Raw genomic sequence first — 230,686 nt, 5'->3', positions numbered from 1 at the left:
GCCCAGCTCGTCGCCTTCGCGCGCGTTCCCCTCGCCCCCGGACAGTCGGCGCGCGTCCACTTCACGGTGCCCACGCGGCTGCTGGCGTTCACCGGCCGCGACGGGGTGCGGATCGTCGAACCCGGCGACATCGGCGTCAGCGTCCGGCGCGACGCGGGCGATGTGATCCTCGAGCACACCGTGCGGCTCACCGGCGATGTGCACATCGTGACCGGCGCCGAACCCCGGATCAGCACGGTCGACATCTCCTAGAACCCGCCGTCCCCCACCGGCGCCCGCCTTTCGGCACCATCCATCCGTCCGAGAACACTCAACGAAGAGTTGTCATATGTCGCACACACCGATACGCCTCCGCTCCCGCGGCCTGGCTGCGGCGGCGGCCGCCCTGGCCCTCGCCCTCACCGGCTGCTCCTCCGGCTCCTCGGACAGCGCCTCCTCCGGCAAACAGACCGTCGTCTTCTGGGGGTGGTCCGACATGTCGAAGCCGGTCGCGCTCTGGAACAAGACCCACCCCGACATCCACGTCAAGTTCCAGGCGATCACCTCGGACTTCTATCCGAAGCTCCAGGCCGCGATCAAGGGAAAGGACGGGGCGCCGGACATCACCCAGGTGGACTACCCCAACCTCACCTCGACCATCATCGCCGGTGACCTCAAGGACATCTCGGCCGAGACCAGCGACCTCAAGCCGCACTTCAAGCCCGCCGTATGGGACCAGGTTGTGGTCAACGACAAGGTCTACGGCGTGCCGCAGGACATCGGCACCCAGGTGCTCTACTACCGCTCCGACGTCTTCAAGGAGGCGGGCCTGACCGCCCCGAAGACCTGGGACGAGTACATGACGGCCGCCGAGAAGCTCAAGCGGGCCCACCCCAAGGCCTACACCACGGCCTTCCCCGCCAACGGCGGCGCCTGGCTGGCCTCCCTGGCGTGGAACGCCAAGGCCCAGTGGTTCGGCACGGACAAGAACGCCTGGAGGGTGGACCTCGACGACCAGCCCACCCTCAAGGTGGCCGAGTACTGGCAGAAGATGCTGGACAAGGGCTACGCCAAGGGGGATCAGCACTGGCAGCCCACCTGGTTCAAGGGACTCGCCCAGGGCAAGTACCTCACCTGGATCGGCCCGGCCTGGGGCGGGGCGGCGCTCAAGGAGAACGCCCCCGACCTCTCCGGCAAGTGGGCCGTCGCCCCGCTGCCGCAGTGGTCGAAGGGCGACACGGCCCCGGTGTACTGGGGCGGCTCCCTGACGGCGCTGACCAGCGTCACCGACAAGACCGACGCGGCGATGAAGTTCATCACCTGGCTGAACACCAGCAAGGAGAGCGCCAAGCTGCTGGTGGCCGATGTCCTCCCCGCCTCCGATGTCGGCCAGGGGATCCCGGAGCTGACCAAGCCCGACCCGTACTTCGGCGGCCAGGTGCCCAGCGAGGTGTTCACCGTACGCGGCACCCAGTCGACCCCCTGGACCTGGGGTCCGACGATGACCGACACCACCAACTACCTCAATGACGCCATGCAGTCCGTCATCAACAAGTCGACGACGCTGCCCGACGCGATGAAGAAGGTCGACGGCGAGACCACGTCGCAGCTGAAGCGGAAGGGCCTGTCCGTCCGATGACCGCGCCAACCCTCCACCCGGTCACCCGGGACGGGAGGACCGGGGCTGAGCAGGCGGGGAAGCCGCCCCGCCTGCCGGCGTCGCGCCGCAACAAACGCCGCTTCGGCGCCGACTGGAAAATGGCGTGGGCGTTCGTGATCCCGTTCCTGGCCTTCTTCGTGGTCTTCCACTTGGTGCCGGTGTTCTACGCGCTGTGGCAGAGCTTCCACGGCGTGGAGAAGTCGGGCGGCCTGGGATTCGACACGCCCCACGTCATCTTCGTCGGTCTGGACAACTACACCCAGGCCCTCACCGACCCCGCCTTCCTCGAGTCGGTCGGGCGTGTGCTGCTCTACGGCCTGGTCCAGGTGCCCGTCATGCTGGGCCTCGCGCTGGTGATGGCGCTCATCTTCGACACGGCGATCGTCCGGATGCGCGGCCTGTTCCAGCTCGTGGCGTTCCTGCCCTACGCGGTGCCGGGGATCATCGCGTCCATCGTCTGGGCCTTCCTGTACCTGCCCGGAGTCAGCCCGGTCGTGGACTTCCTCGACGGCGTCGGAACCCATGTGGACTTCCTCTCCAAGGACAACGTCCTGTGGTCCATCGCGAACGTCGCCACCTGGCAGTGGACCGGCTACAACATGATCATCATCTTCGCCGCGCTCCAGGCCATCCCGCGCGACATGTTCGAAGCGGCCCGCATTGACGGCGCCGGCAACTGGCAGATCGCCTGGCGGATCAAGGTGCCGCTGGTGGCCCCGGCCATCCTCATCACCGGACTGTTCTCGGTGGTGGGCACGCTCCAGCTGTTCTCCGAGCCGACGGTGCTGCGCACGATCACCAACAACGTGACGTACAACTACACACCGAACATGATCGTCTACAACCTCGCGTTCGGGTCCAACCAGCCGTACTACTCAGCCGCCGTCGCGGTCATCATCGCCATCGGCGCGTTCCTGCTGTCCTTCGGCTTCCTGCGCATGCTCCAGAGAAGGAATCCCGATGAGTGACACCACCACCCGCCGCGGGCGCCCGCGCGCGCTGTGGACGAGCGGGGCGCGGCGCGACCGCGCGCCGCTGTCCACCCGGTTCATCCTCACCGCGACGATCGTCGCGCTGACCCTCTACTTCCTCATCCCGATCGCGTGGATGCTGATCGCGTCGACCAAGTCGACGGCCGACCTCAACACCACCTTCGGACTCTGGTTCTCGGACTTCGACCTCTTCAAGAACCTCCAGGACTTGTTCGCCTACCGCGACGGCGTCTTCCGGCAATGGCTGGTGAACTCGCTCATCTACTCGGGAGGCGGCGCCCTCGGCTCCACCTTCCTGGCCGCCCTGTGCGGGTTCGCCCTGGCCAAGTACCGTTTCCGCGGCCGCAACGCCATCACGGGCCTCATCTTCGGCGGCGTGCTCATCCCCGGGACGGTGCTCGCCCTGCCGACCTATCTGATCCTCAACTCCTTCGGCCTCATCAACACCTACTGGGCGGTGATCCTGCCGAGCCTGTCCAGCGCCTTCGGGGTGTTCCTGGTGCGCATCTACGCGAGCGCCGCCATCCCCGACGAACTGCTGGAGGCCGGCCGGATCGACGGCGCCCACGACGTCCGCATCTTCTTCACGGTGGTGCTGCGGATCCTGCTCCCGAGCCTGGTCACCGTGTTCCTCTTCGCCTTCATCTCGATCTGGAACAACTTCCTCCTACCGCTGCTGGTCCTCAACGACCAGTCGCTCTGGCCGGTCACCCTCGGGCTCTACTCCTGGCAGAAGAACGCGATGAGCGAGCCCGACGTCGTCCGGATCGTCATCTCCGGATCCCTGGTCGGCACCATCCCCCTCGTCGTCCTCTTCCTCACGCTGCAGCGGTACTGGCGCAGCGGCATCACGACAGGAGCACTCAAGTAGCCATGAACAGTCGTATGGACGCCTTCCGCGCCCGTCTCGGCGGTTTCGCCTTCGGCGGGGACTACAACCCCGAGCAGTGGGACCGCGCGGTGTGGGACGAGGACATCGAGCTCATGCGGCGCGCCGGGGTCAACCTCGTCACCCTGGGCGTGTTCGCGTGGGCGTCGCTGGAGCCCGAGCCGGGACGCTTCACCTTCGACTGGATGGACGAGGTGATGGACCTCCTCCACGCGGGCGGGATCAGCGTCGACCTGGCCACCCCGACCATGGCACCACCGGTCTGGCTCACCCATGAACACCCGGAGGTCCTGCCGGTCATGGAGGACGGGGAGCGCTTCGGCTTCGGCAACCGGCTGCAGTTCGACCCCGCCTCGCCCCGCTACCGGGAACACGCCGCCCGGATCACCACGGCGCTGGCCGAGCGGTACTCCCACCACCCGGCCCTCGCGATGTGGCACATCAGCAACGAATACGGGCAGCCCTCGTACGGGGAGGCCAGCGCGGTGGCCTTCCGCGGCTGGCTCCAGCGGAAGTACGGCAGCCTGGACGCCCTCAACGACGCCTGGTACACCCGCTTCTGGTCCCAGGTCTACACCTCCTGGGACCAGATCAACCCGCCGGAGGTGCCGCGGTCGTGGTCCAACCCGACCCGCCGACTGGACTTCAAGCGGTTCGTCTCGGACGCGCTGCTCGAGTGTTTCGTCATGGAACGCGACATCGTCCGCTCCTACCGCGACGACATCCCGGTCCTCACCAACTACATGCGCTTCTACAAGAATGTGAATTACTGGACCTGGGCACCCGAACAGGACGCCGTGGCGCTGGACATCTACCCCAATCCCGGCCACGACGACGCCCACGTTTCCGCGGCGCTCAACTTCGACCTGATGCGCTCACTGCGCGGCGAGCCCTGGGTCCTCATGGAGCAGGCGGCCAGCAGCGTGTCGCAGTGGAAGGTCAACAACGTCAAGCGGCCCGGCCATATGCGCCTCGGCTCCTACCAGGCCATCGCCCACGGCGCCGACAGCGTCCTGTACTTCCAGTGGCGCGCCAGCCGCGGCGGCCACGAGCGCTTCCACTCCGCGATGCTGCCCCACTCCGGCACGGCCTCCCGCACTTGGAAGGAGATCGAGGCGCTCGGCGGTGAACTGCCCAGGATCGCCGAGGCGGTGGGCGCCCGGTCGCGGGCCGAGATCGCCGTGCTGTTCGACTGGAACGCCTGGTGGGGCCTGACCGAGACGCACGGACTGCCGCGCAACGACTTCGACTACACCCAGATCGCGACCGACCACTACCAGCCACTCCTGGAAGCACACCACGCGGTGGACATGGTGCACTTCGGCTCCGACCTCAGCCCGTACAAGGTCGTCGTCGTGCCGAACGCCTACCTCGTCGACGACCGCTTCACCGACGCCCTCACCCGCTTCGTCGAAGGGGGCGGGACGCTCGTCTGCTCGTTCTTCTCCGGGGTCGTCGACGCGAACAACCACGTCAGGCAGCCCGCCTACCCCGGGGCCTTCCGTGGCCTCATCGGCGCGTACATCGACGAGTACTGGCCCGCGCGCGGCGAGGAGACCTTCACGGTGACCTTCGCCGACGGGACCACCCGGACCGCCGACTGGTGGCAGGACAGCATCCACCCGGAGACCGCGCGGGTGCTCGCCACCTATGCCTCCGGCCACCTGGAGGGACGGCCCGCGATCCTGGACAACGCGGTCGGCCGGGGCCGCGTCGTCTACCTCGGTACCCGCCTCGAGCCCGGCGCGCTGCGCGACACCCTGCTCGAGGCGGTGACGGCGGCGGGGGTCACCCCGCTCGTCGCCACCGCGCCCGCACACCTGGAGGCGGCCAGGCGCGCCAGCGACGACGCGGAGTTCCTGTTCCTGCTGAACCACTCCGAGACGGAACCCGCCGAGGTCCACCTCGCTGCGGACGGGCTCGACCTGATCTCCGGGGCGAAGACCGGAGCGACCCTCGAGGTGGCACCGCTCGGTGTCGCGGTGGTGCGCTTCGAGAACACCGAGCGGGTCCAGGAGTGAGGTACGAAGACCCTCAGCCGGTGGCGGGGCGCAGGACGACCGGCAGTTCCCGGTAGCTGTTCATGCCCAGCGACGCGGCGCGCGGAGCGGGCCTTGGGGCGAGGCCGATATCGGGGAAGGTCTCGAACAGCCGACGCAGGGCGATCTCGGCCTCCACCTTGGCCAGGGACGCCCCGGGGCAGCGGTGGGCGCCGTAGCCGAACGAGAGGTGGCGGGAGGCGTCCGGCCGGTCGGGGTCGAACCGGTCGGGCTCGGCGAAGGCGTGGGGGCAGCGGTTGATGGTCGCGAGGGGGAGGAGCACCGCCTCTCCCTCGCGGACGATGCCGCCGCCCGCCACGGGCACATCCTCGGTGGCATAGCGGAACAGCAGGGCGCGCACCGGGGACTCCCAGCGCAGGGCCTCCTCCACCACATCCGGCCACGGGTCCTCGCCCGCCTCCTGCCGGGCCCTGGCGGCGGCCAGGGTCTCGGGGTGCGTCAACAGCCCCCGCACCGCGTGGCAGATCAGGGTCACCGTGGTCTCGTGGCCGCCGATGACGGTGACCACCAGGTTGCCGATCACCTCCGGCACCGTCAGCTCACCCTGGTCCATGGCCTCGACCAGGTCCATCGTGAGGTCGTCGCGGTCGCCGTCGGCGCGCTTGCGCTCGATTATCGACATGAGGGTGGCCGGGAAGCGCTCCGCCATCGTGCGCTGGAGCTCCTCGGCCTCGGCGTCGTGGCTCAACGCGGCCGCCGACAGCTCGTGCAGCTCCTCGCGCAGACCGCCCTCCTCGGGCACGCCGAGCAGATAGCAGATGACGTCCAGGGGAAGCGGCAGCGCGAACCGGGACTGCAGATCGATCTCCTGACCCGGCGCCACATCGCTCAGGGCCGCCAGCAGCCGGTCGGTGACCGCCTCGATACGCGGGCGCAGATCCCGCACCCGGCGCGGGGAGAAGGCGCGCTGGACGGGCTGTCGCAGCCGGCGGTGGAGGTCGCCGTCGGAGTTGAGCAGCCCCTCGCCCTCCAGGATGAAGAGCATCGGCCACTCGGCGGGGATCTCCCCGCGTTGGTAGGCACCCCAGTGCCGGAGGCTCTTGGAGAATCGCGGGTCGTTCAGCACCTGGGCACCCGCTTCACGGGTGGTGACCGCCTTGACCACCACTCCGCCGGGAAGCGCCACGGTGGCGACCGGGCCCGCGGCCCGCAGGGCCGCGCCTTCGACACCGTGGAGGTCGGTCGGCTCGGGGGCGAGATGAACGGGGGATATCGCGTCCATTGCTGTCCGTTCTGCAGTTGTTCGGCGCCTGTAGGACCGGAGATCAAAAAGCCTATCCCACGGAACGGCCGCTGTGGGGTGCGCCGGAGTGGCCGCCGTGCGAAGCGCCGTAAACGCCTCGGCGGCGGACGCAGGCGTCCGCCGCCGGGGATGGTGGAGCGTGGGTGCCTCAGCCGCCGACCCTGCGGAAGCTCTCCACCGGGCCGCCGTAACCCCCTTCGGGCCCCGCCCAGTTGATCGCGAGCTTGTCGTCGTCCTTCATCCCGACCGTGCCCACACCCCGGCCGCCGTCATCGCCGCCCTTGCACGACAGCGTCAGCGTGGGCGCTTCCTTGCCCGCCTTCCGCCCTTCCTTCAACGTGCCGGTGCAGTCGAGCTTCGGCCCCTTCGCCGTGACCTTGCCGTCGGCGATCGTCAGGGTGTCCAAGCCGCCGTCGCCCGCCTCGACGATGGACTTCCAGGACCCGGCCGCACGCTCGATCATCGTGCGCTCGGCCGACGGCTCGGAGCTCGGCGACTGCTGCTTCGCGGCGGTGGTCGCGCCGCTCGGCTTCGAGTCCGCCTTTTCGCCGTCGCCACCACCGCAGCCGCTGAGCACGAGGCCCGCGACGACCGTGGTGACCACCATGCATGCCGCCTTGCGCACTTCTTTCTCCTCCGTGTACGGAACAAGCGGTGCCAACCTAACAGCCAGCGGAAACACGGTTCCGCCCGGCCGTGCCGGCCCCGCCGCCCTGGTGCGGAAGGGGCCCCGCGTGTCTTTCGTCCCCGGCCTCGGCGACCGCCTACGGTGTGCGGGCGGGGGCGTTGTGGTGCGCCCCGTGGCCGAAGGGGTGAGGGATGGCGGAGGTGCGCAGCGAGTTGATCCGCGCGCTGCCGGGGACGCTCAGGGAACACGCCGAGCGGACCGGGGACAAGATCGCGTTCCAGGACGCGCGCCGGGCGGTCGGCTATGCGGACCTGGAGGAGCGGACCCGGAGGCTCGCGGGCCATCTCGCCCGGCTCGGCGTGCGGCCCGGGGACCGGGTGGCGCTGCACCTGGGCAACCGGGTGGAGCAGGTGGAGAGCCGGCTGGGGGTCCTGATGGCCGCGGCGGTGGGGGTGCCGCTCGACCCGGGGGCCGCGGACGCGGAGTTGGAGTACTTACTCGACGACAGCGGCGCGGTCGCCATCGTGACCGAGGAGACACTGCTGCCCCGGGTGGCCCGGCTGGCGGCCCGGCGGCGCGGATCGCTGACCGTGGTGGTCTGCGCCGACGCGCTCCCCGAGGGGGCGCCGGACGGCGCGGTGGTGTTCGAGGAGCTGGCCGGGACGGATCCTGGCCTCGCGCCGAGAGACGACCTCGGCCTCGACGAACCGGCCTGGATCCTGTACACCTCCGGCACCACCGGGCAGAGCAAGGGCGTGGTGACCACCCAGCGCGCCGCGCTGTGGTCGGTGGCGGCCGGCTACGTCCCGTCGTACGGACTCGAATCGAGCGACCGGCTGCTGTGGCCGCTGCCGATGTTCCACACCTACGCGCACTCGCTGTGCGTGCTCGGCGTGCTCGCGGTCGGAGCGAGCGCGTATCTCCTTGACAGGGGTGCCCGGGACGCCGGGGGCGCCCGGGGCGCGAACCTCGCCGAGGCCCTGGCCGAGCAGCCGTGCACCGTCCTGGCCGGGGTGCCCGCCACCTACCACCTGCTGGTGGACGCGGTGCGCCGGACACCGCGGCCGCTCCCCACGCCACGCGTGTGCGTCAGCGCGGGCGCACCCTGCCCGCCGCTGCTGCGGGCCGAGGTCGAGGAGTTGCTGGGCGCGCCCCTGCTCGACGGCTACGGCTCCACGGAGACCTGCGGGAAGATCGCCGTCGACCGGCTCGACGGGCCACGGGCCGACGGCTCCAGCGGCGCACCCCTCCCCGGGGTCACGGTGCGGCTGTCCGACCCGTCGAGTGGCGAGGAGGTCGCCGAGGGGGAGGAGGGGGAGATCTGGGTCCAAGGGCCCAATCTGATGAGCGGCTACCACAACCGCCCGGAGGCCACCGCACGCGTCCTGCGCGACGGCTGGTACCGCACCGGAGACCTCGGCCGGCGCGTGGCACACGGCCACCTCAAGGTCACCGGCCGCGTCAAGGAGCTCATCATCCGCGGCGGTGAGAACATCAACCCGGCCGAAGTGGAAGAGACCCTGCTGGCCTGCCCCGGCGTCGCCGACGCGGCCGTCGTCGGCCGGCCGCACGATGTCCTCGGCGAGGTGCCGGTGGCCGTGGTCGTCCCCGGCCCCGGCGGCGTGGACACCGCGCGGCTCCTGGAGGTCTGCCGGGAGCGGCTGTCGGGCTTCAAGGTGCCCGACGAGGTGTACGAGACCGCATCCGTGCCCCGCACCGCCTCCGGCAAGATCCTCCGCCCGGAACTCGCCCGCACACTTGCCGAACGGCTGGCCCGGTCGCGCGAGGTCGCCTCGGCCACGCTGCGCGAGCGGCTGCTGTCGCTGCCCGAGGCCCCGGGCCGGGACGCCGTGCTGCGCCTCGTCCTCGACCTGACGGCACGTACGGTCGGCACCCCGGAACCCGGGCCCGCGCCCGACCAGCCCTTCACCGCCTCCGGGATCACCTCCCTGGGCGGCGTACTGCTGCGCGACCGGCTCGCCGAGGCCACCGGTCTCACCCTCCCCGCGACCCTGGTGTTCGACCACCCGACGCCCGCCGCCGTGGCGGAGTCGCTGCACACCGCACTGCTCGGCGGCCGCTCCCCGGCCCCCTCGGCCGGCACCCGTACGGTCGCCCCCGGGACGCACACCCCGCGCACGCCCAGCGACGAGGAGCCGGTGGCCATCGTCGCCATGGCCTGCCGCTACCCGGGCGACGTGGCCACCCCGGAGGAGCTGTGGCGGCTGGTGGCGGACGGCACCGACGCCACCTCGGACTTCCCCGCCGACCGCGGCTGGGACCTGGACGGGCTCTACGACCCCGACCCGGACCGGCTGGGCACCTCGGTCACCCGCCGGGGCGCCTTCCTGCGCCAGGCGGCCGACTTCGACCCGGCCTTCTTCGGAATGTCCCCGCGGGAGGCGCTGGCCACCGACCCACAGCAGCGGCTGCTGCTGGAGACCGCGTGGGAGGTCTTCGAACGCGCCGGTCTTGACCCGACCCGGCTGCACGGCAGCGACACGGGCGTCTACGTCGGCCTGATGCACGACGCCTACGCGGCCCGTTTCCTGCACCGCAAGGAGCACGAGCTGGAGGCGCATCTCGCGCTGGGCGGGGCGGGCAGCGTGGCGTCCGGCCGCATCGCCTACGCCCTGGGCCTGCGCGGGGCCGCCGTGACGGTGGACACCGCCTGTTCGTCCTCCCTGGTGGCGATGCACTGGGCCGCCCGGGCGCTGCGGGCCAGCGAGTGTTCGCTGGCCGTGGCGGGCGGCGTCACCGTGATGGCCGGGCCCAAGCCGTTCGTGGCGTTCAGCAGACTGCGCGGGCTGGCCCCGGACGGCCGGTGCAAACCGTTCTCCGCCGCCGCCGACGGCACCGGCTGGGGCGAGGGCGTCGGCCTTCTGCTGCTGGAACGGCTCTCCGACGCCCGGCGCAACGGCCACCCGGTGCTCGCCCTGCTGCGCGGCTCCGCCGTCAACTCCGACGGCGCCTCCAACGGGCTGACCGCGCCCAACGGTCCCGCCCAGCAGCAGGTGATTCTCGACGCGCTGGCCACCGCCGGGCTGTCCCCCGCCGATGTCGACACGGTCGAGGCCCACGGCACCGGCACCGCGCTCGGCGACCCCATCGAGGCCCAGGCGCTGCTGGCCACGTACGGCCGCGACCGGCCCGCGGACCGGCCGCTGTGGCTGGGCGCGCTGAAAGGCAACATCGGGCACACCCAGGCCGCCGCGGGCGTCGCCGGCGTCATCAAAACCGTCATGGCGATGCGTCACGGACGGCTGCCGCGCACCCTGCACACCGGTGAGCCGTCCCCGCGCGTGGACTGGTCGCCGGGCACCGTACGGCTGCTGGCGCGCGAGCGGCCGTGGCGGCCGGCGCCCGGCAGTCCGCGGCGGGCCGGGGTGTCGGCGTTCGGCATCGGCGGGACCAACGCGCACGTGATCCTGGAAGAAGCCGCGGAGGCAGCGGAGGCCACGCCGGAACGCGCCGAAACCGACGGCGCCGCGCAGCTGCCCGGCCGCTCGGGGCGTACGGAGACCGTGCCGCCGCTGCTGCTCTCCGGCGCCGACCCGCGGGCCCTGCGCGCACAGGCCCGGCAGATCGCCGCCCTGCTGCGGGAGCGGCCCGAACTCGCCCCGCTGGACGTCGCCTTCTCCCTGGCCACCACCCGCACCGCGCTCGCACACCGGGCGGCCGTGCCCGCCGCGGACCGTACGGCACTGCTGACCGCCCTCGACACACTGGCGGGGAACGGCGGCGGACACCGAACCGCCGCGCCGGGCGGCGTGGAGACCACCGGCACGGCGCGGCCCGCCGGTCGGCTCGCCCTGCTGTTCACCGGCCAGGGCGCCCAGTGGCCGGGCATGGGACGGGACTTGTACGCAGCCTTCCCCGCCTTCGCCACCGCCTTCGACAGCCTGTGCCACCACTTCGACAGCGCAGTCACCGGCGACACCGGCCTCGGGCGGCCGCTGCGCACCGTGCTGTGGGCCGCGGAGGGCACCGAGGACGCTGCTCTGCTGGACCGCACGGACTTCTCGCAGGCGGGCCTGTTCGTCTTCGAGGTGGCCGCCTTCCGGCTGCTGGAGTCCTGGGGGATACGGCCGGACTTCCTGGCCGGACACTCCGTCGGCGAACTGGCGGCGGCCCACGTGGCCGGCGTCCTGTCCGAGCGGGACGCGGTCGAGCTGGTCGCGGCCCGGGGGCGGCTGATGCGGCGACTGCCCGCGGGCGGGGCCATGGTGGCCGTCGAGGCGTCCGAAGAGGACGTGGCCAAGGAACTGGCGTCGACCGAACCGGCGTCGGCGGGTCCCGTCGCGGTCGCCGCGGTGAACGGTCCTCGGTCGGTCGTCCTCTCCGGCGACGAGGCGGCCGTACTCGCCGTGGCGGCGCGGCTCGCCGCGCGCGGGTGCCGCACCACCCGGCTGCGCGTCGGCCACGCCTTCCACTCCCCGCTGGTGGAACCGATGCTCGAGGAGTTCGGCCGGATCGCCGCGCGGCCAAAGTACGGGGCGCCGCGCATCCCCGTCGTATCGGCGCTGACCGGCCTCCCGGCCGCCGGGGACGATCTGCGCTCGGCCGCGTACTGGGTGCGGCACGCCCGCGAGGCGGTGCGCTTCGGGGACGTCGTGCACCGGCTGGCCCACGAGGAGGGCGTGACCGCCTTCGCCGAGGTCGGTCCCGACGCACACCTCACCGCGTCCGCCCTGGCGGCCCTGGGCGACGAGGAGGACGAACGGCGGGTGTTCACGGCCGTGTCCACCTCCGGCGCCGGTGCGCCGGGGGCCGGGCCCCAGGTGGTCCTGGACGCGCTGGCCCGGCTCCATGTGCACGGCCTGCCGGTGGACTGGCGCCGCGTGTACGCGAACAGTGGCGCCCGGCGGGTGGACCTGCCCACGTACCCCTTCCAGCGGCAGCGCTACTGGCTGGCCGACACGGAACCGGACACCCCCGCCGACCACGCCACCGTGCCCACGGAGGAGCGCGGCGGCCATCCGCTGCTGACCCTCACGACCACCGTCCCCGGCACCGAACGCCTGTTGTGCACCGGCCACCTGTCGAGCGCCGGCCACCCGTGGCTGGGCGACCACGCCGTCGGCGGACACCCGCTCGTCCCCGCCGCCGCGCTCGTCGAGCTGGTGCTCCACGCGGGCGACGCGTGCGGTCTCGAGGTGCTTGAGGACCTCGCCCTGCTGGCCCCGCTGTTCCTGCCGGGACCCGGCTCCCGGGTCCAGATCCAGGTGGCCCTCGGCGCACCGGACGCCACCGGCCGACGCACCGCCGACGTCCACTCCCGGCCGGAGGAGTCCGGCGCGCTGGGCCCGTGGACACACCACGCGACCGGGCGGCTCGGCCCGGCGGCGGGGTCGTCGGCCCCGGCCGCCGACCTGGCCGTGTGGCCGCCCGCGGGCGCCGCGCGCGTGGACCTGACCGGCGCCTACGCGCGCCTGGCGGAGGCCGGTTACGCGTACGGCCCGGCCTTCCAGGGGGTCACGGCCGCCTGGCGGCGGGGCGGGGAGATCTTCGCCGAGGTGCGGCTGCCCGCGGCGGCCGGCCCGGACGCCCAGCGGTACGGCATCCACCCGGCGCTGCTGGACGCCGCGCTGCACGCCGGACGGCTGGCCGCGCCGCCGCCCCTGTCCTCCGGGGGGACCGCCAGACTGCCGTTCGCCTTCGGCGGCCTGACCCTGCACGCCGTCGGCGCCACGGACCTGCGCGTACGCACCCACGCCGTCGGCGAGGACACGGTCGCCCTGGACCTCGCCGACGGGGTGGGCCGGCCGGTGGCCCGGGTGGCGTCGCTGACCACCCGGCCCCTCCCGGAGGGCACCGCTGCCGTGGGCGGGGCGGGGAGGCGGGAGTTGTACCGCCCGCGGTGGACCGGTGTCCCGGCCGGCGGCCCGGACGCCGGCGGACCGGCCCTCACCGTGGCGGCACCCGACGACCTGGAGCTGGGCGCGGCACTCCCCGCCACGTCCGGCGGCGCCGCCACCGGCCCCGAGACGGTCGTCGTCTCCCTGGCCGCCCCGCACCGGACCACCGGCCCGGTCGCGGACACCCATGCGCTGACCGCTCGGGCCCTGGAGACGCTGCAGGCCCGGCTGGCCGATCCGGCAACGCCCGGAGCGCGCCTGGTGGTGGTCCGAGGGGCCACGGCCCCGACACCGGACCTCCCCGCCGCGGCGGTGTGGGGCCTGGTGCGCGCCGCACAGTCGGAGTACCCCGGGCGGCTGACGCTCGTGGACCTCGACGAGCGGCCCGAATCCGTGCGCCTGCTGCCCGCCGCCATCGCCACGGGCGAACCCCAACTCTCGATCGCCGACGGCGGCCTGCGCGTCCCCCGGCTGGAGCACATCCCCGACACCCCGGCCGACCCCTGCAGCCCCGATGGCCCCAGGGGCGGCTTTGGCCCTGAGGGCACTGTCCTGCTCACTGGAGGCACCGGGTCCCTCGGCGCTCTGCTGGCGCGGCATCTGGTCGCCCGGCACGGGGTCCGGCATCTCGTGCTCGTCAGCCGCCGCGGCCCCGGGACCCCGGGTGCGGGGGAGCTGCGGACCGAGCTGGAGCGGTCGGGAGCCCGGGTGGACGTGATCGCCTGCGACACCGCCGACCGCCCCGCCCTGGCCGCCGTGATCGAGAAGTACGCGCCCCGGCTGACCGCCGTCGTCCACGCCGCCGGGATCCTGGACGACGGCGTCCTGGAGGCGCTGACGCCCGAGCGGCTGGCGGCGGTGGCGCGGCCGAAGGTGGACGCGGCCTGGAACCTGCACGAGCTGACGCGGGGTCTGCCGCTCGCCCGCTTCGTGCTGTTCTCCTCGGCCGCCGGGCTGCTGGGCAACCCCGGCCAGGCCAACTACGCCGCCGCGAACTCCTTCCTCGACGCCCTCGCACACCACCGCACCGCCCTCGGCCTGCCCGCGCTCTCCCTGCTCTGGGGGCCGTGGGCGGACGAGGACGGGATGGCGGCGCGCACCGGCCGCTCCGGCCGGGCCCGGGACACCGTCGTACGCCCGGTCTCCCCCGAGCAGGGCCTGGCGATGTTCGACGCCGCGCTGGGCACCGGGGAGCCGGTGCTCGCCCCACTGCCCCTCGACCGCTCCCGTCCGGCCACGCCCGCCGGACCGCCGGTCCCGCCACCGCTGCGCGGACTGCTGCGCCCGGCCCGCCCGGTCGCCCGGTCCGGGGACGACGGCGCCGGGGCGGACACGGGTCAGGACCCCGGCGGGGAGGAGGGCTCCTGGCGGGAACGGCTGGCGGCGCTGCCCGTCGCCGAACGCGCACCCGCGCTGGTGGAACTGGTCCGTGAGATGGCCGCCCTGGTGCTCGGCCACCCGGACGCGACGGCCGTCGGCGCCGAGCAGCCCTTCGCCGAGCTGGGCTTCGACTCCCTGACCGGGGTGCTGCTGCGCAACCAGTTGATCATCCACACGCGCGTACCGCTGCCCGCCACCATCGCGTTCGACCGGCCCAGCGCCCGGGAGCTGGCCGACCACCTGTACGCGAAGCTGAGCGGTTCGCTGGGCGACGGGCCGCCTCCGGCCGAAGAGGCGGCCCCCGAACCCGGACCGCCCCGGCCCGAACCGGTGTCCGCGCCCGACCGGCCCCGGGGCAGACGGGCGGCGCAGACGCTGGGCTCCCTCTACCGGAGGGTGTGCGAGACGGGCGATGTGGTCTCGGCGATGCACCTGCTGGTGACCGCCTCCCTCGCCATGCCGGTGTTCGACCCCGCCGACGGCGCCCGGCACGCCCTCGCCCCGCTGCGCCTGGCCGAGGGCGGGCAGGGCGCCCAGACGCCCGCGCTGGTGTGCTTCCCCGGCTTCTCCGCCACCCCCAGCGGGTCGTGGTACGCGCCGCTGGCCTCCTGCTTCGCCGGCGAGCGCGACGTCCTCGAGCTCCAGCACCCCGGCGTCCCGCGCGGGGAGGCGGTCCCGCGCGACTGGGAGACGCTTGTCGAACTGCACGCCGCCACCGTGCGCGAACACCTCGGCGACCGGCCGTACGTCGTCCTGGGCTACTCGATGGGCGGCTACCCGGCACACGCGGTGGCCGCCCGGCTCGCGGCGACCGGCACCCCGCCCGCCGGCCTTGTCGTCGTGGACACCTACCACGTCACACCGGAGCGCGAGGACGCGCGCTGGCTGCTCGCCATGCCCGCCCGATTCCCCCTGGAGATGGGCGAGCGGTTCGACGCCGCGGTGGACGATGTGTCCATGGCCGCGCTGGGGGCCTACACCCGTATGGCCCGCGGCTGGCGTCCGGAGCCGACGGACGTCCCCACGCTGCTGGTCCGCGCCACCGATCCGCTGCCGGAGCTGCTGACCCACGGCGGTGGCGAGGAGGTGCGGACCTCCTGGCGGGAGCCGTACGACACCGTGGAGGTCGCCGGCAGCCACTGGAGCCTGATGGAGGAACACGCGCGCACCACGGCCGAGGCGATCCGGGCGTGGATCGGCGCGCTGGGCGGCGTCACGGACGGATGACCCGGAAGGGGTCTCATGGGCGCGGCCGGTCGTGTGTCCCGACACACGACCGGCCGCGCCCGCGCTCTCGCTATCCGACCGGCCGCAGATCGAGCAGTTCGGCCACGGCGTCCGCGGTCCGCGGATAGCGCGTCAGCAGTCCGCCCGCCTCCCGCCGCCGCGCTCCGCCGTCGCTGGGCGCCGTGTCCCGCCACTTCGCGTCGTACCCGAGCGACCCGGCCACGGCGTCACAGGCCGCCGGATGGGCGGCCAGCAGCCGCGCGACCACTCCGCCCCGCGCCGTGTCACCACCGCCCGCCTCCGCCTCCGGTGCCGTCGGCGGCGCCGACCATGGCGGCACCCACGCGTCGACCGCGGACAGCGCGGCCGGGAAGGTGCGGCCCGCCTCGCGCACCAGCACCGGTACCAGCTCCCGCGCACCGTCGCGCAGCGTCGTGATCAGGCGGGGCAGCCAGGGGAGCAGGACCGAGTCGGGCAGGCGCGCGAACGCCTTGGACATCTGCTCGACCACGAAGGGCGTCAGTGTCGGCACCGGCTCCAGGGCCTGGACGAACCCGCTCATGTAGCGCGGGAACGCCGGGACGGCCAGCGGGTTGGCCAGCAGTTCGGCGCAGCGCCAGCGCAGCTCGGCCGGGGGCATCAGGCCGAGCCGCAACCGGGCCGCCCACACCAGCGCGACCTTGTCGGGCGCCTCCGGGTGTGACTGCCGCACGGCGAGCTCGAGCTGGGTGTGGTCGCAGCCGAGCGAGAGCGCGAAGCTCTCCATCTCGAACAGGAAGCCCAGCATGGCCGCCACCTGGCGCAGCCCGGTGGCCTCGTCCGCGAAGGCCGTCGGCAGCAGCGTGCAGTAGTGGGCGTAGCCCGCCGTGACGAACCGCTCGCACCAGCGCGGCAGCTCCGGCTCCGCGGCCCGGTAGTGGGCCAGCAACCGGCGGATCTGGCGCAGCACCCGGGGCGCGCCGTCCACGGTGCGCTCCGCGGTCAGCAACTCCACGGCCCGCGCCCCGAGCTCGTCGGCGAGCCGCCGGCTGCCCAGATAGAGGAGGGCTTCCTCCACGGCCTCGAGCGCGGTCGCCGCGGTGGCCTCGGGCGCCCATGCGTCGCGGCGCAGCCGCTGCTCCAGCACCTGCTCGATGGTGACGCCCTCGTAGCCGAGCTCGACGAGAGAGCGCTGGTGGCGGCCGATGGCCAGGTCCCAGCTCTCCTGGATCGACCGCTCGCCCAGCCTGCGGGCCCCCATGATCGGACGGACCACGTCCCCCAGCAGCCGGCGCAGGATCCACAGCAGGTCGGAGCAGGGTTTGAGCCCCGGTTCGGCCTGCAGATCGAGCAGCGCGCGCTGGTTCGTCCGCGCCTGGAGATTGAGCCCGAGCGGTTCCAGGCGGTCCAGCACATCGCGGGCCAGCGGCGGCAGCGCGTCATAGCCCACCGCGCCGATGCGGTCGCCGCCCAGCAGGATCTCGCACAGCCGGCGCACATCGCGGCGGCCCGGCACGGTGTCCTTCTCGATGCAGGTGACCGCGGCGTCCTCGAAGTCGTACGGCGTGGGCCGGCCGCGGCCACGCACCCCCGCCAGCAGGATGGACGTCTCGAACACCGCGATGGCGTCGGCCGTGCTCGCGAGATAGCCGTTGCGGCGCGCCAGTCTGACGATGTCGACGCACCACCCCAGCAACTCGGCCTCGTCGAGCCCGTCCAGAACCGGCGGGGTGGCGAGGAACCCGGACAGCCGGTCCGTGACCCCCTCCTTTGGGGAGCCCGGAGCAGGGGCGGGCGCCGCACGCTCGCGCACCGCGCGCTTCGCCACCCGTTTCGCCGCCCGGGGCAGGTCCGCGCTCTCCTGGCCGGCCAGCCGGAACGGCGTGATCCTGCCCCGCTTCAGCGCCTTGGCCCAGGTCGCCGAGGCGATCGACACCGCCCCCGGGGCCAGCCCGAACTGCGCCTCGATGGCGGAGTGGCTGGACGGGATGAGCCCGTACATCCAGCGGGTCCGGGTACGGGGACTGATCTCGTACGGCGCTCCCTCGCCCGTCAACCCGAACTGCTCGACCGGGCTGGCCGCGTGGAAGGCGCCGCACACATACAGGCACCGCGCCGGATCGGCGCCCGAGGCCGCGAGGTGTTCGCGTATCCGCGTCCACATATAACGCTCGCGGTCCTCGTCCTGGGCGTCGCGCGCATGCCGGTCCGGGCGCAGCCGCCGGAAGAGGCTGCCGATCATCACCATGACCTGCCGGTAGGTGTCGTAGTCCGCGCCGACCAGGGGCTGCTCCACGTACTGGTCCCACCACTCGGACCAGTGGCGGACCTTGCCGTGGCGGAGCAGATGCGCCTCCAGCTCGGCGAAGCGGGGCCGCAGATCGCCGATCTCGATGCCGACCGCGTCGCCGTGCAGGGCGGCCTCGTCGTGATGGGCCGTGTCGCTTTCCGCGTCGCCGGCACTGCCGTCCGCCGCGGGCGGCGTCGCTCCCACGGGCTCGGCGGGCTCCCGGGGCGTCCACTGGAAGACATGGTCGGTGGAGCGGTCGACCAGGACCAGCTCCACGTCCGGGCTGTCCAGGGCGTACGCGATGGCCTGGTACTCGGCGGAGGCCTCGGTGACGGGCGCCACCACGCTGAGCGGCGCCCACTCCGGCGGAAAGCCGTCGATGTCGGTCGCGAAGGCCTGCAGCGCCACGGGGAGGCGGCAGTTGCGCAGCTCGTCGAGGAGCGGCCGCAGATCCTCGCACAGCTCCAGATAGACGACCTTGGGCTGCTTCTCCCGCAGCCGCCGCACCATGGCCAGCGCCGACGCCGGCGAGTGGTGGCACACCGGGAAGATCTCGAGCTCTTCGCGCAGCGCCCGATCGACGTCGTCGACCATGCCCGACAGGATGCCGGGGACGGCGCCGGCGCCGCCGGCGAAGGCGGCCGCGGCGTCACGCAGCTGCTCACGGAGCGCGCCGAAGGGACGCGACCCGGCCGACCCGCTCACCGGCCCTGCCGGAGCTGCCGGGCTCATGGGACTCATCGGACCCGGCAGGCTCGCGGGACTCTGGGGGTTCACCGTCGTCATGACAGGGTCGCGATCGTCTCGCGGCCGCCCTCCAGGAAGTCCTGCCAGGGCCCGCCCTCGTCCTTGCTGCGCGGCTCCACGACGCCGTGCCAGAACTTGTTCAGGATGGCCAGGTCCTCGGGGCTGCGCCGGGCCAGCGAACCCACCAGCGAACCGGCGAGCGTCCGCGCGCCGAGGACGCGGTCCCCGAAGAACTGGCTGTGCAGGATGGCGTCCTCGAGCACACCGATCTGCTCGGCGGTGGACAGCGCCGATTCGAGCTTGTCGTCGTCGCTGGTGGCCGAGGCCGCAGCGGTGCGCAGATCGGCGAAGCTCTGCAGCAGGATGTCGAGCAGCGTGGGCGGCACCTCCAGCTCGATCCGGTGCCGGCGCAGCAGCTCACCGGTGCGGAACCGGACGATCTCGGCTTCGCTGCGCTTGTTCGTCACCACCGGGATGCGGACGAAGTTGAACCGCCGCTTCAGCGCCGACGACAGGTCGTTCACACCCCGGTCACGGCTGTTGGCCGTGGCGATGATGGAGAACCCGGGCTTGGCGAAGACGATGTTGTCGTCGTCGAGCTCGGGGATGGACACATACTTCTCGGACAGGATCGAGATCAGCGCGTCCTGTACGTCGCTGGTGGACCGGGTCAGCTCCTCGAAGCGGCCGATCACGCCCCGCTCCATCGCCGTCATGATCGGCGAGGGGATCATCGATTGCCGCGACTGCCCCTTGGCGATCACCATCGAGACGTTCCACGAGTACTTGATGTGGTCCTCGGTGGTGCCCGCGGTGCCCTGGACGACCAGGGTCGAGTTACGGCAGATGGCGGCCGACAGCAGCTCGGCGAGCCAGCTCTTGCCGGTGCCCGGGTCGCCGATCAGCAGCAGTCCCCGGTCCGAGGCGAGCGTCACGATGCTGCGCTCGACGAAGCTGCGGTCGCCGAACCACTTCTGCGGGATCTGCCGGTCGAGCCCGTCGGAGGGCTCGGACCCGAGGATGAACAGCCGGACCATCCGGGGGCTGAGCCGCCAGGAGAACGGCTTGGGGCCGTCGTCGACCGACTCCAGCCAGTCGAGCTCGTCGGCGTACTTCGCCTCGGCCGGCGCGCGCAGCATGTTGTTGTCGTTCATTCGTCGACTCTCCTAGGCGAGGAAGTTCTTGAGCTCGAACACGAGCTTGCGGATGTGTCCGGAGATCACGGGCGCGCCGAGATCCTTCAGGCGCTCGCGGAACCAGGGGTCCACGCTCTGCCGGCCCGAGCTGTTCACCGAGCCGACCGGGATCAGCTTCACCCCGGAGCGTCGCACGGCCTCGAAGTCGGTCATCAGCGCCCGGTTGTCGTAGAAGTCGGAGATCCACACCAGCACGGTGTTCCGGGGATCGGAGATCTTCGGCCGGGCCAGGGCCATCGCGGCGGTGCCGTCCGTACCGCCCCCGAGCCTGGTGCGCAGCAGCACCTCGAACGGGTCGTGCACCCAAGGGGTCAGATCCAGTGCCCGGGTGTCATAGGCGACCAGATGGACATCCACCTTGGGCAGCCCCGCGAAGATGGAGGCGAGAATGGTGCAGTTCACCATCGAGTCGACCATCGACCCCGACTGGTCGACGACCACGATCATCCGCGCGGGCGTGGTCCGCTTGGCGGTGTGGCGGTAGAACAGCTGGTCCACATAGAGCCGTTCGCTCTCCGGGTCCCAGTTGGTGAGGTTCTTCCAGATGGTGCGATCCAGGTCGAGGTTGCGGAACGTGCGCTTCGGCGGCACCGACCGGTCGACGGTGCCCACGCTCGTCTGCTGGACCTGGGTGCGCAGCACCTGAGCGACCTCGTCGACGTACCGGCGGATCAGCGCCTTCGCGTTGGCGAGCGCGACGCCCGAGAGATTGTCCTTGTCCCGGAGCAGCTGCTCGATGAGCGACATGCTGGGTGTCAGGGCTCCGGCCAGCGTCGAATCGGCCAGCACCTCGCGCAGCCGCATGCGCCGCACCAGGTCGCCCTCCAGGGACGACAGGGTGCCGCTCAGCTCCCGCGCTCCCTCGGTGCCCAGCGCCCGCCTGCACCAGGCCGCGTCCCGCTGCCAGTCCGCCAGCTGCGTGGCCGTCACCTCGCCCGCTCCGGTGCTGAACACATTGAGCAGGAGCTTGGACACCAGGGCGGCCCGGCGCACCTGCTCCCGCGAGCCTTCCGGATCGGCGCCGTCGCCGTCCTCTTCCCCGGGGACCCCCGCTCCGTCCGAGGACGCCATCAGGTCCTGGAACTCGGTCTCCAGATCGGGGAAGCGCTGGACGAGGCTGTCCACCGACACGGATGGGTCCAGCAGCGCGGGCGGCAGCCCCAGGTCGTCGACGATGGCCACGCTCGCGGCCTCCAGCGCGGGCTGTTCCTCGGGATCGAACAGACGGGCCAGCAGCCGCCAGTAGAGCACCTGCCGCCGGTTCTCGTCCGCGCCGTACGGCGTCTCATGCGTGGTCTCGTGCGCGATGTCGGTCATTTCCGCAGCAGCCGTCCCGCTCGCTCCCGCAGCACGGCGACCGCGTCGCCCGCCCTGGCCTCGGCCTTGGCCACCTTGGGATCCGTGATCCCCAGCGCCCAGTCGCCGCCGTGCACCTCGACCGGCTTGCGCTTGACCGTCGCCTGGACCGCCAGGGGCTGCAGCAGCCAGCGCCCGCCGTCCCAGCGGAGCAGGCCGATACAGGCGGAGGACGCGGCCACCAGCGCCGGTGTCAGCGGCCCGCAGGCGGGCAGCCGGTCCAAGTCGAAGGGGAGGGCCCGCCCGTCGAGCTCCAGCGCGCTTCCGTCCGTGGTGTACCCCTCCAGCAGCACCGGTTCGGCGATGCGCACCGGATGGCGCTCCAGCGGCGGCACCGGAGGCGCGAGCGCGCCGGCGAGCTGGATCCGGGCGGTGGCGAAGGGGTCCGCGGGCTCGCCCGCGGTGGCCCGGTCGTCGTGCCACACCAGGTCGCCACCGGCCGACAGCGGCAGATCGGCGACCTCCAGGGCGCGGCGCTCCGCCAGCGCGGTCAACAGCACGGGATGGCCGTGCAACAGGCGCCACAGAGCCGGGCCGACGATCGTGTCCACCTTCGCGGCGACCACGCTCGTACGCACCAGGCGCGGCGGTGCGCCGTCGGCGGGCTCCAGGACCGCGTGGACCTGCGCCTGCACGGCGGTGCCGTGCTCATGCACGTCCACACCGAGGAGCAGCAGCCGCCCCGACACCGACTCGGCCTGCGGGGCCGCGCCGGGCCGCCCGCCCTCGTATGACAGTGTCATGGCGCGCGCCCAGAGGTCGGCCCAGCGCCGCACGGGCAGCCGCTCGGCGGTCGCGAGCGGCGAGGACGCGCGCAGCTCCGCCGCCAGGCCGTCCAGGAGCACCGCCGGGCGACGCAGCCCGGGCTCGGCCAGCAGGGTCTCGATGGTCTGGTCCGCGGCGGCTATCAGGTCGTGGCCGACGCCCCGCCAGCCGGCGATGGCCAGCTCCCGGAGCCATGACCGGGCTCCGGCGAGCAGGCTCCGCGCCCCGGCCGCCGCCGCGGGCGGCTCCTGCCACGCTTCCCTGGTGCGTCCGAGCGCGGCGTCCAGGTCGGCCAGCCGGGCGTCGTGCACCGCGCCGAAGAGGGCGGTGCGCGCGCCCGCCAGGGCCGCCAGATGGTCGTCGGAGACGGAGCCGGCGGCGACCTTGCCGACCGCCTCGGTCACGGCCGGTCCCAGGGGGGAGGCCGCGACGGCTCCGGCCAGGGCGGTCAGCGCCGCGGCCCGCTCCTCGCCGAGCCGGGCGAGCCCGTGGACGAGGGTGTCGTCGAAGCCGGCCACCAGGCCGAGGGCTTCCGCGACCCCGGGCGGATCGGCGTCGAGCAGTGCGGCGAGCTGCACACCGAGCATCAGCGGACCGCCTCCGTGGCCGGGAACCAGTGCAGTTCGGGAACGGGCGCCGTGGTGTCCGGCAGCTCCAGGTAGGCCAGATGCCGCAGGAAGCGGCTGAACACCACGGCCGCCGGCGCGGACTCGCGCGAGCCCGCCAGCCGGCTCATCAGGTCCGCGCCCTCGCCGTCCGCGCTTTCTTCGCCCGCCTCGACGTGCAGATAGCGGGCCACGCGGCCGATCCCGTACTGCAGGACCGCCTCGTCGACCAGCGCCCGCAGATGCTTGCACGGCCCCCCGTTGAGCCCGCCGCACGGCCGGTTGTTGTTCGTACTGCAGCTGTAGTCATGGGTGCGCGCGGCGATCGACGAGACATACACCCGGGCGATGTCCGAGCCGCTGGAGACCACCCCCTGCAACCGCCCCTCAGCCAGCTCGACGAAGGGAACCTTCGCCAGCTTGCGCGGCCGCACGGGGGGAATCACCCGCACCGTACTGCACTGCTCCCACGCGGTCGTTTCCGCGTTCACGACCATCGACCTCCAGCCTGGCGCCTGCGCCGAGACGGTTGCTCACATCCGGAAAAAGCATTGCGGATGCCACTGACAATCGCGTCTCGGCCGCCCTGCGCCAGGCTCCGCTCACCGCGGAGTGAGGGCCGTCAGTGTGACTCCCGGGCGACGAAGGAACCGCGGGTCCCGGCGAGGAAGTCCAGACCGGCGCCCCGGTCGGCCTGCTCGACGTGTTCCCGGTAGATGCGCTCCCACCCGCTCTCGGCCGGCGGGGCGGCGGCGGTCACCGGCTGCCGCGCCGCCAGTTCCTCCTCCGGTACATCGAGCCGCAGCACACGCCCTTCCACGTCCAGCTCGATCCAGTCGCCGGTGCGCACCAGACCCAGCGGCCCGCCCGCCGCGGACTCCGGGGCGATGTGCAGGACGACGGTGCCGAAGGCGGTGCCGCTCATGCGGGCGTCGCTGATCCGGACCATGTCCCGCACACCGGACTCCAACACCTTGCGGGGGAGCGGCATGTTCCCCACCTCGGGCATGCCCGGGTAGCCGCGGGGACCGCACCCCCGCAGGACCAGCACGTCGGACGCCGCCACGTCGAGCTCGGGGTCGTCGATCCGGGCGTGGAAGTCCTCGATGCCGTCGAACACCACGGCGCGGCCCCGGTGGCGCAGCAACTCCGGTGTCGCGGCCGCCGGTTTGATGACCGCGCCGTCGGGACAGAGGTTGCCGCGGAGCACGGCGAGCCCGGCCTGGTGCGCGATCGGCTCGTCGGCGGTGCGGATGACGGTGAGGTCGGTGCTGGAGCGGCCGGAGATCTGATCGGTCAGGGAGCAGCCGGAGACGGTGACGCTCGGCTCCAGCCGGTCCTTGATCTGTCCGAGCACCGCGTCCAGGCCGCCGGCCCGGTGGAAGTCCTCCATGAGGTGGGCCCCGGCGGGTTGCACATCGGCCAGCAGCGGAATGTCGCGGCCGGCGCGGTCGATCTCCTCCAGGCCCACCTCCGCGCCGACCCGGCGGGCCAGGGCCAGCAGATGGACGACGGCGTTGGTGGACCCGCCGATGGCGGCCACCGCGCGCACCGCGTTCAGCAGGGCCTCGCGGGTCAGCACGGTGCTGGGGCGGAGGTCTTCGGCGACCATCTCGACGATGCGGTTGCCGGCCGCGTGCGACAGTTCGAGCAGTCGGCTGTCCGGCGCCGGGAGCCCCGCGTTCCCGGGCAGCGTCATGCCCAGCGCCTCGGCGACACAGGCCATCGTGGACGCGGTGCCCATGGTGTTGCAGTGTCCGCGGCTGCGGATCATCGCCGACTCGGCGCGCCGCAGATCCGAGCGCGGCATCCGCCCGGCGCGCACCTCCTCGCTCATCTCCCAGACCCCCGTGCCGCACCCCAGCGGGCGTCCCTTCCAGGAGCCGTTGAGCATGGGTCCGCCGGTGACCATCAGCGTGGGCAGATCGACCGAGGCGGCCCCCAGGAGCAGCGACGGAACCGTCTTGTCACAGCCGCCGAGCAGGACGACACCGTCCACCGGGTTGGCGCGGATGAGCTCTTCGACGACCATCGCGGCCAGATCGCGGAAGAACATCGCGGTCGGGCGCAGCAGGGTCTCGCCCAGCGAGGGCACCGGCAGCTCCAGCGGCACACCGCCGGACTCCCACACACCGCGCTTCACATGTTCGGCAATCTCCCGGAAGTGGCTGTTGCAGGGCGTCAGATCCGACCAGGTGTTGCAGATGACGATCTGCGGCCGCCCGTCGAAGGCGTGGTCGGGGAGCCCGCGGCGCATCCAGGCGCGGTGGATGAAGGCGTCGCGGGAGTCTCCCGCATACCACTGCTGCGACCGAGTCGTGTCACTCATACGAACCGTTCCGATCTGTCGACGAGGATCCGTGCGAGTAGGACCTTGCCCGCGCAACCGGTCCCTCATGGCTCGGCGGAGCGCCGACCGGCACCGAAAGTTTCGAATAGCGCCTCTTACGCGACCGAAACATTGACCGCATGACAACCGGTTCCTACATTGAGCCCGCCTGGACACGGCGCAAAGGGCAGGAGAAATCGCGGAAGTGCCCTGTCGATATGCGGCTCCGCCGCGCGGCCCGCGCGTCGAAACTTTCGAAATACCGCACTTGCAAGGGCGTAATGCCGAACAGGGAAGCAGAGAGGTGAGGGCATGAAGTACCACGCCGGCCGGAGGGTTTGGGTGGCGGCCACAGCCACGGTCATCGCCCTCACGGCCTCGGGCTGCGGAAGCGGCGCGGGCGACTCGGACGGCAGGACAACGCTGACCGTCACCACGCAGGTCGACTACGGCTACCGGGACCTGTACAAGGAGTACGAGAAGAGCCACCCCGGCATCAAGATCCGCGAGGTGCTGGTCGACGACCTGCCGAAGAAGCTGGTCACCCAGCTCGCGGCGAACCGCGGCGCCTCCGATGTGGTGGGCCTCGGCGACGACACCATCGGCAAGTTCAAGCCCAGCTACCAGCGCTTCGTCAACCTCGCCGACCACGGCGTCAACAACACCGACGATCCGTGGGTGCAGTGGGCGTACGACTACGGGACGGTCGAGGGCGGCAAGTACGTGATGGGCCTGCGCACCGATATCGGCGGGCTCGGCATCTGCTACCGCACCGACCTGTTCAAGAAGGCAGGGCTGCCCACCGACCCCGAGCGCGTCGGCGGGCTCTGGCCCACCTGGGACAAGTTCACCGAAGTCGGCGAGAAATTCCGGGACAAGGTGAAGGACGCCTCTTTCACCGCCAATACCGGAGACATCTGGGTCGGGATGGAGAACCAGCACAAGGAGACGTTCTTCTCGGAATCCGACGACTCGTTCACAGCCGATGAGAACTCCGGTCTCAAGCAGGACTTCCTGACCGCCGCCAACATGTCCGTACGGAAGGTCAGCGGCGGATACCCGCCCTTCACCCCGGAAATGGCCAATGCCCTGAAGACCGGCAAGACGGCAACCGCTGTCTGCCCCGCCTGGAAGCTGGACCGCACCAAGGAGGCCTCCGGCCCCGCGAACGCGGGCAAGTGGTCGGTGGCCGCGGCCCCGCAGGGCGGCAACTGGGGCGGCTCCTACCTCCTGGTGCCCAAGCAGACCAAGCACACCAAGGAGGCGGTCGAGCTCGCCCGCTGGCTGACCTCGTCCAAGGTCCAGAAGCGGCTCTTCCTCTCCAAGGGCTACCTCTCCAGCCACCCGTCGGTCTACAACGACCCCACCGTGCAGGCGAAGAAGGACACGTACTTCTCCAACGCCCCCACCGGCAAGATCTTCGCCGAGTCCGTCGACAAGATGCAGCCCATCTACCGCGGCACCAAGGACAGCGACGTGGCCACCGCCTTCATGAACGCGCTGCTCCGGGTCGAACAGGGCAAGCAGAAGCCGGAGGACGCCTGGAGCCAGGCGGTCTCCGACGCGAAGAAGGTCGCGGGGGACTGACCCGATGACGGTCACCGAGACCCGTCCCGGGGCGGAGGCCGCCACGGCCCCCGCCCCGGGGAGCCATCCCCGACGCCGCGCCTGGCGATCCCGTCTGACCCGCTTCGACCTGCGCTACACCCCGTATGTCTTCATCGCCCCGTTCTTTGTGATCTTCGGCGTCTTCGCGGTCTGGCCGCTGCTGTACACCGGCTGGATCTCCTTCCACAAGTGGGCGATCATCGAGGGTGACCAGGGCTGGCTCGGACTCCACAACTATCAGGACCTCTTCGCCGACGAGTACTTCTGGAACGCGCTGCTCAACACCGCCCTGCTGCTGGTGCTCGGCACCGGAGTGCAACTGGCCGTGGCGTTGTGGCTCGCCGGTGTGCTCAACCGGAAGCTGAGCGCCAGCGCGGTCTGGCGGGCCGGGGTCGTTCTGCCGCACATCGTGTCGGTGGTCGCCGTCAGCCTGGTGTTCGCGCAGCTCTACGGCTTCCACACGGGCATCGTCAACGATGTGCTGAGCCTGGTCGGCATCGACCGGGTCGACTGGCAGGCCAACCGCTGGACCGCGATCCCCGCCGTCGCCACCATCATCATCTGGCGCTGGGCGGGCTACTACGCGCTGATCTTCCTCGCCGCCATGCAGGGCATCCCGCGCGAGCTCAACGAGGCCGCGATGCTCGACGGAGCCTCCAGACGGCGCATCTTCTGGTCGATCACCGTGCCCTCGATCCGCCCCACCATCATCTTCTCCGTCGTCATGTCGACCATCGGCGCCATGCAGACCTTCACCGAGCCCCAGCTCTTCGACATCCAGGGCACCGAGGGCACCGGTGGCAGTGACCGGCAGTTCCAGACGCTGATGATGTACCTCTACGAAAAGGGGTTCCGCGAGTTCAACGCGGGCTACGCGGCCACCCTCGCCTGGGTGATGTTCCTGCTCATCGCCGTCGTCTCCGGCATCAACTACGCGCTGTCGCGGCGCATCGCCTCGAAGGACTGATGTCGTCATGGCCCTCGCCACCCAGCCCACGACCGGCCGCCGCCGCGCCATGTCCGACGGCGGCCGGCGCCCCGGATTCCTCGTCTACGCCACGCTCGTCGGGGTGCTCGCCGCCTCGGTGTTCCCGCTCTACTACTCCTTCGTGCTGCCCACCCGCGACAACTCGGCGATCGGCGACTCGCTGCTCACCCTCACGCCGGGCGGCAATCTGCTCCACAACATCCAGCGCGTCTACGACACCGTCGACTTCTGGCTGGCCCTGCGCAACTCGCTGATCATCTCCACCACGGTGACGGTGTGCTGCGTGCTGCTGTCCTCGCTCGCCGGGTTCGCCTTCGCCAAACTGCCGTTCCGGGGGCGCAACGCCTTGTTCGTCGCCGTGGTGATCACCGCGATGCTCCCCACCCAGCTGGGCATGATCCCGCTGTACATGCTGATGGGAAACCTCGGCTGGATCGCCACCCTGAAGGCCGTCATCGTCCCGGCGCTCGTCAACGCCTTCGCCGTCTTCTGGATGCGGCAGGCCTGCGACGAGTCCGTGCCGTACGAACTCGTCGAGGCCGCCCGGGTCGACGGCTGCTCCACACTCGGCATCTTCTGGCATGTGGCGCTGCCCGCGATCCGCCCGCAGGCGGCCGTGCTCGCCATGTTCACCTTCATGGCCACCTGGAACGACTTCATGTGGCCGCTGATCGTCCTGGACCCGTCCGTCACCCCGACCGTGCAGACCGCGCTGTCCTCGCTGGCCAGCGGGTACGCCCTCGACTACACGCTCATCCTGTCCGGCGCCGCCATCGGGGTGCTGCCGCTGCTGCTCGTCTTCCTCCTGCTGTCCCGGCAGATCGTCGCCGGTGTGATGCAGGGCGCCGTCAAGGGCTGACCGCCCCGCAACCACTGCCGGCGGCGCCCCTCCTCCCGCTCAGTCTTGGCGCGCTCATCTCCCAAGCCGTACGAAAGGACCTGCATGACCGCGGGCCATATCCGCAACCCCGTGCTGCCCGGATTCCACCCGGACCCGAGTATCGTGCGTGTCGGTGCGGACTACTTCCTCGCCACCTCCACCTTCGAGTGGTTCCCGGGCGTGCCCGTGCACCGCTCCACCGATCTGGTCCACTGGGAGCCGGCCGGTCACATTCTGGACCGCACCGACCTGCTCGACCTGCGCGGGGTCCCGGACTCGGCCGGGGTGTGGGCGCCCTCGCTCTCGTACCACGACGGCCGGTTCTGGCTGGTGTACAGCATCGTGCGCACCATCGGCCACCCGTACAAGGACGTCGACAACTACCTCATCACCGCCCCGGACATCTCCGGTCCGTGGTCGGAGCCGGTGTTCCTCAACTCCTCCGGCTTCGACCCCTCCCTCTTCCATGACGAGGACGGGCGCACCTGGCTGCTCAACATCCAGTGGGACCCGCGCGACGGGCACCCCTCCTTCGCGGGGATCGTCCTCCAGGAGTACGACCCCGGAAAACAGGCCCTGATCGGGGCCCCGCGCACGGTCCTCACCCACGATGTGCTGATCGAGGGGCCCAACGTCTACCGCCACGACGGCTGGTACTACCTGATGCTCGCCGAGGGGGGCACCGGCTGGAACCACGGCATCCTGATGGCCCGCTCGCGGGAGCTGACCGGACCGTATGAGCTCGATCCGGCCGGCTCGCTGCTGACCACCCGCGACGCACCCGAGTGGCCACTGCAGAAGGCCGGCCACGGCGAGCTGGTGCGGACGGCGGAGGGGGAGTGGTTCCTCGCCCACCTGGCCTCGCGCCCGGTCCGCACGCTCGCCGGAGCGCGTTGTGTGCTCGGCCGGGAGACCTGTCTCCAGCGGGTGGTGTGGACCGACGACGGCTGGCTGCGGCTCGCCGACGGAGGCCGTCTGCCGAGCCTGGAGGTGGCCGCGCCCCGGGGTGTCACCCCGGCCCCGGCGCCGGTCCGGCCCGCCCGCGACGACTTCGACGCGCCCGCCCTCGCCGCGTACTGGAACACCCTGCGCACCCCCGCGACCTCCCAGTGGCTGAGCCTGACCGAGCGCCCGGGCCATTTGCGGCTGCGCGGCCGACAGAGTCCGCACTCCCGCTACGACCAGAGCCTGGTCGCCCGCCGTCTGACGTCGGTGCGCTGCGAGGCGACGACGGTCGTCGACTTCCGCCCCTCCCACTTCAGCCAGCTCGCGGGGCTGATCTGCTGGTACGACACCACCACCCACTACTACCTGCGGCTGACCCACGCGGAGGGCAGGGGCCGGGTGCTGGGCGTGGTGTTCACGGACGACGGCGCGTACGGCGAGCTGCCCTCGTGCGAACTCGATGTCGACGACTGGCCGCTGGTCCATCTGCGGGCCCGCTTCGACGGTGCGGAGCTGCGCTTCGCCGCCTCGCCGGACGGGGTGTCCTGGCAGGACGTCGGTCCGGCGCTGGAGGCGACCAGGCTCTCCGACGACTACGGGGACCGGCTGCGGTTCACCGGGGCGTTCGTCGGGGTCTGCGTCCAGGACCTGGGCGGGACCCGTGTCGCGGCGGACTTCGACTGGTTCGAACTGCGCGATCAGACGCCGTGACCGGCCGCCCGGGCGGTCAGGGATGAGCCCGGGCGGTCAGGGATCGAGCGCGGGCGGTCTTGGACCGAGCGCGGGTCAGGACAGGCCGAGCGCGGGGAAGACCGAGGCGTCGAGGAAGCGGAGGAGGTAGTCGCAGTCCGCGGGCTCCCCGTCCAGCAGCGATCTGACCCGCATCACGCCGATCAGCTGGGCGGGGACGAACTCGGCCGCGGCGCTGTCCTCCGGGATCTCGCCGCGCTCGATCGCGCGCCGGACCATGGCGGCGATCACCGAGACCTCCCGGGAGAACAGGGCGTCGTGCAGCGCCTGCAGCAGGCTCGGGTCGCTGAGCGCGGCGTGGCCGAGCGCGTACAGCAACGTGGTGTCCGAGTCGCACATCCGCCCGACGACGCGCGCCGTCTCCCGCAGGTCGCCGACGAGGCTGCCGGTGTCGATGCCGTCCAGCGCCATGCGCCGGTCACAGCGGCGCAGCGCGGCGGCGACCAGCTGGGGCTTGGTCTTCCACTGGCGGTAGAGGGTGGACCTGCTCGCCTTGGCCCGGGCGGCGACGCCCTCGAAGGTGCAGGCCTCGTAGCCGCCCTCGGTCAGCAGGGCGAGGACGGCGTCGAAGATCTCCTGCTCGCGCTCGGGACTGATCTTGGAGCGGCGTGGGGTGTCCGCCGTTGTGGGCGATGCCATCAGCTCGGCACTCTCCTCCCGCTGTGAGCTCTCCCGCTGGTCCCTCGGCCGTGTCGACGGTGGTCGACTGAAGTGAGGGTGCGGTATGCGACTGTGCGGCACAACACACGGTACACCAGCGTATCGATACGTGCCTGTGCCGATACACTGTCGTATCGATACGCAGATGTATCGCAGCCGCCATATCCAAAGGGGCCGGGTAATGCCGTGAACGCCACCCTCATAGCCGTCACCCTCGCACTCCTGTCGGCCGTCGCCTACGCGACCGCGGCCGTCGCGCAGGAGCGCCTCGCCGCCCGCACCGGCCCGAGCGGTCTGCGGCGACTGCTGGCACAGGGCGCGTGGTGGTCGACCGTCGGGCTGAACTCCGGCGGGGCCCTGCTCCATGTGGCGGCACTCAAGTTCGGGCCGCTCACCTTGGTCCAGCCCCTCGGGGCGCTCACCCTGGTCGCTGCCGTGCCGCTCGGCGCCAGGGTGGCGGGACGGCGCGCCACCCCCGGCGAATGGCGGGGCACCGCGCTCACCCTGGCCGGCCTCGGCGCGCTGCTGCCGCTCACCGCCGGCGACGGCGCCCCCGACAAGACGCTCGGTACCATCGCCGCGCTCGGCGTCGTCGCCACCGTGCTGGCCCTGGTCGCCCTGTTCTCCCACGTCCGTCACGGCCGGGGGCTCGGCCTCGCGGCCGCCTCCGGCATCACCTCCGGGGCCGCGTCCGCGCTCACCCAGACCCTGACGGTCGCGGGCCTGTCCCTGACCTGGCGGTTCGCGGTCGTGGGCGTGCTCGTCGCGGGCCTGGCCGTGGGTGGGCTGCTGCTGTCCCAGGCCGCCTACACCGGCGGCCTCGGCGCACCGCTGGCCGTCCTGACCCTGGCCAACCCGATGGCTGCCGCGGCCATCGGAACCGCGCTGCTCGGTGAGCGTGTCCACGGCGGCCCCGCCGGGGTCGCCGTGGCCGGTCTGGGCGCCGTGGTGGCCGCCCGCGGCGTCGTGCTGCTCACTCGCGCCACGCACCCGACACCCACCGCCGCGCCGCCGCGTCCGGAGCCGCGCCCGGTGGCGGAGCCGATCCTGGTCGGGGAACCGCTCGTGGCGGCGGAACCGCTCCTGGACGCCGAGCCGATCGTGCTCGCCGAGCCGGTCCTGGCCCCGGCCCCGGTTCTGACCTCCGCCCCGGGCCTGATCAGCGCCCCGGTCCTGATCAGCGCGCCGGGAAGGTGATGTCACGGAACCCGGCGCGGGCGTCCTCGGTGCAGGCGCCCACGCCGCCTTCCGTACAGCGCCGCTCCCGGTCGGCGAAGCCGGCCACAGGACGGCTGCACGCCGCACGGCGAACCCGCCGAGCAGGTGCCGCGCCACTGGTGGCGCGGGTGACCGGCGGACACCGGAACGCGCGGCTCATGTGAGTCCGTTCACCTGGTGTCCACTCATATGACGCCTCACCACAACCCTCCGCCCCGCTCGGGTGTCAAAGCCACGGAAGCCCGACCCCGCACCTCTGGGAGAGCCCGTGCGCATACGAACCCTGACCGTGACCGCCACCGCGGTGGCCCTGGCCGCCGTCCTCGCCCCTTCGGGCCCGATCGAGGCCACGGCCTCCGCGGCGCCCTCGGGTCTCAAGGGTGACTTCAACGGCGACGGATACGCGGACCTGGCGGTCGGCATGCCGAAGGCCACCGTCGACGGCCGGGCGAAGGCAGGCTACGTCAACGTGGTCTGGGGCGGCCCGAACGGTCTGGGCACCGCGGGCTCCGCCCGCGTCAGCCAGTCCACCACCGGAGTGCCGGGGACCGCCGAGGCGGGCGATCTGTTCGGTACCTCGGTCAGCGCCGCCGACCTCAACGGCGACGGCTACGCCGATCTGGCCGTCACCGCGCCCGGCGAACAGCTGAAGGACACCGGCGCCGACCACGAGGGCACCGCCACCGTCATATGGGGTTCGGCATCCGGCTTCAGCGGCGGGCTCACCGCCGCCAAGGGCCAGGCCGACGGACGGCTGGGCAGGCTGCTCACCGTCGGCGACTTCGACCACGACGGCCACCAGGACCTCGCCGTGACCACCGAGGGCGACGGGAACGGCGGCGCGACACTGCTGCGCCGTGGCCCGTTCACCACCGGTTCCGCCACCGACACCTCCTTCGTCGAACGGTACGACTTCGGCGGCGCCCGGGCCCTGGTCACGGGGGACTTCGACGGCGACGGCGGCGATGACCTCGCGGTCACCTACAAGGGCATGGAGATCTCCGGTACCCATGTGCTCGGCATGGCCTCGGGGGAGTGGCGGGCGACGTGGCGCACGGGCGACTACGGCAGCGCGCTGGCCACCGGCGACTTCGACGGGGACGGCACCGCGGACCTCGCCATCGGCCAGGTCCAGCCCAACCCGGAGACCGACGGAACCTTCTGTGAGGACCGCCTCGGCGGCGCCGTCGCCGTGGTGTACGGCAAGCCGGACACCACACTCGGCGGCGCCGTCGCGTGCACCACGCAGTCCTCGCCGTATGTGCCCGGCACCGCCGAGCCGGAGGACAACTTCGGCGGGGCCCTCGCCGCCGCCGACCTCGACCGGGACGGCGGGGCCGAACTGGTCGTCGGCGTCAGCCACGAGGCCATCGGCGCCGAGACCAACGCGGGCTCGTACCTGTGGCTCGCCGCGGGCCCCGACGGCAGCATGACCGGCGTCGGCTTCAACCAGAACTCCCCGGGCGTGGCCGGTACGGCGGAGGCGGGCGACCTCTTCGGCGCGGCGGTCGCCACCGGCGACTACAACGGCGACGGCGCCCCGGACATGGCGATCGGCGCGCCCGGCGAGAACGCGGGCTCGGGCGGCGTATGGTTCGACGCCACCCGCGACGACGGCCCCAAGCCCCCGGTCACCTCGGTGACACCGGCGGGGCTGGGCCTTTCCGGCGCGGTGGAACACGGCGGAGTGCTCGCCCAGTAGCCGACGGGAGGGCGCGGCGACGCGTCCTCCCACCCCTTGCCTGAATCTGACGGAGCGTCATATCTTGCTGTGGGGCGATGCTGTCATGTGATCGCGCCCATGCCACGCCCGACCGATCGGATCAGGAGACACGGGGTGGAGCCGCACACCACACCCACGGCCGCGCCGAAGGTGCGCGCCCGCGCCGTGACCCGCACCTTCGGGCACGGAGGCGGGCGCGTGCACGCGCTCGGACCACTCGACCTGGATGTCCAGCGCGGAGAGTTCTGCTGCGTCGTCGGCCCGTCCGGCTGCGGCAAGTCCACCTTTCTGCGCATCGTCGCCGGGCTCGTCCGCCCCAGCGGCGGCGAGGTCGAGCTGCGCGCCGGCCGGCGCCACCCGGCCGCGATGATCCCGCAGGACTACGGGATCTACGACTGGAAGACCGTGCTCGCCAACGTCCGCTTCGGCCTCGATGTGCAGCGCGTACCCCGCAAGGCCGCCGACGCGCGGGCCCGGGACTGGCTGGACCGACTGGGCCTCGCCGACTTCGCCGACGCCTACCCGGCCGCCCTGTCCGGCGGCATGCGGCAGCGGGTCGCGATCGCCCGCGCGCTCGCCGTGGAGCCGGAGGTGCTGCTCATGGACGAACCGTTCGCCGCGCTCGACGCCCAGCTGCGCACCATCCTCCAGGACGAACTGCTCGCGGTGTGCCAGGCCACCCGGACCACCGCGCTGTTCGTCACCCACAGCCTGGAGGAGGCGATCGTGCTCGGGGACCGGGTGGTGGTGATGTCCGCCAGGCCCGGCAGGGTGATCGCCGAACGCCGGCCGCCGTTCGAGCGCCCGCGCACCGGGCTGCTGCGCCGCTCCCCGGAGTTCGCCGCGTTGCAGTCCGAGCTGTGGGAGCTGCTGCGCGGCGAGGTGCAGGCGGGAGTCGGGGGCGCCGCGATGGCACAGCCGGCGGGGAAGCGCTCATGAACAGCGAGACCGCGCTCGGCGCGGACCGCGTCGCCCAGGGCGAGGCGGCATCCGACGGGTCCGCCGAGACGGTGCTGGTGCGGCGCCCCGGGCCCCGGGAGCGCGATCCGGTCCGCGCCCACCGGCGCCGCCTCGCCCTCGAGATCTCCCTGGCCATCGCCGTGCCCACGGCGCTGATCCTGCTGTGGCAGCTCGCCGCGTACCGGCACTGGATCGACCCCCGCGTCTATCCCGCCCCCTCCATGATCGCGGCCGACGGGTGGCAGCGCGCCGCCGACGGCAAGCTGTGGCCGGACGTATGGGCCACGCTCCAGCGGGTGATCGCCGGTTATGCGCTCGGCACGGCGGCGGGTTATGCCGTCGGGCTGCTGATGGGCGCGGTGCGGATCGTCCGTGCGGCGCTGGAGCCCCTGCTCGACGCGCTGTACGTGGTGCCCAAGCTCGCGCTGCTGCCGGTGTTCCTCAACATGTTCGGCCTGGGCGAGGGTCCGCAGATCGCGCTCGTCGCCACCACCGTCTTCTTCTTCGTCTGGATCTCCACGATGGCGGCCGTGATGGGCGTCGCCGAGGGATACCGGGAGGCGGGTCAGGTGTTCGGCGCGGGCCCCTGGCAGATGTTCCGCCATGTGCTGCTGCCCGCCTCGCTGCCGCAGGTCCTGGTGGGCATGCGGGTCGCGGCCGGGGTGGCGGTCCTGGTGATCGTCGCCTCCGAGCAGATCGCCGCGGACAACGGCCTCGGCCATCTCATCTTCGACTCGCGGGCGCTGTTCCGAAACGACGTGATGTTCGTCGGCATCGTCTGCGTGGCCGTGCTCGGCGTGGTCTTCTCCGAGCTCGTGCGCTTCGTCGGCCGTCGGCTCACCCCCTGGGCGCCGCGGGACCGCGGCCGCCCCCGGTCCTGACCCCATCCCGATCCTGATCCCCGTTTCGTCCCGGCGTCACCGGAACCGGAAGGCAACACCCATGCCAGCACCCGGACCCTTCCTCACCCGCGCCCTGGCCACGGCCGTGACCCTGCTGGGCGTCCTCGCCTCCCTCACCGCCTGCGATGTGCAGACCTCCGACTCCGCGCGCCCCGGCGCCGAGCGCGAGGCCCGGCCGATCGCGCCGGTCGCCGGCTGCGCCAAGGGCTGGACCGACCCCTCCGATCTGTCCGAGGACCGCGCGCCGGCCCGCTGTGAGCCCGGCGCTCCCGCGCCCAAGCCGCTGAAGAAGAAGAAGACGAAGGTCGTCGTCTCCGCCAGCACCCTGAGCGCCGAGTACCTGGCGCCGCTGCAGGTGGCCCTGGCCAAGGGCGAGTTCGCCAAGGAGAAGCTCGACGTCGAGGTGAAGCTGCTGCCCACCCCCGACGCGCTGCCGCTGCTGGCCAAGGGCGATATCGACGTCCAGTACGCGGCGCCGGAGGCGGGTGTGCTGGGCGGCATCCGGCAGGGGTTCGACATCCGCTGGGTCGCCGGGAACTTCTCGCCCGCCCCCGGTTCCAGGAGCGGGTTCTGGGTCAGGCTGCGGCCCGGGCAGACGGCGGGCGAGGTCGGCCTCAAGGACCGCACCGTCGGCACGCTCATCGGCAAGGGCTCGGTCATCATGTATCCGATGGAGAAGGTGCTGGCCCGGCACCAGGCCGACGTGGACAGCGTCCGCTTCCAGCAGCTGGGCCCCGCCGAAGTCCTCACCTCGCTGAAGAACGGCGGCGTGGACGCGGCATGGCTGCTCGACCCGGTGTGGCGCGAGGTGGACGGCGACGCCGGCTATGCGTTCCTCGGCGGTCAGCCGCGGGGCGAGCCGCTGGGCGGTCTTCTCTTCGGCCCCGATCTGCTGACCGGCGACCCGGACGCGGGAGTGGCGTTTCTGCGCGCCTACATCCGCACCGTCAACACCTACTTCGCCGGGGACTACAAGAAGGACAAGGCGTTTGTGAAGGAGCTCGGCAAGGCGCTCAGGACTGAACCGGACACCCTGGCCGCCGTGCCGTCGCTGCGCATGGACTGGGAGATCCGCGACGGTACGGTGGACCGTCTGCAGAAGGCCTATGCCGCGGCCGGAGTGACCGAGGGCGACCCGCTGGCCGAGGACCGGGTCGTGGACCGCTCGTTCTACGCGGAGGCGGTCGGCCACAAGCCGTAGGTCATGAGGGCCGCTGAGGTCAGTCGAAGACGAACGGGCCCGGCGACTGCTTGGCCAGCGCGTCGCAGGTGATCAGGACGGCCCCGATCGACATGCGCAGCGAGCCGCCGCGCAGGTCGGAGTCCAGACTGTCGCCCGGCGCCACCGTGCCGACCAGCGGGACCCGTATCGGGAATCCCGCCGGGATGGCCGGGCTTGAGCTGTTGGTGAACGTGGTGGTGGCCGGGCCGCCGTTCTTCTCGAGCCGCAGAGTGACGGAGATGGTGTTCGCCGGGATGGCGACCGGGGCGGTCAGGTCCGGTGAGTCAGGTGTGAGGGTGGCCCTGGAGCCGTTCTGGGTGGCATGAAGGGTGAGATTCGCGACGCCGAACGTATCGCAGTCGTACGGGGCCGTGGCAGTGCCCGGCGACACGGCGGCGGCCGTGGGCGCCAGGGCCACGGCCCCCGCGAGCAGTGCCGCGCAGGCGGCGGCGGTGGCCGTGGCACGTGATCCGGGAGTGGTACGTCTCATCGCTCGTCCCGTCCGATCCATGTCCGCATCACTGATGCCCTGTCAGATAGTGGGCTCATTGACGCGCAGGGATCTTCAGAAGACAAGCGCCGCGCCGCTTCCGGCGGCAGGAGCGAGCGGCCTGTGGCCCCGGAGGGTCAGGAGGCCGGCTTACGGCCGACTCCCACCCAAAAGGAGACCTCCTCGTCCGTCACATCGCCGGTGTTGGCCCCGGTGTCCGGGGCCGCCAGCTCGGGGTGCCAGCGGTGCGGCACCTCGATGCCCGGCTCGACCAGCTCAAGACCCGTGAAGAACCGTTCCACCTCGGCCTTGGTGCGGATTTTCCCCTGGATGCCACCGCTGTGGTAGATCTGCACGGTCCGCTGGGTCGCCTCGGGGTCGAAGTCCGGCGTGATGTGGCTGAGCACCAGGTACGAGCCGGGGGCCAGCGGTTCGAGCAGGCGCTGGACGATCCCGTACGGGTCCCACTCGTCGGGGACGAAGTGCAGCAGCGCGCACAGGCTCAGGGCGACGGGCTGGGACAGGTCCAGCACCTCGGTGAGTTCCGGGGCGCTCAGGATGGTCTCCGGCTCCGCGACGTTCGCGTCGACGTAGGCGGTGCGTCCCTGCGGGGCGCTGCTGAGCAGGGTCTGGGCGTGGGCGAGGACGATCGGGTCGTTGTCGGCGTAGACGATCCGGGCTTCCGGGACGATCGACTGGGCGACCTCGTGGAGATTGGGGCTGGTCGGAATGCCGGTGCCGATGTCGAGGAACTGGCGTATGCCGCGCTCGGCGGCGAGGTACCGGATCGCGCGGTGCATGAAGGCGCGGTTGGTACGGGCGGCGATCATGACGCCCGGCCACATGGTGAGCACCTTGGCGGCGGCCTGGCGATCGGCGACGTAGTTGTCCTTGCCGCCCAGGAAATAGTCGTACATCCGGGCGCTGTGCGGCTTGCCCTGGTTGAGGGGGCTGCTGGGGGGCTCCGGTCCGCTTCCGGTCTGGGCTGCTACCCCTTGAGCGGTCACGTGTGGTCTCCTCATTTCAGGGCGTTCTGGGCTTTCGGCGCACGATGTTCGATCGCGCTGCGTTGGCACAGGATCGTATGCCGCCCGCCCACCCCGCGCCTTCACGGGGTGGGCATAACTGTCCTGGCGAAGCCCCGAGTTGTCCGCGCCCGGAACGGCTCAGTCAGGAAGCCCCCACGGCTTGGCGTCGCCCACGGCCGGCACATCGCGCGGGTCCAGGTCGGGGTCGGTGCCGCGCGGGACGACGACCGCCGTTGCGTCCCGGTCCAGCGGGATCGCGATGCGGCCGGGAGCCGTCTCCCGGTACCTCAGCCGCCGTCCGCGCTCGTCCCGTACGTCGATCGCGCCCTCGATGCCATGCGCCAGCACCAGCGGCGCGCCCGCCTCGCTGCGGACGCGCACCCACCGCGTCCGGCCGCCCGCACGGTCCGCGTCCACCAGGAACGCGCCCTGGGTGCGCAGGGACTGCACGGAGGCGTCCGGCCAGCGCCGCGACAGGGAGGGGAAGACCCGTACGACGCCGCCGTGGCTCTGCACGGCCATGTCGAGGATCGACTGGGTCGCCGTCAGCGGGCTCTCCGTGCCGAGGTTCCCGCCCTCCACATACATGGTGTTCGGGGTCATCCAGGCGTTGTTGATGACCTCGCCGTCGGTGAAGAAGGTGAGGAAGTCCAGGGCCTCCTCGGGCCGGTCCATCCGGGATGCCATCGAGGAGGCGACGCCGTAGCTGTAACCCGCCCACAGGGCACGGTCCCTGACCCAGTGGTCGAAGGTCGTGCGCATGATGTCCCGATCGCCCGCCCGGTCCCAGTCCAGCTCGCCCAGCGGGTAGAGCCACAGCATGTGGGAGAAGTGGCGGTGGGACTCGGTCAGCGGCTTGTCCGCGCCGATCATGACGCCGGTCGCGTCGCGCGGATAGTCCACCAGGCGCCGGAGGATCTCCCACCAGCGCGGGGCGCGCGGGTGGTCGGTGCGGAGGATGCGCAGACAGTCCAGGAGGGTGGAGCAGCCCCAGCGGAGCAGCGACAGGTCGTAGGTGCAGTCCTCGGCGTCCGCCCACTCCGGCGAGCGGGTCAGCGGCAGATGCAGCTTGCCGTCGCCGCCCTCGTGCAGGAAGTGGTCGTAGAAGTTCACCGCTTTGACGAGGATCGGGTAGAGGACGTCCCGCACGATCCGCACGTCCATGGTGTGGCGGTAGCTGAGCCAGACGTTGTGCATGGCCCAGATGAGGTTGCCGTTGTTGTCGGTCTTGGTGGAGGTGCCGGGGATGCCGACGGTCTTCGCGCCGGGGCGCAGCATCCAGTCGGAGGGGTGGGCCAGGGCATAGGTCTGGCCGTCCTGGTACTCCGGTGGCACCGAGAGCGGCAGATACTTCTCGAAGGTTTTGAATGTCGAGGTGACCGAGTCGAGTTCGAGGTGGTTGGACCCCTGGATCAGCCAGGTGGCGATCTGGACGTTGAGGTTCCACCAGACCGCGGTCCAGCTGCCGCCGGTCTCCGGGTACCACGGCCCCCACTCCGACATCGAGGGTCCGCCCGCCCGGGTGGCGCACGCGGCTTTGTAGAGCTGGATCCAGTAGAAGTCCTGCAGCCGCTTGTCGGGTACGGACAGCAGGCTGCGCCGGTAGAAGCGGTGCCACCAGCCGCGGTGCTCGCGCACCAGCTCGTCCGGATCGGCGGCCAGGGTGCGGGCCACTTCGGCGACGGCCAGCCCGGTGGTGCCGTCCAGGTCCTCCGGGTGGCGGTAGACGATATGTGCCGCGAGCAGCCGGCCGGTGCCCACCCGCCGCTCGCGCCAGGCGGTGGCCCACCCGCCCCCGGCGATCAGGGGCTGCTGGACGTAGTGGGTGGCGCCCGCGGAGCCGGTGCGGGCGTCGGGGTTGCCCGTGTAGTCGGCGGGCTTGTCCTTCTGCCGGGGCGAGATGGCGGGCATCCAGGTGAAGGACCAGGCCGCGGTCTGTTCGCCCGCGCTCGGCCGGGTGGAGATCAGCAGCGCGGTACGGGAGTTGTGGACCAGCATGGAGAAACCGACGCTGCCCCGTGTGGTGGTGACGGTACCGCGCAGTTCGGCGTCCCAGAGGTCGAGCGTCCAGTCGATGTCGGTCACCTCGCCGGCGAGCGTGAGGTCGAAGTGGCCGATCGGCAGCCGTGAGAAGCCGTACGGGGCGCGCCACTGCGGCCGTTGATCCTGCACCTGGCTGTGGCTGACCATGACTTTCACGGAGTTGGCCGTGGCGCCCCGGTAGACCTGCACACCGAGCAGGCCGTTGCCGAGGAAGGGCCCGTCCTTCCAGTCGCCCGGCAGTCTGCGCCACCGCATGGCGGCGGCCCTCACCAGGCGCTCATGCGTGCTCCCCGCCCGGGGCGGGGCTCCTTGGGGCGCGGCCCATGCGGTGCCGGATCCGGACAGCCAGCCCCTGGCACCGACGGCGGCGGCTGTGCCGATCACACCTCGCCGAGAGATTCCGTTCCCCGTCCCTGAGGTCACGTACATGCCTCCCATACCTGGTTGTGAACTACCGGGCATAGTGCAGGCTTGCTCGGCGGTGGGGAATACCTCCGACCTATTTTGTTTCAGGGGGTCAGAGAAGGCGCAGGTGAGGGGGGACGGTGATGATGAGTCGAGGAAAGGTCCGATCAGGCGGCCCGGTTGGGCGGGCGGACCGGCAGCGCGGGGAGGCTGTCCAGGAAGAGCGCCCCGGCGAGCACCGCGTCGAGGCGGGCCTGCGCCTCCGTGGCCCCCGCGCCCCGCGCCCGGGACAGGGCGTCCAGGGCGCGGCGCACATGCGGAAAACCGGCCCGCGCCTCGCCGCGCGCCCCCGCCGCCCCGTAGGTCGCGGAGACCTGCGAGCCCGGCGAGGGTCTGCGCGGGGCGCGCCGGTCCGGGTGGGCCGCGATCCGCTTGGCGGCGGCGGGCAGTTCGCGGGGCGGGGCGCCGGGCTCCAGAGCGGCGGCCGCGACCAGCAGCCCCGTCACCCACAGCGCCCCGCGGTGCGGGCCCGCGGCCGGGCCGCCGCAGGCCCGCGACATCGTCCACTCGGCGCCGCGGCCGATCGCGCCCAACTCCTCGCGGAGCTCCCGCGTCGGCCCGCCGCTAGTCAGCGAACGTGTCCGGAAGGTGAGTCCTTCCTGTGCGCGGGCTGTGCGGGGACCGCCCCGGCCGGATCGGTGCTGTCAGTGCTGTCAGTGCTGTCGGTGGGAGTGTTGAGATCGCGGTCGACCGTCTCCGGCGCCATCCGGGTGGCGATCAGACTGACCGCGGCGACCAGCGACATATAGGCGGCCACCGGTATCCAGGACCCCGAGAAGGCGCTGACCAGCGCGGTGCAGATCAGGGGCGCGACCCCGCCGCCGATCAGGGAGGAGAACTCCCGGCCGAGGGTGACCCCGGCGTAGCGGTAGCGGTTTCCGAACAGCTCCGGGAAGTAGCTCATCTGCACCCCGACGGCCCCCTGGCAGGCCAGGATGAAGCCGATGACGACGGCCACGGTGATCGCGACCTTGGAGCCGGAGTTCAGCGCGACGAAGGTGGGGGTCGGCAGCAGCACCAGGGCGCCGACGATCAGGGAGTACACCGGGCGCCGCCCGAAACGGTCCGAGAGCGTGCCGAAGCAGACCGCCGCCACGCCGCCGCACAGGGCGCCCAGCAGCAGCACCTCAGGGACGAAGTCCTTGTCGACGCCCACCGAGGACACCAGGTACGAGGCCATGAACACCTGGTAGGTGTACGACTGGGTGCTGATTCCGAAGTTCATGAAGAGCACCAGGAGCGTCGGCTTCCTGCCGTGCCTGAAGACCTCCTTGAGCGGGGACGCGGGCCGCTCGTGCCGCTGCTCCAGCTCCTTGAAGACCGGGCTCTCGTTCAGCTTGCGCCGGAAGACCATGGCGACCACGGTGACGAGGAGGCTGCTGCCGAAGACGAGCCGCCAGCCCCAGCTCATCAGGGCGTCGTCGGACAGGCGCTGGGCGAGGATCCAGGCCACGGCCCCCAGAGCGGTGCCCAGCGCGGCGCCGGTCATGACGAGGGAGGCCAGTCTTCCGCGCCGTCCGCCGGCCGCCGTCTCGGTGAGCAGGGTGGCGCCTCCGGACTGCTCGGCGCCCGCGCCGAAGCCCTGGGCCATGCGGCACAGCAACAGCAGCACCGGGGCGAGCAGGCCGACTTGGCCGTACGTCGGCAGCAGACCGATGGCCAGTGTGGATCCGCCCATCAGCAGCAGCGTGGCGACCAGCACCCACTTGCGGCCGAGCCGGTCCCCGTAGCGGGAGAAGAAGAGCCCTCCCAGCGGCCGGGCGGCGAAGCCGACGGCGTAGGTGCTGAAGCTGGCGAGGATGCCGACGGAGGCCGAGACGTTCGGGAAGAAGAGATCGCTGAAGATCAGCGCCGAGGCCGTGCCGTAGATGACGAAGTCGTACTGCTCCAGCGCGGTGCCGATCAGACCGGCCCAGGCGGCGCGCCGTACGGCGCCCGGGTCGGCGGGCGCCTCCTCGGGCGGGACCGCCGTGGCCGGGGTGGGAGCGGGCGCGGTGGTGCGCGCGGTGTTTTCCATGATCCATGCCTCCTTGAACGGATCGATTTCCGGAGCGGTTTCAGGGCAGGGCAAGGCAAGGTGAGGGGGGTGGGGACAGGGCGGGGCCGGGTGGGGACCCGGCTACCCGAGAAGGCGGGAGAGGACGGCTCTAGGCGCCGGGGCGGGCGGCCGGCGCGGCGGCCCCCAGGGCCTCGGCCGCCGCGGCGGCCGGGCCGAATCGCACGATGACGTCGATGAGTTCGGCGACCCGGGCCGCGAACGCGGGGTACTCGGGCAGGCCGTCGCCGAGCAGCCCGCCGGCCAGGACGGCCTCGACGAACGGCGCCCCCGAGGAGGTGCGCGGCCGGCCGGCGATCGCGGCGAGGGTGTCCCGGGCCGGATCCACCATGGCGGTGGCGTGCGGGCCCGGTGAGAACGCGGGCAGGGGCGCCACACAGCACAGATAGGCGGCCACGGTCAGCGCGAGATGGTGTGGCATCCGTCCGGCGCGCAGCTGGAGCAGGGCGGGGTCGGGCACCCGCTGCCGGAGCTTGACCGAGCCGTCCGAGCCGACCTGCCGGGTGCGGTGGCCCAGCGCCGAGTTGGCCCAGCGGTCGAAGAGCCGGTCCACGTAGTCGTCGAGGTCGATGTCGGCGGGCACGGTGAGGCTCGGCAGGTACTCGTCGTGCAGCACGCTCCGCGCCGCCTCGGCGATGAACGGCCGGGCGATCGCGTCCGGGATGGTGTCCCGACCGTCCAGGGCGCCCAGATAGGCGATGAGCGAGTGGGTGCCGTTGAGCAGCCGGAGCTTGAGCAGTTCGTACGGCTCGACATCGTCCGTGAACAGCGCCCCCGCCAGCTCCCAGTGAGGACGTCCGGCGGCGAAGCGGTCCTCCATCACCCACATGGAGAACGGCTCGGCCGGCACCGGCACGGCGTCGCGCACCCCGAGGTGGGCCTCGACCGCCTCGCGGTAGGTGTCGGTGGTGGCGGGCACGATCCGGTCCACCATGGAGCCGGGAAACGCCACCGAGCTCTCCAGCCAGGGCACCAGCTCCTCGCGTTCGGCCGCCGGGAGCGCCTCGGTGAACTCGCGCACCAGCCGTCTCGTCAACTCACCGTTTCCGACCAGGTTGTCGCAGCTCAGGACGGTCACCGGCCGGGCGTGGGCCCGGCTGCGGCGCTGCAGCCCCCGTACGATCCGCCCGATGGTGGTGCGCGGTGGCGCGTCGCCGCGCAGATCGGCCCGTACCGCGGGCGCGTCCAGGTCCAGGCCGTGGGTGCGCGGGGAGAAGGTGTATCCGTGCTCGGTGACCGTCATGGTGATGACGGCCGTGCCGGGCGCGGCCAGCGCGTCGAGCACGGCGTCCGGCTGCTCCGCGGCGACCAGCGCCCCGGTGTGCACGGCGGGGACGGTGACCCGGGTGCGGCCGGGGGAGATCTCCACGACGGCGTAGCTCAGGTCCTGCTCCCGCATCGCCCGGACCACGCCCGTGGAACGGCCCGCGACCCCGAGGATCCCCCAGGGGCCGCCGGCGCGGGCCAGCGCCGCCGCCGTGTGCACGGCCTGGTGGGCGCGGTGGAAGTTGCCGAGGCCGAGGTGCACGATGCCGGTCTCGGCGGGTGGCCGCGCCGGGGTCAGCGCGGCCGGGGGGACGGTCGCCCGGCCGAGCCGGGGCGGGGTGGTCGCTCGCATCGTCACCAGTCCGTCATCGAGCCGTCGTGGCGCCGCGCGACGGGCAGGTAGGCGGGCTCGTAGGGGAAACGGGCGGCCAGCGCCTCGTCGACCTCGACCCCGAGCCCGGGCCGGTCGCCGGGGTGCAGATGTCCGTCGGCGTAGCTCCACGCGTGCCGGAACACCTCGTGCACGACCGGCTCGTAGCCCATGTACTCCTGGATGGCGAAGTTCGGCGTCGCCAGGCCCAGATGCAGCGACGCCGCGAGGGCCACCGGAGAGACGTCCGAGGGACCGTGTGGGCCGAGCCGCACCTGCCAGACCTCGGCGAGCGCCGCGATCCGCCGCAGATGGCTGATTCCGCCCGCGTGGGTCACACAGGTCCGCACGAAGTCGATCAGCTGCTCGGTGATCAGCGTCTGGCACTCCCAGACGGTGTTGAACACCTCGCCGATCGCCAGCGGGACGGTGGTGTGGCGCCGGACGTGCCGCAGCACCTCCTGGTTCTCCGCGGGGGTGATGTCCTCCAGCCAGTAGAGGTCCACCTCCTCCAGCGCGCGGCCGAGCCGGGCCGCCTGGCCGGGGGTGAGCCGGTGGTGGGCGTCGTGCAGCAGCTTCAGCTCGGGGCCCACGTGCTCGCGTACCGCCGCGAGGACACGCGGGGCGTGCCGCAGATAGGAGTCGGTGTCCCAGATCTCCTCGGCCGGGGCCGCGCCCCGGTCGGCCGGCTCGTATCCCGGGCCGCCTCTGCTCACCCCGTACACCGTGTCCAGACCGGGGACGCCGCTTTGTGCGCGCACCGCGAGAAAGCCCTGTTCGCGCCGTTCGTCGACCGCGTCGAGCAGTTGTGGGATCTCCCAGCCTGAGGCGTGGGTGTACGTCAGGATCCGGTCGCGGACCGCGCCGCCGAGCAACTGGTACACCGGCTGGCCGGTGGCTTTGCCCTTGATGTCCCACAGCGCGAGGTCCACCGCGCCGACGGACGTCATCGTCACCGGGCCGCGCCGCCAGTAAGCCCCGCGGTACAGATACTGCCAGGTGTCCTCGATCCGCGCCGGGTCCCGGCCGATCAGCAGCGGCGCCACATGGTCGCGCAGATACGAGGCGACGGCGAGCTCGCGGCCGTTGAGCGTGGCGTCGCCCCAGCCGACCAGGCCCTGTTCAGTGGTGATCTTGAGCGCGACGAAGTTGCGGCCCGGGCTGGTCGCGAGCACATCCACCGCGGTTATGGTGTCGCCGCCTCCGGGCGTCGTCTCGTTCGTCTCTTTCATCGGTCAGCCCCCGGGGCCACCGCCACGACGTTGTGCAGCCGCTCGCCCGCGGCCAGCCGGCCGATGTTGGCGGCGATGTCATCGGCCCGGCGCGCGAAGGTCTCGCGGGTGAGGCCCGAGGAGTGGGGTGTCATCAACACGTTGTCCAGCGTCTCGAAGGGATGTTTGCTGGGGGCCGCGGAGTGTCCGCCGGCCGGGTAGCGGTACCAGACGTCGAGCGCCGCCCCGCCGATCGCGCGGTCGCTCAAGGCCCGGTAGAGCGCGTCCTCGTCCACGACGGGGCCGCGGCCGACATTGACCAGCACCGCCGACGGGCGCATCCGGGACAGCTCGGCCGCGCCGATCAGCCCCGTGGTCTCGGGGGTCAGCGGGGCCGACACCACCACCACATCGGAGCTCTCCAGCAGGGAGCCGAGGTCGCGGATGGCCCCGGACCAGGCCAGCCCCTCGGCCGCCGCGTCCACCTCGCCGCGCCTGGTGACCGCGAGGCCCCGCGCCCCGAACGCCCGGAACCGCTGCCAGCAGCGGGCGCCGATGTGCCCGAAGCCGACGAACCCGACGGTGGCCGCGCCCAGCGTGTCCACCCAGGGGGAGCCCGAGTCGTGCGCGGGGGAGTCCCACCGCGCGCGGCGCAGCGCGTCGTGCTGCCGCAGAAAGCCGCGCCGCAGCAAGATGGCCGCCGACACGGCGTACTCGGCGATCGAGTTCTCGTGGTGGAAGGTGTTGGCGACCTGGGTCCCCGGGACCAGCGAGGCGATGTCGATCCCGTCCGTCCCGGCTCCGGCCGCGTGGACCAGCCGGAGCCGGGTGGCGATCGCGGCCAGCCGGCCGTCGCACTTCCCCGACACCAGCACATCCGCCGTCTTCACGGCGGCCTCGACCGCCGCGGTGTCCCGGGCGTCCGGCCAGCTGACGGACACTCCGCCCGGCAGCGCGGCCTCGAACTCGGCACGCAGCGGCTCGAGATTGGCGTCGACGACCACCACGGTCAGTGTGTCGCCCGTCATGCCCCGTCCTTTCCCGCTGCCGCTCCCGCTGCCGCGCCGTGCGCCGAGGCGCCGTGTCCGGCGGGGCGGACGCGGGCCGCGCCGGTCGAACCGCGCACGATGAGCTGAGTGGGCAGCCGCAGTGTCCGCGGGGTCTGCCGCTCGCCTGCGATGACCTTCCCCAGCAGCTCCAGACTGAGCGCGCCGGCCCGCACCATCGGCACCGCGATGCTCGTCAAGGACGGCTGCGACACCGCCGCGAACGGGATGTCGTCGACCCCGACCACGCTCAGGTCCTCCGGGACGCTCACCCCCAGCGCCCGCGCGCCGGAGATCACCCCGAGCGCCACCAGGTCGTTGTGCGCGATGACCGCGGAGGCGCCCGAGGCCAGCACACCGGCCGCCGCGGCGGTGCCGCCCGCCACCGTCTCGGACTGCCAGCCCAGCAGCGTCACCTCCAGCCCGGCCCGCCCGGCCTCGGCGCGGATCAGCTCCACCCGCTGGGCGTTGGACCAGGAGCTCTGCATGCCCTGGACATAGGCGATCCGCCGATGGCCGAGCGCGGCCAGATACTCGACGGCCTGGCGCATGCCCTCGGCGGTGTCGGCCAGCACGCAGTCGGCGCCGGTCGTCTCGCGGTTGACCAGTACGGCGGGCGTACGGCCGCAGATGTCCAGGACCTCGTCCGCGTCGAGCCTGGGCGAGCAGACGATCAGTCCGTCGGCCTGCTCGCGCAGATGGGCGAGGACTTCGCGCTCGTGGTCGGGGTCGAAGTCGGTGTCGGCGAGCACGACGGTCTGCCCGCGGCGCCAGCCCTCGCCCTGCGCGGCCTTGACGAAGGCGCCGAACACGGGGTTGGCGATATCGGGCACGACGATGGCGACCGTGGCGGTCCCCGCGTCGGCGATCGGCTCGGCGGTGCGCGCCACGGGGGCTTCGTAGCCGAGCTCTTGCGCAACGGTCAGCACCTTGCGCAAGGTCTGCGGTCCGAGCCGGTTGGGGTCGCTGAACGCGCGAGAGGCGGTGGACAGCGCGACATTGGCGCGCTTGGCCACGTCAGTGAGGGTGGGGGCCATGGGGGCTCCGCTCCTGGTGCGACGCAGTGGTGCGGATGAACGACATGTTTTATGGTCGTCACCCTTGCGCAACCTTGTCAACGCTTGCCAAAGCATTGGCAAGGGTGTCGGCCGCCGCTGTCCTCGACCCCGTGAGCGACGGCCCGCGCACCGGCCCGCCAGGAGCGCTTGATCGAACTGGCATCATGGCGGGCATGACCACGCCACCCCCTCCCGTCGGGCCGTCCGTCTCCCCGAGTGGAGGCGTGCCGCCCGTGCCAGGGACGCCGGGCCGACCCGGAAACCGCCGGACCACCGTGGCCGTGGTGGTGTCGGTCCTGGTGCTCGTCGGCGGGGCGGTCACCGCCTGGTGGCTGACGCGCGACGAGGACGGCTCCGCGCTGGCCGGCCGGCCGCGGGTGACGGACGACGCGGCCGGAATCTCCTACGCGATACCCGAGGGCTGGCAGCGCGACAAGAAGGGCGACCTGGTGGACGCCTTCACCTCGTCGATCACCAGGAAGCCCGCCGACGGCGAGGAAGGCGGCGGTGTCGTGCTGGCCGGCCGGGGCGGGAGCGTGGCGAAGCCCGAGCTGAAGGAGCGGACGGAGGGCGCGGCCCGGTCGAACGCGGAGTACTTCCACCCGGACGGGCGCTCGACCGTCGAGGAGTCGCGGGCCACCACGGTGAGCGACCGCCCCGCGTACACGGTGGCGTTGAAGGTCAGCGACGACGAAGGCGGCGCGGTCCACCTGCGTCTGACCCTTATCACCGTGCGGGACGGCCGCTCGGCCTTCCTCCTCGGCATCGCCCAGCCCACCGGGCCGGATGAGCAGGAGGTCGACGCGGTGCTGGAGAGCGCGTCGGCCGGTTGACCCCCGCCGGTTCGGCGGGGCGCCGGGGCAGGCCTCACCGCGGGCACTCGACCATGCAGCCGCGGAGCTCGTAGCCGCCTGTCTCGTCCTTGAATCCGACCTGGGGCGGGACCGCCATCCGGATGCCGGGCAGCGCGAACAGACGGCTGAGGAAGATGTCCGTCTCCAGGATCGCGACATGGGCGCCGGGGCACTTGTGCGGGCCGTCGCCGAAGGACAGGCCGGCCGCCCCGGCGCCCTCGGCCAGGGGCCGGCCGGGGCGGATCAGCTCCGGCCGCTCGCCCACCGTGCGGGCGTCGACATTGGCGCTCTCCAGGTCCACATCGACCAGCGCCCCGGCCGGCACCGTCACCACACCGTCGCCGCCGGGCAGTTCCAGCGCCGCGGTGGTACGGCGGCGCAGCCGGCCGATGACCGGCTCCAGCCGCAGGATCTCGTGCAGGGTCGCGATCCGGCCGGGCTCGTCCGCCGCCCGGTACCGCACCAGCAGCGCGTCGTCGGTGAACAGGTGCCAGGCCGCGACATTGATGAACTCCCGGGTGGTGACCATCCCCGCCGCGGCGAAGGTCAGGCACTCGCCGAGGATCTCGCCGGCCGAACACCCCTCGTCGAGCAGATGCGAGATCAGATCGTCCCGGCGCTGCCTGCGACGGGCCCGCACGGCCGGGCGTACGTCGGCCAGATAGACCCGCAGCCAGTTCGCGTTCTGCCGCAGCAGCCAGCGGATCCCGTGCAGGCTGGTCAGCCCCGGCCTCCCGAACCTCTCGGGGAAGAAGCGCTCCAGCCGGCGCCGGATGCCGGGCCGGCTCTCCGTCAGACCGATCACGGACGCGGCCACCTCGATCGCGAGATGGAAGCTCAGATCGGCCAGGTGCGCCCGCCCCGCGGCGCGCACCTGGCCGATCTGAGCCTCGGCGACCCGGACCATGACCTCGCGGTACCGCTCGTCGACGCGGCGAGGCGTGAAGAACCGGGCGGTCTGCCTCCGGTCTTCACGGTGCTCGGGGCCGTCCCGGTACAGCACCGGCCGCCGCAGCCCCGACGGCAGCTTCTCCACGGTCTCGATGCCCAGACCGGCCTGCACCGTGCCGGCGCTGCGCAACACGGCGCGCGCCTCCGCGTATCCGCACACCTGCCAGACCCCGCCGGGCCCCCGCCGCACCGGGCAGCCGGAGGGCCCGTCGGAGTCTGCCGCTCGCTCGATCTTGCGTGCCCCGTATCCCATCCGCTCCCCGTCATGGAGCCGCGTCGCGCGGCCTGGGCCCGTCCCTCACGGACACTCGTCCCCCGCGCCGAGCCGGACCAACCGGCTCCGCCTCAGAAGCGGGCCCCGATGGCCGAGCCGTCGCGGGGGACGAGGAAGGTCGAGGAGGGGATCGAGCCGTCCGCCGCGCGGGGGCCGGTGATCTTCGCCTGGTCGGTGCTCAGCACCGAGCCCTCGTTCCACACCCCGCCCAGGTCCCAGGAGTTGCCCCTGGAGGTGGAGCTGCCGAGGCGGACCGGCTCGGTGTCCAGCAGCGAGAGGTTCGCGGTGAGCGTGGAGCGCGACCGGTCCGTCCGGAAGCCGCTGCCACCGTTGCGGTAGGTGGTGGTGCGGGAGATGGCGAGGGCGCCCGGGTTGCCGTTGTCCGTGAGGCCGTGCGCCGCGTTGCCGAAGGCGAGGGCGTTGCGCAGCGAGTGGTCGGCGGGCGGGTCCACGTCGCCACCGCCACCCATCTTGAAGCCGTTCCCGTCACCGGTGAAGTCGGGGAAGTTCCACCGGTTGAACCCGTTTCCATAGGCGATCGTGTTCTCGATGGCGATCGGGGAGGTGAACTCCCAGGCGTCGAAGCCGTCGTCCGCGTTGTTCCACAGCCGGGCGCCGCGGACCCGATTGCCCTCGCCCTGGCCCTCCTTGATGGCCAGGCCGTCGGCGCTCTCGCCGTTCTTGCGCGGGTCGCGGTTGCCGTACGAGTCGAGGTTCGCGATCAGGTTGCGGCTGGAGGCGCCCTGGAGCTGGAAACCGGACTCGTAGTTGTCGCGCGTGGTCAGCCCGGTGAACTCGTTGTCGTTGCAGCCGGCGCAGTAGATCCCGTACGGCCCGTGGATGATCTCCAGGCCCCGGATCCGCCAGTACGAGGCCTCCTGGTGGATGGTCCCGCGCTCGGCCCGGGGGATGGAGCCGCCGACCGGGGTGTGGCTGGCGGGCAGCCGCTCGCCGTCGATGACGACGTGCTCACCGGAGTAGTTGGTCAGCGTGATGGGGCTGCCCGCCGTGCCGGAGGTGGCGATGGTGATGTTGTCGGTCAGCTCGTAGGTGCCGCCGCGGACCGCGATGGTGTCTCCGGGACCGCTTCGGTCCACCGCCGCCTGAATGGTGGCCAGCGGGTCCCCCAGGGTGCCCGCGCCACTGTCGTGCCCGCCCACGGCCACGACGATCTGCCGCCCGGCGGCGGTGGCAGGCGCCGCGGATAACGCCCGCGGCGCGCCCACCGCCGCCAGGGACACCGCGCCGAGCAGCACCGCCACGGCTTTGTTGACCTTCACTAAGCCCATCCCTTCACCGGTCCGTCCTGGCCTCCGGCTCTACGTCGCCGCCCCGGCCCGATAGGTTGCCGCCCCGGGGCAAGGGTGCCGTGGGGACCGGACGCGTGTCCGGGGCGCGCGGCGTCTACAGGCCTTGGGAGAGCAGCAGCTCATGGGCCAGCCGGGCGCCGCGGGCCGCCGTCTCCGCCGCCAGGGCGTCGTCCTGCGTCGGGCTGTTCTCCAGGCCCTGAGCGAGCGCCCGGACCGCGTCCGCCAGGGTCTGCACATGTGTCTCCAGCAGCCGCAGCCGGTCCTCCTCACTCTGCGTGTCCAGGGTGCTCGGGCGGGTTCCGTGACCCTGCTCGGGGGTGTGGTTCGTCATCTCGGGGCCCTCCTCCCGGGTGCGTGGTCGCCAAGGAGTGGCGTCTCCTCTCAGCCTCGCACCTGGGACGGCGCCGCGGTACGCCCATCCGGGCCGCTGCGCCGTCCGCTCGGTCGCGGAGCGGTCGGCCCCGGCTTCGTGGCGTAGTCGACCCGTGCCGGGGTCACCGGCAAGCCGACTCCACCTCCCCCAGGGCCTTGAGGAGTTGCGGTGTCACATTCCGCCGGGTGCCGTCCCACTGCTCGGGCGAGTAGCCCCGGGGCACCCCCTCCACCAGCATGATCAGGTAGAGATAGGCGCGGTAGAGCGCCAGGCGCAGCCGTACGGAATCGTCGAAGCGCGGCGGACCGGCGACCGCGGCGTATCCGGCCAGGAAGTCCGCGTCGTCCTCCACGTTTCCCAGCAGCGCCAGCGAGACGAAGTCGGCCACCGGGTCGCCCCAGAACATCCGCTCGCCGTCGATGACGCCGCTGATGGTGCGGGCCCCCGCCTCGCCGTCGAGCAGCAGGTTTCCCTCCCACAGGTCGAAGTGGACCAGGACGGGGACGATCACGTCGTCGAGTACGTCCGCCGCCGCGGCGAACAACCCCCTGACGCGGTCCGGCGGCACGGGCAGCCGGGCCCGGTAGCGCTCGGCGTCGTCGAGCACCGCGCCCATCATCGTGGTGAAGGCCTGCCGCCAGGTCGCCGCCGGCGGGCCGAAGGGCTCGGCGGGGTAGCCGAAGCCGGTTCCGGCCACGGTGTGGAGACGCGCCACCAGCCGCCCGAGCTCTTCCCGGAGCCGACGGCGCTCGTCGTCCGCGATCGTCCCGGAGATCTCATGCCATGGCGTGCCGGGGCGCAGGGTGCTGATCAGATAGGGCCCGCCGGCCGCGTGCGGGTCGAGTTCGCCGTGCACGACCTCGGGGACCGGGATGTCCGCCGCCGTGGCCGCCGAGGTGTAGAAGGCCACCTCACCCCGCAGGAGTTCGCGCTCGTGGCCGAGTCCGGGCGTCTCCAGGGGCGGAGGGATCTTCACCACCCACTGCCGGTGGTCGTCGAAGGCGACGCGTACCACCGTGTTGTAGGTGCCACCGGACAGGGGTGTGTAACGCGCGGTGTCCGCGTCCGCGACCCCCGCCTCCTTGAGCACCGCGGCGGCCGCGGAGACCTGGTCGTCCTGCGGCTGTCGAATCACGCGTGTTCCTCCTCGTCTCAGCCACGGGCCGCTCGCCCGGTGTGTGTGCTGCCCGGTGCGGGCACACCGGGCGTTCGGGCGGCGCCGGGTGCGGGGCGCCGCGGGACGGCTCCCGCGCCCGGCGCCGGGCCGGACGGGCCGGACCGCCGAATCGTTGACGATCTTACGCAGTTGATGCCGGGCCATCGCCCCCGGTTCTCGGCCACCGTCAGATGGAGGAAGAGCCCAGGGTTCGCGGCCCGGCCGGGTCAGTGTGCGGCGGACCGCTCGGCGAGCCGGGCCATCTGGTGGCGCGCCAGTTCGGTGGTCCTGCGCATATGGCGCAGCAGCACGGCGAGATCGGCCTCGCTGTCCTCGTGGAACAGCTCCTCCCAGCCCGCGCCCAGCTCCCGCCACACGGCGCCGAACCGCTCCATCGCCCCGGGCACCACCTCCACCAGGACCCGCCGCCGGTCCTGCTCGTCCCGGCGGCGGGTGACCTGGCCCGCCTTCTCCAGCCGGTCGACCAGCCGGGTGGCCGAACCGCTGGTCAGCCCGGTCAGTTCGGCGATCCGCCCGGTGGTGACGGGACCGTCCTCGAGCGTGAGGAGGTTGAGACACTGCAGATCGGTGGGGTGCATCCCCAGGTGGTCCGCCACCGCCTGGTTGAACAGGATGTACGAGGCCATATAGCGCCGGGACGCCGACCCCAGCTCTGTCATCAGGTCTTCGCGTGCCATCGGCAGGGCCTCCCGCGCCTCTGTGTCGTTCTGCCGCGTCTCCGTGCGGCGCGTCTCCATGCCGGGCGCGGCCGAAGTGCCCCGTGTCCGCTGCGCCACGCAGACATCTTAGTCACCGCCCTCGCTCGATGGTTCGCCGGATAAACATTTGCGTCACGCAGTCAATGTGTCGTACGTTATCTGCATGACGCAGACGAATACCTCTCTCCCGGTGGCTGTCTCCGGCGCCACCGGTGCCCAAGGCGGCGCCGCGGCCCGCGCACTGCTTCAGCTCGGCCGTCCGGTCCGCGCGCTCACCCGCGACCCCGCCACACCCGCCGCCGCCGAATTGCGCGCTCTCGGCGCGGAGGTGGTCCGGGCCGACTTCGACGACGAGGCATCCCTGGCCACCGCGCTCGCCGACACCGGAGCGCTCTTCGCGATGTCCACGCCGTTCGGCAGCGACCTCTCCGCCGAGATCCGCCAGGGGACCGCCCTGCTGGACGCGGCGGTCGCCGTCGGGGTGCGGCACATCGTGTTCACCTCCGCCGCCAACGCCGACCGGTCCACGGGCATCCCGCACTTCGAGAGCAAGTGGCGGATCGAGCGACACCTGGCCACCCTCGATGTGACATGGACCGTGATCGGCCCCGGTGTCTTCATGGAGAACTATGCGAACGGCTGGACCATGGAATCGCTCCGCGAGGGTGTCTTCGCGCTGCCCATGCCCCCCGGGCGCCCGCTGCCGCTGATCGCGGCGAGGGACATCGGCGCCTTCGCGGCCCTGGCGCTGAGCCGCCCCGCGGAGTTCGGCGGGCGCCGGATCGACATCGCCGCGCAGTGGCGGACACCCGAGCAGATCGCCGCCGCGATCGGTGCCGCGAGCGGTCGCGAGATCCGCCACCGAGAGGTGCCGCTGACGGTCGCCGAGAGCTACTCCGGCGACCTGGCCGCCATGTTCCGCTACTTCCAGGAGACCGGGCTGGACGTGGACATCGACGGACTGCGCCGGGACTACCCCGAGGTCGGCTGGCACACCCTCGAGAAATGGGCCACCGACCGCGAGTGGAACCTCTGACACCTGCTCAGCCGCCCCGCGGCGGCGAAAGAAAGGGCGAGCCTCGACCACGGCCCCGCATGGCATGATGCGCGAGCATGGACACGACGAGTCAGGCCGAGGTCGCCGAGCGCCGCCGCTTCGGGGTGCTCAGGCAACGCGACTTCCGGCTGCTGTGGACGGGGGAGACCGCCAGTGGACTCGGCAACAGCGTCACCACGGTGGCACTGCCCCTGATAGCGGTGGCGGTGCTGCGCGCCGACACCTTCGCCATCGGTCTGCTCACCGCCGCCGTCTGGCTGCCGTGGCTGCTGATCGCGCTCCCGGCCGACGCGTGGGTGGACCGGCTCCGCAAACGGCCCGTCATGATCGCCTGCAATCTCGTCTCGGCCGTCATGTACGCGAGCGTCCCCCTCGCCGCCTGGCTGGACGCGCTCACCTACCCCCATCTGCTGCTCTTCGCGGTCGGCGCGTTCATGGTGGGGTTGGGGATCGTCGCCTGCAACGTGGTGGTGGACACCTTCCGGCAGAGCTACTGCCCGCCCCATCTGCTGGGGCGGGTCGTCGCGACGGCCATGGTGCTCAACCACGGCACCATTCCGCTCGGCTCCCTGCTCGGCGGACTCCTCGGCGACGCCGTCGGGTTACGCCCCGCCATGTGGATCATGACGGCCCTGTTCGCACCCTGCTGGCTGCTCCTCGCGCTCGGCCCCATGCGCACCGAGCGCGACCTGCCCCGGACGGCGCCGGCGTCCGACCAGTGAGCGCGCCGTGGCAGGGGTGACCGCTGCCGAAGAAAGGAACCCGCCGTTTCCCGGCCCGGTGAGCGGGCCGGGAAACGGCGGGACGCGGTCAGCGGGTGGGGCCCTGCGCCGCCCAGGAGTCGAGCACCGTCAGCACGTCCTTGAGGGTGTGCGCGGTGGCGTCCGGCTCCGCCGAGTCCGATCCGAGCTCCTCCGTGGGGATCTCGCTGTGGGGCACCCAGATGGTGCGCATACGGGCCTGCCGCGCCCCGTAGATGTCCTCGAAGAGCCGGTCGCCGACGAAGGCGCACGCGCCGGGGTCCTCGGCGCCCAGCCGCTCGGCGATCAGCTCGAAGATGAGCGGATTGGGCTTCGTCCAGGGCACCTCGCTCGAGTAGACCGCGGCGTCGATGAGGTCGTGGACGCCGTCCCGCTCGAAGATCTCGTGGTGCCAGTCGGCCGACCACAGCGTGTTGGACAGCACACCGACCCCCAGGTCCCGCTCGCGCAGGGCGCGCAGCAACTCCGCGCCTTCCGGGTCGAGATAGGTGTGCGCCTCCCAGGCCCGCCGGTAGGTCGCGAGCGCCGCGCCGTCCGGGACCACGTCCACGGCGCGGAACACCTCGTCGAGGGTGGCCGAGCACTGTGTGTCCCGGCAGCGGGTCATCAGCTCCCGCTCGGCCTGGAACAGCCGCTGGGCGAGGTCCGGCGCGCCGCCCGGGTCGATCTCGCGCGCGGTCTCGAGCCAGATGCCCGCCAGGTCCACCGTGTGCCAGGGAGTGAGCGTCCCCGCCCAGTCGAAGACGACGTACTTGATGGTCATGCTGCTCCTCGCCCTTCCCGCCCGAACCGACTCACGCCTGTTGTCCTCTGCCCACCGCGGCACGCAGCAGGACGACGCCGACCGCGCACCCCGCCAGCAGCGTCGGGCCCACCGCCCACCAGCCGTCCGCCGCCGTGACGACCAGGCCCACCAGGGGTGGTCCGGCGAGCGATCCGACGCTGCCGAGCTGGGCCACCAGGCCGTTGGCGACGCCGACGTCCGCGCTGGTCCTCACCACGAGGGGGAGGGCCGCGAAGACGGTGGCGACGACCAACTCGTTGGTGACCGCGATCAGCACCGCGCTGGTCATGGAGATGCCCAGACCGCCCGTCGACCCGAACGCCGCGAAGGCGCCGACCGGCATCAACAGGGCAGCCGTGAAAAGGTACTTCATCCGCGCCCCGCGGCGCAGCAGCACACTCGCCGCGAAGCCGCCCGCGACCCCGGCGAAGGACACGCTTCCGGTGAGCGTGCCGGCCGCCGCGGTGGGCACGTCGAACTCGTCGTGCAGATACGTGGGATACAGCGCGACGAACGTGACGATCGTGGCGCTGATGGTGGCGAAGCCGGCGCCGAGCGCGACCGGGCGGGCCAGTCCGCGGGCGCGCGCTCGCCGGTCACCGGAGCGGGCGCGGCCCTCGTCCCCGGCCCCGTCTCCGTCGCGGGATTCCGTCGCCGCCGAGCGGGAGGCCGGCCCCGCCCCGTCCGGCCCGCTCTCCCGGGCGCCGGCCCCGGGCAGACGGAGCGCCGCGGCGGCCGTCACGAGGGTGGCCGCCGCGGCGACCATCAGCGATTCCCGCCAGCCGAACCCCGCGGACAGCAGCCCGCCGCCGAAGGCGCCCAGCGCGAGTCCCACTGGCATGAAGGTGCCCCAGATCGCCAGCGCCACCGTGCGGCGCCCGTCGTCGCCGAGCCCCAGGATCAGCACCGGGGCCGCGATCACGACCACCACATAGCCGACGCTCTCCACCAGCCGCCCACCGAGCAGCAGCGGAAACCCGCCGGCCCGGGAGACCAGCAGCCCCGCGAGCCCCATCACCACCAGGCCACCGATCAGCGCCCGCCGCGGGTCCAGGGGGCGCAGCGCGACGCTCACGGCCAGCCCCAGCACGGCGGCCACCGCGGTGACCGAGGACGCGACCAGGCCGACCTGTCCCAGAGAGAGCCCCAAGTCCTTCTCGAGGTCAATGGATACGGGCGTGATCCTGCCGATGCTGGTGGCAGCCATGACGCCCGACAGGTAAATTAAAGCGAAATGCCACCAATAGGCGTGGCTGATTTGCTCGCCGGATTCCGGAATCCCTGCTTCTGCGGTATCAGTGGTGTCGCTCTTCCTGTCCATGGGTCAAAAACCTTTCCTTACGAGTCAGCATCGTGCGGAAACTCAGGGGGGTATCGCTCGACATGGTGGCAGCAGAAGACGGGCCCGCGCCGCGCTCCGGCATTCTTGTGCTCGGTTCCCTGGTGATGGACCGTAAGTTTTTCGCCGCGGGGCTGTTCGAGCGCGGAGCGGGCCGCGGCGAAACGGTGTGGTCCACGGAGCGGCACCACGGCGGCGTCGGCCGGAATGTCGCCACGAACGCGGCCCGGCTCGGCCACCGGGTCACCTTCGCCGGCCTGTCCGGCTTCGGTGCGGACGCGGCGGAGCTGGAGGGCGCCCTGACCCGGCTGGGCGCCGCCCTCCACGTACGGCGCGTCGCCGACGGCGTCGGGCGGTTCGACGTGACGCTGGACGCCCATGGATCGCAGATCTCCTCGCGCATCGCCCTCCCCGACCCGGCCCTGGGGAAAGCGCTGCGCGGCCCGGAGCTGGCCGCGCGCATCGCCACGGCGGGGGCGGTGGTGATGGAGGGCGGGCTCGACGAGGACCTGCTGGTGTGGGTGTCGCAACAGGCCCGCCGCCACGCGGTCCCGGTGTGCTGCCTGCCCACCCGGCAGGCCGACTTCGGGCCGCGCGCCCATCTGCTGCCCCGCTACGACGTGCTGGTCCTCAACACCAGGGAGGCGGGCGCGGTGCTGGGCCAGGACCCCGGCGCGCCGGCCAGCCCCGCCGAGCAGGCCGGTCTGCTGGTGCGCCGGGGCCCGGGGGTGGTCGTGGTCACCGACGCCGCCCGCGGGGCGGCCCTGGCGTCCGCGGCCGCCCCCGGGCCGGTGCTCCTCCCGGCCGAGCCGGGCGTGTGCACCGACGACACGGGCGCCGGCGACGCGCTGGCCTCGGCCTTCGTCGTCGCCCTGGTGGCCGGCCGGACGCCGCGGGACGCCCTGGCCCATGGGTTGCACGCGGCCCGGGTGACCATCGCGTGCCCGCAGAGCACCTGCCACTCCCTGTCGTCCGCCCTCGTCAGCGCCGTGCCGAAGGGCCGGCTACCGCCGCGTGCCCGACCGCCGACAGGAGGCTGAGGCGCGCCCCGGCGGGGACACCTCCCAGCGGTGGCCTGGGAGCAGACCGAGTGTCGCCGCGTCACCCGCACCTGACGGTGGACTCCACGCGGTGGGCGCGCATGGTGATGCCGTCCTCGGCGAGGGCGCGCGCGATGACCTCGTGGTCGTACGAAGCGAGCCCGGCGTCGGTGAGGATCTTCAGGTCCGTGGAGTGCATCGGGAAGTCGTCGACGCTGCCCTGTCGGACCTCGCCCACGTTGTGCCCCGAAAAGCCCTCGGGGAGCTCGTACGCGCGATCGGCGAGGCAGGCGAACATCAGCAAGTGGTAGTTGCCCTGCTCCCACTTGCCGGTGAACTCATAGACGGCGAAGAGCGAACAGGAGTCCACGAGGATGCCGGTCTCCTCGTGGGCCTCCCGTCGCGCCGCTTCCTCCACTGCCTCGCCCGGCTCGATGCCCCCGCCCGGCAGCAGCCAGCTCCCGGCGTACGGCCCCTTGAGCTGGTGGACGAAGGTCACGGTACGGCCGGGCCCCGGCACCACCAACAGGGCGGCGGGCAGCACACGGTCGAAACGGCTCATGCTGATGTCCTCATTCAGTACTCGGTGGGCCGCCCTTCGGGCGGAATGACCAAGGCCAGGCCCACGCGCTCACCTTCCACCCTTCCCTTGCGGTGATACGGCTCCGTCCGGGTGGTGAATCCGTAGGTGGCCAGCGCCTGCCCGGGATTCGACAGGTCCGGGCCACAGATGATCACCTTTGAGCGCACATCGAACGCCATCGCCTCCGTGACGAGCTCCTGGCTGGGCTCGTCGGACTCGATGTACGCCACGAACTCCCCCCTGGCCTTGAGCGAGTAGCGTACCGACCGCACAGGGTGACCCTGACCACGCAGGTGCGCGTACATCAGGTACTCGTTCTGGAAGCTCATCAGGGTCAGCCCCGAGGTGGCCCCCGCCACGATGGTGGGGAACGGGGCCCCGGGCACGGCGGTGACCTTGTCGACGGTCATCACATTGCTGCGCCGGGCCTCCGCGTAGTAGCCCTTGAACTCGCCGAACGGCCCCTCGACTTCGTCCCTGGCCAGGACGTGCCCCTCGATGACGTGGGTGGCGTCGTCCGGTACCGGAGGGCTGCCGCTGAGGCCGAGCGGGCGCCCCAGCAGACGGGAGGCGATCTGGTAGTCGTCGCCCTCGGCGGGCAGCCGTGAGGCCGCCACCACACAGATGGCGGGATCCGCTCCCAGGAACACGGAGATGGGCATCGGCTGCCCGGTCTCCAGCCAGGCCCGCAGATTGCGGTGGCCGTCGGTGCGCGGGTCCAGGAAGATACGCACCTCGTCGGGCGCCACCACCTGGATGCGGTAGAAGCCGAGGTTGACGCCGCTTCCGTCGGGCCGGGTGGTCACCCCCACGCCCGCGGTGATGTACGGGCCGGCGTCGCCGGGGCGGTGCTGCAGGATCGGCAGGCCGTACAGCAGATCGGCCAACTCCTCCCGCTGACCGCCCGGTCGGGGCTCGCGCAGGGGGTGCGCGGGGCCCGCCAGCCGGTCCGACATCTCCTCCAGGTGCTTCTCCTCGGTGGTGCCGAGCGCGGCGAGCAGCACCGCCCGCGGATACGGGTTCCCGAGCACCCGTCCGCCCGGCCGCTCCACGACGCCTGTGAACACCGTCGTCGGACGCGTCCCCAGGGCCTTCTCGAACTCCGCGAGGGTGCGCGCCACCTCCACCCGGCTGCTGAGCGGGGTGTCACAGGTGTACAGGTCCACCGCGTCGTAACAGGCCGGGAGGGACAGCTCGGCCGCGCCGGCCACCGGGACGAGACCGCGGTCCGGCAGTCCCCGCGGCGCTCCCACCGTCATGGGCGCACCGCCCGTGCGGTGGCGGGGAACGGCCGGCAGTCCGCGGTGGACTCCCGGTCGGTCTCCCACGGGAAGACGATCCAGTCGTCGATCACCGCGGGACAGTAGTCGGGCACATAGCCGGACCGGTGGTTGCGGACCACCGAGGCGAAGCGCACATCGGACCGCGCCACCCCGGCGTCCGCCAGATAGGCCAGCACCACATCGGCCGTGGAGCCGGTGCCGACGATGTCGTCCACCACCAGCACCCGGTCTCCGGGGCCCAGTGCGGGCGGTGTGCCCATGTCGATGACCGGCGCCTGCTTCGCGGCGTAACGGGTGTCGTCCGCGGTTCTGCGCACCCGGATGGTGTGCTGGACGGGCACATCGAGGGCGCAGGTGAGAAAGCCGGCGGGAGTGAGACCGCCACGGGCCACCGCCAGCACCGCGTCCGGCCGGAAGCCCTCCTCCCGCACCCGGGCGGCGATGTCCCCGACCAGCTCCCCGAAGGAGGCCCAGTCCAGGAGGTAGGGCCCCTGCCGGGACCACATGCCGGGCCGCTCACCGGCCACCGCGGGGCGCGCCGTGGCGCCGGCGTCAGTCATCGCCCACCGCCCGGCTGACATGGTCGATGTCGATCTGCTCCGAGCGCTCGCGCGCGTGCGGACGGTTCTCCGCCCGGCCCGCGGAGGTCACCCGGATGAACTCGGCGCGCTCCCGGAAGCCGGCGACGTCCCGCGCCCCCGAATAGCTCATCGCCGACTGCACCCCGCCCATGAGCTGGCGCAGCGTCCTGGCCAGTGGGCCGGTGGCGGGGAAGGTCGCCTCGGTGCCCTCCGGCACGTAGTCGTCGACCTCCTCCCGGGTGATCTTCTCGCCGGCCGCATGGCGCAGCGTCAGCTTCATGCCCAGGGAGACGAATCCGTTGCTGACCTTGTACGAGCGCCCGTCCCGGGTCACCGGGGTGGCCGCGCTCTCATCGGCCCCCGCGAGCGCGGAGCCCAGCATGACCGCATGCGCCCCGGCCGCCAGCGACTTGGCGATGTCGCCCGACTGCCGGATGCCGCCGTCCGCGATCACCCCCACCCCGCGCTCGGCCGCCGCGGCCGCGCAGTCCATGACCGCGGTGAGCTGGGGGACCCCGGTCCCGGCCACCAGTCGCGTCGTACACACCCCGCCGGGGCCGATGCCGATTTTCACCACGTCGGCACCGGCCTCCGCGAGGTCTGTGACCCCCGCGGCCGTGGCCACGTTCCCCGCGGCCAGCGGCAGCCGCGGATAGGCGGCCCGCAGCTTCGCCACCGCTTCGATCACCTGGTCGCTGTGGCCGTGGGCGACGTCCACGAAGAGGATGTCCACCGCGTGTTCGACCAGGCGCTCGGCGCGCTCCCGCCAGTCGCCCGAGACGCCCACCGCGGCGCCGACCAGCAGCCGGCCGTCGGTGGCGCGGGTCGCCCCGGGCGCCGCTTCCTCCTTTGGCCGGTGTGCCTTGACCGCGTCCAGTTGCTCCAGTTGCTGCTCCACGGTCTGCATGCGGTGCAGCACGCCCAGGCCGCCGTTCAACGCCATGGCCACGGCCATCCGGTCGCCCGTGCACCACTGGGTGTTCGCCGAGACGACGGGCGTGCGCAGCACGACGCCCGGCAGCAGCTCCGAGGAGGTGTCGGCCTGGCGACGGCTGGTCAGCGGGGTGCGCTGGGGCACCAGCAGCACATCGTCGAAGCTCAGCCCGGTCCGCGGAGGTTCACTTACGCGCATCGAGATGGGTGCTCCTCTCAAGGGGTGGTGAGCCGGTTCAGAAGCCGGCGCCGCGGAACGATTCACTGGTGAGGGTGAGCAACTCGGTGCGCAGGGCGCTGTCCTGGAGCGCGCCGCGCCAGACGGCCGTGGCCATGGTGGCGGGGGTGCGGATGCCGCGCATGGCCATGCACAGGTGCTCGCCCTTGCCGATCACGGCGACGTCCGGCGATCCGGTGAGCTTCTCGATGTCGTCCGCGATGTCCTGCGAGAGCTGCTCCTGCGACTGCAGCCGGTGGGCGTGCTGATGGGCGATGCGGGCGAACTTGCTCAGGCCCAGCACCTGGCCGCGGGGGAGATAGCCGATGGTCACGCGGCACGAGAACGGTAAGAGGTGGTGTTCGCACAGCGACCACACATGGATGCCCGAGACGGCCACCAGATCGCCGCTGCAACTGGACTCGAAGACGGTATCGGTCGAACCGGGCGCGTACTGGGTGAACTCGCGCCACCAACGCGCGTAGCGCGCGGGCGTGTCGCGCAGCCCTTCCCGTTCGGGATCCTCACCGATCTCCACGAGAAGCTGCCGGGCGAGTATTTCCAGGGGGTCCTTCGGCGCCGGACTCCGCACGATCTGCTCGTTCCCCGGCAATTCGTCTATTCCACTGCTCATCAAACACCTCGTTTGCTGCCCCATATGGTCACGTGCAGGCGCCCGGACAGATTCCACCTCCGGCCGACGACCTCGTCCGCGAGCGTGCGGATGCCCTCGTCGATCTCCTCGGGGGACTGTCCGCGCGGCATGATCCAAATGTTCTTCAGCGAGTGCCGCGCCACCAGCGTGTCCACCTCTTCCAGGTCGGACGCTGTCGCACAGACGAACTTGAAGGCCGTGCCGGGAAGCCGGGTGAACTCCCGAAGCACCTCCGGCACGATCCGGCGCTTTTCGGCGATGCCCGAGTGGGCGAGTTTCGGCGACACGTTGAACCGGACGCCCGCCGCGATCAGCGCGGCCCCCGGGGCCACCGTCCCATTGGTCTCCATCTCCACCGCGATCCCCGCCTCGCGCAGCGCGCGGACCACGGGCTCCAGCCTGGACCGCTGGTTCAGCGGCTCCCCGCCGGACACGACGATCAGCCCGACGCCGAAGTCCAGCAGCCGCCGCGCCACCTCGGCCGGGTCCATCGCGTGCAGTTCCTCGGCCGGGCGATAGGCGACCCCGGTGTCCGAGACGCCCTTCCAGTCCCAGGTATACGGAGTGTCGCACCAGCGGCAGTCCAGATTGCAGCCTCCCAGCCGCAGGAAGGCGCAGGATGTGCCCGTGGAGGGCCCTTCTCCCTGGACGGCCCTAGGTGGGCCCGAAGATCTCGTTGACCACGAGCTTCGGTGCCGTCATGTTCACCACCCCCTTTCACGTACTGCGTCAAGGACCGGACCTTGGTCCGCGGTCACCCGGGCGTGTCCGCTCCGCCGGGGGAGGGGCGGTACGTCGCCCAGGTCTTGGGGGTCTCCGACACGCGTACGGCGGTGAGTTCGGGGAACTCCTTGACCCACCTCTCGTGGAGCCACATGGCGATGTTCTCGGCCGAGGGATTCACCCCGTCCAGCACATCGTTGAGATGTCGGTGGTCCAGTGTGTCGTCGACCCACTTCTGGAAGGCGGAGAGATCGCCGTAGTCCCGCACGAAACCCGGAAGTGTCAGGTCCTCCGGCGCCGCGGACAGTTCCAGGACGACGACATAGTTATGGCCGTGCAGTCGGGCGCATGGATGGCCGGACCGTAAATGGTCCAGCTGGTGGCTCGCCGAGAAACGAAACTCTTTGGTGATGGAGAGCATGATGAACCCTTCACCTCGCTCAAGTGAACAGGGAGCAGAAAATCCCTCTGCTCCGCTTTCCCGCTTAACGCCCTGACGAGCATTCCCGAGCGCACGCAGGATCACAAGAGGGCATCCGGAACTTCACGCTTGAGCCACTGTTGACCGACTGCCGTGGACATGAGAATGTGGGGCCGGTTGCCACCGACCCCACATTCACCGGTTTCACACTGCTGTCGCCGACTCAGGAACCCTTCGTTGCCCTGAAGTTACGGAAGAGCAAGTAGGTGTCGAGGATGTCCGACGAAGCGCTTTCGACCGACCGATAGATGCCCCACTTGGGCCGGACATAGTCGTCCTGATCCGGGATCTTCACATTGGACATGGAGCCCTGGACCGCCACCGGAGCGCTGGAGCCGGTGCCATTGCGGGCCACGAATCCGGCTTTGCCGCTCGAGCCGATGGTGAAGGTCCATTCGATGGTGATCCACTTGTTGCGCAGCGGCGACAGATTGGTCGAGGCGATATCCGGCGACCCGGAGTTGGCGTAGGCGCGGGCCCGCAGGGTTTCCGTGCTGCCGCTGCGGCCCAGATCCAGGACGACGTACGGGCCCCCGTTGTCCACGGGCGTCTTGGTCTGGAAGATATGGGTGAACTTGCTGGTGCCGTGCAGCGAGGTCGGCATGAACATCTCGTAGGAGATGCTCCAGGTCTCGCCGTCGCGCATCTTCAGCTTCGTGCCGTCCTGCACCATGCCCTTGGACTCGGTGCGCTGACGGTCCCCGTCGCCGGTGGTGTCCCGGTCGTCCTTCCAGATGTTGAAGCGGTAGTGATCGCCGCCCTCGACGACGACGTAGTCCCGGTCGGGATGGGCGTTCCCGCGGTCGGCCTCGATGCCTTCGAAGGCCTTGAGCCCGTCGTCGCCCGGGTCCGGGTGCCAGAGCAGCTGCGGCGCACGGGGAGTCGCCGGCACCCGGGGCGCCGCCGAGGCCGCCTGGCCGACGGCGAGCGAAGTGCCGACGGCGGCGGCGGTCATGGAGCCGAGTACCGCCCGACGGCTGAGATGGCGTGGAGCGTGTTCGGTCATGTTCGTTGGTTTCCTTCTGAGGATGTCAACCGATGACACACGCGGTGCGGACGGACCGCGATGAAGGGGTCAGAGCGGTCCTACGTGAAGGTGTGCGGCATGCGGCGGGGTGCGGCTCGCTCCCGCCCCCGGGGCACGCCGGAACGCCTCCCACCATGGACTGGACCAATACACCCGTCAAGGCTCCGAACGGCCTTTCATCCGACCTTTACTGACGGGTGCTTCTGCTCTTCGGCCGATCGGCGTCCCTGAGCTGGGCTCCGATCACCGGCTTGCTCTGTTATTACGGAATACCGTAATATCCGTCCTATGGCTGACGAGTCCTTGGAGAGACGGCTCGCCGCGCTCGAAGAGCGGGTGACACGGCTGGAAGCCGAGCCACAGGCGCAGCGGGACGAGGTGTTCTGGGCCCTCGAAGGGCTGCGCCGCCGCCTCACCGGGCCCGGCCAGGTGCTGTTCACCGGCGCGCTGAACCTGCCGACCGGCGAGAGATACGAATGGCAGCAAGGCGCGGAGACGGACCGGCTGTTGGAGGCGGACTGGCCGGAGGGGGCCGCGCCGCTGGCCGCGCTGGGCCACCCCGTACGGCTGACCCTGCTGCGCGCCGCGCTGTGCGGCACCCGGTCCGCGGCGGAGCTCCAGGAGGCCGCGGGTCTGCACACCACCGGTCAGCTGTACCACCACCTCAAACAACTCACCGCCACCGGCTGGCTCCAGGCCGAGGGGCGTGGCCACTACCAGGTCCCCGCGGGCAGGGTGGTGCCGCTGCTCGTCATGGTGTCCGCGGTGGTACCGACAGGCAACCGAAAGACAGGGGATTGACCGTGCAGCGGAGGAAGTTCCTCACCGTGGCGACGACGGCGGCGGGGGCGTCACTGCTCCCCGGCACCGCCGAGGCGGCCGACGACCTGCCCGCCCTGGTGCGCCGGTATGTGAGCCGTGCGCTGGACGCCGGCAGCCCGAGCGTGGTCTGCGGGGTCATCCACGGCACCCGCACCCATGTCGCCGGCGGGGGAGAGGGCCCCGGCGCGTCGGCGCCGGACGGCAGGACCGTCTTCCAGCTCGGCTCGATCACCAAGACGCTCACCGCCACGGCCCTGGCCCGCGCTGTATGCGCGGGCACCACCCGCCTGGACGCGCCGCTGACCCTGCCCCCGGGGTTCCCCGTCCCGCACCGGGGGCCGCGCCGGATCACCCTGGCCGACCTGGCCACCCACACCTCCGGCCTGCCCTCGCTGCCGCCGAACCTGCTCGCCGGTGCCGACCCTCACGACCCGTACGCCCATTACACGCTGGACGACCTGGCCACCGGCCTCGGCGAGACCACGCTCGCCACCGAGCCGGGCCAGACCTACGCGTACTCGAACCTCGGGTTCGGCCTCCTCGGCCAGGCGCTGGCCTTCGACGCCGTGGACTCGATGCTGCGACACCGGGTGACGGACCCGCTCCGTCTGGCGGACACCACCACGGTGCTGCGGCCGGACATGGCGCCCCGCAAGGCGGTCGGGCATCTCGCCGGACAGCCCGTCCCCGACTGGCGCGACCATGTGCTCAGCGCGGCCGGCAGCTCGATGTACAGCACCGCCGACGACATGGTGCGCTTCCTCGGCGCACAGCTGCGCCCGGAGCGCTCCCCGCTGCGAGCCGCCATCGAGCTGACCCAGCGGCCGCACTTCACCGCCGATGACAATCTGCGGCTGGGGCTCGGCTGGCACCTCGGCCGACTGGCCGGCGGCCGGACGGTGACCTGGCACAACGGCGGCACCGGCGGGTTCAGCACCTGTGCGGCCTTCAGCCGGGAGAGCGCCTGCGCGGTGGTGATGATGGTGAACACCTACAGCGAGCAGACCGCGACGGACCCCCGTCCGGTCGACGCCCTCACCTTCGCCCTGCTCGGCGAACTCGCCGCGGCGTGAGGGCGCCCGCAGGGGAGAGGTGGGTCATATAAGAACACATATGCCGCAAGTGTTACATGGCGTGCAGGTCCGGGAATTGGGGGAATGGGCAACCCCCCGCCCGCTGTTGCTCTCTCCCCGGGACGCACCATGACCACCTTGCTCGAATCCCCCCTCCTCCTGGCCGCCGAAAGGCAGACGCTGCGAGATCCCGTACTCCTGGCAGCCGGCACCACCATCCCCGTAGGCGTCACTCCCCAGGGAGTGGCCGTGAGCCCGAACGGGGCGCGTGTCTACGTCGCCAACCAGGCGTCGAACACGGTCAGTGTGATCGACCCCGTCGGCAACACCGTCACCGCCACCATTCCCACCAACACCGGGCCGTCCCTCATAGCGGTCTCCCCGGACAACACCCGCGCCTATGTGACCCAGTTCGGCGACGCGTCGCTCGGGGTCATCGACACCGCCACCAACACGGTCGTGACGAACATCCCCGTGGGCGCGGGACCCATCGGGGTGGCGGTGACCCCCGACGGCACCCGCGCCTATGTGACCAACTTCCAGGACAACTCCGTCAGCGTGGTCGACACGGCCACGAGTGCGGTCACCGCCACCGTCCCCGTGGGCCCCGGCCCGGTCGGGGTGGCGGTGACCCCCGACGGCACCCGCGCCTATGTGGCCTCCACCGCGGACGGCTCTGTCAGGGTGATCGACACCGCCACCAACACCGTCACCAGCACCACGGTTGTCGGCGACGTCCCCGTGATCGTGGCGATCACCCCGGACGGCACCCGCGCCTATGTGAGCACCGCCGGCGCCCAGTTCGTGGCCGTGATGGCCACGTCCACCAACGCGGTCATCACCACGATCCCCGTCCCCACCCCCCGTGTCGTGGTCGTCAGCCCGGACGGGACCGTCGCTTATGTGGCCAACCTCGGCTACGACACCGTCACCGTGATCGGCATCGCCACCAACGCGGTCGTCGACATCATCAACACCGGAGACGGTCCGCTCGGAGCCGCGGTGACCCCGGACTCCGCCCGGCTGTATGTGACCAATAGCGTCGCCAATACGGTCAGCGCCATCTCGCTGCAGGCCGTTCCCAGCGCCGGGCCGGCCGCCGGCGGCACCATCGTGACCATCCACGGCCACAATCTCTCCGGCGCCACCGCCGTGCACTTCGGCACCGCCACCGCCACGATCCTCGCCAACACCGCCACCTCGGTCACCGTCTCCAGCCCGCCCGGACAAGGCGCGGTCCCGGTCACCGTGACCACTCCGGGAGGCACCGGAAGCTTCGGCATCTTCTCCTACCGCCGCGTCCCTGTCCTCATGGGCCTCGCCGTGGCCAGTAGTCCCTTCGGGGGCGTGGGCGGCACCGAGGGCCCCACCGGCGGCGGGGGCACCGCCGTCATCACCGGCCTCAACCTGTCCGGGGCCACCGCCGTGCACTTCGGCCCCAGCACGGCCACCATTGTGTCCGGCACCGACACCTCCCTCACCGTCAACATCCCCGCGGTCCCGGGCCCCGGCCCGGTGACGGTGACCGTGGTGACCCTGGGCGGCACCTCCAACGGCCTTGCCTTCACCTACGTCGACCCACCCACCCTGACCGGCGCCAGCCCCAACGAGGGCCCGACCTCGGGCGGCACTGAAGTCACCGTCCAGGGCACCAACCTCGCCACCGTCCAGTCGGTCACCTTCGACGGCGTCCCGGCGGCCTTCTCCGTGATCTCCGACAACGCGATCGCCGCCACCGCCCCGCCCCACCCCGTCGCCGCGCCCGTCAACATCGCGGTCACCACCGTCGGCGGCACCACCTCCTCGGGCATTTACAGCTACGTGGAGAGCCCTGGCTGAAACTCCGGCCCCGTCCGGTCCGGTGGTCCGCGGCTACCGCCGGAACACCGGATCGGGGCAGTTGTCGGGGTCCACCTGGCGGAACAGGACCGGATCCGCGGGGGTGCCGCCGACCGGCAACTCCTGGCTCTCGTGGGGCACATCGTCCGCGGGGCTGCCCTGCGAGAAGGTCAGCTCGACGATCCCGAACCCCTCCTCGCCGGGGACGGCGGTGCCGGTGTCGTAGTACCAGCTCCCCCGGCCGTCGAAGCGTCGTTCGTCGTCCTCCCCGAGGGACAGGTCGTAAGGCCAGTTCTTCACCTGGACACGGCGCCCGACGGTGATCCGCATGCCGTCGGGGCCCCGGTACGTCCCGGGCAGGTCGTACGAGGCCACGTCGGGACTGGTCCTCTCGCACTCTCCCGACACGGCGTTCATGACCGCTATGCAACCCCACCGGAAGGACGATGAAGCACACCATCCCTACCAGCGCGAATCTGATGGGACGGACCCGCCAGATCCTTCGGGCCAGTCCTGGTCGCTTCATCGTTGCCATCGCGAGGGGTCTGCCAGATGGGCCCGTCAGTGGTCGTCCGGCGCGATGCGCTCGGTCCAGACCATGGTTTCCCCGATCCCCGCACCGGGCCCCTCACCCCGTTGTGCGCACGACAGGGTACGTAGGTTAGCGCCGTGGGCGCCCCGCCACTGCTGAACACGCATTCGCATGCGCGGCGGCGGCGCGGTTCAGCCGAGCAGCAGGGCGTTGCACTCCCGCTGCAGCGTGAGGTCCTGCCACATCGGGTGGTGCGGCGCGGCGTTGGAGCATACGACCGTCCCCCAGGCGCCGACCCGGGCGGACTCGGCCACCGCGCGGCGGCAGAACGCGGCTCCGACCGGGCCCTCCTCGAAGGTGCCGTGCAACGGGGTGTAGCCGATCCAGCCCTCGCCGAAGACCAGGGGGACTCCTGCCCCGGCCGCCCAGTCGGCGGCGGCCTCGATCCAGGTGATCAGCCGCTGCTCCATCGCCAGGCGGTGCACGGCGTAGCGCTCGTACAGATAGGCGTCCCACTTGGCCGGATCGCACCAGTCGTGCGCGTAGATCTCACGGCCGACGAGGGTGGCGTCGAGCCGCCACAGGTCGTCGGCGGGCGGCGCCCAGTCGGCCAGGTCCGGGGCGTCAGGGCGCAGCAGGTGCTGCCGGGCGAAGTCCTGCGGGAAGGGGCGGGCCCGGTCGCGCAGGGCGAAGGCGTCGATGAGGTCGTCGAGCACCCCGTAGACATACGGGTGGAAGACGGCGACGTCGATGTCGCGCGGGACGCCGCGCAGCGATCCGACCGGGACCTTGGCGTAGTTGACGGTGACCGGCCGGTCGGGGTGGCGCTCCCGGAACCGGGCGAGCCCGCGCTCCAGGCGCGGGCGCAGCGCGACCACGGTGTCCGGGCCGGTCAGCCCCTGGGTGAGCCGGCCGCCCTGGACCTCGTTGTGCAACTCGGTGAAGGCGATCCGGTCGTCGAGCCCGGCCGCGGCGAGGAAGTCGATGAGGTCCGCCAGCGCGTCGGCGAGGGCTTCGGCGCGCCGCTCGGGATCGACGGCCATCAGGGCGTCGTACCAGGAGCGGTCGCCGCCGAACGACGGGCTCTGCTGGTACTCCCAGCTGGAGAGGATGATGAAGCAGCCGTGCCGGCGGGCCGCCTCGAACAGCGCGCGCAGATGGGCGCGGCCGTCGATCTCGGTGCTGCCGCCCACGTCGTACCACCGGGTGCGCTGCCCGTACCCGCCGCCCAGCGGCCCCAGCCGGAGTCTGCCGGTGTCGAGCCCGGAGCGGAAGAGCAGAAAGGGCATGGCACAGATGCGCACGGTGTTGTACCCGCGCGCCACGGCCTCCGCGAAGGCCCGGTCGAGGTCGGCGAAGGGCTCCCCTGGTCCGGTACGGGTGTACCAGCTGAAGTCCCACAGGGAGATGGTCAGTTTCTCCGGCAGGTGGTCGGGCGGCGCGACGGGCACGGGCAACCGGCCTTTCGGTAGGAGGGGTCCGGTTCATCGTCGGCGGGCACCGGAAGGGTGTCAAGATGTATCCATAATTAATGCCCACGCCGTTGTGCGCCGGCGGGCCGCCTGGAACATCCTGGACTCCGGTGTCATCCGGTGGCGCGTGGAGACGGGGTACGGACCCGCAGTTCGGCCAGGTCGACGGCGTCGGCCATCGTCTGCAGCCCCGCGTCGTTGAAGTGCAGATGGTCGCCCGTGTCGTAGGCGGGGAGGATGCGGTGCGGGTCGGCGGGGTCGCGGACCACGGCTCGAAGTCCACCACCGCGTCGAAGGTGCCGCTGCTCCTGATGAACTCGTTCACGGCTTGCCGCACGCTCTCGCGGGCCTCGGTGTAGCCGCCGTTGCCGCCGTACGGGGTGATCGTGCCGCCGATGACCCGGATACCGCGCGCGTGGGCCTGCTCGGCGATGCGGCGGTAGGCGTCCGCGAAGGCCGCGGGGTCGGTCTGGTTGGGGTTGCCCTTGATGTCGTTGATGCCCTCCATCACGATGAGGGCGCGCACCCCGCTGCGGGAGAACACGTCCGCGTCCAGCCGGGACAGGGCGCTGGGCCCGGTGCCGTCCAGCAGTACGCGGTTGCCCGAGATGCCGGCGTTGAGCACGCCCAGCCGGTGGCGCGGGGGCAGTTCGCGCAGCCGCGCGGCCAGACTGTCGGGCCAGCGGCGGTTGGCGCTCGCCGTCGACCCTGATCCGTCGGTGATGGAGTCGCCGAGCGTGACCACGCTGCCCGGGGTGCTCGGGCTGTGATCCTCGGGGGCCGTGGAGCAAGCCGCACCCGGTCAAGCCGGGCAAAGGGCTGATCGATCCGTGTCCGCTGTGGGACGACGACGGTCAGGCCTATCTCATCCACGCCGGGGCGAAGAGCCGCAGCGGCATCAACAACCGGCTGACGCTGCACCGTATGAGCCCGGACGGGAGGGGCCTGCTCGACGAGGGCCGGATCGTGGTCAACGGCGACGACCTGCCCGGCTGCACCACACTGGAGGGGCCGAAGCTCTACAAGCGGGACGGCTGGTACTGGATCTTCGCCCCGGCCGGCGGGGTCACCAACGGCTGGCAGTCGGCGTTCCGCTCCCGCGCCATTGACGGCCCGTACGAGGATCGCATCGTGCTGGCCCAGGGCGATACCCCTGTCAACGGACCGCACCAGGGGGCCTGGGTGAGCACTGCCGGCGGCGAGGACTGGTTCCTGCACTTCCAGGACCGCGGGGCCTATGGCCGGGTGGTGCATCTGCAGCCGATGTGCCGGCGCGCCGACGGGTGGCCGGTGATGGGCGCCGACGACGGCAGCGGCCGGGGGACCCCGGTGCCGGTGCACACCAAGCCGCGGGCCTGTGGCCGGGCCCAGGTCACCCATGATCTGCGGCTGCTGCCCAATGTGCTGGGCCAGCGGCTGCCCGCCGAATCCTTTGTCGCGACGACCTCGATGACGCTGTCCGCCAGGACCGCCGGGGCCCGGGCCGGACTCGTCATGCTGGGTGAGAGCTATGCCTGGGCGGGCCTGCGCCACGACGGGGACCGGATCGTCCTGGCGTATCGCACCGCGGCCAAGGACGCCGCCGAGGTGGACGCCGTCACGCCGGTGGCGCTGGGCGGGCGGCGCGCGGCGGTACGGCTGCGGGTGAGCGTGGGCCCCGGAGCGGTGTGCCAATTCGCGGCCGACGTGGACGGACATGGGTTCACTCCGCTCGGCGCGCCGTTCCAGGCGACGGCGGGCAAGTGGATCGGGGCGACGGTGGGACTCTTCGCCACGCGGCCGGAGACTCCCGGTGCGGGCGGCCTGACGGAACATGGCGGCCTGAGGGAAGCGGCGGCCTGAGGGAGGTGGCGGCATTCGACTGGTTCCGGGTCCGGCCGGGTCCATGAGCCATGCGAACCGCGCCCGGCCCCGCTCCGGGCCGGGCGCGGAGGGCTCCCGTCACACCAGGGCGTCCTGCCGGCGGGACTGGGCCATGGCGAGGCGGCACACGGCGTAGGCGGTCCTGGTGAGGTCGTCGGCGGCGTGCCGCAGGGCGGTGTCGAGATCGCGGGGACCGGCGCCGATGGGCAGGACCGCGGTGGCGCCGCGCCCATAGAGGCGGTCGGCCTCCGGGGTGATCGTCCCGCCGAGTACGACACACGGAACGGTGGCGTCCGCGCAGGCGCTCACCACCGCTGCGACGGTCTTGCCCGCGTCCGTCCCCGCGTCCACCTTCCCCTCCGCCGTCAGGCAGAGATCCGCCGTGGCCAGCTGCTCGTCGAAGCGGGTCAACCGCCGGACCAGTGCCGCACCCGGCACCAGGTCGGCCCCCAGCGCGAGCAGCGCGGCCCCGAGGCCGCCGGCGGCGCCGCCGCCCGCTGCCGATCCGGCTCCGAGCAGGGGGGCGAGCCGTCGCAGCCCGCCGTCGAGGAGTTCGACCATGGGCGGGGTGGCGCCCTTCTGGGGTCCGAAGACATGCGCGGCGCCCTCGGGCCCGAAGAGGGGGCTGAGGACATCGGCCGCGGCGACCAGTTCGACGCCGGCGAGCGCGCGGCGCGCCGGGGCGAGGTCCACCGAGTGGACGCGGCTCAGGTCGGCGCCGCTGCCCGCGAGCGGCTTCCCGTCGGCGTCGAGGATCTGGGCCCCGAGGGAGGCGAGCATTCCCGTTCCGCCGTCCATGGTCACCGTTCCGCCCAGGAAGACGATGATCCGGCGCGCTCCCTGCCGTACCGCCGCGAGGATCGGAGCGGCCAGGCCGGCGCTGGAGGCGCGCATCACATCGTGCTCCGCGGTGGCCGCCGAATCCCAGCCGACCGCCTCGGCCGCCTCGACGACCGCGGTCCCGTCGTCCAGGCGGCCGAAGCGCGTCCTTGCCGGGCGGCCGAGCGCGTCGACGGCGTCGATGTCGACAACCGCGCCGCCACGCGCGGTCTGCACGGTGTGCCGTGAGCCCTCCCCGCCGTCGGCGAGCGGATGCTCGACGGCGGTGCCGCCGGCCGCGCGGACGCCGGCGGCGAGGGCGGCGGCCGCTTGGGCGGCGTCCAGTGAGCCGCGCAGCTTGTCCGGAGCGCAGACAACGCGCATGGGGGTTCCTTTCGTTGCGTTTTCCCGCCGCGGTTCTCGCGGTCAGACGGTCATCCAGCCCAGGACCGGAGTCGACTGCAGATAGATGAGGAGTGCGAAGCCGGCGAGGAGCCCCAGGCTCCAGCCGATCACCTTGCGGAAGATCGTGCCCTCGCTGCCGGCCATGCCGATCGCCGCGGCGGCGACGGCCAGGTTCTGTGGCGACAGCATCTTTCCGAGCACGCCGCCGGTGGAGTTGGCGGCCGCGAGGAGCACGGGGTCCAGTCCGGTCTCCCGCGCCGCGGTCACCTGGAGCACCCCGAACAGCGAGTTGGCCGAGGTGTCGGATCCGGTCACCGCGACGCCCAGCCACCCCACGATCGGGGAGAACAGGGCGAAGGCGGCGCCGGTCTGGGCCAGCGCGGTGCCCAGGGTCGCGGTCTGGCCGGAGAGGTTCATGACCCACGCCAGGGCGAGCACCGACGCCACCGTGACGACGGTCCAGCGGAGTTGGCGCAGCGTGGCTCCGTACGCCCGCACCGCGCGGCCGGGCCCGACCCGGTAGAGCGCCATGGTGAGCAGACCGGCGGCCAGCAGCACGGTGCCCGCCGCCTTGAGGTGTTCCAGTTTGAAGGTCATGGCGGCGGCGGGTTCGCCACCGGGGGACTCGACATCCAGACCGGGCCAGGTGAACTGGGCGACGCCGTGCTCGGCCAGCCACTCCTTGACGGGCCCGGTCTGGGTGAGCGCGAAGAGCGCGCAGATGATGAGGTACGGGGCGAAAGACATAGCGGCACTGCCACTGCCCTCGCGCTCCTCGGAGTCGGCCTCGGCGGGTGCCTGGAGGTCCTGCCGTACCGTACGCGGCTGCCAGATCCGCATGAATCCGAGCACCGTCGCCAGGGTGACCACGCCCGCGATGATGTCGGTGGTCTCGACGCTGATGTAGTTGGCGGCGACGAACTGGGCGCAGCCGAAGGTCAGTCCCGCGACCACCGCCACCGGCCAGGTCTCCCGAACGCCGCGTCGGCCGTCCAGCAGGAACACCAGCAGCAGCGGGATGAACGCGGCTATCAACGGCGTCTGCCGTCCCGCCATCGCACCGAGGTCGTCCAGCGGCAGACCGGTCACACCGGCGAGCGTGGTCAGCGGCACCGCCATGCTGCCGAACGCGACTGGCGCCGTATTGGCCACCAGCGCGACGGTCGCCGCCCTGATGGGAGCGATGCCGACGGTGATCAGCATGACCGCGGTGATCGCCACGGGGGCGCCGAAGCCGGCCAGCGCCTCGATCAGCGCTCCGAAGCAGAAGGCGATCACGATGCCCTGGACGCGCTGATCGGAGGAGATGGTGCGGAAGGACCGCCGCAGCACGGCGAACCATCCGGTGATCTCGGTCATGCGATAGATCCACAGCGCGTTCACCAGGATCCACATGATGGGAAAGAGCCCGTAGAAGCCGCCTTCGACCGCTCCGGACAAGGCCTGCGTCAAAGGCATCTCCCAGACCGCCACGGCGAGGGCCAGCGAGAGGACCAGCGAGGTCAGCGCCGCGATCTGGGCTCTGACCTGGAAGACGCCGAGCAGTACGAACAGGGCGAGCAGGGGCACCGCCGCGCAGAGCGCGGACCAGAACAGCGACCCGGCCAGGGGGTCAAGGACTTGTCGGTACATCGAACCTCCCGGTGCGGCGAGCGGAGCCGCCTGGAGCGTCAAGGCCATGGCGAGTCCCTAACTTGTAAGACAAGTATTCCGGGCAGTCAAGGATTCACGTGTGGTAATTTGGGGGTGGTCTGGTTGAGTCCGACTCATCCCGCGGGAGGCGTGATGGCGAGTCGCCTGAAGGCGACATCCCTGATCGACGCGCTCGTCGTCGAGCTGCGCGAGCAGATCCTCGACGGGCGGATCGCCGGTGGGACGGCGCTCACGGAGACCGAGGTCGCGGGGCAGTACGAGGTGGCTCGCCCCACCGCCAAAGCGGCCATCGAGCGGCTGACCGGCGAGGGCCTGCTGCGCCGGGACGCCCACAAAAGCGCCCGGGTGCCGGTCTTCGACGCCGACGACATCGCCGACCTGTACTTCACCCGCGCCTGTGTGGAACGCCAGGTCATGCGCGAGCTGGCCCAGCGGCGGTCGGTGCCCCCCGCCGCCGTCTCGGCCCAGGTGGAGATCCGCAAACTGGCGGAGGCGGACGACTCCACCATCGCCGCGGTCGAGCCCGACGTACGTTTCCACCGCTCGCTCGTCGACGAGCTCGGCAGCCCGCGCCTCAGCCGCCTCCATGCCTCGGTCATGGCCGAGATGCGGCTGTGCATGGCCCAGGTCCAGACGTACAAGCTGCTGCGCATCGCCGAGATCGCCGAGGAGCACCAGGACATCCTGGACGCCGTCGCCGACGGCGACACCGACCGGGCGGACCGGGCCCTCGCCTCCCACCTGGACCGGGCCTGCGCACAACTCCGCGCGCGACTGGACTGATCCGGGCGGTAGAAGGTCGGAACAAGTCGGCGCCCCCATCGCGGAGTTCCCGCGCGGACGCGTGGGTTTTCCGACGCATCCGACCGATTTCGCCCGGGCGCTGCGCGCCGCCTTCGAGAGCTGAACCCACGCCCCCGGGGACCCATATAGCGTTGAGGGGCGAACCACCAGGTCAGCGTGGCCTCGTCGCGACCGTCATGGGGCGTTCGCGCAATCAGCGCACTCGTCAGGCAGGGAGAATGGATGAACAGTTACGACTATGTCGTCGTCGGCGCCGGATCCGCGGGCTGTGTGCTGGCGGCGCGGCTGACGGAAGACCCCGACGTCCGGGTGGCGTTGATCGAGACCGGCGGCCCCGACACCGCCCAGGAGATCCACATCCCGGCCGCCTACCCCCAGCTCTTCAAGAGCGAGGTCGACTGGGACCTCGACACCGACCCGGAGCCGGGGATCGGGGGCCGGCGGACCTATCTGCCCCGGGGCAAGGTGCTCGGGGGCTGCAGCTCGATCAACTCGATGATCTACATGCGCGGCAACCGCGCCGACTACGACGGCTGGGCCGCGGCCGGGGCCACCGGATGGTCGTACGCCGATGTGCTGCCGTACTTCCGGCGCTCGGAGGACAACCAGCGCGGTGAGGACGCCTTCCACTCGGTGGGCGGTCCGCTGACGGTCAGCGACGGCAGGTCCCACCATCCGCTCACCACGGCGTTCCTCCAGGCCGCTGAGGAAGCGGGATACCAGCGGAACGAGGACTTCAACGGCGAGACGCAGTTCGGCGTCGGACGGTTTCAGCTGACCCAGCGCGGCGGTATGCGCTGCAGCGCGGCCGTGGCCTATCTGCACCCGGCCCTGGGGCGCCCGAACCTCACCCTGCTCGGGGCGGCCCGGGCCCACCGCGTGGTGATCGAGGGCGGCCGGGCGACAGGGGTGGAACTGGACCGGAACGGCACGGTCGAAGTGGTCCGCGCCGACCGTGAGGTGATCCTGTCCGCGGGCACCTACGAGTCGCCGAAGCTGCTGATGCTCTCCGGGATCGGGCCCGCCGCCACGCTGTCGGCCTTCGGCATCGACGTGGTGCGAGACCTTCCGGTGGGCCAGGGCCTGCAGGACCACTACATGGCGCTGCTGAACTTCCGTACCGACGTCGAATCCCTGATGAGCGCGGCGAGCCCGGAGAACGCCCTGCTGTTCGAGAGCGAGCGGCGCGGCCCGCTGACGAGCAACATAGGCGAGGCCGGCGGCTTCTTCGGCAGCCGTGACGGACTGGAGGTGCCGGATGTGCAGTTCCACATGGCTCCGGTGCTGTTCCACCAGGAAGGGCTCGGCCCCGTCACCGAACACGGCCTCGCGTTCGGCCCGTGCGTCCTCGCCCCGACCAGCCGCGGCCAGGTGACCCTGCGCTCCCCGCGCCCGGACGCCGCACCCCGGATCACGCACAACTACCTGACGACGGCCGAGGACCGGGACTGCATCGTCAGCGGTATGCGCATCGCCCTGCGGATCGCGGCGCAGGACGCTCTGACCCAGGTGATCAGCGGCCCCTTCGAGGTTCCGGACTCGCACTCCGACGCGGAACTCCTCGCCTTCGCGCAGCGGGTCGGGCAGACGCTCTACCACCCGACCTCCACCTGCGCCATCGGCTCGGTGGTCGACCCCGAGCTGCGCGTACTGGACGTGGCGGGCCTGCGGGTCGTCGACGCCTCGGTGTTCCCGACGGTGCCGAGGGGGAACACCAACGCGCCCGTCATCATGGCCGCGGAGAAGGCGGCCGACCTCATCCGGGGGGTCGGGCAGCACCTGTAGTCCGGCTCGTGCCACCTCGGCCGCGGGCCACCACCTGACGCGACGACGGGGCCCGGCCAGCGGCTCCGGTCAGCAGTACGGTTGCTGGTTGGTCAGCGATGCCGCCACCCGCATCCAGACAACGAAGAGCCGGTACAGGCCGGGCAGCGCGCCCTGCGCCTGGACGGTGCGCGTGTCCGTCGAGGTGACCCCGGGGGTGCCCAGGAGGGTGGCGGCCACCGAGGCCGACTGCCAGCGGACGGCGAGGGTGGCCGGGGCCGATGCCGCCGGCTGAGGCGTCCGCGGTGCGCGGAGGGCGGGCGGCGACCGTTTCCTCGATCGGGACGCCGATGGCCGCCGCGGTGGCATGGGCGAGGCCGATCTCGCCCACGGGCCGGCCGTTCAGCCCGCCCGCCCGGCTGGACATCGTCAGCGTCGACGAGCCCCGTGACGCCCTCCATGTCCACGCTGAAGTAGATCCGCACGTCGCACGCTCCTCACACTTGATCACGGGGGAGACGACTGCGATCCCTCCTCCGGTGCCCCCGGCGGCGGCCGGGCGGCCACCGCCGGGGGCTCATCGTCCTCGGCTCACGCGTCGGTCGGCTGGAAGCCGCGCAGCCGGAGGCTGTTGCCGACCACGAAGACGGAGGAGAAGGCCATGGCGGCTCCGGCGATCATCGGGTTGAGGAGTCCGGAGGCCGCGAGCGGGAGGGCGGCGACGTTGTAGGCGAAGGCCCAGAAGAGGTTGGACCTGATGGTGCCCAGGGTCTTGCGGGAGAGGCGGATGGCGTCCGCCGCTGCCCTGAGGTCGCCGCGCACCAGGGTCAGATCGCCCGCCTCGATGGCGGCGTCGGTGCCGGTGCCCATGGCCAGCCCGAGGTCGGCCTGGGCGAGTGCGGCGGCGTCGTTGACGCCGTCGCCGACCATCGCCACCGAACGGCCCTCGCCCTGCAGGCGCTTCACCATGGCCACCTTGTCCTGCGGCATGACCTCGGCGATCACGTGCTCGGGCGCGATGCCCACCTCCGCGGCGACCGCCTCGGCGACGGTCGTGTTGTCGCCGGTCAGCAGGAAGGGGGTGAGACCGAGGGCGCGCAGCCGCCTGATGGCTTCCGGGCTCGTGTCCTTGATGGCGTCCGCCACCTCCAGGACGGCGCGGGCCTCGCCGTCCCAGGCGACCGCGATGGCCGTGCGCCCGGTGGCTTCGGCCGCGGCCTTGGCGCGCTCCAGCTCGGTGGGCAGCGAGATGGCCCATTCGGCCAGGAGCTTTTCGCGGCCGACGAGGACGGCGTGTCCCTCGACGACGCCCTGGACGCCCAGACCTGGGACGTTCACGAAGTCCTCGGGGGAGGGGAGGGTGCCCACCCGGGCGGTGGCGCCGGCGGCGACGGCCTGGGCGATGGGGTGCTCCGAGGAGTGCTCCAGGGCGCCCGCGAGCCGCAGGACGTCCGTGTCGCTGGTGCCCCTCGCGGTGTGGACGGCGAGCAGGGTCATCCGGCCGGTGGTGACGGTGCCGGTCTTGTCCAGGACGATGGTGTCGACCTTGCGCGTGGTCTCCAGGACCTCAGGGCCCTTGATGAGGATGCCCAGCTGGGCGCCGCGGCCGGTGCCGACCATGAGCGCGGTCGGGGTGGCCAGGCCCAGGGCGCAGGGGCAGGCGATGATGAGGACGGCGACGGCGGCGGTGAAGGCGGCGGTCAGGCCGGCGCCGTTGCCGAGCCAGAAGCCCAGGGTGCCGAGCGCGAGCGCGATGACGACCGGGACGAAGACGGCGGAGATCTTGTCGGCGAGCCGCTGGGCGGCGGCCTTGCCGTTCTGCGCGTCCTCCACCAGCTTGGCCATGCGGGCGAGCTGGGTGTCGGCGCCGACCCGGGTGGCCTCGACGACCAGGCGGCCCCCCGCGTTGAGCGTGGCGCCGGTGACGCTGTCGCCCTCGCCGACCTCGACGGGGACGGATTCCCCGGTCAGCATGGAGGCGTCGACCGCGGACGAGCCCTCGACGACCGTGCCGTCCGTGGCGATCTTCTCGCCGGGGCGGACCAGGAACCGGTCGCCGGTCCTGAGTTCGCCGACCGGGATCAGCTCCTCGCGGCCGCCGCGCAGGACGGTGACCTCCTTGGCCCCGAGCTCCATGAGCGCCTTCAGCGCCGCGCCCGCCTTACGCTTCGACCGTGCCTCGAAGTAGCGTCCGGCCAGGATGAAGGCGGTGACGCCGGCCGCGGCCTCCAGGTAGATGTTCCCGGCCCCGTCGCTGCGGGCGATGGTGAACTCGAAGGGGTGGGTCATGCCGGGCGTACCGGCCGTGCCGAAGAACAGGGCCCACAGCGACCACAGGAACGCCGCGGCCGTGCCGACGGAGATCAGGGTGTCCATGGTGGCGGCGCCGTGCCGGGCGTTGGTCCAGGCGGCCTTGTGGAAGGGCCAGGCGGCGTAGGTCACCACGGGGGCCGCCAGCGTCAGCGACAGCCACTGCCAGTAGTCGAACTGGAGGGCCGGGACCATGGCCGTCGCGATCACGGGGACGGCCAGCACGACGGCCGTGGTCAACCGCTGGCGCAGCGGCCGCAGTTCGTCGAGTGCCGCCTCCCCTTCCACCTCCTCGTCGGGCGCCGATCCGGTGCGTACGGGGTCGGGCTCGGGCTCGGGTTCCCGCGCGGTGTAGCCGGTGGCCTCGACGGTGGCGATCAGGTCGTCGACGGCGATGTCCTCCCGGAAGGTGACCTTCGCCTTCTCGGTGGCGTAGTTGACGGTGGCCTCGACCCCGTCCATGCGGTTGAGCTTCTTCTCGATCCGGGCGGCGCACGAGGCGCAGGTCATGCCGCCGATGGCGAGTTCGACCTCGGCGGCGCCGGGCGTGGTGGTGGTCATGTCTGCTCCTCGCAGCAGGGGGGCTGGGGCGGGGCCGCGCCTGGGCGGCCCCGCCCGGGTGGGACGAGTCAGGCGTCCGCGGCGGCCACGCGGCCGGCGAAGCCGTAGCCCGCTTCGTCGACGGTCTTGGCGAGCAGCTCGTCGAACGCCGCGTCGGGCTCGGCGGCGGTCGTCACGGTCACCAGTCCGGTGCCGATCCCGACCTCGACGTCCTTGACGGCGTCCAGGGCACCGACGGCCCTGGCGACGACGCCCTGGCAGTGGGCGCTGCCGACGCCCTCGACCCGGTAGCTGGTCCTGGACGTGGTGTGGCAGCTTCCGTCGGGGGTGCAGCAGTCCGACATGGGTGGTCCTCCGTCATCGATCAGTGGATACCCGGGTGGGGTATTGGCGACGCCCTCTTGTATACCCCCCACCCGTATCCATCGCAAGAATGGAGCGGGCTTGACTTGATACCCCCGGGGGGTAACTTTAGGTGTCAATATGCGGCTCCGCCGCGTGGTCGATATGCGGCTTGGCCGCGTGAGCATGAAGGCCGCCAGGGATGGGCGGCCAGGAGACAAGGGGTGTGTCATGAACACTGGACTGCGGATCGCCGCGTTCGCCGCCGCGCTCGCCGCCACCTTCGGCACCGCGTACGGCGTGGGCGGCACGGTCGGAGAGATCTCGCCCGAGCCGGCGAGCGCGGCTCACCAGGGGCACACGGATGCCGAGCGGGGAGAGGGAAACGAGGGGGCCGAACACGGCGGAGGACATCAGGGCCACGACAAGGGCCAGGAGCTCGCCCCGCCCGGAGGCCTGCAGATATCCGAAGGGGGCTACGCCCTCGACCTGAAGACCCCGCGCCTGAGGGCCGGCAAGGGCGCCGATCTGCGCTTCGCCATCGTGCGGGAGGACACCGGTCGCCCGCTCACCGCGTACGACCGTGAGCATGACAAGGAGCTGCATCTGATCGTCGCCTCACGCGACCTGGCGACCTTCCGCCATCTGCACCCCACCCGGGCCGCCGACGGCACCTGGTCCACCTCCGTCGATCTGCCGGAGGCCGGCCCTTACCGGGTCTTCGCCGACTTCACGCCCAAGAGCGGGGAAGGGCTCACACTCGGCGCCGACCTGGCCGTCTCCGGAGCGTACGAGTCGGCGAAGCTGCCCGCGCGCTCCACCACGGCCCGCGTCGACGGGTACCAGGTCGAGCTGGCCGGCGGGCTGACGCCGGGCAAGGGCAGCGAGCTGACGCTGACCGTCACCAAGAACGGCAAGCCGGTGCGGGACCTCCAGCCCTACCTCGGCGCCTATGGCCATCTGGTCGCCCTGCGCGCCGGCGACCTCGGCTATCTGCACGTCCACCCGGGTGGCGAGCCGGGAGACGGCAGGACGGAGCCCGGCCCCCGGATCTCCTTCACGGCGACGGCGCCGAGCCCTGGCGCATACCGTCTGTTCCTGGACTTCAAGCACCAGGGCGAGGTCCACACCGCGGCCTTCACCGTCCAGGCCGCCCGGAATACCTCAATTGGATGAGATCGAATTCGGCCGACTGATGTACCCGGATTTCGGCTAAGCGTACGAAGCTGCAGGCCAGGGCGGCTTTCTAGGCTCTGAGGCACGGAAAAGCGCGGCGGTGACCTCAACCGCGCCGCCGCGTTGTCCCTGTCCCCTGCGGAAGAGCTGAAGCCTTGATGCCTGCTGCCCCCCGAGTACGTCCCGCCCCCGACCAGACCGGCCGCCGCCAGCGCATGCTGGGCGCGGCGGTCGCCGCGGGCCTGGCGCTGGGTGCCCTGACGGCACCCGCGGCAGGGGCCGTGGACCGCGGCGCCCCGCACGGCGCCGGGGCGGCCGGCGCCCAGAAGCCCGGCCCCAAGCTCGACACCGGCTCCCCGGTGCGGGTGAACCAGGTCGGCTATCTGACCCACGGGCCCAAGCAGGGCACCGTCGTCACCAGCGCCACCAAACCCCTGACGTGGACCCTCAGGGCCGCCGACGGCACCAAGCGGGCCGGCGGGACCACCACGCCCGCGGGCGTCGACCGCAGCTCCGGGCAGAACGTCCAGACCTTCGACTTCAGCAAGGTCACCGCCCAGGGCAAGGGATACACCATCAACGTCGACGGGAAGCAGAGCGAGCCGTTCTCCATCAGCGACGACCTCTACGGCTCGCTGCGCCGCGACTCGCTGGAGTACTTCTACCAGAACCGCAGCGGCATCAAGATCGACGCGGGTCTCGTCGGCGGCAAGTACGCCCGCCCCGCGGGTCATGACAAGGCGGCTCCGCACCGGGGCGACACCGACGTCCCGTGCCGGCAGAGCGTGTGCGACTACCGCCGCAATGTCTCCGGTGGCTGGTACGACGCCGGCGACCAGGGCAAGTACGTCGTCAACGGCGGTATCTCGGTGGCCCAGCTGATGTCCGAGTTCGAGCGCACCCGCACCACCAAGGGCGCCGACGCGGGGCCACTGGGCGACGGCCGGCTCCGGGTGCCCGAGCACGGCAACGGCATCCCGGACATCCTCGACGAGGCCCGGTGGGAGATGGACTTCCTGATGCGCATGCAGGTGCCCCAGGGCAAGCCGCTCGCCGGTATGGCGTTCCACAAGGTGCACGACAAGCAGTGGACCGGGTTCCCGACGCGGCCGGACCAGGACAAGCAGCAGCGTGAGCTGCACGCGCCGTCCACCGCCGCCACGCTCAACCTGGCGGCCACCGCCGCCCAGAGCGCCCGCCTCTTCAAGCCCTACGACCCGCAGTTCGCCGCGCGCAGCCTGCACGTGGCCAAGACCGCCTGGGCCGCAGCCAAGGCACATCCGAACATCCTCGCCGGCGACCAGGACTCCACGGGCGGCGGCGCGTACGGCGACAGCAACGTCAGCGACGAGTTCTACTGGGCCGCGGCCGAGCTGTTCATCACCACCGGCGACAACACCTACCGCCAGGCCGTCCTCGACTCTCCGCTGTACGGCGACGTCGACGCGATCTTCCCGCGCACCAGCGCCATGTCCTGGGCCTCGACCGCGGGCCTCGGACAGCTCGACCTGGCCACCGTGGACAGCAAGCTCACCCCCATGCAGCGCGCCCAGGTGCGCCAGACGGTGATCCGGGCCGCCGACCGCTACGCCGCGTACTCCGCGAAGTCGGACTACGGCGTGCCGTACGCGCCGAAGGACGGCGCGTACGAGTGGGGCTCCAACGGCCAGGTGCTGAACAACATGATCGTCCTCGCCACGGCTCACGATCTGACCGGCAAGACCCGCTACCGTGACGCGGTGCTGCGCGGCATGGACTATCTGCTGGGCGCGAACCCGCTCAACCAGTCCTATGTCACGGGCTACGGCGAGCGGGCTTCGCACCGCCAGCACCACCGCTTCTGGGCGCATCAGCTCGACTCCAAGCTGCCGAGCCCGGCGCCCGGCACACTGGCCGGTGGCCCGAACTCCGGGCTGCAGGACCCGGTTTCCCAGAAGAAGCTCAAGGGCTGTGCCCCGGCGATGTGCTACACCGACGACATCATGGCGTTCTCCACCAACGAGGTCACCATCAACTGGAACGCCCCGCTGGCCTGGATCTCCTCGTATGTCGACGATCTGGGCAAGGGCATGGCGTACAAGGGCTGAGCCGGCCTCTTGGCCTCCACACCGCCGAGGGCGGCCGCGCACAGGGCGCGGCCGCCCTCGAGGGCAACCGTGCGTGCTCTCGGCGCGCCGGGCGGAAGTCCTCGTACTGGGCGTACTCGGGCTTTCGCCCGGCGTGGCGAGTGGGGGTACCCCCTGCTCGAAGAGCTTGGGGGAGCGTGCCGGGCGCCGCGGGGCAGACGGGAGCAGCAGCACCGCGGCGGCGACCGCGAGCACCCGCACCTCACCGTCGAACACGAGCAGCACCCCGAGAATCGCCAACGCCACCCATATGAGTCCCCCTCCCCCGACCTGCCGGCCTCCCTCCCCGAGAGCTGCCCACGCCAAGAGATCGACATCCCCGAACCACCACGAGCCGGACGCACTCGGAGCGTGCGCGTCGCCTCAGTACCAGACGGAGAACGTGGCGTCGGCTCTGCCGGTGGCGGTGGAGATCGGGTCGATGCGCAGTGCGTAATCGAAGTGCCGGATGTAGCGGTCCGGGTGGCTGTGAGAGCGGAACGACGACCAGGACGGGTCGGCGAGCCCGGCGGTCCTGTGGAAGGTGGCGTCCTGGGCGAACCTCGTGCTGCCGTCGTTGGCGTCCAGCCGCAGCTGGTAGAAGGAGTGCCGCAGATAGCGGGTCGGCTGGTTGAGGGACTGGAAGGAGACGCCGGAGGGGTCGGCCAGCCCCGGCACCAGCTTCCATTGCGAGTCGGTGTAGGGGTCGAACGGGTACGGGTCGATGCGGCCGAGGGAATCGACCTGCCGCCAGTATCTGTCCGGGAAGTTGTAGGACTTCAGCCGGTTCCAGGCAGGTCTTCCCCACGTGGCGACCATGTTGTCGTACACCGTCTGGGGGATCGGCTGGATGGTGGCGTGCTTGGAGTTCAGCGGCTGGGTGTAGACGCGCCGGTCGGTGGCGGTCCAGGTGCCGGTGGAGAGGTCGCTGGTCTGCCAGGTGTAGAAGAGCGCGTTGGCGTCGCCCCACAGGTACCAGGTGCCGGAGGCCTCGGCGAGGATCGGGCCCTCGATGCCTCCCTGCGGCGCCAGGCCCGAGGTGAACTGGGTGAAGCTGCCGGGGGCGAGGGAGGTGGACCTCGCACCCACCAGGCTGTTGCGGCCCTTGAAGTACAGGTAGTTGGCGCCGTTCACGTCCTTGGCCAGGGTGCCGTCGATGACGTCGTAGCCCGGGTCGAAGAAGACCTGCGGTGCCGTCACCGTCTGGAAGTCCGTGGTGTAGTTCACCATGATCACGTTGTGTCCGCTGCTGTTGACGGCCGAGTAGATGAGGGCGTACTGGCCGCGGGAGGGGTCCCAGAAGGCTTCGGGCGCCCAGGTGTGGGTGGCCATGTCGTGCAGTTCCAGCAGACGGTAGTTGTCGAAGGAGCGCAGGTCGGCGGAGTCCCAGACGTGGATGTACGGGGTCTTCTTGGTCCAGTCGGTGCCCTTCAGATTGGTCGCCATGACGACGAAGGTGCCGTCCTGCTTGGGCAGGACGAAGGGGTCGCGCAGACCGCCGTCGCCCGCGGTCGGGGTCACGACGGGGTTGTTCTGGTTCAGCGGCATCCATTGCAGCGCGTCGGTGCTGACCGCGAGGTGCAGGCCGTAGTCCGTGCCGAGGTTTCTCGGTGACTGGGTGAAGTAGGCCATGACGAACGGGGAGGTCGTCGCGGCGCTCGCGGACCGGCTGCCGAGGGTCAGCACGCCGGTGGTGGACAGCGGCACGGCCGCGGCCATGCCGAGGAAGAGCCGGCGCGACGGGAGGGGTGTTGCACTCATCTGGTGCCTCCGGGGCGTAGGAAAGGTGCGGGCGGATCCAGAACCTGTGGGCGGCCCCGGCCTGGAGCCGCCCACAGGTTCGATCCCTCGTCAGCTCCAGGGAGCCGCGGTGAGCCAACTGGTGTCCTGGGCCCACGCTCTCGTGTAGTCCCAGGCCTTGGTGCCGCCATGAGGGCCGTGCGGACGTGGGGGGCGCCGGCACCCCTGGCGATGCGGGTCAGTTCGTCACACGGAAGGTGGCGTCACTGCGGGCTGTCGCGGTGGTGATCGGGTCGAGGCGCAGTTGGTAGGCGTAGTGGCGGATGTAGCGGTCGGGGAAGTTGTACGACTGGAACGACGACCAGGTGGCGTCGGCGAGGCCGTCGACCTTCCGGAAGGTGGCGTCCGCGGCGAACTGGCTGCTGCCGTCGTTGAGGGCGAGCTGGAAGTCGTAGCTGGCGTGGCGCAGGAAGTAGCCGGGGTAGTTCACCGACTCGAAGGAGACGGTGCCGGTGCCCGCCAGGCCGGGCCTGAGCCGGAACTGGGAGTCCTCGACGGGGCTGACGTTCGGGTCGATGCGCACGTCGAAGTCGATCTGGCGCACGTACCGGTCCTGGAAGTTGTACGACTGGATTCGCTGGGCAGGGGTGTTGGGCCAGCGGGCGAGCACGCGGCTCTCCTCGGCGGCCGTGAGGGTCATGATCGCGCCGTGGCGCTTGGGGGTGCCGCCCACGTCGTAGCTGGTTGTCGGCTGCAGCCGGTAGGTGCTGACGTCGAATGGGTTGGTGGTCAGGATCGGCCTGTACTCGCGTACGCCCTGTGGGTTGTTGTAATCGATGTAGAGGGCCCACTCGTCGCGATCCCTGAACTTCATCCAGACCGGGCCTTCGACCACGTTGCCGGTGAGGCCGATGCTGGCGAGGTTGCCGAGGTTGGTCCACGTCCCCAGGATCGAGTTGCTGCCCTCGACGTTGTTCTGGCCGTCGCCGGAGACCCGCAGGTAGCGGTAGGGGCCGGTACCTGCGGGCACCTCGGTCATCTGGGTGTCGACGACCGGGGTGCTGCCGGGCGGGTCGATCCAGATCTGCGGGGTGGTGATGGTGCGGAAGTCCTTGGTGCGGGCGGAGTAGATGCGGTACTTGAAGATGCCGTTGACCGTGGCGTTCGTCGCCCAGTACAGGACGTAGTCGTTGGTCTCGGGGTTCCAGATCGCCTCCGGCGCCCACGCGTTCTTTCCGCCAGGGATCAGTCCGGCGGCGCCGAGCAGCCACGGCTTCGACCACGTCACCAGGTCCGTCGACTCCCACACCACGAAGTTGGGGCTGCCGTTCTCGTAGGTCGAGCCGCAGCGGACGCACAGGTCGGTCGCGATGATCCAGTACCGGCTGCCGTCGGGAGAGCGCACCAGTGCGGGGTCGCGCACTCCCTTCGTGCCGATCTTCGAGTTGAGGATCGGCGCTCCGCCGTTGAGGTCGCTCCAGTGCAGGCCGTCCGTGCTGTGCGCGAGGTACAGCATCTGACCGGTCGCGGAATCCCCGGTGAAGTGCACCATCAGGTAGCCGGGGTCGGCGGCGGCCGCTCGCTGGGGTGTGGCGAGGGCTTGGCCCGTGAAGAGGAGGCAGACGGCGAGCAACATCACCGTCAGCCGGGCGCGGAGCGCAGACATCGGATCTCCTGTCGGGTGCGGGTGCCACCGCCGGGCGAAGGGAGAGTGGGGTGGCGGGGGGAACTTGGTCTCGGAGTGGGCGGGACAGGACCCGGACACCGCGCGGGCCGGAAGGGGAATCCGAACGACGGGGTTTCACCGCTTCGCCCATGGCGTCGTGGTGACGGCGGGTCAGGGCGCGCGAGCACGCGCGTCCGCCCAGGTGGGGCGGTTGCGGCGCGGGCCGGGTGTCTGTGCTTCTCAGCGCCCGCGAAGGCGTTTCAGGTGGGTGGCGCTTCGGCCGGAAGCCTTCATAACCAACTCACTGTCCAATCAGGCACGTTGAACGATATATCGAACACTGTTCGCGAAATCGGGCAGAGGCTAAATCGGGAAAGGGGGCGCGTCAATACATCCGACACATCCGATCCACCGAACGTACAAATGAGCGATCCGGCACTCGCCCGGCCCCCTGGGCGTGGCGCGCGACGGGAGACGCGACGCGGCACGTCCGATCACGACCGACGGGCCCCGTCGCCGCACAGGACCGACCGCGACTACCGGCGATCGACATCCCCCGAGCCCCCACGAGCCCGACGCGAACGAGGGCGCGACAGCGCGGAGAAATCCATGGCACACCGGCGGGACCGGCGACGAGACTGCCCGAATGAGCGCCGCCTCCCCCTGCCCCTGCCCCTGCCGCGGGCATCGCGTGCTGGAAGCGATGCCCGGCTCGTATGAGATCCGCCCCGTCTGCTGGTGGTCCCCACGCCCTGGCGCCGGGACCACCCATGACCACGCACATCGAGAGACTCGTCCAGCAGCTCGACGACGCGACCGGCCCGTCGTACGACGCCCGCGCGGAACTGATCGACATGGGCGCCGACGCCCTCCCCGCCCTCATCGACGGGCTGCCCTCCCTCGGCGGCCGACGGCATTCGCTGGGCCCTGACCGAACTGGGCGCACGCACCCCTGTCGTTCCGCCGCTCACCGCATGCCTACGAGCCACCACGGCGGACGGCGTCCCCCGCCGGCCCTCGGTTCACTTCACCGAAATCATCAACGACCTGGCCGACCACGCCCAGGTGATCCTGTACTCCCAGTTCTGGCAGCTGGACGCCGGCCGCGAGTGCGGCATCCCCCCGGCGCCACCCTGGACTGGGAACTCGACTGGACCGCGCCCTGGAAGCACCTGGTCGAAGAGTCCCGCACCTGGTCCCTGCGGGAAGTCTCAGAAGCCCCCGTCGGCGACGGCATCTTCGTCGCCCCGTCCTGGATCGACCGCAGCGACCTGCACCCGGAGAGGTGACCGATGCCGTTCCAGCACCCCGAGGAGATCGGCTACGGCCACGTGATCGAGCGCTACGTGACGAGGAAGGACTCGGACCATCCGCGTTACCTCGAACTGAACAGCGCGCGCGTCCTACGGCCGGGGTGGCCGCACGCCGAACGCTTCGCCCGCCACCTGATCGAGGACGCCGCCACGATCACCGACGCCGCGGGATCTCATGCCCGATCCTCCGTTTCCGAGGGGGTTCCCGTGGGGTGTGAGGGAATAGTGGCACGGGAGCGCTCCCACAGCCATGGCCGCGCGCATTGGCCGAACCGGCCCGCGCAACGTCGCTGCCACGACGGCGACTTGACGCCTACAACCATTCACCGCCCTCGTATGTCACCTAGATGGCGCAAACAGCGTCCAGAGGTAATAAGGGGGATACATGAAGCTTTCTCGCTATATGGCCGCCACCGCGGTCCTGGCCTCCGCCGTCGCGGGCACCGCGGCCCTGGCCCCGCAGGCCACGGCCGCCACCAGGGCCGCGTACAACGGGGTCTGCGGCAGCGGCTACAAGGTGGTGAACTCGGCACCGATCGGCCAGAAGGGCACCGTCTACCTGACGTACAACGCAGCGAAGGGCAAGAACTGCGTGGTCACCGTCCGGAACGCCTCGGGTTCCCGGGTCCCGATGTTCGCCTACCTCTATGCGTACGACGGCGAGTACCAGGAGGACACCGGCGACTACACGTCCTACGCGGGCCCGGTGTACGTCTCCGCGCGCGGCAAGTGCGTGGACTGGGCCGGGGGCATCGACAACCAGGCGACGTGGACGTACGGGAGCAACTGCGGATCGCTGAAGGAGCACCGGGTGACCAAGGGCTGGTGACCCGCGGCTGGTTCGCCGCCAGGGCCGGCGCCTTCGCGCAACCGCGCGGTCGGGTGGGGTGGTACGTTCCGAACGGGCACCCCGTGGGGTGCCGCGACCCTGTCCCCTGTGGAAAGGCTCTGACTGTGGCGGCCAGCCTCTCGGACGGTTTGAAGAAGTACCTCGACGAATCGCGTGCGTTCGTGACCGTGGCGACCATCTCGCCGGACGGCCGCCCGCACCTGACGGTCGTATGGGTCATCCGCGACGGTGACGACCTGCTGTTCTCCACGACCGTGGACCGGCTGCAGGGCAGGAATCTCCGCCGCGACCCGCGGATAACCGTGATGGTCAACCCGCCGGAGGACCCGTATGTCTACGCCGAGATCCGCGGCACTGCCACCCTCGCCCCGGACAGCGACAAGGAAGTGCTGAACAAGGTGTCGCTGAAGTACACGGGCAAGGACTACGCCACCTTCAACCCGGCGTCCAAGGACGACGGTGAGCGTGTCGTCGTACGGGTCACCCCGACCAAGGTCGTGGGTCGGCTCTGAATCACCGCACCCCCGCGTCCCCCCGAACGGCTCAGCGCCGCTCGGGCGGGGCGCGGGGGTCTCTCTTGTGCGCGAGGTCTTGACAGAGGTCGCTGACAGCGCTTTCTATTGCTCGGCCGCACCCCGGCATCCATTCCGAGGAAGGGGCCGACGTTGACACCTGAACGGTCTGTCAGACGCGGTCACACACGACTTGGTCTGCTCGTCGCGGTCGCGCTTGGCGCCCTCTCGCCGCTCGGGAACCCCGCCGCCGCGCGGGCGCCGACCCGCCGGCCGGTGCCGCGTACTATGTGGATTCGAGGGCTGGGAATGACAGCGCTTCCGGCACCAGCCCCGACCAGGCCTGGCGGAGCCTCGACCAGGTCAACCGGACGACGTTCCGGCCCGGCGACCGCATCCTGCTCAAGGCCGGTGGCTCATGGCAGGGGCAGTTGTGGCCCAAGGGGTCGGGCGAGGAGCACCGGCCGATCGTGATCGGCGACTACGGCAAGGGGCCGAAGCCGAGGATCCAGGGGGAGGGGCGCGTCGATGACGCGGACAACGGCGGCCGTGACTACATCGGCACCCGGCTGTACCAGGGCGCCCCGGACACCGGCGCCGTCGAGTACCGGACGTGACGGCCGTGCCCGGCCGGTGCTGAAACCACCGGCCGGGCATTCCGCACCGGGTGCTGGTAAAGAGGGGAAGGTGACCCATGACCATCCCGAATCCGCCCCGCGCGGCCGGCCCGGCCGGACCCGGGACCAGTGGCGCTCCGTACGAGCGGACCTGAACCGGCGCCGGTCCGAGCTGACCGCCCGCGCCGCCGAAGCCTTCCCCGCCCACTGGCGGGTGGCCGGCACCCCCCTTCTCGCCCGCCCCGAGTGGATCCCCGGCAGGCCCGTTCCGCTGGAGCGGGTGCGGCTGGTGTGGACCGGCGAGACCCCCGCCACCGCGGTGGACGGGCACAGCCCCGCGCTCGACCCCGTCCGGCCACTGCGCGACGACGGCACACCGTATGCCTCGTACGCCGAGGCCGTCGGTGAGCTGGCACGCCCCCGCCTGTTCGAAAACCGCGTGTGCTACCGGCTGCTCCAGGTCAGGGGCAGTGACGCGCCCACGCTCACCTTCGGCCGCGGCCACTACTTCGATGTCATCGACATCTGCGAGGCCGCGGCACACGAATTCGCCGCGGCGGCCCCTGCGGGCGCCGACCAGGCCCCGGACCCGGCCCGCACGCCGTTCCGCGCCCTCATCGGCGACCCGACCGATCTGACCCGCCGGCCGGTCATGACGGGCGTCAGCACCCTCCTCCTGCGCCACGGGCCGGCCCATCACGCCGAGTTCGTCCTGCACTGGCGCGACCCGGCGAAGGTCGCCACCGCGGGCGGGCTGCACCAGGTCATGCCGGTCGGCATGTTCCAGCCGTCGCACGACGCCCTCTGGAACGAGGCCAACGACTTCGGCCTGTGGCGCGCGGTCGTCCGGGAGCTCAGCGAGGAACTGCTGGGCACGAGCGAGGACTACGGCAGCGACACCGCGCCCATCGACTACGACGGATGGCCCTTCCACCAGGCCCTGGCCGAGGCCCGCGGCTCCGGGGCGGCACAGGTCCACTGGCTGGGGCTCGGCGTGGACCCGCTGACGTTCGTCACCGACATGCTCACCGTGCTCGTCCTGGACGCCGAGGTCTTCGACGAGCTCTTCCAGGACCTGGCCGCGACGAACGACGAAGGACATCTCGTCGGCGTCGAGGACGGCACCGGCCGCTCGATGGGCGTGCCCTTCCGGGCCGACCACATCGAACGGTTCACGACGGCCGAGCCCATGCAGCCCGCCGGTGCCGCCCTGCTCAGGCTCGCCTGGCTCCATCGGGACGCGCTGCTGGGACGGGCCTGACCCGGCCCGCCCCAACAGACGTCAGCGCCCCGCAGGCATCAGCTGGACATCAGCGGCGCAGCGTCAGCCAGTCGAGCGCGGCGACCCGGGGGCCGCCGGCGGCGACGAGGTAGACGTCATGCGTGCCCGTGACGGTGCGGGGGAGCGCCACCGACCGCTCCCGCCAGGTGTCGGTGGAGCCGGTGTCCGGCACCGGCAGGGTGGCGGCCACCTCGCCGTCCGGGGCGTCGAGCCGCAGCTGCAGCGAGCAGCCCCGGCCACAGCCGGCTGAGGCCAGCCGTACCGTCAGCTTGTCCGCGCCCGCGCCGAACCGCACCCCGCGGAAGCCGATCCGGTCACCCGAGCCGAGCACTCCGGTGGCCGCGTCGCCCCGTCCGGTCCCGCGTACGGAGGTGGCCTGCTCGGCCTGGAGGGTGGCCGCGGCGTCCGGGCCGTCCGCGTAGAGCCGGATCTCGTTCACCGCCCACGGGACCTCGCCGGGAGCCGTCAGCTCGACGCGCAGATAGCGTGCGGTCTGCTGCGGGAACACCGCGTCCTGGGTGAAGGAGCGGCCGCTGACCCGGGCGACGGGCGCGCCCCAGTGGCTGCCGTCGTCGCTGACGGACACGGCGAAGCCGTACGGGTGGCCGGTGGCGTCCATGCCGGCGTCGATCGACAGCCGGTCGAACGTCTTGGCAGCGCCGAGGTCGAGCGTGAGCGACTGGCCCGTCGCCTGTGTGGCCGCGCCCTTCCACTGGGTGGTCTGGACGCCGTCCACGGCGGCCGAGGCATCGGTGCCGTCGGAAGCAGTCGCCTTCCAGCCGTCGTTGCGGACCCGCGACTGGCAGCCCGGCAGATGGCAGCCGGACGACCAGATCGGCGCGCCGTACTCATACGCCCCCTGGTCGGGGCCCGCGCCCCGGACGCCGGTGGTCACCCCGTCCACGGCCTCACCGGCGTCGATGGCGGGGGAGCCCTCGCGCGGCCACAGCTCGCCGTTGCGCGCGTCGGTGTAGCCCGGGTCGGCGGGCGGCAGCAGGTTGCTGCGCACCACCGGGGCAGGGTCGCCCGGCCCGGTGATGTCCATCGGCGCGAGCGCCACGTCGTTGCTGACGTAGGTGCCCGAGGCGTCGGTCGCGCCGCTCAGCCGGACGGCGGTGGAGACGCCGAGGCCGTAGGTGGAGTGGTGGTCGCGGTTGCCGAGGCTGACGCTGCTGTGGCCGTTGAAGAAGGTGCCGCGGGAGCCGGTGTTGTACGCCACGTTGTGGTGCAGCAGGAAGCTGCCGGAGGAGTTGTCGATGTAGTAGCCGACCTGGCCGTCGGCGTCGTGGACGGTGTTGTGGTCGACGCTGGTGCCCTTGGCGTCCAGATTGCAGCACACATAGAACGGGCTGCCGTCGCGCGAGGTGCGCATGGCCTCGGACAGGTCGTTGTAGGCGATGCGGTTGTCGTGGAAGGGCACCCCGTTGAGCTGCCAGGCGGTGTCGATGCTCGCCCGGCCGGTGCGCCGGATGGTGTTGTGGGTGACGGTCTGCCCACTGCCGTTGATCTCGATGCCGGGCGTGTAGCTGCCCATCCAGCCGACGTCGTGGATGTAGGTGTTGGTCACGGTGTTCCCGCTGCCGCGCAGCAGCACGCCCGTACCCGCGGAGTACCCGATGTCACTGTCGCGCAGGGTGTTGCCGCTGCCGCGGATCTGCACCCCCGAGCCCAGCACCCGGGCGGCGACGATGTGTCCCTCGAAGGGCGGGATGGCCAGTTCGTCGTCGCGCGGCATGGGCAGGGTCGAGAACTCCGAGATGTAGCGGGCCCGCAACCCCTCGACGAGCACGCCCGTGCTGTTGTCGCCGGTGCGCAGCGAGGTGCCCCACAGATCGAGCCCCCGGACGGTGACGTACGAGCTGCCGGCGAGGTCCACGCCCCAGCTCTCGTACTTCGCGGTCACGGTGTGGCCCGCGAGGCCGCCCTCGGGCGGGACCAGGTACAGCCGCTTCGCGCCCTTGTCGTAGTACCACTCGCCCGGCTGGTCGAGGGTGGACTTGGCGCCGACCAGGTAGTAGTTGCGGTAGTTCTGGTTGCCCATGCACAGCGGGGTGCAGCGGTAGTTGCCGCCCCTGAAATCGAGCGCGCCGGGAGCGGTGGCGGTCACCGTGCCGGTCTGCTGGCTCCAGGGGTTGGACCCGGCCCACAGATGGACGGTGGCGCCGGTGAAGTCGCCGGCCGGCAGATCGGGGTCGTCGATGTGCTGGTCGGTGGAGGTCCGCTCGGCCACGGCCCAGGACGGGTTGAGGGGATCGGGCCCCGAGTTGGGCCAGCGCCCCTCCATGGCCCGCCCGCCGTCGACGAACAGGGCGTTCTCGCTGGGGTCGAGCGGCAGGTCCACCTCGGTGGCGACCAGCCCGCCGCCCGCGTCCCGCCAGCCCGTCACGGCCCTGGTGCCGTCGACGGTGACGGTGCCGTCCCCGTACGCGGCGATGGTGATCGGCGCGTCCTTGGTGCCCGAGGGCGGGGCGACGCGCTCGCGGTAGCGGCCGCGGTGGATCAGACAGGTGTCCCCGGGCCGGACCAGCTCGGTGCAGCGGCCGATGGTGCGCAGCGGGTGTGCCGCGGTGCCGCCCGCCCGGTCGGCGCCCCAGGTGGCGACGTGGTACGTATGGCCCCGGGACGCGCCGGCCGCGGTGTCGGCCACCGCGGTCCCCGGGAGCGATGCCGTGGCCAGGGCCGCCGCTGCCGCGGCGACCACGGACACGATCCTGAACGCGGATCTCATGTACAGCCTCCAAGGGTGGGGTGTGCGGGTGGGCGTCTCCAGGCGGCCTCGCCCTCCGGCCCCGCGGCGGTGCCGAGGACGGCACAGCGCAGCCAGTGCTCACCGGGCGTCAGCTGTCCGGTCAGCGTGGGCAGGGCGGTGCGCCGGGCGAGCACATTGGTGCCGGGCAGAGTCTCGACGACCCGCCCGGTGCGCTGCCCGTCGCTGTCGATCAGGCCGGTCAGCCCGGCCGGCCCCCAGGCCCTGGCCCGCCCGGCGCAGGCCTGCCGGTCAAGGCCCGGGTCGCGGTCGATGGCGAAGCCGCCCTCGGCGGTGTGCAGGGCGCGCCCGGTGCGGATGCGGTGGGTGCGCAGATGCCAGGGCGGGGCGGCGGTCAGCCAGGTGGTGATCTCGACATCCGGCCAGGGGTGCCAGGTGCAGCGGACGGTATCGCCGTCCAGCTGGGTGGCGCGGGGCTCCTCGCGGACGCGGTAGTGGGTGCCGTCCTCGCTCAGGGCGAGCATCGAGTCGTACGCCCCCTGCTCCAGGCCCAGCGGGCCCGAGGGCAGGCTGAAGCCGAACCGGGTCGAGTACGCGAACTTGGCGTACTTCTCCGCGCCGTGCCGCACCCACGCGTGGTGCTGCCGCCCGGCCAGCAGCGTGACCTCGCCGTCCGCGCGCATCAGCACCGCGCCCGCATGCGGCTGGGCGCTGACGGGGGCGAGGGCCGGGGCGGGCAGCTCCGGCGCGGTCCAGAAGGGATGGCTCGCGGGGAGCGCGAGGGGCAGTAAGGACTTCATCGCCCAGTACGGGGAGCCGGGGGCGTTGTACTGCTCGGCGAGCGCGGGCTGCGGATAGCCGTAGCCGATGGACAGCAGGCCCTCGCCCACGGCCTCCGGACGCCGCTGCCACCAGCGCAGATGGCGCAGCAGATGCCCCTTGACCACACCCCACGGCAGCGCCTCGACCCCGGCGTACGGCAGCGCGGACCAGAACGCGGCCTGCGCGAAGCGGTAGGTGAGGCTGCGGCCGTAGGGGACGGCGGCCCCGTCGTCCGCGAACCAGTGCTGCAGGTCCTTGGCGAACAGCGCGGCGCGCATCCGGAAGCGCACCGCGCGCCCGGGGTCGCGCTCACCGGCGAGCGCCGCGTACAGCAGCCCGTAGAAGTGCATCGCCCACGGCACGTAGTAGTCGCGGCGCTCGGTGGGGCCGTCCGCGTACCAGCCGTCGCCGAGCGCGAAGGACTCCAGCCGGTCGAGCCTGGCCCGGATCGGGCCGGGGTCGTAGGACACGCCGACCCGGTCGAGGCCGAGGCCGATCAGGACGGGGAAGAACAGCCAGTTGTTCTCGGTGGTGGGGCGGTCGAGGGCGGAGCGCAGCCAGCGCGCGACGCGGTCCCGCTCGGGCCCCTTGAGCGGGTCCCACAGCCGGTCGGGGGCCAGCGCGAGGGCGAAGCCGATCGCGGCCATCTCGACGATCCGCTGGTCGTGGGGGCCGGGTTCGCCCCAGTACTCGGGGTGGTCGGGGTCCGTGCCGGCGGCCAGGCCCCGCGCCCAGTGGCCCCAGTGCTCGAAGGACCCGCCGCCCGCGGCGAGCGGGGCGAGCCCCCACAGGGGCCGGGCGAAGGACTCCAGTTCGGCGGCCGTGTCGTCATGGATGGCGGTGTTGACGCCGAGCCTGAGCCTGGCCCGGCCCTCGCTGAAGTGCGGCAGCAGCGGCTCGGTGAGACGGCGCGCGAACCCCTGCAACGCGTTGCGGTCGGTCATCCCTTCTCGGCTCCTGCCATGAGTGCTGATGTTGCGATAGTTTTCGCAACACCGCGATCGCCCCGAAAGGTAGGAGAAACATCGGATGGGGTCAACGGCTGGGGACGAAATGGCCGGGGCGACCTTGGCTGAGATAGCGAATGAGGCGGGCGTTTCGGTCTCTACCGTCTCAAAGGTGCTGCATAACAGATCCGATGTCTCCTCGAAGACCAGAGCAAAGGTCCAACGACTCCTCGAGCGGTACGGCTATCTCGCCCGCCACCGCCCCGCGGCCTCGGCGGTGCTGCGCGGCGGCCTGATCGACTTCGTCATCAACGAGTTGGACAGTCCCTGGGCGGTCGAGCTGATCCGCGGCGCCGAGGAGGCCCTGCACGGCGTCGGCATGAGCCTGGTCGTCTCCGCCACCCACGGCCGCACCCGGCTGGCCCGCCAGTGGCTGGACTCCCTGGCCACCCGGCCCACCCTCGGCGCGATCCTGGTCGTCCCCGAACTGACCACCGCGCAACACGAGGAGCTGCGCCGGCTCTCCATCCCCTTCGCGCTGGTCGCCCCGGTCGACGAACCCGCGCCCGGCGTGCCGTGGGTGGGCGCCACCAATTGGCCCGGCGGGCTGGCCGCCACCCGCCATCTGATCGAGCTCGGCCACCGCCGTATCGCCATCATCAGCGGCCCGCGACGCCGCCTCACCTCACGCGCCCGCGCCGACGGCTACCGCTCGGCGCTGGAGGAGGCAGGGCTGCCCTTCGACCCGGAGCTCGTGCGCTACGGCGACTTCACCCATGACCTCGCCCACCGGCACGCCCTGGATCTCCTCGCGCTCGACCGGCGGCCCACCGCCATCTTCGCGGGCAGCGACCACCAGGCCCTGGGCACCTTCCGCGCGGCCGCGACCCTCGGCCTGCGCATCCCCGAGGACCTGAGCGTGGTCGGCTTCGACGATCTGCCCTTCGCCGACTGGGTGACCCCGCGGCTGACGACCGTGCGCACCCCGCTGGCCGATATGACCGCGCTCGCCGCCCGGATGGTCCTTCAGCTGCTCGCCGGGGAACAGCCCGAGACCACCCGGGTCGAGGTCGCCACGGAACTCGTCGTACGCGAGAGCAGTGGACCGCCGCCGGGCGGCGCTCAGCCCTCGGCCAGTTTGAAGTCGTAGTAGTCGGCGGGGCCGGTCAACACCGCCTGGAAGTACAGCGGTTCGCCGTCGGTGTCCAGCGGGACCTCATGACCGGCCACCCGGGTGAAGCCGAGGGAGAGCCGGGGCAGATACGCGTACAAGGTCTCGTTCAGGACCGTCAGGCCCATCGCCTCGAACCGCCCCAGCAACTCCCGGGCGGGGGTGCGGAAGACGTCGACGCCGCGGAAGTGGACGCGGAAGTCCTCCGGGCCGGGGCGGGGGATCCACACCTCCGCGGCGCCGAGCGTCCTGCCGTCCTCGAGATGGAAGACGATCTCGAACTGCGGGTGCAGCGCGAGCACCTTCATCGAGCGGAACCGCACCGCGGAGCCGTCGTTGGAGACCTTGATCCTGCCCAGCTCCGCGGCGGCGGCCTTGAGGTCCTCCGCCGGCATGCCGAGGGGGAAGCCCGTGATGCCGTTCGGCGGGTCCAGCTCGATGTCCATGGCCCGCATCCTAGGAGGTGGCGCCCTCGACGAGTTGCCTGACCCGCTCCGGTGCGTAGATGCCGTCGGTCAGCAGCTGGGACAGGCCGAGGATGCCGGCGTGCGGATCCAGTTCGCTGCGCACGATCTGGAGGTTGCGGGTGGCCAGCGGCAGCGAGCGGCCGTAGACGACCTCCCGGATGCCGGCGAACAACTGCTCGTCGGTGTGGGCGAGTTGACCGCCGATCGCGATGACCCGCGGGTTGAACATATTGACCGCGTCGGCGATGGCGCCTCCCAGGATGCGGGCGGCGCGGCGCGCCAGCCGTACGGCGGTGCTGTCGCCGGAGCGTATGAGCCGCACCGCGTCGTCGACCGTGGTCACCTCGTAACCGGCCTCCCGCAGGTCCCGGACCAGGGCCCAGCCGCCGGCGTAGGCCTCCACACAGCCGGTGTTCCCGCAGCGGCACAGCGGCGGCTCGGTGACGTCCTCGACGGTCACCTGGATATGGCCCACGTCCCCGGCCGCGCCGTCGGCCCCCCGGTGGATCCGGCCGCCGGCGATGATGCCGGTGCCCACGCCGGTGCCGATCTTGACCATGAGCAGATGGGCGGTGTCGGGGTAGCGCAGCCGGTGTTCGCCGTACGCCATGGCGTTGACGTCCTTGTCCACCAGCACCGGGCAGTCGTAGCGGGGGGCGAACCAGCCGGGGATGTCATACCGGTCCCAGCCGGTCATGATCGGCGGGCTGACCACGCGCCCGGTGCCGAAGTCCACCGGGCCCGGCACCCCGAGGCCCACGCCGAGGACGTCCGACTCCTCCTGCCGGGTCTCCTTGAGCAGTTGGCCGAACAACTCGTCGACGAGGGCCAGAACGGCCGTCGGCCCGGCGGTCACATCGGAGGGGGCCTCGCGCTCCGCCCGTACCTCTCCGCCCAGGTCGCACACGGCGGTGCGCAGCCCGGTCGCACCGATGTCGGCGACCAGCAGCACCCCGCGGTGGCGGTTGACGACGAATCGGCTCGCGGGGCGGCCGCGGGTGCGCGCGTCCTCCGGCGCGGGTACGAGGAGCCCGGCGCCCAGGAGGCTGTCGAGACGCTGGTTGACGGTGGTCCGTGAAAGCCCCGTCAGCCGCACCACATCCGCCTTGGTGAGGCCCTCGTCGACGTCGCGGAACAGGGCGAGAACATCGCCGAGAGCGATCCCGGTCCGGAGAGCGCCTGCGTTGATGGTGTCCACTCGCACACTCTAGCCATGGGGGTGAGTGGGCGGAAGACGGCAATCTTGTGACGGAAAAAGTCGAAAGAAGGGTTGCTCAATCTCGAAAACGAGGGCTACTTTCAGCCGCATCACCATCGGAAGGGACGCCTGATGCGGAGAAAAGCCACCGTGAGAAGAGGGAGCGTTGTCGCCACCGCTGCCGCCGTCGTGGCCGGGGCCCTGGTCCTGAGCGGCTGCGGATCCGGCGACACGGGCGCGTCGGGCAGCACCAAGGTCGCGGCCGTGATCAAGGGGCTGGACAACCCGTTCTTCCAGAGCATGCGCCAGGGCATCGAGACCCAGGCCGCGTCGGAGAAGCTGTCGACGACCGTGCAGGCCGCGAACTCGATCACCGACACCACCGGCCAGGCCGACAAGTTGAACGGCCTGGCCGGCCAGGACTACGGCTGCTTCATCGTCAACCCGATCTCCGGCTCCAACCTCGTCCAGGGGCTGGCCAAACTCGCCGCGAAGAAGAAGACCATCGTCAACATCGACAACCCCGTCTACGCCAAGGCGGCCAAGGCGGCGAACGCCACCCCGGCCACCTACATCGGCACCGACAACGTGGCGGCCGGGGAGACGGCCGGCAAGCGGATGGCGGAACTGCTGCCCAAGGGCGGCAAGGTCGCCGTCATAGGCGGCATCGCCGGCGATGCCACCAGCGGAGCCCGCGTCGAGGGGTTCAAGAAGGGCGTGAGCGGCAAGCTGGAGGTGGTCCAGACGGTCGCCGCCGACTGGGACCGGCAGACCGCCCTCACCAAGGCCACCGATGTGATGCGCGCCCACAAGGACCTGTCCGGTTTCTTCGTGGCCAACGACGACATGGGCCTGGGCGTCTCGCGCGCCATCGCCAACGCGGGCAGGACCGGCAAGGTCAAGGTGATCAGCGTGGACGGGGTCAAGGACGCGCTGAAGGCCGTCGAGTCCGGCACCCTGGACGCCACCGTGGCCCAGTACCCGTACGCCATCGGCCTGATGGGCGTCGAGGCGTGCCAGGCGGCCGCCAAGGGCAAGAAGCTGCCCGCCGACGTCAAGGCCCCGGTGGAACTCGTGACCAAGGACAACGCGGGCAAGGCCCTGGCCGCCACGCCGAAGCCCTTCGGCAGCTACGACGACCCCTTCAAGAAGCTCCTTCGCTAGGGCCGCCACCCACAGCGACGCATCCGGCGGGCGGGTGGCGCACCACGCCACCCGCCATCGCCAGGAGGACACACATGGCAAACGCAACGCTCGCGGCACCCGACCGTGACACTTGGCCCACGCGCCTGCGTGACATCGGTTTCTGGGCCGACTGGGCGGCCCTGGTCGGGCTCGTCGTTCTCGTGGTGGTCTTCCAGGCCGCCAACCCGACCTTTCTGTCCACCGGCAACATCCAGTCCATGCTGGAGGCCGCCGCGATCCTGATCATTCTGGGGGTGGGGCAGACCTTCGTCATCGCCACCGCGGGCATCGACCTGTCCATCGCCTCCACCATGACACTGGGCGCGGTCGGCTTCGGCCAGGCGTACTCGGCCGGCTGGGGGCTCGCCGCCTCCTGCGCCGTCGCCGTGGCCGCCTCGACCCTCGCCGGTCTGCTCAACGGCGTCGTGGTGGCCCGCGGCAAGATCACCGACTTCATCGTCACGCTCGGCATGCTGTCGGCGGCCTCGGGGCTCGCGCTGATCGTCTCCAACGGCAAGCCCGTGACCGTCATCGAACCGGCCCTGCTCAAGCTGTCCACCAACGGCATCGGGATCCTGGGCTGGATGTTCATCATCGCCGCGGCTGTCGCCCTCGTGGCCCATGTGGTGCTCTTCCACACCCGGTTCGGCACCCATGTGCTGGCCACCGGCGGGTCGCCCGAATCGGCCACCGCGATGGGCATCAGCACCGCACGGATCAAGATCGCGGTGTACGCCGTCGCCGGACTCCTGGCCGGCCTCGCCTCGATCCTGCTGGTCGCGCGGGTCGGGGCCGCCGAGCCCGCCGCCAACACCTCCTTCCTGCTGAACTCGGTCGCCGCCGTGGTCCTCGGCGGGGTCAGCCTGTTCGGCGGCCGGGCCACCGTCATCGGCCCGGTCATCGGCGCACTGCTGCTGACCGCGCTGGTCAACGGGCTGACCCTGCTCGGCGTCTCCCAGTTCTACCAGCCGCTGTCCGTCGGCATCGTCGTGGTGCTCGCGGCCTTCCTGATGAGGTTTCAGCGATGACGACCGTCAAGCCCGAACCCGAACCCGAGACCGCGGCCACCGCCTCGGACGAGCTGCTGCGCTGCGAGGACGTCTCGCTGTCCTTCGGCAGTGTGCGCGCCCTCGTCGATGTCTCGGTGAGCCTGCGCCGCGGTGAGATCACCGCGCTGGTCGGCGACAACGGCGCGGGGAAGTCCACCCTCGTGCGGTGCGTGTCCGGCATCCACCGCCCCGACAGCGGCCGCATCCTCTTCGACGGGGCGCAGGTCGACTTCGGCTCGCCGGAGGACGCCCGCGAGGCGGGCATCGAGACCGTCCACCAGAACCTCGCGCTGGTCGAGGACCTCACCGTCTGGCAGAACCTGTTCCTCAACCGCGAGATCGTCCGCAGCTTCGGACCGGTGTCCTTCCTCGACCGCAAGGCCATGCAGGCCCGCGCCAAGGAGATGGTCTCCACCCTGGCGGTCAACGTCCCCGCGGTCACCTCGCGGGTCCGGCGGCTGTCCGGCGGGCAACGCCAGGCCGTGTCCATCTGCCGGGCGGCCGGGTTCAGCTCGCAGCTGGTCATCATGGACGAGCCCACGGCGGCCCTCGGCGTCCAGGAGACCGCGCGCGTCGAGGAACTGATCCTCAAGCTGCGCGACGACGGCCACGCGGTGCTGCTCATCAGCCATAACTTCGCGCAGGTCATGCGGCTCAGCGACCAGGTCTGGGTGATGCGGTCCGGCCGCTGCGTCGCGGGCCGCCGGACCGAGGAGACCACGGGCGAGGAGATCGTCGCGCTCATCACCGGCGCACAGGCCGCCTAGCCACTCACCGACCAGCCACACAAAGGAACACCGCTCATGACCACCGTGACCCAGGCCGGCCCGATCGGCGTGCACGCCCTCGTGTGGGCGGGCGACACCTCACCCGAATCGCTCGCCTACGCCATCGACAAGACCAAGGCCACCGGCTTCGACCTCCTTGAACTGTCGCTGCACGACTCGGACTCGCTGGACGTCCCGGCGGCGCGCCGCCGGCTGGAGGACGCCGGACTCAAGGTCGCCTGCTCCCGCGGCCTCGCCTTCGACGCCGATGTCTCCAGCGAGGACCCCGCCGTGGTCGAGCGCGGTGAGCATCTGCTGCACAGCTCCCTCGCCGTGACCCACGGCCTCGGGGGAACGCACTTCACCGGCGCGCTCTACAGCGCGCTCGGCAAGTACGCGGGCCCCCTCACCGAGGCCGGCCGGCGCAACGCCGTCACCGTGCTGAAGCGGCTCGCCCAGGAGGCGGCGGGCCTCGGTATGACGCTGGGCCTGGAGATCTGCAACCGCTACGAGACCAACGTCATCAACACCGCCCGCGACGCCCTCGCGCTGGCCGATGACATCGGTGAGGACAACGTCCTGATCCACCTGGACACTTACCACATGAACATCGAAGAGGACGATCTCATCCGCCCCGTGCACGAGGTCGGCGACCGGCTCGGCTACGTCCACATCGGCGAGAACCACCGCGGCTACCTCGGCTCCGGGCACCTGGACTTCACCGCCTTCTTCCACGCGCTCGCCGACATCGGCTACCGCGGTCCGATCACCTTCGAGTCCTTCTCCTCCGCCGTGGTCGCCCGGGGCCTGTCGAACGACCTGGCCGTCTGGCGCGACCTGTGGTCCGACGGCGAGGACCTGGCACGCCACGCCCACACCTTCATCACCAACCAGCTCGCCGTGAGCGGCCGCGGCCGATGACGCCGACCACTCCGACGACGATCGACGAACTCGCGGCCCGTGCCCGCGCCCTGGTGCGGGGCGGGCGGCGCGCCATCCTCGGGATCACCGGAAGCCCCGGGGCAGGCAAGTCCACCCTCGCCGAACACCTCCTGACCGCGCTGCGCGACGGCCCGGCCGGGGGTGGGGGAGAGGGCGCCGGCGAGTGGGTCGCGCATGTGCCGATGGACGGCTTCCACCTCGCCGACATCGAGCTCGACCGCCTGGGCCGCCGCGATCGCAAGGGCGCCCCGGACACCTTCGACGCGGCGGGCTACGCGGCACTGCTGCGCCGACTGCGCCAGGACGAGGACGAGGTGGTGTACGCGCCGGGCTTCGAACGGGAGCTGGAGCAGCCGATCGCGGGCAGCATCCCCGTGCCGCGCACCGCCCGGCTGGTCATCACCGAGGGCAACTACCTGCTGCACGACGAGGGGGACTGGGCCCGGGTGCGGCCGCAGCTCGACGAGGTCTGGTACTGCGAGCTGGACGAGGCCGAGCGGTTGCGCCGGCTCGTCGCCCGCCACGAGCGGTTCGGCAAGGACCACGCCGCGGCGGTGGCCTGGAGCCTGGGCACGGACCAGCGCAACGCCGACCTGGTAGCAGGCACCCGGCACCGGGCCGATCTCGTCGTCACCGGGGACGTCGGGGGCGTCGCCGTCGCAGGGTGACGGCCACGCCCGCGCCGACGGCGAGCGCCGCCGCGCCACCCGCGTACAGCGTCAGCGGGGTGCCGTCGGCGCTGTCCGTACCGTCGGCGCTGTCCGTGCCCTCGGCGTTGTCCGTGCCGGCTGTGCTGTCCGTGCTGTCGGTGCCGGAAGCGCTGCCGCCACGAGCCGTGCTGCCGGTGTTGTCGGTGCCGCGCGCGCCCTCGGCGTCATCGGCACTGCCGCCGCCGCGGGCGCTCGGTGTGCCGGCACCGGAGCCGCCGGCGCGATCCTCGCCGGTGAACACCACATCGGAGCACGAGTAGTAAGTGTCCGGGGTGCTGGTGTTCCGCCAGATGGTGAACAGGAGCTGACGGCCCGTCCGGTCGGAGGGCAGTTCGGCCCTGATGTGGTAGGCATCGTCGACCAGGGCCGGGTCGGTGGCCGTCGCGAACGGTTTCGCCTCCAGGTCGGACCACTTCAGCGGCCGCGCCGGATCGTAGCCCTCCTTGGTGAGATACAGCTCGAACGTCCCGGAGTGGGGGATGGTCGAACGGTAGGTGAGGGTGAGGTCCGCACCGGCGGTCAGTGGTGTCGAGGGCCAGTCGGCGCGGGCCAGATCGAGCCCCTTGTACGCGTCGAGCCCCCCGCTGCACAGCTTCCCGTCGGGAATCCTCCGCCGGTCCTCGCCCGCCACCCCGGCCACCCGCAGATTGTCCCACTCGTCCGGGACCCCGCCGGCGGCGACGGCCGCCCGGCACGCGGCCGAGCGGGCCCGCTCACCTCCCTCCGGGGAGCAGGCCACCGTCCGGCTGACCGGGTCCGTCGGCGCGCCGTGCGCCTGGGCGGGTCCGGCGGCCAGCGCCGTGAGCAGGACCGTGGCCGCCCCGAGGAGGGCGGCCACGGTGGTGGTGCGGTGTGCGGTCATCCGACGCAGCCCTCCTGGCCTCAGCGGCGGGCCGGCCCGCCCGCGCCATGGAGTACGCGGTGCGCGGGCCGCGCGTTCAACGCCCTTCTCCGGCGGCGGGAGCGCCACGCGAGCCACCCGGCGAGCGAGGCGACCGGAACCGTGGTGAGAAGCATGGTCGCGATCGCGCCGAGTCCGTCCGCCCCCTCGCTCAGCAACTGGCCGGTGAGCAGGAAGAGCACCATGTTGTTCCCGGCGTGTGCCAGGCTCGCCACCCAGACGGTGCCGCTGCGCAGATACAGCCACGCCAGCACGGCTTCCTGGCACAGCAGGGACACCGTCCAGACCAGCAGACCGAGCGCCATGTTCCCGAAGTCGGCGTAGCCGATGAAGGCCAGCGGGTAGTGCCACACCGCCCAGACGACGCCCGTGGCCACCACGGACGGCAGGACGCGGCCACCGAACAGCCGCGGCCGCAGGTAGCTGGTCCACCCGAACTCCTCACCCCAGTACACCGGGGTGAGCAGCGGGACGACGAGCATCAGGACGAGCAGCGCCGGCCACCTGCCCATCCCCGGCGCGAGCTCGTCGAGCGGGGACAGATCCGGGTGCCACACGCCCAGGACGGCCGCGAGCGCCATGGCCACCGCGGCCAGTGCGAGCGGGCCGAGCCAGGCGAGGAGGTAGTACGGCCAGGCGGCCCGCAGACGCGGCGAAAGCCCCGCGTCGGCGAACCCCTCCCGGGTGACCCAGCGCCGTACCACCACGGCCGCGATCCCCGGCACGCAGAAACCCGGCAGCTGCAGCAGCGGGTTCAGCGCCGACAGGCCCAGGACACCGTGCGCCACCCACAGCCACAGCCACGTACCGGCCAACGTGAGGGCGACAAACGCCACAACCCCTCTGTTCCACTTCGTCTTCGACATACACGCCCTTCCCTCGCGACCGGACCGGAACCGCGCACCAACGTGTCATCCGTCGCCACGGGCCCACATCGCTGCGCGGAGCCAAATGCGTTTCCCCCGGTGGCGGGAGGTGACGCCCGCTCGTACGGGGGAGGTGCCGGGGCCGGTAATCCGTTCGGTGTCCAGGGCCGTCGTGGCTACAGTGGACGCGTCCAGGTGCGCAGGCGGGAGCCACGTCATCCGGACGTCCAGTACGAGGGGGAAATCTCATGGCTCGCTTCAACACCCGTGCCGCGCGCCCGGCGGCCGTCTCTCCGATCACCACCACCGGAAAGCGGACGGCCACCCACGAGGGCGCGACCGGATACCTCCGCGACGACAAGAGCGAACTGTTCCTCCTCGCCGTGTCCAACCTGGTCGGCACCGACACCTTCTACGAGCAGGGCGACGACCGCGACGACCGCTACCGCAGCCTGGTGCGGAAACTGGCCGTCGAGGACCCGGAGTGGACCGCCCGGCTGCTGGGCTGGCTCCGCCGCGGCGGCAACATGCGCACCGCGTCCCTGGTGGGCGCCGCCGAGTACGTCAGGGCCCGCCTGGACGCGGCGGCGCCCGGCCACTCGCGGCAGGTCGTGGACTCCGTGCTGCAGCGCGCCGACGAGCCGGGGGAGATGCTCGGCTACTGGACCGGCCGGTACGGCCGGGCGCTGCCCAAGCCCGTCAAGCGCGGTGTCGCCGACGCCGTACGGCGCCTCTACGACGAGCGATCGCTGCTCAAGTACGACACCGCCGCCAAGGGTTTCCGGTTCGGCGATGTGCTCGACCTCGTGCACGCCCGCCCGGCGGACGACAAGCCGTGGCAGGGCGATCTGTTCAAGCACGCGCTCGACCGGCGCCACGGCCGCGACGCGGAGATCCCGGAGCGCCTGACGGTGCTGCGGGCCGCCGCGGCGCTCTCCGCGCTCCCGGTCGCCGAGCGCCGGGCGTATGTGCTCGACCCCTCGCTGGTCACCGCCCCCGGCGGGCTCGCGGGCGCGGGTTTCACCTGGGAGCGGCTGGCCGGCTGGCTGCAGGGGCCGATGGACAAGGCGGCCTGGGAAGCGGCCATCCCGTTCATGGGTCCGATGGCGCTGGTGCGCAATCTGCGCAACTTCGACGAGGCCGGTGTCTCGGACGAGGTCGCCGAGCAGGTGGCCGCGCGCATCGGCGACCCCGCGGTGGTCGCGCGGTCGCGTATGTTCCCGTTCCGGTTCTGGGCGGCGTACAAGCACACCCGGTCGCTGCGCTGGGGCCACGCCCTGGAGAAGGCGCTGAACGCCTCGCTGACCAACGTGCCCGCCCTGCCCGGCCGGACGCTGATCCTGATCGACCGGTCGCCGTCGATGTTCCCCGGCTACGGATACTCCACCCCGAACACCTCGGACATCCCGCTCGCCGAGCAGGCCGCGGTGTTCGGCGCGGGTCTCGCGGTGCGTGCCGAGGCCCCGACGCTGGTCGAGTTCGGCATGACCAGCCGACGGCTCGAGGTGCCCAGGGGCGGCAGCGCGCTGCGGCTCATGGAGGAGTTCGGGCGGATCAACGGCACCGACATCCCCTCCGCGGTCAAGAAGCACTACGCCGGCCACGACCGGGTCGTCATCGTCACCGACGAGCAGACCCGCCCCGGCTGGCTGCCGTCGAACTGCCACGGCCAGTGGGGTGGCATGCCCGAGACGCACATCGACGACCTGGTGCCCGCCGAGGTGCCGGTCTACATGTGGAACATGGCGGGCTACCGGGCCGGGGCGATGCCCTCGGGCGGCGGCAGCCGCCATGCCTTCGGGGGCCTGACGGACCATGCCTTCGGCATGATCCCGCTCCTGGAAGCCGGCCGGAACGCCCGCTGGCCCTGGGAGGGCTGAAGGCGCGGCAGGCCGCTCGACGGCGGCGGGCGTCCTCGGCTACTTGATCGCGAACATCGGTGGCGTGTCCTTCGCCCCGTTGGAGTTGACGATCACATACCGGCCGCCCTCCACCCGGTGCAGGGCGAGGACGCTGCTGAGCGGTGCGCCGCGCAGCGGGGTCGAGCCGCGCTTCTCGCCGGTGGCCGGGTCGAGGTGCCACAGGTCGCCACCGGCCAGGAGCTCGAGCTCTCCGGTGCGGTCCTGGGTCAGGGCGGCGACGGTTCCGCCGAGCGATGTCCTCCAGACGCGTTTGCCGTCCTTCAGCGAATACGCGGCGACGTGCTGGGGATCGTTCTTGTCCGCCGGACCGACAGCGCTGATGAACAGCCCGTTGGCCACCACCGACCGGAAGACCGGCCGGGCGTCGAAGGGTTCACTGAAGGCGTACGACATGACCTCGAAGTTGAGGTCGTCCTCCTGCCCGAGCCGGGGGATCACGGCCTGTCGCCGCCCCTCGCTGTCGAAGCTGATCACCGCGTCGGTTCCGCGGTCGTCGTCCTCGTTCACATACACGACGATCGGATCGGCCGAGAGCATGAACACCGTCTCCCAACGGCTCTCCGTCGGCAGCGTGCTGCGCCACTGCCGCTCGCCGGACCGGGGGTCGAGGGCGGACAGCCTCATCTTCGGGTTCTTCCCGTCGGTGCCGGTGCACTGCTCCACGACCAGGGCGCGCTCGGGCGTCGCGTCGACGGCCAGGGCCTGGCAGCCGCGGTCCAGCGGGCTGCGCCACCGGTCCGTGCCGTCGCGCAGCCCGAGCCCGACGACCGCCTTCTCCTCCAGGACCACCGCGGTGTCGCCGGCGCCGACCAGCCGGGCGTCGGTGGCACGGGTGACGGAGCCATCGGCGCTGATCTTCTTTTTCCACAGCTCACGGCCGGAGGACAGATCGACGGCGACCACAGTGTCGCAGGGCTTCTCGTACCGCCCGAGGCCCATCAGTCCGACGGAGGACGGCGTGGTGCGGCTCATCGCGCACACCGATCTCCGCTCGGGCGCCGGGACGGTCCACCGCCGGGTGCCGTTGGAGGTGTCGTAGGCGAACAGCCCGTCGTTGCGCGCCCTGATGAGGGTGGACGGTCCTGACATCCACTCACCGACGGCCCGCGCGGAGGAGGGGCGGTCCCGGGGCGTCTCCCAGGCCACGTCCAGGTGCGGCCCGCGCAGCCACTCGTACCCGAGCACGCCGGGCCACACGCCGCCGGCCAGGCCGGCCACGACCAGCGACACCACCCAGGGTTTGGCCAGCGACCCGCTGTTCAACGCGACGGCGTAGATCATCCCGAAGGCACCGGCGAAGGTGAAGACGAACGCGAGGACGAGCACCGGCGTGAGCCCTTCGGGACACGGACCGTACCGGCCCCCGCACGCTCCGTTCGACTCACTGGACAGCGCGGACCACCCCAGCCAGTGGAAGGCCACGGCCCAGCACACCAAGACCCCCGCCAGAAGCAGAGCGACGGGCTTGACGGCACGCGAAATCGACACGGTCCCCCCACGGGTGTGAACAGCGCGCGTACGGCGCGCAGGAGACCTTAACCCAGGGCGCCGGACGGGCGGCGCGCCCGGGCTTCCCCCTTTATATAGGTGCGTGATACAAATTAATACATGGGTGATGCAGCTATGGAGCACGGCGGCCCCGTCGGCCGCGAGCGGCGCGAGGAGATCGCCGACCTCCTGGAGCAGCTGGCGGTGCTCGCGGTGCGGCAACTGGGCAAGCGCGACATCAGCATGACCGCCGCCTCCGCCCTCGGCCGGCTGGCCCGCGAGGGTCCCACCCGGCTGACCGCCCTCGCCGTCGACGAGGGGGTGAGCCAGCCCGCCATGACCCAGCTGGTGCAGCGGTTGACCAAGCAGGGGCTGATGGCCCGGGTCGCCGACCCGGGTGACGGCCGGGCCGTGCTCGTGTCCATCACCGACGCCGGGCGGCGGCTGCTCGCCGAGCGGCGCCGGGACCGTGTCGCGCGCCTGTCCGGCCTGCTGGCCGCGCTCCCGCCCGAGGATCAGGCGACGCTCGCCGCCGCGGTCGGCTCGGCCGCGCCCGCCCTGCGGCGCCTCGTGGCGAGCGCGGCGGCTCCGGGCGGGCGGCCCGCCACGCCCTCCGAGAGGTGACTTTCCGTCACACCTTCTGTGACCCCGGGAAAGTGACGATCCGTCACCACGCCGCGAGCCGCCCGACCTCGTCACGCGAGAGCGCATTCAAAGAACGCATTCCTATCCGGGAGTACACCTTGTCCGCTCACAGCAGCGCCCCGAGCCCGTTCCGGCAGCCGAAGGCCGTATGGGCCGTGGCCTTCGCCTGCGTGATCTCCTTCATGGGCATCGGGCTCGTCGACCCCATCCTGCCCGCCCTGTCCAGCCAGCTGCATGCCACGCCGAGCCAGGTGTCGCTGCTGTTCACCAGCTACCTGGTGGTCACCGCCGTCGCCATGCTGCTCACCGGCTTCGTCTCCAGCCGTATCGGGGCCAAGCGGACCCTGGTGGCGGGCCTGGCGGTCATCGTGGTGTTCAGCGCGCTCGCGGGCGCGTCCGGGAGCATCAGCGGCATCGTCGGCTTCCGGGCGGGCTGGGGCCTGGGCAACGCCCTGTTTATCGCCACATCGCTCGCCGTGATCGTCGGATCGGCGAGCGGCGGCTTCGCCGGGGCGATCATCCTCTACGAGACCGCCCTCGGCGTCGGTATCGCCGTCGGCCCGCTCCTGGGCGGCGAGCTGGGCGGGATCAGCTGGCGCGGGCCCTTCTTCGGCGTCGCCGTGCTGATGGCGATCGCCCTGATCGCCACCCTCACCCTCGTCCAGCCGACCCCGACCCCCGCCCGCCGCACCTCGCTCCTCGACCCGCTCAAGGCGCTCCGCCACCGCGGGCTGCTCACCATGGGCCTGATGGCGCTCTGCTACAACTGGGGCTTCTTCACCGTCCTCGGCTACTCCCCGTACCCCATGGAGCTGGGCACTCATGAGCTCGGCTATGTCTTCACCGGCTGGGGCGTGCTGGTCGCGGTCTTCTCCGTCTTCGTCGCGCCCCGGCTCCAGGCCCGTTTCGGCATAGCCCGCGCCCTCTACGTCAACCTGGCGCTGTTCGCCCTGGACATCCTCGTGATCGGGTTGTTCACCTCGTCCCGGACGACGCTGATCGCCGCGGTGATCGCGGCCGGAGCCTTCATCGGCGTGAACAACACCATCACCACCCAGGCCGTCATGACCGTCTCCCCGGTCGAGCGCTCGGTGGCCTCCGCCGCCTACGGCTTCGTCCGGTTCATCGGCGGTGGCCTGGCCCCGTACGCCGCCGGCCGGCTGGCCGAGCACTACGACGTGCATATGCCGTTCTACGTCGGGGCGGCCGCGGTCCTGGTCGGCCTGGCCGTCCTGTCGACCGGCCACTCCCTGCTCGCCGACGCCGAGCGGGCCCAGGCGGCCGAGGCGGCGCTGCACACCCCCGCCGAGAACCGCGCGGAGCGGCTGGAGCGGGACGCGCTCGCCGAGGACGTCGGCTCGGCGAGCTGAGCCACCCGTTCGGCGGCCCCCGCCCACCCCCCTCGTGGCCCGGTGCGCCGCGGCGCGGTCCGGTGGCCACCGGACCGCGGTCCCGGGACAGGGTGTCCACCCTTTGGGAATCAACGCGCACGGCGTTCGGGATCTCGTTAACCTGGCGACACATCCGGTTCAGCCGACACTAGGGAGTGTGCGGTGACCCCCGAGAAGACACAGAGCGACGATTCGCTGATCAGGAACCGCGAGCGGTTCGCGGAGCCGACGGAGGTGGGCAGCCTGGAAGTCTGGGCGAGGTCGGCCCCGATCCGGCTCGCCGGGTACGAGGACGACCTGGCCGAGCCGCACATCCTCCAGAGCGTGGACTGACGCGGCGGGCGCCCCTGAACTCACGCGCCCGGACGCGGCGGCACAAGACCTCTTCCTCTTGCGCCCCTGGCGCCGCCCGCGCTCCTCAACTGGTGGTTAAGTCCGCCCGGCCGTGATCGGCCGGGGGTGGGCTGGTGCGCCGCCCGATGCCCATGGCAGTATGCATCGCGCGGCCGAGTCCGCCTTAACCAACCGTGAGTGAACGCGCCGCGACCAGCAGAAGGGGGTGCGGATGGCAGTGGGGACCCCTGGGACCCCTGGGGCGCCGGACGCCGACGGCAGCCCCCTGGCGCGGCGGCTCAACTACCTGTTCGCCGCCATGCATCCGCCGGGCGCGCCTTACACCAACGCGCATGTGGCCGAGGCCATCAGCGGCGGCGACGAGTACGGCGGGGTCCGCCTGACCGAGCAGTACCTGTCCATGCTGCGCAACGGCAAGCGCACCAACCCGAGCCCGGACGTGCTGCGGGCCCTGGCCAGGTTCTTCGCCGTGCCCGTGGGCTATCTGCTGGGGGATCTGTCCCCCTCGCAGGCCGAGCGGGTCGAGGAAGAGGTGCGGTTCCTCGTCGCGATGCGCGACAAGCGGGTGCGCGGTATCGCGCTGCGCTCGGTGGGCCTGCCACCGGAGGTGCAGGACAGCCTGACCGCCATCATCTCCCAGTTCCGACAGCAGATGAACCTTCCGCCCGACCCGGCCGACACCGGCGGTGCGGGTGGCCCGGGGGATCCCGACGACGGAGCGCCCAGTGGCCGACGGTGACCAGGAGCGGCTGTTCCGATCCTGGCGGCGGACCGGAGACGAGGACGGTGCGGGCATGCGAGTGGGGCGGATACGGCGGCGGTGCAAGCAGCTCATCAAGGAGCTCGGGCTGCCCGCCACGACCGACCTGCCGGGTCTGTGCGAGCTCGTGGCAAGCCGTGTGGGCCGCCCCGTCCACCTGGTGCCGATGAGCCTGGGCGGCGTGGTCTCGGGCATGACGGCCAGCACCGACGAGGGATTCTGGATCTTCTACGAGCTGCGCACGTCCCCGTGGCACCAGACCCATATCGTGCTGCACGAGGTCGGGCATCTGCTGCTCGGCCACGACCAGGACCCCGCCGTCACGGAGGACGCGCTGCGCATGTGGGCGCCGTCGGTCGATGTCACCACCGCCATGCGCCGGTTGGGGATGACCGCGGACTTCGCGCGCCACCACTGCTACGACGACCTGACCGAGCGGGAGACCGAGGTGCTGGGCACCCTCCTCATGGAGCGTGTCGTGCCGGCCCCGCCCGACGACGGGCTGCTGCTCGAGGGGCGGGCGGCCGAGCTCGCCGCCGCGCTCGGGCCCGCGCTGCGGCATGTCCGCGAGGCGCGGACAGCCGGTGCCAAGGGAGGCGGCGCCGGGGACGGCGGCGAGGACGGGGGCGCGCGTGTTTGACGTGGTCTACCTGTGCTTCGGTGCCGCCGCGTGGGCGATCGTCGCGTACAAGGCGCGCGCCTGGTTCCGCGACCGGCAGAACGCCGATCTCGGCCTGACCTGCGTCATGACGGCCGGCGTGGCGAATGTGTTCCTGCTCTCCGCGCCGAGTGTCTACCGCTGGTTCGACCGCCTGGTGGGCGTGGCCAACCTGGCCATGGTCTTCCTCTACTCCTCGGTGGTGGTGTTCGCCACCGGCGCCCTGGTGCTGATGCTGCGCTGGACCGGGTCGGCGGTGCGGCCCCGTACGGTGGTGGCCGCCGTCGGCGTGGCGTGGACGGGCGCCGTCGTCGCCTTCGCCGCCGGCCGCCCCGACGCCGTCGAGCACCCCCGCGACTTCTCCACCGCCTACGCGGACGCGCCGGGCGTTGTCATCTTCCTGGTGCTGTATCTGGCCATTTTCGGTTCGGGCCTGGCCGGACTCGGCGTGCTGTGCCGGCGCTACGCGGCCACCCTGCGCGGGTCCTGGCTCGCCCGGGGGCTGCGGGTGCTGGCCGCCGGGTGCTGGCTGGGCCTGGCGTACTGCGCCTGCAAGGTGATCGGCTTTCTCTTCTCGTGGGCGGGCCGAGACCTGCCCTGGCTGTCCAACGGCGTGGCGCCGCTGACCGCTTCGGTCGCGGCCCTGCTGGTCCTGGCCGGGTTCGCCATCCCGGCGCTCGGGCCGCGCGCCTCCGCCTGGCGCAGGCTGCGCCGGCTGAACCCCCTGTGGCGCGAGGTCACCGCCCAGGCGCCCGAAGTGGCCATGCCCATGGGCCGTCCGCGCTGGGCCGGCTGGTGGCCCTTCGCCGATCTGGAGTGGCGGGCCAACCGCCAGATGGCGGAGATCCGGGACGTACAGCGCGGTGTCCGGCGCCATGTGGAGGCCGATGCGCTGGAGATCGCCCGTGTCAAGGGCCGTGCCGCCGGGCTCGGGGATTGGCAACTTGTTGCATTCATGGAGGCGACGGCGCTCCGACGCGGTTTGCTGAACCAAGCGGCCGGGCGCGTGCCGGTGCCCGGCGCTGACAGCGTGGTGGTGGAGACGGGCGCCGGGCCGAACCAGGAGCATGAGCACCTGGCGCGCGTCGCCGACGTGTACCACCAGCCGCTGGTCGACGAGGTGCTTGAGGAGCTGGGCGAACGGACCGCCGCCCAGCGGCAGTGAAGGGGGACCGAGAGCGAGGTGGCCCTGGACGGGGGTCGGGGCCGCCCGTGGCACAGGGCGGCGCCGGGGAGATTCAGCCCCGGCGCCGCCTCTCGGCCACACGTCTCACCCTGCCCGGGCCGAGCCGGAAGGCCGGTGTCGAGACACTGGCTCCAACCCACCGGACCTCACGGACCAGGCCCTAGAGTCGGGAGCCATGCAGAACACCGCGAACACCGCTGTTCCCGGCCCGCCGGAGCCGCTCGACACCCGTGCGCTGCTGGAGGATCCGCACGCCGCGTACGCCGAGCTGCGCGAGGCGGGCCCCGTCCACCGGATCCCGGGTCCGGACGGGCGGCCCGCGTGGCTGGTGACCCGCTACGACGATGTGCGGCGGGCGCTCGCCGACCCCCGGCTCTCCCTGGACAAGAGCAACGCGCTGGCCGGCAACTTCCGCGGGTTCGCCCTGCCACCCGCCCTGGACGCCAATCTGCTGAACATGGACCCGCCGGACCACACGCGGGTGCGCCGGCTGGTGGTCAAGGCCTTCACCCCCGGGCGCGTCGAGCGGATGCGGGAGCCGGTCCGGCGCGCCGCGGACGCACTCCTCGACGCCGTCGAGCCGGCCGGCCGGGCCGATCTGATCGCCGCGTACGCCGGACCGCTGCCCATCACCGTGATCTGCGATCTGCTCGGTGTTCCCCAGCGGGACCGGCGGGACTTCCGCGCCTGGAGCGACGCGCTCATCGCCCCCGACCCGGCGCGGCCGCACCTGGCGAAGGAGGCGGTCGGCAGCATGCTGCGTTTCTACACCGGCCTGATCGCGAGCAAACGCGAGGAGCCCGGTGACGATCTGCTCTCCGACCTGATCGCGGTGCGGGACGACGGGCAAGGTGGCGCAGGCGAGGGGAGCGACCGGCTCACCGAGGACGAACTGACCTCGCTGGCCTTTCTGCTGCTGATGGCCGGGTACGAGAACGTGACCCACCTCATCGGCAACGCGGTGCTCGCGCTGCTCGACCACCCCCCGCTGCTGCGGGAGCTGCGCGAGCGGCCCGGCGCGATCGCGGCGGCGGTCGAGGAGTTCGCGCGCCACGACGGCCCGGCGCCGCTGGCGATCCGCCGCTTTCCGCTCGAGGACGTGGAGATCGGCGGGGTGACGGTCCCGGCGGGGGAGACCGTGCTGCTCTCCCTGGCCTCCGCCAACCGCGACCCTGGCCACTTCAGGGAACCGGACCGACTTGATCCGGATTTTGGCCGATTGGGGCATCTTGCCTTCGGTCACGGAATCCACTATTGCCTCGGCGCCCCGCTGGCTCGTCTGGAGGCCGAAACCGCCCTGACCGCCCTGTTGAGCCGCGCTCCGGGCCTGCGTCTCGACGTTCCGCGCACACAGCTGCGCTGGCGGCCGACGATTCGCGCACGTGGCTTGATCTCGCTTCCTGTCGCGTGGTAGCGGGGGAAAGCGAACAAGCTTTTGATGCATAACTGCGCTTCGATGCGGTAAAAAGGTGCTGAGCCCGCCCGGTGTGCATCCCCCGTCGCACCGGGCGGGCCTTCGTCGTCCCAAGGCGTTCAGACGCCATCACAGGGCCGGAAGGGTTAGAGATTGGGCTAGAGAGCAAGGTCACAGGGGGAGACACTGCTTTCGCTTTAGGCCCTCGCACTAGCCTCCTCCCATGACGGTCCTGCCTGACGACCTCCCGCTCGCCGCCGAGTTCCCGGAGGCGACCCGAGACCAGTGGCACCACCTCGTCGAAGGGGTGCTGCGCAAATCCGGCACGGTGGATGCCGTGGGCGCGCAGGCCGCGGCGGCGCTGTCCACCGCGCTCGAGGACGGGATCTCCGTCCGTCCCCTCTACACCGCGGAGGACGCCCCCGCCGACCCTGGCTACCCCGGGTTCGCCCCCTTCGTACGCGGCGGCAGGGCGCAGGGCTCCACGGTGTCCGGCTGGGACGTACGCCAGCGCCACGCCCACGTCGACCCCGGGCACACCAACCGCGCGGTACTCGCGGACCTGGAGAACGGAGCCGGTTCGCTGTGGCTCGCGGTCGGCGCGGCCGGTCTGCCCGTGGAGGCGTTGCCCGAAGCCCTCAAGGGGGTCTATCTCGACCTCGCCCCCGTCGTCCTGGACGCGGGCGCCGACTTCGACGACGCCGCCCGCGCGCTGCTGCGGCTGTACGCCGAGCGTCAGGTGCCGCCGGGCGCGGCCCTCGGCAACCTCGGCGCCGACCCGCTGGGCCTGGCGGCCCGCACCGGTGGCCACACCGGCCTCGCGGCCCACCTGTCCGCCGCCACCGAGCTCGCGGCGCTCTGCGACCGCGACCACCCGGGTGTGCGGGCCTTCACCGTGGACGCCCTGCCGTACCACGAGGCCGGCGGCTCGGTGGCGCAGGAGCTCGGCTGCTCGCTCGCCGCGGGCGTGGAGTATCTGCGGGCGCTGACCGACACCGGGCCGCTGACCGCCGAAGCGGCCTGCGGCCAGCTGGAGTTCCGCTACGCGGCCACCGCCGACCAGTTCCTCACCATCGCCAAGCTGCGCGCGGCCAGGCGGCTGTGGGCGCGCGTGGCGCAGGTGTGCGGCGCGCCCACCCAGGCGGCGGCCCAGCGCCAGCACGCGGTGACCTCCCCGGTGATGATGACCCGCCGCGACCCCTGGGTGAACATGCTCCGCACCACCGTCGCGGCCCTGGCCGCCGGGGTGGGCGGGGCCGACGCCGTCACCGTGCTGCCCTTCGACTCCGCGATCGGCCTGCCTGACGACTTCGCCCGCCGGATCGCCCGCAACACCTCCACGATCCTGCTCGAGGAGTCGCACCTGGCGCGGGTGATCGACCCGGCCGGAGGCTCCTGGTACGTCGAGAGCCTCACCGACGACGTGGCCAAGGCGGCCTGGGCCTTCTTCCAGGAGATCGAGCGCGCCGGGGGACTGGGACAGGCCCTCGCCTCCGGTCTTGTGGAGCGGCGGCTGGCCGCCACCTGGGAGCGCCGCGCCAAGGACCTCGCCCGCCGCAAGGAGCCGATCACCGGCGTCAGCGAGTTCCCGAACCTTGACGAGCAGCCGGTGGAGCGCGAGCCCGCCCCCGTACCGCCCGGCGGCGGCCTGCCCCGGGTGCGCCGCGACGAGGCGTACGAGGCGCTGCGCGCCCGCTCCGACGCCCACCTGGCGGCGGAGGGGACCCGGCCCCGGGTGTTCCTGGCCGCGCTCGGCCCCGCGGCCGCGCACACCGCCCGCGCCGCGTTCGCCGCCAACCTCTTCCAGGCCGGCGGCATCGAGGCGGTGCACGAACCCACCACGGTCGACGCGGAGTCGGCCGCCGAGGCGTTCGCCGCCAGCGGAGCCCGCGTGGCCTGTCTGTGCTCGAGCGACACGGTGTACGAGCAGGAGGCGGTGGCCGTGGCGGAGCGGCTGAAGGCCGCCGGAGCACGGCGCGTCTATCTGGCGGGCAGGCCCGGTGAGCGGCGCGAGGAGTTGCAGCGGGCCGGGGTGGACGCGTTCGTCTTCGCCGGGTGTGACGCGGTCGAGGTGCTCACCTCGGCCCTCGAGACGATGGGAGTGGCGTGACCGTGAGCGGGATTCCTGACTTCTCCACGGTCGACCTCGGGACACCGGAGGAGGTGTCCGGCGCTGCGGGTGCCGCGGCGTGGACGGAGGCGCTGCAGAGCGCCACCGGCAAGGGTGTCGAGGACCTGGTGTGGGACACCCCCGAGGGCATCGGGGTCAAACCGCTGTACGGGCCCGAGGACCTGACCGGCATCGACTTCCTGGGCACCTACCCGGGCATCGCGCCGTATCTGCGCGGCCCGTACCCGACGATGTATGTCAACCAGCCCTGGACCATCCGCCAGTACGCGGGCTTCTCCACCGCCGAGGAGTCGAACGCCTTCTACCGCCGCAACCTCGCCGCGGGCCAGAAGGGCCTGTCGGTCGCCTTCGACCTGCCCACCCACCGCGGCTACGACAGCGACCACCCCAGAGTCACCGGCGACGTCGGCATGGCGGGCGTGGCCATCGACTCCATCTACGACATGCGGCAGCTCTTCGACGGCATCCCGCTGGACCGGATGAGCGTGTCGATGACGATGAACGGCGCGGTGCTGCCCGTCCTCGCGCTCTACATCGTCGCCGCCGAGGAACAGGGCGTGGCGCCCGACAAGCTGGCCGGGACCATCCAGAACGACATCCTCAAGGAGTTCATGGTCCGCAACACCTACATCTATCCGCCGCAGCCGTCGATGCGGATCATCTCCGACATCTTCGCCTTCACCTCGCAGCGGATGCCCCGCTACAACTCCATCTCCATCTCCGGCTACCACATCCAGGAAGCCGGCGCCACGGCCGACCTGGAGCTGGCCTACACCCTCGCCGACGGCGTGGAGTATCTGCGCGCGGGGCTCGACGCCGGGATGGACGTGGACGCCTTCGCGCCCCGGCTCTCGTTCTTCTGGGCGATCGGCATGAACTTCTTCATGGAGATCGCCAAGCTGCGGGCGGCCCGGCTGCTGTGGGCCAAGCTGGTCGGCCAGTTCGACCCCAAGAACCCCAAGTCGCTGTCGCTGCGCACCCATTCGCAGACCTCGGGCTGGTCGCTGACCGCCCAGGACGTGTTCAACAACGTGGCCCGCACCTGTGTGGAGGCCATGGCCGCCACCCAGGGCCACACCCAGTCGCTGCACACCAACGCCCTCGACGAGGCCCTCGCGCTGCCCACCGACTTCTCCGCGCGCATCGCCCGCAACACCCAGATACTGCTCCAGCAGGAGTCCGGTACCTGCCGGGTGATCGACCCGTGGGGCGGCAGCGCGTATGTGGAACGGCTCACCCACGACCTGGCCCGGCGCGCCTGGCTCCACATCCAGGAGGTCGAGGCCGCCGGCGGCATGGCCAAGGCCATCGACGCCGGTATCCCCAAGATGCGCGTCGAGGAGGCCGCGGCGCGCACCCAGGCGCGGATCGACTCGGGGCGGCAGCCGGTGATCGGCGTCAACAAGTACCGTGTCGACAGCGACGAGCAGATCGACGTCCTCAAGGTCGACAACTCCGCCGTCCGCGCCCAGCAGTTCGAGAAGCTGCGCCGGCTGCGGGCCGAGCGCGACGAGGCCGGCTGCCAGGACGCGCTGCGCGCGCTCACCGCGGCCGCCGAGTCCGGCCCTGGCGCCGGCCTCGAGGGCAATCTCCTCGCGCTCGCCGTGAACGCGGCCCGCGCCAAGGCGACGGTCGGCGAGATCTCCGACGCGCTGGAGAAGGTGTACGGGCGCCACTCCGGCCAGATCCGTACGATCGCCGGTGTGTACCGAGACGAGGCAGGACCGTCCTCCGGCGTGGACCGCACCCGGGCGCTGGTCGAGGAGTTCGAGCGGGCCGAGGGCCGCCGCCCGCGCATCCTGGTCGCCAAGATGGGCCAGGACGGGCATGACCGCGGCCAGAAGGTGATCGCCACCGCCTTCGCCGACCTGGGTTTCGACGTGGACGTCGGCCCGCTCTTCCAGACGCCCGAGGAGGTCGCGCGGCAGGCGGTCGAGGCCGATGTGCACATCGTCGGCGTCTCCTCGCTCGCGGCCGGCCACCTGACGCTGGTGCCCGCGCTGCGCGAGCAACTGGCCGAGGCGGGGCGGGAGGACATCACCGTCGTGGTGGGCGGGGTCATCCCGCCGCAGGACGTGCAGACCCTGCACGAGGCGGGAGCCGCCGCCGTCTTCCTGCCCGGCACGGTCATCCCCGACGCCGCGTACGAGCTGGTCCAGACGCTGGCCGCGGACCTCGGCCACGAGCTGTAGGCCCATGCCGGAGAAGAAGAGACGAACTGTCGACATCGACACCTACGCCAAGGGCGTGCTCGACGGCTCCCGCGCCTACATCGCGCGCGCGATCACGCTCGTCGAGTCCACCCGCCCCGACCACCGCGACCTCGCCCAGCGGCTGCTGATCGAACTGCTGCCGCACGCGGGCGGGGCGCGCCGGGTGGGCATCAGCGGCGTACCGGGGGTGGGCAAGTCGACCTTCATCGATGCCCTGGGCTCGCTGCTCACCGGGCTCGGCCACAAGGTCGCGGTGCTCGCCGTCGACCCCTCCTCCAGCCGCACCGGCGGCTCCATCCTGGGTGACAAGACCCGGATGGAGCGGCTGGCGGTCGACCCGGCCGCCTTCGTCCGCCCCTCGCCCAGCGCGGGCACGCTGGGCGGGGTGGCCCGCGCCACCCGCGAGTCCATGGTGGTCATGGAGGCGGCGGGCTACGACGTGCTGCTGGTCGAGACGGTGGGCGTGGGCCAGTCGGAGACCGCCGTGGCGGGCATGGTCGACTCCTTCCTGCTGCTCTCCCTCGCCCGCACCGGCGACCAGCTCCAGGGCATCAAGAAGGGGGTCCTGGAGCTCGCGGACGTCGTCGCCATCAACAAGGCCGACGGCCCCCACGAGCGCGACGCCAAGTCCGCCGCCCGTGAACTCAGGGGCGCGCTGCGGCTGCTGCAGCCCCCGGGCGCGCCCTGGAACCCCCCGGTGCTGACCTGCAGCGCACGTGAGGGCACCGGCCTTCAGGGGGTGTGGGAGCGGCTGGAGCAGCACCGCCGGGTGCTGGAGGCGGCCGGCGCGCTGGACGCCAAGCGGCGTGACCAGCAGGTCGACTGGGCCTGGTCCATGGTCCGCGACCAGCTGCTGACCCGGCTGCGGGAACACCCCGATGTGCGGCGGCTCGGCCCCGTGCTCGAACAGCAGGTGCGCGACGGCACGCTGACCGCGACGCTGGCCGCCGACCGGCTGCTGGAGGCGTTCGGGAGGCCGGCCGACGCCGATGGATGACACGCCGCCGCCGGCCGAGGTGGGGCCGTTCTTCGCCCTGCGCACCGACCCCGCCACCGGAGATCCGCGCGAGCAGGGTTACGCGCTGATCGGCGAGGCGTACCGGCTCACGCCCGAGGGGGCCGCCGCGCCGCTTCTGCGCGCCCGCGTCGAGGCGGTGGCCGCGAACCTGCGCACCGACGAGCCGAGGGTCGCCGCATCGCTCGTCTTCCAGGGGCTCGCCGCCCGGGTGTGGTCGCTCGCCCTCGGCCGGGCGGCCCTGACCGGCATGGTGTCGAGCCTCCGCCCCGACCGGCTGTGGTGGCACCCCGGGCGCGCCGCCCCCGACGACCTGTGGTGGCCCGGCGTGCCGTCCGTCATGGGGGAGCCCGGAGGGCTCGCCGGTCAGGTGGGCGACGCCGCGTACCCCCATCTGCTGCCGCTGCACGCCGCCGTCAGCCGGGCCTACCGGGTCTCGGGGCGACTGCTGTGGGGGAACGCCGCCTCGGCGCTGGCCGGTTCGCTGCGGGTCCTGCACGACTGGTGCCGGGCGCACGGCCTTCCGGAGGCGGCGGAGCGCGCCACCGAGCTGGCCCGTGCCCAGCTCGCCCACCCGCCGCTGCGCGACACCGGCACCCTTTCCTCCCCTCCGCCCGCCTTCCGGCGCCGCACCTGCTGTCTCTACTACCGGGTGCCGGGCGGCGGCCTGTGCGGCGACTGCGTACTGCGCCGAGCGCCGGTGTGAGTCACACGGTCCCGCGGCGGGCCGATACGGTGTGCGAATGCCGAAGAACGAGAACCTGTTCTCATCCTGGAGGGGCTGGTCCGGGCGCCTCACCTCCCGCCTGGTCCACCGCGGATGGCGCGCCGTACAGCGGGCCGGTGCGGTGACGGCCGACCGCCCCGGCCCCTACCGCTTCGGCCGCTTCGGCGTCGGCACCCGCCTCGCGTTCCCCCAGGGCACCATCTTCGGGGAACCGTGGATCCAGCTCGGCGACCACTGCGTCATAGGTCAGGACGTGACACTCACCGCGGGCATGATGCCGGGCCTCGACCTGGGCCCGGACCCCGTCCTGCGGCTCGGCAACGGCGTGGTCCTGGGCCGCGGCAGCCATGTGGTCGCCTCCCGGACCGTGGAGTTCGGCGACGACGTCTTCTGCGGCCCGTACGTCTATGTGACCAGCGACAACCACTCCTACGACGACCCGGACCAGCCCATAGGCCGGCAGTGGCCGCGCTCGGCCCCCGTCCACATCGGCTCCGGCAGCTGGCTGGGCGCGGGCGCGGTGATCCTGCCGGGGGCGCGGCTGGGCCGCAACGTGGTGGTCGCGGCGGGCGCGGTCGTACGGGGCGAGTTCCCCGATCACGCCGTGGTGGCCGGGGCACCCGCGCGGATCGTACGCCGCTGGGCCCCGGAATCCGGCTGGCAGCCGCCGCTGCGCACCCCCGCCCCGGTGCCGATCAGCGAGGACACGACCGTCGAGCAACTGCTCGCCCTCGCCGAGCAGGAGCGAGCGGGGGAACGCGGGCCGGCCGGAGCCGGGGACACGGACGTCGTAGCAGGTCAGTAGAGTTTCGGTGACTGTCCCCGACCATTGAGGTATCACCTGTGAGCCCGCCCCCTTCCCCCGTGACCGTGATCGGCATCGGCGCCGACGGCTGGGACGGGCTCGGTCCCGCGGGCCGGGAGGCGCTGCGCGCGGCCGAGGTGGTCATCGGCGGACACCGCCAACTGGAGCTGCTGCCACCGGAGTGCCCCGCCGAACGCGTGCCGTGGCCGTCGCCGCTGCGGCCCGCCGTGCCGGGGCTGTTCGCGGCGTACGCCGGGCGGCGGGTGTCCGTGCTGGCCAGCGGCGACCCCATGTTCTTCGGCATCGGCCGCGCCCTGGCCGAGGAGTTGGGCGCCGACCGGCTGCGGGTGCTGCCCCACCCGTCGTCCGTGTCCCAGGCCTGTGCCCGGCTGGGCTGGGCGGTGGAGGAGACCGAGGTGATCAGCCTCGTCGGACGGCCCCTCGCCTCCCTGGCCCGCGCCCTGCACGCCCGGCGGCGGCTGCTCGTCCTCAGCGCGGGCGCCGCCACCCCCGCCGAGGTCGCCGCGCTGCTGCGCGACCGCGGCTTCGGCCCCAGCCGGATGCGGGTCCTGGAGCAGCTGGGCGGCGAGCGCGAACGGCACCTCGAAGGCACCGCCGACCACTGGCACCACGCGCCCGGCGACCCCCTCAACGTCATCGCCGTCGTATGCGCCCCCGCCGCGGACACGCTGCGCCTGTCCGCCGTCCCCGGACTGCCGGACCAGGCGTACGAACACGACGGCCAGCTGACCAAGCGCCATGTGCGCGCCGCCACGCTCGCCGCGCTGGCCCCCGCCCCCGGAGAGCTGCTGTGGGACGTCGGCGGCGGCTCCGGCTCGATCGCCGTGGAGTGGATGCGTACGCACCGCGGTTGCGCCGCGGTGTCCGTCGAGCGGGACCCCGTACGGGCGACGCGCATCGGCCGCAACGCCGCCGCGCTCGGGGTGCCGGGGTTGCGCGTCGTCACCGGCGCCGCCCCGGACGCCCTGACCGGACTGCCCACCCCCGACGCGGTGTTCATCGGCGGCGGCCTGACCGCGCCCGGTCTGCTGGAGGCCTGCTGGGCGGCGCTGCCCACCGGCGGGCGGCTCGTCGCGAACACCGTGACGCTGGAGTCGGAGGCGCTGCTCGCCCACTGGTACCGGCGGTACGGCGGGGAGCTGGTGCGGCTCGCCGTCGCGCACGCCGCCCCGGTCGGCGGCTTCACCGGGTGGCGGCAGGCGATGCCGGTCACCCAGTGGGCCGCGGTCAAACCCGCGGCCGAGCACGCGGCCGAAGGCGCGGCCGGAGCTGTGGCCGGACCCGCGGCCGAGCATGTGACCAAAGCCGCGGTCGAAGCGGCCGAAGGAGAGACTGCCCCATGACCGTGTACTTCATCGGCGCGGGCCCCGGCGCCGCCGACCTGATCACCGTGCGCGGCGCCCGCACCCTCGCCCGCTGCCGGGTGTGCCTGTACGCGGGCAGCCTGGTGCCGCGCGAACTCCTCACCGAGTGCCCGCCGGACGCCCGCCTGGTCGACACCGCCCGGCTCAACCTCGACCAGATCACCGACGAGCTGGTCCGGGCCCACCGGGCGGGCGAGGACGTGGCCCGGCTGCACTCCGGCGACCCGTCGGTGTTCAGCGCCGTCGCCGAGCAGATGCGGCGGCTGGACGCGCACGGCGTGCCGTACGAGGTGATCCCCGGCGTCCCCGCGTTCGCCGCCGCGGCGGCGGCGCTGGGGCGCGAGCTGACCGTGCCGACCGTCGGCCAGACCGTCGTCCTCACCCGCGTCGCCCAGCAGGCCACCCCCATGCCGGACGGCGAGGACCTCGCCACCCTCGGCCGCAGCCGGGCGCTGATCGTGCTGCACCTCGCCGCCCGGTACGTGGACCGGGTGGTGGCCGAACTCCTCCCGCACTACGGCGCCGACTGCCCCGCGGCGGTGGTCGCCCGGGCCAGCCGCCCCGACGAACTGGTGCTGCGCGGCACCCTCGGCGACATCGCGGACCGCGTGAAGGAGGCGGGCGTGGTGCGCACCGCGGTCATCATGGTGGGCCGCACACTGGGCGCGGAGCAGTTCCGCGACAGCCACCTGTACTCGGCGGCGCGGGAGCGTTCGTAGCCCCCGGGAGCGTCAGGTGGCCGTTCCCCCAGGGCCCCGGGCCGCCGCGCGGCCCACGATCGTGCCCGCGCGATCGACGCAGAGGACGTCCACGGCCACCGGCGCCCCGCGCAGCACCCCGAGCGCCGTCTCCCGGGCCGCCGCCGCGACCAGATCGCCGAGCGGCACCCCGCGCGCCGCGCACAGCTGCATCGTCTGCAGGCCGGTGTTGGCCGCCGCCACCGCCGCCGCCAGCTCCTCGTCGGCGCCGCCGCGGCGGGCGAGTTCGGCGAGGAAGGCCTTGTCCACCTGCGAGCGGGAGGAGTGCAGATCCAGATGGCCCGCCGCGAGCTTGGAGAGCTTGGCGAAGCCCCCGGCGACGGTCAGCCGGTCCACCGGATGACGGCGCAGATACTTGAGCACCGCCCCCGCGAAGTCCCCCATGTCAAGCAGCGCGTCCTGCGGCAGCCCGTGTTCGGCCGTCGCGACCTTCTCCGAGGTCGCGCCCGTACACCCCGCCACATGCCGACGCCCCGCCGCGCGCGCCACATCCACCCCGCGCCGGATGCTGTCGATCCACGCCGAGCAGGAGTACGGCACCACGATGCCCGTCGTCCCGAGGATCGACAGCCCGCCGAGGATGCCCAGACGCGGGTTCCAGGTGCTGCGGGCGATCTCCTTGCCGTGGTCCACCGCGATCTCGACCTCGGCGTCGCCGGTGCCGCCGAGCCGGGCCGCCACCGACGCGATGTGATCGCGCATCATCTGCCGGGGCACCGGGTTGATCGCGGGCTCGCCGACCGCGAGCGGCAGCCCGGGACGGGTCACCGTGCCCACGCCGGGCCCGGCCCGGAAGACCACACCGCTGCCGGGCGGCAGCAGCCGCACCGTGGCGCGTACCACCGCGCCGTGCGTGACATCCGGATCGTCACCCGCGTCCTTGACCACCGCGGCCATCGCCCGGCCCGCCGTCAGCTCCTCGCCCGCGAGCGCGAACGCGGGCCGCTGCCCCCTCGGCAGTTCGATGGTCACCGGATCGGGGAACTCCGCGCTGAGCAGCGCGGTGTACGCGGCCGTCGCCGCCGCCGTCGCACACGCCCCGGTGGTCCAGCCGTGCCGCAGCCCCGAACGCGCCAGCTGCGCGCCGCGGCCCCCGGCCGGGGCGGTCCCGTCCTTCGATATCCGCTCAGCCACGGGAAGCTCCGCCTCTCGTCCAAGCGCCGGCCCCGCGCCGGGCGCGGCCCGGGGACCGTCCGGCGGCACTCACCCCTGGCCCGCCGGAGAGGCCCGGCGCCGCGCGGCCGGCCACGGCCATGGGAGGGTTGACCGGGCGCGGCCGGCCGGCCGCGGACCGGCACGGCACCACGCACCACGGAAGGCACCCGATGACACCGACCCCGGCGGAGGCCGCCCCAGGACCCCGGCCGCGCCGGCCCCGCCATGTGCTCATCCTCGGCGGCACCACCGAGGCGCGCCGACTGGCCGCCGACGTGGCCGATACCCCCGGGCTGTGCGTCACCAGCTCGCTGGCCGGGCGGGTCGCCGAGCCGCGGCTGCCGGCCGGGCAGGTGCGGATCGGCGGATTCGGGGGCTTTGAGGGCCTGGTTCGCTGGCTGCGCGAGCAGCAGGTGGACGCGGTCATCGACGCCACCCATCCTTTCGCCGGCACGATCAGTTTCAACGCGGCCCGGGCGGCCGCCACGGCCCATGTTCCCCTGCTCGCCCTGCGCCGCCCCGGCTGGGTGCCGGGCCCGGGGGACCGGTGGCACTGGGCGGGGTCGCTGGACGAGGCGGCCGGGCTGCTGCCCGCCCTGGGGCGGCGGATCTTCCTCACCACCGGGCGGATGGGCCTGGCCGCCTTCGCCCATCTGACCGAGCAGTGGTTCCTGGTCCGCTCCGTCGACGCGCCCGAGCCGCCGGCCCCGCCGCACATGGAAGTGGTGCTGGACCGCGGTCCGTTCACGGTGGCGGGGGAGGCGGAGCTGCTGCGCCGCCACCGCATCGACGTCGTGGTCACCAAGGACAGCGGTGCCGGTGCCACCGCCGCCAAGCTCACCGCGGCGCGGGAGGCCGGGCTGCCGGTCGTCGTCGTCCGGCGCCCCGCGGCCCCGGACGGCGTGCCCGTCGTACCCGACCCGGCGGCCGCCCTGGCCTGGCTGAGCACCACGCTCGGCTGACCTGCTGACCTGCTGACCGCGTGCCCGGCTGGTCAGCGCTCCGGGTAGCGGCGTGGCGTCCAGACGATCTCGGTGCCGTCGCCGCGCCGGGCGGTGCGGGTCTGGGAGGAGCCGACCAGCAGGATGGTGCGCATGTCGACCTGGGCCGGGTCGAGATCGGCCAGTCTGACGATGCGTATCCGCTCCTCGGGGCCGCCCACGTCCCGGCCGAGGACCACGGGCGTGTCCGGCGCGCGGTGTTCGAGCAGCAGTTCGCGCGCCTTGCCGACCTGCCAGATGCGGCTGCGCGAGCCGGGGTTGTACAGGGCGAGCACCAGGTCGGCCGCGGCGGCTGCGCGCAGCCGCTCGGCGATGACCTCCCAGGGCTTGAGCCGGTCCGACAGGGAGATCACCGCGTAGTCGTGGCCGAGCGGGGCGCCCGCGCGGGCCGCGGCCGCGTGGGCCGCGGTCATGCCGGGCACCACCCGGACCGGCACCTCGCGGTACGGGTCCTCGGCCGCCGCCTCCAGCACGGCGGTGGCCATGGCGAAGACGCCCGGATCGCCTGAGGAGACCACGGCGACCCGCCGTCCGTGCCGGGCCAGGTCGAGCGCGAACTCGGCGCGCTCGGCCTCCACCTTGTTGTCGGAGGCGTGCCGGCGCTGCCCCGGGCGCACCGGCACCCGGTCCAGATAGGTGGTGTAGCCGACCAGGTCCTCGGCGGCGGCCAGTTCGCCCCGTGCCTCGGGGGTCAGCCACAGCGGTCCCGCCGGGCCGAGGCCCACCACCACGACCTCGCCGCGGCCGGCCGGGGCCTGCGCGTCGATCCGGCTCGGCAGCACCGCCATCGAGAAGTAGGGCACCGATTCGGGGTCCACGTCGGCCAGCGGCGCCACGCGCTCCGCGCCCATCGTGGCCCGCTCCACGTACCGGGCCTCCGCCAGCCGCCCCGAGCGCTCCAGCGCCCGGCGCACCGCCGGGAAGGTGCGGCCGAGTTTCATCACGGCGGCCGAGTCGGTCGAGGCCAGGCGGGCCGTCAACTCCTCCTCCGGGAGCGTGCCGGGCAGCACGGTCAGCACCTCCTCGCCCTCCACCAGCGGAGCTCCGATCCGGGCGGCGGCGGCGCTCACGGAGGTGACGCCGGGGACGACCTCGGTGGGGTAGCGGTCGGCCAGGCGCTTGTGCATGTGCATGTACGAGCCGTAGAAGAGCGGGTCGCCCTCGGCGAGCACCGCGACCGTGCGCCCCGCGTCCAGGTGGGCGGCCAGCCGGGCCGCGGCGTCCGCGTAGAACTCCTCCATCGCGCCGCGGTAGCCGCCGGGGTGGTCGGTGGCCTCGGTGGTGACCGGGTAGACCAGCCGCTCCTCGATGTGGTCGGGCCGCAGATGGCGCTCGGCGATGGAGCGCGCGATGCTGCGGCCGTGCCGGGCGCTGTGGTACGCGACGACATCGGCCTCGGCGATGACCTCCACGGCGCGTACGGTCATCAGCGAGGGATCGCCGGGGCCAAGACCCACGCCGTAGAGCCGGCCGGTGTGCTGCTCGCTCACTCTTCCTCGCTCGCAATCGCGTTGACCGCGGCCGCGGCGATGGCGCTGCCGCCACGCCGGCCGCGCACCACCAGGTGGTCGAGCGCGGCCGGATGCCCGGCCAGCGCGTCCTTGGACTCGGCGGCGCCGATGAAGCCGACCGGGACGCCGATGACGGCGGCCGGGCGCGGCGCGCCCGTCTCGACCATCTCCAGCAGGCGGAACAGCGCCGTGGGCGCGTTGCCGATGGCCACCACCGCGCCCTCCAGCCGGTCCCGCCACAGCTCCAGTGCGGCGGCGCTGCGCGTGGTGCCCATCTTGCGGGCCAGTTCGGGAACGGTGGGGTCGGACAGGGTGCACACCACGTCGTTGTCCGCGGGCAGCCGCTTGCGGGTGACGCCGCTGGCCACCATGTGCGCGTCGCAGAGCACGGGCGCGCCGGCGCGCAGGGCGGCGCGGGCGCGGGCGACCACCTGGGGGGTGTACGCGAGGTCCTGGACGAGGTCGACCATCCCGCAGGCGTGGATCATCCGCACCGCGACCTGGCTGACGTCGGCGGGCAGAGCGCCCAAGTCGGCCTCGGCGCGGATGGTGGCAAAGGAGGCGCGGTATATGGCCGCGCCGTCCTTCTCGTAGTCGAACACTGTGTCCTCGATCATGTCGTTCCACGGGCCGCCGCCACGGCGCCGGCCACTTGCTCTGCTGTCACGTCCACGCCCCGCGCGGCCCCTGTGGCGCCTCGTACGGTGACCTGGTAGCCGTCGCCCGTCGCCAGTACGTCGACCCACCGGCCGCCGGGGTGGCCGCAGCGCCGCTCGCAGCCGGAGAAATACGCAGGCAGCCGGCCCCGCGGCCGGCCCGGTAGGCCGTTGCCGGACGCCCCGCCCGCCACCGCGCGCCCCGCCTCGGCACGCACATCGGCCAGGGACTTGGCGCAGCCCGGTCGGCCCGTACACGCGCCGACCCCGAGCCAGGGGGAGTCCGGCGCGGTCACCAGCCCGGCGTCGGCGAGCTCCCGCAGCGCGGCTTCGGCGCCGTCCGGGGAGAAACCGGGCAGCACCACGCCGCGCCAGGGTGTCACACGCAGCTCGCCCGAGCCGCCCTGGGAGGCGACCTTGGCGAGCAGCCGCCACTGAGCGGCGCTGAGCCGCCCCAGCGGAGCGGCGATCGACACCGCGCACCGCCCGTCCGGCCCGGCGACGAGCCCGATCGCGGGCGGCTCCTGGCTTCCCGGCCCCCGCGTGCCCGCGACGCCTCGCCCCGTGGCCGGCGGCGGGCCGTACGTGGGACCGGCCACGGCGGGGCGCTCGCTGCCACTGTGGACCCCTGCGGCGTCAGTCGCCGAGGTCTGCGCCCCAGCGACCCCGGAGACAGGACCGAGGCCCGCGAACCGGACCCCCGCTTCGGCGAGTCGCCGCGCCAACCCGTCCGCCGTCACGGCGTGTCGGGCCGGCAGCTCACGGACGCGCCAGATCCGCGTGCCACTCGCGCGCACCGCGTCGAGAAACGCCACGGCGGCCACCGCCGCCGCACGAGGCGCGTCCTCGGCCCGCACCCGGAGCTCAGCGCCTACGGTCCCGCCGCCCGGCCTGGACGAGGCCTCCGGACCGCCGTTCCCGGGTCCGTGCGGGGGGCCGGGGTGGGCGAGGGGCCGCGCAGGGTCCGGCGTGTCGCCATCGGGCTCCGCCCGGCCGTCCCGGCGTGCCGGGACGGCCGTCGTGCCGCGGGCGTCCGCCGGGCCAGGAGTGTCCGCCGCGCCGCAGCTGTCCGCCACGCCGGGCGCACCCGGCGCGCCGCGGGCATCTGCCGCGCACTCCCCGGGGTCCGGGCGCGTGCCCGGGGCGGCCGGTTCATGGCCCCCGGCGGAGCCAAGCCGCAGCAGCGCCTCGCCGTCCGGTGCTGCGATCAATGTCACATCCGCGCCCAGCGCCGCCACATCGCCCCGCCCGTCGTCGAGCGCGAACAGGAACCGGCCCGAGAGCTGCGCCAGTTCGGCGAATCCGGAACCCTCGGGCTCGTCGTCGCACAGCAGGGCGTCCAGCTCCCTCGCCCACGCCGAGACGTCCGCGTACCCCGCCCCGTCCAGCCCGGACAGCGGGGACGCCACGACGTTGCGCACCCGGTCGTGCCGGTCCGACGGGAGCAGTCCGGCCGTCCGCAGCCGCTCCGCGAGCCCGGCCGCGCACCCCGCGTCGAGACCGCGCAGCTGAAGATTGCCCCGGGAGGTGAGGTCCAGCCGGCCGTCCCCCAACTCCTCGGCCGCGAGCGACAGCACGAGGGCCTGACGCGCCGTCAGGAGCCCGGCCGGAACGCGTACCCGGGCCAGCGCGCCGTCGTCCGCCGGGTGCAGGCGCAGCGCCCCCGGGCAGGCGTCGGTGCGACCGCGCACGGTGGTTTCGTCCCCTGGTGGGGCGGTTGTCGGGGGGAGGGGCATGGCGGCGAGCATACCGACGATCGCCTCCCGCTCACCGCCCCACGGCAGGTCAGGAGCGCCTACTATGCTCACCGGCGGGTCGGTCCCGGCCCGCCACCACACAAGACGGCAAAAAGGGTAGGAAGCCGGTGGAAATCCGGCGCGGTCCCGCCACTGTGAGCGCGGCAGCCGGTATGCGACGGCCGCGCGAGCCAGGAACTCCCGCCGTCTTCAACCCGCCCGGGGCGCGGACCCCGAGGAAGGCCTGCCGTCGCATGATCCTGCTGCTGTCGACGTCCGACACCGACCTGCTCAGTGCCCGCGCGGCACAGACCCCGGTGCCCTTTTCGCTCGCCAACCCGGCCCGGCTCCCGCTGGACGACCTGCCCGCGCTCCTCGACGGCGTCGAACTCGTCGTCGTACGGCTGCTCGGCGGGGTGCGCGCCTGGCAGGAAGGGCTCGACACGCTCCTCGGCGGGGACCGCCCGGTCGTGGTCCTGACCGGCGAACAGGCCCCGGACGCCCAGCTCATGGAGGCCTCCACCGTTCCGGTCGGGATCGCCGCCGAGGCCCATGCCTATCTCGCACACGGAGGGCCCGGCAACCTCGGCCAGTTGGCCCGGTTCCTGTCCGACACCGTCCTGCTGACCGGTCACGGCTTCGAGCCGCCCGCGCCCGCGCCCTCGTGGGGCCCGCTGGAGCGCACCGTACGCGAGGACGTCACCGGGCCGCGGGTCGCCGTGCTCTACTACCGCGCCCACCACATGAGCGGCAACACCGCCTTCGTGGAGGCGCTGTGCCAGGCCGTCGAGGACGCCGGGGGCCGCCCGCTGCCGCTGTACGTCGCCTCGCTGCGCGCGCCCGAGCCCGAGCTGCTGGAGGCCCTTGCCGAGGCCGACGCGGTGGTGACGACGGTGCTGGCCGCGGGCGGCACCCGGCCCGCCGAGGCCTCGGCCGGTGGCGACGACGAGGCGTGGGACGCGGGCGCGCTGGCCGCGCTGGACGTACCGGTGCTGCAGGCGCTGTGCCTGACCGGCTCGCGCGCCGCGTGGGAGGAGAACGACGAGGGCCTTTCGCCCCTGGACGCGGCGACCCAGGTCGCCGTCCCGGAGTTCGACGGGCGGCTGATCACCGTGCCGTTCTCCTTCAAGGAGACCGACGAGGACGGCCTGCCCGTCTATGTCGCCGACCCCGAGCGCGCCGCGCGTGTCGCGGGAATCGCGGTACGACACGCCCGGCTGCGCCACATACCGGCGGCCGACAAGCGCCTCGCGCTCGTCCTGTCCGCCTACCCCACCAAGCACTCCCGCATCGGCAACGCCGTCGGCCTGGACACGCCCGCCAGCGCCGTCGCCTTGCTGCGCCGGCTGCGCGCGGACGGCTTCGACCTCGGCCCCGAGGAGGGGCCCGAGGCGCTGCCCGGCCTCGCCTCCGGCGACGGCGACGAGCTGATCCGCGCCCTCATCGAGGCGGGCGGCCACGACCAGGACTGGCTCACCGAGGAGCAGCTGGCCCGCAACCCGGTCCGGATCCCCGCCGCCGACTACCGCCGCTGGTACGCCAGGCTGCCGCAGGAGCTGCGCGAGGCGGTCGAGGAGCACTGGGGGCCGCCGCCGGGTGAGATGTTCGTCGACACCAGCCGCGACCCCGAGGGAGAGATCGTGCTGGCCGCGCTGCGCCGGGGCAATCTCCTGGTCGCCATCCAGCCGCCGCGCGGCTTCGGCGAGAACCCGATCGCCATCTACCACGACCCCGACCTGCCGCCCTCCCACCACTACCTGGCCGCCTACCGCTGGATCGCCACCCCCAGGGCCGACGGCGGCTTCGGCGCCGACGCCATGGTGCACCTGGGCAAACACGGCAATCTGGAGTGGCTGCCGGGCAAGAACGCGGGCCTGTCCGCCGCCTGCGGCCCCGACGCCGCGCTGGGCGACCTGCCGCTGATCTACCCGTTCCTGGTCAACGACCCGGGGGAGGGCACCCAGGCCAAGCGCCGCGCGCACGCCACCCTCGTCGACCACCTCGTGCCGCCCATGGCCCGCGCCGACTCCTACGGCGACATCGCGCGCCTGGAGCAGCTGCTGGACGAGTACGCCGCCATCTCCGCGATGGACCCGGCCAAACTCCCCGCCATCCGCGCCCAGATCTGGACCCTCATCCAGGCCGCCAGGCTCGACCACGACCTCGGCCTGGAGGACCGGCCGGACGACGACGGCTTCGACGACTTCCTGCTGCATGTGGACGGCTGGCTGTGCGAGGTCAAGGACGCCCAGATCCGCGACGGTCTGCATGTCCTCGGCGCCGCCCCGTCCGGCCCCGAGCGGGTCAATCTCGTCCTGGCCATTCTGCGTGCCCGGCAGATCTGGGGCGGCACCTCGGCGCTCCCCGGGCTGCGCGAGGCCCTTGGCCTCGACGAGTCGGCCGCCACCCGCACCGGCGCGGACGAGGCGGAGGACCGCGCCCGCGCCCTCGTCCAGGCGATGGAGGACGCCGACTGGGCGCCGGAGGCCGTCGAGAAGGCGTGTCTGGGGCTGCCCGAGGAGCAGCGCGACGCGGTGACCGCGATCCTCGACTTCGCCGCCCGCGAGGTCGTACCGCGGCTGGCCGCCACCACCGACGAGATCGACCACGCCGTGCACGCGCTGAACGGCGGCTTCGTGCCCGCGGGCCCCTCAGGATCGCCACTGCGCGGCCTGGTCAACGTCCTGCCGACAGGCCGTAACTTCTACTCCGTCGACCCCAAGGCCGTGCCCAGCCGGCTGGCCTGGGAGACAGGCCAGGCGCTCGCCGACTCGCTGCTGGAGCGCTACCGCGCCGACAACGACGGCGCCTGGCCGCGCTCCGTCGGCCTGTCGCTGTGGGGCACCAGCGCGATGCGCACCTCGGGCGACGACGTGGCCGAAGCGCTGGCGCTGCTGGGCGTCCGCCCGGTGTGGGACGACGCCTCGCGGCGCGTCACGGGACTCGAACCCGTCACCCTCGACCAGCTGGGCCGCCCCAGGATCGATGTCACCCTGCGCATCAGCGGCTTCTTCCGCGACGCGTTCCCGCATGTCGTGGCGCTGCTCGACGACGCCGTACGCCTCGCCGCCTCCCTCGACGAGCCCGACGACAACTACATCCGCGCCCACGCCCAGGCCGACCTCGCCGAGCACGGCGACGAGCGCCGCGCCACCACCCGCATCTTCGGCTCGCGCCCCGGCACCTACGGCGCGGGCCTGCTCCAGCTCATCGACAGCCGCGACTGGCGCACCGACGCCGACCTGGCGGAGGTCTACACGGTCTGGGGTGGCTACGCGTACGGCCGCGGCCTGGAAGGGCGCCCGGCCCGCGCGGAGATGGAGAGCGCCTACCGCCGGATCGCGGTCGCGGCCAAGAACACCGACACCCGCGAACACGACATCGCCGACTCGGACGACTACTTCCAGTACCACGGCGGCATGGTCGCCACCGTGCGCGCCCTCAAGGGCACCGCCCCCGCCGCGTACATCGGCGACTCCACCCGCCCCGAGACGGTCCGCACCCGCACCCTGCACGAGGAGACCTCCCGGGTCTTCCGCGCGCGCGTGGTCAACCCGCGCTGGATCGAGGCGATGCGCCGCCACGGTTACAAGGGTGCCTTCGAACTCGCCGCGACCGTCGACTACCTCTTCGGCTATGACGCCACGACGGGCGTGGTCGCCGACTGGATGTACGACAAACTCGCCCAGAGCTATCTCCTCGACCCAGAGAACCGCTCCTTCCTCCAGGAGGCCAACCCCTGGGCGCTGCACGGCATGGCCGAGCGGCTGCTGGAGGCCGAGAGCCGCGGCCTGTGGGAGCACCCCGACCCCGAGGTCCTGGCGGCGGTGCGGGAGCTGTACCTGGAGACCGAAGGAGGCCTGGAAGGCGGGGAGGACGAGGCCGAATGACCGGGACGGGGAGTGCGGCGGCACCCGGCACGCCGCCCCTGGAGTCGGTGGGCTGGGTGTGCGTACGCGACGGGCGGCTGCTGGCCGTGCGCACCCGCGGGCGCGACGCGTTCTACCTGCCCGGAGGCAAGCTCGAACCGGGGGAGGACGGGCCCCGGGCGCTGGCCCGGGAGCTCGCCGAAGAGCTCGGCCTGACCGCTGCGCCCGCGGCCCTGGCCGCACCGGAGTCCTTCGTCATCGAGGACGAGGCACACGGCCAGAACGGCCGGCGGCTGCGGATGACCTGCTACGCGGGCCCGGCCGAGGGCGAGCCGGTCCCGGGCCGGGAAATCGCCGAGCTGGCCTGGCTCACGGCGGACGGGGCGGGCCGCTGTGCGCCCGCGCTGCGGCAGGTGCTGCACCGGCTGGTCGCCGAGGGCCGCGTCCGCCGCGCGTGAGGCGGGCCGGCCGGGCCGGCCCGGCGCCGGGCCGGGATCGATCGGGGGTCAGGAGCGCTTGAGGGGCGCCGGGGAAGCGGGGGGCCGGGAGGCCGAGCGGACCCGCTCGGGCCAGGGCGGGCAGTTCACCAGCTCGGCCCACTCCCGGTCGTAGCGCCCCGGCACGGCCCGGCCCGCGGAGGCCCAGCGCTCGACCAGGGCGGCGTAGATGGGCACACAGGTGCTCTGGTGGAGCGTTTCGCCGCCCGCGGTGCTCCGGTCCAGCGCTCTGCTCGGCTGCGAGAGAGAACGGCGTCGCATCGTCGTCGTCATGTCAGGCCAACGCGCCGCGCCCGGCGCGGTCACCGGCTCCCCGACGAGCTCACCCGGACCGGGGCGGTCTCGCACATATCACCGACCACGCCCCGACAATGAAAAGCGTTGCCGAATTCAGAAAAGCATTCCGTATCGCCGCCGCCGGCACGCGATCGCGGCACTTGATAACCGTGTCCATTGCAGCCTTTGGATTATTTTCCGATGTGCTGTTCACTTGCGCTGTTCCGAGGAGCGATTCGAGGAGGAGTGGGTGGGCACCCATACGCACGGGCACGGGGAGGGCCATGCCGGGCACAGCCATGGCGTGGCGGAGAACGCCGACCGCCGCTGGCTGGTGGCGGCGCTCACGCTGATCAGCGGCTTCATCGTGATCGAGGGCATCATCGGCGTGCTGGCACGCTCGCTGGCGCTGCTCTCCGACGCCGCCCATATGCTCACCGACGCCGCCTCCATCGTGCTCGCGCTGTTCGCGATCCGACTCGCGGCCCGCCCCTCGCGCGGCGGCTACACCTACGGGCTCAAACGCGCCGAAATTCTCTCCGCCCAGGCCAACGGGCTCTCGCTGCTGCTGCTGGCGGTGTGGCTGGGCTATGAGGCGGTGGAGCGGCTGATCGACCCGCCCGATGTGAACGGAGCTCTGGTCCTGGCCACCGGAATCGCCGGAGTGGCGGTCAACATCGCGGCGGCCTGGTGCATGTCCAAGGCCAACCGCAGCTCACTCAACGTCGAAGGCGCCTATCAGCACATCCTCAACGACCTCTACGCCTTCATCGGCACCGCCGTCTCCGGTGTCATCGTGGTGACCACCGGTTTCGCGCGGGCGGACGCGATCGCCTCGCTCGTCGTGGTCGCGCTCATGGTCAAGGCCGGGGTGGGACTGGTCCGGGCCTCGGGCCGGGTGCTGCTGGAGGCCGCGCCGAGCGGGGTCGAGCCCGACGAGATCGGCGACCGGCTGGTGTCCCATCCGGCCGTGGCCGAGGTGCACGATCTGCATGTCTGGCAGATCACCTCGGGGGAGGTCTCCCTCTCCGCTCATGTGCTGGTCGCGGCCCCGGACGGCGACTGCCACGCCGTCCGCGAGGACCTGGAGCGGGTGCTGGGCGAGACGTACGGAATCACCCACACCACCCTGCAGGTCGACCACCTCGGCGACCGCCGGCCGCCGAGCGACGCGCACGGCCCGAGCCCGGCCGTCGAGGGCGACGCGCGCGACGAGCACTGCCTCGCCGCGCATGGGCCGGTGCACCGCTCGGCGCCGCACGGCCATTGACGAATTGGCGGTGCGGGTAATCCACCACCCCGGTTCGGAAATGCAACCCTGAGCGGGTACGCCTCATCAAATAAATCGCGGGTTTCAGGTTCATGGGCTTCTCAACCGCCCGCTATCGGGCCTGCCGGTCCGGGCGGTCGAGGGCGACCGGGGGCAGGAATTCACGGATGAGCGTGCGGTGCCACCACGCCCCGGTGGCCCGCAACTCACGCCAGGTCGTGAAGCGGTACAGAAACAGGCGGGCGCGGATGTGGGTGGGCGGTGCGTCGGGGAAGGGGCACACCCGCAGCAGCTTCAGCGTCGCCCGGTCGCCCTCCAGCAGCTTGGTGACCAGCGGGCCGAACCAGGACCTGGCGTAGGCCGCAGAGATCCCGGCGAACCACATCATCCAGTCGAGACGCAGATGGTACGGGGCGAACTGGCGCGGCATCCGGCGTACATCGCCCGGCTTGCCCCGGAACTCGTACTCTTTCCACACCGTGTCCGGCGTGGGCACCGGCTCGTCGGTGCCCTGGATGACCACCTCGAACCGCGAGCGGCTGACGGTGCCGAAGGCGCCGTAGGTGTTGACCAGGTGCAGCGGGTTGAAGGAGTAGTTCATCAGCTGACTGCCGGACACCAGGTTCCGGGCCGGCCAGTAGCTGAGCACCACCACCAGGACGGTGGCGGCCAGCACCAGGGCCTCGAACCACACCGGGGGAGCGGCGAGCGGTGGCGGCTCGGGCAGTCCCAGCGCCCGGGCCGCGCGCCGCCCGTCCACCGCGGCGAGGGCCAGCAGGATGGTCACCCAGTTCAGCCACGAGAAGTTGCCGGACGCGACCAGCCACAGCTGGGTGACCACGATCACGCCCCCGGCCACGCTCGCCACCGGCTGCGGCGTGAACAGCGCGAAGGGCACGGCCAGCTGGGCCATGTGGTTGGCCGCGACCTCGACCCGGTGCAGGGGCTTCGGCAGCCGGTGGAAGAACCAGCTCAGCGGGCCCGGCATCGGCTGTGTCTCGTGGTGGTAGTACAGACAGGTCAGCTGCCGCCAGCAGCGGTCCCCGCGGATCTTGATCAGCCCGGCGCCGAACTCGACCCGGAACAGCAGCCAGCGCAGCAGCCACAGCACCAGAACCGGTGGCGCGGTGTGGGAGTTGCCGAGGAAGACGGCGAGGAAGCCGGTCTCCAGCAGCAGGGACTCCCAGCCGAACCCGTACCAGACCTGCCCCACGTTGACGATCGACAGATACAGCAGCCACAGCACCAGCCACATCAGCATCGCGGCCCACAGCGGCACCCGGTCCGCGGCCCCCGCCACCACCGCGGCGGCGAGCGCGGCCCCCAGCCAGGCGCAGCCGGTGAAGAAGCGGTCCGAGAAGTGGAGGTGGAACAGGCTCGGGGAGCGCCGGAACGGTATCCGCGCGGTGAACCGCGGCACCGGCGTCAGGCCGCGCTCGCCGATCAGGGCCCGCCCCTGGTTCGCCGCGACCACGAAGGCGATCAGATACAGGGCCGCCAGCCCCCGCTGGAAGACCAGCCGGGTCAGCCAGTAGTCGGATGAGGTGAACCACTCCATGCGGAACCGCTCCCTGGGCCTGTTTCCCGGCTCGGTTCGCCCTCGCCGCCGGGCACTCGGCTATCCGTACCACCTACGGTTAAACGGGTGCGGCCCGGCGGGCCCCGGGCGGGCCGAGTTCATCCGGTCGGCGCGGGTCCGCCCGCCGGTCCTCGCTTAACCGGTTCAGGGCCCCTGCTTTCATGGCTCGGTTCGCCTCCGGGGCGCCACAGCCCCTGTCGGCTCACTTGCCGGGCGGGGCGGTGCTGCCGCGCGGGGTGAGGGCCGGGGTGGGCGCTTGGTGGGCGCTGGGCGCGGCCTGGCCGAGCACGTCGAACAGGCGGCGGGCCACCTCGGCCCCGAAGCCGAACACGTCGTGGCTCATCGCCGACAGCGTGGGGTGGGTGAGCTGGCACAGCTGGGAGTCGTCCCAGGCCAGCAGGGAGACGTCCGCGGGCACCGAGAGACCCATCTCGGCGGTCACCGACAGGCCGGCCACCGCCATGATGTCGTTGTCGTAGATGACCGCCGTCGGCCGGTCGGCCGAGGCCAGCAGCGCCCGTGTGGCACGCGCCCCCTCCTCTCCCGAGAAGTCGGTGGCCACCGTGCGCCCGTCGGCCAGCCCCAGCTCCCGCACGGCCGCTTCGAAGGCGGCGGTGCGGATCACGCTGTGCCCCAGCGTGGCGGGGCCGCTCACCCGGGCGATCCGCCGGTGGCCCAGCGCCGCCAGATAGCGCACCGCCTCGGTGACGGCGCTGCCGTCGTCGGTCCATACGCAGGTGAACCCGCCGGCCAGGGAGGGATGCCCGGCGGCCACGGCGGGCACCCCGAGCCGGCGCAGCTCGGGGACGCGCGGATCCCCGTCGTGGAGGTCGACCAGAATCGACCCGCCGACCTGCCGCCCCCGCCACCACGCCTCCTGGACCGCGATCTCCTCCCGCACATCCCGCACCAGCCGCAGCAGCAGCGAGCAGGACCGCTCGACGAGCACGCTCTCGATGCCCGAGACGAACTCCATGAACCACGGCTCGAGCCCCAGCATCCGGGCCGGCCGGGCGATGGCCAGGCCCACGGCGTCCACCCGCGCGTTGGACAGCGATCTGGCGGACAGATGCGGCGCCCAGCCCAGCTCCCGGGCGGCCTCGAAGATCCGGGCCCGGGTGGCCTGGGAGACGCCCGGGCGGTCGTTGAAGGCGAGTGACACCGCCCCCTTGGAGACCCCGGCCCGCGCGGCGACGTCCTTGATGGTGACGCGCCTCGCCGGACCCGCCGTGACCTCGCTGTCCATGCACCGACTCCCGCTGCTCGGCTGCCGCTCGCGACGAACGCCACACCCTACCGCGTCGGTAAACCGGTCAAGGTCCCTTTTCCGGTGCCCGTGCCGCGAACGGCCCCCGGCCGCGCCGTTCGCGGTCCCTCAGCCGCTCCGCCGGTACGCCGCCGCAGTGGGCGCGGGACCGCGGCCGAGGACCTGGCCGAGGGCGCCCATCGGCGGTCTGAGCAGATCGCCGGCCAGGGGGAGCGACGGGCTCGGCGCCATCAGGCCCCGCAGCCCGGCCGGAAGGGGCAGCCGGTGCCAGGGGACATACCGGCCCACCAGGCCGAAGGCCGCGCGCACCGGGGCGGGCAGAACGGCGGCACGAAGTGATGCGACGGGGGTCAGTAGCCCGGCGGGGGTCAGCGGTCCGGCGGGCGTCAGCGGTCCGTCAGGGCCCAGCGGTCCGGCGGCGCTCAGCGGTCCGTCAGGGCCCAGCGGTCCGGCGGCGCTCAGCGGTCCCTCTGGGCTGAGCGGTCCGGCGGGGGTCAGGCGCAGCCCGAGGTGATGGGCGCCGCTCGCCTCGTACGCGGCCTTGCGGGCGCGGTTGAGGTTGCCCAGCGGACGGAACTCCTCCGTGGTGTGCCAGGGGTTGAAGGCGAGCTGTTCCACCCGGCGCGCCGCCGAGCGGGCCGCGGCCGCGTCCAGGTCCTGGCGCGGCACGGTCAGCAGGGCCACCGGGATGACGGGCGTGTCGCTCTCCCGCCACTCCACCGAGCCGTCCTCGACCGGGGTGCGGCGCTCGTCCAGATACCGCTGCACACACAGCTCGAAGCAGATGTCGCCGGTGAACAGGCGCTGCGTCAGCTCGCGGTACAGGTAGTCGGGGACGCCCCGGTCGGGCGGCGGGGCCGGGGTGCCACCGGGCGCGGGGCGCAGCTGGTAGCGGACCGGCCCCGCGTCGCCCCACAGGATCGCCCCGCAGCTCCAGAAGGTCTCGCGGGCCAGCGAGCCGACCGCGTACCGGGCCGCGGTGTGCACATTGCGGCGCATCCGGGCCGCGGTCGACCAGCCGACGGCCAGCGGCAGCTTCACCAGCAGCCCGAAGGCCTGCTCGGCGGCGCTGCCCGCGCCCGCCATGGCCTTGGCGAAGGCGACGTATTCGCGTGCGTCGGCGGCGTGCGACACCGGGAAGCTGGTCGCCAGCAGATCGTGGGTCCCCTCGGCCCCGGCCCGCACCCGCACGGCCAGCCCCCGCAGACCGGGCGCGGCGTGCGGCCGTTCGGCGCCGCTCGCGTCGGACAGCCGCACCGCGGCCGGGTACTCGGCGCCCGGCTGCGCGTAGCCGACCCGCAGCGCCATCGGCAGATCGTCGTGGAAGCGCAGCCGGGCGTTGTCCACGCCGAGCGTCGCCTTGGTGTGGAAGGTGCGCAGGAGGTGCGCGGGGCCGCCGCCGTGCCGGTTCGCCCGCTGCACGCCCACCAGCTCATGCGCCAGCTTGTCGAGGACCAGCCGCTCCGCCTCCAGACTGCCGCCCTCGTACCGTTCGTAGGGGAGGAGCGACGTGGCGTGACGGAGTGTGGACCGCTCGTGCTGTGCGGTGTCGACCATGGGGGAAGCCTCCGTGCGGGACGGCGAGAGACGCGGTACGGCGGGGTGGCGCGGGCGTGCCGAGCCGGTGCGCGGCGCCGGTCCGGCTCTGCGGTCAGCGTAGGAGCGGCCTGGCGGACCCGCAGCTCAGCGCCGCCGGAGGGGTGACCGGCGGACGCCGGGCCGCTGCGGCACACTGGTCTCATGCCGGAACTGCCGGAGGTGGAGGCCCTGGCCCAGATCCTGGCCGAGCGCGCCGTCGGCCGGGAGATCGCCGGTGTCCACCCCGCCGCGGTCAGCGTCCTCAAGACGTACGACCCGCCGCTGACCGACGTCGAAGGGCGCACCGTCACCGCGGTACGGCGCCACGGCAAGTTCCTCGACCTGGCCACCGACGGCCCGCATCTGGTCCTCCACCTCGCCAGGGCGGGCTGGCTGCGCTGGCGGGACGGCCTTCCCGAGGCCCCGCCCCGGCCGGGCAAAGGTCCGCTCGCGCTGCGGCTGCGCCTGGCCGGCCCGGAGGGCGCGGGCTTCGACCTCACCGAGGCGGGCTCCCGCAAGGCGCTGTCCGTCTACTGTGTGCGCGACCCCCAGGAGGTGCCGGGCATCGCCCGGCTGGGCCCGGACCCGCTGGCGGAGTCCTTCACCCTCGAGACGTTCGCCGGGCTGCTGCGCGGAGTGCGCCACCGGATCAAGGGCGTGCTGCGCGACCAGAGCGTCATCGCCGGGATCGGCAACGCCTATTCGGACGAGATCCTGCACGCCGCCCGGATGTCGCCCTACCGGCTGGCAGGGGACCTCACCGACGAGGAGGTCACCCGGCTGTACGAGGCGATGGGCGCCACGCTGCGCGAGGCCGTCGAGCGCTCCCTCGGGCCGGCGGCGCGCGATCTGAAGGCGGAGAAGCGCAGCGGCATGCGGGTGCACGGCCGCACCGGACAGCCCTGCCCGGTGTGCGGCGACATGGTCCGCGAGGTGTCCTTCGCGGACTCCTCCCTGCAGTACTGCCCCACCTGCCAGACCGGCGGGAAACCGCTCGCCGACCGGCGGCTGTCCCGGCTGCTGAAGTAGCGCGGTGGGCGGCCGCGAAGGGCCGCGCCGCGGGCGGGCCGTCGTGTCGGCGATCGCCGTGCTGAGCAGCCGGCCGTCCACCGCCCGGCCGCCGCCCCGAAGCGCCCCGCGCCCTCGCACAGTTGCCCCGTCCCCCACACACACGACCGCCAATGACCCCTTAAAATGCCGCCGTTCGCGAGGGACCCGGCGCCATATCGGCCGGGGACTGGACGGCGTCGGCCGACCCTGATAGCGCTGTGCCGAGCAGCACCCGCACCACCCCCTGTCCCCCCACTCCACTCCACGGAGCACCATGACCAATGCCCTGATCATCGGTGGCGGAATCGCCGGAACCGTGACCGCGATCGCCCTGCGCAAGGCCGGGATCAACGCGGCCGTGTACGAGGCATGTCCCTCTCCCGACACAGCCGGCACCGCCGCCACCGACGCGGGTGCGTTCCTGCTCGTCTCCGCCAACGGCATGGAGGCGCTGCGCACCATCGACACACACCAGCCGGTGCTGGACAACTCCTTCCCGGCAGGGCGCGCCGACTTCATCAGCAACACCGGCAAACGGCTCGGCGGGCGGCCCATGGCCGGCTCCGAGGAGGGCGCGCTGGGCGCCCGTACGATCAAACGCGCCGTCCTGGCACGGGTGTTGCGCGACGAGGCGGCGCGCCGCGGCGTACGCGTCGAGCACGGCAAGCGCCTCCTGGCGGCCCAGACCGGCCCGGAGGGACGCGTGGTGGCGTCCTTCGCGGACGGCGGGCGGGCGCAGGGGGACCTGCTCGTCGGCGCCGACGGAATCCACTCCCTCATCCGCAGGACCATCGAGGCCGCGGCTCCCCGGCCGCGCTTCACCGGCCAGCACACGGTGTGCGGCTACACCCGCGACGCCGCGTCGCCCCCGGACCGCGACACCTACGCCATGATCTACGGCAAGCGCGCGTTCTTCGGCTGCACCACGGCCCCCGACGGCGAGGTCTGGTGGTTCGCCAACGCCCCGGGCGCCGAGCTGTCCAAGGACGAGATCGCGGCGACCACCGCGGAGCAGTGGCGGGAACAGCTGGCCGGTCTGTTCGCGGGGGACAACACCCCGGCGGCCGAGATCATCCGCGCGAGCGGCGAGTCCATCGTCGCCACCAACGCTTACGACATCGCCTCGACACCCACCTGGTCCGACGAGACGATGGTCCTGGTGGGGGACGCGGTGCACGCCTGTGCGCCGAACGCCGCCCAGGGCGCGTCCCTGGCCATCGAGGACGGCGTGGTGCTCGCCAAGTGCCTGCGCGACCTGCGCACTCCCCGGTCGGCCTTCGCCGCGTACGAGGGGCTGCGCCGCGAGCGGGTGGAGCGGGTGGTCGCGACGAGCGCGGGCCTGGTCCGCCGCACCGCGCCCGGGCCGGTGGGCCGGGCCCTGAGGGACGCGATACTCCCGCGCAAACTCGAACGGGCGGACGGCGGCGGCGCGGACTGGCTGACCGGTTACCGCATCGACTGGGACGAGCGCGTCACGGAGGAGGCGGCGCGCGCCCGGCGGTGACGCGCCGCGGACGCGGCACGAGGGCTCGGCCTCAGGGGCGCGTGAGTCTCCCTGAGGCCAAGCCCTGAACAACGGCGCCGGCTGTTAGGGGTTTGGCGTCGGCACCTGGGGGCACTTGGAGCGTTCCGTGTGATCCCCACGCCCCGGAGCCCCGCGTGAACCGAGTCCGCATCGTGATCGTCGGCGCCGGATTCGCCGGCTACCAGGCGGCCCGTACGCTCTCCCGCACCCTGCGGGACAAGGCGGAGATCGTCCTGGTCAACCCCAACGACTACTTTCTGTATCTGCCGCTGCTGCCGGAAGTGGCGGCCGCGGTCCTGGAACCCCGACGGGTCTCGGTCTCCCTCACCCAGACCCTGCCAGGGGTACGCCTGGTGCTCGGCGAGGTCGACTCGGTCGATCTCGACGCGCGCCGGATCGCCTGGACGGACCCCGAGGGCCGGCGCGGCGGGACGGACTACGACCGGCTCGTCCTGGCCGTCGGGAGCGTCAACAAGCTGCTGCCGATCCCCGGCGTGGCCGAGCACGCGCACGGCTTCCGGGGCATGCCCGAGGCGCTCTACCTCCGCGACCACATGATCCGCCAGATCGAGCTGGCCGGTGCCACCGACGACCCCGCGGAGCGGGCCGCCCGCTGCACCTTCGTGGTGGTCGGCGCCGGGTACACCGGCACCGAGGTGGCCGCACACGGCGTCCTGCTCACCGACACGCTCGCCCGCCGCAACGCCGCGCTGCGCGGCGCCCCGTCACCGCGCTGGCTGCTGCTGGACATCGCGGACCGGGTGCTGCCCGAGCTCGACCGGAGGCTGTCCGACACCGCGCACCGGGTGCTGACCAAGCGCGGTGTGGACGTCCGTACGGGCACCTCGGTCAAGGAGGCCACCGAGGACGGCGTGTTGCTCGACACCGGTGAGTTCATCGCGACCCGGTCGCTGATCTGGTGCGTGGGCGTCCGCCCCGACCCGCTGGTGGCCGACGTCGGACTGCCGACCGAGCGGGGGCGGCTGTGCGTCGACCCGTATCTCGCCGTGCCGGGCCACCCCGAGGTGCTGGCGTGCGGGGACGCGGCGGCGGTGCCCGACCTCACCCGCCCGGGCCAGTTCACGCCGATGACCGCGCAGCACGCGCACCGGCAGGGCAAGGTGGCGGGCCGCAATGTCGCCGCCTCGCTCGGGTACGGCACGCGGCGCCCGTACAAACACCACGACCTCGGCTTCACCGTCGACCTCGGCGGGCTGCAGGGAGCCGCCAATCCGCTGCACGTGCCGCTGTCCGGACCGGTGGCCAACCTGGTCACCCGCGGCTACCACCTGATGGCGATGCCCGGCAACCGCGTCCGGGTCGCCACCGACTGGCTGATCGACGCGGTGCTGCCGCCCCAGGGCGTACAGCTGGGGATGGTGCGCTCCTGGGCGGTCCCGCTGGACACCGAGGCGCCCGAGCGGGTCCGGATGCCCCACACGTCCCCGGACGGCCGCTGATGGACCAGGGAGCAGCGACCGGGGACCAGGAACCAAGGACCCGGGAAACCGCCGGACCCGGAGCCGGAACTGGAAGGAGCGACATGCAAGACCACCTGCTCAGCGAGCTCGGACAGCAGCTCCGAGTGGACTCGGTGCGGGCTGCGGCGGCCGCCGGATCCGGCCATCCGACCTCGTCGATGTCGGCCGCGGACCTGGTGGCCGTCCTGCTGGCGAACCACCTGCGCTACGACTTCGAACAACCCCGCCACCCCGGCAACGACCACCTGGTCTTCTCCAAGGGACATGCGTCCCCGCTGCTGTACTCCCTGTTCAAGGCGGCCGGGGCGATCAGCGACGAAGAACTGCTCACTTTCCGCAAGCTCGGCAGCCGGCTGGAGGGACACCCCACGCCACGGCTGCCCTGGGTGGACGTGGCCACCGGATCGCTCGGACAGGGGCTGCCCGTCGGCGTCGGACTGGCGCTCGCCGGCAAGCGCCTGGACAAGGTCGACAGCCGCGTCTGGGTGCTGTGCGGGGACAGCGAGCTGGCCGAGGGGTCGGTGTGGGAGGCCGTCGAACACGGCTGCTACGAGCACCTCGACAACCTCACCCTCATCATCGACGTGAACCGGCTGGGCCAGCGCGGGCCCACCCGCCACGCATGGGACCTGGGCGCGTACGCGCGCCGTATGCACGCCTTCGGCTGGCACACCATCGAGATCGACGGCCATGACATCGCCGCGATCGACCGCGCCTACGGCGAGGCGCTCTCCACGGTCGGCCGGCCCACGGCGATCATCGCCCGCACCGTGAAGGGCCGGGGCGTCGCCGCCGTGGAGAACCGGGAGGGCCTGCACGGCAAGCCGCTGCCGGACCCCGAGGAGGCGGTCGCCGAACTCGGCGGCGTACGGGAGATGGCCGTACCGGTCCTCGGCCCGCCCGCGGTCGGCATCGCGCAGCCGTTGAGCGAAGGCCCCCTGAGCCTGCCGCACTTCGACCCCGGCGACGAGGTCGCCACACGGGACGCGTTCGGGCAGGCACTGGCCGCCCTCGGCACGGCCCGCGGCGATGTGGTGGTGCTCGACGGCGAGGTGGGCGACTCCACGCGCACCGAGCTCTTCGCCAAGGAGCACCCCGAGCGGTTCTTCGAGTGCTACATCGCCGAACAGCAGCTGGTGGCCGCCGCCGTCGGGTTCCAGGCGCGCGGCTGGATCCCGTACGCGTCCACCTTCGCGGCCTTCTTCACCCGCGCCTACGACTTCGTACGGATGGCCTCCATCAGCCGGGCGGACCTCAACCTGGTCGGGTCGCACGCCGGGGTGGCCATCGGCGAGGACGGCCCCTCACAGATGGGACTCGAGGACCTGGCGGCCTTCCGGGCGGTGCACGACAGCACGGTGCTGTACCCCTGCGACGCCAACCAGGCCGCCCGGCTCACCGCCTCGATGGCCGAGGAGTCGGGCATCCGCTATCTGCGCACCACCCGCGGCAAGACCCCGGTCATCTACCCGCCCTCCGAACACTTCCCCATCGGCGGCAGCAAGCTGGTGCGCGCCACGGACGACGACCGCGTGACCATCGTCGCGGCCGGAGTGACCCTGCACGAGGCCGTCGCCGCCGCCGACCGGCTCGCCCAGGAAGGCATCTCCGCCCGCGTCATCGACCTGTACACGATCAAGCCGGTGGACGCGCAAACCCTCAGGGCCGCCGCCGACCTGACGGGGGCCATGGTCACCGTCGAGGACCACCACCCCGAGGGCGGCCTGGGCGACGCGGTGCTCGAGGCCTTCTGCGACGGCTACCCGATGCCCCCCACGGCCAGGCTCGCCGTGCGCGACATGCCGGCCTCCGCCACCCCGGCGCAGCAACTGGCCGCGGCCGGGATCGACGCGGAGGCCATCGCCGCCGCCGCCCGCCAACTGGTCGGCGCGGGGACCTGACGTACAACCGCCCACTGTGCAAGGAGCGGACCATGAGCAACGACCACGGAAAGCGTGTGGTGGTGGTCGGCGCGACCGGCAACACCGGCACCAGCGTCCTGCGGGCACTCGGCGAGGATCCGGACGTCGCCTCCGTCGTGGGGATCGCCCGCCGCATCCCCGCCTGGACGCCGCCGAAGGTGACCTGGGTGCGGGCCGACATCGCGGAGGAGGCGGACGACCTGGTCCGGCCCCTCGAAGGCGCCGACGCCGTGATCCACCTGGCCTGGCTCATCCAGCCCAGCCACGCCCCGGTGACCACCTGGCGGACCAATGTCCTCGGCAGCATCCGCCTCTTCGAGGCCGTCGCGGCCGCGGAGGTGCCGGCGCTGGTGTACGCGTCCTCGGTGGGGGCGTACTCGCCAGGCCCCCAGGACCGCCGGGTGGACGAGTCCTGGCCCACCCACGGCTGGCCCGAGGCCGCGTATTGCCGCGGAAAGGCCTACCTGGAGCGGGTGCTGGACGCCTACGAGGGCGAGCACCCGCAGGTCAGGGTGGTGCGGATGCGCCCCGCCTTCCTCTTCAAGGAGCAGTCAGCCGCCGAGCAGCGCCGCCTGTTCCTGGGCCCGCTCCTGCCCCGCCGGCTGGTGCGCCCCGCCCTGCTGCCGGTGGTGCCCGACATCCGCGGCCTGCTGCTGCAGGCCCTGCACACCGACGACGCGGCCGAGGCCTACCGGCTCGCGGTCGGCCGGGATGTGCGCGGCGCCTTCAACCTGGCTGCCGAACCCCCGCTCGACGCGCGCGTGCTCGCCGAGATGCTGGGCGCGAAAGTGGTCCGGACACCCCGTGCCGCCGCCCGCTCGGCACTGGCCGCCGCCTGGCACCTCCGCCTGGTCCCCGCCTCCCCCCAACTGTTCGACGCCGCGCTGAGGCTGCCGCTGATGGACGCCGCCCGTGCCCGCGACGAACTGGGCTGGCAGCCGCGACGCACCTCCGCGGAGACGTTCGAGGAGTTCCTCCACGGCCTGCGCCACGGCACCGGCATGGAGACGGCACCGCTGGTGGGACACACGAGCAGCGGCTGACGCCACTTCGGCGGCTTCACGATGAGTCGCGGATCGGGGCAGCCTGATGCACGGTGGGAGGGGCGACTCACGGTGAGGGGAAAGGCCATGTCCAACCACACATACCGTGTCGTCGAGATCGTCGGCTCATCGGCCGACGGCATCGACGCGGCGATCACGAACGGCATCGACCGGGCCTCGAAGACCCTCCGCGAGCTTGACTGGTTCGAGGTCACCGAGATCCGCGGACACATCGAAGAGGGTCGGATCGCGCACTACCAGGTGGGACTGAAGGTCGGGTTCCGTCTGGAGGACACCGACTCCTGACGGCCGGCGGGCCGGCCGCTCCTGCCGCCGTGCCTCGCCCGGGGCCGCGCCGGCGCCCCGGGCGCTCGGCCGCCCCGGGCGTCGGGTCAGGGGACCACGGTCACCGGCCAGCGCCCGGCCTTGACCAGGCGGACCGCGACCGAGCCGACGAAGCGGTGGCCCGCCTGCTCCGACGCGCCGACCACCACGGCGTCGGCCTTGAGTTCGTCGGCCGCCTGCACCAGGCCGTTGTACGGGTCGCCGCGGAAGGTGTGGAACTCCCAGCGCACCTCGAAGACCCCGCGCAGCCGCTCGGCCGCCTGACGGATCTCCTGGATCAGCTCCTCCGCGACCTGCTCGGTGGTCTGGGCCACCGAGGCGCCCAGGGCGGCCCCCGCGGCCAGCACCGGCTGTACGTACACCACCGCGAGCAGCGCGCGCTGGCGCCGGGCCAGGCCGGCCGCGTACGACGCGGCGCGCCAGGAAGAATCGGAGCCGTCCACTCCGACCACGATGACTTTCGGGCCGTCCGTTCCGCGTTCGAAGGACGCGGGGAGTTTGTCCACCACATCTGCGAGGCTAGCGCCAGGAAAGGGTAGGTGATCAACCGGCCCGGACCGCGGCGCCTGCGCCGCGACCGCACCATGACCGGCACCGTACGACAGGAGAATCGATGGGCGGAACGCACCGTGGCGAGCTCCTCGCCATCAGTGATCTGCACGTGGCCTACCAGGAGAACCGGGAGATCGTGGAACGGCTGCGGCCGGGCTCGGACGACGACTGGCTGATCGTCGCCGGGGACGTCGGCGAGCTGTTCGCCGACATCGAGTGGGCGCTGGGCCTGCTGAGCGAACGCTTCGCCAAGGTCATCTGGTCGCCCGGCAACCACGAGCTGTGGAGCCACCCCAAGGACCCGGAGAAGACCCGCGGCGTCCGGCGCTACCAGGCGCTGGTCGACATGTGCCGGGCGAAGGGCATCGTCACCCCCGAGGACCCCTACCCGGTGTGGGAGGGCATCGGCGGGCCGCTGACCATCGCCCCGCTGTTCCTGCTCTACGACTACTCGTTCCGACTTGAGGGCCTGGACACCAAGGAGGCGGCCCTCGCCCATGCGCACGAGGCGGGGGTCGTGTGCACCGACGAGCACTTCCTCCACCCGGAGCCGTACGCCACCCTCGACGCGTGGTGCCGGGCCCGCGTCAAGGAGACCGAGGCGAAGCTCGAGGCCTGCGAACCCGAGCTGCGGACCGTGCTCATCAACCACTGGCCGCTGACCCGGCTGCCCACCCGGGTGCTGCGCTATCCCGACTTCGCCCTGTGGTGCGGCACCGAGCTCACCGCCGACTGGCATGTGCGGTTCCGCGCCGAGACCGTGGTCTACGGACATCTGCACATCCCCAGGACCACCGTGGAGGACGGGGTGCGCTTCCAGGAGGTGTCGGTCGGCTACCCCAGGGAGTGGAAGCGCCACGGGCTGCTGCCGGAGGACCCGCTGCGCCGGGTGCTGCCGGTGCCGGTGTCCTGACCCACCGGCCTCACGTACGCGCCCGTCTTGACGGCACCGGCGGGTGGCGCCGTACGGTCACGGCTGTGAACCCTGACGCGGTGTTCCTTCCCGAGACCTACGCCGCCGGTGTCCCGTACGCGCTCTTCGCCGAGGCGCGCGCCACCCGCCCCGTCTGCTGGATCGAGGAACCCGCGGTCGGGGCGTGGCCCGCGGGCCCCGGCTTCTGGGCGGTCTTCCGGCACTCCGACGTCAAACATGTGCTGCGCACGCCGGAGGTCTTCTCCTCCCATCTGGGCGCCACCCAGATCCGCGACCCGGACACGCCCGGCGACCTGGAGTTCGTCCGGGCGATGATGCTCAATCAGGACCCGCCGGACCACTCCCGGACGCGGCGCGTCGTCGCGGCGGCCTTCACCCCGCGCGCGGTGCGCGAGCTGCGGACGGTCATCGAGGCACGCGCACGGGCGCTCGTCGAGGCGGTGGCGCCGCGGGGCGAGGCCGACTTCGTGGAACTCGCGGCGGATCTGCCGGTGTGGACGCTGGCCCACGTCATGGGCGTCCCCGAGAGCGACCGGAGGCTGCTGTTCGACTGGGCGAGCCGGGTCATCGGCTACCAGGACGCCGACTACGCCGACTCCAGCACCGCCGATACCGCGGGGCTCAGCCCGACGGGGCGCGCCGCCCTCGCCCACCGGCCGCCCTCACTGACCCGCCCGGACGGCCGGCCGATGAACCCGCGCTCCCGCGAGGCGCTGGCCGACATGTTCGCCTACGCCCACGCGCTGGCCGAACGGCCCAGACCCGGCACCGTGATGGCCCACCTGCGGGAGGGCGGCCTGAGCCGCGAGGAGTTCGAGAACATGTTCTTCCTCTTCGCCGTGGCCGGGAACGAGACCCTGCGCAACGGCATCCCCGGCGGGCTGCTGACCCTGCTCGACCACCCCGAGAGCCATGAACTCCTGCTGGCCCGCCCGGAGCTGACCGACTCCGCGGTGGAGGAGATGCTGCGCTTCTGGCCGCCCGTCATCGACTTCCGCCGCACCGCGACCCGCGAGGTGGAGCTGGGCGGGCAGCGCATCCGGCGCGGCGACAAGGTCGTCGTCTACCACGCCTCCGCCAACCGCGACGAGACGGTCTTCGCCGACCCCGACCGCTTCGACATCACCCGCAGCCTGGGCGACCACGTCAGCTTCGGCCACGGCCCGCACTTCTGCCTGGGCGCGCACCTCGCCCGGCTGCAGATGCGGGCGATGCTGCGCGGCGCCCTGACCCGCCTGCCCGGGCTGCGCCGGGCAGGCGAGCCGGTGCGGCTCACCTCCAACTTCCAAAACGGCCTCAAACACCTGCCGGTCAGCTGGGAAACAGATCTCTGAACGGGTCGGCCGCGTCCCCGACCGACCGGCCGAAGGGCGCGTCGAAGTCCCAGACCAGGAAGAGCAGAAAGACCATCAGCGCGCAGAACATCACGGACATCGCCAGCTCGCGCGGTGTACGGCGGATCTGCAGCGTGAACAGCAGCCCGACCACCAGCGCCGCGCCGACCACCAGCCCCAGCCAGACCACGTGGGGCATCGTCGGCCCGGCGTTCTGCGCCCGCGCCTCGCGGGCTGCGTCCACCGCGGCGACCTGGTCCACCAGCGGCTGGTAGATGTTCCACTCCCGCTCGGTGCGCGGGGTGTAGTCGGTGACATCGCGCCGCAACTGCGCCAGCAGCGTGGCGCCGCGGTCGGTGAGCTCGCCCTTGTCGATCATCACCTGCCACTCCTTGGACACCACATGGTCCGCGTACGCCTTGGCGTCCGCGCGGATGCGGTCGCGCACCGGCGCGGGGTAGCCGGCCGCGCGCTCGCTCACCTCGTGCAGCGCCTGCGCCTCCGTGCGCACGCCGTCCTGCGCGGCGCCGCGCGCCTCCCAGACGCCGGCGATGGCCAGGCCCAGCACGATGGCGTACACCACGCCGATCATCATGGTCATGTACTCGATGACATCGGGGGTCTCGGAGGGGTCGTCGTCCTCCGGGACCCGCCGCTGGTTCAGCAGTGTGACGGCCAGGACGAGCGCACAGACCCCCGCCGTCACGAGAATCAGAATCAGCCATTCGGGCATGGGCAACCTCCGTCAGGTCGTCGGCGGCGGCGTCAGCCGCGCGACCCGCGGCCGCGCGCGGCGGAGCGCGAGCGCGAACGGGGGCGCAGGGTGGCGGCCGCGAGCACCGCGGGCGCGGTGATCAGCAGGGTGAAGGTGACCAACGAGACGCCGCCGCCCGACTGCTGGGGCGCGGGCGGGTGGTACGCGCTCAACTCCGCGGTACGAGGCGGGCCGGTCGGCGCCGGTGAACTCGGCGTCGGCGTCCTGGGCGGCTTCTTGGCGGCCGACGGGGAGGGCGGCGGGGGAGCGGTGGGGCGTGCGGGGGGCGGCGCGGCCGAGGACGGCTTCGCGGGAGGGGTGGGCGCCGGGGTGTGGGTGGGGCGGTGTGTCGGTGTGGGCGCCGTCGTCTGCGTGGGGGTGGGCGTCGGCGTCGACGTATGCGTGGGGGTCGGCGTGGGGGTGTCCGTCGGCGTCGGCGTTGGGGTCGGGGTGGCCGTCGGCGTCTGGGTGGGGGTGGGCGTCGGCTTTGGACACCACCACCCCGGCCAGTCCAGGTCAACACCCGGAATGCGCACCTCGATGTGGAGGTGGATGCCCCCGTGCGGGCCATGCGCCGAGTGGTCGGGCCCGTCAGCCCCGGCCCGGTCCGCCCCGGCCACAGGGCCCGCCCCTGTCGAGGCGAGCACCAAAGCCGTGGCGAGAATCCCTGAACGCCACGTGCGTTGCCATCGGTTCACGACCGAGATCTTCGGCTGATCGGACCCGTTACAGCCGCATGCCAGCCTGGATTCCCTCGAATAGGTGAATTTGCGCGGAATCCCCCCGTCCGGGCCGTGGCCGTGTCGGGCTGGGCGCCCGGCAGAGCCGCGGCCTTGAACGGGGGTCTTGACCGGCGGCCTCAGCAGACGGTCACCGCGCGTCCTTGAGGCGCACCCGGTCCAGGATCGGGCCGGTGTCCACACCGGGCGGCAGGGTGCCGAAGGCGTGGCCCCAGTCGCCGCCGAGCCGCGAGGCGCAGAAGGCGTCCGCCACCGCCGGGTGGCTGTGCCGCACCAGCAGGCTGCCCTGCAGGACCAGCGTCATCTGCTCGGCGAGGCGGCGGGCGAGCAGCTGCGCCCGCTGTGGATCGGCGAGCTGCGGCAGCAGGTCGCGGAGGCGGGCGACGGCCGCGTCCAGCCGCGCGTCGGCCCCGGCGGCGGCGTCCACCTCGGCCAGGAAGGCGTCCAGCGCCCCCGCCTCCCGCCCCAGCGCGCGCAGGACGTCGAGGGCCGCGACATTGCCCGAGCCCTCCCAGATCGACAGCAGCGGCGCCTCCCGGTACAGCCGCGGCATGCCGGAGTCCTCGACGTAACCGTTGCCGCCCAGGCACTCCAGGGCCTCCGCCGCATGCGTGGCGCCACGCTTGCACACCCAGTACTTGCTCACCGCGAGCCCCAGCCGGCGCAGCGCCGCCTCCGACTCGTCCCCGGCCTGGGCCCGGTCCAGGGCCGCCGCCAGCCGCAGCGCGAGCGTCGTGGCGGCCTCCGACTCGACAGCCAGATCGGCGAGCACATGGCGCATCAGCGGCTGGTCGATCAGCTCCGCGCCGAACGCCCGCCGGTGCTCGGCGTGGTGCAGGGCCTGCCGGAGCCCGGCCCGCATGCCCGCCGCGGAGCCGATGACACAGTCGAGCCGGGTCACATTCACCATCTCGACGATCGTCCGCACCCCCCGGCCCGGCTCGCCGACCCGCCAGGCCACTGCGCCGTCGTACTCGATCTCCGAGGAGGCGTTGGAGCGGTTGCCGAGCTTGTTCTTGAGCCGCTGCAGGCGCATCGCGTTGAGCGTCCCGTCGGGCAGCACGCGCGGCACCAGGAAACAGGTCAGGCCCTCGTCGGTCCGGGCGAGGGTGAGGAAGATGTCGCTCATCGGCGCGGAGGTGAACCACTTGTGACCGGTCAGCAGGTAGCTGCCGTCCGCCTGGGGGAGGGCCCGCGTGGTGTTGGCCCGTACGTCCGAGCCGCCCTGCTTCTCCGTCATCGACATGCCGGCGATCAGCCCCCGCTTGCCCAGCGGCGGGCGCAGCCCGAAGTCGTAGTCGCGGGCGGCCAGCAGCGGCTCGTAGGCGGCCGCGAGCTCGGGCTCGGCGCGCAGCGCCGGGACCGAGGCGTACGTCATGGAGATGGGGCAGCCATGGCCCGGCTCGGCCTGCGCGAAGCAGTAGAACTTGGCCGCGCGCACCAGATGCGCGCCCGGCCGGGGCTCGCTCCAGGCGGCGGCGTGCTGCCCGCTGGCCACGGCGGCGGCCATCAGCTGGTGGTACGCCGGGTGGTACTCGACCTCGTCGACGCGGTGGCCGTACCGGTCGTGGGTGTGCAGCACCGGAGGGTGCTCCTCGGCCATCCGCGCCCAGTCCTGGACCTCGGCGGACCCGGCCAGCGCGCCCAGCTCCCGCACCTCCTGCTCGCCCCAGCCCCCTCCATCCCGCCGCAGGGCCTCCAGCAGCGCCGGGTCGTCGGCCGTGCTGAAGCCGGTCAGCGGCGGCGCCTGGTTGAGGACTTCATGCGTGGCACCCATGGCGTCTCCTCGTGTGCGAGGGCCCTGCACTCTTACACTTCCATCATGCTTGACGAAGAACTGTAATGGATAGGGTTCGGGCACATATGGACGACACCCGCGACACCCACGGCCCCCGCGATTCCGCTGAACCCCGCGCCGCCGCCGCTCCCGCCGCCGCTCCTGGCGCCGCCGGCCCAAGCCCCGCCGGGGCCCTCGCGCTGCGCCCGCTGACGGCCCGCTCGATCGTGCTCAGCACCCTGCTCGGCCACCACCCGCCCGAGCTGCCGGCCCGTGCCCTGGTCCGGGTGGGGGCGCTGTTCGGCACGGCGGAGGGCACCGTCCGGGTCGCGCTCACCCGCATGGTCGCGGCCGGCGACCTCGAGCAGCACGGCGGCGCCTACCGGCTCACCGACCGCCTCCTGGCCCGCCAGGCCCGGCAGGACGACAGCCGTGCCCCCCGCACCCGGCGCTGGGACGGCGGCTGGGAGATCGCGGTCGTCACCTCCGACCGGCGGGCCGCCCCCGAGCGGGCCGCGCTGCGCCAGGCCATGGCCGCCCTGCGCCTGGCCGAGCTGCGGGAGGGCACCTGGCTGCGCCCCGCCAACCTCCTACGGCCGCGCCCGGCCGTCGCCGCCGAGCAGTGCGCATGGCTCACCGGCACGCCTGAGGACGACCCGGTCCGGCTCGCGGCCCGGCTGTGGGACCTGGACGGCTGGGCGGCCCGGGCCCGGCTGCTGTCGGCGGCCCTGGAGCGGGCCGACGGACCGGCCGAGCGGTTCACCGTCGCGGCCGCCGCGCTCCGCCACCTCCTCGCCGACCCGGTCCTGCCCACCCGGCTGCTGCCCCCCGACTGGCCGGGCGCCGAGCTGCGCCGCGGCTACGACGCCTTCGAGCGCGAGTTCCGGGCCCTGCTGCCCCGGTACGCGGGGGACTGACCGCAGGAGATCGGGCCGGCTAGGCCCTGTCGTCAAAGTAGCGCCGTCCGCCCGCAGGGCGGGCCCCACGGCGTCTGGTGCGTGCGATCGCAAGGCGGAGGGTCGTCCTCGTAGTGGGCCTACTCGGACGATCCCGACAACGCAGCGAGCGCGCGTGCCAGGCGTCGTGGGGCAGGCGGGACTTTGACGACAGGGCCTAGGCCGACTCCCGCAGCACCAGCTCGGTCGGCAGGACCAGCGACGGCTCGATCTGCTCGCCGGAGGCGAGGCGCAGCAGCTGGTGGGCCAGCCGCCGGCCGATCCGCGCGATGGGCTGGCGGACCGTCGTCAGCGGCGGATCGGTGTAGCCGGCGGTCTCGATGTCGTCGAAGCCGACCACGGCGACGTCGTCCGGCACCCGGCGCCCGGCCTGCCGCAGCGCCCGCAGCACGCCCACCGCCATCAGGTCGGAGGCCGCGAACACCGCGTCAAGTCCCGGCTCCTCGCGCAGCAGCTCGCGCGTCGCGGCCACGCCCGACTCCTGCGTGAAGTCACCGACCGCGACGGTCGCGGGCAGCCGCGCCTCGTCCAGCGCCGCCCGGTACCCGGCCAGCCGGTCGATCCCGGCCACCATGTCCTGCGGGCCCGCGACGGTGGCGATCCGGGTGCGCCCCGAGCGCACCAGATGGCGTACGGCGGCGGCCGCGCCCCCGGCGTTGTCCACACCGACGTACGGCAGGGACACCGGGCCGAGCAGCCGCTCGTTGGAGACCACCGGGATGCCCATGCGGGCGAGGGAGGCGGGCAGCGGGTCGGCACCGTGTACGGAGGCGACCATGACCCCGTCGACATGGCGCGCCAGGGCGAAGCGCTCGATGCGGTCCCGGCTTGCGGGGGAGCGGGCCATCATCAGCACCAGCTGCTTGTCGGCCTCCTCCAGCCGCTGGCTCACCCCGCGCACCAGGCCGGGGAAGAACTGGTCGTCGGAGAAGACCCGGCCCGGCTCCTCGGGCAGGACGAGCGCGAAGGAGTCGGTGCGCTGGGTGACCAGGCTGCGGGCCGCCTGGTTGGGGACGTACCCCAGCTCCCGGATGGCCCGCTGCACCGCCTCGCGGGCGTCCTCGCCGACCCTGGTGGAGCCGTTGACGACGCGGGACACCGTGGCGCGCGAGACGCCCGCGTGCAACGCCACGCTCTCCAATGTGGGCCGGGTCCGGTGCATGGGCGCGATACCTCGTTCTCCGTCGCTCTTCGCCGAGCCGCTGGTCCGTGCCGGCCGGTCGTCACAGCATGGATCACCCGGTGCGGCGGACGGCACCCTTCGGCCGAACTGTCATCGGCTGACCGCTCACGGCGGCGCCCGCTCAGGGCGCCAGGACGCGGGCGCGGCAGACGGAGGGGGAGCCCCAAGCGGCGCGCAGCGCACGGGCCTTGCGGATCCACAAGGACAGGTCGTACTCGTCCGTGTAGCCGATCGCGCCGTGCAGCTGAAGCGCGGTCCTGGCCGCCGCGTACGCCGCCTCGCCCGCGGCGACCTTGGCGGCGGCGACCTCCGCGCCGGCCCGGCCGGGGCCGCCCGCCAGCGCCAGCGCGGCCCCGTACAGCAGCGGCCGGGCGAACTCCAGGGCGATGGCCGCGTCCGCGAGCTGATGCTTGACCGCCTGGAACGAGCCGATCGGGCGGCCGAACTGGGTGCGCTGCCTGACGTACGCCACGGTCCGGTCCAGCAGCGCGAGCCCGGTGCCGAGCGCCTGCGCGGCCGTCGCGAACGCGGCCCAGTGCGCGGCGCGCGCGGCCGCCGCCGCGACGGCGGGGCCGCTCGCCAGCGCCTCGCCGCCGCCCAGCGGCCGGGCCAGCCGCCTGGCCGGATCCAGCGAGGGCTGCACCGTCCCGTGCCCCGGGGCCACCCGCAGCCGCTCGCCCTCGACGACGAACACCGCGTCGGCGGCGTCCGCGTCCAGCGCGTACGGACCGCCCGCGTCCGCCGCGAGCGTGACCACCGCCTGCCCCGCCGCGATGCGCGGCAGCCAGTCCTTCGCCGCCGCTGCCGCGTCGCCGCGCTCGGCCAGCGCGGCGAGGAGGACCGCTGCGGCGGCCGTCTCGACCAGCGGCCCCGGCACCCCGTGCCGGCCCGCCTCCACGTACGCCACCGCGAGCTCCACCGGCAGCGGCCCCACGCCCTCGTACTCCTCCGGAACGGCCAGCGCGAACACCCCGGCCTCGCCCAGCCGCCCCCACACCGCCCGCCCCGGCTCGCGCTCGCCCCGCGCCCAGGCCCGCACCGCCCCCGGGGCCCCGGCGGCGGAGAGCATACGGTCCAGGGTGTGGCCGAATTCCAACTGCTCCTGGTCCAGCAGGAACCTCATCCGTACCGACCCTTCCTCGCTCGTCCCGGCAGGGGACCCCGCCTCATCTGCGGCCCTTCGGCAGTCCGAGCAGTCGCTCGGCGATGATGTCGCGCTGGATCTCGTTGGTGCCCGCGTAGACCGGGCCCGCCAGGGCGAAGGTGTAGCCGTCCGCCCAAGCGCCGCGCGCGGGCGCGTCCAAGGCCCGGTCGGCCAGTTCGCCGAGGGGGCCGAGCAGGTCCAGGGCCGTTTCGTGGAGGGCGATGTCCAGCTCGGACCAGAAGACCTTGTTGAGGCTCGACTCGGCGCCCAGGGAGCCGCCGGCGGCCAGCCGGGAGGCGGCCGCGTAGGCGAAGAGCTCATACGCGCGGGCGCGGATCACCGCGTCGGCCACCCGGTCGCGCAGCGCGGACGGGACTTCGGCCGCCGGGTCGGCGCCAGGGGCGGTGCCGGCGGTGTCGGCGGTCTGTTCGCGCCACAGGGCCGCCAGGCGGCGCGCGGCCGCGGTGAAGCGCCCGGGGCTGCGCAGGGTCAGCCCGCGCTCGTTCCCCGCCGTGCTCATCGCCACCCGCCAGCCCTCGCCCGGCTCGCCGATCACGTCCTCGTCCGGCACGAAGACCTCGTCGAGAAAGAGCTCGGCGAAGGCGGGCTTGCCGTCGAGGCGGCCGATGGGGCGCACGGTCACCCCCGGCGCGCGCAGCGCGAACATCAGATACGTCAGCCCGCGATGGGGCGCCGACGCGCCCCGGTCGCTGCGGAAGAGGCCGAAGGCGCGGTCGGCGAAGGCGGCCCGGGACGACCACGTCTTCAGGCCGTTCAGCAGCCAGCCGCCGTCGGTGCGTTCGGCGGTGGAGCGCAGCGACGCGAGGTCCGAGCCGGATTCGGGCTCGGACCAGGCCTGCGCCCAGACGACCTCGCCGCGGGCCAGCGGCGGTAGCACCCTGGCCCGCTGCTCCGCCGTGCCGTGCTCGAAGAGCGTGGGCGCCAGCAGGCTGATTCCGTTCTGGCTGACCCGGCCGGGCGCGCCCGCCGCGTAGTACTCCTCCTCGAACAGCAGCCACTCGATGAGCGACGCGCCCCGCCCGCCGTACTCCTTCGGCCAGCTCACCGCCGACCAGCGGTCCGAGGCGAGCGTCCGCTCCCAGGCACGGTGGGCGGCGAAGCCCTCGGCGGTCTCCAGGGAGGGCAGGGGCTCGGCGGGCACATGCGCCGCGAGCCACCGCCGCGCCTCGTCCCGGAACGCCTGCTGCCGCTCGGTCAGGTCGAGATCCACCGGAGCTCCCGCCCCCCTCCCGTTCCCTAACAAGTGTTTGGTAGGTTACCGTGGCGCCGTGACGGACAACAAGGCGGACAACAAGGCCGACCGAGCGCCCTACGTCCCCGGTCACGGCCTCCTCACCGGCCGCACGGCCGTCATCACGGCCGCGGCGGGCACCGGCATCGGCGGCGCCACCGCCCGCAGGTTCCTCGAGGAAGGCGCCCGCGTCGTCATCGGCGACGCCCACGCCCGCCGGCTGAAGGAGACCGTCACGGCGCTCGCCGGGGAGTTCGGAGCGGACCGGGTCACCGGGACGGCCTGCGACGTGACCGAAGAGGACCAGGTGGCAGCGCTCCTCGACCTCGCCGAGGAGGCCCACGGCCGCCTGGACGCCGTCGTCAACAACGCCGGGCTCGGCGGCACCGCCGAGCTGACCGAGATGACCGACGACCAGTGGCAGAAGGTCATCGACGTCACCCTGGGCGGCACGTTCCGCTGCACCCGCGCCGCGCTGCGCCGGATGAAGGCCGACGGCCGCGGCGGGGTCATCGTCAACAACGCCTCCGTCGTCGGCTGGCGCGCCCAGGCCGGCCAGGCCCACTACGCGGCGGCCAAGGCCGGCGTGATGGCCCTCACCCGCTGCGCCGCCGTCGAGGCCGCCGCCTACGGCGTACGGGTCAACGCGGTCGCGCCGAGCCTCGCCATGCATCCGCACCTGGTGAAGGTGACCACCCCCGAACTGCTCGCCGAACTCACGGGGAAGGAGGCGTTCGGCCGGTACGCCGAGCCGTGGGAGGTGGCCAACGTCATCGTCTTCCTGACCAGCGGCTACTCCTCGTACATGACGGGCGAGACGGTGTCCGTCAGCAGCCAGCGCGCATGAGGCGGAAGGGCCGGGACAGCGACAATGGTCATGTGCCGAAGACCAGCGGAAACAGCAAGAAGACCACCGTGACCCCGTCCCCCCGGCGACGCCGCGAACTGCTCTCGACGGCGGCGGAGGTGTTCGCCGCGCACGGGTACAACGCGACCACCGTGCGCCGCATCGCCGACGAGGCGGGGATGCTGGCGGGCAGCCTCTACTACCACTTCGACTCCAAGGAGGCGATGGTCGACGAGATCCTCTCCACCTTCCTCGACGAGCTGTGGGCCGGCTACGAGGCCGTGCTCGGCGCCGGGCTCGGCCCCAGGGAGACGATCGAGGCGCTCGTCACCGAGTCCTTCCGGGAGATCGACCGGCACCGGGCGGCGGTCGCCATCTACCAGAAGGAGTCCAAGCACCTCTCCGCCCAGCCCCGCTTCGGCTACCTCACCGTCTCGCAGCGGAAGTTCGAGGAGGCATGGCTGGGCACGCTCGAGCGCGGGGTGGCCGAGGGGGTCTTCCGCGCCGACCTCGACATCCGGCTGGCGTACCGCTTTCTGCGCGACACCGTCTGGGTCGCCGCCTCGTGGTACCGGCCGGGCGGACAGCACAGCCCCGAGGAGATCGCCCGCCAGTACCTGTCGATGGTCCTGGACGGCATCACCCCGCGGGCCTGACCACCGGGCTTTACACCGGCTGACACCGGGCTGAAGGAGCGATCATGGCCGAGGCATACATCGTCGAAGCGGTACGGACCCCGGTCGGCAAGCGGAACGGCGGACTGGCGTCCGTCCACCCGGCCGACCTCGGCGCGCACGCCCTGCGCGCCCTGATGGAGCGCTCGGGCGCCGACCCGGCCGCCGTCGAGGACGTGGTCCTCGGCTGCCTGGACACGGTCGGCCCGCAGGCCGGGGACATCGCGCGCACCTGCTGGCTGGCCGCCGGGCTGCCCGAGGAGGTCCCGGGCGTGACCGTCGACCGGCAGTGCGGCTCCTCGCAGCAGGCGATCCACTTCGCGGCGCAGGCGGTCCTCTCCGGCACCCAGGACCTGGTGGTCGCGGGCGGTGTGCAGAACATGTCGATGGTGCCGATCGCCTTCGCCAGCCGTCAGGCGACCGTGCCGCTCGGGCTGACCGAGGGCCCCTACGCGGGCTCCGAGGGCTGGCGGGCGCGCTACGGCGACCGGCCGGTCAACCAGTTCTACGGCGCCGAGCTGATCGCCGAGAAGTGGGGCATCACCCGCGAGTCGATGGAGGAGTTCGCGCTGCGCTCCCACCAGCGGGCGATACGGGCCATGGACGAGGGCCGCTTCGACCGCGAGCTCGTGCCGTACGGGGAGGTCACCGCCGACGAGGGGCCGCGCCGGGACACCAGCCTGGAGAAGATGGCCGGCCTCAAACCGGTCATGGAGGGCGGCCGGATCACCGCCGCCCTGTCCTCCCAGGTGTCCGACGGGGCCGCGGCGATGCTGATCGCCTCCGAACGCGCGGTGCGCGAACACGGCCTCACGCCGCGCGCCCGCGTCCACCACCTCTCGGTGCGCGGTGAGGACCCGATCCGCATGCTGTCCGCGCCGATCCCGGCGACGGCGCACGCGCTGAAGAAGACCGGCATGACCATCGACGACCTCGACCTGGTGGAGATCAACGAGGCCTTCGCCCCCGTGGTGCTGGCCTGGCTGCGGGAGACCGGCGCCGACCCGGAGAAGGTCAACGTCAACGGCGGCGCCATCGCCCTCGGCCACCCGCTCGGCGCCACCGGCACCAAGCTGATGACCACCCTGCTGCACGAACTGGAGCGCACGGGCGGCCGCTACGGCCTGCAGACGATGTGCGAGGGCGGCGGGCAGGCGAACGTGACGATCATCGAGCGGCTGTAAGCCGGCCCAGGACCTCCGCCGCCTCCGCCATCACCCGCTCCACCAGCTCCGCGCACGAAGGCAGGTCGTCGATCACCCCGGCGACCTGCCCGGAAGCCATCACGCCGCTGTCCGTACGGCCGTCGACCATCGACGCCTTCAGCAGCATCGGCGTGTTGGCGGCCAGCAGCACCTGACTCCAGGTCAGCTCCTTGCCGTGCTTCATCGCGAGCCCGTCGCGCACCATCCGCGCCCAGCTCAGCCCGGACAGCCGCCGGAAGGCCGCGGCGTGGCGCAGGGCTCGCGCCAGCGCCGTGGCGCGGCCGGACCGTTCCAGCGAGGTGACCAGCTCGCTGCGGAGCATCCGGTGGGGGAGCCCGTCGACCGCGGTCGTGACGGTGACGTCCGTGACCGACGCCGCCAGATAGCGGGCCTTGACCGCGTCCGGGACCGTGCTGTCGGAGGTCAGCAGAAACCGGGTGCCCATCGCGATCCCCGCCGCGCCGTACGCGAGCGCCGCCACCAGACCGCGTCCGTCGAAGAAGCCGCCGGCCGCCACGACGGGGATGTCGACCGCGTCGACGACCTGGGGCAGCAGCACGGCCGTGCCCACGCTCCCGGTGTGGCCGCCGCCCTCGCCGCCCTGCACCACGACCGCGTCCGCGCCCCAGGCGGCGACCTTCTCGGCGTGTCGCCGCGCGCCGACGGACGGGATGACGACCACACCCGCGTCCTTCAGCCGGGCGATCAGCTCCCGTGTGGGGGCGAGCGCGAAGGACGCGACCCGCACCCCCTCCTCGATGATGATCCGCACCCGCTCCTCGGCGTCCCCCGCGTCCGCCCGCAGGTTCACGCCGAAAGGGGCGTCGGTGCGTGACCTGACCTCCCGTACGGCCGACCGTAACCCGGGCGGGGTCATGGTGGCGGAGGCGAGGATGCCGAGGGCGCCGGCGTCGGCGGTCGCGGACACCAGCCGGGGGCCGGCCACCCACCCCATGCCGGTCTGCACGATCGGGTGCCGGACGCCGACGAGCTCGGTCAGCGGGGTGTCCATCAGGCGGGCACCTCCCGCTCGCGCAGCCCCTCCGGGTCGATGACCTCCCGGATCAGCCGCAGCTCCTCGCCCGTGGGCTCGCGGGTGCACGGGACGTCGTCGGCGATGTCGAGCGCGAAGCCGGTCGCCTCCCGCACCTGCTGGGCGGTCACGCCCGGGTGCAGGGAGCGTACGCGCATGGTGCGGTCGGGCGTGGCGAAGTCGAGGACGGCCAGGTCGGTCACGACGCACGGGATGCGGTGGTAGCGCGTGGCGGACGGCCCCGCGGCGGCCGCCCGGTCGTAGCCGACGCCGCAGACCATGTCGACGCGCTCGACGAAGACCCGCCGGGAGTGCCGAGGCACCCAGTAACTCGTGGGGTTGTTCAGCGTGTTGACGGGGGCGCCGCGCACGCCCAGCAGCTGCCGCCGGGGCCGGTGCCAGTCGCCGATGCAGCTGATGTTCTGGTTGCCGTGCCGGTCGAGCTGGCTCGCGCCCATCATCACGTGCCGCTTGCCGCCGCTCACCAGAGCCAGGTGCTGGCGGTAGGGCAGCCAGCCCTCCACCACCCCCGGCCCGTCGCCCAGCAGCATGGCCTCGCCGTCCGTGAGCAGCAGCTCGGGCGCGAAGGTGAGCCGGGCCAGCTGGGCGCCGATGCGCGGCACGGTGCCCATGGGGGCGGCGAGGACCTCGCCGTCGCCGCGCCAGGCCTCCGCGCAGGCCACCACGCAGTACTCGGCTCGGCTGACCGTGCTCATGCGTCCTCCTTGGCGAACTCCGCCACTGCCGTCCGGTACGCGTCCTCGTCGCCTGACAGGAAGCGGTCGGTGAACTCCCGCCATGTGCCCGGGTCGGCGGCGGCCTTCGCGTACGCGCGCTGGAACGCCTCGTCGCGCCCGTAGTCGGGGGCGCAGGAGGTGAAGTGCGCGCCGTTCGGGGTCTCGATCACGCCGGTCACCGAGTGGCGCTTGACCAGCAGCGTCTGCGGACCGCCCGCGTCCGCGAACTCCGCGCCGTCCACGACGCGCTCGCAGGAGACGTACGCCGAAGCGGCCGCCTCGCAGAACAGGTCGTCGAAGTACGGATCGGGGCCCAGATACTGGCCGTTGCCGTGCGCGTCGGCGCGGTTGAGGTGCACCAGCGCGGCGTCCAGCCGCAGCGCGGGTACCGCCACCAGCTCCTCCCCGTCCTCATACGGCGAGGTGACGGTCCGCAGACCGGGGTTGACGGTCATCACGTCCGAGCCGAGCCCCGCCCGCACCGGCATGAACGGCAGCCGGTGGACGGCGGCGGTCAGCCCCCACATGAACATCGCCTCGTCCAGCTCCACCAGTTCGAAGTCCCCGCGCTCGCGCGCCGCCCTGAAGTGCGGCTCGAGCGGGATCGAGTCGAGCGTGGCGAAGGCGGCGACCAGTTTGCGGATCTTCCCGGCGGCGGCCAGCAGCCCGACGTCAGGACCCCCGTACGAGACGACGGTCAGATCGGTGACCGGCGAGCGCAGCAGCGCCCGCACCAGCGCCATGGGTTTGCGCCGCGACCCCCAGCCGCCGATGCCGACGGTCATGCCGCTCTCGATCCGGCCGACGGCCTCCTCCGGGGTCATGATCTTGTTGTTGCCGGGGCTCAACGCCGCTCACCCGCCTCGGAAAGGCCGGAGGGGCCGGACACGCCGGACGCGAACGCCTCGCGGTGCCGGTCGGCGATGCCGCTCAGGTTGGCCTCGAAGGTGAAGCCCTGCTCGAACCGGTAGCTGCGGCGCACATCGACCGGGTCGATGCCGTTGATCGCGGCCTTGGCCAGCCGCAGCAGCGCCCCGTCCTTGGCGGCGATCTCCCGGGCCAGTTCCAGCGCCGCATCCGGCAGCTCCGCGCGCGGCACGACCCGCCACACCGCGCCGTGCCGGTGCAACTCCCCGGCCGTCACGGTGCGCGAGGTGTAGTAGAGCGTGCGCATCAGGTGCTGCGGCACCAGCCGGGCCAGATGGGTGGCCGCGCCCAGGGCGCCCCGGTCCAGCTCCGGCAGGCCGAACGTCGCGTCGTCGCTCGCCACGATCGCGTCGGCGTTGCCGACCAGACCGATTCCGCCGCCGAGGCAGAAGCCCTGCACGGCGGCGACGACCGGGACCTGGCAGTCGTAGACGGCGGCGAACGCCTCGTAGCAGCCGTGGTTGGCGCCGATCAGGGCCTGGTGCCCCTCGGTGCGCTGCATCTCCTTGATGTCCACGCCCGCGTTGAAGCCCCGCCCGGCGGCGCCGAGGACGACACAGCGCACGTCCGGATCTCTGCCCGCGCCGCGCACGGCCGACGCGAGCTCGTACCAGCCCTGGACGGGAAGGGCGTTGACCGGCGGGAAGTCCACGGTGACGACGGCGACGCCCGCGTGTGGGGCGGAGGTGGAGACACCCATGAGCAGATCCGCTACCTTTCCACCAAACATTTGTTAGGCGAGAAGGTAGCAGCGCCCGGGGCGCGGCGGGAGGTGTCACGTGGCCGTCACCATCGACCTGTCCGGGCGCGTCGCGGTCGTCACCGGAGGGACGCGGGGCGTGGGCGCGGGGATCGCGCGGTCCCTGCTTGCCGCGGGCGCCGAGGTCGTGGTCTGCGCCCGCCGGCTGGGGGACCGGCCCGTCGCGGCGGCGGGCCGCACGGCCCGCTTCCTGCCCCTGGACGTGCGCGACACGGACGCCGTCGGCGCCTTCTTCGACGCGCTGCGCGGCTCGTACGGGCGGCTCGACCTCCTGGTCAACAACGCCGGGGGCAGCCGGTTCGGACTGCTCGCCGATTCCGGGCCGGCCCGCGCCGCCCGCGTCGTGGAGCTCAATCTCATCGCCCCCCTGACCGTCTCCCTCGCCGCGTATGAGGTGATGCGGCATCAGGAGCGCGGCGGCTCCATCGTGATGATCGGCAGCGTCAGCGGGACCCGCCCCTCGCCCGGCACCGCCGCCTACGGAGCCGCCAAGGCGGGCCTTGCGAACCTCGCCCGCTCCCTGGCCGTGGAGTGGGCCCCCACGGTCCGGGTCAACACCGTCGTGCTCGGCATGGTCCGCACCGAACTGTCCCATCTGCACTACGGCGACGAGGCCGGGCTCGCCGCCGTCGGCCGCACCGTCCCCCTCGGACGGCTGGCCGAACCGGACGAGGCGGGCGACGCCTGCGTCTTCCTCGCCTCCGACCTCGCCGCGTACATCAGCGGTGCCGCCCTGCACGTCCACGGCGGCGGTGAGCGCCCGGCGTTCCTCGACGCCGCCAACGTCAACCAGCGGGAGGACCCAAGATGACCGGACTGTGCGGCGGACGCGTCGCCGTCGTCACCGGAGCGGGCCGTGGCCTGGGCCGCGCACACGCGCTGGCCCTCGCCGCCGAGGGGGCCAGGGTCGTCGTCAACGACCTCGGCGTGGCCCTGGACGGCGCGGTGGGCCAGGGGAGCCCGGCCCAGGACGTCGCCGAGGAGATCCGGGCGCTGGGCGGCGAAGCGGTCGCGCACGGCGGCGACATCGCCACCACCGACGGCGCGGCCTCCCTGGTCGCCACCGCCCTCGACACCTACGGCCGGCTCGACGCCCTCGTCAACAACGCCGGCTTCCTGCGCGACCGCATGCTGGTCAACCTGGACGAGGACGACTGGGACGCGGTGCTGCGCGTCCACCTCAAGGGCCACTTCCTGCCACTGCGGCACGCCGCCGTCCACTGGCGCGCCGAGGCGAAGGCGGGCCGCGCCCCGGCCGCCCGCGTGGTCAACACCAGCTCGGGGGCGGGGCTGCTGGGCAGCGTCGGCCAGGGCAACTACTCCGCGGCCAAGGCCGGGATCGTCGGGCTGACCCTCGTGGCCGCCGCCGAGCTGGGCCGCTACGGCGTCCAGGTCAACGCCATCGCCCCGGCCGCCCGCACCCGGATGACCGAGCGGGCCTTCGCCGAGACCATGGCCGCCCCGGGCGAGGCCGGCGCCTTCGACGCGATGGCTCCCGGGAACGTCTCACCGCTCGTCGTCTGGCTCGCCTCCGCCGACAGCGCGGGTGTCACCGGCCGGGTCTTCGAGGCCGAGGCCGGCCGCATCACCGTCATGGAGGGCTGGCGACCGGGCCCCACCGCCGACAAGGGAGCCCGCTGGACCCCCGCCGAGGCGGGCGAGGCCGCCCGGAAGCTGCTCGCCGCCGCCGAGCCGCCCCGGCCGGTGTACGGGGCGTCATGAGCCCGCCGGGCTCTCGGGCGTACATCCCGCGCGGCGCAGAGCCGTCAGGAAGCGGGCGGCGAAGACCGGATGCCCGGCGGGCGCGGGGTGCAGCCGGTCCAGGCCCTCGGGCTCCAGCAGCAGCCGCGTACAGCTGGGCCCGAACACCTTCGGGCCGTGGACGTAGTGCAGATTCGTGTCCCCGTGCGTGCGCAGCAGCTCGACCGCGCGCCGTATGTGCGCCCGGCACTCGCGCATCGTCATCCCGGAGGGCCCAGGCACCTCCTCCCGCTCGGGCGCGACGATGTTCGACATCACGGCGAACGGCGTCCTCGGGTGCCCCTCGCGCACCGTCCGCACGAAGCCGATCAGCGCCGAGGCAAGCGAGTCGCGGTTGTGGCTGCCCAGCGCCTGGATGTTGATCCCGACGCAGACGGTGAGCACATCGGCCGGCAGGTCCCGCATCAGCCGCGCGGTCATCGGCTGCAGCTGGCAGGCCGCGCCCAGCGCCAGTGAGGTCAGCTCCCAGCCGGCGCGCCGGGCCACCAAAGCGGCCCACGTACGGCTCGGGGAGGCGGCGCCGCGCCCCTGCGAGATGGAGCTGCCGTAGTGGACCCAGCGCGGCCGCCCCTCGCCGCCGTCACGCTCGACCGCCCCGCCCGGGTCCAGCTCCACCTCGCACAGCCGGAACTGATGGTAGAAGGGCAGCCACAGCTCGACCGCGGCCATCCGCCCCGGCAGGCCGTCGACCCGGAACTCCGCGTCCCCGCCGTGTGTCTGCAGCTCGACGGTGGCCGCGTGCCGCCCCTCGCAGAGCACATCCAGCCGCGCCACCTCCGGTGGCCCGTTGAGCTTCGGCGCGGGATCCGCCTGGTAGCGGCAGGTCAGCCCGGTGCTGTCGGTACGCAGACCCACCCGCACCCCCGACGGCATCGCCGCCCGCCCCAGCCCGCCCTCGGGCAGATACAGCGCGGCCTCCTCATGCGGCAGCCGCCAGGGCGCGGTCCAGCCGGGGCCGCGCTGCAGCGACACCGCCCCCCGGTAGCGCAGCCGCGGGTCGTCGTGGGCCAGACGCACGCCGCACTCTCCTCCGCTTTCCGTCTCGAGGCCAGGGCGCGTACCCAGCCCCACCGCGGGCGCACGATGCCCCACACCTCGCACATCGTGCCACGGAGCGCGGCCGAGCCCGACCGGAAATGCGTCGCGGACGACCCCTCCACTACGACAGACTGACGCGGTGCCCGGGCGGAGGGGGTGGCGCGATGCCGTGGCCGCGGCGACGCAAGCAGCAGGCCCCTGACGAGACATCGGAGTCCGAGCGTCTCCTCTTCGGCGGACGGCTCCGGTACGACATGGGATTCAGCCGCTACGACGACGCCTATCTGCATCTGTCGCTCTGGGCGATGGCCCGCAGGCTGCCGCGCCTGGTGGGCTCCACCGTACGGCTCGCCTGGGCCGCCGACCGCAGGGCGCTGCGGACGGTCGCGGCGGCGGAGATCGGCCAGGGGATCGGCCAGGCGTTCAGCCTGGTCGCGGTGAACGACGCGCTGGCGGCGCTGCTGTCCGACGGGGCGACCGCCGACCGGCTGCGAGGCGCCCTGCCGTCCCTGATCGTGGTGGGCGTGGTGGCGGTCCTCGGCGCGCTGCTGGCCTCGGCCTCGACGGCCGGGACCGGCCGGCTGGAGCCGAAGGTCGAACGGGTGGCGACCGAGCGGTACTTGGAGTGCGCGGCCCGGGTGGAGCTCTCCGCGATCGAGGACGCGGAGTTCCACCGGCTGCTGGACTCCGCCCAGTACGGGGCCTCCTCGGCCCGGCGCATGGTCAAGTACTGCGTGGCGGTGGTCAACGGGATGCTCGCCGTCGTCGCCGCCGCTGGAGTGCTGACCGTTCTGCACCCCCTGCTGCTGCCCCTGCTGGTGCTCATCGCCCTGCCGCGCAGCTGGAGCGCGCTGCGCATCGCCCGCCGCCGTTATCTCTCCTTCCACACCATGATCGAGCACGCCCGGGCGGGCCATCTGCTCAGCCGGCTGCTCACCGAGCGCGAGGCGGCGCAGGAGGTCCGGGTGCACGGCGTCGGCGGCTTCCTGCTGCGTCACTTCCGCCGGATGTCGGAGTCGGCCGAGGCGGAGCAGACCCGGCTGGCCGACGCCGCGGCCGGCACCGAGCTGATCGCCGCGGCGCTCACCGGCGCGGCGACCCTCGCCACGTACGCGGCGCTCGGCGGGCTGCTGCTGACCGGCGGCATGGAGCTGTCCGTCGCGGGCACCGCGGTCATCGCGATCCGCACCGGTTCGCAGAACCTGTCCACACTGGTGCTGCAGCTCAACCAGCTCTACGAGGAGATGCTGTTCGTCCAGGACCTGGACCGGCTGTGCGAGGACGCCGAGCGGTGCGCCATCCCCGAGGGCGGGCTGCCGCTGCCGATGGAGCCGCAGGAGATCCGTTTCGACTCCGTCTCCTTCACCTATCCCGGCAGCGACCGGCCCGCCCTGGACAAGGTCAGCCTCACCATTCCCGGCGGGGGCGTGGTGGCGCTCGTCGGCGAGAACGGGTCCGGTAAGTCCACCCTGGTCAAGCTGCTCGCCGGGCTCCATATGCCGGATACGGGGCGCATCCTGTGGGACGGCACCGACATCGCGGAGGCCGACCGCGCACAGCTCTTCTCCCGGATCGCCATGGTCAACCAGGACTTCAAGCGCTGGCCCTTCACCGCCAAGGCGAACGTCGCGATCGGCAGCCCGCAGAGCCCCGTCCGCGCCGAGGCCCTGGACCGCGCGGCGGCCTACGCGGGGGCCGACGACATCGTCGCCGGGCTGCCGCACGGCTGGGACACCCTGCTGGCCCGGGAGTTCCGCGGCGGCCAGCAGCTCTCCGGCGGCCAGTGGCAGCGGCTGGGCATCGCCCGCGCCCGCTACCGCGCCGCGCCCGTGCTGCTGGTCGACGAGCCCACCTCGGCGCTCGACGCACGCGCCGAGCTCGCCGTCTTCGAGCAGATCCGGGCCCTCGCGGGGGACGGGCAGACCGTCGTGCTGATCACCCACCGGCTGGCGTCCGTCCGGCACGCCGACCTCATCCACGTCCTCCACGAGGGGCGGCTCGCCGAATCGGGCACCCCGCAGGAGCTGCTGGACCGGGGTGGCATCTACGCCGAGCTGTTCCATCTGCAGGCCTGCCAGTACGACCTCAGCGGGCCGTGACCACCCCGTGCCCGGCGAGGTCGGACAGCAGACCGTCCCTGCGGCGCGTGGCCTCGGCCGGGTCGCGGACGTCGGCGCTCAGCATCCCGAGGCGGTCCACCAGCTTCTCGACCACCGCGTTCTGCGCCGGAGAGCGGTCGGGGAGCAGCGGGGACTCAAAGCCGTGCTGCCACACCCTGGCGATCGCGTGGTCGTTCTTCCAGCGCACCTCGCGCAGGGTCTCCAGCTGCAGTTGGGCGGCGGTGTGGCTGTCCATGCCGTGGTGGGTCCAGTCCTCCGCCTCGCCGTCCAGGTCGAACACCTCAAGACCGAAGCGGTCGGCCTCCTGCCAGATCGGCATGGTCTCGTCGTTCATCATGAAGACGTAGAGCGCGAACTGGCCGGAGTACTCCGACACCAGGAACCGCTTGGTGTCCTCGAAGAGTTCGGGCGTCTCGCCGGGATAGCCGACGATGAACGAGACGAAGGAGTGGATCGAGCTGTTCCGCAGCAGCTCGAAGGCCGTCCGGTTGGCGCGCGCCTTGACCTGTTTGCGCATGTAGCCCAGCGTGGTGTCGTTCATCGACTCGAAGCCGATGGACAGCGCGCGGCAGTGAGCCCGCTCCAGATCGTCGACGACGCCCCGGTCGCGGATCGAGTTGGCGCGTGTGTACGCCTCCCAGCCGACGTTCGCCTCCGCCAGCAGCGGCAGCAGCGCGCGCAGCCGGGTCGGCGGCACGGTGAAGGTGGAGTCCAGGGCCTTGATGTACTCGGCGCCGTTCTCACGGTGGTAGCGCAGGAAGTCATCCGCGATCTTCTGGGCCGATTTGTAGCGCCACTTCGGCGACGCGGCGGGGAAGGAGCAGTACTTGCAGCTGAACGGGCAGCCCCGCATGGACTCGTAGGGGACGACCGGGAGCCTGCCCACCGGGCTGGGCGAGGGCAGCGCGTCCAGGTCGACGTACTCGATCCTGGTCATGCGCATCCGGTCCGTATCGGGGTCGCGCCACACCAGGTTGGGGACGGCGCCCACATCGCCCCTGGTGCGCAGCGCGCGCAGCAGCGCGGGCAGGGCGTCCTCGGCATCACCGCGGACGATGTACCGGACGAAGGGGTGATCGGCGAGGATCCGCTGGAACTTGAGGTTGCTGTACTGCCCGCCGAGCACCAGAACCGCGGTAGGGAAACGTTCCTCCACCCATGCGACGGCCTTGGCGAGGGTCCGGCGGTCCCAGATGAACGTGGTCGAGAGCAGCACGATGTCCGCGTCGCCCGGGGGTTCCTCGGCGGAGCCGTTCCAGATCCGCTCGATCGGGAACACCTCGTGCTCGACCCCGGCGGCCAGCAGGATCGACTGCAGGGTAAAGGTGGTCAGATGGGGTGCCTTGCCCGGCTCGGCCTCCTCCTCGGCGGCGGTCAGGCGTACGGAGCTGACCGCGCGGGCCCGGCCGCCGGCGCGCCTCGGGCGCAGCAGGGGCCGCCCCGCCCCGTCCGCCGTGCGCAGCAGGGACAGGTCGAACACCTCGGGCCGCCCGGCGGCCGGGCGGTGAACCTCGGGGGCCAGTAACGCCTGGAACGAAGAGCCCTCCAGAAGCTTCTTGTTCGGTACTTCCGGACCCATGCCGGAGATCAGGAGAACGTTCATCGGCTTCCTCCCCGGGAAGTGGAGTGCTGTTGTGGAGCCTTCGGCGACGGCTCGGCGCCGTCAGCGCAGGAAGGCCCTGACCGCCGTGGCGATGCCCGCCTCGTCGAGCCCGTGGGCGCGCGGCCCGGAGTCGTCCCAGGGGAGGCCGAGGGCGCGGAGCCGGTGCGGGACGTTCACCAGGGTTTCGGCGATACGGTGCGCCGAGGTCCCGGCCAGATAGGGCTCGACCAGGACGACATCGGCCCGGTCGGCGGCCAGCACCGCCGTGCGCAGGCCCACCGCGTCGAAGGGGCGGATGGTCGAGGCGTACAGGACGGTCAGGTCGAGGCCGGCGGTGGCGCGCACCACCGCGTCCAGCGTGGGGCCCACGGCCAGGACCACACCGCCCGCGCCGAGTCTGATGACCTCGAACGACCCCGAGGCGCCGTGGGGCTCGGCGTTGCCCCGCTCGGGCAGCCTGAGGTACGTGCTCCCGTCACCGGCCGCGGCGTCCCGCAGCAGCCGCCCGGCCTCGGCGGGGTGCCCCGGCACATGGAGGCTCCAGCCCGGGAGGGCGTCGAACAGCGCCACGTCCTGTGGCGCGGAGTCGTACGAGGCGCCGCAGCCGACCAGAACCGTGCGCTCCGCACGCCGGCGGAGCACCGGCCCGAGCTGTTCCAGAACGCGCTCGACGGGAGTGGAGAGGTCGATCAGAGCCGATCCGGCGGGGAGCGAGAGCGTGTCCGGAATCCATCCCTTGCCGAATGGATCGAGAATTGGTGACGGCGGTTCCGATAGCTGAGTCATGCCCGGTCCTCTCGTGAATGCCGTTGGGGCTGCCGTGAGAGCTGCCGTGAGAATGGTGCGATCCGGAGTGTGGCGCGGGGCCAGTAAGGATCGCGTTAAATATTCAACCTTTAATTACTTGCCCATTCGTTTACTGTTTTGATGCCTTGGCTAGGGATGCGCGCGGGACGTTGGGGGTTACCGTGATTTCCCGTCAGGAACGTTGCGGCGAAGGGGATTTCGATGTCTGGATCGCATGGCGGAGGGCCGCAGTTCGTGCACGTCATCGCGGGACCCACCGGCGTCGGGAAGAGCGCGGCCGCCACCGCGCTGGCCCGGATCACGGGCGCGCCCATCGTGGTGGCCGACCGGATCCAGTGCTTCACCGACCTGGCCACCACCAGCGCCCGGGCCGGCGAGGAGACGGTCGAGGTGGAGCGCTCCTGGCTGGGCGACCGGACCGTGGCCGACGGGGACTTCCCGCCCGAGGAGGCGGCGGACGCGCTCGTCCGCAGGCTGGAGGAGCTGGGCGAGCGCCATCGGTTCGTGATCGTCGAAGGCGGTTCCATATCGCTGCTGCGGGATTTCGCGCAGCGGCTTCCTGATCTGCCCCACCGGCTGACCGTGCGGCTGCTGCACATCCCGGACCGGGAGGGATACGTGGCCGGCCTGGCGCGCAGGGCGCGCCGGATGCTGGCCCCCGAGGGCGAACAGACCAGCATGCTCCAGGAGCTGGTCACCCTTTGGGAAAGTCCGGACCATCGCTTCTTCGCGGCATCCGTCAACGGACTCGAGGCGATTCTGGAATGGTGTGCCACCTATTCGGTGAGCGTCGAATCGCTGACCTCGCGCAAGCTCTCCGAATCACAGCTGGACAAGATTTCCCGGATGGTGGCGGAGCGCCATGCGGAACACGGTGTTATGCAGGAAAGAATCTTCTCGAAAGTTTTCGAGGGAATCCCTTCGGCGGTTTACCACGCGGCGTGAGCGCGGATGTCGCCGTGCGCCGGGTCACGGTTTTCTGCGGGGCCTCTTCCGGCTCTCGCCCGGTCCATCTGCGGGCGGCGGCCGAGTTCGGCCGGGCCGTGGCCGAAGCCGGTCTCGAGCTGGTGTACGGAGGGGCCCGGGTGGGTCTGATGGGGGCGGTGGCAGACGCCGCCCTGCGCGCGGGCGGCGCCGTCACGGGCGTCATCCCGCGGCACCTGGCGCGCCACGAGATCCGCCACACCGGTCTCACCCGGCTCCTGGTCGTGGAGGACATGCACCAGCGCAAGGCGCGCATGGCGGAACTCGGCGACGCCTTCGTCGCCCTGCCGGGCGGACTCGGCACCGCCGAGGAGTTCTTCGAGACGCTGACATGGGCTCAGATCGGGCTGCACGGCAAGCCGTGTGCCCTCCTGGACACCGGAGGCTTCTATCAGCCCCTGCTCGCCTTCCTCGCCCACGCCGCGGCCGAAGGGTTCGTGTCGCGCCGCGACGTGGACGGCATCCTGGTCTGCGAGCGGCCCGGGGACCTCCTGCCCCGGCTCGCGGCTCGCGCCTGCTCAGCTGCTCAGATGGAGACGCCGTGTGAGCGCAGATAGGCCAGCGGGTTGATGTCGGAGCCGTAGCCGGGGCCGGTGCGGATCTCGAAGTGGAGGTGCGGACCGGTGGCGTTGCCCGTCGAGCCGGAACGGCCCACCTGCTGGCCGCCGCTCACCTGCTGGCCCGCCCGGACGGACAGCTGCGACAGATGGGCGTACTGGCTGTACCGGCCGTCCGGGTGCCGGATGACCACCTCGTAGCCGTACGCGTCGGCCCACCCCGCCGAGACCACCTGGCCGGTGCCGACGGCCTTGACCGAGGTGCCGATGGACACGGGGAAGTCGACGCCGGTGTGATAGCCGCTCGACCAGCTGCCCCCGGCCGCCCGGTACGCCGTGCTCGGGCCGACCCCGCTGACCGGGGCGGTGAACCCCGTGGTGGTGGCGGGCTTCGCGGCGGGCTTGTGGGTGGTCCGGTGGTGGCGGTCCGGCTTGGCGGCCTTCGACGGCCGCTCGGTCTTCGGCTCCGTCTTCACCTTGGCCTTGGGCTCGGCTTTGGGCGTGGCCTTCGCCTTGGGCCCGGCCTTGGCTCCGGGGCCGTTCAGGGAGAGCTTCTGGCCCGGATAGATCAGATCCGGGTCGCCGCCGATGGTCTCGCGGTTGGCCTGGTAGATCGTCTGCCAGCCGCCGTCGACATCGTGCCGGTCGGCGATCCGGGACAGCGAGTCGCCGCTGATGACCACGTACGGGCCGGCCTTGGCGGGCGTGCGCCCCGGGAGGCTGGTGGGCGTCGGCGTGTCGTGCTTGGTCCGCGGGGTGCGGTCGGCCTGCTGGTGGTGTGTCGTCGCCGACGCGGCCGTGGCCTTGGCCGCGCTCTGCGGGGCGGCGTCGCCCCGGGTCAGCCCGGCCCGGCTCGAGCAGTTCGGCCAGGCGCCGGGGCCCTGGGCGTCGAGCACCTTCTCGGCGACGGCTATCTGCTGGTCCTTGGTGGCCAGGTCGGCCCGGGGCGCGTACGCGGTCCCGCCGTACGCCTCCCAGGTGGACTGGGTGAACTGCAGACCTCCGTAGAAGCCGTTTCCGGTGTTGATGTCCCAGTTCTCGGTGGACTCGCAGTGGGCGACCTTCTCCCAGGTCTCCCCGGATGCCGCGCTCGCGCCGGCCGCACCGACCAGTGGCAGGGCGATACCGGCGCCGCCCGCGGTGACGCTGAGCGAGGCGCGGGAGATGCGGTTGGGCTTGTAGCGGCGGTGGCGTCCGCGTAAGGCCATGGACGGCTCCTTCTCATGCGCCTTCGCGGCGCGCTGCCGGGCGCGCCAAAGATTAAGGGTGTGGATTTCGCCACAACAAGAGGGGGTTCGGGCGCGGTTGAGGGCCGCACCGCGCTGCGCTGCGGCCTCACCGCTGGAGAGTGACATGGATCACATTATTTCGGTCGGTGTTGTGGGTGGAACGGAGCGTAGTGATGTCAACGGGGTGTGGTGACAGCGGAGTTGCGCGCCCCCTTGGCTCCGGTGGATGCGCCGGGTCGCGCTCGGCCGACCCGGCGCCCGGGACCTACACCCGGACCGCGAGCGACAGCGCGAAGCGCCCCTCGCTGTCGGTCCACCACCGCCGCGGCCGCAGCCCCGCCGCGGTGAGCTCGGCCCGTACCCGCTCCCGGCGGAACTTCGCGGAGACCTCGGTGCGGATCTCCTCCCCGGCCGCAAGGTGCACCGCGAGGTCGAGTGCGGGGATCTTCGCGGTGACCGCGCCGCGGGCGCGCAGCCGCATCTCGATCCACTCGTGCTCGGCGTCCCACAGCGCCACATGGTCGAAGTCCGCCGGGTCGAAGTCCGCGCCCAGCTCCCGGTCGATGACGGCCAGCACATTCTTGTTGAACTCCGCCGTGACGCCCTGCGCGTCGTCGTACGCGGCGACCAGCGTGGCCTCGTCCTTGACCAGGTCGGTGCCCAGCAGCAGCGCGTCACCGGGGGCGAGCAGGGCGCTGACCGAGGTGAGGAACCCGGCCCGCTCGACGGGCAGCAGATTGCCGATGGTGCCGCCGAGGAACGCGACCAGGCGCGGGCCCGGCGTGTCCTGCGGAAGGGCGAGCCCGTCCAGGAAGTCGGCGACCAGCGCGTGCACCGTCAGCCCCGGGTGCTCGGCCAGCAGGGCGCGCCCGGCGAGGGTCAGCGCGCTCTCGCTCACGTCCACGGGCACGTAGGCGTGCAGATCAGGCAGGGCGCGGAGCAGATGGCGGGTCTTCTCCGAGGAGCCGGAACCCAGCTCGACGAGGGTGCGGGCGCGGGTCGCGGCGGCGATCTCCGCGGCCCGGGCGACCAGGATCTCCTGCTCCGCGCGGGTCGGGTAGTACTCGGGCAGCTCGGTGATCCGCTCGAACAGCTCGCTTCCGCGGGCGTCGTAGAACCACTTCGGCGGCAGCTGCTTGGGGGTGCGGGTCAGCCCCTCGGCCACATCGGCGCGCAGCGCGGCGGCCGTGGCGTCGGCGGGCAGGGTGCGGGTGACGGTGAAGGGGCTCACGGGGAAGCCTCCCTGAGTGCGGTGAGCTGGACATCGGAGCGGGTGGCGGTGAGCAGGGTGCGGTCGGGGACATCGGTCCAGCGCGGGTCGTCGTCATACGGCTCGGAGGCCACCACCACGCTGTGGCCCGGTTCGGCCAGATAGCTGAGGGTGTCGCCCCAGGCGGTGGCGGCGATGGTCTCGCCGTCCGTGAGCAGCAGGTTCAGCCGCGACCCGGGCGCCGCGGCAGCCACCGTACCCGTCGTCTCGCCCAGCGCCGCGGGCAGGCCGTGGCCCAGGCGCAGCCGGTGCAGCGTGAGCGCCCACAGGAACGCCGCGTCGCAGCGCGCCTCCAGCCGCAGCAGGTCGGCGGGCGGCAGGGTGGCGGTGAGGTCGGCCACGGAGTGTGGCCAGTCCTCGACCTTGCCGTTGTGGCTGAACAGCCAGGCGCCCGAGGAGAAGGGGGCGGCGCCCGCCTCCCCGTCGGCGCTGGCCTCGGAGGCGTTGCGCACGGCGGCCAGCAGCGCGCCGGTCCTGATCACCCGGGCCAGATCGGTGAACGACAGATCGGCCCAGATGGGCCCGGCGCGCCGGTAGCGGGCGGCCACCGGGTCGCCCTCCGCGTACCAGCCGACGCCGAACCCGTCGGCGTTCATCCGGCCGTGCCGCTGCCGCCGCGGCTCGTACGACTGGCGGTACAGCCCGTGCGGGGGCGCGATGAGGAGTTCCCCCACGGGTGTGCTGGGTCCGAGATAGGCGAGATGCCGGCACATCGGCATCACCCCCTTCCGATCCGGGGTGGGGTCCGATCCGCTGGGTGTTCACGCTTCCGCGGGCCCCGCGTCGCGCGCGGTGCGGAAGCCCGAGAAGATCTGGCGGCGTATCGGCAGGTCCCAGTTGCGGAAGGTGCCGCGGCAGGCGACCGGGTCCACGGCGAAGGAGCCGCCGCGCAGCACCTTGTACCCGTCGCCGAAGAAAACCTCCGAGTACTCGCGGTACGGGAAGGCCCGGAACCCCGGGTAGGGCAGGAAGTCGCTGGCCGTCCACTCCCATACGTCGCCGATCAGCTGCCGGACGCCCAGCGGCGAGGCACCGCGCGGGTAGCTGCCCGCCAGGGCCGGCCGCAGATGGCGCTGGCCCAGGTTGGCGTGGACCGGGGTGGGGTCGGCGTCGCCCCAGGGGTAGCGCCGGGACCGGCCGTCTGCCGGGTCGTGCCGGGCGGCCTTCTCCCACTCCGCCTCGGTGGGCAGCCGCCGGCCCGCCCAGCGGGCGTAGGCGTCGGCCTCGTACCAGCTCACATGCACCACGGGCTCCTCGGGCTCCACCGGCTCCGTCACCCCGAAGCGCCGGCGCAGCCACTGCCCGCCCTCGCGCCGCCAGAACAGCGGGGCGGTCAGCCGGTGCTCGCGGATATGACCCCACCCCGCCTCGGTCCACCAGCGCCGCCGCTCGTAGCCGCCGTCCTCGATGAACCGCGCGTACGCACCGGCCGTGACCGGGGTGGTGTCGATGAAGAAGGCGGGGACCACCCGGCGGTGGGCCGGGCGCTCGTTGTCCAGCGCCCAGGGCTCGGTGGAGGTGCCCATGGTGAACGAGCCGCCGGGGATCAGCACCTCCGCCGGCAGCGGGACGCCGTCCGCCGGGGGCGGAGGCGGGGGCGGGGCGGTGAGCGCGGCAGGCCCCTGGCGCAGCTGGTGGGTGATGAGCATCGTCTCGTCGTGCTGCTGCTCATGCTGCGCGATCATGCCGAACGCGAAGCCGGCGTCGACCAGCGGCCCGCCGCGCAGCGGGATCCGCGTCAGCACGTCGAGCACCCTGCCGCGCACATCGGCGACATAGCCGCGGGCCTCGGCGGGCGGCAGCAGCGGCAGCGAGGGCCGCTGGGCGCGCGGGTGCTCGAAGGCGTCGTACACCGAGTCGATCTCGGGGCGCAGCGCGTCCTGCCCGGCGACCGCGCGCAGCAGCCACTGCTCCTCCTGGTTGCCGATGTGCGCCAGGTCCCAGACCAGCGGTGACATCAGCGGGGAGTGCTGTGCGGTGAGGTCGTGTTCGTCGACGCAGGTGGTGAGGGCGCCGGTGCGCTCGCGCGCACGCCGCAGCGCCGCCTCGGCGCGCCGTCGCAGCGCCTCGGGGTCGGTGTCGGGGCCGGGAGCGGTCATGGCCGGTACTCCTTCCCGGTGACGGGGGTGAGCAGATCGTCGGCGGGACACCGGCCGCGGGCGACATAGCGGTCGGTGAAGTCGGCGACGGCGGAGGCAATGGCGGGGGAGGCCCCGAGCCGGGGCAGCGCCTCAAGGGCCGTGGTGAAGCAGACGACGGCGGCGGCGCGCAGCTCGGGGTCGGCGAGGGCGTGGCGGGCGGCGGTGCGCCACAGCGGATTGGCGGGCGCGGGCTTTGGGCCCGCCGTCTCGGCGAGCGGTTTCACCACGCGGTAGACGGTCTCCGCCGCCTCGGGGTCGTCGAAGAGGGCCACGGTGACGGCGAGCGGGACGATCCAGCCGTCCTCGCCGCGCTGCGCGTCGATCATGCGCAGCTCCAGATGGCCGCGGGGCCGGACGGGCGGGAAGAGGGTCGATATGTGGTAGTCGAGGTCGTCCCGGGTGGGCGGCCGGGGCGCTCCGGTACGGATCCAGTCGCGGAAGGTGAGGCCGTACGGCACGGCCCACGCCTCCTCGCCGTCCCGGATGGCCATGACGGGCGCGTCCAGCACATACCCGGCCCAGGCGGCCCGCGGGTCCGGTCCGGCGGGCGGCGCCAGTGTCCGTCCCGGGTCCATCGCGGTCCACAGGGCCTGCCGTGTCGAGCGGTAGCCGGTGGGGGCGCCCTGGCGCAGGGGAGAGTTGGCGAAGGCGGCGGTCAGCACGGCCCCCAGCAGATGGGCCAGCCGCCAGCGCCGCCCGAGGCCGAGCGGCCCCGGCTCGTCGTGACCGGCGTCCACGCACACCTGCACGGAGGCGGTGTTGCACATCATGGAACGCCCGGCCGGTCCACGGCGGTCGAAGTAGGTCTCCATCGTGGCGTAGCGAGGGGTGGTGAGAAATCGGCGCGGTGGCCGCCAGGGGTCGTGCCCGTGGCCGGCGATGCCCAGGCCGAACCGGGCGAGGAGCGGGCGTACGAGCGCCAGATCGGCGGCGGCGGACTCCACCAGGGCGGTGAGCGAGTCGGCCGGGAGGGAGCTGAGCTCCAGCTGGCCGCCCGGTTCGAAGGTGAGGGTGGACCGGAGCGGCAGTCCGCGCAGTGCGGTGACCGCGGCCTCCAGCCGGGCGGTCTCCACGGGGTGTGCGGGGTGGTGCGCGTCGTGTACGAGCCATTCCAGCTCGACACCGAACCGCCTCGGCGGTCCGGTCTTGAAACAGATGCCGCGTATGCGGGCCTCTGTCTCGGCTTCGCTGATCGCCTGACTCTGGGGCACAGTCGTCTCCCGTTCTGCCTTCTTACGGGCTCGGTTCACCTCCGGGGCGTCTCAGCCCCGGCGGTTCACTCGCGGCCCGGTACGGGGGCCACCGCGGTGTGGGCCGCGTTGCCGCTGCCAACCCTCACCTGTCGGTGGCGTCTGACTCAAGGGCCCATCCAGCCTCAGGGCCCGTCAAGCGTCGCACAAGAGTGCGTCCGCCGCCCGGCGGAGTGGCCCGGGCACGCCTCGCCGGACGGTTCCGCTGGTCGTACCGACTGGTTAGTATGCGCTCGGCGCGGGGACCGCGCGCCGACCGACAGGGTGTGGGAGGCCACCGGTATGCAGGCATGGCGAGTGCACGAGACGGGCGAGCCGCGCGCGGTGATGCGCCTGGAAGAGGTGGCGGAGCCGGTCGCCGGGCCCGGACAGCTGCTGCTGCGGGTCAGGGCCGCCGACGTCAACTTCCCCGACGCCCTGCTGTGCCGCGGGCAGTACCAGGTGCGCCCGCCGCTGCCGTTCACCCCCGGCGTCGAGGTGTGCGGCGAGGTCCTGGCCGTCGGCGAGGGCGCCCCGGGCCGCCCGGGCGACCGCGTCATCGCCACCCCCGAGCTGCCCGTCGGCGGCTTCGCCGAGACCACGGTCGTCAGCGCCGCGGCCGCGCTGCCCGCACCCGAAGCGCTGGACGACGCGCAGGCCGCCGCGCTGCACATCGGCTACCAGACCGGATGGTTCGGCCTGCACCGCCGGGCCCGGCTGCAGCCCGGCGAGACGCTGCTCGTACACGCCGCCGCGGGCGGCGTCGGCAGCGCCGCCGTCCAGCTCGGCAAGGCCCACGGCGCGCGGGTGATCGGCGTCGTCGGCGGCGAGGACAAGGTCAAGGTGGCCCGGGAGCTCGGCTGCGACCTGGTCGTCGACCGGCGGCAGGAGGACTTCGTGGCGGCCGTCAAGGAGGCCACCGGCGGGCGGGGCGCCGATGTGATCTACGACCCGGTCGGCGGCGACGCGTTCGCCAAGTCGGTCAGGTGCGTGGCCTTCGAGGGCCGGATCGTGGTCGTCGGCTTCGCCAGCGGAGTGATCCCCCAGGCCGCCCTCAACCACGCCCTGGTCAAGAACTATGCCATCCTCGGCCTCCACTGGGGGCTGTACAACACCCACGACCCCGCCGCCGTCCGCGCCTGCCACGACGAACTGGCGCGGCTCGCCGCCCAGGGCGCGGTCAGCCCCCTGGTCAGCGAGCGGGTGCCGCTGGAGGGCGCCGCCGACGCCGTCCAGCGCGTCGCGGACGGCACCACCACCGGCCGCGTCGTGGTCGTCCCGGGGCAGAGCCAGAGGGAGGCGCGATGAGTACGGACACCGAACGGGCGCGGGTGACCGCCGAGGAGCTGCGCGACCGGGTCCGGCGGCTGCTCGCCGAGCACCCCGTGGCCACCACGGCCCGGCTGGACTTCCTGCGGGCCCGCTTCGACGCCGGACTCGCCTGGATCCACTACCCGGTGGGGCTCGGCGGCCTGGGCGCCCCCCGCACCCTGCAGTCCGTCGTGGACGCCGAGCTCGACGCCGCGGGCGCGCCCGACAACGACCCCCGCCGCATCGGCATCGGCCTCGGCATGGCCGCGCCCACCATCCTCGGCTTCGGCACCGACGAGCAGCGCACCCGCCTGCTGCGCCCCCTGTGGACCGGCGAGGAGGTGTGGTGCCAGCTGTTCAGCGAACCGGGAGCCGGCTCGGACCTCGCGGCCCTCGCCACCCGGGCCGTGCGCGACGGCGACACCTGGGTGGTCGACGGGCAGAAGGTCTGGACCTCCAGCGCACACCTCGCCCGCTGGGCGATCCTCATCGCCCGCACCGACCCGGACCTGCCCAAGCACCGCGGCATCAGCTACTTCATCTGCGATATGACCGACCCCGGCGTCGAGGTGCGCCCGCTGCGCCAGATCACCGGCGAGGCGGAGTTCAACGAGGTCTTCCTCACCGGTGTGCGCATCCCCGACAGCCGGCGCCTCGGCGAGGTCGGCGAGGGCTGGAAGGTCGCCCAGACCACCCTGATGAACGAGCGGGTCGCCATCGGCGGCGGCCGCGTCCCCCGCGAGGGCGGGATGATCGGCCGGGTCGCCGCAGCCTGGCGCGAGCGGCCCGAACTGCGCACCCACGATCTGCACCAGCGGCTGCTCGGGCTGTGGGTGGAGGCCGAGGCGGCCCGGCTGGCGGGCGAACGGCTGCGCCAGCAGCTCGCGATCGGCCAGCCCGGGCCCGAGGGCTCGGCGATGAAGCTCGCCTTCGCCCGCCTCAACCAGGAGATCAGCGGCCTGGAGGTGGAACTGCTGGGCGAGGAGGGCCTGCTGTACGACGACTGGACGCTGCGCCGCCCCGAACTCGTCGACTTCACCGGGCGCGAGGCCGGCTACCGGTATCTGCGCGCCAAGGGCAACTCCATCGAGGGCGGCACCTCCGAGGTGCTGCTCAACATCGTCGCCGAACGCGTCCTGGGCCTGCCGCCCGAGCCGCGGACCGACAAGGACCTCCCGTGGAAGGACCTGCCCCGATGAGCACCTTGGACCTGTCCTCCGCCGAGCCCGACCTGCTCTACTCCGAGGCCGAGGACGACCTGCGCGCCGCCGTGCGGTCGCTGCTCGCCGACCGCTGCCCGCCCTCCGCCGTGCTCGCAAAGACGGAGAGCCGCCGCCCGTACGACCCCGCGCTGTGGCGCTCGCTGGCCGTGGAGATGGGGGCGGCCGGGCTGTTGGTGCCCGACAAGCTGGGCGGCCAGGGCGCCACCGCGCGGGAGGCCGCGGTCGTGCTGGAGGAACTGGGCCGCTCCGTCGCCCCCGTTCCCTATCTCACCAGCGCCGTGCTCGCCGCCTCGGCCCTGTTGGGCTGCGACACCGACGAGGAGCAGGTGGCCCGGCTGCTCCGCGCGCTCGCCGAGGGGCGCGCGGTCGGCGCGCTCGCGCTGCCGCTGTCCACCGCGCCCGGCGGCGCGCCGCCCGCGACCGTCACCGCCCGCGCCGACGCCACCCTGAGCGGCCGGGCCGGCGGCGTGGCGGGCGCGGTCGGCGCGGATGTGCTGCTGGTTCCCGCCGAGGGCCCGGACGGATACGGGCTCTATGCCGTGGACACCGACGCCCCCGGCGTCACCGTCGAACCGCTGACCCCGCTCGACCTCACCCGGCCGCTCGCCGCGCTCCGCTTCGCCGATGCCCCGGCGCGCCGCCTCGCCGGGCCCGACCGCGCCCGGGCCGCCGTCGGCCGCGCCCTCATGGCGGGGGCCGGGCTGCTCGCCTCCGAGCAACTGGGTCTGGCCGAATGGTGCTTGGCGGAGACCGTACGGCACACCAAGGAGCGCCATCAGTTCGGCCGCCCCATTGGTTCGTTCCAGGCGCTCAAACACCGCATGGCCGGACTCTGGCTGGAGCTGGTCTCCGCCCGCGCCACGGCCCGGCACGCCGCGGACGCGCTCGCCGCGGACAGCCCCGAGACCCCCATCGCGGTGGCGGTCGCCCAGTCGTCCTGTGCGCGGGTCGCGGTGCACGCGGCAGAGGAGTGCGTGCAGTTGCACGGCGGGATCGGCATGACCTGGGAACACCCGGCGCATCTCTACCTCAAGCGGGCCAAGAGCGACGAGATCGCGCTGGGCACCCCGGGCCGCCACCGCGAGGCGCTGGCCGGGCTGGTGAATCTGCCCGCTCCCGTCGGCTGAGCGGCCCCGCTCCCGGTCGCCGCGCGCGGCGCGTCGCGCGGCCCGGGGGCGGCCGGGGTGTGCCGTCCGGGTGCGGCCGGGGCGTTCGCACCCGTGATCGGCACTCGTATGGAGCACCGCGATGGCGCGGGTCAAGGGCATAACTGGGCGAAACTGGCGGCCGGATCCCGATCCTCATGAAGCGCCTGAGGAGGCTCGCCATGGCCATTTCGATCTCCGTGGTCCTACTGCTGCTGATTCTGGCGGTGGTCTTCCTGCGGAGCGGAGGGCTGCGTGTATCCCATGCGCTGGTCTGCGTCACGCTGGGCTTCTACCTGGCCAGCAGCAGCATCGCGCCGACCATCTCCGAGGGGCTGGCGGCGACCGCGGACGTGGTCAGCAGCGTCCGGCCCTGAGCGGCGGGTCGCGCGGCTCAGCGGCGGTCGTCCGGCCGGGACCGTAGCCCGGGCGCAGGGCGGCTGAACACCCCGATCCCATTGGGGACCAGCCGCTCGGTGCCGCCCGAGGGATGGTTGAGCACGGTCAACCGCCCGCTGTCCGCCTCCCGCGCCACGAGCGTGGAGGAGCCGCCGCCGTCGAGGTTGAACACATCGTCGGCGCCGAGTGCGAGCATCGCATCCGCGAGCTCGCTGAGGGTCAGCCCCGCGCGGTAGGTCATCTCGCCGTCGAGCACCAGCAGATACAGCAGATGCCCGCCGTCGCCGATGCCCGCGGCCGTGCGCACCGCCCCGGTGAGCGGGTCGAGCCCGTCGAGCCGGTGGCGGTCGCGGACGATCGGAAAGCCGCCGAGCGCGAAGTCGAACCGTGGGCCGTGCGTGTCGCGCAGCCCGTAGTCGAAGCTCACCGGGTCGCCCACCCGCAGCTCGCGCAGCGCCCGCGCCCCCGCCTCCCGCCCCACCAGGACGAACGTGCCGGGCGCGATCGGGCCCTTGCCGGGGGTGACCGCCCGCCGGACGACCCGGCCCTCCTGCACGGTCACCTCGAAGGTCTCCGCGCTGCAGGGCGCCGAGCGGGCGGTGTCCACGCCGCAGGTGGCCCGCACCCGGGACGCGCCGCCCCAGTCGGAGGTGTACGCCCCGATGCCGTCCACGGCCACCGCGTACTGGTTCAGCCCGCGCAGCGGCCGGGTGCCCCGCCCCTCCGCCGTCACCGTGCCGCGCAGCGCCAGCCGGCCCATCCGGGCGATCCGGTCGGCGCCGACCCCGACGACGTCCTCGGTCGAGGTGTCGGGCGGCGCCGCCGGGCCGAACCGCTGGCCCTGGGGCACCGCCGACTTGAGCGGCAGCCCGCCCGTGACCTCCGGGCCCACCGCGGCGCCCGTCGCGTCCACACCGGGGTGCTGGGTCTCGGTGATGTCGAAGAAGTCGCCGTTCACGGCGGCGATCGCGGAGCGCTCCGCGGCCATCGCGGAGACCCGGGCGCGCGAGGCGACCGCGTCGGGGTGGAGCAGATCGAGCGAGACCCCCGGCTCCCGCAGATCGACGGTGAGCAGATGGCCCAGCGCCGTGCCGTGCGAGGTGGCCAGAGTGAACTGGCGGTACTCCACACCGGGCGCCGGCGCGGTGCGCTCCAGATAGTGCGGCGCGGCGCGGAGCGCGGGCGCGGAACCCGCCCCGGCCGGGCCCGCGCCGGCCAGGACGCCCCAGGCGAGGGCCACCGCGACCGCCGCGCGCGCCCACCTGGACGCACGCGTCCGCCTGGCTCCCGCGCGTCTGCTCACCGCCACGGCACACCTCCCGTCAACCTCCGGCCCCGGCCCACCGCTTCGGGGCGCGCCGCGCGTCCCGTGGGAACGGCACGGAAATGGCCGGAGACCACCCGCGGAACTCTTCGCACGCCCCTGCCCAACCGGCCCACGGCGCCCCGATACTCACTGGCGTCCGTCGTGCACCCCCGGCCCCGCGCCGGGACAAGAGCCGGGAGGCCCCCATGGTCCGCCGTACGCGCCGCGCCTTTGTCGTCACCCTCGGAGCAGCTGTGGCGGGCGTGACAGCCGCCCCCGCCTACGCGGGTTCGGGCTCCGGCAGGGGCAAGCCGCCGCTGGCCAGAGCCCACGCCCACAACGACTACGAGCACCCGCGTCCGCTCACCGACGCGCTCTCCCACGGCTTCGGGAGCGTCGAGGCCGACATCTGGCTGGTGGACGGCGAGTTGCTGGTCGCCCATGACGCGGAAGACCTCGACCCCACCCGCACCCTGGAGTCGCTCTACCTCGACCCGCTGGCCCGGCGCGTCAAGCAGAACGGCGGCCGGGTCTACCGCGGCCACGACCTGACGCTGCAGCTGCTCATCGACATCAAGACCGCGGGCGAGCCCACCTACCTCGAACTCGCCAAGCGTCTGCGCCCCTACCACTCGATGCTGTCCAGCGCCCATGGCGGCGTCGGCGGCCGGGTGCGCCGCTCCGCGGTGACCGCCGTCATCTCGGGCGACCGCGGCGCGCGGGCCCCCATGGAGGCCGAACGGCTGCGCCACGCCTTCTACGACGGGCGCCTGGAGGACCTGGGCAGCGGTGTGCCCGCCTCCTTCATCCCGCTCATCAGCAGCAACTGGACGCAGAGCTTCAGCTGGCTGGGCGCCGGTCAGATGCCGTCGGGCGAGCGGGAGAAGCTGCGTCAGATCGTGGGCTCGGCGCACGCGAACGGCCAGCGCGTCCGCTTCTGGGCCACCCCCGACGTGGCGGGCGCGGAGCGCGAGGCGCTGTGGCGCGAACTCCTGGCCGCCGACGTCGACTACATCAACACCGACGACCTGGCGGGTCTGGAGAACTTCCTGCGCGGCGCTCACTGACCCGCCCCGCTGGCTCACGGCAGTCACTGGCAAATCGTATGATCGCTACACGCGCCTCCCCGTGAGGCGCGTGTCGGCCAGTCGGGCGACAGCACTCACGACACGCCGAGGCAGCCGGGCCCCAGGCCCTCGGGCACGCCTTACGCGCCGCCCTCCCTCAGCGCCGCCGGGTCGTCCAGGATCGCCTGGACCACCGAGCCCGCCGCGCCCAGCACCGGCCCGTCGGAACCCAGCCGGGAGACGGACACCACGTCCTGGCCCGGCCGGGCCGGGTCGGTGAGCCGCCGCGCCAGCTCCCGCTCCAGGGCGGGCAGCAGCCAGGGCGCCAGCGGGGTGAGCGCCCCGCCCAGCACCACCTTCTGCGGGTCGAGCAGATTCACCGTGCCCGCCAGGGCGATGCCCAGCGCCGAGCCCGCACCCCGCAGCGCGCGCCGCACCTTCTGATCGCCGTCCGCCGCCCGCCGGGCCAGCAGGGCGACCCGGCTCCCGGGCGGCCGGTGCTCGGCGGCCTGCTCCGCATGGACGCCCCCGGCCCGCAGCACGGCCTCCTCGCCCGCGTACTGCTCCAGACAGCCGCGCCCGCCGCACGCGCACTCGGGGCCCTCGGGCCGCACCGGCACATGGCCCAGCTCGCCCGCGAACCCATGCGTCCCGCGCAGCAGCCGCCCGTCGATCACCACGGCGGCACCGATGCCGATCTCGGCCGAGACATGGACGAAGTCGCGCGGCGCGGGGTCGTGCCCGCCGAGCCACAGCTCCGCGAGCGCGCCCAGGTTGGCCTCGTTGTCGACGGTGAGGGGGAGGCCCGGCAGGGCCTCGCGCAGCGCCGGGCCCACATCCACCCCCTCCCAGCCGAGGTTCGGCGCCCGCACCACGACACAGGACTCGCGCGCCACCAGCCCCGGCACCGCCACCGCGAGCCCCGCCGGCCGCAGCCCCTCGCCCTCCGCCTCCGCCGCGACACGCCGTACGAGCTCGGAGAGCCGCCCGAGCACGGGGCCAGGCGCGCCGTCCCGGTTCGCCGACTCGACCTGGGCCCGCACCCGCACCCGTCTGCCGAGGTCCATCGCGCACACCGCCAGGTGGTCCACGCCTATCTCCGCGCCAAGACCGGCCGGTCCGCGCTCGTTGAGCTGCAGCGCGCTGCCGGGGCGGCCGACCGTGCCCGGCCGGGACGGCCCGAGCTCCACCAGCAGCGCGTCCCGGGCCAGTTCGTCGACGAGGGTCGAGACGGCGGCCCGGGTCAGCCCGATCCGGGCCGCGACGGCGGCGCGGGACAGCGGACCGTGCGCGGCCACGGCGTGCAGTACGAGGGAGAGGTTGCGTCTGCGCATCGCCTGCTGAGTGTTGGGCAGTGGCGCTGCCACCTGACGGTCTCCTGTCTGTCCTGTGGGTCCCGACGGTCCTGGACCCCCGCCGTACCTCCGCGGCCCGGCCCCCGACCTTACGGCGTGGACCCGCGCAGCAACGCGTCGGCATCGGACAGGACCCCGCCCAGGCGCTCCAGCGCCACCGCGTCGCGCTCCACCGGCTCGTACGAGGGCCCCTCCGCCGTCTGCCAGCGCCGGGCCACCGCCGCCGGGTCCTCGCCCAGCAGCAGGCCCGCGGCCTGGGCGGCGGCACCGAGCGCGACCAGCTCCTCGGCCCGGGGCACCTGGACGGGCCGGCCGCTGAGGCGGCGCACCGTCTCGCGCCACGCCGCGCCCTTGGCGCCGCCGCCGATGAGCAGCAGCGGGGCGTCGGGCGCGGCGTCCGCGTCCAGGACCCGGTCGAGCGCGGTGAGCAACGCGAACACGGCCCCGTCGTAGGCCGCCTGGAGCAGCTGGCCCGGCGTCGTGTCATGGCGCAGCCCGTACAGCAGCCCGGAGGCGAGCGGCAGGTCGGGGGTGCGCTCGCCGTCGAGGAACGGCAGCAGAACGGCCGAGCCGCCCCGCTCCACCGCCTCGCGGTCGCGGCCGAGCAGGGCGGCGATCCGGTCCACGGCCAGCGTGCAGTTGAGCGTGCAGGCCAGCGGCAGCCAGGCGTCGCGCGCGTCCGCGAACCCCGCGACCACCCCCGTGGGGTCGGCGGGCCGGCGCGCCGAGACGGCGTAGACCGTGCCGGAGGTGCCCAGGCTCAGCACGGGCTGCCCCGGCCGCAGCCCGAGGCCGAGGGCCGCCGCCATGTTGTCGCCCGTGCCGGTGGCCACCAGGGCGCCGTCGGGCAGCGGCAGATCCGGGAGGTGCCGCACGGTCCCGGCCGCCTCCCCGTGCCGCAGCACGCGCGGCAGCTGATCGGGGGAGAGGCCGACGCGCTCCAGGATCTCCGCGTCGTACGACTCGCTCGCCGACGCCCACCAGCCGGTGCCGGAGGCGTCGCCGCGGTCGGTCGTGCCCTGGCCGGTGAGGCGTTCGGTGAGGTAGTCGTGGGGGAGTCGTACGGCGGCGGTGGCCCGCGCGGCCTCGGGCTCGGTCTCCTTCAGCCATGCCCACTTGGTGACGGTGAAGGCCGGCGCGGGCACGCTGCCGACCCGTTCCGCCCACACCTTGGGCCCGCCCAGCTCCTCGACCAGGCGATCGCGCTGCGGGGCCGAGCGAACGTCGTTCCACAGCAGCGCCGGGCGCACCGGGCGCCCCGCGGCGTCCAGCGTGACCAGGCCGTGCTGCTGGCCGCCGACCGAGACCGCGGCGGCCTGCCGGGCATGCGCCCCGCACTGGCCGAGCGCTTCGGCCAGCGCCCGCCACCACTGCTCCGGGTCGCTCTCCTTGCCGTCACCCCCCGCCCCGCCGCCTACGGTGTGCGGCGCCTGGCCGCGCGCGACGACCTGGCCGGTCGCGGCGTCGACGACCAGCGCCTTGGTGGACTGCGTGGAGCTGTCCACGCCGACCACCAGCGGTCCCTCGGGCACGGGCACGGCTGCTGCTGCCATCGCGCTCTCCCTTTCACGTCCCTGTGTACGGCTGGTCAGCGTGCGGCTGACCGGTCACCGGCTGAGTGGGGGCTTCCCCGGAATGCTCGTGCATACTAATTTGTAAAGCGCCATGACGAAATAGGCGAGGGAGCCGCATGAGCTACAACCCCACCCCCGAGGACAAGTTCACCTTCGGTCTGTGGACGGTCGGCTGGCAGGGCAGGGACCCCTTCGGGGACGCCACCCGCCCGGCGCTCGACCCCGTCGAGTCCGTGACGCGGCTCGCCGAGCTCGGCGCGTACGGCGTAACGTTCCACGACGACGACCTGATCCCCTTCGGCGCCTCCGGGACCGAGCGCGAATCACACATCAAGCGCTTCCGGCAGGCCCTGGACGCCACGGGCATGACCGTGCCCATGGCCACCACCAACCTCTTCACCCACCCCGTCTTCAAGGACGGCGCGTTCACCGCCAACGACCGGGATGTGCGCCGCTACGCGCTGCGCAAGACCATCCGCAACATCGACCTCGCCGTCGAGCTCGGCGCCAAGACCTATGTGGCCTGGGGCGGGCGCGAGGGCGCCGAGTCCGGCGCCGCCAAGGACGTGCGCGCCGCCCTCGACCGGATGAAGGAGGCCTTCGACCTGCTCGGCGCCTATGTCACCGAGCAGGGCTACGACCTGCGGTTCGCCATCGAGCCCAAGCCCAACGAGCCGCGCGGCGACATCCTCCTGCCGACCGTCGGCCACGCGCTCGCCTTTATCGAGCGGCTGGAGCGGCCCGAGCTGTTCGGCGTCAACCCCGAGGTCGGCCATGAGCAGATGGCCGGGCTGAACTTCCCGCACGGCATCGCCCAGGCGCTGTGGGCCGGCAAGCTCTTCCACATCGACCTCAACGGCCAGTCCGGCATCAAGTACGACCAGGACCTGCGCTTCGGGGCGGGCGATCTGCGGGCCGCCTTCTGGCTCGTCGACCTCCTGGAGACGGCCGGCTACCAGGGCCCGCGCCACTTCGACTTCAAGCCGCCGCGCACCGAGGACATCGCGGGCGTCTGGGCGTCCGCGGCCGGGTGCATGCGCAACTACCTCATCCTCAAGGAGCGCGCCGCCGCCTTCCGCGCCGACCCGGAGGTCCAGGAGGCGCTGCGCGCCTCGCGCCTGGACGAACTGGCGCTCCCGACGCTCGGCGAGGGGGAGACCCTGGCCGGTCTGCTCGCGGACCGCGCCGCGTTCGAGGAGTTCGACGTCACGGCCGCGGCGGAGCGCGGCATGGCCTTCGAACGCCTGGACCAGCTGGCGATGGACCACCTGCTGGGCGCCCGCGGCTGAGCGCGTCCGGTGGCCGGCCCGCGTGGTGAGGGCGCGGGCCGGCCGCCGGTCCAGCCCCCCGACGGGACCGGCGGCCGGGGTCCATGGGACCGGCGCGTCAGGGCGTCCAGTCGCCCAGCCAGTCCGCGATCTCGTAGTTCGCTGCCTGGGAGTCGCTCAGCTGCGGCCGGTCGGTGCTCGCCGACCCCGAACCCGCGCCGCTGTTCCTGTACTCGGCGAACCGGTCGTCCTTCCAGGAGAAGCCGCTCATATCGGTCCACGGGGTGGTCCGGATCGCGGCGCTCAGGGAGGTGTTGCGGACGATGGCCTGCGGGTCCAGGCTCGCGTCGCCGCCCGCGTGCCAGGGGCGGCCGAGGTAGTGGCTGCGGTCGCTGACATCGCCGGTGATGTTGCTGTTGATGATCAGGAAGCCGTGCTTGCCCGCCGCGGTCGAGGGCGCGGCCACATATCCGGCCGAGCTGCCGTCGTACCGCTTGACCAGCCGTATCGTCGACTTGTTGATGACGGCGGAGGCCCGGCCGAAGATGAAGTCGACATTGCCCTGGATCCAGGCGTTGTTGACGTACACCCGGCCGACCTTGTCCTTGCTCGCCGAGTCCAGCAGCAGGGTGTCCTGGTCGCCCAGGGCCCCGATGTTGTCCAGGACGATCTTGTCGCCCGCGGTGCGCAGCGCCACCGCCTGCTTGTCGGTGATGCTGGTGTTCGCCTCGTTGAAGTCGTTGACGAACTGCAGATTGCGGGCCTGGAAGTCGTCCGCCTCGACGGCGAAGGTCGCGCTCCCGCTGGTGCCGTAGGTTCCGCCGCCGGGCTTGGGGGTGCCAGAGGCGTTGTTGTAGACGATGGTCACGTCGTTCTTGCTGCTGGTGGTGGACACCAGCCGGATGTGCGGCTTGTTGCTAGGGATCTTCACGGTCTCGCGGTACGTGCCGGGCTTGACGGAGATGGTGACGGCGGAGGAGTTGTTCGCCGGCACCGCGTTGACCGCGGCCTGCACGGTGGTGTAGTTGCCGCTGCCGTCCTTCGCGACGACGATCGTCGCCGCCGCCTCGGCCTGCGCCGCGGGTGCGCCCGCGGCGACCAGCACGGCACCCGTGGCCAGGGCGAGAGGGGCGCCGACGAGCGGTCCAGTGAGGCGCCGCCGGGGGCGCCGGTCCGTTGTGGACATGGGGGTGACTCCGTCCCGTGGAGACGTGCCGGACATGCTGATGCCCTGGGGTTGCCGCGCGGAGCGGAAAGGTTGCCGGGTGGGGTCGGCCGGTCGGGGCCCGGGGCCGGTTTCGCCAGGTGAGCCCTGAGGGCGTCGCGCCCGCGCCGCGCCGCGTCGTGGAACGCGCGGCGCTGCCTGGCCGGTGACCGCAGGGCGCTGCGCGGCGGGGCCGGGCCGGAGAGGGCCGGCCAACGGTGGCCGCTGCCCGGGGACAGCGGCCGCCGCGAGCGGCACGGTCAGCCCGTGCCCCCGGAACCCTCCGTACTCGTCACCGCCCCGGGCAGCGGCACCGCTTCCAGGGTCGCCAGCGCCGCCGCCGGGTCGTGGTGCGGTGGTCCGGCCGGCCACCAGCGGCCGCGTTCCTTGCGGTACGGCCACCAGCGCCCGTCCCGGCCGTAGCGCAGCTGCACCTCCGCGCCGACCACCGTCCAGCCGTGGCCCGCCTCCCGCAGCCGCGGCGCCCGCTCCTCGCCCTCCCAGGCGGCGGCGAGCGAGGCGCGCGCACGCATGAGCGCCTCGTCGGCCGGGGCCCACCGCTCCTCCAGGACGGCGAGCCCGGCAGGCCCGCCGTGCTCCCAGGCGCGGACGGCCCGCGCCAGTTCGCCCAGGTCGCGGCCGCAGCCCGAGGCGAGGCGGTCGGCTATGCCGGCCGGAGGGGCGGCGGCGGCCAGCCGCACCGCGTCCTGCCAGGGGGTGAGCGCGGTCGGCAGCGGAGCCGAGGCGTGGCCGGGCGCCAGCGCCTCGGCCAGCAGCCGCTGGGCGCGCACCGCGGCGTCCGCCGCCAGGAACTCCAGCGCCGCGACGTCCAGCCCCGGGGCCGGATCGCTGCCGCCGCTCAGCACCGGCGGCCGACCGGGCTCGGCCACGGCCGGCGGGGGCGCGGGCAGCGGCGGCCGGGAGGCGGCCGCGGCGAACGCCTCCTGGGCCGGCACCCCCTCCGGGGCGTGGCCGGCGGCCTCCTCCTCGCCGTCCGGGGCGCGCCGCCCGGCGGCGCGCGCCACGCTGCGCACCTGGAGCTCGTCCAAGAGCTCGCGCTCCCCGCGGCCGCGCATCAGCAGCAGCACGAACGGGTCCTCGTCCAGCAGCCGGGCGACCTGGTAGCACAGCGCGGCGGTGTGCGGGCAGTGGTCCCAGGCCTCGCATCCGCACTGCGGCTCCAGATCGCCGATGCCCGGGAGCAGTTCGACGCCCGCGGCCGCCGCGTCCTCGGCGAGCTGCGGGGGCATGTCCCGGTCGAGCAGGGCGGCGATATGCCCGGCCCGGTCGGCGACCACGTCCAGCAGCCGTTCCCACTCGGCGGCGGTCAACTCCTGCAGCAGCACATCGGAGCGGTGGGGCGTACGGTCGCGATCCCGCACCACCGCCGTGATCCGGCCCGGCCGTACGCACACCGCCCCGACCGCGCCCTCGCGCGCGTGCTTGCGCCCACGCCCCAGCTGCTGCCCGTCGAGCGCCGTGTCCTCGAGCGCCTTGAGCCACGCCCGGCCCCACCAGGTGCGGGCGAAGCCGCGGCCGTGGGCGGGCGGCAGGGCCTCGAAGGTGCGCTCGCGCCCGGCGTGCCCCGTCCGGACGTCCCCCGCGTCGCTCATCGCTCGGTCCCCCTCAACTCCACGAGCTGTGCCAGCTCGGCATCGGTCAGTTCGGTCAGCGCCGCTTCCCCCGCGCCGAGCACCGCGTCGGCCAGCTCCCGCTTGCGCTCGAGCATCGCGGCGATCCGGTCCTCCACCGTGCCCTCGGCGATCAGCCGGTGCACCTGGACCGGCTGGGTCTGCCCGATCCGGTACGCGCGGTCGGTGGCCTGCGCCTCCACGGCCGGGTTCCACCAGCGGTCGTAGTGCACGACATGCCCGGCCCGGGTGAGGTTCAGGCCGGTGCCCGCCGCCTTCAAGGACAGCAGGAACACGGGCACTTCGCCCTGCTGGAAGCGGTCCACGAGCTCCTGACGGCGCGCGACCGGCGTGCCGCCGTGCAGCAGCTGCGCGGCGATGCCGCGTGCCGCCAGGTGGTCCTGGAGAAGGCGCGCCATCTGGACGTACTGCGTGAAGACGAGGACGCTCGCGTCCTCGGCGAGGATGGTGTCCAGCAGCTCGTCCAGCAACTCCAGCTTCCCCGACCGGCCGGGGATGACGGGCCGGTCCTCCTTCAGATACTGCGCGGGGTGGTTGCAGATCTGCTTCAGGCCGGTGAGGAGCTTGACGATGAGCCCGCGCCGGGCCAGCCCGTCGGAGCCGGAGATCTCGGCGAGCATCTCGCGCACCACCGCCTCGTACAGCCCGGCCTGCTCCTTGGTGAGCGACACGGCGCGGTCCGTCTCGGTCTTCGGCGGGAGCTCGGGGGCGATGCCCGGGTCCGACTTGCGGCGCCTGAGCAGGAACGGGCGGACGAGCTTCGCCAGGCGCTCGGCGGCGGCCGGGTCGCTTCCGCTCTCGACGGCCTGGGCGTAGTGGGCGCGGAACCACCCGAGGCCGCCGAGCAGCCCGGGCGTCGTCCAGTCGAAGATCGCCCACAGCTCGGAGAGGTTGTTCTCGATCGGGGTGCCGGTGAGCGCGACGCGCGCCTTGGCTCCGATGGTGCGCAGCTGCTTGGCGGTCGCCGAGTACGGGTTCTTGACGTGCTGCGCCTCGTCGGCGACCACCAGACCCCAGCCCTTGGGCACCGCCTCGGCCAGCCGTAGCGCGTCGAGCCGCATCGTCCCGTACGTGGTGAGGACGAACTCCCCGTCCGCCAGATCCTCCAGGGTGCGCGCGGCGCCGTGGAAGCGGCGCACCGGCGTGCCGGGCGCGAACCGTTCGATCTCGCGCTGCCAGTTCCCGAGCAGGGAGGCGGGCGCGACCACGAGGGTGGGGCCGGCGGCCTCGGGGACGGTCTGGCGGTGGAGGTGGAGGGCGATCAGGGTGATGGTCTTGCCGAGACCCATGTCGTCGGCGAGCGTGCCCCCGAGGCCGAGCGAGGTCATCCGGTCCAGCCAGCCCAGGCCCCGCAGCTGGTAGTCGCGCAGAGTGGCCGCCAAGTCCGCGGGCTGGGCGACGGGCTCGTGCCGCGGGCCTTCGGGGTCGGCGAGGCGGTCCCGCAGCGTGGCCAGCCAGCCGGCGGCCCGCACCTCGACGCCGGTGCCCTCGGCCTCGGTCCGGCCGGTCAGGACGGCGCCGAGCGCGTCGGCGGTGGTGATGTCGCGGTCCTCGCGGCCGCGGGCCCGGCGGATCGCCTCCGGGTCGATGACGACCCATTGGTCGCGCAGCCGCACCACCGGGCGGGCGGCCTCGGCGAGCCGGTCCAGCTCCGCCCGGGTGAGCTCCTGGTCGCCGACGGCGAACCGCCAGCTGAAGCGGAGCAGTGCGTCGGCCGACAGATAGGAGGGCATCGCGGAGCCGGCCGGGCCCGGCCCCTCGTCGTCGGCACCGCCGCGCGGGCCGACGACGGCACGCGCGGTCAGCCCCCGCGCCAGCTCCTTCGGCCAGTGGACCTGGACTCCCGCGGCGTCCAGCGCCTCGGCCGCCGGGCCGAGCAGTTCGACGACCTCCTCGTCGGCGAGTTCGAGTGCTTCGGGCACCGCGGCCGACAGCAGCGGCGCGAGCGGCGTCCACGCGCGGGCGGCCCGTCGCAGTGTCAGCAGCGCGTCCATACGGGCGCGCGGGCCCAGGGCCGCGGCGGCGGCCGAGGTGCCCGCCCACACGTCGGCGGCGTCCGCCAGCAGGGCCGGGTCGGCCAGGCTGTGGAGTTGGAGGACGGCGCGGAAGCGGGGACCGGAGGGAGTCTTCCCGTTTTCGCCGCCGCTGCGGTTGTCGTTGTCGATGTCGTGGTGACGGCGGGGGCCGTGGCGATGGCGGTCATCGCCGGTGTGCTCCCCGTCGCCGGTGAGGTCATGGCCGCCGGTGAGGCCACCGTCCAGCAGCTCGATCCGCAGCGACAGCCGGACGCCGGCGTCGTGCCCGGCGGCGAGATCCGCCGCCCAGGCCCGCTGCTCGGGCAGGCGCCGCGGTTCGGCCCCGGCGAAGGCGGGGCCGCCGGCGGCCAGCGCCGCCGCGGGCGAGCGCGGCAGCCCGTCAGCGACCGCGTCGAGGAACGCGCGGACGTGCCGCTCCGGCTCCGGCAGGCGCACCGGATCGGTGCCGGGCAGGGGCACGGCGTGCGCGGCCGGGGGCATGGCGGCGGCCAGGTCACGGACCCGCCGCAGATCCTCGTCGGCGAGCGGGCCGACGCGCCAGGCGTCGTGGTCGGTGGCGGTGAGCCCGGGCAGCAGCCGTCCGCGGGCGGCGAGCTGGAGGGCGAGCACCGCGGCGGCGCCCCAGAAGGCCGCCGTGGGATCGGCCTGGGTGGAGGGGGGGTGCGCGGCGCGTGCCCGGGCGCGGGTGAGCACCGGAAGCGCCTCGGCCAGGGGCAGGACGAGGGCCCGTACGGCGCGGGTACGGACGCCCGGGCCCCCGTCGTCGTCCCTGTCGTCCCCGGCTGCCCCGGCGTCCCCGTCTTTCCCGGTGGAAAGGGCCGGGACCACGACGGTGATCTCTTCGGTGCTACCCGGCCCGGTGGGTTCCGGGCCGTCCGGCCGCCAGAAGGCGACGCGTCCGGTCCGCGCGGGGTCGGCGGGGAGGAAGACGGTGGTACAGCGGCTGAGTTCGGCGATCTCGGAGGGCGTTGCCACGGTGGGTGGTGTCACGGAGCTGACGCATTCCTCAAATTTGACTAGTGGGAGCCGCCGAGGGTACCGGACGAGTGGCCCGGCCGGGCGGGCGTCCTGTGTGAAGCACCTCACCCGGATCCTTCGCACTCAGGAACCGGACGCCGTCGGCGTCCGTTGACAGAAGTGAAGCGGCATGAGCCGTGAAGGAGGCAGAGGGAGATGTCCAAGCGCGCTGTGGCCGTCGCCGGGGGTGCGGCGATAGGAGTGATCCTGCTGTGCCAGCTGCTGCCGTTCTGGGCGGCAGTCCTGGTGATCGTCGGTGTCCCCGCACTGGCGTATCTGCTGCTCGACCCTTCCCAGCGGGGCAGACTGCGCCGCGTGTCGCGCAAGGAGCTGGGGCGCTGACCGAGGCCGCGTAACTGTCCCGACCGGCGGTGACCGGCGCCGCGCCACCGGGTTCACCCCGATGGCGAATTCCCGGATGAAAACCGTGGGAAGGGGCGTGGCGAGACGGAGGCGGAGCGACAAGGGACGCGGCGGAAGACGGCGGGACCGCGGCGTGGCGGAGCCTGACCGCCAACCGGGCTCGGGGCCCGGGGTGACATACGCCTGGGAGTGACCGCGCAACACCGATCGCGGGTGTCACCCGGACCCCGTCCGTCCGCGCCGTGAGGGGCCCGGGCGACCCGGCGCCCTGGCCCCGCTCGGTCCGGTGGCCCGGCGGTCCGGTGTTTCGTAAATGACTTGTGCCGTTGACCGGCACCGGGCCATGATCCGCACCATGACGCATGGAAAGGACGGCCTCGCGATCTCTCGGTGATCGCCCATGGCCGCATACGGAACTCCTCAGCCGCTGACCCCCTCCTGGCTCCGGGCGCACTTCGACCCGCTGCCCTTCCCCGCCCGGATGAGCGCCCTGGCACGGTACGCCCGTACGCTCTCCCCGGACGCCTGCACCACCCTGCGTACCGCCCTCGACTCCTCCCCGGAGCCGGACGACCGGCATCTCGCGCTGTTTCTCGCCGTCGCCCGCCGCGATCTCGATGCCGTGGCGGCCGCGCTCGCCGACCCCCTGCTGCGGCGCCGCGCCCTGTCCGCGGCCATCCGGTTGCCGGTGCCCGAAGAGGCCCTGACCCGACTCGCCTTGAGCGAGAGCCGCTCCGTACGGCATGAGGCGTACCGGGTGCTGCGCGCCGGCCGGCGTACCGCGCTCGCCGACCGGCTGCTGCCGCGAGCGCATGTCGCGTACGGCCCCGCCGACGCCGCCCGTCTGCTGCCCGCCTGCTCACCCGGCGTGGCGGCGGAGTGGCTGCCCCGCCTCGACCCGCCGATCGGCGTTCTGCACACCCTCGCCCGCACCGCTCCGGCGGCCGTCGCCGCCCGGCTGGCGGCCGACTACCAGGCTCGCGACGACCACGGTCGACGGCGACTGGTCCGCCGCCACCGCCTGTTGGCCGCCGTCGTGGCCGAACGCGACACCGACGCCGGGCTGTTGCTGTTCGAACGAGTGCCCGCGCTGATCGACGGCCGTGGCGCGGCGGCACTGCTGCGCAAGCCGCGGGAGCTGCTGGCGGTCCTGCGGCGAGCCGCGTCCCGCGCCCATAGCGACCGGGCTCACGGCGGCCCCGGCTGCGGGCCGGAACGGACGCCCACCCTCCGGCTGCCCACCGGGCAGCTGCCGCGGTCCGTGCTGCGCGCACTGCGCGCCCTGAACCCCGAGGAACTGGCCGAACTGGCCGAAGCAGCCCAGGCCGGCGCCGCCGGCATCCGCCCGTACGGCCCCGACCGGCTCGACCTCACCCCCGACCCCCTGCTCACCCTGCTGCCCGCCGCGACACGGCGTCGCATCGTCGAAGCCGGGATTCCCGCACGTGGCCTCGGCAGGAGGGCCCGCCTCAACGCCCTCGCCGCGCTCGATCCGGCGGACCGCGCGGACCTGCTGCGCCCCGCCCTCGCCCGGCCGCACCGGTCGCCGATACAGCGCAACCACCTCGTCTCGGTGGCTCCGCTCCCCGACGCCGAACCGATCCTGCTCAAGGCGGCGGCGGGACACCGCTCCTACGAGCGCGCGTACGCCTGGCGTGCGCTCCTCGCATGCGCCGAGCTGAACGCCGACCCCGCGGAGTTCGCGCGGACCGTGGCGGCCTGCGAGCGGGCCTGGCACGACAGGGAGGAGGTACGGCGCGCCGTGCTGGAGCAGGCCGCCGGGGCGCCGTCTCGGATGCTGGCCGCGGTTCCGCTGAGCGTGTTGCGCGACGCGGCGCTGACCACCGTCCACTCGCGGGACTCCACACCCGCCACGGTCGCCGCGGCCGAGCGGTGGCTGCGCCGCACCACGGAGAGCGCGGCGGCCCGGGGCGACGCCGAACGGGCGGCGCAGGCGGCCCATCTGCTGTGCCAGGTCGTAGGCGACCCGCGCCGTCGCGGCCCGGTGGCGCCGTTGCGGCTCGATTCCCGGGCGGCCGCGGCCATCTGGGCCGGGACGGCCGTCGACTGCCTCGGTGAAGCCGCCGACCGTGCCTCCACACAGGCCGCCCGGCCGACCGGACACGCCGCCCGGCCGACCGGACACGCCGCTCGGCCGACCGGGCAGGCGGTGAGGCGTCTGCCGGCCTCGCGGCTCGTACCCCTCGCCGAACTCCTGGTGCCCCATCTCGCCGCGCTGCCCGCGCTGGACGCCCTGGTGGGCCACACCGCGCTAAACGGAGAGGATTCCGGGACGGCCGCCCGCGCCGCCGCGGTATGGATCGCGGACCCCGCCACGCGGGAGCGCCGCTGCGCCCAACTGATCGCGTCCGACCCGTCGTTCGCCACGGTGGAACCGGTGCTGCGGACCCTGGCCGTCCGCCGCACCGATCTCTTGGAGGACGTGCTGCGCGCCGCCCGGCACGGGTTGCCCGGTCAGCTGTCACGCCGCCCCGCCGACCGCTGGGTGCCGCGGCTGCCGTACTCCGTCACCGGCCGGTGGACCGCGCGGACACGGTGTCTGCTGGACGACCATCTCGCGGCGGTGGCCGCCGACGAGGAGGCCCCGCCGCGCGCACGCGCCGACGCGGCGGCCCTGCTGGGCGACCCGGCGCTCCTGGCGGCCCTGGCGTCCGGCGCGCCGCAGCCCGTGGCCGCGGCGGCGCTCACCGCACTGGGTGAAACCGCGGCGCTCGGCGCGTCCTTCGACGGCCCTCCGAGCGCCCGCCCGAGCGACCGACACGCCCCCGCCGACAGACCGGGCGGCGACACGCCGGACCCACCCATACGAACCCCGGCTGTGCGGCCCGCCCCCGGCGCGCCCGACCGCGAGGCCTCCGGACGCGATGCGGCCGACCCGGTCGCCGACACCGGTTCGGCCCCCGATGTCCTTTCCCTCCTCCTCCAACACGCCGGAACCGGCGGCGCACGCGGTCGGGCGGCGATGGCAGGTGTGCGGCGCCTTCTGGGCGGCGTGCCCGATGGGAGGGCCGTCGCGCTTCTCGCACCCGTGGTGCGCTCGGTGTCGGCGCCGGTCGGCAGCCGTAAGGAGGCCGCCCGCGCTCTGGCCGAGCTGCCCGGCGACGCGGCGTTCGCCGCGCTGCTCGCGGCCTGGGACGAGCCCGGGCAGCACCGGGACGTGCGGGTGGTGCTCATACGCCCGCTCCTCGCGCGTGTCGGCGCGCCGGGTGTGGCCGACCGGCTGGCGGAGCATCTGCAGGAGCCCGCTGTGCGCGAGGCCGTGATCGTGAGCGATCCGGAGGCGGCAGGGATCCGGGCTCGTCCGGCGTATGCGTCCTTCCTCGCCGGGCTGGTCCGTACCGGGGACGACGAGGCGGCCCGGGCGGCCTGCGCCGCACTGCCGCACTGCATGGTGGCCGGGACGTTCATGGAGGGGACCGGCGCGCTGGCGGCGGCCGCCGTCGCCACGGACCGGCCGTCACGAGTGTGGCGGGCCGCGGTGGACGCGCTCGGGCGCGTCCCGGGGGACGCGGGGTCCGCCGCCCTGCGCGGCCTGCTCGCAACCCTGGTCGCCCGGACACGCGCCGATGCCGACGCCGGCGCCGGCGTGGGGAGCGGACGAGGCGATCGCGCCGACGCGCTGCGGCGGCTCGCCGGCTGCGGGTCCGCCGTCACCAGCCGACTCGCCCTGGAGCCGGCCGGTGAACTCTCGCAGGGCGACGCCGTGGTGGAGGCGCTCCTGGCCGCCGGGCTGCGTCGCGAGGCGACCGGCGCCTTGCTGAGAGTGGCCTGTGCCGGGCTGTGCGCGGCCGACCCCGGTCTCGGCCGCTGGGAGCAGTATCTCTCGCTGGTCCGGGAACGGCCGGATCGCCTGTGCTTCGACGACTATGTCGCGTTCGATCACGACGACGAGCATGTGCGGGCGGCGGTGCGCAGCGTCGTCGGCGTGTTGCGCGACCGCGGCGACGCGGCGGGTGGGCTGACGGCGCTCGCCTTGGTGAAGGCGATGGGCGTCAGAAGCGGCTGGGCGGACCCGTGGCGGGCGGAGATCGACGAGCTGTGTGGCCACCCCGACCCGGACACGGCCGAGGCGGCGCTTCTCGTCGTCCCGCACCGCCGCTGGTGACCCGCGAGCCCCGGACCCGACACACCGGCTCAGCCGGGCCGTACGGCCAGCCGGTCCAGTGCCGTCAGCAGGCCCGGCAGCTCCGGGCCGCGGCCGACCGGCAGCACCTCGCCCGGCGCGTCGTCCATCAGCACGAACGCGATGTCATCCGTCCGGGCCACGATGGACCAGCCGGGCCCGTCGGCCCGCAGGGTCCGCGCGTCGCCGGAGGCGAAGGCGGAGCGGACGCGGCCGGGCGGCGGGGGCGCGTCCAGGTATCCGCGCGCCTCCTCCAGTACGCGTCGCACACCCCCGTGCGGCTTCTCGCCGGGAGACACGAACGTGACGTCGCTGTCCACCTGTTCGCGCCACAGCGCCCACTGCAGCGCGATCTCGTCCGCGCCCTGCCGCCGCTGCGCCGGGCCCCACCGCTCGGTGTCCGGCGGGGCGAGCGGCGGCGTGGCCGCCTTCCCGCCCTCCGGGCCGGGTTCGGGGTCGTGCGGCGCGGGCACGCCCGGCGCGGCGACGGCCACCGCGAGCGGCCAGCCGGGGAGGGAGACGACCACCGTGCGGTCGTCGATGGCCAGGTCGTACTCCATCCCGCAGTCCCACGCGGCGACGGCGCAGGCGACCAGCGACGCGTCGTCGGTGATGACCGTCCACCGGGCGCCGTCGCCGTCCTGGCCCAGCACCAGGCCGTATCCGGTGTCGTACGGCTCGAGACCGAGCGCGGCGCAGGCCTCGGGATAGTCGTCGCCCAACACGCTGGGGAACCGCGCGGGCGTCAGCTCCACCGCGGTGAGCACATACAGCGCGTCGTCGTCCGACTCCTCACTGGCGGGCACGGCAGCCTCCTTGTCGCGGTACCGGAATCCGGGGGCCAATGCGTTGTGCGGCGCACCTTAACCAGGCAGTAGCCACGGCGTCGAGATTTTGTGCGCGGATGCGGACCGGGCCTGTCGGCCGCACCGCCGTCAGGCGCCGCCGGTCGCCCGCAGCGAGTCCAGGGTGCGGCGCAGCCAGGACTGTTCGGCCTGGCTGGTGGCGCGGGCGATGGTGAGGATGCCGCGCCGGAAGGGATCCTCGATCTCCTCGGCGCGCAGCGGACGGTCGTCGTCGTAGAAAAAGCTCGTGGGCTGCCGCAGGAACGCGAGCCGGCGCTCCAGCACTCCCGCCTGGGCGGCCGGGTCCTCCAGGTGCCGCAGAAACGCGAGCACGGTGAACCAGCGGTCCTCGTCGGTGATGTCGGCCTGCGCCGGCTCCGCGAGGCGGCGGCGGAGCTCGGCCCGGCCCTCGGCGGTCAAGGTCAGCACATGCCGTGGCGCGGCACCCGTGCCCGGCTGGGTCTCGCGGGCCAGCAGCCCGGCCGTCTCCAGACGCTTGATCGCCGGGTACAGCGTGCTTTCGGCCACGGGTTTGACGTGCCCGGTCAGCGCGGCGATTCGCTTGCGCAGCTCATAGCCGTGCAGCGGAGTGTCGCAGAGGAAGCCCAGGATGGCGAGTTCGAGCATGTGCGCATTGTTCCCACGGACGCTGTATCTCGACCCCGTGATACATCGGCGGCGATGCACCAGGCACCACGCATCGGCGGCGGCGTGATGCCGGCGGCTCAGCCCTGACGGACCGCGAGGGCCAGGAAGCGCGTGTCCCGGTCCGTGTACGAGGTCAACCGCCAGCCCGAACGGGCCAGCAGGGGGCGCAGGTTGGGTTCGGCCCGCAGGTCGTCGGGGGTGATCGGGCGGCCCTTCCGGGCGGCGAGCGCGGCCCGTCCCACGGGATGGAACAGCGCGAGCCCGCCCCCGGGGCGCACCACCCGGGCCAGCTCCCGCAGTCCGGCCTCGGGTTCGGGAAGGTGGGAGATCAGCCCGGCGCCGAACACCGCGTCCAGACATCCGTCGCGCAGCGGCAGCCTGGTGACGTCGGTGAGGGCGAGCGCCGCGTCCCGATGCCGGCCGGCGCGTACGGCGGCCGTCAGCATCGCCGGCGTGGCGTCGGCGCCGAGGACCGTGCCGGTGGCGCCGACGGCGGCGCGCAGCGCGGGGAGGGCGCGTCCCGTACCGCAGCCGGCGTCGAGCACCGCGTCCCCGGCGCGCAGCCCGAGGTCGGCGACGGCGGCGGCATAGGCGGGGCCGTCGTCGGGGAAGCGGGTGTCCCAGTCGGCGGCCCGCGGGGTGAAGAAGTCCCGGACCTCGGCCAGGCGATCGGCGGGGGTGCGCTGGTGGCTCATCTGACTCCTCGGGCGGGCCGGATCTGTGGGGGAGCTGGGGGAAACGCTGAGCGAGAACCCCGAATAGTGTGCACGTTCGGGCATCGATCGATCGTTCTGTCATCTGTCCCTGTCAAATTCCAGCATCTTCCGAATGCGCCCCCTGTGTGCGCCCCCTCCCGGCTAGCGTCCGTGGGCCATGGGACAGCTCCCGACAGAAGGAGAGGGCCATGACCGAGCACCGCAGAATCGCCGCCCGCTTCCCGGACGGCCTCGACTGCCTTCTGGACGATCTGGTGGTCCGCGTCGGGGGTGTACGACACGCCGTCGTGCTGTCCGGTGACGGAGCGGCGGTGAGCGCGTCCCGCGGGCTGGGCCGCCGTGACGCCGAGCAGCTGGCCGCCCTCGCCTCCGGCTTCCACGGCCTCGCCGTCGTATCGGCGCGCCGACGGGCGCGCGGTGCGGCGCGCCAGACCATGGTGGAGACGGAAGCCGGCAACCTGTTCGTCGTGGCGGCGGGCGAGGGCTCGTACCTGGCCGTCCTGAGCGCGGCCACTGCCGACCCGGCGCTGATCGCCTCCGAGACGGCCCGGCTCGTCGAGCGCGTCGCAGAGTATCTGCGCGCCCACCCGCGCCTCCCGGAGGCCCCGGCAGCCCCCGCCTGACCGGCTCATGCCACTGCGCCGGCGCCACGCCCCCGCGCTTCACTCCAAGACCGCGGGGTACCCGGGACGTCCTTCGGAAACCGATGCTGAAGGGACGTGGCGATGCGAGCGGTCACCTGGCAGGGCAGGCGGGACGTGCGGGTGGAGACGGTTCCCGACCCCATCCTCAAGGAGCCGACGGACGCGATCATTCGGGTCACGTCCAGCGGACTGTGCGGCTCCGACCTTCATCTGTACGAGGTGCTCACCCCCTTCATGACCCCCGGCGACATCCTCGGCCACGAGCCGATAGGGATCGTCGAGGAGACCGGAGCCGATGTGACCGGGCTGCGCCCCGGTGACCGGGTGGTCGTGCCGTTCCAGATCGCGTGCGGCCACTGCTGGATGTGCCGCTCGGGCCTGCCCACCCAGTGCGAGACCACCCAGGTCATCGAGCACGGCATGGGCGCAGAGCTGTTCGGCTACACCAAGCTGTACGGCGCGGTGCCCGGCGGCCAGGCCGAGTATCTGCGGGTCCCGCAGGCCCAGTACGGCCCGATCAAGGTGCCCGAAGGGCCGCCGGACGACCGTTTCCTCTATCTCTCCGATGTTCTCCCCACCGCGTGGCAGGCCGTCGCGTACGCGGATGTGCCGCCGGAGGGTACGCTGGCCGTGCTCGGCCTCGGCCCCATCGGGGCCATGGCCTGCCGCATCGCGAAGGCCCGGGGAGCCGGCCGGGTGATCGGCGTGGACCTGGTGCCCGAGCGGCTGGAGCGGGCTCGGGACGACGGCGTGGAGGTACACGACCTCAGGGCGTACGGCAGTCAGGAAGACCTCGTCGACGCCATCCACTCGGCCACCGACGGCCGGGGCCCGGACGCGGTCATCGACGCGGTGGGCACCGAGGCCCATGGCAGCCCCCTCGGAAAGACGGCCCAGCGGGCCACCGGATTCCTGCCCCGCGAGTGGGCCGCCAAGCTCACGGCGAAGGCCGGGGTGGACCGGCTGGCGGCGCTGCGGCTGGCCATCGCGCTGGTACGGCGCGGCGGAACCGTCTCCCTCATCGGGGTCTACGGCGGCATGGCCGACCCGCTTCCCCTGCTGACCATGTTCGACAAGCAGATCCAGCTGCGCATGGGACAGGCGAACGTCCGTCGCTGGACCGACGACATCCTGCCCTTCCTGACCGACCAGGACCCGCTGGGGGTCGACGGGTTCGCCACCCATCACCTGCCGCTGGAGGAGGCGCCCCGCGCTTACGAGATGTTCCAGCGCAAGGAGGAGGGCGCGATAAAGATCGTCATGCGGCCGTGACCGCTGTGACGTCGACGTCCATGAAGTCCATGAAGTCCGTGACGCCCCTGACGCCCGTGCGGGCCGCGAGCGGCTGAGGGCGGCCGGCCGCTTGGCCGCCCTCAGCGAGGGTACTCGGCTGCTCATGGCTGGAATCGAGCTCAACAGCGCCGCGTTCGACGACCACGACCGGATTCCCCGCCGGTACACAAAGGACGGGGAGGACCTCTCACCGCCGCTGACCTGGTCCGGCGTCCCGGCCGGCACGGCCGAGCTGGCCCTGCTGTGCGAGGATCCGGACGCCCCTTCCGGATCGTTCGTCCACTGGCTGGTCACCGGTATCGCCCCTTCCAGCGGTGGGGTGGGCGTCGGGCAGACGCCCGTGGGCGGTGTGCCGCGCACCAACGGATACCACCAGGAGGGCTGGGGCGGGCCCCACCCGCCCGCGGGCGATCAGGCGCACCGCTACTTCTTCCGGCTGTACGCCCTTCCCGAACCGCTGGTCCTCCCCGACGAGCCCTCGGCAGACGAGGTGCACCGCGCCGTCGACCGCAGCCAGCTCGCGAGCGGCATGCTGGTCGGCCTCTATCAGCGCTGAGTCGCTTGAAGGCCCGTCGGAGAGCGATGGGTTTCGGCCGAATCCAGTTAGTCGGCGATGTCGGCGAGAGCGACGACTTTCTCGACGCGGACCCTCACCAGCAGCTCGCCCGGGACGCCGTTGCGGGCGCCGTACTGCTCGGCCAGGTCCTCGCCCATGTACCGCGCCGCGATCCTGGTCGCCCAGTCGCGGACCTCCTCCAGCCGGTCGCTCAGCTCGGCGCGCCCTTGCAGAGTGACGAACGAGAACGGGGGCCGGTGGTCGTCCACGCAGAGGCTGACCCGCCCGTCGCGGGCCATGTTGCGGCCTTTGACGGTGTCCTCGCCGGTGTTGAAGACGATGTCGTCGCCGTCGAGCAGGAACCACACGGGCGCGATGTGCGGGCTGCCGTCGGCCCGCACGGTCGACAACTTCGCCGTGTGGGTGCCCTCCGAGACGAACTTCTGCCACTGATCCTTGGTCATTTTCCGTGCCATGTCTCCATCTTGTGTCAAGCGGCGCACATCGGCGCGCCGACAGGCGGGCCGGGTTGCCCGGAGAGCGGCAGTGAGAAAGGCTGGCCCGGCAGCTGTGGTGGTTGGCCGGACGGGGAGGAACGGTATGGCACTCAGCAAAGGGCTCGATTGGCTGCTGGACGATCTGACCGAGCGGATCGCAGAGATACGGCACGCCTTGGTGCTCTCGAACGACGGGCTGGTGACGGGCGCCAGCTCCACGCTCGTCCGGCAGGATGCCGAACATCTCGCCGCCGTCGCCTCGGGGTTACACAGCCTGGCCAAGGGGTCCGGGCTCCACTTCCGCACGGGGCGGGTGCGGCAGACGATGGTCGAATTCGAGGAGGGCGTGCTGTTTGTGACGGCCGCCGGGGACGGGAGCTGCCTGTGCGTGCTCAGCGGGGCGGACGCCGACGTCGGTCAGGTCGCGTACGAGATGACGCTGCTGGTCAACAGGGTGGGGGAGCACCTGGGCGTCGAGGCCAGACAGGAGAGCGGCGCGCCCAGCGGGCTGTGAGCGGAAGTTATCCACAGGCCTGACGGGCGGTCTCGCTCAGCGGCTACAGTCGTCACTGTCAGTGATCGACCAGTCGCGGGGGAGGACCGTCGTGGTAGTGGGGGACCGCCAGAAGGCACTTCAGAAGTCGCTTCAAACTCTTCAAGAGTCGCCTCCGACAGTGCGTCAGAAGCCGAGCGGGAGTCCGGTGCCGCCGGTGCCGGACGGCGCCGAGGAGACCGTCGCGTTCGACAGGGCCGCCAGGGAGCTGGGCCTCAAGCGCGGAGAGTTCGAGCTGGCGGTGCAGCTCGGCGAGGTGCGCACCGTTGCCGTGGGCGCCATGGGCCGCCGCGTGGCGCGCGCGGAGCTGCTTCGGCTCACGGCCGCCGAGGGCTTCCCGAGCGCGCTGCGCGCCCGGCTGCGCGTGGTGGGCACGGCCGAGGGAGCCGAGCTGCTGGGCATCAGCCAGGGCCGGTTCACCCGCCTGGCGCGCGGCGGCTTCTTCACCCCCGTCCGGTTCTATGTCAACCGGTACCGGGCCGTGGTGTGGCTGTATCCGGCCGCGGAGCTCGGCGTGTTCGCCGAGCGGGAGCCCGCCCTGTTGACCGGACGCATCCCGGCCGGGCTGCGCGCCACACTCGGCGCGGGGGAGGACCAGCGGGCCGCCAGATGGCGCCGCCGCCGTATCGAGCAGTTGCTCGCCCGGACCGACGACCCCTGGGAGCGGGCCGCGGTGTGGGCCGCGGTGCTGGCCCCCGCCGAGTTGGACGCGGTGGTCACCGACCCGGCCGAGCGGTCGCGTCTGCGTGAGCTGATGCCCCGGCTCGCCCCGGTGCCCGCCGCCGGGACCGGCCCCGCCGCGGAGGTGACCGCCGCCCTGGTGACGGCGGACGATCCCGCCGAGATCCGGCGCTGCCGCGCCGCGCTGGACACCTGTGTGCGGGACGCCCGTCAGGCGCGGCCCATCCCACCGCCACCGCCCGTTCAGCTGCCGACCGAGGTGGCGGAGCCGCCGGGCAGCGAGCCCGCCCCGCCGCCGGCGCGGCCTCGAGGGCTCCCGCTCTGGCACCGCCTCGTCCGCGGGCGCCGGAGCGCGGCGGTGGGCCGCGCGGCTCCCTACAGGGGGCGGAAGAGCCCTTCCTGCACCACGGAGACGAGGAGCCGGCCGGCCCGGTCGTAGATCCGTCCGCGGGCCAGGCCGCGCCCGCCGGTGGCGATCGGCGACTCCTGGTCGTAGAGGAACCACTCATCGGTGCGGAAAGGCCGGTGGAACCACATGGCGTGGTCCAGCGAGGCCATGTCGAAGCCGCGGCGGCCCCACAGCGGCTCCACCGGTACCCGCACCGCGTCCAGCAGCATCATGTCGCTCGCGTAGGTGAGCGCGCACGTGTGCACGAGCGGGTCGTCGCCGAGGGGGCCGACCGCCCGCATCCATACGGCGCTGCGCGGCTCGGCGCCCTCCAGTTCCTGGGGCGTCCAGCGCAGCCGCTCCACATACCGGATGTCGAAGGGCTGACGGCGCGCCATTCTCTCGAGCGACTCGGGGAGCGCCCCGAGATGCTCGCGGATCTCGTCGGCGAGCTTCGGCAGGCTCTCCGGCTCAGGCACCTCGGGCATCGGCAACTGCTGTTCGATGCCCGGCTCGGGAAGATGGAAGGAGGCCGTCAGATTGAAGATCGTCCGACCCTGCTGGACGGCGACGACCCGGCGCGTGGTGAAGGAGCGACCGTCGCGGACGCGCTCCACCTGGTACACGATCGGCACTCCCGGCCGCCCCGGGCGCAGGAAGTACGCGTGGAGCGAATGCACCGGGCGCTGTCCGTCGGTGGTCCGTCCCGCTGCCACCAGCGCCTGCCCGGCCACCTGCCCGCCGAACACCCGCTGCAGCGACTCGTCGGGGCTGAGGCCACGGAAGATGTTCAGCTCGATCTGCTCCAGGTCCAGCAGATCGACCAGCCGCTCGGCGGGATTGGTCATCGGTGGTGCTCCTTCACTGGTGGTGCTCGCCGCGAGGCCGGGCCCCGCTTGCGCGGGACCCGCCCGTTCCGGGGCCGTGATGCCTGGGAGGCTACAACTGCCCGACCTCGGTGATCCGCACCACCGCCCGGCCCTCCTCGTCGGAGGCCGTCAGGTCGACCTCCGCCGAGATGCCCCAGTCGTGGTCCCCGTTCGGGTCGTCGAAGGTCTGCCGCACCCGCCACAGCCCGTGCTCGGGCTGCTCCTCGATCTGCAGCAGCTTCGGGCCGCGCGCCTGCGGGCCGGTGCCCAGGTCGTCGTACTCCTCCCAGTAGGCGTCCATGGCCGTCGCCCAGGCGTCCTCGTCCCAGCCGGAGTCCGCGTCCATCTCGCCGAGCTCGGCCACCTTGTCCAGCGCGGCCAGCTCGACCCGGCGGAACATCGCGTTGCGCACCAGGACGCGGAAGGCGCGCGCGTTCGCGGTGACCGGGCGGACCTGGTCGGCGCGCTCCTGAGCCTCCTCCGCGGACTCCTCCTCGGGGTTCGCCAGCTGTTCCCACTCGTCCAGCAGGCTGGAGTCGACCTGCCGCACCATCTCGCCGAGCCAGGCGATGATGTCCTGGAACTCATCGGACTTCAGATCGTCCGGCACGGTGTGGTCCAGGGCCTTGTAGGCGCTGGCCAGGTAGCGCAGCACGATGCCCTCGGTCCGTGCCAGGTCGTAGAACGAGGTGAACTCGGTGAACGTCATCGCGCGTTCGTACATGTCGCGGATCACCGACTTGGGCGACAGCGGATGGTCGCCGACCCACGGATGGCTCTTGCGGTAGAGGCCGTAGGCGTGGAAGAGCAGTTCCTCAAGCGGCTTGGGGTACGAGACGTCCTGGAGCCGCTCCATGCGCTCCTCGTACTCGACGCCGTCCGCCTTCATCGCGGCCACCGCCTCGCCGCGGGCCTTGTTCTGCTGCGCCGCCAGGATCTGCCGTGGATCGTCCAGGGTCGACTCGACGACCGAGACCATGTCCAGGGCATAGGAGGGGGACTCGGGGTCCAGGAGCTCGAAGGCGGCCAGCGCGAAGGTGGACAGCGGCTGGTTCAGCGCGAAGTCCTGCTGCAGATCCACCGTCAGCCGTACGGTCCGCCCCTCGGCATCGGGCTCCTTCAACTGCTCCACCACGCCCCCGTCCAGCAGCGAGCGGTAGATCGCGATGGCCCGGCGGATATGGCGCAGCTGGTTCTTGCGCGGCTCGTGGTTGTCCTCGAGGAGGCGTCGCATCCCCTCGAAGGGGTTGCCCGGCCGGGCGATGACCGACAGCAGCATCGCATGGGTGACCCTGAACCGAGAGGTGAGCGGCTCGGGTTCGGAGGCGATGAGCTTCTCGAAGGTGTTCTGCCCCCAGTTGACGAACCCCTCGGGCGCCTTCTTGCGCACCACCTTGCGCCGCTTCTTCGGATCGTCCCCGGCCTTCGCCAGCGCCTTCTCGTTCTCGATGACGTGCTCGGGCGCCTGCGCCACGACAAAGCCCGCGGTGTCGAACCCGGCCCGCCCGGCGCGGCCGGCGATCTGGTGGAACTCCCTGGCCCGCAGCGTCCGCACCCGCTGGCCGTCGTACTTCGTCAGCGCGGTGAACAGGACCGTGCGGATGGGCACGTTGACGCCCACGCCCAAGGTGTCCGTACCGCAGATGACCTTCAGCAGCCCGGCCTGCGCCAGCTTCTCCACCAGTCGCCGGTACTTCGGCAGCATCCCGGCGTGGTGCACCCCGATACCGTGCCGCACATAGCGGGAGAGGTTCCGGCCGAACTTGGTGGTGAACCGGAAGTTCCCGATGAGCGCCGCGATCTCGTCCTTCTCCGCCCGCGAGCACATGTTGATGCTCATCAGGGCCTGGGCCCGCTCCACCGCGGCCGCCTGGGTGAAGTGCACGATGTAGACGGGCGCCTGCCGGGTCTCCAGCAGCTCGGTCAGCGTCTCGGTCAGCGGTGTGGTGCGGTACTCATAGCTCAGCGGCACGGGCCGGGTCGCGGACCGCACCACCGAGGTGGGCCGTCCGGTGCGCCGGGTCAGGTCCTCCTCGAACCGAGTCACATCGCCGAGCGTCGCCGACATCAGCACGAACTGGGCTTGGGGCAGCTCGAGCAGCGGGATCTGCCACGCCCAGCCGCGGTCCGGTTCCGCGTAGAAGTGGAACTCATCCATGACCACCTGCCCGATGTCGGCGTCCTTGCCGTCCCGCAGGGCGATGGACGCCAGCACCTCGGCCGTGCAGCAGATCACCGGCGCGTCCGCGTTGACCGAGGCGTCGCCCGTGAGCATCCCGACGTTCTCGGTGCCGAAGAGCTTGCACAGCTCGAAGAACTTCTCCGAGACGAGAGCCTTGATCGGCGCGGTGTAGAAGGTGACCTCGTCGCGGGCGAGGGCGGCGAAGTGGGCGCCCGCCGCCACCAGGCTCTTGCCCGAGCCGGTGGGGGTGGACAGGATGACGTTGGACCCGGACACCACCTCGATCAGCGCTTCCTCCTGGGCGGGGTAGAGCGAGATGCCCCGCTCCTCGACCCATGTGGAGAACGCCTCGAAAAGGGCGTCGGGGTCGGCGTCGCTCGGCAGCTGATCGATAAGAGTCACGCCCCTATACTGCCTGCTTTTCCGCGCCGGTCGGGAACCGGCTGCCGGGACGAAGATCGTTCGCCGCTAGGCTGTGCCCGGCGAGTGGGCCGCAGGGGCGCACCGAGCCCTGCAGTACTTCCTACAGAGACCGACTCCCGCGCAGACGCGGGCACGAACAGGGGCGGGGTAAAGACCATGATGGGACCGGCGCATTCGCTGTCCGGGGCGGCGGCCTGGCTGGGGGTGGGTGCGGCGGCCGCGGCGGCGGGCCATGAGATGCCCTGGCCGGTGCTGGTCGTCGGCGCTCTGATCTGCGCCGGGGCGGCGCTCGCCCCCGATCTCGACCACAAGGCCGCGACGATATCCCGCGCGTTCGGACCGGTCTCCCGGGGCCTGTGCGAGGTGATCGACAAGCTCTCGCACGCGGTCTACAAGGCGACCAAGAAACAGGGCGACCCACGCCGCTCGGGCGGCCACCGCACCCTCACCCACACCTGGCTGTGGGCGGTGCTGATCGGCGCGGGCGCCTCGGCGCTCGCGATGGTCGGCGGCCGCTGGGCGGTGCTCGCGATCCTCTTCGTCCATATGGTGCTGGCCGTCGAGGGGCTGCTGTGGCGCATGGCGCGGGTCTCCAGCGATGTGCTGGTGTGGCTGCTCGGCGCCACCAGCGCCTGGATCCTCGCCGATGTGCTGCACAAGCCGGGCAACGGCGCCGGCTGGCTGTTCACCGAGCCGGGCCAGGAGTATCTGTGGCTCGGCCTGCCGATCGTTCTGGGGGCCCTGGTGCACGACATCGGGGACGCGCTCACCGTCTCCGGCTGCCCGATCCTGTGGCCCATACCGATAGGCCGCAAGCGGTGGTACCCGGTCGGCCCCCCGAAGGCGATGCGGTTCCGGGCGGGCAGCTGGGTCGAGTTGAAGGTGCTGATGCCGGCCTTCATGGTGGTGGGCGGCCTGAGCGGCCTCGGCGCCCTCGGCATCATCTGACCCGTGCCCCGGCGGCGCGGTGTGAGCCGCGCCGCCGGGGCGGTCGTCACTGGTGCCAGGAGCGCCACAGCGCAGCGTAGGCGCCGTCCGCCGCGACGAGTTCGTCGTGGCTTCCCAGCTCGCTGATCCGGCCCTGCTCCACCACCGCGATCAGGTCCGCGTCATGCGCGGTGTGCAGCCGGTGGGCGATGGCGACCACCGTCCGGCCCTTCAGCACCCGGCCCAGGGACCGCTCCAGGTGCCGCGCCGCCCGTGGGTCGAGCAGCGAGGTGGCCTCGTCCAGGACGAGTGTGTGCGGATCGGCCAGGACCAGCCTGGCCAGGGCGATCTGCTGGGCCTGCGCCGGCGTCAGCGCCAGGCCGCCCGAGCCGACCTCGGTGTCCAGGCCGTCCTCCAGCGCCCGCGCCCAGCCGTCGGCGTCCACCGCGCTCAGCGCCGCCCACAGCTCGGTGTCCCGCGCGGAGGTGCGCGCCAGCAGCAGATTGTCGCGCAGCGACCCCACGAAGACATGGTGCTCCTGGTTGACCAGCGCCACATGCTCGCGCACTCGCTCCGCCGGCATCCGGGCCAGCTCCGCGTCGCCCAGCGTCACCGTCCCCTTCCGGGGCGCGTAGATCCCGGCGATCAGCCGGCCCAGGGTGGACTTGCCCGCGCCGGACGGCCCGACCAGGGCCAGCCGCGTCCCCGGCCGGACCCGCATCGTCACCCCGTGCAGCACATCGCTGTCCGCCCGGTATCCGAACCGCACCTCGTCCGCGCGCACCTCCCGGCCGCCGGGCGCCACCGTGTCGTCGGCGGATTCCGGCTCGATCTCCCGCACCCCCACCAGCCGGGCCAGCGACACCTGTGCCACCTGCAGCTCGTCGTACCAGCGCAGGATCAGCCCGACCGGCTCCACCAGCATCTGGGCCAGCAGCGCCCCCGTCGTCAGCTCGCCGACCGTCATCCAGCCGTGCAGCACAAAGGCGCCGCCGATCATCAGGACCGACCCGGTGATCAGCGAGTACGTCACATTGATCACGGGGAAGAGCACGCTGCGCAGCCAGAGCGTGTACCGCTCCCACGCGGTCCATTCGCGGATCCGGCGCTCGGACAGGGCGATCCGCCGGTCACCCAGCCGCTGCGCCTCGATGGTCCGTCCGGCGTCCACCGTCTCGGTGAGGGACGAGGCCACCGCCGCGTATCCGGCCGCCTCCGAGCGGTAGGCGCTCGGCGCCCGGCGGAAGTACCAGCGGCAGCCGATCACCAGCACCGGGAGCGCGATCAGCACCGCCAGCCCCAGCGGCGGGGCCGTCACGGTCAGCGCGCCGAGCAGCAGCCCGGTCCACACCACCCCGATGGCCAGCTGGGGCACCGCCTCGCGCATCGCGTTGGCCAGCCGGTCGACGTCGGTGGTGATCCGGGACAGCAGATCACCGGTCCCGGCCCGCTCCAGCACGCTCGGCGGCAGGCCCACCGACCGTACGAGGAAGTCCTCGCGCAGGTCCGCCAGCATCCTCTCGCCCAGCACCGCGCCGCGCAGCCGCACCATCCGGACGAACGCGGTCTGCACCGCGAGCGCCACCGCGAACAGCGCGACGGCCCGTCCGATATGGAGCTCACGCTCGCCCGCCGCGAGGTCCTCGACCAGGCCGCCCAGCAGCTGCGGGCCGACCATGGAGGCGATTACGGCGGTCGCGTTCACGGCCATCAGCACGGCGAAGGCCGTCCGGTGGCGCCGCAGCAGCTCGCGGACGTAGTCCCGCACGGTGGCGGGGGTGCCGACCGGCAGTGTCGTCGCCGACTCCGGTGCCGCGGGGTCATAGGCCGGTGGGGCCACTCCGATCATGCCGACTCTCCGATCTTCCCGATCCGCCCCGCTGCCCCGGTCCCCGCGGCACCGTGCTGCGCGCTCTCGTGCCCGTCCCTGTCCCTGTCCTGGTCCGTGTCCAGGTCTGCCTCATCCGGCTCCTCCGGTTCGCGTGTGACCACCGCGCGGTACGCGTACTCGGTGCTCAGCAGCTCGCGGTGCGGCCCCGCGGCGGCCGCCTTGCCGTTCCGCACGAACACCACGCGGTCGGCCCGGTCCAGCAGCAGCGGGCTCGAGGTGAAGACGACGGTGGTCCGCCCCGTCCGCAGCCGCCGCAGACCCTGCGCGATCCGCGCCTCGGTGTGCGAGTCCACTGCGGACGTCGGCTCGTCGAGCACCAGCACCTCGGGGTCGGTCACCAGCGAGCGGGCCAGCGCCAGCCGCTGCCGCTGGCCGCCCGACAGGGAGCGGCCGCGCTCGGTGATCCGCGCGCGCAGCGGGTCAGCCGCGCCCGAGCCGTCCTCCGACGCCTGCGCGAGCGCGTCCAGCACATCGCCGCACTGCGCCGCCTCCAGCGCCTCCGCCACCGTGACCGCCCCCGAGCGGGGCACATCGAGCAGCTCGGCCAGCGTGCCCGACAGCAGTACCGGGTCCTTGTCCTGGACCAGCACGGCCCGGCGGGCGGCGGCCAGCGGCACCCCGTCCAGCGGAACGTCACCAAGCAGCGCCGACGGCGTCCGCCCCGGCGCCGGCTCCGCCGCGCCGCCGCCGGCCTTGTCCTTGTCGTCCTTGTCGTCCTCGTCGTCGTCCGGAGCGTGTCCGCCGAGCCGGTCGGCCAGCCGTCCGGCCAGGTCGGGGTCGCCGCACACCACTGCCGTCAGCTGCCCGGCGGGTGCGAGCACCCCGCTCGCCGGGTCGTACAGATCGCCGCCGAACGCCTCCCCGCTCCGGTCTCCCGCCGCGCCCGCGCCGGGGCCCTCGGCGCCCGACGGGGAACGCCGCAGCCCCAGCACCCGGGCGGCGCGGCGCGCCGAAGGCCGGGAGAAGGAGTAGGCCATCGCGATCTCCTCGAAGTTCCTCAAGGGGAAGAGCAGGAAGGTCACCGCGCTGTAGACGGTCACCAGCTCGCCCACCGAGATCCGCCCCTCCCGGGCCAGCGTCGCCCCGTACCAGACGACCCCGATCAGCAGCAGCCCCGGCAGGGCGATCTGTACCGCGGCGATCAGCGCCCACATGCGGGCGCTGCGCACCGCGGCCGTCCGCACCTCCTGTGAGGCCTGCCGGTAGCGGTCGAGGAACAGCTCCTCGCCCCCGATGCCGCGCAGTACCCTCAGCCCCGCCACGGTGTCCGAGGCCAGCTCGGTCGCCCGGCCGGCCTTCTCCCGCTGCTCGTCCGCGCGCCGTGTGGCCCGGGGCAGCAGCGGGAAGACCGCCAGCGCCAGTGCGGGCACGCCGAGGGCCACCACCACCCCCAGGGCCGGCTGATAGACGATCAGGGCCACGCACACCCCGACGGTGGTGATGGCGGCCGCCGTGAAGCGGGACAGCGCCTCCACGAACCAGCCGATCTTCTCCACATCGCCGGTGGAGACGGCCACCACCTCGCCCGCCGCCACCCGCCGCGTCAGTGTCGAACCCAGCTCGGCCGCCTTGCGCGCGAGGAGCTGCTGCACCCGGGCCGCTGCCGTGATCCAGTTGGTGACCGCCGCCCGGTGCAGCATGGTGTCCCCGAGCGCGGTGACCGCGGTCAGGCCGGCCATCAGCCCGCCGGCCAGCGCCAGCCGCCCGCCGGAGCCGTCGACGACCGCCTGGACGCCGAAGCCGATGGCCACGGGGAAGGACACCAGGGCGGCCATGTGCAGCAGACCCCACAGCGCCGCCTTCACCTGCCCGCCGAGTTGGTTTCTGCCCAGCCACCACAGGAAGCGGGGTCCTGATCGGACGTCGGGCAGGCCGGGGTCGGGATATGGAAGATCGCGAATGTGCATGACGTCCCAAGCTTCGGGCGGGGTGACGGGCAGGCAGGAGCCGTGAAAGAGTCGCGCCCCACCCCTGCGGCATTCAACTGGTTTTCTCGCGCCGGGACACGGAACACGCCAATCCCGCGTGCGTCGCCACGCCACGGGAGTGGGACGATGGGGCACATGCGAATTTCCGGCACGACGTCCATGCGCGCGGCGGCCGCCACCGGCGCCGCCCTCATCCTCCTGACGGCCTGCGGCGGCGGCGCGGGCGGCGACGGCGACAAGAGCGGTGGCCAGGGCAAGCAGGCGCTGCGCAGCTCCGCCCCCGTGTCGGACCCCACGCGTATCCCGAATGTGGGCGACGCCCTCCAGGCGAAGATCCCGGCAGACTCGCGGCAGGTCGTCGCGGTCTACGGCAATGGTGTGAACTCCGCGGACGCGACTGTCGTGCTCTTCACCAAGCAGGGCAAGAAGTGGGAGCGGACCCGCAGTTGGGCCGCGCACAACGGCAAGCGCGGCTGGACGACGGAGCATCACGAGGGCGACAAGCGCAGCCCGGTCGGCGTCTACTCGCTCAGCGACGCGGGCGGTGTGCTTCCGGACCCCGGCGCCCGGCTGCCGTACAACCAGGCCGCCTCCTTCGCCGCCCCGCACTACTGGCCCAAGACCCACTGGCACGACTTCGACTACGTCATCGCCATCGACTACAACCGCGTCAAGGGCACCTCACCGCTCGACCCGACCCGGCCTCAGGGGCAGAGCAAGGGCGGCTCCATCTGGCTGCACATGGACCACGGCAGCGGCACATCGGCGTGCGTGAGCTTGTCCAAGTCAGGTATGGAGTATCTGCTGAAGAACCTCGACCCCGCGCTGCACCCGGTCGTGGTGATGGGGGACAAGGCCCACCTGGCCGGGTGAGCCGTCGGCCGGGTGGGCGGCGGACCGGCCCGCCCGGTCCGCCGGACCCCGCCCGGCACCGGGTCCGGGCCTCTCATCGGGGAACGAGGGAGGCCCGCAGCACATCGATCACCTCGTCGTCGCGGACCTGTGCGAAGTCCTCGTACCACAGGCCGACCGCCTGGAACGGGTCGGGCTGGTCCAGGCACACCAGGTCGTCGACCTCCGGCCGGACCGCCGCCGCGGCCTCCCGGGAGCACACCGGCACCGCGAGGATCACCCGCGCGGGTTCGCGATGGCGTACGGAGCGCAGCGCGGCCCGCGCGGTGACGCCGTTGGCCAGCCCGTCGTCCACCACGATCACTGTGCGGCCGCGCAGGTCGGCGGAGGGGCGCCCACGGCGGTAGAGCTGCTCGCGGCGGTGCAGCTCGGTGCGCTCTTCCCGGGCCCGCGGGGCGAGCTGGGCCGGTGTCAGGTCGAGCAGGGCCAGCGCCCCCTCGTCATACAGCGGCGGGTCGTCCCCGGCGAGCGCGCCGACGCCCAGTTCGGGGTTGAACGGGGCGCCGATCTTCCGGGCCACGAGCACGTCCAACGGCACCTGCAGCGCCTGGGCGACCTCGTCCGCCACCGGCGCACCGCCCCGGGGCAGCGCCAGCACCACGGGATTCCTCAGCCGCTCGCCCTGCGGCGGCTCGCGCAGCCGCTCGGCCAGCTTCCGCCCGGCCTGTCTCCGGTCGCGAAAACGCATCGTCCCACCTCTCCCTTCTGCGGCCGTCCCCTCGCGTCTGAATGGCCGTCCCTTGGGCCGGGCCGTCGGGCACCGTGGGGCAGGTCTGCTCCGCTCCTCGCCCCTGAGTGCCCGTCGGCCGGGGCGGTATGCGCGGGCAGGATTTTCCTGGTTGTTACACCGGGCCCTTCCGCAGGCGATCACGGTCCGCCATAGTGACGCATCGCGGAATTGACTTTCCGCATCCCAGAATCAAGCCGGAGGTGTCCACGTGTCGCTCGCCGCACCATCCCTTCCCCTGCGCGCCCTGAGACTGCTGCGCACCTCGCTGTTCACACAGGTCGCCTGTGCCCTCGTGCTCGGTATCGCCGTCGGGCGGCTCTGGCCGGACGTGGGGACGGCCGTCCAGCCGCTCGGCGACGGATTCGTGCGTCTGATCAAAGCGGTGATCGCCCCGCTGGTCTTCTGCGTCGTCGTCGCCGGGATCGCCAAGGCCGGGGACCTGAAGGCCTTCGGGCGGATCGGGCTCAAGGCGCTCATCTGGTTCGAGGTGGCCACCACCGTGGCGCTGATCCTCGGTCTGCTGGCGGCCAATCTGACCGGCCCCGGCGCCGGTATGCACATCGACCCCGCCACGCTCGACTCCTCCGCCGTCGACGACAAGACCGGCGGCGGGCATCTGCCCTCGACCTCCCAGTTCATCCTGGACGCGCTGCCGGAGAGCGCCGTCGGCGCCTTCGCCCAGAACTCACTGCTCCAGGTCCTCGTGCTGGCCTGTCTGGTGGGCGCGGCCGTGCTCCACCTGGGCAAGACGAAGGTCCCCGCGATCCTGTCGGCCGTCGAACAGGCCCAGGAGGTGGTCTTCGCGATCGTCGGCTTCATCATGAGGCTCGCCCCGCTGGCGGTCTTCGGCGCCATGGCCCATCTCGTCGGCCAGTACGGATTGGGGGCTCTGACCACGTACGGAAAGCTGATCGCGCTCTGTTACGGCGTCGCGCTGCTCTTCCTGGCGGTGCTCGGCGTGGCTCTCAAGGCGATCACCGGGCTGAGCCTGTGGAAGTTCGTCAGGTACACCCGCGAGGAGATGCTGCTGGCCCTCGGCACCGCCTCCAGCGAGACCGTTCTGCCGCGGATGATGCAGAAGCTGCGCGCGGCCGGGTGCCGGGACGACGCGGTCGGGCTCGTGCTCCCCACCGGATACTCCTTCAACCTCGACGGCGCCTCCATCTATCTGTCCATCGGCACGCTCTTCATCTCCCAGGCGGTCGGGGTGGATCTGAGCCTCGGTCAGCAGATCACCGTCGTCCTGGTGCTGATGCTCACCAGCAAGGGCATGGCGGGTGTACCCGGTTCGGCCTTTCTGGCCCTCTCGGCGACGGTCTCGGCCCTCGGGGTGGTCCCCGCGGCCGCCGTCGCGCTGCTGCTCGGCGTGGACCGGATCATGGACTCGATGCGGGTGGCGACCAATCTGCTCGGCAACTGTGTGGCCGTCTTCGCCGTCTCGCGCTGGGAGGGCGCACTGGACACGGCGAAGGCCAAGCGGGTGCTCGACGGTGAACAGGTGGCCGTCGAGGAGGAGGCCGCGGCGCCGGTCGAGACCGCTGTGGACGCGGAGGCCGCCTCGCCCGCGGCATCTCCCGCGTCCGGGCACTGAGCCGCGCCACCGGGAGCGCCGAAGGCGTCTCGGGGGGCGGGCTCCTCAGCAGCGGCCCTGGTCGGGTGTGCCGGCGAGCGTGTCCAGCAGCTCGCCGAGCACCTCGCGCTGCCGGTCGGACAGCGGGGCCAGGATCTCCTCGGCGGCGGTGCGGCGCGCGTCGCGCAGCGCGCGCAGCGTCGCCCGGCCGGTGTCGGTGAGCTCGACGCGCACCACGCGGCGGCTGTCCGGATCGGGCGCACGGCGCACCGAGCCATGCGCCTCCAGGGCGTCCACCAGCGTCGTCACGGCGCGCGGGACCACTTCGAGCCGCTGCGCGAGGTCCGCCATGCGCGGCGGCCGGTCGCCGTGCGCCACCATGCGCAGCAGACGCGACTGGGCGGGGGTGATGCCCAGGGGCTCCATGTGCCGCTTCTGGGCGCGGTGCAGTCTGCGGGTCAGGCGCAGCAGTTGCTCCGTGAGGAGTCCTGAGGTGTCGGAGGTGGGCATGATCGCAGTCTATCAGGACTTGGTTCATTGTGAGTATAGGTAACAATGAGCTATGCTCGGCAAACTGCCTCCGCATGTCCGCGCCGCACCCGGTCGCGGGCTACCCACCCCGTTCAGAAGGAGCCCATGCACCACGACGTATCTCACGGGACCCCACCTTCCGCCGACCCCGATCAGCCCGCCCAGCTGCGGCGCATCCTCGGGCTCTTCCGTCCCTATCGCGGCCGCCTCGCCCTCGTCGCCCTGCTGGTCGCCGCCTCCGCCCTGGTCTCCGTCGCCTCGCCGTTCCTGCTGCGCGAGGTCCTCGACACCGCCATCCCCGAGCGCCGCACCGGGCTGCTGACCCTGCTCGCCCTCGGCATGATCGCCGCGGCCGTCGTCACCAGCGTCTTCGGAGTGCTGCAGACCCTCATCTCGACCACCGTCGGCCAGCGCGTCATGCACGACCTGCGCACCGCGGTCTACGACCGGCTGCAGCGCATGCCGCTCGCCTTCTTCACCCGCACCCGCACCGGCGAGGTGCAGTCCCGGATCGCCAATGACATCGGCGGCATGCAGGCCACCGTCACCTCCACCGCGACCTCGCTGGTCTCCAACCTCACCAGCGTCGTCGCCACGGTCGTCGCGATGCTGGCCCTCGACTGGCGGCTGACCGTCGTCTCACTGCTCCTGCTGCCGCTGTTCGTCTGGATCAGCCGCCGGGTCGGGCGCGAGCGCAAGCGGATCGCCTCCCAGCGCCAGAAGCAGCTGGCGGCCATGTCCGCGATGGTGACCGAGTCGCTGTCGGTGAGCGGGATCCTCCTCGGCCGTACAATGGGCCGGTCCGAGTCGCTGACCCGGGAGTTCGCCCGGGAGTCCGAGCGTCTGGTCGGGCTGGAGGTGCGCTCCAGCATGGCCGGGCGGTGGCGGATGTCCACCATCGGCATCGTCATGGCCGCCATGCCCGCCCTCATCTACTGGGCCGCCGGCATGGTCCTGGACTCGGGCGGCCCCACCGTCTCGATCGGCACCCTGGTCGCCTTTGTCTCGCTGCAGCAGGGGCTGTTCCGGCCCACGGTCAGCCTGCTGTCCACCGGTGTGGACATCCAGACCTCCCTCGCCCTCTTCCAGCGCATTTTCGAGTACCTCGACCTGCCGATCGACATCACCGAGCCCGCCGAGCCCGTGCGGCTGGCGAAGGTGCGCGGCGAAGTCCGCTTCGACCACGTCGACTTCTCGTACGCGCAGGACGCGCAGGACGCGAAGGACGCGAGGGATGTGAAGGACGCGAGGGATGTGAAGGACGCCAGGGGCTTGAAGGGGCTCCAGGAATCGAAGGGCTCGAAGAGCTCGAGGCCCACACTCAGCGGCATCGACCTGACCGTCCCGGCCGGCGGAAGCCTGGCGGTCGTCGGGCCGACCGGTTCCGGCAAGACCACCCTCAGCTATCTGGTGCCGAGACTGTACGACGTCACCGGCGGCCGGATCCTGATCGACGGAGTGGACGTCCGCGACCTCGACTTCGACACCCTCTCCCGCGCGGTCGGCGTCGTCTCCCAGGAGACCTATCTCTTCCACGCCTCCGTGGCCGACAATCTGCGCTTCGCCAGGCCCGGCGCCACGGACGAGGAGATCGTGGCGGCCGCGCGGGCCGCCCAGATCCATGACCACATCGCCTCGCTGCCCGAGGGCTATGACACCCTCGTCGGCGAGCGCGGCTACCGCTTCTCCGGTGGCGAGAAACAGCGCCTGGCCATCGCCCGCACCATACTGCGCGACCCGCCCGTGCTCATCCTCGACGAGGCCACCAGCGCCCTGGACACCCGTACCGAGCACGCCGTGCAGCAGGCCATCGAGACCCTCTCCGCCGGACGGACCACGATCACCATCGCCCACCGCCTGTCCACCGTGCGGGACGCCGACCAGATCGTCGTGCTCGACGGCGGCCGCATCGCCGAACGGGGCAGCCATGACGAGCTGCTGGCCAGGGGCGGCCGGTACGCCGCCCTGGTGCGGCGCGACGAAAACCTGGCCCCCGTGGCCCCGGCAGGGTAGGGCCGGCCCGGTTTCAGCGGGAGAACTCGGCGCGCACCGCCTCCGTGTGCTCGCCGAGCGCGGGCACCGGCCGCATCGCCGCCTGGCGCCCGCCCACCTCGACCGGCGGCAGCAGACCGCGCAGCGGACCCACCGGGGAGTCGAATTCCCGCCACCGCGCGCGTGCCTCCAACTGCGGATGCGCGGCGAACTCCGCGATACCGCGGAGCCGGGCGTTCGCGATGCCCGCCCCATCCAGCAGCGCGATCAGTCCGTCGGCGGTGTGTGCCGCAAAACACTCCTCGAGCTCCGCCGTCAGCTCCTCGTCATGCGCGTGGCGCGCCGGGTTCTCGGCGAACCGAGGGTCGCGGACCAGCTCCGGGCGGCGGAGCACCTGCTCGCACAGGGCGATCCACTCGCGGTCGCTCTGCACGCTGAGAAAGACCCGCCCGCCGCCCCCGCAGCGATAGGGCCCGTACGGCGAGATGGACGGATGGCGGGCGCCGCTGCGCATGAGCGGGGTCCCGCCGTAGGCCTGTGCGAAGTAGGGGTGGCCCATCCATTCGCCGAGCGCGTCCAGGAGACTGACGCTCAGATCGCTTCCTTCGCCCGTACGCTCCCGCTCGTACAGCGCGGTGAGAATCCCGCTGTAGGCGTACATCCCGCCCGCGATGTCCGCGATCGAGATCCCGGGCCGTGCCTCGGCTCCCGGGTCGCCGGTGATCGACAGCAGCCCCGCCTCGCACTGGACCAGCAGGTCGTATGCCTTCTTGTCCCGGTAGGGGCCATCGGGGCCGTATCCGGAGATGGCGCAGGTGATCAGGCGTGGGTGCCGATCGCGCAGCACGGGCGCGCCGAGGCCGAGCCGGTCCACGGCGCCGGGCGCGAGATTGTGCACGAAGACATCCGCGGCCGCGATCAGCGCGTCGAGCAGCCTGCGGTCCGGGTCGCCCTTGAGATCGAGGACGACACTCTCCTTACCGCGATTGGTCCAGACGAAATAGGCGGACAGGCCCTTGACGGCACGGTCGTAGTCGCGGGCGAAGTCCCCCCGCCCCGGCCGTTCCACCTTGATGACGCGGGCGCCGAGATCGGCGAGCTGACGGGTGGCGAACGGGGCGGCGACGGCCTGTTCCAGAGCGACGACGGTGATGCCGTCCAGGGGCTGCGCGGGCACGGGCGACTCCTTCGGTGCGTTCTCAGGCACCTCTTCCCCGGCGGGGGTGGCCGAACGCCCGCCGCCCCCGCCGGGCCCGTCACCCGAGCAGACCGCGCAGAAACGCGATCTGCTCGGCCTGCTGGTGCACGCCCCCGCCCTCGTGGCCGTTGAAGGCCCATACCTTCAGGTCCTTGTCGCCCGCGTAGTGGTTGTACGCGGCGAAACCGCAGGACGTGGGGGTGATCGCGTCGCGCAGCGCGGTCGAGAAGAGCGCGGGTGCGCCTGCGCGGACGGCGAAGTTGAGCCCGTCGAAGTGGTCCAGTGTGGCCAGGACCTGGTCCACCAGGTCACGCCGGCCGGCACAGAACCGGGCCACCTCGCCGTACGGGTCGGCGTCGGTGATCTCCACGGCGCGGCGGATGTGCGTCATGAACGGCACATCGACCAGCGCCGCGGTCAGATCCGGTACCAGACCGGCCGCAGCCAGGGCCATACCGCCGCCCTGGCTGCCGCCGCTGACGACGATGCGCCCCGCGTCGACCAGCGGGTGCGAGCGGGCGGCCGCGACGGCGCGTACGGCATCGGTGTAGAGCCGCCGGTAGTAGTAGTCGTCCGGAGACAGGATCCCCTTGGTCATCTTGCCGGCGGCCTCGGGCCCGGTGCCGCCGACCGGAGCATGTCGACGAACACGGCGGGGGTACCTCCTGGGTGAGTGGTGCGATGGGGCGGGCGGGGTCGGCAGAGCGGTCGGGATCAGCAAGCGCTTACCCCAGCGGCAGCGCTCACCGGCGTACATGATCGTCCGGCTATCCGATCGGTGTTCGACTTCTCGGTCAAGAGAGAGGGCCGGGCGGGGGAGCGGTGCTGGAGCGGACCACGAGACGGGTGGACAGCTCCGTCCGGGTGCCCTCGGGCACCTCGCCCGACATCAGCCGCAGCAGGCTGCGCAGCGCCGTCGCCGCCATCTCGGACAGCGGCTGACGGACCGTGGTGAGCGCGGGGGTGACCCAGCGGGCCTGCGGCAGGTCGTCGAAGCCCACCACGCTGATGTCGTCCGGCACCCGCAGCCCCCGCTCCGCCAGTGCCTGGTACACACCGAGTGCCATCTGGTCGGAGCAGGTGAAGACGGCGGTGGGCGGCTCGGGCAGCTCGAGGAGCTCGCACATCCGCTGATGGGAAACGGTTTCATCGAAGTTGCCGTACCGCACATAGTCCGGCGGGACGCGCAGCCCGGCCGCGGCCATCGCCGAGCGGTAACCGGCGACCCGGGCGCTGCTGCACTGCTTGCGCCGATAGCCGCCGATCACCGCGATCCGCCGGTGCCCGAGGCCGATCAGGTGCTCGGCCGCGCTCACCCCGCCCTGCCAGTTGGCGGCGCCGACGGACGGCACGCCGGGGGGCGGTTCCAGCACGGGGTCGATCATCACAAACGGGATGCGGTGCTCGTCCAGCCAGGCGTACTGGGTGGGGGTCAGCTCGGCGAGGTTGAACAGCACCCCGGAACTGCCGCGGGCGCAGAGCTTGTCCAGCCAGCCCCGCTCGGGGCGGCCACCGCGGGTACGGGTGAGCCCGGCCGAAACCACCACGTCAAGCCCCGCGTCGTGCGCGGCCTGCTCCACGCCGTGCAGCACCGCGGCCGACCACGCGGTGTCCAGTGAGTGCACCACCAGGTCGATCAGGGCCGGCGGCTTGGAGGCCTCGAAGCGGGGCCGGCGCACATATCCCAGGCGGTCCAGCACCTCGGTGACCCGGCGCCGGGTGTCCGGGGCGACATCCTCCCGGCCGTTGACCACCTTCGAGGCGGTCGGCACCGACACCCCCGCCTCACGGGCGATGACCGCCAGGGTAGGCCCCGTCGACCCCGAGGATCGCGCCATCGAGAATCCCCTTCCGTCCCCGCCAGTTGGCGAAAATTTCGAATACGGGAACTCACCCGCTCGAAGCGTTGACCGGATAGCAACCGGTTCCTACATTAAGGCGCCCCAAGTCGGCGGGGAACCCCCCGGAATTGAGGATTCAACATCACCCGAAACTTTCGAAAACCGCAGACAGACCCCGTGCGCTGGGGGGCGTACGGGGCCGCGGTGCGGGTGTCTACAGGGCGTAGCGGCCCTTGAGGTGGCGCCAGAAGTCGCGGTACATCCACTTGTCGAACTCGGTGATGCGATCCGCGGTCCCCGCCTGCATCAGGAAGCCGCCGACACCGGTCGGGGTCCAGTCATAGAAGTCGTCCAGACCGTAGGTGTGGCCTATCTCGTGCAGCAGGATATGGATGTTGTCCTGGTTCACCGCGCCGACCATGTACTCACTGCCGATGCGCTGGCCCCAGTCGCCGCCCGCGCCGCCGCCGAAGCCCTTGGTGAGCCAGAGCGACTGGTCGTAGTGGCGCGCCGCGCCGCCGGGGCACTTGGAGTAGTTGCCGTCCTGGTGGAAGAAGCGGCCGCAGTCGGGGGAGCACTGCGGCGCGCCCTCGCTCTCCAGTCCGGTGTAGATGTCGACCGAGTTGTCGGTCCACTGGAGGGTCGAGCGGTTCTTGACGGCCCAGCCGACGATCTTGACCGGGACGTCGTTGTACGGGAAGCCGTCGAAGCCCGCGACGGAGTCGATCCACTTCTTGGACTGCCGCTTGAGCGCGGTGTGGATCTGGTCGCGCAGCGCGGCACTGACGGGCTGGTCGGACTCCCAGCGGACGCAGTAGTTGAGGCTGCCCTTGTTGGCCATCACCTGGTCCCAGCCGTAGTTCTTGAAGCCGTACAGGTTCGGGTAGGTGGACTCGACGTGCCTCCAGACCTCGTTCAGCGGCTGGACGAGGTTGCTCGGCGGATTCCAGGTGTCGGCGGGCGCCGGGGTGGCGGCCCCCGCCGGTGCGGAGAAACCGATGACGGACAGAGCCCCGGCCGCCACGGCGACCAGGAGCATGCGGAGTCTTCTGATGAGCGGCATCGCGGCTCGCTTCCGGGTCGGGAAGTGGAAGCGGGCGGCACGCCCCCGCGGAGGGGCGGTACGGGTGCGTGGCCGCCCGCGACGTTTGGTCGCCGCCGCTTGCCGAAACGTTGCCGCTGTCGTCCCCCGGAAATACGCAGCCGTCACCCGGCCGGGAACGCCGCGATCGCGACCGCGCCCCGCGCGGAGCTGCCCTGCCCTGAGGCGGCCCTAACGCCGCCGCCGCTTGCGGCGCTTGCTCCAGAACCAGCCCGCCGGGGGCTCGTCCGCGCGCCAGGGCTGTGGTTCCGGCGCGCGGCGCCGCCAGCGCGCCGTCAGCATCCGGGTGCGCGCGGCGGGCTCGGAGACCTCCGCGCCGCGTATGAACTCCTCGTCCAGGACCGCATCGTCCCAGTCACCGGACTTGCCCGATTCGCCGGGGTCCGCTCCCCGGTCCGTGGAGCCGGTGCTCAAGGGGCACCTCCCGTTCGCCGGTGCCCTCGGGCACAAGACCGTGTTCCTCAGCGGCACAACGTCCGGACCACCCGGCGAGTTCCACGGTGCGGTGTGGGGCCGCATCGCGCCGGAGTTCGCGCAAGCGCTTACAGGGGAATCCACACCCGCATCGCACCGGCCTCGCGGTTCGCCCACGCGTAGTAGGGGATCGCCGTCACCCGGACCGACTCGGCGGCGAGGACACGTGGCGCGCCGGGTGCTCCGGGTGCGCAGCCGTCGGCATCGGCGTACGGCCACCAGCCCTCGGGGCGGACCCGGGGGCGCAGCGCCCCGGCCGTGATCGCGGTGACCCCGCCGAGCAGCTCCGGCCGGTGCGTGGCGTGCAGTGCCACCCCGGGGTCGAGCCGGACGCGGTCGAGCCTCAGCTCGGCCGGCTGGTCCGGCGTCTCCAGGCAGTACACCAGTGGCCCGCGCTCGATCGCGACACAACCGCGCACCGCGTCCACCCGGGGGTCGGGCCGGGTGAGCCGGGGGCGCAGTGGCAGCTCCAGCACGACCGTCTCGCCCGGTCGCCAGCGGCGCCGCAGCCGCAGCCAGCCGTTCTCGGCCCGGGCGGCCACCGGCTCGCCGTTGACCGTCGCCCCGTACTCGCCCGCCCAGTGGGGGATGCGCAGCGAGAGGGTCCAGTCCCCGTCGCCGGGGGCCTCGTCCACGACGACCGCGATCCGGCCCTCCCAGGGGTAGCCGGTGCCCACCCGCACCGCCCCGCCGCCCGCCGCGTACGAACCCGACGCGTACTGGTGCAGCTGCAGGCCGTCCGCGTCGCCGCTGGCCACGTAGTGCGGCAGCGAGGCCAGCAGCCGCATCACGTTCGGCGGGCAGCAGGCGCAGCGGAACCATTCCGTGCGGCGCGCCCCCTGATCGCCGTGCGGAATGGTGGAGTCCTCGCGGACCTGGAGCGGGTTGACGTACAGCCAGCGGTTCCCGTCCAGCGAGACGCCCGACAGGAAGCCGTTGTACAAGGTCCGCTCGATCAGATCGCTGTAGCGGGCCTCGCCCGTCAGCAGCGCCATGCGCCAGCCGAACTGGATCGAGGCGATGGCCGCGCAGGTCTCGGCGTACGCCCGGTCCGGCGGCAGCTCGTACGCGTCGCCGAACGCCTCCAGATCGTGCCGGGAGCCGACGCCACCGGTCAGATAGGTCTTGGTGGCGGCCATGTCCTCCCACAGCCGCACCAGCGCCTCCCGGAGCTCGGGATCGCCGGTCTCGGCCGCCAGGTCCGCGGCCCCGGCGAGCAGATACAGCTGGCGCACGGCGTGCCCGGTGACTTCGGTCGCGTCCCGCACCGGGGCGTGGTCCTGCCAGTAAGGCGCGCCGGGGCGGCGGTCGGCCTCCCGGTCCTCGGCGCCGTCGCCGAGGGTGCCGGCTCCCCGCCGGTCCACGAAGTAGCCGGCGAGGTCGAGATAGCGCCGCTCGCCCGTCTCCCGGTACAGCTCGACCAGCGCCGTCTCGATCTCCGGGTGTCCGCACACCGCGTCCACCGGTTTGCCGGGGCCGAAGGTGGCGTCGATGTGATCGGCGAACCGCACCGCCACGGTGAGCAGTTCGCCGCCGCCGGTGGCACGGTGGTGCGCGATCGCGGCCTGGATGAGATGGCCCGCGCAGTAGAGCTCGTGGCCCCAGTGCAGTTCGGTCCACCGCTGGGCACCGACCCTGACCTGGTAGTACGTCTGGAGGTAGCCGTCGGCGTCCTGTGCGGCCGCCACCAGCTCGGTCAACCGGCCGATGTGCCGGGCCAGTTCCCCGTCGGCCGCCCCGGCGGCGCCCGCGCCCCCGGCCGTCCCCTCTGTTCCTTCGGCCATCTGCCAGGACGCGGCCTCCAGCCACTTGTGCACATCCGAGTCCTGGAACTGGAAGTCGCCGCTGAACCCCGGCGCCTTCGCCCCGGCGGCCGCCCGCAGATTGTCCAGGTTGCCCGCCTCCTCGAGCCGGCGCGGCCCCTGCGCGATGCTCACCTCGGCGTTGGTGCGGCGCCTGGCGGCCCAGAAGCCGCCGGTGATACGGGCCGTGGCGGCCGGGCGCAGCGCGGTGTGCGCACCCTCGGAGAGTCGGATCGGTCCTGCGGTCATCTGCTTACCACTTCTTCCTGGTCACAGACACGGAAACCGGTTGTCGCGGCGAGCTTAGGTAAGCCTGGCTTCCGCGACAAGGCTTGTGACCGACTGATGAACAGCCTGGATTCCGCTGCGTTTTCGAAACTTTCGCACCCTCCTCAGGGCCTGTCAGAAGTCATCAGAAGCCCTAATCTCCGAACAAAATCGATCACCGTGGTCCGTCATCAGGAGACAGACATGAGCCGCAGTGAACAGCAACCCGGCCGTCGGCTGGTCCTCAAGGGCGCCCTCGCCGCGGGCGCCGTCGTGGGCACGCCGGGCCTGGCCCACGCCGCGGGCCCCGCCGCAGCGCCGGGCGGGGCCAAGGCGGAGCCGTACCGCAATCCGCTGGTCCTGCAGCGGGCCGACCCGCACATCGTCAAACACACCGACGGCTACTACTACTTCACCGCCACCGCACCCGAGTACGACCGCATCATCCTGCGCCGCTCCAGAACCCTGCAGGGCCTGTCCACCGCCGCCGAGTCGGTGATCTGGAGGAAGCACACCAGCGGCGACATGGGCGCGCACATCTGGGCGCCGGAGATCCACTTCATCGACGGCAAGTGGTACGTCTACTTCGCCGCGGCACCCGCGGGCGACGTCTGGAAGATCCGGATGTGGGTGCTGGAGAACGCGAACGCCAACCCTTTCACCGGGACCTGGACCGAGAAGGGCCGGATCACCACCCCCCTGGACTCCTTCTCCCTCGACGCCTCCACCTTCGTCCACCAGGGCACCCGCTATCTCGTCTGGGCCCAGTCCAACCCGGCCGTCGGCAACAACTCCAGCATCTACCTCGCCCGGATGGCCAACCCATGGACCATCACCGGTCCGCAGGTGGAGATCTCACGCCCGACGTACGACTGGGAGACCCGCGGCTACAAGGTCAACGAGGGACCCTCGGTCCTCCAGCGGAACGGCCGGGTCTTCCTCACCTACTCCGCGAGCGCCACCGACAGCAACTACTGCATGGGGCTGCTGACCGCCTCCGCGAGCAGCGACCTGCTGAACCCCGCGTCCTGGGCCAAGAGCCCGACGCCGGTCTTCACCAGCAATGACACCACCAAGCAGTACGGCCCGGGGCACAACTCCTTCACCGTCGCCGAGGACGGCCGCACCGACGTCCTCGTCTACCACGCCCGCCAGTACAAGGACATCACCGGCGATCCGCTGAACGACCCGAACCGCCACACCCGCGTCCAGACCCTGCGCTGGAAGGCCGACGGCACCCCGGACTTCGGCGTCCCGGTGGCCGACGCGCCCGTACGTAAGGCGAAGGCGGCGACGCGGTACACCATGACCGCGTTCACCAACAGCAGCGAGTCCAACATGTACGTCTACGACTCGCCGGACGCGCTGTCCTACACGCTGCTCAAGGGCCCGGCGTACACGCCCCCGGCCCAGCTGATCCGCGACCCCAGCGTCATCAAGCACACCGACGGCTACTACTACATCGTCTACACCACCAACTGGACCGGGAACACCATCGGCTTCGCGCGCAGCCGCGACCGGGTGAACTGGACCTTCGTACGCGACCACACCCTCCCGGTGTCCGGTCTGGAGCGCA

Annotated in this window: 188 protein-coding genes, 5 pseudogenes and 1 riboswitch (2 of these 194 only partly in view); of the genes and pseudogenes, 95 read left to right on the top strand and 98 right to left on the bottom strand. The window is 72.7% G+C overall.

The features are described from left to right. The 5 genes from ACFZDL_RS09980 to ACFZDL_RS09960 all read left to right on the top strand — a co-directional run. Positions 1–252, top strand: partial view of a glycoside hydrolase family 3 N-terminal domain-containing protein gene (locus ACFZDL_RS09980; RefSeq protein WP_353590047.1) — the end only. Its footprint begins 2,091 nt before the window's first position; the window shows 252 of its 2,343 coding nt (coding positions 2,092–2,343); the start codon falls outside the window, past its left edge; it ends in the stop codon at positions 250–252. Between the two features lie 76 nt (positions 253–328). Further along, positions 329–1,618: a sugar ABC transporter substrate-binding protein gene (locus ACFZDL_RS09975; RefSeq protein WP_353590046.1), complete on the top strand. Its 1,290-nt coding sequence runs from the start codon at positions 329–331 to the stop codon at positions 1,616–1,618. Further along, on the top strand, positions 1,615–2,607 hold the full coding sequence (locus tag ACFZDL_RS09970) for a sugar ABC transporter permease (protein ID WP_353590045.1): 993 nt from the start codon (positions 1,615–1,617) through the stop codon (positions 2,605–2,607). The genes ACFZDL_RS09975 and ACFZDL_RS09970 overlap by 4 nt, the downstream gene beginning before the upstream one ends. Then, the gene (locus tag ACFZDL_RS09965; RefSeq protein ID WP_353590044.1) at positions 2,600–3,502 is read left to right on the top strand and encodes a carbohydrate ABC transporter permease; all 903 of its coding nucleotides are present in this window, start codon (positions 2,600–2,602) and stop codon (positions 3,500–3,502) included. The genes ACFZDL_RS09970 and ACFZDL_RS09965 overlap by 8 nt, the downstream gene beginning before the upstream one ends. Before the next feature lie 2 nt (positions 3,503–3,504). Beyond that, the gene (locus ACFZDL_RS09960; RefSeq protein WP_353590043.1) at positions 3,505–5,541 is read left to right on the top strand and encodes a beta-galactosidase; all 2,037 of its coding nucleotides are present in this window, start codon (positions 3,505–3,507) and stop codon (positions 5,539–5,541) included. A gap of 13 nt (positions 5,542–5,554) precedes the next feature. Here the strand turns inward: ACFZDL_RS09960 and ACFZDL_RS09955 are convergent, their stop codons facing one another. Together ACFZDL_RS09955 and ACFZDL_RS09950 are read right to left on the bottom strand one after the other, a co-directional pair. Continuing rightward, positions 5,555–6,802, bottom strand: a complete 1,248-nt coding sequence (locus tag ACFZDL_RS09955; protein ID WP_353590042.1) for a cytochrome P450 — start codon at positions 6,800–6,802, stop codon at positions 5,555–5,557. A 169-nt stretch (positions 6,803–6,971) separates the two neighbouring features. After that, positions 6,972–7,448 (bottom strand): hypothetical protein, encoded by a 477-nt coding sequence (locus ACFZDL_RS09950; RefSeq protein ID WP_353590041.1) that lies wholly within the window; start codon positions 7,446–7,448, stop codon positions 6,972–6,974. 194 nt (positions 7,449–7,642) lie between these two features. Here ACFZDL_RS09950 and ACFZDL_RS09945 point away from each other — a divergent pair, with 194 nt between their 5' ends. After that, a complete protein-coding gene (locus tag ACFZDL_RS09945; protein ID WP_353590040.1) occupies positions 7,643–15,916 on the top strand; it encodes a type I polyketide synthase in 8,274 nt (2,757 codons plus the stop codon). Positions 15,917–15,986: 70 nt separating this feature from the next. Here the strand turns inward: ACFZDL_RS09945 and ACFZDL_RS09940 are convergent, their stop codons facing one another. The 6 genes from ACFZDL_RS09940 to ACFZDL_RS09915 all read right to left on the bottom strand — a co-directional run bounded on the left by ACFZDL_RS09940 (position 15,987) and on the right by ACFZDL_RS09915 (position 25,183). Continuing rightward, complete coding sequence (locus ACFZDL_RS09940) at positions 15,987–18,917, bottom strand: hypothetical protein (RefSeq protein ID WP_353590039.1); 2,931 nt, start codon at positions 18,915–18,917, stop codon at positions 15,987–15,989. A 50-nt stretch (positions 18,918–18,967) separates the two neighbouring features. Next, a complete protein-coding gene (locus ACFZDL_RS09935; protein ID WP_353590038.1) occupies positions 18,968–20,086 on the bottom strand; it encodes an AAA family ATPase in 1,119 nt (372 codons plus the stop codon). Positions 20,087–20,098: 12 nt separating this feature from the next. Further along, positions 20,099–21,445 (bottom strand): VWA domain-containing protein, encoded by a 1,347-nt coding sequence (locus tag ACFZDL_RS09930; RefSeq protein WP_353590037.1) that lies wholly within the window; start codon positions 21,443–21,445, stop codon positions 20,099–20,101. Then, positions 21,442–22,836, bottom strand: a complete 1,395-nt coding sequence (locus ACFZDL_RS09925; RefSeq protein WP_353590036.1) for a hypothetical protein — start codon at positions 22,834–22,836, stop codon at positions 21,442–21,444. The genes ACFZDL_RS09930 and ACFZDL_RS09925 overlap by 4 nt, the downstream gene beginning before the upstream one ends. After that, the gene (locus ACFZDL_RS09920; RefSeq protein ID WP_353590035.1) at positions 22,836–23,351 is read right to left on the bottom strand and encodes a hypothetical protein; all 516 of its coding nucleotides are present in this window, start codon (positions 23,349–23,351) and stop codon (positions 22,836–22,838) included. The genes ACFZDL_RS09925 and ACFZDL_RS09920 overlap by 1 nt, the downstream gene beginning before the upstream one ends. A 125-nt stretch (positions 23,352–23,476) precedes the next feature. Then, complete coding sequence (locus tag ACFZDL_RS09915) at positions 23,477–25,183, bottom strand: IlvD/Edd family dehydratase (RefSeq protein WP_353590034.1); 1,707 nt, start codon at positions 25,181–25,183, stop codon at positions 23,477–23,479. Positions 25,184–25,495: 312 nt separating this feature from the next. Here ACFZDL_RS09915 and ACFZDL_RS09910 point away from each other — a divergent pair, with 312 nt between their 5' ends. The 4 genes from ACFZDL_RS09910 to ACFZDL_RS09895 all read left to right on the top strand — a co-directional run bounded on the left by ACFZDL_RS09910 (position 25,496) and on the right by ACFZDL_RS09895 (position 30,315). After that, entirely contained in the window at positions 25,496–26,770 is a 1,275-nt protein-coding gene (locus ACFZDL_RS09910) for an ABC transporter substrate-binding protein (protein WP_353590033.1), read from the top strand. Between the two features lie 4 nt (positions 26,771–26,774). Further along, on the top strand, positions 26,775–27,758 hold the full coding sequence (locus ACFZDL_RS09905; RefSeq protein WP_353590032.1) for a sugar ABC transporter permease: 984 nt from the start codon (positions 26,775–26,777) through the stop codon (positions 27,756–27,758). A 7-nt stretch (positions 27,759–27,765) separates the two neighbouring features. Then, positions 27,766–28,638 (top strand): carbohydrate ABC transporter permease, encoded by an 873-nt coding sequence (locus tag ACFZDL_RS09900; RefSeq protein ID WP_353590031.1) that lies wholly within the window; start codon positions 27,766–27,768, stop codon positions 28,636–28,638. Positions 28,639–28,722: 84 nt separating this feature from the next. Next, entirely contained in the window at positions 28,723–30,315 is a 1,593-nt protein-coding gene (locus ACFZDL_RS09895; RefSeq protein WP_353590030.1) for a glycoside hydrolase family 43 protein, read from the top strand. A 75-nt stretch (positions 30,316–30,390) separates the two neighbouring features. On the opposite strand, the gene ACFZDL_RS09890 is transcribed toward ACFZDL_RS09895, so the two are convergent. After that, positions 30,391–30,993 (bottom strand): TetR/AcrR family transcriptional regulator, encoded by a 603-nt coding sequence (locus ACFZDL_RS09890; protein ID WP_353590029.1) that lies wholly within the window; start codon positions 30,991–30,993, stop codon positions 30,391–30,393. A 207-nt stretch (positions 30,994–31,200) separates the two neighbouring features. On the opposite strand from ACFZDL_RS09890, the gene ACFZDL_RS09885 reads away from it, so the two are divergent. The 5 genes from ACFZDL_RS09885 to ACFZDL_RS09865 all read left to right on the top strand — a co-directional run bounded on the left by ACFZDL_RS09885 (position 31,201) and on the right by ACFZDL_RS09865 (position 37,018). Next, positions 31,201–32,211 (top strand): hypothetical protein, encoded by a 1,011-nt coding sequence (locus ACFZDL_RS09885; protein WP_353590028.1) that lies wholly within the window; start codon positions 31,201–31,203, stop codon positions 32,209–32,211. A 289-nt stretch (positions 32,212–32,500) separates the two neighbouring features. Then, complete coding sequence (locus tag ACFZDL_RS09880; protein ID WP_353590027.1) at positions 32,501–33,934, top strand: FG-GAP repeat protein; 1,434 nt, start codon at positions 32,501–32,503, stop codon at positions 33,932–33,934. A gap of 135 nt (positions 33,935–34,069) precedes the next feature. Beyond that, entirely contained in the window at positions 34,070–34,894 is an 825-nt protein-coding gene (locus ACFZDL_RS09875) for an ABC transporter ATP-binding protein (RefSeq protein ID WP_353590026.1), read from the top strand. Next, complete coding sequence (locus ACFZDL_RS09870; RefSeq protein WP_353590025.1) at positions 34,891–35,796, top strand: ABC transporter permease; 906 nt, start codon at positions 34,891–34,893, stop codon at positions 35,794–35,796. Before ACFZDL_RS09875 ends, ACFZDL_RS09870 begins: the two co-directional genes overlap by 4 nt. 61 nt (positions 35,797–35,857) lie before the next feature. Continuing rightward, positions 35,858–37,018, top strand: a complete 1,161-nt coding sequence (locus tag ACFZDL_RS09865; protein ID WP_353590024.1) for an ABC transporter substrate-binding protein — start codon at positions 35,858–35,860, stop codon at positions 37,016–37,018. Positions 37,019–37,037: 19 nt separating this feature from the next. On the opposite strand, the gene ACFZDL_RS09860 is transcribed toward ACFZDL_RS09865, so the two are convergent. The 9 genes and pseudogenes from ACFZDL_RS09860 to ACFZDL_RS09820 all read right to left on the bottom strand — a co-directional run bounded on the left by ACFZDL_RS09860 (position 37,038) and on the right by ACFZDL_RS09820 (position 48,051). After that, positions 37,038–37,529 carry a hypothetical protein gene (locus tag ACFZDL_RS09860; RefSeq protein WP_353590023.1) on the bottom strand — a complete coding sequence of 164 codons (492 nt, stop codon included), beginning with the start codon at positions 37,527–37,529 and terminating at the stop codon, positions 37,038–37,040. A gap of 137 nt (positions 37,530–37,666) precedes the next feature. Beyond that, positions 37,667–38,536 carry an SAM-dependent methyltransferase gene (locus ACFZDL_RS09855; RefSeq protein ID WP_353590022.1) on the bottom strand — a complete coding sequence of 290 codons (870 nt, stop codon included), beginning with the start codon at positions 38,534–38,536 and terminating at the stop codon, positions 37,667–37,669. Positions 38,537–38,695: 159 nt separating this feature from the next. Further along, a complete protein-coding gene (locus tag ACFZDL_RS09850) occupies positions 38,696–40,984 on the bottom strand; it encodes a glycoside hydrolase family 95-like protein (protein ID WP_353590021.1) in 2,289 nt (762 codons plus the stop codon). Between the two features lie 254 nt (positions 40,985–41,238). Beyond that, a pseudogene (locus ACFZDL_RS09845) lies at positions 41,239–41,631 on the bottom strand (triphosphoribosyl-dephospho-CoA synthase); the annotation flags it as partial. 2 nt (positions 41,632–41,633) lie between these two features. Beyond that, positions 41,634–43,082 carry an MFS transporter gene (locus tag ACFZDL_RS09840; protein ID WP_353590020.1) on the bottom strand — a complete coding sequence of 483 codons (1,449 nt, stop codon included), beginning with the start codon at positions 43,080–43,082 and terminating at the stop codon, positions 41,634–41,636. Between the two features lie 130 nt (positions 43,083–43,212). Further along, entirely contained in the window at positions 43,213–44,739 is a 1,527-nt protein-coding gene (locus ACFZDL_RS09835; protein ID WP_353590019.1) for a mannitol dehydrogenase family protein, read from the bottom strand. A 2-nt stretch (positions 44,740–44,741) separates the two neighbouring features. Further along, positions 44,742–45,989 (bottom strand): D-mannonate dehydratase ManD, encoded by a 1,248-nt coding sequence (gene manD / locus ACFZDL_RS09830; RefSeq protein WP_353590018.1) that lies wholly within the window; start codon positions 45,987–45,989, stop codon positions 44,742–44,744. Next, positions 45,986–46,996 carry a 2-hydroxyacid dehydrogenase gene (locus tag ACFZDL_RS09825; protein WP_353590017.1) on the bottom strand — a complete coding sequence of 337 codons (1,011 nt, stop codon included), beginning with the start codon at positions 46,994–46,996 and terminating at the stop codon, positions 45,986–45,988. Before ACFZDL_RS09825 ends, manD begins: the two co-directional genes overlap by 4 nt. Next, the gene (locus tag ACFZDL_RS09820) at positions 46,993–48,051 is read right to left on the bottom strand and encodes a LacI family DNA-binding transcriptional regulator (protein ID WP_353590016.1); all 1,059 of its coding nucleotides are present in this window, start codon (positions 48,049–48,051) and stop codon (positions 46,993–46,995) included. The genes ACFZDL_RS09825 and ACFZDL_RS09820 overlap by 4 nt, the downstream gene beginning before the upstream one ends. A gap of 194 nt (positions 48,052–48,245) precedes the next feature. Between ACFZDL_RS09820 and ACFZDL_RS09815 the strand changes: the two genes are divergently transcribed. Then, positions 48,246–48,905 (top strand): hypothetical protein, encoded by a 660-nt coding sequence (locus ACFZDL_RS09815; RefSeq protein WP_353590015.1) that lies wholly within the window; start codon positions 48,246–48,248, stop codon positions 48,903–48,905. Between the two features lie 34 nt (positions 48,906–48,939). On the opposite strand, the gene ACFZDL_RS09810 is transcribed toward ACFZDL_RS09815, so the two are convergent. The 5 genes from ACFZDL_RS09810 to ACFZDL_RS09790 form a co-directional block, all read right to left on the bottom strand. After that, positions 48,940–50,130, bottom strand: coding sequence for a cytochrome P450 (locus ACFZDL_RS09810; protein WP_353590014.1), 1,191 nt, complete (start codon positions 50,128–50,130; stop codon positions 48,940–48,942). A 92-nt stretch (positions 50,131–50,222) separates the two neighbouring features. Then, entirely contained in the window at positions 50,223–51,431 is a 1,209-nt protein-coding gene (locus ACFZDL_RS09805; protein WP_353590013.1) for a right-handed parallel beta-helix repeat-containing protein, read from the bottom strand. 124 nt (positions 51,432–51,555) lie between these two features. Further along, complete coding sequence (locus ACFZDL_RS09800) at positions 51,556–51,792, bottom strand: hypothetical protein (protein ID WP_353590012.1); 237 nt, start codon at positions 51,790–51,792, stop codon at positions 51,556–51,558. A gap of 163 nt (positions 51,793–51,955) precedes the next feature. After that, positions 51,956–52,969, bottom strand: a complete 1,014-nt coding sequence (locus ACFZDL_RS09795) for an aminoglycoside phosphotransferase family protein (RefSeq protein ID WP_353590011.1) — start codon at positions 52,967–52,969, stop codon at positions 51,956–51,958. Between the two features lie 248 nt (positions 52,970–53,217). Continuing rightward, on the bottom strand, positions 53,218–53,688 hold the full coding sequence (locus tag ACFZDL_RS09790) for a MarR family winged helix-turn-helix transcriptional regulator (protein ID WP_089513909.1): 471 nt from the start codon (positions 53,686–53,688) through the stop codon (positions 53,218–53,220). A gap of 184 nt (positions 53,689–53,872) precedes the next feature. Between ACFZDL_RS09790 and ACFZDL_RS09785 the strand changes: the two genes are divergently transcribed. Both ACFZDL_RS09785 and ACFZDL_RS09780 read left to right on the top strand, forming a co-directional pair. After that, a complete protein-coding gene (locus ACFZDL_RS09785) occupies positions 53,873–54,745 on the top strand; it encodes an NmrA/HSCARG family protein (protein ID WP_353590010.1) in 873 nt (290 codons plus the stop codon). 77 nt (positions 54,746–54,822) lie between these two features. Then, positions 54,823–55,488, top strand: coding sequence for an MFS transporter (locus ACFZDL_RS09780; protein ID WP_353590009.1), 666 nt, complete (start codon positions 54,823–54,825; stop codon positions 55,486–55,488). Positions 55,489–55,576: 88 nt separating this feature from the next. Here the strand turns inward: ACFZDL_RS09780 and ACFZDL_RS09775 are convergent, their stop codons facing one another. Next, positions 55,577–56,290 carry an HAD family hydrolase gene (locus ACFZDL_RS09775; protein ID WP_353590008.1) on the bottom strand — a complete coding sequence of 238 codons (714 nt, stop codon included), beginning with the start codon at positions 56,288–56,290 and terminating at the stop codon, positions 55,577–55,579. A gap of 31 nt (positions 56,291–56,321) precedes the next feature. After that, the gene (locus ACFZDL_RS09770) at positions 56,322–57,632 is read right to left on the bottom strand and encodes an MFS transporter (RefSeq protein WP_353590007.1); all 1,311 of its coding nucleotides are present in this window, start codon (positions 57,630–57,632) and stop codon (positions 56,322–56,324) included. A gap of 62 nt (positions 57,633–57,694) precedes the next feature. Between ACFZDL_RS09770 and ACFZDL_RS09765 the strand changes: the two genes are divergently transcribed. Next, entirely contained in the window at positions 57,695–58,690 is a 996-nt protein-coding gene (locus ACFZDL_RS09765) for a PfkB family carbohydrate kinase (protein ID WP_353590006.1), read from the top strand. A 61-nt stretch (positions 58,691–58,751) separates the two neighbouring features. Here the strand turns inward: ACFZDL_RS09765 and ACFZDL_RS09760 are convergent, their stop codons facing one another. The 8 genes from ACFZDL_RS09760 to ACFZDL_RS09725 form a co-directional block, all read right to left on the bottom strand. Beyond that, the gene (locus ACFZDL_RS09760) at positions 58,752–59,252 is read right to left on the bottom strand and encodes an NUDIX domain-containing protein (protein WP_353590005.1); all 501 of its coding nucleotides are present in this window, start codon (positions 59,250–59,252) and stop codon (positions 58,752–58,754) included. 14 nt (positions 59,253–59,266) lie between these two features. Continuing rightward, the gene (locus ACFZDL_RS09755; RefSeq protein ID WP_353590004.1) at positions 59,267–60,532 is read right to left on the bottom strand and encodes a UbiD family decarboxylase; all 1,266 of its coding nucleotides are present in this window, start codon (positions 60,530–60,532) and stop codon (positions 59,267–59,269) included. Continuing rightward, positions 60,529–61,116: a phosphoribosyltransferase family protein gene (locus ACFZDL_RS09750; RefSeq protein WP_353590003.1), complete on the bottom strand. Its 588-nt coding sequence runs from the start codon at positions 61,114–61,116 to the stop codon at positions 60,529–60,531. Before ACFZDL_RS09750 ends, ACFZDL_RS09755 begins: the two co-directional genes overlap by 4 nt. Then, positions 61,109–62,269 (bottom strand): IMP dehydrogenase, encoded by a 1,161-nt coding sequence (locus ACFZDL_RS09745; RefSeq protein ID WP_353590002.1) that lies wholly within the window; start codon positions 62,267–62,269, stop codon positions 61,109–61,111. Before ACFZDL_RS09745 ends, ACFZDL_RS09750 begins: the two co-directional genes overlap by 8 nt. A 37-nt stretch (positions 62,270–62,306) precedes the next feature. Beyond that, positions 62,307–62,921 (bottom strand): GTP cyclohydrolase I, encoded by a 615-nt coding sequence (gene folE / locus ACFZDL_RS09740; RefSeq protein ID WP_353590001.1) that lies wholly within the window; start codon positions 62,919–62,921, stop codon positions 62,307–62,309. Continuing rightward, positions 62,921–63,529, bottom strand: a complete 609-nt coding sequence (locus ACFZDL_RS09735; RefSeq protein WP_353590104.1) for a 7-carboxy-7-deazaguanine synthase QueE — start codon at positions 63,527–63,529, stop codon at positions 62,921–62,923. Before ACFZDL_RS09735 ends, folE begins: the two co-directional genes overlap by 1 nt. A gap of 167 nt (positions 63,530–63,696) precedes the next feature. After that, positions 63,697–64,086, bottom strand: coding sequence for a 6-carboxytetrahydropterin synthase (locus ACFZDL_RS09730; protein WP_353590000.1), 390 nt, complete (start codon positions 64,084–64,086; stop codon positions 63,697–63,699). Positions 64,087–64,309: 223 nt separating this feature from the next. Beyond that, the gene (locus tag ACFZDL_RS09725) at positions 64,310–65,152 is read right to left on the bottom strand and encodes a hypothetical protein (protein WP_353589999.1); all 843 of its coding nucleotides are present in this window, start codon (positions 65,150–65,152) and stop codon (positions 64,310–64,312) included. 309 nt (positions 65,153–65,461) lie between these two features. On the opposite strand from ACFZDL_RS09725, the gene ACFZDL_RS09720 reads away from it, so the two are divergent. The 3 genes from ACFZDL_RS09720 to ACFZDL_RS09710 all read left to right on the top strand — a co-directional run bounded on the left by ACFZDL_RS09720 (position 65,462) and on the right by ACFZDL_RS09710 (position 68,907). Next, a complete protein-coding gene (locus ACFZDL_RS09720; protein ID WP_353589998.1) occupies positions 65,462–65,974 on the top strand; it encodes a winged helix-turn-helix domain-containing protein in 513 nt (170 codons plus the stop codon). A gap of 2 nt (positions 65,975–65,976) precedes the next feature. Further along, the gene (locus tag ACFZDL_RS09715) at positions 65,977–67,068 is read left to right on the top strand and encodes a serine hydrolase (protein WP_353589997.1); all 1,092 of its coding nucleotides are present in this window, start codon (positions 65,977–65,979) and stop codon (positions 67,066–67,068) included. Between the two features lie 129 nt (positions 67,069–67,197). Then, on the top strand, positions 67,198–68,907 hold the full coding sequence (locus ACFZDL_RS09710) for an IPT/TIG domain-containing protein (protein WP_353589996.1): 1,710 nt from the start codon (positions 67,198–67,200) through the stop codon (positions 68,905–68,907). A gap of 33 nt (positions 68,908–68,940) precedes the next feature. Here ACFZDL_RS09710 and ACFZDL_RS09705 read toward each other — a convergent pair whose 3' ends face one another. The 3 genes and pseudogenes from ACFZDL_RS09705 to ACFZDL_RS09695 form a co-directional block, all read right to left on the bottom strand. Further along, positions 68,941–69,324: a hypothetical protein gene (locus ACFZDL_RS09705; protein WP_353589995.1), complete on the bottom strand. Its 384-nt coding sequence runs from the start codon at positions 69,322–69,324 to the stop codon at positions 68,941–68,943. A gap of 306 nt (positions 69,325–69,630) precedes the next feature. Beyond that, a complete protein-coding gene (locus ACFZDL_RS09700; protein WP_353589994.1) occupies positions 69,631–70,890 on the bottom strand; it encodes a cellulase-like family protein in 1,260 nt (419 codons plus the stop codon). Positions 70,891–71,024: 134 nt separating this feature from the next. After that, positions 71,025–71,662: pseudogene (locus tag ACFZDL_RS09695) on the bottom strand (SGNH/GDSL hydrolase family protein); the annotation flags it as partial. Positions 71,663–71,679: 17 nt separating this feature from the next. Here ACFZDL_RS09695 and ACFZDL_RS09690 point away from each other — a divergent pair. Beyond that, positions 71,680–72,753: pseudogene (locus ACFZDL_RS09690) on the top strand (family 43 glycosylhydrolase); the annotation flags it as partial. A 99-nt stretch (positions 72,754–72,852) separates the two neighbouring features. On the opposite strand, the gene ACFZDL_RS09685 reads toward ACFZDL_RS09690, so the two are convergent. Both ACFZDL_RS09685 and ACFZDL_RS09680 read right to left on the bottom strand, forming a co-directional pair. Continuing rightward, on the bottom strand, positions 72,853–73,977 hold the full coding sequence (locus ACFZDL_RS09685) for a glycerate kinase (protein ID WP_353589993.1): 1,125 nt from the start codon (positions 73,975–73,977) through the stop codon (positions 72,853–72,855). Positions 73,978–74,019: 42 nt separating this feature from the next. Then, positions 74,020–75,630 carry an L-lactate permease gene (locus tag ACFZDL_RS09680; RefSeq protein ID WP_353589992.1) on the bottom strand — a complete coding sequence of 537 codons (1,611 nt, stop codon included), beginning with the start codon at positions 75,628–75,630 and terminating at the stop codon, positions 74,020–74,022. A 153-nt stretch (positions 75,631–75,783) separates the two neighbouring features. Between ACFZDL_RS09680 and ACFZDL_RS09675 the strand changes: the two genes are divergently transcribed. Together ACFZDL_RS09675 and ACFZDL_RS09670 are read left to right on the top strand one after the other, a co-directional pair. After that, on the top strand, positions 75,784–76,434 hold the full coding sequence (locus tag ACFZDL_RS09675) for a GntR family transcriptional regulator (protein ID WP_353589991.1): 651 nt from the start codon (positions 75,784–75,786) through the stop codon (positions 76,432–76,434). 243 nt (positions 76,435–76,677) lie between these two features. Then, positions 76,678–78,240, top strand: a complete 1,563-nt coding sequence (locus ACFZDL_RS09670) for a GMC family oxidoreductase N-terminal domain-containing protein (protein ID WP_353589990.1) — start codon at positions 76,678–76,680, stop codon at positions 78,238–78,240. 69 nt (positions 78,241–78,309) lie between these two features. On the opposite strand, the pseudogene ACFZDL_RS09665 reads toward ACFZDL_RS09670, so the two are convergent. The 3 genes and pseudogenes from ACFZDL_RS09665 to ACFZDL_RS09655 all read right to left on the bottom strand — a co-directional run. Then, positions 78,310–78,625 (bottom strand): annotated as a pseudogene (locus ACFZDL_RS09665) (peptidase M55); the annotation flags it as partial. Between the two features lie 185 nt (positions 78,626–78,810). Further along, on the bottom strand, positions 78,811–81,090 hold the full coding sequence (locus tag ACFZDL_RS09660; protein ID WP_353589988.1) for a heavy metal translocating P-type ATPase: 2,280 nt from the start codon (positions 81,088–81,090) through the stop codon (positions 78,811–78,813). A 68-nt stretch (positions 81,091–81,158) separates the two neighbouring features. Beyond that, on the bottom strand, positions 81,159–81,434 hold the full coding sequence (locus ACFZDL_RS09655; protein WP_353589987.1) for a heavy-metal-associated domain-containing protein: 276 nt from the start codon (positions 81,432–81,434) through the stop codon (positions 81,159–81,161). A 229-nt stretch (positions 81,435–81,663) separates the two neighbouring features. Here ACFZDL_RS09655 and ACFZDL_RS09650 point away from each other — a divergent pair, with 229 nt between their 5' ends. After that, positions 81,664–82,608 carry a hypothetical protein gene (locus ACFZDL_RS09650; RefSeq protein WP_353589986.1) on the top strand — a complete coding sequence of 315 codons (945 nt, stop codon included), beginning with the start codon at positions 81,664–81,666 and terminating at the stop codon, positions 82,606–82,608. Between the two features lie 215 nt (positions 82,609–82,823). Next, the gene (locus ACFZDL_RS09645) at positions 82,824–84,695 is read left to right on the top strand and encodes a glycoside hydrolase family 9 protein (RefSeq protein ID WP_353590103.1); all 1,872 of its coding nucleotides are present in this window, start codon (positions 82,824–82,826) and stop codon (positions 84,693–84,695) included. 402 nt (positions 84,696–85,097) lie between these two features. On the opposite strand, the gene ACFZDL_RS09640 is transcribed toward ACFZDL_RS09645, so the two are convergent. Further along, positions 85,098–86,474 carry a glycoside hydrolase family 43 protein gene (locus ACFZDL_RS09640; protein WP_353589985.1) on the bottom strand — a complete coding sequence of 459 codons (1,377 nt, stop codon included), beginning with the start codon at positions 86,472–86,474 and terminating at the stop codon, positions 85,098–85,100. Positions 86,475–86,691: 217 nt separating this feature from the next. Beyond that, entirely contained in the window at positions 86,692–88,119 is a 1,428-nt protein-coding gene (locus ACFZDL_RS09635; protein WP_353589984.1) for a glycoside hydrolase family 43 protein, read from the bottom strand. A gap of 646 nt (positions 88,120–88,765) precedes the next feature. Here ACFZDL_RS09635 and ACFZDL_RS09630 point away from each other — a divergent pair. From ACFZDL_RS09630 to ACFZDL_RS09600, 7 genes and pseudogenes are all read left to right on the top strand, one after another. Next, entirely contained in the window at positions 88,766–89,050 is a 285-nt protein-coding gene (locus ACFZDL_RS09630; RefSeq protein ID WP_391190803.1) for a CPCC family cysteine-rich protein, read from the top strand. Between the two features lie 178 nt (positions 89,051–89,228). Further along, complete coding sequence (locus ACFZDL_RS09625) at positions 89,229–89,408, top strand: hypothetical protein (RefSeq protein ID WP_353589983.1); 180 nt, start codon at positions 89,229–89,231, stop codon at positions 89,406–89,408. 3 nt (positions 89,409–89,411) lie between these two features. Then, a pseudogene (locus ACFZDL_RS09620) lies at positions 89,412–89,537 on the top strand (hypothetical protein); the annotation flags it as partial. A gap of 280 nt (positions 89,538–89,817) precedes the next feature. Further along, on the top strand, positions 89,818–90,261 hold the full coding sequence (locus tag ACFZDL_RS09615) for a spore-associated protein A (RefSeq protein WP_391190801.1): 444 nt from the start codon (positions 89,818–89,820) through the stop codon (positions 90,259–90,261). A 125-nt stretch (positions 90,262–90,386) separates the two neighbouring features. Beyond that, positions 90,387–90,794, top strand: coding sequence for a PPOX class F420-dependent oxidoreductase (locus ACFZDL_RS09610; protein ID WP_353590101.1), 408 nt, complete (start codon positions 90,387–90,389; stop codon positions 90,792–90,794). Positions 90,795–91,084: 290 nt separating this feature from the next. Next, entirely contained in the window at positions 91,085–91,411 is a 327-nt protein-coding gene (locus tag ACFZDL_RS09605; protein WP_353589982.1) for a hypothetical protein, read from the top strand. 70 nt (positions 91,412–91,481) lie between these two features. Further along, the gene (locus ACFZDL_RS09600) at positions 91,482–92,672 is read left to right on the top strand and encodes an XRE family transcriptional regulator (RefSeq protein ID WP_353589981.1); all 1,191 of its coding nucleotides are present in this window, start codon (positions 91,482–91,484) and stop codon (positions 92,670–92,672) included. 49 nt (positions 92,673–92,721) lie between these two features. Here ACFZDL_RS09600 and ACFZDL_RS09595 read toward each other — a convergent pair whose 3' ends face one another. Both ACFZDL_RS09595 and ACFZDL_RS09590 read right to left on the bottom strand, forming a co-directional pair. Further along, entirely contained in the window at positions 92,722–95,421 is a 2,700-nt protein-coding gene (locus ACFZDL_RS09595) for a carbohydrate-binding protein (protein ID WP_353589980.1), read from the bottom strand. Continuing rightward, positions 95,418–97,166, bottom strand: a complete 1,749-nt coding sequence (locus ACFZDL_RS09590; RefSeq protein ID WP_353589979.1) for a DUF2264 domain-containing protein — start codon at positions 97,164–97,166, stop codon at positions 95,418–95,420. The genes ACFZDL_RS09595 and ACFZDL_RS09590 overlap by 4 nt, the downstream gene beginning before the upstream one ends. 109 nt (positions 97,167–97,275) lie before the next feature. Between ACFZDL_RS09590 and ACFZDL_RS09585 the strand changes: the two genes are divergently transcribed. Then, entirely contained in the window at positions 97,276–98,319 is a 1,044-nt protein-coding gene (locus tag ACFZDL_RS09585) for a LacI family DNA-binding transcriptional regulator (protein ID WP_353590100.1), read from the top strand. Here the strand turns inward: ACFZDL_RS09585 and ACFZDL_RS09580 are convergent. Both ACFZDL_RS09580 and ACFZDL_RS09575 read right to left on the bottom strand, forming a co-directional pair. Then, positions 98,292–98,786, bottom strand: coding sequence for a hypothetical protein (locus ACFZDL_RS09580; protein WP_353589978.1), 495 nt, complete (start codon positions 98,784–98,786; stop codon positions 98,292–98,294). The genes ACFZDL_RS09585 and ACFZDL_RS09580 overlap by 28 nt on opposite strands. Before the next feature lie 10 nt (positions 98,787–98,796). Beyond that, complete coding sequence (locus tag ACFZDL_RS09575; protein WP_353589977.1) at positions 98,797–100,005, bottom strand: ROK family transcriptional regulator; 1,209 nt, start codon at positions 100,003–100,005, stop codon at positions 98,797–98,799. 150 nt (positions 100,006–100,155) lie between these two features. Between ACFZDL_RS09575 and ACFZDL_RS09570 the strand changes: the two genes are divergently transcribed. From ACFZDL_RS09570 to ACFZDL_RS09550, 5 genes are all read left to right on the top strand, one after another. Further along, positions 100,156–101,169, top strand: a complete 1,014-nt coding sequence (locus tag ACFZDL_RS09570) for a substrate-binding domain-containing protein (RefSeq protein ID WP_353589976.1) — start codon at positions 100,156–100,158, stop codon at positions 101,167–101,169. 74 nt (positions 101,170–101,243) lie between these two features. After that, positions 101,244–102,218: an ABC transporter permease gene (locus tag ACFZDL_RS09565; protein ID WP_353589975.1), complete on the top strand. Its 975-nt coding sequence runs from the start codon at positions 101,244–101,246 to the stop codon at positions 102,216–102,218. After that, complete coding sequence (locus tag ACFZDL_RS09560; protein WP_353589974.1) at positions 102,215–103,006, top strand: ATP-binding cassette domain-containing protein; 792 nt, start codon at positions 102,215–102,217, stop codon at positions 103,004–103,006. The genes ACFZDL_RS09565 and ACFZDL_RS09560 overlap by 4 nt, the downstream gene beginning before the upstream one ends. Before the next feature lie 36 nt (positions 103,007–103,042). Continuing rightward, positions 103,043–103,927: a sugar phosphate isomerase/epimerase gene (locus ACFZDL_RS09555; protein ID WP_353589973.1), complete on the top strand. Its 885-nt coding sequence runs from the start codon at positions 103,043–103,045 to the stop codon at positions 103,925–103,927. Beyond that, positions 103,924–104,616 (top strand): nucleoside/nucleotide kinase family protein, encoded by a 693-nt coding sequence (locus ACFZDL_RS09550; protein WP_353589972.1) that lies wholly within the window; start codon positions 103,924–103,926, stop codon positions 104,614–104,616. The genes ACFZDL_RS09555 and ACFZDL_RS09550 overlap by 4 nt, the downstream gene beginning before the upstream one ends. On the opposite strand, the gene ACFZDL_RS09545 is transcribed toward ACFZDL_RS09550, so the two are convergent. After that, complete coding sequence (locus ACFZDL_RS09545; protein ID WP_353589971.1) at positions 104,579–105,520, bottom strand: lytic polysaccharide monooxygenase; 942 nt, start codon at positions 105,518–105,520, stop codon at positions 104,579–104,581. The genes ACFZDL_RS09550 and ACFZDL_RS09545 overlap by 38 nt on opposite strands. A 20-nt stretch (positions 105,521–105,540) precedes the next feature. After that, on the bottom strand, positions 105,541–106,425 hold the full coding sequence (locus ACFZDL_RS09540; RefSeq protein ID WP_353589970.1) for a CPBP family intramembrane glutamic endopeptidase: 885 nt from the start codon (positions 106,423–106,425) through the stop codon (positions 105,541–105,543). 248 nt (positions 106,426–106,673) lie between these two features. Here ACFZDL_RS09540 and ACFZDL_RS09535 point away from each other — a divergent pair, with 248 nt between their 5' ends. Next, a complete protein-coding gene (locus ACFZDL_RS09535) occupies positions 106,674–108,305 on the top strand; it encodes a TROVE domain-containing protein (protein ID WP_353589969.1) in 1,632 nt (543 codons plus the stop codon). Positions 108,306–108,344: 39 nt separating this feature from the next. On the opposite strand, the gene ACFZDL_RS09530 is transcribed toward ACFZDL_RS09535, so the two are convergent. Further along, positions 108,345–109,673: a PQQ-binding-like beta-propeller repeat protein gene (locus ACFZDL_RS09530; protein WP_353589968.1), complete on the bottom strand. Its 1,329-nt coding sequence runs from the start codon at positions 109,671–109,673 to the stop codon at positions 108,345–108,347. A gap of 282 nt (positions 109,674–109,955) precedes the next feature. Here ACFZDL_RS09530 and ACFZDL_RS09525 point away from each other — a divergent pair, with 282 nt between their 5' ends. From ACFZDL_RS09525 to cobM, 14 genes are all read left to right on the top strand, one after another. Then, complete coding sequence (locus ACFZDL_RS09525; protein WP_353589967.1) at positions 109,956–110,459, top strand: MarR family transcriptional regulator; 504 nt, start codon at positions 109,956–109,958, stop codon at positions 110,457–110,459. A 119-nt stretch (positions 110,460–110,578) separates the two neighbouring features. Continuing rightward, positions 110,579–111,850, top strand: a complete 1,272-nt coding sequence (locus ACFZDL_RS09520) for an MFS transporter (protein ID WP_353589966.1) — start codon at positions 110,579–110,581, stop codon at positions 111,848–111,850. Between the two features lie 183 nt (positions 111,851–112,033). After that, positions 112,034–112,204 carry a hypothetical protein gene (locus ACFZDL_RS09515; protein WP_353590109.1) on the top strand — a complete coding sequence of 57 codons (171 nt, stop codon included), beginning with the start codon at positions 112,034–112,036 and terminating at the stop codon, positions 112,202–112,204. A gap of 232 nt (positions 112,205–112,436) precedes the next feature. Then, positions 112,437–112,964: a helix-turn-helix transcriptional regulator gene (locus tag ACFZDL_RS09510; protein ID WP_353589965.1), complete on the top strand. Its 528-nt coding sequence runs from the start codon at positions 112,437–112,439 to the stop codon at positions 112,962–112,964. Further along, positions 112,951–113,625: a hypothetical protein gene (locus tag ACFZDL_RS09505; RefSeq protein WP_353589964.1), complete on the top strand. Its 675-nt coding sequence runs from the start codon at positions 112,951–112,953 to the stop codon at positions 113,623–113,625. Before ACFZDL_RS09510 ends, ACFZDL_RS09505 begins: the two co-directional genes overlap by 14 nt. Further along, the gene (locus ACFZDL_RS09500) at positions 113,618–114,808 is read left to right on the top strand and encodes an MAB_1171c family putative transporter (RefSeq protein WP_353589963.1); all 1,191 of its coding nucleotides are present in this window, start codon (positions 113,618–113,620) and stop codon (positions 114,806–114,808) included. Before ACFZDL_RS09505 ends, ACFZDL_RS09500 begins: the two co-directional genes overlap by 8 nt. A 196-nt stretch (positions 114,809–115,004) precedes the next feature. Further along, entirely contained in the window at positions 115,005–116,243 is a 1,239-nt protein-coding gene (locus tag ACFZDL_RS09495; protein ID WP_353589962.1) for a cytochrome P450, read from the top strand. 223 nt (positions 116,244–116,466) lie between these two features. Next, positions 116,467–118,353, top strand: coding sequence for a methylmalonyl-CoA mutase small subunit (gene mutA / locus ACFZDL_RS09490; protein WP_353589961.1), 1,887 nt, complete (start codon positions 116,467–116,469; stop codon positions 118,351–118,353). A 53-nt stretch (positions 118,354–118,406) separates the two neighbouring features. Further along, positions 118,407–120,566: a methylmalonyl-CoA mutase gene (gene scpA / locus ACFZDL_RS09485; protein ID WP_353590099.1), complete on the top strand. Its 2,160-nt coding sequence runs from the start codon at positions 118,407–118,409 to the stop codon at positions 120,564–120,566. A 4-nt stretch (positions 120,567–120,570) separates the two neighbouring features. Continuing rightward, a complete protein-coding gene (gene meaB / locus ACFZDL_RS09480) occupies positions 120,571–121,584 on the top strand; it encodes a methylmalonyl Co-A mutase-associated GTPase MeaB (RefSeq protein ID WP_353589960.1) in 1,014 nt (337 codons plus the stop codon). Next, positions 121,577–122,308 (top strand): (2Fe-2S)-binding protein, encoded by a 732-nt coding sequence (locus ACFZDL_RS09475; RefSeq protein WP_353589959.1) that lies wholly within the window; start codon positions 121,577–121,579, stop codon positions 122,306–122,308. Before meaB ends, ACFZDL_RS09475 begins: the two co-directional genes overlap by 8 nt. Positions 122,309–122,345: 37 nt before the next feature. Continuing rightward, positions 122,346–123,134 (top strand): acyltransferase, encoded by a 789-nt coding sequence (locus ACFZDL_RS09470; protein WP_353589958.1) that lies wholly within the window; start codon positions 122,346–122,348, stop codon positions 123,132–123,134. Positions 123,135–123,172: 38 nt separating this feature from the next. Next, positions 123,173–124,498, top strand: a complete 1,326-nt coding sequence (cbiE, locus tag ACFZDL_RS09465; protein ID WP_353589957.1) for a precorrin-6y C5,15-methyltransferase (decarboxylating) subunit CbiE — start codon at positions 123,173–123,175, stop codon at positions 124,496–124,498. Next, on the top strand, positions 124,495–125,238 hold the full coding sequence (gene cobM, locus ACFZDL_RS09460; protein WP_353589956.1) for a precorrin-4 C(11)-methyltransferase: 744 nt from the start codon (positions 124,495–124,497) through the stop codon (positions 125,236–125,238). The genes cbiE and cobM overlap by 4 nt, the downstream gene beginning before the upstream one ends. 12 nt (positions 125,239–125,250) lie before the next feature. On the opposite strand, the gene ACFZDL_RS09455 is transcribed toward cobM, so the two are convergent. Continuing rightward, a complete protein-coding gene (locus ACFZDL_RS09455; protein WP_353589955.1) occupies positions 125,251–126,411 on the bottom strand; it encodes a cobalt-precorrin-5B (C(1))-methyltransferase in 1,161 nt (386 codons plus the stop codon). 191 nt (positions 126,412–126,602) lie between these two features. Here ACFZDL_RS09455 and ACFZDL_RS09450 point away from each other — a divergent pair, with 191 nt between their 5' ends. Then, positions 126,603–127,394 carry a cobalt-precorrin-6A reductase gene (locus ACFZDL_RS09450; protein WP_353589954.1) on the top strand — a complete coding sequence of 264 codons (792 nt, stop codon included), beginning with the start codon at positions 126,603–126,605 and terminating at the stop codon, positions 127,392–127,394. A gap of 32 nt (positions 127,395–127,426) precedes the next feature. Here the strand turns inward: ACFZDL_RS09450 and ACFZDL_RS09445 are convergent, their stop codons facing one another. Genes ACFZDL_RS09445 through ACFZDL_RS09435 form a run of 3 tightly spaced genes read right to left on the bottom strand, consistent with a single transcriptional unit; the run spans position 127,427 to position 131,336 of the window. Then, on the bottom strand, positions 127,427–128,923 hold the full coding sequence (locus ACFZDL_RS09445; RefSeq protein ID WP_353589953.1) for a precorrin-2 C(20)-methyltransferase: 1,497 nt from the start codon (positions 128,921–128,923) through the stop codon (positions 127,427–127,429). Continuing rightward, complete coding sequence (locus tag ACFZDL_RS09440; RefSeq protein ID WP_353589952.1) at positions 128,920–129,561, bottom strand: precorrin-8X methylmutase; 642 nt, start codon at positions 129,559–129,561, stop codon at positions 128,920–128,922. The genes ACFZDL_RS09445 and ACFZDL_RS09440 overlap by 4 nt, the downstream gene beginning before the upstream one ends. Continuing rightward, the gene (locus tag ACFZDL_RS09435; protein WP_391190789.1) at positions 129,558–131,336 is read right to left on the bottom strand and encodes a nitrite reductase; all 1,779 of its coding nucleotides are present in this window, start codon (positions 131,334–131,336) and stop codon (positions 129,558–129,560) included. The genes ACFZDL_RS09440 and ACFZDL_RS09435 overlap by 4 nt, the downstream gene beginning before the upstream one ends. 63 nt (positions 131,337–131,399) lie before the next feature. Continuing rightward, a riboswitch (cobalamin riboswitch) is annotated at positions 131,400–131,560 on the top strand. A 30-nt stretch (positions 131,561–131,590) separates the two neighbouring features. Between ACFZDL_RS09435 and cobN the strand changes: the two genes are divergently transcribed. Then, the gene (gene cobN, locus ACFZDL_RS09430; RefSeq protein ID WP_353589951.1) at positions 131,591–135,226 is read left to right on the top strand and encodes a cobaltochelatase subunit CobN; all 3,636 of its coding nucleotides are present in this window, start codon (positions 131,591–131,593) and stop codon (positions 135,224–135,226) included. Beyond that, positions 135,223–135,663: an NUDIX domain-containing protein gene (locus ACFZDL_RS09425; protein WP_353589950.1), complete on the top strand. Its 441-nt coding sequence runs from the start codon at positions 135,223–135,225 to the stop codon at positions 135,661–135,663. The genes cobN and ACFZDL_RS09425 overlap by 4 nt, the downstream gene beginning before the upstream one ends. 48 nt (positions 135,664–135,711) lie before the next feature. Here ACFZDL_RS09425 and ACFZDL_RS09420 read toward each other — a convergent pair whose 3' ends face one another. Continuing rightward, a complete protein-coding gene (locus tag ACFZDL_RS09420) occupies positions 135,712–135,963 on the bottom strand; it encodes a hypothetical protein (protein WP_353589949.1) in 252 nt (83 codons plus the stop codon). Between the two features lie 265 nt (positions 135,964–136,228). Between ACFZDL_RS09420 and ACFZDL_RS09415 the strand changes: the two genes are divergently transcribed. Further along, the gene (locus tag ACFZDL_RS09415; protein WP_353590097.1) at positions 136,229–137,248 is read left to right on the top strand and encodes a cation diffusion facilitator family transporter; all 1,020 of its coding nucleotides are present in this window, start codon (positions 136,229–136,231) and stop codon (positions 137,246–137,248) included. 112 nt (positions 137,249–137,360) lie between these two features. On the opposite strand, the gene ACFZDL_RS09410 is transcribed toward ACFZDL_RS09415, so the two are convergent. The 3 genes from ACFZDL_RS09410 to ACFZDL_RS09400 form a co-directional block, all read right to left on the bottom strand. Continuing rightward, positions 137,361–138,806, bottom strand: coding sequence for a lipase maturation factor family protein (locus ACFZDL_RS09410; RefSeq protein ID WP_353589948.1), 1,446 nt, complete (start codon positions 138,804–138,806; stop codon positions 137,361–137,363). Positions 138,807–139,029: 223 nt separating this feature from the next. Further along, a complete protein-coding gene (locus ACFZDL_RS09405) occupies positions 139,030–140,073 on the bottom strand; it encodes a LacI family DNA-binding transcriptional regulator (RefSeq protein WP_353589947.1) in 1,044 nt (347 codons plus the stop codon). Positions 140,074–140,202: 129 nt separating this feature from the next. After that, the gene (locus ACFZDL_RS09400) at positions 140,203–141,651 is read right to left on the bottom strand and encodes a hypothetical protein (protein WP_353589946.1); all 1,449 of its coding nucleotides are present in this window, start codon (positions 141,649–141,651) and stop codon (positions 140,203–140,205) included. A 183-nt stretch (positions 141,652–141,834) separates the two neighbouring features. Between ACFZDL_RS09400 and ACFZDL_RS09395 the strand changes: the two genes are divergently transcribed. The 6 genes from ACFZDL_RS09395 to ACFZDL_RS09370 all read left to right on the top strand — a co-directional run bounded on the left by ACFZDL_RS09395 (position 141,835) and on the right by ACFZDL_RS09370 (position 148,999). Then, positions 141,835–142,701 (top strand): DNA-formamidopyrimidine glycosylase family protein, encoded by an 867-nt coding sequence (locus ACFZDL_RS09395; protein WP_353589945.1) that lies wholly within the window; start codon positions 141,835–141,837, stop codon positions 142,699–142,701. 295 nt (positions 142,702–142,996) lie between these two features. Continuing rightward, complete coding sequence (locus ACFZDL_RS09390) at positions 142,997–144,226, top strand: FAD-dependent monooxygenase (RefSeq protein ID WP_353589944.1); 1,230 nt, start codon at positions 142,997–142,999, stop codon at positions 144,224–144,226. A 155-nt stretch (positions 144,227–144,381) separates the two neighbouring features. After that, on the top strand, positions 144,382–145,707 hold the full coding sequence (locus tag ACFZDL_RS09385) for an NAD(P)/FAD-dependent oxidoreductase (RefSeq protein ID WP_353589943.1): 1,326 nt from the start codon (positions 144,382–144,384) through the stop codon (positions 145,705–145,707). A gap of 83 nt (positions 145,708–145,790) precedes the next feature. Then, entirely contained in the window at positions 145,791–147,629 is a 1,839-nt protein-coding gene (locus ACFZDL_RS09380) for a transketolase (RefSeq protein WP_353589942.1), read from the top strand. A 32-nt stretch (positions 147,630–147,661) separates the two neighbouring features. Then, positions 147,662–148,693, top strand: a complete 1,032-nt coding sequence (locus tag ACFZDL_RS09375; RefSeq protein WP_353589941.1) for an NAD-dependent epimerase/dehydratase family protein — start codon at positions 147,662–147,664, stop codon at positions 148,691–148,693. 87 nt (positions 148,694–148,780) lie between these two features. Then, entirely contained in the window at positions 148,781–148,999 is a 219-nt protein-coding gene (locus ACFZDL_RS09370) for a dodecin (protein ID WP_353589940.1), read from the top strand. An 86-nt stretch (positions 149,000–149,085) separates the two neighbouring features. On the opposite strand, the gene ACFZDL_RS09365 is transcribed toward ACFZDL_RS09370, so the two are convergent. Beyond that, entirely contained in the window at positions 149,086–149,547 is a 462-nt protein-coding gene (locus ACFZDL_RS09365; RefSeq protein ID WP_353589939.1) for a universal stress protein, read from the bottom strand. A gap of 104 nt (positions 149,548–149,651) precedes the next feature. Here ACFZDL_RS09365 and ACFZDL_RS09360 point away from each other — a divergent pair, with 104 nt between their 5' ends. Both ACFZDL_RS09360 and ACFZDL_RS09355 read left to right on the top strand, forming a co-directional pair. Further along, a complete protein-coding gene (locus tag ACFZDL_RS09360; RefSeq protein ID WP_353589938.1) occupies positions 149,652–150,503 on the top strand; it encodes a metallophosphoesterase in 852 nt (283 codons plus the stop codon). A 65-nt stretch (positions 150,504–150,568) separates the two neighbouring features. After that, on the top strand, positions 150,569–151,858 hold the full coding sequence (locus ACFZDL_RS09355; protein WP_353589937.1) for a cytochrome P450: 1,290 nt from the start codon (positions 150,569–150,571) through the stop codon (positions 151,856–151,858). Here the strand turns inward: ACFZDL_RS09355 and ACFZDL_RS09350 are convergent. Then, positions 151,836–152,591 carry a hypothetical protein gene (locus ACFZDL_RS09350; RefSeq protein WP_353589936.1) on the bottom strand — a complete coding sequence of 252 codons (756 nt, stop codon included), beginning with the start codon at positions 152,589–152,591 and terminating at the stop codon, positions 151,836–151,838. The two genes, ACFZDL_RS09355 and ACFZDL_RS09350, sit on opposite strands and share 23 nt — an antisense overlap. 90 nt (positions 152,592–152,681) lie before the next feature. Between ACFZDL_RS09350 and ACFZDL_RS09345 the strand changes: the two genes are divergently transcribed. Next, positions 152,682–153,329, top strand: coding sequence for a hypothetical protein (locus tag ACFZDL_RS09345; RefSeq protein WP_353589935.1), 648 nt, complete (start codon positions 152,682–152,684; stop codon positions 153,327–153,329). 153 nt (positions 153,330–153,482) lie between these two features. Here ACFZDL_RS09345 and ACFZDL_RS09340 read toward each other — a convergent pair whose 3' ends face one another. After that, positions 153,483–155,129, bottom strand: a complete 1,647-nt coding sequence (locus tag ACFZDL_RS09340; RefSeq protein ID WP_353589934.1) for an acyl-CoA dehydrogenase family protein — start codon at positions 155,127–155,129, stop codon at positions 153,483–153,485. 86 nt (positions 155,130–155,215) lie between these two features. On the opposite strand from ACFZDL_RS09340, the gene ACFZDL_RS09335 reads away from it, so the two are divergent. After that, on the top strand, positions 155,216–156,046 hold the full coding sequence (locus tag ACFZDL_RS09335) for a PaaX family transcriptional regulator C-terminal domain-containing protein (RefSeq protein ID WP_353589933.1): 831 nt from the start codon (positions 155,216–155,218) through the stop codon (positions 156,044–156,046). Between the two features lie 196 nt (positions 156,047–156,242). Here the strand turns inward: ACFZDL_RS09335 and ACFZDL_RS09330 are convergent, their stop codons facing one another. The 3 genes from ACFZDL_RS09330 to ACFZDL_RS09320 all read right to left on the bottom strand — a co-directional run bounded on the left by ACFZDL_RS09330 (position 156,243) and on the right by ACFZDL_RS09320 (position 159,643). Next, complete coding sequence (locus ACFZDL_RS09330) at positions 156,243–157,247, bottom strand: LacI family DNA-binding transcriptional regulator (protein WP_353589932.1); 1,005 nt, start codon at positions 157,245–157,247, stop codon at positions 156,243–156,245. A 142-nt stretch (positions 157,248–157,389) separates the two neighbouring features. Further along, positions 157,390–158,391, bottom strand: coding sequence for an acyl-CoA dehydrogenase family protein (locus ACFZDL_RS09325; protein WP_353589931.1), 1,002 nt, complete (start codon positions 158,389–158,391; stop codon positions 157,390–157,392). 43 nt (positions 158,392–158,434) lie between these two features. Next, a complete protein-coding gene (locus tag ACFZDL_RS09320; protein WP_353589930.1) occupies positions 158,435–159,643 on the bottom strand; it encodes an acyl-CoA dehydrogenase family protein in 1,209 nt (402 codons plus the stop codon). A gap of 58 nt (positions 159,644–159,701) precedes the next feature. Between ACFZDL_RS09320 and ACFZDL_RS09315 the strand changes: the two genes are divergently transcribed. Genes ACFZDL_RS09315 through ACFZDL_RS09305 form a run of 3 tightly spaced genes read left to right on the top strand, consistent with a single transcriptional unit; the run spans position 159,702 to position 162,369 of the window. Then, complete coding sequence (locus tag ACFZDL_RS09315; RefSeq protein ID WP_353589929.1) at positions 159,702–160,511, top strand: SDR family oxidoreductase; 810 nt, start codon at positions 159,702–159,704, stop codon at positions 160,509–160,511. A gap of 32 nt (positions 160,512–160,543) precedes the next feature. After that, entirely contained in the window at positions 160,544–161,167 is a 624-nt protein-coding gene (locus ACFZDL_RS09310) for a TetR/AcrR family transcriptional regulator (protein WP_353589928.1), read from the top strand. A 44-nt stretch (positions 161,168–161,211) separates the two neighbouring features. After that, positions 161,212–162,369, top strand: a complete 1,158-nt coding sequence (locus tag ACFZDL_RS09305; protein WP_353589927.1) for an acetyl-CoA C-acetyltransferase — start codon at positions 161,212–161,214, stop codon at positions 162,367–162,369. Here ACFZDL_RS09305 and ACFZDL_RS09300 read toward each other — a convergent pair. The 4 genes from ACFZDL_RS09300 to ACFZDL_RS09285 are packed head-to-tail and all read right to left on the bottom strand — an operon-like array spanning position 162,353 to position 165,787. Then, a complete protein-coding gene (locus ACFZDL_RS09300; RefSeq protein WP_353589926.1) occupies positions 162,353–163,402 on the bottom strand; it encodes a nitronate monooxygenase in 1,050 nt (349 codons plus the stop codon). The two genes, ACFZDL_RS09305 and ACFZDL_RS09300, sit on opposite strands and share 17 nt — an antisense overlap. Beyond that, on the bottom strand, positions 163,402–164,139 hold the full coding sequence (locus tag ACFZDL_RS09295; protein WP_353589925.1) for a CoA-transferase: 738 nt from the start codon (positions 164,137–164,139) through the stop codon (positions 163,402–163,404). Before ACFZDL_RS09295 ends, ACFZDL_RS09300 begins: the two co-directional genes overlap by 1 nt. Continuing rightward, positions 164,136–164,984 carry a CoA-transferase gene (locus ACFZDL_RS09290; protein ID WP_353590096.1) on the bottom strand — a complete coding sequence of 283 codons (849 nt, stop codon included), beginning with the start codon at positions 164,982–164,984 and terminating at the stop codon, positions 164,136–164,138. The genes ACFZDL_RS09295 and ACFZDL_RS09290 overlap by 4 nt, the downstream gene beginning before the upstream one ends. Positions 164,985–165,004: 20 nt before the next feature. Further along, positions 165,005–165,787: an enoyl-CoA hydratase family protein gene (locus tag ACFZDL_RS09285; protein ID WP_353589924.1), complete on the bottom strand. Its 783-nt coding sequence runs from the start codon at positions 165,785–165,787 to the stop codon at positions 165,005–165,007. A gap of 79 nt (positions 165,788–165,866) precedes the next feature. Here ACFZDL_RS09285 and ACFZDL_RS09280 point away from each other — a divergent pair, with 79 nt between their 5' ends. Both ACFZDL_RS09280 and ACFZDL_RS09275 read left to right on the top strand, forming a co-directional pair. Further along, positions 165,867–166,658: an SDR family oxidoreductase gene (locus ACFZDL_RS09280; RefSeq protein WP_353589923.1), complete on the top strand. Its 792-nt coding sequence runs from the start codon at positions 165,867–165,869 to the stop codon at positions 166,656–166,658. Beyond that, positions 166,655–167,569, top strand: coding sequence for an SDR family oxidoreductase (locus tag ACFZDL_RS09275; RefSeq protein ID WP_353589922.1), 915 nt, complete (start codon positions 166,655–166,657; stop codon positions 167,567–167,569). Before ACFZDL_RS09280 ends, ACFZDL_RS09275 begins: the two co-directional genes overlap by 4 nt. On the opposite strand, the gene ACFZDL_RS09270 is transcribed toward ACFZDL_RS09275, so the two are convergent. Further along, entirely contained in the window at positions 167,564–168,625 is a 1,062-nt protein-coding gene (locus tag ACFZDL_RS09270; RefSeq protein WP_353589921.1) for an SGNH/GDSL hydrolase family protein, read from the bottom strand. The genes ACFZDL_RS09275 and ACFZDL_RS09270 overlap by 6 nt on opposite strands. A gap of 185 nt (positions 168,626–168,810) precedes the next feature. Here ACFZDL_RS09270 and ACFZDL_RS09265 point away from each other — a divergent pair, with 185 nt between their 5' ends. Further along, positions 168,811–170,745 carry an ATP-binding cassette domain-containing protein gene (locus tag ACFZDL_RS09265; RefSeq protein ID WP_353589920.1) on the top strand — a complete coding sequence of 645 codons (1,935 nt, stop codon included), beginning with the start codon at positions 168,811–168,813 and terminating at the stop codon, positions 170,743–170,745. Here ACFZDL_RS09265 and ACFZDL_RS09260 read toward each other — a convergent pair. Both ACFZDL_RS09260 and ACFZDL_RS09255 read right to left on the bottom strand, forming a co-directional pair. Then, a complete protein-coding gene (locus tag ACFZDL_RS09260; protein ID WP_353589919.1) occupies positions 170,732–172,369 on the bottom strand; it encodes a radical SAM protein in 1,638 nt (545 codons plus the stop codon). The two genes, ACFZDL_RS09265 and ACFZDL_RS09260, sit on opposite strands and share 14 nt — an antisense overlap. Before the next feature lie 60 nt (positions 172,370–172,429). Continuing rightward, positions 172,430–173,155, bottom strand: coding sequence for a transketolase (locus ACFZDL_RS09255; RefSeq protein ID WP_353589918.1), 726 nt, complete (start codon positions 173,153–173,155; stop codon positions 172,430–172,432). Positions 173,156–173,377: 222 nt separating this feature from the next. Here ACFZDL_RS09255 and ACFZDL_RS09250 point away from each other — a divergent pair, with 222 nt between their 5' ends. Both ACFZDL_RS09250 and ACFZDL_RS09245 read left to right on the top strand, forming a co-directional pair. Continuing rightward, positions 173,378–174,121, top strand: coding sequence for an isopentenyl transferase family protein (locus ACFZDL_RS09250; RefSeq protein ID WP_353589917.1), 744 nt, complete (start codon positions 173,378–173,380; stop codon positions 174,119–174,121). Then, positions 174,118–174,717: a TIGR00730 family Rossman fold protein gene (locus ACFZDL_RS09245; RefSeq protein WP_353589916.1), complete on the top strand. Its 600-nt coding sequence runs from the start codon at positions 174,118–174,120 to the stop codon at positions 174,715–174,717. The genes ACFZDL_RS09250 and ACFZDL_RS09245 overlap by 4 nt, the downstream gene beginning before the upstream one ends. Here the strand turns inward: ACFZDL_RS09245 and ACFZDL_RS09240 are convergent. From ACFZDL_RS09240 to egtA, 5 genes are all read right to left on the bottom strand, one after another. After that, positions 174,687–175,925: a transglycosylase family protein gene (locus ACFZDL_RS09240; protein WP_353589915.1), complete on the bottom strand. Its 1,239-nt coding sequence runs from the start codon at positions 175,923–175,925 to the stop codon at positions 174,687–174,689. The two genes, ACFZDL_RS09245 and ACFZDL_RS09240, sit on opposite strands and share 31 nt — an antisense overlap. A gap of 286 nt (positions 175,926–176,211) precedes the next feature. Continuing rightward, positions 176,212–177,177 carry an L-histidine N(alpha)-methyltransferase gene (gene egtD, locus ACFZDL_RS09235; RefSeq protein WP_353589914.1) on the bottom strand — a complete coding sequence of 322 codons (966 nt, stop codon included), beginning with the start codon at positions 177,175–177,177 and terminating at the stop codon, positions 176,212–176,214. After that, complete coding sequence (gene egtC / locus ACFZDL_RS09230; RefSeq protein ID WP_353589913.1) at positions 177,174–177,929, bottom strand: ergothioneine biosynthesis protein EgtC; 756 nt, start codon at positions 177,927–177,929, stop codon at positions 177,174–177,176. Before egtC ends, egtD begins: the two co-directional genes overlap by 4 nt. Before the next feature lie 48 nt (positions 177,930–177,977). Further along, a complete protein-coding gene (gene egtB / locus ACFZDL_RS09225; RefSeq protein WP_353589912.1) occupies positions 177,978–179,315 on the bottom strand; it encodes an ergothioneine biosynthesis protein EgtB in 1,338 nt (445 codons plus the stop codon). Then, positions 179,312–180,568 (bottom strand): ergothioneine biosynthesis glutamate--cysteine ligase EgtA, encoded by a 1,257-nt coding sequence (gene egtA, locus ACFZDL_RS09220; protein ID WP_353589911.1) that lies wholly within the window; start codon positions 180,566–180,568, stop codon positions 179,312–179,314. Before egtA ends, egtB begins: the two co-directional genes overlap by 4 nt. 321 nt (positions 180,569–180,889) lie before the next feature. On the opposite strand from egtA, the gene ACFZDL_RS09215 reads away from it, so the two are divergent. From ACFZDL_RS09215 to ACFZDL_RS09200, 4 genes are all read left to right on the top strand, one after another. After that, a complete protein-coding gene (locus ACFZDL_RS09215; protein ID WP_353589910.1) occupies positions 180,890–181,894 on the top strand; it encodes an NADPH:quinone oxidoreductase family protein in 1,005 nt (334 codons plus the stop codon). Then, the gene (locus tag ACFZDL_RS09210) at positions 181,891–183,096 is read left to right on the top strand and encodes an acyl-CoA dehydrogenase family protein (protein ID WP_353589909.1); all 1,206 of its coding nucleotides are present in this window, start codon (positions 181,891–181,893) and stop codon (positions 183,094–183,096) included. Before ACFZDL_RS09215 ends, ACFZDL_RS09210 begins: the two co-directional genes overlap by 4 nt. Next, positions 183,093–184,247, top strand: a complete 1,155-nt coding sequence (locus tag ACFZDL_RS09205; RefSeq protein WP_353589908.1) for an acyl-CoA dehydrogenase family protein — start codon at positions 183,093–183,095, stop codon at positions 184,245–184,247. The genes ACFZDL_RS09210 and ACFZDL_RS09205 overlap by 4 nt, the downstream gene beginning before the upstream one ends. 200 nt (positions 184,248–184,447) lie before the next feature. Further along, the gene (locus tag ACFZDL_RS09200) at positions 184,448–184,642 is read left to right on the top strand and encodes a hypothetical protein (protein WP_311728743.1); all 195 of its coding nucleotides are present in this window, start codon (positions 184,448–184,450) and stop codon (positions 184,640–184,642) included. A gap of 17 nt (positions 184,643–184,659) precedes the next feature. On the opposite strand, the gene ACFZDL_RS09195 is transcribed toward ACFZDL_RS09200, so the two are convergent. Then, a complete protein-coding gene (locus ACFZDL_RS09195) occupies positions 184,660–185,967 on the bottom strand; it encodes a phosphodiester glycosidase family protein (protein WP_353589907.1) in 1,308 nt (435 codons plus the stop codon). A 209-nt stretch (positions 185,968–186,176) separates the two neighbouring features. Here ACFZDL_RS09195 and ACFZDL_RS09190 point away from each other — a divergent pair, with 209 nt between their 5' ends. Next, the gene (locus ACFZDL_RS09190) at positions 186,177–187,037 is read left to right on the top strand and encodes a phosphatidylinositol-specific phospholipase C/glycerophosphodiester phosphodiesterase family protein (RefSeq protein WP_353589906.1); all 861 of its coding nucleotides are present in this window, start codon (positions 186,177–186,179) and stop codon (positions 187,035–187,037) included. Positions 187,038–187,177: 140 nt separating this feature from the next. On the opposite strand, the gene ACFZDL_RS09185 is transcribed toward ACFZDL_RS09190, so the two are convergent. Both ACFZDL_RS09185 and xylB read right to left on the bottom strand, forming a co-directional pair. Further along, positions 187,178–188,404, bottom strand: a complete 1,227-nt coding sequence (locus ACFZDL_RS09185; RefSeq protein ID WP_391190774.1) for an ROK family protein — start codon at positions 188,402–188,404, stop codon at positions 187,178–187,180. 77 nt (positions 188,405–188,481) lie between these two features. Next, positions 188,482–189,945: a xylulokinase gene (gene xylB, locus ACFZDL_RS09180; RefSeq protein WP_353589905.1), complete on the bottom strand. Its 1,464-nt coding sequence runs from the start codon at positions 189,943–189,945 to the stop codon at positions 188,482–188,484. A 137-nt stretch (positions 189,946–190,082) separates the two neighbouring features. On the opposite strand from xylB, the gene xylA reads away from it, so the two are divergent. Beyond that, complete coding sequence (gene xylA, locus ACFZDL_RS09175) at positions 190,083–191,255, top strand: xylose isomerase (protein ID WP_353589904.1); 1,173 nt, start codon at positions 190,083–190,085, stop codon at positions 191,253–191,255. 97 nt (positions 191,256–191,352) lie between these two features. Here the strand turns inward: xylA and ACFZDL_RS09170 are convergent, their stop codons facing one another. The 3 genes from ACFZDL_RS09170 to ACFZDL_RS09160 all read right to left on the bottom strand — a co-directional run bounded on the left by ACFZDL_RS09170 (position 191,353) and on the right by ACFZDL_RS09160 (position 197,116). After that, entirely contained in the window at positions 191,353–192,420 is a 1,068-nt protein-coding gene (locus ACFZDL_RS09170; RefSeq protein WP_353589903.1) for a pectinesterase family protein, read from the bottom strand. Between the two features lie 278 nt (positions 192,421–192,698). Beyond that, entirely contained in the window at positions 192,699–194,051 is a 1,353-nt protein-coding gene (locus ACFZDL_RS09165) for an SWF or SNF family helicase (RefSeq protein ID WP_353589902.1), read from the bottom strand. Next, positions 194,048–197,116 carry a DEAD/DEAH box helicase gene (locus tag ACFZDL_RS09160; protein ID WP_353589901.1) on the bottom strand — a complete coding sequence of 1,023 codons (3,069 nt, stop codon included), beginning with the start codon at positions 197,114–197,116 and terminating at the stop codon, positions 194,048–194,050. The genes ACFZDL_RS09165 and ACFZDL_RS09160 overlap by 4 nt, the downstream gene beginning before the upstream one ends. Before the next feature lie 183 nt (positions 197,117–197,299). On the opposite strand from ACFZDL_RS09160, the gene ACFZDL_RS09155 reads away from it, so the two are divergent. After that, complete coding sequence (locus tag ACFZDL_RS09155) at positions 197,300–197,485, top strand: hypothetical protein (protein ID WP_353589900.1); 186 nt, start codon at positions 197,300–197,302, stop codon at positions 197,483–197,485. 421 nt (positions 197,486–197,906) lie between these two features. Continuing rightward, positions 197,907–201,632, top strand: coding sequence for a hypothetical protein (locus ACFZDL_RS09150; RefSeq protein ID WP_353589899.1), 3,726 nt, complete (start codon positions 197,907–197,909; stop codon positions 201,630–201,632). 29 nt (positions 201,633–201,661) lie between these two features. Here the strand turns inward: ACFZDL_RS09150 and ACFZDL_RS09145 are convergent, their stop codons facing one another. The 3 genes from ACFZDL_RS09145 to ACFZDL_RS09135 form a co-directional block, all read right to left on the bottom strand. Next, positions 201,662–202,456, bottom strand: coding sequence for a hypothetical protein (locus ACFZDL_RS09145; protein ID WP_353589898.1), 795 nt, complete (start codon positions 202,454–202,456; stop codon positions 201,662–201,664). A gap of 129 nt (positions 202,457–202,585) precedes the next feature. Then, a complete protein-coding gene (locus ACFZDL_RS09140) occupies positions 202,586–203,122 on the bottom strand; it encodes a PadR family transcriptional regulator (RefSeq protein WP_353589897.1) in 537 nt (178 codons plus the stop codon). A gap of 98 nt (positions 203,123–203,220) precedes the next feature. Beyond that, the gene (locus ACFZDL_RS09135; RefSeq protein ID WP_353589896.1) at positions 203,221–203,838 is read right to left on the bottom strand and encodes a methyltransferase domain-containing protein; all 618 of its coding nucleotides are present in this window, start codon (positions 203,836–203,838) and stop codon (positions 203,221–203,223) included. Between the two features lie 209 nt (positions 203,839–204,047). Here ACFZDL_RS09135 and ACFZDL_RS09130 point away from each other — a divergent pair, with 209 nt between their 5' ends. From ACFZDL_RS09130 to ACFZDL_RS09120, 3 genes are all read left to right on the top strand, one after another. Next, positions 204,048–204,482 (top strand): roadblock/LC7 domain-containing protein, encoded by a 435-nt coding sequence (locus ACFZDL_RS09130; protein WP_353589895.1) that lies wholly within the window; start codon positions 204,048–204,050, stop codon positions 204,480–204,482. Between the two features lie 102 nt (positions 204,483–204,584). Then, entirely contained in the window at positions 204,585–205,775 is a 1,191-nt protein-coding gene (locus tag ACFZDL_RS09125) for a zinc-dependent alcohol dehydrogenase (RefSeq protein WP_353589894.1), read from the top strand. Positions 205,776–205,899: 124 nt separating this feature from the next. Beyond that, a complete protein-coding gene (locus ACFZDL_RS09120) occupies positions 205,900–206,352 on the top strand; it encodes a YbhB/YbcL family Raf kinase inhibitor-like protein (RefSeq protein WP_353589893.1) in 453 nt (150 codons plus the stop codon). Between the two features lie 47 nt (positions 206,353–206,399). Here the strand turns inward: ACFZDL_RS09120 and ACFZDL_RS09115 are convergent, their stop codons facing one another. After that, complete coding sequence (locus ACFZDL_RS09115) at positions 206,400–206,828, bottom strand: PPOX class F420-dependent oxidoreductase (RefSeq protein ID WP_353589892.1); 429 nt, start codon at positions 206,826–206,828, stop codon at positions 206,400–206,402. Positions 206,829–206,952: 124 nt separating this feature from the next. Here ACFZDL_RS09115 and ACFZDL_RS09110 point away from each other — a divergent pair, with 124 nt between their 5' ends. Beyond that, entirely contained in the window at positions 206,953–207,363 is a 411-nt protein-coding gene (locus ACFZDL_RS09110; protein WP_353589891.1) for a roadblock/LC7 domain-containing protein, read from the top strand. Between the two features lie 187 nt (positions 207,364–207,550). Beyond that, the gene (locus tag ACFZDL_RS09105; RefSeq protein WP_353589890.1) at positions 207,551–208,522 is read left to right on the top strand and encodes a DUF6397 family protein; all 972 of its coding nucleotides are present in this window, start codon (positions 207,551–207,553) and stop codon (positions 208,520–208,522) included. Here ACFZDL_RS09105 and ACFZDL_RS09100 read toward each other — a convergent pair. Together ACFZDL_RS09100 and ACFZDL_RS09095 are read right to left on the bottom strand one after the other, a co-directional pair. Further along, positions 208,459–209,319: an acyl-CoA thioesterase II gene (locus tag ACFZDL_RS09100; RefSeq protein WP_353589889.1), complete on the bottom strand. Its 861-nt coding sequence runs from the start codon at positions 209,317–209,319 to the stop codon at positions 208,459–208,461. The genes ACFZDL_RS09105 and ACFZDL_RS09100 overlap by 64 nt on opposite strands. Before the next feature lie 91 nt (positions 209,320–209,410). Beyond that, positions 209,411–211,924: a DUF3516 domain-containing protein gene (locus ACFZDL_RS09095; RefSeq protein ID WP_353589888.1), complete on the bottom strand. Its 2,514-nt coding sequence runs from the start codon at positions 211,922–211,924 to the stop codon at positions 209,411–209,413. A 177-nt stretch (positions 211,925–212,101) separates the two neighbouring features. Between ACFZDL_RS09095 and ACFZDL_RS09090 the strand changes: the two genes are divergently transcribed. After that, positions 212,102–212,893 carry a metal-dependent hydrolase gene (locus ACFZDL_RS09090; RefSeq protein WP_353589887.1) on the top strand — a complete coding sequence of 264 codons (792 nt, stop codon included), beginning with the start codon at positions 212,102–212,104 and terminating at the stop codon, positions 212,891–212,893. A 46-nt stretch (positions 212,894–212,939) separates the two neighbouring features. Here the strand turns inward: ACFZDL_RS09090 and ACFZDL_RS09085 are convergent, their stop codons facing one another. Then, positions 212,940–214,721 carry an ABC transporter ATP-binding protein gene (locus ACFZDL_RS09085; RefSeq protein ID WP_353589886.1) on the bottom strand — a complete coding sequence of 594 codons (1,782 nt, stop codon included), beginning with the start codon at positions 214,719–214,721 and terminating at the stop codon, positions 212,940–212,942. Further along, positions 214,718–216,670, bottom strand: coding sequence for an ABC transporter ATP-binding protein (locus ACFZDL_RS09080; protein WP_353589885.1), 1,953 nt, complete (start codon positions 216,668–216,670; stop codon positions 214,718–214,720). Before ACFZDL_RS09080 ends, ACFZDL_RS09085 begins: the two co-directional genes overlap by 4 nt. 156 nt (positions 216,671–216,826) lie before the next feature. Between ACFZDL_RS09080 and ACFZDL_RS09075 the strand changes: the two genes are divergently transcribed. After that, positions 216,827–217,564 carry a L,D-transpeptidase family protein gene (locus ACFZDL_RS09075; protein WP_353589884.1) on the top strand — a complete coding sequence of 246 codons (738 nt, stop codon included), beginning with the start codon at positions 216,827–216,829 and terminating at the stop codon, positions 217,562–217,564. A gap of 73 nt (positions 217,565–217,637) precedes the next feature. On the opposite strand, the gene ACFZDL_RS09070 is transcribed toward ACFZDL_RS09075, so the two are convergent. Next, entirely contained in the window at positions 217,638–218,291 is a 654-nt protein-coding gene (locus tag ACFZDL_RS09070; protein ID WP_353589883.1) for a phosphoribosyltransferase, read from the bottom strand. A gap of 250 nt (positions 218,292–218,541) precedes the next feature. Here ACFZDL_RS09070 and ACFZDL_RS09065 point away from each other — a divergent pair, with 250 nt between their 5' ends. Then, a complete protein-coding gene (locus ACFZDL_RS09065) occupies positions 218,542–219,924 on the top strand; it encodes a cation:dicarboxylate symporter family transporter (RefSeq protein WP_353589882.1) in 1,383 nt (460 codons plus the stop codon). Between the two features lie 45 nt (positions 219,925–219,969). Here ACFZDL_RS09065 and ACFZDL_RS09060 read toward each other — a convergent pair whose 3' ends face one another. After that, positions 219,970–220,413, bottom strand: coding sequence for a MarR family transcriptional regulator (locus ACFZDL_RS09060; protein WP_353589881.1), 444 nt, complete (start codon positions 220,411–220,413; stop codon positions 219,970–219,972). A 126-nt stretch (positions 220,414–220,539) separates the two neighbouring features. On the opposite strand from ACFZDL_RS09060, the gene ACFZDL_RS09055 reads away from it, so the two are divergent. Next, positions 220,540–222,447, top strand: coding sequence for an ABC transporter ATP-binding protein (locus tag ACFZDL_RS09055; protein ID WP_353589880.1), 1,908 nt, complete (start codon positions 220,540–220,542; stop codon positions 222,445–222,447). Positions 222,448–222,460: 13 nt separating this feature from the next. On the opposite strand, the gene ACFZDL_RS09050 is transcribed toward ACFZDL_RS09055, so the two are convergent. The 6 genes from ACFZDL_RS09050 to ACFZDL_RS09025 all read right to left on the bottom strand — a co-directional run bounded on the left by ACFZDL_RS09050 (position 222,461) and on the right by ACFZDL_RS09025 (position 229,092). Next, a complete protein-coding gene (locus ACFZDL_RS09050; RefSeq protein WP_353589879.1) occupies positions 222,461–223,603 on the bottom strand; it encodes a CaiB/BaiF CoA-transferase family protein in 1,143 nt (380 codons plus the stop codon). 79 nt (positions 223,604–223,682) lie between these two features. Next, complete coding sequence (locus ACFZDL_RS09045; protein WP_391190763.1) at positions 223,683–224,381, bottom strand: acetylxylan esterase; 699 nt, start codon at positions 224,379–224,381, stop codon at positions 223,683–223,685. A 37-nt stretch (positions 224,382–224,418) separates the two neighbouring features. After that, positions 224,419–225,462, bottom strand: coding sequence for a LacI family DNA-binding transcriptional regulator (locus ACFZDL_RS09040; protein ID WP_353589878.1), 1,044 nt, complete (start codon positions 225,460–225,462; stop codon positions 224,419–224,421). 217 nt (positions 225,463–225,679) lie between these two features. After that, positions 225,680–226,504 carry a hypothetical protein gene (locus ACFZDL_RS09035; RefSeq protein ID WP_353589877.1) on the bottom strand — a complete coding sequence of 275 codons (825 nt, stop codon included), beginning with the start codon at positions 226,502–226,504 and terminating at the stop codon, positions 225,680–225,682. A gap of 234 nt (positions 226,505–226,738) precedes the next feature. Then, positions 226,739–226,981 (bottom strand): hypothetical protein, encoded by a 243-nt coding sequence (locus tag ACFZDL_RS09030; protein WP_353589876.1) that lies wholly within the window; start codon positions 226,979–226,981, stop codon positions 226,739–226,741. Positions 226,982–227,109: 128 nt separating this feature from the next. Next, positions 227,110–229,092 (bottom strand): beta-L-arabinofuranosidase domain-containing protein, encoded by a 1,983-nt coding sequence (locus ACFZDL_RS09025; RefSeq protein ID WP_353589875.1) that lies wholly within the window; start codon positions 229,090–229,092, stop codon positions 227,110–227,112. 222 nt (positions 229,093–229,314) lie between these two features. Here ACFZDL_RS09025 and ACFZDL_RS09020 point away from each other — a divergent pair, with 222 nt between their 5' ends. Continuing rightward, a protein-coding gene (locus tag ACFZDL_RS09020) for a family 43 glycosylhydrolase (protein ID WP_353589874.1) crosses the window boundary here: on the top strand, positions 229,315–230,686 show its 5' portion. Its footprint extends 512 nt past the window's final position; the window shows 1,372 of its 1,884 coding nt (coding positions 1–1,372); its start codon is at positions 229,315–229,317; the stop codon falls past the right edge of the window.

Source organism: Streptomyces sp. NPDC007917 (assembly GCF_042959105.1).
Classification (GTDB): domain Bacteria; phylum Actinomycetota; class Actinomycetes; order Streptomycetales; family Streptomycetaceae; genus Streptomyces.
Note: the sequence above shows the minus strand (reverse complement) of the source record. Positions and strands in the feature narration are given on the sequence as shown.

Coding starts and splice junctions, on each gene's coding strand:
- ACFZDL_RS09540 (WP_353589970.1), bottom strand. CDS start 106,425: ATGTCGAAGACGAAGTGGAACAGAGGGGTTGTGGCGTTTGTCGCCCTC.
- cobN (WP_353589951.1), top strand. CDS start 131,591: ATGATCCTGCTGCTGTCGACGTCCGACACCGACCTGCTCAGTGCCCGC.
- ACFZDL_RS09100 (WP_353589889.1), bottom strand. CDS start 209,319: ATGACCAATCCCGCCGAGCGGCTGGTCGATCTGCTGGACCTGGAGCAG.
- ACFZDL_RS09660 (WP_353589988.1), bottom strand. CDS start 81,090: ATGACCACCACCACGCCCGGCGCCGCCGAGGTCGAACTCGCCATCGGC.
- ACFZDL_RS09125 (WP_353589894.1), top strand. CDS start 204,585: ATGCGAGCGGTCACCTGGCAGGGCAGGCGGGACGTGCGGGTGGAGACG.
- ACFZDL_RS09545 (WP_353589971.1), bottom strand. CDS start 105,520: ATGACCGCACACCGCACCACCACCGTGGCCGCCCTCCTCGGGGCGGCC.
- ACFZDL_RS09155 (WP_353589900.1), top strand. CDS start 197,300: ATGTCCAAGCGCGCTGTGGCCGTCGCCGGGGGTGCGGCGATAGGAGTG.
- ACFZDL_RS09765 (WP_353590006.1), top strand. CDS start 57,695: ATGGTGGCAGCAGAAGACGGGCCCGCGCCGCGCTCCGGCATTCTTGTG.
- ACFZDL_RS09630 (WP_391190803.1), top strand. CDS start 88,766: ATGAGCGCCGCCTCCCCCTGCCCCTGCCCCTGCCGCGGGCATCGCGTG.
- ACFZDL_RS09860 (WP_353590023.1), bottom strand. CDS start 37,529: ATGAGACGTACCACTCCCGGATCACGTGCCACGGCCACCGCCGCCGCC.
- cobM (WP_353589956.1), top strand. CDS start 124,495: ATGACCGTGTACTTCATCGGCGCGGGCCCCGGCGCCGCCGACCTGATC.
- ACFZDL_RS09810 (WP_353590014.1), bottom strand. CDS start 50,130: ATGGGATACGGGGCACGCAAGATCGAGCGAGCGGCAGACTCCGACGGG.
- ACFZDL_RS09210 (WP_353589909.1), top strand. CDS start 181,891: ATGAGTACGGACACCGAACGGGCGCGGGTGACCGCCGAGGAGCTGCGC.
- ACFZDL_RS09760 (WP_353590005.1), bottom strand. CDS start 59,252: ATGAGCCGTTTCGACCGTGTGCTGCCCGCCGCCCTGTTGGTGGTGCCG.
- ACFZDL_RS09425 (WP_353589950.1), top strand. CDS start 135,223: ATGACCGGGACGGGGAGTGCGGCGGCACCCGGCACGCCGCCCCTGGAG.
- ACFZDL_RS09685 (WP_353589993.1), bottom strand. CDS start 73,977: ATGCGCGTTGTCTGCGCTCCGGACAAGCTGCGCGGCTCACTGGACGCC.
- ACFZDL_RS09070 (WP_353589883.1), bottom strand. CDS start 218,291: ATGCGTTTTCGCGACCGGAGACAGGCCGGGCGGAAGCTGGCCGAGCGG.
- ACFZDL_RS09335 (WP_353589933.1), top strand. CDS start 155,216: ATGGACGACACCCGCGACACCCACGGCCCCCGCGATTCCGCTGAACCC.
- ACFZDL_RS09535 (WP_353589969.1), top strand. CDS start 106,674: ATGGCTCGCTTCAACACCCGTGCCGCGCGCCCGGCGGCCGTCTCTCCG.
- ACFZDL_RS09450 (WP_353589954.1), top strand. CDS start 126,603: ATGACACCGACCCCGGCGGAGGCCGCCCCAGGACCCCGGCCGCGCCGG.
- ACFZDL_RS09395 (WP_353589945.1), top strand. CDS start 141,835: ATGCCGGAACTGCCGGAGGTGGAGGCCCTGGCCCAGATCCTGGCCGAG.
- ACFZDL_RS09965 (WP_353590044.1), top strand. CDS start 2,600: ATGAGTGACACCACCACCCGCCGCGGGCGCCCGCGCGCGCTGTGGACG.
- ACFZDL_RS09150 (WP_353589899.1), top strand. CDS start 197,907: ATGGCCGCATACGGAACTCCTCAGCCGCTGACCCCCTCCTGGCTCCGG.
- ACFZDL_RS09410 (WP_353589948.1), bottom strand. CDS start 138,806: ATGGAGTGGTTCACCTCATCCGACTACTGGCTGACCCGGCTGGTCTTC.
- ACFZDL_RS09060 (WP_353589881.1), bottom strand. CDS start 220,413: ATGCCCACCTCCGACACCTCAGGACTCCTCACGGAGCAACTGCTGCGC.
- ACFZDL_RS09595 (WP_353589980.1), bottom strand. CDS start 95,421: ATGAGATCCGCGTTCAGGATCGTGTCCGTGGTCGCCGCGGCAGCGGCG.
- ACFZDL_RS09170 (WP_353589903.1), bottom strand. CDS start 192,420: ATGTCCACAACGGACCGGCGCCCCCGGCGGCGCCTCACTGGACCGCTC.
- ACFZDL_RS09635 (WP_353589984.1), bottom strand. CDS start 88,119: ATGTCTGCGCTCCGCGCCCGGCTGACGGTGATGTTGCTCGCCGTCTGC.
- egtC (WP_353589913.1), bottom strand. CDS start 177,929: ATGTGCCGGCATCTCGCCTATCTCGGACCCAGCACACCCGTGGGGGAA.
- ACFZDL_RS09115 (WP_353589892.1), bottom strand. CDS start 206,828: ATGGCACGGAAAATGACCAAGGATCAGTGGCAGAAGTTCGTCTCGGAG.
- ACFZDL_RS09055 (WP_353589880.1), top strand. CDS start 220,540: ATGCACCACGACGTATCTCACGGGACCCCACCTTCCGCCGACCCCGAT.
- ACFZDL_RS09470 (WP_353589958.1), top strand. CDS start 122,346: ATGCCGAAGAACGAGAACCTGTTCTCATCCTGGAGGGGCTGGTCCGGG.
- ACFZDL_RS09405 (WP_353589947.1), bottom strand. CDS start 140,073: ATGGACAGCGAGGTCACGGCGGGTCCGGCGAGGCGCGTCACCATCAAG.
- ACFZDL_RS09400 (WP_353589946.1), bottom strand. CDS start 141,651: ATGGTCGACACCGCACAGCACGAGCGGTCCACACTCCGTCACGCCACG.
- ACFZDL_RS09825 (WP_353590017.1), bottom strand. CDS start 46,996: ATGACGGGCGACACACTGACCGTGGTGGTCGTCGACGCCAATCTCGAG.
- ACFZDL_RS09655 (WP_353589987.1), bottom strand. CDS start 81,434: ATGTCGGACTGCTGCACCCCCGACGGAAGCTGCCACACCACGTCCAGG.
- ACFZDL_RS09785 (WP_353590010.1), top strand. CDS start 53,873: ATGACGCAGACGAATACCTCTCTCCCGGTGGCTGTCTCCGGCGCCACC.
- ACFZDL_RS09940 (WP_353590039.1), bottom strand. CDS start 18,917: ATGAGCCCGGCAGCTCCGGCAGGGCCGGTGAGCGGGTCGGCCGGGTCG.
- folE (WP_353590001.1), bottom strand. CDS start 62,921: ATGAGCAGTGGAATAGACGAATTGCCGGGGAACGAGCAGATCGTGCGG.
- ACFZDL_RS09910 (WP_353590033.1), top strand. CDS start 25,496: ATGAAGTACCACGCCGGCCGGAGGGTTTGGGTGGCGGCCACAGCCACG.
- egtB (WP_353589912.1), bottom strand. CDS start 179,315: ATGACCGCTCCCGGCCCCGACACCGACCCCGAGGCGCTGCGACGGCGC.
- ACFZDL_RS09640 (WP_353589985.1), bottom strand. CDS start 86,474: ATGAGTGCAACACCCCTCCCGTCGCGCCGGCTCTTCCTCGGCATGGCC.
- ACFZDL_RS09580 (WP_353589978.1), bottom strand. CDS start 98,786: ATGGACATCGAGCTGGACCCGCCGAACGGCATCACGGGCTTCCCCCTC.
- ACFZDL_RS09705 (WP_353589995.1), bottom strand. CDS start 69,324: ATGAACGCCGTGTCGGGAGAGTGCGAGAGGACCAGTCCCGACGTGGCC.
- ACFZDL_RS09905 (WP_353590032.1), top strand. CDS start 26,775: ATGACGGTCACCGAGACCCGTCCCGGGGCGGAGGCCGCCACGGCCCCC.
- ACFZDL_RS09035 (WP_353589877.1), bottom strand. CDS start 226,504: ATGCTCCTGGTCGCCGTGGCGGCCGGGGCTCTGTCCGTCATCGGTTTC.
- ACFZDL_RS09040 (WP_353589878.1), bottom strand. CDS start 225,462: ATGGCGCGATCCTCGGGGTCGACGGGGCCTACCCTGGCGGTCATCGCC.
- ACFZDL_RS09165 (WP_353589902.1), bottom strand. CDS start 194,051: ATGAGCGACGCGGGGGACGTCCGGACGGGGCACGCCGGGCGCGAGCGC.
- ACFZDL_RS09970 (WP_353590045.1), top strand. CDS start 1,615: ATGACCGCGCCAACCCTCCACCCGGTCACCCGGGACGGGAGGACCGGG.
- ACFZDL_RS09975 (WP_353590046.1), top strand. CDS start 329: ATGTCGCACACACCGATACGCCTCCGCTCCCGCGGCCTGGCTGCGGCG.
- ACFZDL_RS09840 (WP_353590020.1), bottom strand. CDS start 43,082: ATGGAAAACACCGCGCGCACCACCGCGCCCGCTCCCACCCCGGCCACG.
- ACFZDL_RS09510 (WP_353589965.1), top strand. CDS start 112,437: ATGGCAGTGGGGACCCCTGGGACCCCTGGGGCGCCGGACGCCGACGGC.
- mutA (WP_353589961.1), top strand. CDS start 116,467: ATGACGGTCCTGCCTGACGACCTCCCGCTCGCCGCCGAGTTCCCGGAG.
- ACFZDL_RS09925 (WP_353590036.1), bottom strand. CDS start 22,836: ATGCTCGGTGTGCAGCTCGCCGCACTGCTCGACGCCGATCCGCCCGGG.
- ACFZDL_RS09750 (WP_353590003.1), bottom strand. CDS start 61,116: ATGACTGACGCCGGCGCCACGGCGCGCCCCGCGGTGGCCGGTGAGCGG.
- ACFZDL_RS09325 (WP_353589931.1), bottom strand. CDS start 158,391: ATGAGGTTCCTGCTGGACCAGGAGCAGTTGGAATTCGGCCACACCCTG.
- ACFZDL_RS09110 (WP_353589891.1), top strand. CDS start 206,953: ATGGCACTCAGCAAAGGGCTCGATTGGCTGCTGGACGATCTGACCGAG.
- ACFZDL_RS09370 (WP_353589940.1), top strand. CDS start 148,781: ATGTCCAACCACACATACCGTGTCGTCGAGATCGTCGGCTCATCGGCC.
- ACFZDL_RS09435 (WP_391190789.1), bottom strand. CDS start 131,336: ATGCCCCTCCCCCCGACAACCGCCCCACCAGGGGACGAAACCACCGTG.
- ACFZDL_RS09360 (WP_353589938.1), top strand. CDS start 149,652: ATGGGCGGAACGCACCGTGGCGAGCTCCTCGCCATCAGTGATCTGCAC.
- ACFZDL_RS09755 (WP_353590004.1), bottom strand. CDS start 60,532: ATGACGGTGGGAGCGCCGCGGGGACTGCCGGACCGCGGTCTCGTCCCG.
- ACFZDL_RS09275 (WP_353589922.1), top strand. CDS start 166,655: ATGACCGGACTGTGCGGCGGACGCGTCGCCGTCGTCACCGGAGCGGGC.
- ACFZDL_RS09285 (WP_353589924.1), bottom strand. CDS start 165,787: ATGGGTGTCTCCACCTCCGCCCCACACGCGGGCGTCGCCGTCGTCACC.
- ACFZDL_RS09920 (WP_353590035.1), bottom strand. CDS start 23,351: ATGGTCGTGAACGCGGAAACGACCGCGTGGGAGCAGTGCAGTACGGTG.
- ACFZDL_RS09675 (WP_353589991.1), top strand. CDS start 75,784: ATGGCGAGTCGCCTGAAGGCGACATCCCTGATCGACGCGCTCGTCGTC.
- ACFZDL_RS09800 (WP_353590012.1), bottom strand. CDS start 51,792: ATGACGAACCACACCCCCGAGCAGGGTCACGGAACCCGCCCGAGCACC.
- ACFZDL_RS09025 (WP_353589875.1), bottom strand. CDS start 229,092: ATGACCGCAGGACCGATCCGACTCTCCGAGGGTGCGCACACCGCGCTG.
- ACFZDL_RS09900 (WP_353590031.1), top strand. CDS start 27,766: ATGGCCCTCGCCACCCAGCCCACGACCGGCCGCCGCCGCGCCATGTCC.
- ACFZDL_RS09265 (WP_353589920.1), top strand. CDS start 168,811: ATGCCGTGGCCGCGGCGACGCAAGCAGCAGGCCCCTGACGAGACATCG.
- ACFZDL_RS09560 (WP_353589974.1), top strand. CDS start 102,215: ATGACGACCGTCAAGCCCGAACCCGAACCCGAGACCGCGGCCACCGCC.
- ACFZDL_RS09930 (WP_353590037.1), bottom strand. CDS start 21,445: ATGACCGACATCGCGCACGAGACCACGCATGAGACGCCGTACGGCGCG.
- ACFZDL_RS09260 (WP_353589919.1), bottom strand. CDS start 172,369: ATGAACGTTCTCCTGATCTCCGGCATGGGTCCGGAAGTACCGAACAAG.
- ACFZDL_RS09615 (WP_391190801.1), top strand. CDS start 89,818: ATGAAGCTTTCTCGCTATATGGCCGCCACCGCGGTCCTGGCCTCCGCC.
- ACFZDL_RS09080 (WP_353589885.1), bottom strand. CDS start 216,670: ATGCACATTCGCGATCTTCCATATCCCGACCCCGGCCTGCCCGACGTC.
- ACFZDL_RS09075 (WP_353589884.1), top strand. CDS start 216,827: ATGCGAATTTCCGGCACGACGTCCATGCGCGCGGCGGCCGCCACCGGC.
- ACFZDL_RS09915 (WP_353590034.1), bottom strand. CDS start 25,183: ATGAGTGACACGACTCGGTCGCAGCAGTGGTATGCGGGAGACTCCCGC.
- ACFZDL_RS09240 (WP_353589915.1), bottom strand. CDS start 175,925: ATGGCCTTACGCGGACGCCACCGCCGCTACAAGCCCAACCGCATCTCC.
- ACFZDL_RS09045 (WP_391190763.1), bottom strand. CDS start 224,381: ATGTACGCCGGTGAGCGCTGCCGCTGGGGTAAGCGCTTGCTGATCCCG.
- ACFZDL_RS09290 (WP_353590096.1), bottom strand. CDS start 164,984: ATGACCCCGGAGGAGGCCGTCGGCCGGATCGAGAGCGGCATGACCGTC.
- meaB (WP_353589960.1), top strand. CDS start 120,571: ATGCCGGAGAAGAAGAGACGAACTGTCGACATCGACACCTACGCCAAG.
- ACFZDL_RS09495 (WP_353589962.1), top strand. CDS start 115,005: ATGCAGAACACCGCGAACACCGCTGTTCCCGGCCCGCCGGAGCCGCTC.
- ACFZDL_RS09305 (WP_353589927.1), top strand. CDS start 161,212: ATGGCCGAGGCATACATCGTCGAAGCGGTACGGACCCCGGTCGGCAAG.
- ACFZDL_RS09130 (WP_353589895.1), top strand. CDS start 204,048: ATGACCGAGCACCGCAGAATCGCCGCCCGCTTCCCGGACGGCCTCGAC.
- ACFZDL_RS09340 (WP_353589934.1), bottom strand. CDS start 155,129: ATGGGTGCCACGCATGAAGTCCTCAACCAGGCGCCGCCGCTGACCGGC.
- ACFZDL_RS09085 (WP_353589886.1), bottom strand. CDS start 214,721: ATGATCGGAGTGGCCCCACCGGCCTATGACCCCGCGGCACCGGAGTCG.
- ACFZDL_RS09780 (WP_353590009.1), top strand. CDS start 54,823: ATGGACACGACGAGTCAGGCCGAGGTCGCCGAGCGCCGCCGCTTCGGG.
- ACFZDL_RS09870 (WP_353590025.1), top strand. CDS start 34,891: ATGAACAGCGAGACCGCGCTCGGCGCGGACCGCGTCGCCCAGGGCGAG.
- ACFZDL_RS09890 (WP_353590029.1), bottom strand. CDS start 30,993: ATGGCATCGCCCACAACGGCGGACACCCCACGCCGCTCCAAGATCAGT.
- ACFZDL_RS09935 (WP_353590038.1), bottom strand. CDS start 20,086: ATGAACGACAACAACATGCTGCGCGCGCCGGCCGAGGCGAAGTACGCC.
- ACFZDL_RS09440 (WP_353589952.1), bottom strand. CDS start 129,561: ATGATCGAGGACACAGTGTTCGACTACGAGAAGGACGGCGCGGCCATA.
- ACFZDL_RS09960 (WP_353590043.1), top strand. CDS start 3,505: ATGAACAGTCGTATGGACGCCTTCCGCGCCCGTCTCGGCGGTTTCGCC.
- ACFZDL_RS09140 (WP_353589897.1), bottom strand. CDS start 203,122: ATGCTCGAACTCGCCATCCTGGGCTTCCTCTGCGACACTCCGCTGCAC.
- ACFZDL_RS09475 (WP_353589959.1), top strand. CDS start 121,577: ATGGATGACACGCCGCCGCCGGCCGAGGTGGGGCCGTTCTTCGCCCTG.
- ACFZDL_RS09835 (WP_353590019.1), bottom strand. CDS start 44,739: ATGCGAGCGACCACCCCGCCCCGGCTCGGCCGGGCGACCGTCCCCCCG.
- ACFZDL_RS09205 (WP_353589908.1), top strand. CDS start 183,093: ATGAGCACCTTGGACCTGTCCTCCGCCGAGCCCGACCTGCTCTACTCC.
- ACFZDL_RS09710 (WP_353589996.1), top strand. CDS start 67,198: ATGACCACCTTGCTCGAATCCCCCCTCCTCCTGGCCGCCGAAAGGCAG.
- ACFZDL_RS09120 (WP_353589893.1), top strand. CDS start 205,900: ATGGCTGGAATCGAGCTCAACAGCGCCGCGTTCGACGACCACGACCGG.
- ACFZDL_RS09650 (WP_353589986.1), top strand. CDS start 81,664: ATGAACACTGGACTGCGGATCGCCGCGTTCGCCGCCGCGCTCGCCGCC.
- xylB (WP_353589905.1), bottom strand. CDS start 189,945: ATGGCAGCAGCAGCCGTGCCCGTGCCCGAGGGACCGCTGGTGGTCGGC.
- manD (WP_353590018.1), bottom strand. CDS start 45,989: ATGAAAGAGACGAACGAGACGACGCCCGGAGGCGGCGACACCATAACC.
- ACFZDL_RS09330 (WP_353589932.1), bottom strand. CDS start 157,247: ATGCACCGGACCCGGCCCACATTGGAGAGCGTGGCGTTGCACGCGGGC.
- ACFZDL_RS09390 (WP_353589944.1), top strand. CDS start 142,997: ATGACCAATGCCCTGATCATCGGTGGCGGAATCGCCGGAACCGTGACC.
- ACFZDL_RS09200 (WP_311728743.1), top strand. CDS start 184,448: ATGGCCATTTCGATCTCCGTGGTCCTACTGCTGCTGATTCTGGCGGTG.
- ACFZDL_RS09135 (WP_353589896.1), bottom strand. CDS start 203,838: ATGAGCCACCAGCGCACCCCCGCCGATCGCCTGGCCGAGGTCCGGGAC.
- ACFZDL_RS09790 (WP_089513909.1), bottom strand. CDS start 53,688: ATGGCACGCGAAGACCTGATGACAGAGCTGGGGTCGGCGTCCCGGCGC.
- ACFZDL_RS09555 (WP_353589973.1), top strand. CDS start 103,043: ATGACCACCGTGACCCAGGCCGGCCCGATCGGCGTGCACGCCCTCGTG.
- ACFZDL_RS09820 (WP_353590016.1), bottom strand. CDS start 48,051: ATGGCCCCCACCCTCACTGACGTGGCCAAGCGCGCCAATGTCGCGCTG.
- ACFZDL_RS09680 (WP_353589992.1), bottom strand. CDS start 75,630: ATGTACCGACAAGTCCTTGACCCCCTGGCCGGGTCGCTGTTCTGGTCC.
- ACFZDL_RS09525 (WP_353589967.1), top strand. CDS start 109,956: ATGGGTGATGCAGCTATGGAGCACGGCGGCCCCGTCGGCCGCGAGCGG.
- ACFZDL_RS09865 (WP_353590024.1), top strand. CDS start 35,858: ATGCCAGCACCCGGACCCTTCCTCACCCGCGCCCTGGCCACGGCCGTG.
- ACFZDL_RS09350 (WP_353589936.1), bottom strand. CDS start 152,591: ATGCCCGAATGGCTGATTCTGATTCTCGTGACGGCGGGGGTCTGTGCG.
- ACFZDL_RS09215 (WP_353589910.1), top strand. CDS start 180,890: ATGCAGGCATGGCGAGTGCACGAGACGGGCGAGCCGCGCGCGGTGATG.
- ACFZDL_RS09720 (WP_353589998.1), top strand. CDS start 65,462: ATGGCTGACGAGTCCTTGGAGAGACGGCTCGCCGCGCTCGAAGAGCGG.
- ACFZDL_RS09375 (WP_353589941.1), top strand. CDS start 147,662: ATGAGCAACGACCACGGAAAGCGTGTGGTGGTGGTCGGCGCGACCGGC.
- ACFZDL_RS09770 (WP_353590007.1), bottom strand. CDS start 57,632: ATGGACAGGAAGAGCGACACCACTGATACCGCAGAAGCAGGGATTCCG.
- ACFZDL_RS09550 (WP_353589972.1), top strand. CDS start 103,924: ATGACGCCGACCACTCCGACGACGATCGACGAACTCGCGGCCCGTGCC.
- ACFZDL_RS09380 (WP_353589942.1), top strand. CDS start 145,791: ATGCAAGACCACCTGCTCAGCGAGCTCGGACAGCAGCTCCGAGTGGAC.
- ACFZDL_RS09895 (WP_353590030.1), top strand. CDS start 28,723: ATGACCGCGGGCCATATCCGCAACCCCGTGCTGCCCGGATTCCACCCG.
- ACFZDL_RS09725 (WP_353589999.1), bottom strand. CDS start 65,152: ATGACCGAACACGCTCCACGCCATCTCAGCCGTCGGGCGGTACTCGGC.
- ACFZDL_RS09670 (WP_353589990.1), top strand. CDS start 76,678: ATGAACAGTTACGACTATGTCGTCGTCGGCGCCGGATCCGCGGGCTGT.
- ACFZDL_RS09590 (WP_353589979.1), bottom strand. CDS start 97,166: ATGACCGACCGCAACGCGTTGCAGGGGTTCGCGCGCCGTCTCACCGAG.
- ACFZDL_RS09190 (WP_353589906.1), top strand. CDS start 186,177: ATGGTCCGCCGTACGCGCCGCGCCTTTGTCGTCACCCTCGGAGCAGCT.
- ACFZDL_RS09745 (WP_353590002.1), bottom strand. CDS start 62,269: ATGCGCGTAAGTGAACCTCCGCGGACCGGGCTGAGCTTCGACGATGTG.
- ACFZDL_RS09815 (WP_353590015.1), top strand. CDS start 48,246: ATGACCACGCCACCCCCTCCCGTCGGGCCGTCCGTCTCCCCGAGTGGA.
- xylA (WP_353589904.1), top strand. CDS start 190,083: ATGAGCTACAACCCCACCCCCGAGGACAAGTTCACCTTCGGTCTGTGG.
- ACFZDL_RS09585 (WP_353590100.1), top strand. CDS start 97,276: ATGGCCGGGGCGACCTTGGCTGAGATAGCGAATGAGGCGGGCGTTTCG.
- ACFZDL_RS09945 (WP_353590040.1), top strand. CDS start 7,643: ATGGCGGAGGTGCGCAGCGAGTTGATCCGCGCGCTGCCGGGGACGCTC.
- ACFZDL_RS09955 (WP_353590042.1), bottom strand. CDS start 6,802: ATGGACGCGATATCCCCCGTTCATCTCGCCCCCGAGCCGACCGACCTC.
- ACFZDL_RS09255 (WP_353589918.1), bottom strand. CDS start 173,155: ATGACTCAGCTATCGGAACCGCCGTCACCAATTCTCGATCCATTCGGC.
- ACFZDL_RS09730 (WP_353590000.1), bottom strand. CDS start 64,086: ATGCTCTCCATCACCAAAGAGTTTCGTTTCTCGGCGAGCCACCAGCTG.
- ACFZDL_RS09775 (WP_353590008.1), bottom strand. CDS start 56,290: ATGACCATCAAGTACGTCGTCTTCGACTGGGCGGGGACGCTCACTCCC.
- ACFZDL_RS09420 (WP_353589949.1), bottom strand. CDS start 135,963: ATGCGACGCCGTTCTCTCTCGCAGCCGAGCAGAGCGCTGGACCGGAGC.
- ACFZDL_RS09300 (WP_353589926.1), bottom strand. CDS start 163,402: ATGGACACCCCGCTGACCGAGCTCGTCGGCGTCCGGCACCCGATCGTG.
- ACFZDL_RS09645 (WP_353590103.1), top strand. CDS start 82,824: ATGCTGGGCGCGGCGGTCGCCGCGGGCCTGGCGCTGGGTGCCCTGACG.
- ACFZDL_RS09090 (WP_353589887.1), top strand. CDS start 212,102: ATGATGGGACCGGCGCATTCGCTGTCCGGGGCGGCGGCCTGGCTGGGG.
- ACFZDL_RS09565 (WP_353589975.1), top strand. CDS start 101,244: ATGGCAAACGCAACGCTCGCGGCACCCGACCGTGACACTTGGCCCACG.
- ACFZDL_RS09295 (WP_353589925.1), bottom strand. CDS start 164,139: ATGAGCACGGTCAGCCGAGCCGAGTACTGCGTGGTGGCCTGCGCGGAG.
- ACFZDL_RS09250 (WP_353589917.1), top strand. CDS start 173,378: ATGTCTGGATCGCATGGCGGAGGGCCGCAGTTCGTGCACGTCATCGCG.